Raw genomic sequence first — 167,149 nt, forward strand, 5'->3', positions numbered from 1 at the left:
CAGGTCGAGAGTCGCCGCGACTACGGGGTCGTCGTAGAGTCCACCGTGAGTGAGGCGACCCTCGCTGATGTACACCCGGTCGAGCAGGGTGACCGTGATCGTGTCGCCCGCGGCCAGGTCGGCGCCGTCGATCTCCCAGACGTAGGCAAGCTCGACGGGCACCCCCGGCTGCACGACCACGAGGTCACTGCCGTCGTCGATCACCAGGATGCGCAGCGGCACTGCCGCGTCCGGCAGCCCCGGCACTCCGTCGACGCCGACGCTGTCCGTTTCGACCGGGCTCAACCGGCGCGGCTCGGTCGTGGTGTTCTCCACTACGGCTCGAACCACGAGCAGCCTGTTGCCCGCTTCGGGCGTGATGTACTGCTCGGGGAACGCGTCGATCAGGAGAGCCTGGTCGACGGTCACGGTCAGCTCCGACCCGACGTGCGTGGCTCCGGGTGTGATCACCGGCGCGGCCTGCACCGGGGCGTCGTCGAGACCACCGAAGAGCGCGGAGACCCCGAGGAGCAGTGTCGTGATGCCGGTGAGGAGCCACGGTGTCGGCAGTCGGTCGTACAGGTGCCGCGTACCCTGCCGCCAGGAGCGGCGCGCCCGTGGCGGGGTCGCCGTCACCTGGTGTGGCCGCTGCGCAGAAGGGTGGTCATGGGGCCATAGTACCGAGCGGGATCCTCTTGCCTGCCGCGCCAGGCCAAACGGCTACCACCAGATCCCCGCTCCTCCACCCGAGAGCGACGCCACTCCTCCACAAGCGGCCGGTCAGATGCCTTTTCCACACCTGCTCTATGAGGGCTGCGAGTGTCGGTGGCGGGTGCGACCATGAGGGCATGAGCAGCCCAGCCGAGCAGTTTCCCGATGACCCGGATGACCGGCCCGGCGACCCGAACGCGTCCGCCCGGGAGCAGGCGCACCGGCGGCGGCGGTCGCTGCAGGAGCAGGCGCGCGCCACTCTGGCGAAGAAGATGGCCAGGGTGGCGAAGTCGCATCGGAAGATCGCGAGAGCGACCGCGCAACGTGCCCGGGACCTCGACGATCTGCGGCAGTGGAGCTCGGATCCGGTGACGGCCAAGCTGCTGAATCCCGACTACGCCCGCGACGGTGCGGCCGGGCCGGTGCTGACGGATGCCGACGCGAGCCCTCGGAAGGTGCCGGCGTGGGAGGACCAGGAGATCGCCCGCCGCACCGTCATCAGCGAGGTCGCCTGCTCCCTGCACCTGGCCGACCGCACCGCGGAGAACCTGATCGGGGAGGCGGCCATCTTCGCCGGACCCATGACGGCCACGTTGAAGCTGATGAGTACCGGTGACCTCAGCTACCGGCACGGACAAGTACTGATGGAGCAGCTCAGTTTCCTGCCGCTGGAGGAGGTGGCGGTGTTGGAAGCCCAGTTGCTGCCGGTGGCGACGGAACTCACCGTGGGCAAGCTCGCAGGCAGGGCCCGGCGAATGCGGGAACGCGCGCACCCGGAGACCATCACCAAACGCGCCACCGAGGCGGTGAAGGAGCGCGGCGTGTGGTGGGAGGGCCGGCCCGATGGGATGGGCACCCTGACCTGGTACGGCACCGCGCAACAGACGCAGGCCGCACACGACCGGTTGACCAGCATCGCCGAAGCCACCCGCAGCCGCGAGTACCAGGACGAGTCGATCCCGGAGGATCAGCGGCGCACGATCGGTCAGATCTGCGCCGATGCGATCGGGGACCTGCTGCTGGACGGAGTCACCCCGACCGGCACCGGCGGTGGGATTCGGGGTTCGGTGATGGTCACCGTCCCGGTGCTCACCGCGATGGGAAAGATCGACGCCCCCGGATTCCTGGAAGGGTACGGGCCGATCCCGGCCGACGCGGCCCGGGAGATCGCCGGCGGGGCGCCGAGTTGGACCCGGTTACTGACCCAACCGGAGACCGGGGTGGTGCTCTCAGTCGGCAAGGAACAGTACAAGGTCCCCGCCGACCTGCGCCGGTGGCTCAGGTTGCGGGACGGCACCTGCCGGTTCCCCGGCTGCACCAGGCCGGCCGCCCGCAGCCACATCGACCACACCCGGCCCTGGGAAGACGGCGGACCGACCGACTACGACAACCTCGCCCACCTCTGCGCCGCCCACCACCGGTTGAAACACCAATCTCTGTGGAATGTGAAACAGGAACCCGGTGGCGTTCTGGTCTGGACGTCCCCGGCCGGGGAGATCCACCGCACCTACCCGGAAACCGCTCTCGGCCCACCTGTCACCCAGGCACCAGTGCCGGAAGCGCCGGCTTCCTCAGCCGCCCCGCGACCCAGCAACCTGCCCGAACAGCCGCCGTTCTAACTCGGGCCGTCGTCTGAGAAGACTCCCAAACAAGGCCCGGATCAGCCCGTTCGGGGGCTTCGAGTGCTGCCGAGGGCGTCGGATCGACTAGATTGGTTCAGCATCACTGAAGGCACCTCACCATCGACACGGTGCCGCTGAACCGAATCGGAGTGTCATGACCAACGCTGACCGCGTTCCCGAAAAGCCCGCCCTCGAAGGGCTGGAAACCAAGTGGGAGACCAGCTGGGAGGCACAGGGCACCTACCGGTTCGACCGTGCCGGCGCCACGAAGGCGTCGATCTTCTCGATCGACACTCCCCCGCCCACAGCCTCGGGCTCGCTCCACATCGGCCACGTCTTCAGCTACACCCACACCGACGTCGTCGCCCGGTTCCAGCGCATGCGCGGCAAGAGCGTCTTCTACCCGATGGGGTGGGACGACAACGGCCTGCCCACCGAACGCCGGGTGCAGAACTTCTACGGCGTCCGCTGCGACCCGTCCCTGCCGTACACCCCCGACTTCGTGCCCCCCTTCGAGGGCGGCGACGGCAAGAGCACCAAGGCCGCAGACCAGCTGCCGGTGAGCCGGCGCAACTTCATCGAACTGTGCGAACGCCTCACCGTCGAGGACGAGAAGCAGTTCGAAGAACTCTGGCGCACCCTGGGTCTCTCCGTCGACTGGACCCAGAGCTACCGCACCATCGCCCCGGAGTCGATCACGGCATCCCAGCGCGCATTCATCGGCAACGTCAACCGGGGCGAGGCCTACCAGGCCATGGCCCCGACCCTGTGGGATGTCACGTTCCGCACCGCCGTCGCGCAGGCCGAACTCGAAGACAAGGAAATGCCGGCCGCCTACCACCGGGTCTCCTTCCACAAGCCAGACGGTTCCACCATCGAGATCGAGACGACCAGGCCCGAACTGCTCGCCGCCTGCGTCGCCCTGGTCGCGCATCCGGATGACGACCGGTACAAGCCCTTCTTCGGCACGACGGTGCGCACCCCGGTGTTCGACGTCGAGATCCCGATCCTGGCCCACCACCTCGCCCAGAAGGACAAGGGCTCGGGCATCGCCATGATCTGCACCTTCGGCGACGTCACCGACGTGGTCTGGTGGCGCGAACTCGACCTGCCCAACCGCGCCATCATGGGCTTCGACGGTCGCATCATTGCCGACGCCCCCGACGTCATCGTCACGCAGGAGGCGCGGGCCGCCTACGCCCAACTGGCCGGCAAGACCGTCTTCTCCGCCAAGCAGGCCATGGTCGACCTGCTCCGCGCCTCCGGTGACCTCATCGGCGAACCGAAGCCGATCGTGCACCCGGTCAAGTTCTTCGAAAAAGGCGACAAGCCGCTCGAGATCGTCTCCACCCGCCAGTGGTACATCCGTAACGGCGCCAGGGACGAGAAGCTGCGCGCCCGCCTGATCGAACACGGCAGCGCCCTGCAGTGGCATCCTGAGTTCATGCGGGTGCGCTACGAGAACTGGGTCAACGGCCTGACCGGCGACTGGCTGGTCTCCCGCCAGCGTTTCTTCGGCGTTCCCCTGCCCGTCTGGTACCCGTTGGATGCCGACGCCAACCCGGTCTTCGACCAGCCGATCATCGCCACCGCGGACCTGCTGCCCGTTGACCCGTCTTCGGATGTCGCACCCGGCTACACCGCAGACCAGCGCGGAGCGGCCAACGGCTTCGTCGGCGAGGTCGACGTGATGGATACCTGGGCCACCTCGTCCCTCACCCCCCAACTGGCCGGCGGATGGGAACGCGACCCCGAGCTGTTCGACCTGGTCTACCCGTACTCCCTGCGCCCGCAGGGGCAGGACATCATCCGCACCTGGCTGTTCTCCACCCTGCTGCGTGCCGAGCTCGAACACGGCGAATCGCCCTGGCAGCATGCCGCCCTGTCCGGATTCATCGTCGACCCCGACCGCAAGAAGATGTCCAAGTCCAAGGGCAATGTGGTCACCCCGGCCGACGTGCTCAGCCAGCACGGCTCAGACGCCGTGCGGTACTGGGCGGCCTCGTCGAGGCTCGGCACGGATGCGGCGTTCGACCCCAAGAACCCCACCCAGATCAAGATCGGTCGTCGCCTGGCGATCAAGATCCTCAACGCGAGCAAGTTCATCCTCGGCTTCGCCGGCGACGATGCCGCTCCGGTGACCGAACCGGTCGACGCGAGCATGCTCGCCCGGCTCAACGTGGTGGTCGGCCAGGCCACGGCGGCATTCGAGAACTTCGACCACGCCCGCGCCCTCGAGCTCACCGAGAGCTTCTTCTGGACCTTCTGCGACGACTACCTCGAACTGGTCAAGGAACGCGCCTACGGCGACGTCGGCCCCGAACAGGCATCCGCCGTCGCGGCGCTGCGCCAGGCACTGTCGACGTTGCTGCGGCTGTTCGCCCCGTTCGTGCCCTTCGCCACGGAGGAAGCCTGGTCGTGGTCGAATGACGATTCGGTGCACCGCGCACCGTGGCCCGTCGCCGGCGCCGCGGCGGCGGATGCCGACACTCTGGCCCTGCTCGATCTGGCCAGCCGTGCCCTCACCGGGATCCGACGCGCCAAGACCGACGCGAAGGCCTCACAGAAGTCGGCCGTCATCTCTGCCACAATCGGTGGATCGACGGCGGAGGTGGCTCTGCTCCGGCAGGTGGCCGCCGATTTGCAAGCAGTAGGCCGAATCGAGGACCTGACGTTTGTCGATTCCGACGAGCTGGTCGTTACGAACATCGTGCTCGCCACGGTGTCGGAAATATAAGGAGAACCGCATGTCTGTACAGGTCCGCCCGCTGGGTGACAAGGACTTCTTCCCCTGGCTGGGGCTCTTCGAGGGCTACAGCGAGTTCAACAAGAGCGACCTGACCGACGAGAAGGCCCTCCGGGTGTGGAGCTGGATCATCGACAAGAACCACGACCTCGACGGCGCTGTCGCGGTCGACGACAACGGTGACTTCGTCGGGTTCACGCTCTACCGCGCCTTCCCGCGCACTCTCAGTGGCGACGTCGGCCTGTTCATCGACGACCTGTTCGTCACCAGCGCCGTCCGCGACAGCGGGGTGAGCCAGTCCCTGCTGGAGTTCGCCCGTGAGTACGCCAAGGCGCACAACTACCGCACGCTGCAGTGGGTCAACACCAGCGACGAGAAGTCTGTCCGGAAGCTCTACGACGAGGTCGGCACCCGCACCAGCTGGGTCACCTACCAGGCTGAGGTCTAACCGTGCAGCTCGGAACCCGCTGGTCGTTCGGGGCCACTCCGCCGGAGGGTCTGCCAGAGGTCGTCGTCATCGCCCTGCAGGCCGTGGAGGGTGACCTCGCCGCGCTGCCCGATGACACCAGCGGCTGGCGGTGGACCCTCACCTGGCTGGAGGGAAACCCGGTGATCGAGCTCGACGATGGCACCGTCATCCGGTTCGATCCTCGAGAAGACAGCGCCACCATCACCCAGCCCGCCGTTCTCGTGGAGGACGACGAGGACTGGATCTAGTCCCCGTTTCGGCCCGTGTTCACGGTGGCCGCACCGCGATGATCTCGCCGTGCGGAACCGCGAACCAGCCGTCTGGGTCTGCGGCCCATCGGTGCCAGGCATCGCTGATCTCGTGCAGGTCGCACAGTCTCGCTGCCCCTGACTCAATGGCGACGGTGGTGAATTCCGCGTCGATCGTGCGCGCTGCCCAGGATTCTCCCCACCATTCCCGTTCGACCGCGCTCGAGAAGCACCAGACGGATGCGCTCGCGGTCACGATGTCAAAACCGGCCTGCCTGGCCCACGCCTTCACCGCCCTCCCCGCGTCTGGGTCACCGCCCGTGAATTCGTGTACCGCCCGGTACACCTGCAGCCATCGGGCGAGTCCGGGCAGTTTCGGATACCACGCGACCGCCCCGTAGTCCGCGTCGCGGGCGGCGAGAATGCCACCCGGCTTCAGGATCCGCCCGATCTCCTGCAGGGCCGCCACCGGCGCGTCCAGGTGCTGCAGTACCTGATGGGCGTGCACGATATCCACGGATGCGTCCGCGACCGGCAGGGCGTGAACGTCCCCGACCGTGAAGCGTGCGTTGTGCACTCCCCCGGCGGCGGCCAGGCCCGTCGCCTGTTCCACGGCGACGGCCGACGGGTCGACCCCGAGCACCGCACCCGGCGCCACCCGCCGGGCCAGATCCAGCGCGACCGTGCCTGGTCCGCTGCGAACATCCACCAGGGTCAGGCCCGGCGCAAGATGCGGCAGGAGGTAGGCGGCCGAGTTCACGGCGGTGCGCCAGGTCAACACCCGCTGGAGGTGTTCCCCACCGAACGCGTGACCCGTGCGTGGCGCGGTCTCCTGGCGCTCAGGCGTGTCGTTCCCGCCGCCGGCCTCTCCGCCGTCACCGACCATCTTCATGCCCACAGTGATCATGCCGACACTGTAGTCATGCCGGCCCAGCAGCATACCGGCCCCGCAGCATGCCGGCCCCGTAGTCATCCCGGCACAGTACGACTCCCGGCCCGCCCCGCGCGTCCTAGGCTGGGAGCCATGGCCGACTCCCCGAATCCCTTCCTCGCCCCGAGCACACTGCCGTACCAGCTCCCACCCTTCGCCGACATCGAGAACGAGCACTATCGGCCGGCCTTCGAGCTGGGCATGGCCGAACAGCTGGCAGAGGTGGCCGCCATCACGGCGAACCCGGCCGAGCCGACCGTGGAGAACACCCTCGTCGCCCTCGAACTCAGTGGCCGGGTGTTGGATCGGGTGGCCACGGTCTTCTTCTCGTTGAGTTCGTCCGATGCGACCGACTTCGGCACCGCACTCGAGGAGGAGCTCGCGCCGCTGCTGGCCGCTCACGCCGACACCATCCGGCTCGACCCCGTCCTCTACGCCCGGATCGCCGCCCTCTGGGCGCAGCGCGAGAGCCTGGGGCTGGACCCGGAGAGTGCGTACCTGCTGGAGCGCTACTACACCGAGTACACCCTCGCCGGGGCCGCACTCACCGACGCAGACAAGGGGACCCTGCGCGAGTTGAACATGCGTCTGTCCAGCCTCACCACCCGGTTCGAGAAGAACCTGCTCGCCGACACCAACGACCTGGCCGTCGTGATCGACGACGTTGCCGAGCTGGACGGGCTCGGTGACGGCGAGATCTCCGCGGCCGCAGAGGCCGCCAGCCAGCGCGGCCTGGCCGGGAAGTACGTTCTCACCCTCGTGCTGCCCACCAATCATCCCTACCTCGGCTCCCTCACCAACCGCGGGGTGCGCGAACGTCTGCTGCACGCCTCACGGGCCCGCGGCATCCGCGGCGGCGCCCACGACAACCGCGAGCTGGTGCTCGAGATCAGCCGGCTGCGCGCCGAGCGGGCCGGACTGCTCGGGTTCGCGAACCACGCGGCCTACGTCACGGCGGATGAGACGGCCAAGTCCCCCGAGGCCGTGGCACGGATGCTGGGCCGACTGGCCCCGGCCGCCGCCCGGAACGCCAGGGCCGAACAGGTCGCGCTGCAGGACGCGGTGCGTGCCGGTGGGGATGACTTCGAGCTCGCGGCCTGGGACTGGGCGTTCTACACCGAGAAGGTGCGTCAGGCACGCTACCAGGTGGACACCAGCGCCATGCGACCGTACTTCGAACTGGAGCGAGTGCTGCACGACGGCGTCTTCTACGCCGCGACGCGGCTGTACGGTGTCACCTTCACCGAACGCGGCGACCTGACCGGCTGGAACCCCGAGGCGCGCGTGTTCGAGGTCAGCGACGAAGACGGATCCCCGGTCGGGCTGTATATCGCCGACTTCTACACCAGGGATTCCAAGCGCGGCGGCGCGTGGATGAACGCGCTGGTCTCGCAGTCGACCCTGCTCGGCACCCCGACCATCGTCACCAACAACCTCAATCTGGCCAAACCCGCCGTCGGCTCCCCCACCCTGCTCAGTTTCGACGAGGTGACCACGCTCTTCCACGAGTTCGGGCACGCCCTGCACGGTCTCTTCGCCCGGGTGACCTACCCGCGGTTCGCCGGCACCAATGTCTACCGTGACTTCGTCGAGTTCCCGAGCCAGGTGAACGAGATGTGGATGCTCTGGCCGGAGATTTTGGAGAACTACGCCAGGCACTACCGCACCGACGAGCCGATGCCGCAGGAAGTCGTCGACCGCATCCGGGTGTCGGCGGCATTCAACGAAGGCCACGACACCAGCGAGTACCTGGCCGCCGCCCTGCTCGACCAGGCCTGGCACCGTATCGGCGCCGACGACACCGTCACGGATGTGGCGGCGTTCGAGACCGCGGCCCTGGCCGAGGCGGGCCTGGACAACCCCGCGGTGCCCACCCGGTACGCCAGCACCTACTTCGCACACACCTTCTCCGGCGGGTACGACGCCGGCTACTACTCCTACATCTGGAGCGAGGTCCTCGACGCAGACACCGTGGCCTGGTTCACCGAGAACGGCGGCCTCACCCGCGCCAACGGCGACAGGTTCCGTGACCGCCTGCTCGGCGTCGGCGGCAGCGGCGACCCGCTCGAGGCCTACCGGTCCTTCCGCGGCCGGGACGCCGACATCCAGCCGCTTCTCGACCGGCGCAGCCTCGCCTAGCGCAACTGTTACCCGTGCGGACAAGTGCGCCCGGTGCGCCGGGCGCAATTGTCCGCAGCGGGAACAGTTGGCGGCCCAGAGGGGCTACGCGGGCCGGCAGCGGATCAGTGGTGCAGCGGCGGTGTGGTGCAGCGGCTCAGTGGTAGAGCGCGCTGTAGGCGTTGATGGCGGGCTGGCCGCCGAGGTGGGCGTAGAGCACGTTGCTGCCAGCGGGGATGTCGCCGGTGCGCACCAGGTCGATCAGCCCGGCCATCGACTTGCCCTCGTAGACGGGGTCGATGATCACGCCCTCGAGGCTGGCAGTGAGACGGATGGCGTCGTTCGTCGACTCCACCGGGATGCCGTAGTAGTCGCCGGCCCAGCCCTCGAGCACAGTGATTTCCTCGTCGGCGATCGGCCGGCCCACTCCGATCAGCTCAGCGGTGTTCCGGGCGATGCGGGCCACCTGGTCGCGGGTGGCCTGGACCTTGGCAGAGGCATCGATGCCGATCACCCGGCGCTGGGCGCCACCGAAGTTGGCCTCCAGGTCGGCGAACCCGGCGATCATGCCGGCGTGAGTGGAGCCGGTGACGCTGCAGACCACGATGGTGTCGAAGAACACCCCGAGTTCGGCCTCCTGCGCGGCCACCTCGTGGGCCCAATTGGCGAAGCCCAGGCCACCCAGGCGGTGGTCGGACGCGCCGGCCGGGATCGGGTACGGCGTGCCACCGGATGCCTCGACATCGGCGATCGCCTGGGTCCAGGAGTCCTTGAAGCCGATCCCGAAGCCGTCGGAGGAGAGGCGCACGTCGGCCCCGGTGAGACGGGAGAGCAGGATGTTGCCGACCTGGTCGTTGACGCTGTCCGGCCAGTCCACCCACTGCTCCTGTACCAGCACGGCCTTGAGGCCCAGGTGGGCGGCCACCGCGGCGACCTGCCGAGTGTGGTTGGACTGGATCCCACCGATGGACACGAGGGTGTCCGCTCCCTGTGCCAGCGCATCCGGAACGAGGTATTCGAGCTTGCGGGTCTTGTTACCGCCGAAGGCCAGTCCGCTGTTCACGTCCTCCCGCTTGGCCCAGATACGGGCACCGCCGAGGTGGGCGCTCAGCCGGTCCAGCGGGTGGATCGGGCTCGGGCCGAAGGTGAGCGGGTGACGGGGAAAATCGCGGAGTGCCATGGGGTCCTTAGCTGGTCGGGGTGGTTGGGTCAGTGGGCGTCGTGGTCGGCGGCCGTGGCGAGCATCCGCCCCAGGGTGAGCCAGTTCTCGCGCACGGCCGCGCCGGCCTCGGCGGCCAGACCGCTGGCACACAGGCGGATGATGCGGTCGTGGTCGGCCACGGACGCCCGGCCCGCGAGCGAGGAGAAGCGCGCTCGCTCGAGGCGCCGCAGGGTGGGGGTAACCTGCTCCAGCAGTGCCGGCAGTAGCTCGTTGGCGCTGGCGCGCACGGCCACAGCGTGAAAATCGTCGTCGGCCGCGATCGCCGCGGCCACATCCTGAGCGGCCAGGGCCTGCCGGAATCGGTCGTTGGCGGCCGTCATCATGGCCAGATCGGCCGTGGTGAGCTGCGCGACCGCCTCCCGGGTGGCGAGTTCATGCAGCGAGGCCGCGATGGCCTGGGCGTGCAGGGCTGTGCGCTCGTCCAGCGGCGCCACAACGGTCTGCCGAGCGCGCTCTGTGCGCACGAGCCCCGCGGCCTCGAGCCGGGCGATGGCCTCGCGAATGGGGGTGCGACTCACGCCCAGCCAGGACTCGAGCTCGGCATCCCGTAGCTTCTCCCCCGGTGCCAGGGTGCCGTCCACGATGGCGGTGCGAAGGGCGTCGTAGGCGTAGTCCCGCAGAGAGGCGGGGCGATGGCTGGGATCAGGACGGGGAACCGGCATGCAATATATTACATATCCCCGGCCTCGTCCTGTCAACTCGCCCCGATCAATTCGGCCCTGTCACGTCCGCCAGAGGGCAACTGTTCCCGCTCCGGACAAGTGTTACCGGCACACCGGGCGGAATTGTCCGGAACGGGCACAGTTGGGAGCCAGAGCGGCCTCGGTCACGGCCTCGGGCCGGAAACAGCGAACCGCCCCAGACCAGAGGCCGGGGGCGGTTCAGCGGAAACGGGTGAGCGGGCTACGCCGACTTGTCCTCGCGGCGGGCGGAGTGCAACAGGATGGTCGGTGCCGCGTTCTCGAGCACCGACTCCCTGGTGACGATGACGCGCGCCACATCCGTGGTGGACGGTACCTCGAACATGATCGGTCCGAGCACCTCCTCCATGATGGCGCGCAGGCCTCTCGCTCCGGTCTTGCGCAGCACGGCGAGGTCGGCAATAGCCTCGAGAGCGGGCTGTTCGAAGTCCAGTTCCACACCGTCGAGCTCGAACATGCGCTGGTACTGGCGCACCAGGGCGTTCTTGGGCACGGTGAGGATCTGCATCAGCGCGACCTGGTCGAGCTGCGTGACCGTCGTGACGACGGGCAAGCGACCGATGAACTCGGGAATCAACCCGAATTTGTGCAGATCTTCCGGCAGCACCTCGCTGAAGAGGTTGATGTCGTCGCCCTTGCTGTGCAGCGGGGCACCGAAGCCGATGCCCTTCTTGCCTGCACGCTGGGAGATGATGTCGTCGAGTCCGGCGAAGGCGCCGGCCACGATGAAGAGCACATTGGTCGTGTCGACCTGAATGAATTCCTGGTGCGGATGCTTGCGGCCGCCCTGCGGCGGCACCGAGGCCACCGTTCCTTCCAGGATCTTCAGCAGGGCCTGCTGCACACCCTCGCCCGACACGTCTCGGGTGATCGACGGGTTCTCGGCCTTGCGGGCGATCTTGTCGATCTCGTCGATGTAGATGATGCCGGTCTCGGCACGCTTCACGTCGTAGTCGGCGGCCTGGATGAGTTTGAGGAGGATGTTCTCCACGTCTTCGCCCACGTAGCCGGCCTCGGTGAGGGCCGTGGCATCCGCTACCGCGAACGGTACGTTCAGACGCTTCGCGAGGGTCTGCGCCAGGTACGTCTTGCCGCAACCGGTGGGACCGATCAGCAGGATGTTGGATTTGGCGATCTCGACGTCGTCGTGGATGGCGTCGGCGGCGGTGAGGGTGGCCCGGCTGCGCACGCGCTTGTAGTGGTTGTAGACGGCAACGGCGAGGGCGCGCTTGGCGGCTTCCTGCCCGATGACGTACTCCTCCAGGAACCCGAAGATCTCCCGAGGCTTGGGCAGCTCGAACTCACTGCCGGTTTCCTCGGCTCCGGCTTCGGCCAGGCGTTCCTCGATGATCTCGTTGCAGAGCTCGACGCATTCATCGCAGATATACACGCCGGGTCCGGCAATGAGCTGCTGCACCTGCTTCTGGCTCTTTCCGCAGAAAGAACACTTCAACAGGTCGGCGCTCTCGCCTATTCGTGCCATCCGTGAGCCTCCTCCATCAGTGACGCTCATTCGAGCCTAGCCGGTGCGTGTGACACATAGGTGCACCCGCGGAACAAAGCGAAACGGCGCGCCGCCCGTGGGCGACGCGCCGTTCGACGAACAGGCTGGCCAGAGGGCCAGCCGACCGCCGGGCTACTACTTGACGAGCGTGGGCACGTTCTTGCGGCTGGTCAGGATCTGGTCGATCAGACCGTACTCCAGGGCCTCGGGGGCGCCGAGGATCTTGTCGCGGTCGATGTCCTTGTGCACCTGCTCCTTGGTGCGGTTGGAGTGGCCGGCGAGGGTCATCTCCAGCCATTCACGCATGCGCTGGATCTCCGCGGCCTGGATCTCGATGTCGGAGGCCTGGCCGCCGCCCTGGCCACCGGCGGAGGGCTGGTGGATGAGGATGCGGGCGTTCGGCAGCGCGAGGCGCTTGCCGGGCGTTCCACCGGCGAGCAGCACGGCCGCGGCGGAGGCCGCCTGGCCGAGGCAAACCGTCTGGATGTGCGGGCGGATGTACTGCATGGTGTCGTAGATCGCCGTCATCGCGGTGAAGGAGCCACCGGGCGAGTTGATGTACATGACGATGTCGCGGTCGGGGTCCTGGCTCTCGAGCACGAGAAGCTGGGCCATGACGTCATCGGCGGATGCGTCGTCGACCTGCACGCCGAGGAAGATGATGCGGTCCTCGAACAACTTGGCGTAGGGGTCCTGGCGCTTGTAGCCGTACGCCGTGCGCTCCTCGAACGTGGGGAGGATGTACCGCGACTCGGGTGCCTGCGGTGCCATTCCGCCGGCCTGGTGGCCAAAGTTCGTGAATTCCATTGTTCTACCCGTCCTACTTCTTGTTCACTGAGTCGTCGGTACCGCCGCCGCCGACAACTTCCGACGCGAATTCGCGCAGGTGGTCGACAAAACCGTAGGCCAGGGCCTCCTGGGCGGTGAACCAGTTGTCGCGGTCGTTGTCGATGAGGATCTGCTCGACCGACTTGCCGGTCTGCTCAGCGGTGAGCTCAGCCATCCGCTTCTTCATGTCCAGGATGACCTTGGCCTGGGTCTGGATGTCGGCAGCGGTGCCACCGAAGCCACCGGACGGCTGGTGCAGCAGCACGCGTGCGTTCGGGGTGATGTAGCGCTTGCCCTTGGTGCCGGAGGAGAGCAGGAACTGGCCCATCGAGGCCGCCAGTCCGATTCCCACGGTGACGATGTCGTTCGGCACGAACTTCATGGTGTCGTAGATCGCCATGCCGGCCGTGATCGAGCCACCGGGTGAGTTGATGTAGAGGAAGATGTCCCGCTGCGAGTCCTCTGCGGCCAGCAGCAGGATCTTTGCACAGATCTCGTTGGCGTTGTCGTCACGCACCTCTGAGCCGAGCCAGATGATGCGGTCGGCCAGCAGCCTGTCAAAAACGCCGGGTGTAGGTACCATTTCGGCCATGTCGCGCTCCGTTTCGCTTGTCGCTTCAGAATGAATCTATAGGGTCAAACGCACGCAAACGGCTCTGTTCGCCCTCGGCAGATTCACCGGTGCGGCGAGGCAGAATGCCGCGTACGCGAAACGGGCCGGTTGTCCGAGGACAACCGACCCGTTCACCGGCACGACGAGGGGCGCCGGCCGTGCATGCTGCGTGTTACTTCTTGGCCGCGGCCTTCTTCTTGGGCTTGGCCTCGGCGGCCGGGGCCTCCTCGGCTGCTGCGTCATCGGCGGCAGCACCGTCGGATGCTGCGGCGTCGTCGGACGGTGCCTCATCCGCTGCGGCCTCGTCGTCGACGACGGCCGTGAACTCGGACAGGTCGACCGTGGCACCGTTGGAGTCGGTCACCTCGGCCTTGCCCAGGGCGATGGCGAGGGCCTTGTTACGGGCAACCTCTGCGACCATGGACGGGATCTGGCCGTTGCCGGACAGGGCCTGAACGAACTCGCTCGGGTCCATGCCGTACTGCGAGGCACCCTGGATCAGGTACTGGGTGAGCTCGTCCTGGCTGACCTTGACCTTCTCGGCCTCTGCGATGGTGTCGAGCAGGATCTGCTGACGGAAGGTCTTCTCGCTGGCCTCGGTGACCTCGGCGCGGTGGGTCTCGTCTTCGAGGCGGTTCTCGCCCTCGAGGTGACGGTGCACCTCGTCGGCGATGATCGCCTCGGGGATCGGGACCTCGACGGAGGAGAGCAGCTGCTCGATGAGCAGCTCGCGGGCCTGGTTGCCCTGGCCGAAGACCTTGGAGCGGCCGACCTGCACCTTGAGGCTCTCGGTGAGCTCGTCGATGGTGTCGAACTCGCTGGCGATCTGCGCGAAGTCGTCGTCGGCGTTGGGAAGCTCGCGCTCCTTGACGGCGATGACGGTGACGGTGATCTCCGCGGTCTCGCCCTCGTGGTCGCCGCCGAGCAGCTTGGAGGCGAAGGTGGTGGTCTCACCGGCGGTGAGGGAGTCGAGTGCTTCGTCGATGCCCTCGATCAGGTCGCCGGAGCCGACCTCGTAGGAGATGCCGCTGGCGTTGTCGACCTCGACACCGTTCACAGAAGCAACCAGATCGATCTGGGCGAAGTCGCCGGTGGTGGCGGGACGGTCAACCGTGATCAGCGTGCCGAAACGGCTGCGCAGCGTGTTGAGCTCCTCGGTGACCTCGTCGTCGGAGATCTCCACAGCGTCGACCGTGAGCTTGATGCCCTCGTAGGCGGGCAGGTCGATCTCTGGACGCACGTCGACCTCGATGGCCAGCTGCAGGTCTCCGGAGAAGTCCTTGTCGCTGGGCCATTCGACGATGTCGGCCTCTGGACGACCCAGCGGGCGCAGCTTGTGCTCGTCGACAGCCGCACGGTAGAAACCGTCCAGGCCCTCGTTGACGGCGTGCTCCAGCACGGCGGACTTGCCGACGCGCTGGTCGATGATGGCGGGCGGAACCTTGCCCTTGCGGAAGCCGGGGATGTTGATGTCCTCGGCAATGTGCCCGTAGGCGTGGGTGATGCTGGGCTTCAGCTCTTCCGGGGTCACCGAGATGGTGACCTTGGCGCGCGTGGGGCTCAGCTTTTCGACCGTGGACTTCACGTTAAAATCTCCTGTGTTCGACAGATGTGCAGGGGGGGTGATGGTCGGGGCGACAGGATTCGAACCTGCGACCTCTCGGTCCCAAACCGAGCGCTCTACCAAGCTGAGCTACGCCCCGGATGTCATCTCAACCCGTTGGGGCCACCAACTTGGCGCGCAGACTCACGCGACAGCCGGATTGACCTCCGTCAGTCTAGTGCACGAGACGAAGCCCGGGGCGTCCCCGCGTGCATTCCGGGCGCGTTCCGGGCCACCTCGGTGAAAGCCCAGCGAAACCTGTACTACGATATTCGAGTGCCACCGAGTGTGGCGCTGGGGATGTAGCTCAATGGTAGAGCCTCAGTTTTCCAAACTGATGGCGCGGGTTCGATTCCCGTCATCCCCTCCACATACACAGCCTTCGCCACAGTGCAGGTGCTCGGCTGACTCCCCCGGTCTCCCTGGGTTCGAGGGTCCTGCGCGGCCCGACTCAGGCGAAGTCGTAGGTCACGCCGGTCAGGCGCTCGCTCTCGCCCCACAGGCGCAGCGCGTCTGCGGTGTTCCTGGCCCGGCCGGAGCGCGACACCGGCACCGGATGCCCGTTCTGCTGACCGACACCGTCCGGCCCCACGAACGTGTCGCCGGCCAGTCCTGGCAGGGTCGCCGCGTACAGCGTGGGCAGGGCGCCCCACTCCGCCGGCTGGGCGAGCATCGCGGTGAGCGAGCCGATCAGGCGGCTGCGCAGCGTCTTCTGCGCCCCGCGCATGGCCGGGCCGGCCGTCTGCAGGTTGGTGAGCGCGAATCCCGGATGCGCCGCCAGCGCCGTGAGCGCCACCCCGGCCGACTCCGCCCGGCGCTGCAGCTCGGACGTGAAGAGCAGGTTCGCGAGCTTGCTCTGCCCGTAGGCGGGCCACGGCGAGTACCGCTCGGTGCCCGCCAGGTCGTCGAAGTTCATCTTCCCGATCCGGTGCACGGTCGAAGACAGCGTGACGACCCGGGCATCCGGGCTCGCCAGAAGCCGCGGCAGCAGCCGACCGGTGAGCGCGAAGTGGCCCAGGTGGTTGGTGCCGAACTGCATCTCGAAGCCGTCACTGGTGCGACGCTCTGGAAGGTTCATCACCCCGGCGTTGTTCACCAGCAGGTCGAGCCGGTCGGTCTCGGCGCCGAACTCGTCCGCGAACGAGGCGATGGAGTCCAGGCTGGCGAGGTCGAGGGCCCGCACCGTGAGGTGGGCATTCGGCAGTCGCTCCCGCATCCGCTGCACGGCGGCCGCTCCCCTGGTGGGGTCCCGCACGGCCAGGGTCACGGCCGCGCCGGCGGCGGCGAGCTCCGCCGCGGTCACGAAGCCGAGGCCGGAGTTGGCCCCGGTCACGACGGCTGCGGTCCCGGTGAGGTCGGGAATGTCGGCCGCTGTCCAGCCTTGGCGACGTTTCGGTTCCACGGCTCAGGCCAGCCCGAGGGTGTCGAGCGAAGCGCGCAGCGTGGCGGCGGAGTGTTCGAACAGGGCCTGCTCCTTGGCCGAGAACGGCACGTCGATGACCCGGGCGATGCCGCTGGCGTCGATGACGCTGGGCACCGACAGGGCCACCCCGCTGACACCGCGGTAGTCGGTGAGCACCGAACTGACCGGCAGGATGGCGCCCTCGTCGCGCAGCACCGCCTCGACGATGCGGGCGCCGGAGAGGCCGATCGCGTAGTTGGTGGCCCCCTTGCCCTCGATCACCTTGTATGCGGCGTTCTTGACCTCTTCGGCGATCGACTCGAACTCGGCCTCGGAGAAGGGCACCGCCCCTGGCGCGCCGGCCGACCCGGTGATGCCGCGGGCCAGCATCCAGTCGGCCAGCGAGATCGGGCCGATGCGCGCCTGCGACCAGAGCGGGAACTCGGAGTCGCCGTGCTCGCCGACGATGAGCGCGTGCACATTGCTGATCGCCACCCCGACCCGTTCGGAGAGCATCCAACGCAGTCGGGAGGAATCGAGCACGGTGCCTGAACCGAACACCCGCGCGGGCGGCAACCCGCTGAACTGCTGTGCGGCTACGGCGAGCACGTCGACGGGGTTGGTGACGAGCACGAAGATGGCGTCTGGTGCCCGCTGGACGAGCTTGGGCATCAGGTCGCGCAGGATCTCGACATTGACACCGGCCATCTCGAGCCGGGATTGGCCGGGGTGCTGGCGGGCGCCGGCGGTGATCACGACGACGTTGGCGCCGCTGACCACATCGAGGTCGTCGCCGCCGGTGACCCGGGAGGCGCCGGTGAACTGGGTGCCGTGCGCGAGGTCGAGCACCTCGGCGGCCACCTTGGCGGAGTTGATGTCGTACAGGGCGACCTCACGGGCCGACTCCCTGATCAGGGCCGCGTAGGCCAGGGAGGTGCCCACGGCGCCGGCGCCGACGATGGCCAGTTTGGAGTTCTCAATCACGCTCATGGTCCCAGTGTCCTCCATCCCGCCCGCACCCCCGGCACTGTGCGGCGTGGCGGATGCGGTCCACTATGGCTGCATGCCGGATGAGGAGCCGAGAGGCGAGGTTCCGCCCGCGGTGCGCGCCCAATTGCTCGCCACCGAGCACTGGAGCCTGCTGGCCTCCCGCAGCACCACCCAGGGTGAGGTGCTCACCCGAATCAGCATGTTCCTCTACCTGGTCTCGGCCGGCCTGGTGAGCCTGGCGCTGGCCGGACAGGCCACCGACTTCGACGAGGGATTCCCGGGGTTCGCGCTCACCGTTCTGGGCATCATCCTGCTCGTGGGCATCCTCACTCAGGTGCGGGTGACCAATGTGAGCATGGAGGACCTGGCCTATGTGCTCGCGATGAACCGCTTGCGGGCGGCGTATGTGGAGCTGGATCCCGGGGTGGCGCAGTTCCTCATGACGGCCCCATACGACGATCTGCGGGGCTCGCAGCGAACCTACTATTTCCTCGGCGACCGGCCGCGGAACTTCAGCCAGGTGCTCGGCAGCAGCGCGATGTTCATCGCCGCGGTCAACTCCACCCTGCTCGGCCTGCTGCTGACCGGGGTCACCCTGGGGCTGGGGTGGCCCCTGGTGCTCAGCGTGCTGGTCTCCGTCGTCGGCGGCCTGTGTTTCCTCGCCGGCTCGATGGTCGTGGGCGGCAGCAGGTATTTCGGCTTGTGGCGGCGCTACACCCCGTTGTTCCCCTCTCCCCCTGACGACGGCCAGGCGGCGGCCTCGGACTGATCCGAGGGTCGGCGACTCCGGTGCCCTGGTGCGGGCATCGAAGCGGCGTTCTGCGGCAACTCACCGGAGCGATGCTCAGGCCTGCAGGAACGCCAGCACCGCGAGCACCCGGCGGTGGTCGGAGCCGGTGTCGTCCAGGCCGAGCTTGGAGAAGATCGCGGTGACGTTCTTCTCCACCGCACCCACCCCGATCACCAGTCTCTCGGCGATACCCACGTTGGTGCGACCCTCGGCCATCAGGCCGAGCACGTCGCGCTCCCGCGGCGTGAGCGCCAACAGCGGGTTGGTGCGCCGGGCGAGCAGTTCGCGCACCACCTGCGGGTCGAGCACGGTGCCGCCGGCGCTCACCCGGGCGACGGCATCCTGCAGCTCGTCGAGCGAAGCCACCCGATCCTTGAGCAGGTAGCCCAGTCCGCCCTGCCCCGACGCCAGCAGTTCCTGCACGTAGCTGCCCTCGACGTACTGGCTGAGCAGCAGGATGCCGATACCCGGCAGCCGCCGGCGCAGCTCGATGGCCGCCCGCACGCCCTCGTCGCGGAAGGTGGGCGGCATCCGCACGTCGAGCACGGCCAGGTTGGGCCGCAGCGCGTCCACCTCGGCGAGCAGGGACTCGGCGTCACCGTAGGCGGCCACGGTGTCGAAACCCGCCTCGGCGAACAACCGCACCAGACCCTCCCGCAGCAGCACGGAGTCCTCGGCCAGCACCAGGCGAAGCGGCGCGGTGGGGGCGGGTTGCGGGCTGGGCGGCGGGAGGGTACTCACCCGTTCAGGATAGGGCGCGGTGATCACCGGACGACGGATGTGTCCAGCTCGGTGGTGAGCGGGAGGTGCGCGCCGACCGCGGTGGGGCCGCCGGCGGGGCTCCGCACCGAGAGGATGCCGCGCAGTCCCTTGAGGCGGTCGTCGAGCCCGGCCAGGCCGTGCCCGTCTCGCAGGACGGCGCCGCCGTGACCGTTGTCGATCACCCAGAGGTCCAGCCAGGTGGAGTCGTCCTCAGGGATCCGGCGCAGTTCCAGGTGCAGGCGGAGCTGGCTGGCGCCGGCGTGCTTGGCCACATTGGTGAGCAGTTCGGCGGCGATGAAGTAGACGCTGCGCTCGATCTCCGAGGGCAACCGCAGGTCACGGTCGACCTGGAGCTCGAGCTGCACGGGCACCGTGCTGCGGGCGGCCAGGGATTCCAGCGCCACGATCAGGCCGCGGTCCTGCAGGATGGGCGGCACCAGGCCGCGGGACAGCGCGCGTAGTTCTTCCAGGGTGTCGCGGGCCTGCTCCCTCGCTTCGACGAGGAGCCGGCGAGCGGCATCCGGGTCGTCGTCGAGGCGGCGTTCGGCGCTGGCGAGGTCCATCTGCAGCCGCACCAGGCGCTGCTGCGGGCCGTCGTGGATGTCGCGCTCGAGCCGGCGCAGGGACTGGTCTTCGGCCGACACTGCGGCACCGCGGGAGGCGCTGAGGTCGGCGACCTCGCGTTGCAGGGCCTCGGACGCCCAGGCGCCGAGCATGACCCTGGCGATGCCCTGGTGCATCACCACCAGGCCACGGGTCACGAGAGGGAGGGTGGCGAGGAAGGCCACGCCCAGGGCGGCGTTGAGCAGGTTCTCCGCGACCAGGTTCTGGCTGCTGCCCGGCTGGTAGGTACCGAGAATGAGGTCGACCAGACCGAACGACTCGTCATCGGCCGGCAGCGACCAGCTCCAGATCCAATATGTGAGCCCGGCGAGGGCGCCGGTCGCCCAGACGATGGTGATCGACCAGGAGATCACACCGACGACGAAATTCACGATCATGCCGTGCAGCAGGTACAGCCAGTAGTGGCCGGAGACCAGGGGGCCGAGGATGGCGCGCAGGGGTGTCGCCGGTTCGCCGCGCGGCGTCCACTCCGGTTCGGTGATCGCCGGCTGGCCGGCCCAACGCAACCGGGTGAGTTCGACGACGCCGAAGCCTCTGGCGGCGTAGAGGGCGGCGACCACGATGAACAGGCCCACGAACAGGACGATGAGGCTGACCCCGGTGGAGAACAGCGTGACCAGCACGGTCAGCGACACGATGACCACGGGCAGGGTCGGCAGCAGGAAGCCGAGTTCCCGGGGGGTGCGCGCCCAGAGGCCGAGGTAGCCGCCTCGCCCGACATCGCCGGTTTCGGCGGGGTCCTGGCCGGCGGGGGTCTGGCCGGCAGGATTCTGGCCGGCAGGGTGGTCGGTGTGGGTGTCGGCGGGCTGCACGAAGCCCAGCGTGGCAGAGTTCTCGCGCGCGGTGGTGGAGCCGGTCGCAGAATCGATGTCGGCGCCGGCCGGATCACGGGTGTTATTGGTCATGGTTCCAGCGTGCTCCGCGGCGCGGCGTGCGCCCATCCCCTCACCCACCGGATCGACCAGGGGGCTATCCCCCGTTCGTGCGGTGCCGAGGGGTGGTCACAGCGTGTTGTGGGTGATCCGGCCGCCGAGCAGGGTCGCGGCCACCGGCATCCGCCGTAGGTCGGCGACCGAGGCCGTGTACGGGTCGATCTCGCAGACGGCGAGGTCGGCCACCTGGCCTACGCCGATGCCGTGCCGGCCCCGAGCGGATGCGGCCAGCGCCGCCTGGCGGGAAATGGCCTGGTCCGGGTGCCAGGCGGCACGGTCGCCCCTGCTGCGGCCCACGGCGGCCGATATCGCCACCCACGGGTCGAGCGGGGCGACGGGCGCGTCGGAGCCGAGCGCGAGCTGCACACCGGCGGCCAGCAGGTCGGCCAGCCGGAAGGCGCGGTCGGTGCGACCGGCCCAGTAGCGGTCGGCCACGTCGCGGTCGTCCATGGCGTGCTCCGGCTGCATGCTGGCCGTGATGCCCAACCGGGCGAAGCGGGTCACGTCGGCCGCGGTGAGCAGCTGCGCGTGTTCGATGCTGCCCGTGCAGCCCACGGCCTCGAAGGCGTCCAGGGCGAGGGTGTTGGCGTTGTCGCCGATGGCGTGCACGGCCGGGCGGATGCCGGCGGCGGCGGCCCGGCTCATCAGGGTGACGAGCTCCTCTGTGGGCACGGTGAGCATGCCACGGTCGCGGTCGCCGGTGAGGCCGGGGTAGGCGTCGAAGCAGAAGGCGGTGCGGGTGTTCAACGACCCGTCGGTGATCACCTTGAACGGGCCAACGGTGAGAAGTCCGCCGGTGTCGTCGATGACCTGCCCGGAGGCCAGGCCCAGCGCGATCGCCTCATCGAGGTGGTGCGGGTACACCCCGAAGTCCACTCGGAGGGAGTCGGTTCCGGCCGCGATGCGTCGCCGCCAGACGTCGAGGTTCCAGGTCATCTCGAGGTCGACGATGCCCACCACGCCACGCGCAGCCGCGGCCCTGGCGGCCTCATCGGCCCAGGCATCGAGGTCGACGTCCGGCACGTTGTCGATGGCGTGTTCCACGGCGAAGGCGTCATCCTCGCGCAGCACCCCGGTCTGGTGGCCGGCGAAGCCGTAGACCGCCAGAGCGGCGGAGTTCAACCAGCAGCAGTGCAGGTCACCGCTGACCAGCACCACGGGCACGCTGCCTGACGCGGCGTCGAGGATGGCGCGGCTCGGTTCGTCCGGCCACAGGCCGTCCCGAAAACCGAAGCCGACGAGTCGGTCCTGGTCACCGGCGGTCGGCAGGGCCGCCAGCGCGGCCAACCGCTCGGCCACCAGGTCGGCGGCCGCGCGAGCGCTGGTGGCCTCGGACACGTCGAGCCGCCTGGTCGTCTGGGACCACTGGCTGAAGTGCACGTGGTTGTCCCAGAGCCCCGGCGTGATCCACCGCTCGCCGAGATCGACGGTGCGAGCCGGCGCGCGATCGTTGCCGGGCGGGAGGTAGCCGATCGAACCGATCCGGCCGTTGTCGATGCGAACGTCGACGAGTTCGTCGTTGCCGGGTAGCCGGGCGTTGCGCAGGAGCAGGCTCATTCGGCGGGGCCGGCGTTGTCTGTGGCCGTGCGCTCGCGGGCACGGCGCATCCGCTCGGCCAGGGCCGGGTTGGCGTACGGGCCGTCACCATCGAGTTCGCCGAGGATTCTCGTGACGGTGTCGGCGGGCTTGTTCTGGCTCATCTTGTCTTTGGCGGTGAAGTGGGTGACCCGCAGCCGGAATCCGACGGTGCCGGCGACGATGCGGGCGGCATATTCGGCGTTCTCCACCGTGGCGTTCATTCGTCTCGGTTCGGCCAGGCGGTCTTCGAAGGAGTCGACCAGGGCCGCGAGCACCCGCAGGTTCTCCTCGTCGGAGAGGATTTCCGGGGTGCCGTACAGGTGGGCGGTGACGAAGTTCCAGGTGGGCACGGCGGGTGTGGCGTCGTACCAGCCGGGTGAGATGTAGCCGTGCGGACCCTGAACGATCACGAGCAGCTCGTGCCAGCCCAGCTCGTGCAGCTGTTCATCGGGCCGGCCCACGTGGCTGAGCAGCACGATCTCGCCGTCAGCGGCGGACGGATCGAGGATCACCGGGTAATGCGAAGCGACCAGGTCACCGGCGTCGGTGGAGCTCACCAGGGTCACCCACGGGTGCTCCCGAATGAGCCGGCGCACCTCGTCGACCTGCTCGAGGGCGAAGCTGGGGTTCTTTCTCACGGTCAGGCTCCCTGGGTCCGGTGCGGTGGGTAACGTGCGAGGCGGTGTGGTGCTGGCGGTACAGCCGGGCGGATGGGCCGGGTCAGGCCTGACAGGACGGGCAGTAGTAGAGCTTTCTGGCGCCCATCTCCTCGAGGGTGATGTGGGTGCCGCAGACCCGGCAGGGCAGGCCCTCCCGTTTGTAGACCCAGTGCCGGTCGGCCCGGTTCTTCATGGCCAGCCGGTAGTCGGTCTCGTCCAGGTCGTCCATGGTCATCATCTGACCGGTGTTCACGCCGATGGCCAGAAGGTGCGCCCAGTCCCGCCAGAGGGCGCGCAGAGTGTCGTCGCTCAGAGATTTTCCCGGCGCGTGCGGGTTGATCCTCGCCCGGAAGAGCAACTCGGCCCGATAGACGTTTCCGATGCCGCTCACCACGGACTGATCCATCAGGAGCATGCCGATGCGGGTGGGCTTTTTTCGCACCGTGTCGACGAAGCGCTGCTCGGCCTCCGGCGTGTCGTCGAGCTGCGGGTCGGGGCCGAGCCGGTGCATCACCGCGTCGACCTGCGCCGGGTCGAGCACCTCGCAGGCGGTGGGCCCGCGGAGATCCGCCGAAACGGTCTCGGTGAGCAGCCGTACCCGCACCTGGCCGACCGGCTCAGGCGGGAAGGTGTCCTCTGTCGGTCCCTGAGCCTGTCGAAGGGTCTCCTGCTCGGCCATGCGCACCCGGGTGCGCCGGGGGGCACCGATGCTGTGCAGGGAGTTCTCGCCGGCCGAATCGAGCACAGCGTCGCCGGACAGGTCGGTGCCGGCCAGGTCGGTGCCGGCCAGGTCGGTGCCGCGCTGGTTGGTCTGGCCCATCCGGCCGTTACTGGCCGCGATGGTGGCGTCCATGACGATGTCGCCGGCGAAGTCCCAGGCGCCGTACATGCCCAGGTGCACGCGCAACCAGAGCCCGTTGTCGAACTCCAGGAACATCTGCTTGCCCACGGCACGGGCATCCGTCATCACGTGGCCGGTCAGCTGCTCTGCCCCGGCCGCGAACCGGCCCTGCGGGCTCGAAAGCAGCACAGTGCGGCCCACGAAGTTGCGCGCGAACTGCCTGGTGATGCGGTGGACCGAATGACCCTCTGGCACAGCGGCGCCTCGTTTCAGTTAGTCGGGACTCGGGTGCCCAGGACTCAGTTGCTCAGGACGGTACCGGCGATGGTGCCGGTGGTTTCGTATTCGAAGAGCTGCTTGATGCGCCGCTGGTGGCGCTCCTCGCCGGGGAACGGGGTGGCGACGAAGGTGTCGATGAACCCGATCACGTCGTCGATGGGGTGCTGCCTGGCACCGATCGCGATGACGTTGGCGTTGTTGTGCTCCCTGGCCAGGCTCGCCGTGGCCTGGTTCCAGACCAGGGCCGCACGCGCACCGCGCACCTTGTTGGCCGCGATCTGCTCGCCGTTGCCCGACCCGCCGAAGACCACGCCGAGCGCCTCGACGCCGGCCGCCTGGTCGGCGACGACGGCGGCCGCTGCGCTGATACAGAACGCCGGGTAGTCGTCCAAGGGTTCGTAGCTCGTCGGCCCGTGGTCGATGACCTCGTGCCCGTTCGCGCCGAGGTGGCTGATCAGGTGCTGACTGAAGTCGAGGCCGGCGTGGTCGGTGGCGATGTGGATGCGCATAGTGAGCAGTCTATTTAGTGAGGGCGGGCGCGAAGATCGGTTCGCGGGTGCGGCTGCGCTTGATCTCGAAGAAGCCGTCGTATGCGGCCACGGCGACCACGCCGTCCCAGAGGCGGAGGGCTTCGTCGCCGGTCGGCGCAGGTGAGATGACCGGGCCGAAGAAGGCCACGTCGTTCACGGCGATCACCGGGGTACCCACGTCCTGGCCCACCCGGTTGATGCCGTCGAAGTGACTGGCGCGCATCTGCACGTCGAACTCGTCGCTCTCGGCGTAGCGGGCGAAGTCGGCCGGAAGACCCACCTCGGCGAGCGCCGCGGGGATCACGGAATCGGCATCCGTATCGCCCTCGTGGTGGATGCGGGTGCCCAGGGCGTCGTACAGGGCCTTCACCGTCTCCTGGCCGTGCAGCTCCTGCGCGGCCTGCACGAGGCGGGTGTACTTGAGCGCTCGGGGGAAGAAGGCGCGGTACTCGTCGCTCACGTCGTTGTTCTCGTTGAGCACGGCCAGGCTCATCACCTGCCAGCTCACGTCGAAGCCGCGCAGATCACTCACCTCGTCCACCCATCGAGAAGTCATCCAGGCCCAGGGGCAGGAGGGGTCGAACCAGAAGGTCACGGAGTCTGTCATCGCTCCAGCCTAAGTGAGCCGAAGGTCCCGAAATGTCGCACAACCGACGCATCCCAGACCCGGCTAAAGCCCTGTCCAAACCGGCTATCGAGAGAGAAATGCCTGATTCTGGCGTATATTGCGCTAAAATTGATGCTTATGCCCGCTGACGGGCTTCCCCGCATCCGGGGCACATGACCTCCATCTGAGGCATCTCCCGACCTCTACACCGAGGTTGGCCATGTCTGCGCACGAGTCATGTCACGACCTCCACAAGAGGCATCTCAACTGTCAGAAAGTGACACATGTCAAACGCTATCAACGGTGCTGAACGCACCGTCAAGAAGTTCAAGAAGCCCCTGCTCCGGCGCCGCCTCAAGGTGTCCGATGTCAATGTCGTTGACCGCCCCATGCTCAAGAAGGCACTCGGCGGCACCATCGTGGGAAACACGATGGAGTGGTACGACGTCGGAGTCTTCGGGTATCTGATCACCACCATGGGCCCGGTCTTCCTCCCAGAGGCCGACCCCACCGTGCAGACCCTGTTCCTGCTCGGCACCTTCGCCGCGACCTTCATCGCCCGCCCCATGGGTGGCGTGTTCTTCGGCTGGCTCGGCGACAAGCTCGGCCGCCAGAAGGTTCTCGCCATGACGCTGATGCTCATGGCCGCCTCCACCTTCGTGATCGGCATCCTGCCCGGGTACGCCCAGATCGGCATCTGGGCCGCGGCCCTGCTGGTGCTGACCAAGCTCGTGCAGGGCTTCTCCACCGGTGGCGAGTACGCCGGAGCCACCACCTTCGTCAGCGAGCACGCCCCGGACAAGAACCGTGGCTTCCTCGCCAGCTTCCTCGATATGGGCAGCTACCTGGGCTTCGCCCTCGGTGCCGCGCTCGTGTCGATCCTGCAGCTCACCCTCGGCCAGGCCGCGATGGAAGAGTGGGGCTGGCGTCTGCCGTTCCTGCTCGCCGGACCCCTGGGCCTCATCGCCATCTACTTCCGGATGAAAATCGAGGAGTCCCCCGCGTTCCAGGCCAGCCTGGACGCCCAGGAAGCCGCACTGAAGAACCCGGACTTCATCGCAGACGACAGCATCCCCAAGGGACCGCTGGCCATCTTCAAGAATTACTGGCGCGGCATCCTGCTGGCGATGATCCTCGTGGCCGCGGCGAACACCGTCGGCTACGCGCTCACCTCGTACATGCCCACCTACCTCACCAGCACCATGGGGTACGACGAGCTGCACGGAACACTGCTGACCATTCCCATCCTCGTGATCATGGCCTGCTGCATCCCGCTCACCGGGCGCCTCAGCGACAAGATCGGCCGTCGTCCGGTGCTCTGGATGGGTTCCATCAGCGCCGTCGTCTTCGCCATCCCCGCGTTCCTGCTCATCGGCGCCGGTTCGATCTGGACCACCCTGCTCGGCCTGGCCCTGATCGCCCTGCCGGTGACGTTCTACGTCGCCAACCTCGCCTCCGCACTACCGGCCCTGTTCCCCACCGCCAGCCGCTACGGCGCCATGGGCATCGCGTACAACTTCGCCGTGGCGATCTTCGGCGGCACCACGCCGTTCATCATCGCGGCGCTGATCGCGGGCACCGGTAACGACATGATGCCGGCCTACTACCTCATGCTCACGTCGTTCATCGGTGGCATCAGCATCTTCTGGCTGAAGGAATCCGCCAACCGCCCGCTGCCCGGCTCCATGCCGAGCGTGGAATCGGACGAAGAGGCCGAGGAACTCGTGGCCGGCCAGTTCGAGAACCCGCTGCTGGATCACGACGAGATGCCGTTCGACGCCACGTTCGAGCCGCCGACCTCGTCGATGGACCTCAGCGCGTTGAAGACCGAGCCCGACGAGGAGCCGGCCAAGGTCTAGCTCTCCCGGCAACCACGCACAACCGCTGGTCGAGCCTGTCGAGACCCCGCACGCCGCAAGGCACGTCGCGAGGTCTCGACAGGCTCGACCTACGAGTGGCTCGTTTCTGAGAACGCGGGCGGATGCGCCGTCGTAGAATTCTCTGATGACCACCGAGCAACACCCGCAGAGCACGCCCGTCGATGCCGCCGCATCCGCTGAACCCGCCGCGTCCGTCGTGCCCGTCACCGCCGCTGCGGCAGCGGGCCCGGCCATCGACCCGCACGACCTCGAGGTGGCCCTGCGTGTGCTCGCCTCGCTGGCCACGATCGACCCGGACGACCCCGACTTCGTCACCGTGCGCCAGGCCACCGCCAAGATGTTCAAGTCGGTCAAGACCGTGCGCAGGCACGAGAAGCGCCAGCTGATCGCGGATGCCGACCGTGAGGTCATCGCGGCCACCGCCACCGGGGCGCCCACCCGGATCGACGACGAGACCATCGGCGCCCAGCTGCGGCTCGGCACCGACCGGCCCAGCGCCGGTGAGCTGCTCGTTCCGCGTGCCTGCTACATCTGCAAGCAGAAGTACACCCTGGTAGACGCCTTCTACCACCAGCTCTGCCCGAGCTGCGCGGCCATGAGCCACACCAAGCGGGATGCCCGCACGGACCTCACCGGCAAGCGCGCCCTGCTCACCGGCGGTCGCGCCAAGATCGGCATGTACATCGCCCTGCGGCTGCTGCGTGACGGTGCGCACACCACCATCACCACCCGGTTCCCCCGTGACGCCGTGCGCCGGTTTGCCGCCATGCCCGACTCCGCGGACTGGCTGCACCGCCTGCGCGTGGTCGGCATCGACCTGCGCGACCCGGCCCAGGTGATCGGCCTGGCCGACTCCGTCGCCGCGCAGGGGCCGCTCGACATCCTGATCAACAACGCCGCGCAGACCGTGCGCCGCTCCCCCGGCTCGTACTCCCCGCTGGTGGAGGCCGAGTCGTCACCGCTGCCGGACGGCGAGCTGCCCGAGATCGTCTCGTTCGGGCACACCAACGACGCGCACCCCACCGCGCTGGCCGCCTCCGTGGCCAGCCACCCGATCCTCGCCGCCGCGGCGACCGGCGCGGCCCTCACCGCGGACGACCTCACCGCGCTTGCCCTGGCGCCTGGCTCCTCATCGCTCGCTCGCCTGGCCGCGGGGACCGCGATCGACGCGGGCGGCCTGGTGCCCGACCTACACGAGGAGAACAGCTGGACGGCCAATGTCGAGGACGTCGACCCGCTCGAGATGCTCGAGGTGCAGCTGTGCAACACCACGGCCCCGTTCCTGCTGGTGAGTCGTCTGCGCGCCTCGATGGCCGCAGCCGAGGCTCGGCGCACCTACATCGTCAACGTCTCGGCGATGGAAGGTGTCTTCGGCCGCGGTTACAAGGGCCCCGGGCACCCGCACACCAACATGGCCAAGGCCGCGCTGAACATGCTCACCCGCACCAGCGCCAAGGAGATGCTCTCCGACGGCATCCTGATGACCAGCGTCGACACCGGCTGGATCACAGACGAGCGCCCGCACCCCACCAAGATCCGCCTGGCCGAGGAGGGCTTCCACGCCCCGCTCGACCTGGTCGACGGCGCCGCCAGGGTCTACGACCCGATCGTGCGCGGCGAGGCAGGCGAAGACATCCACGGTGTCTTCCTCAAGGACTACCGGCCAGGCACCTGGTAACGCCCGCTCGCGGGATGTGGGTGGGAACGGCGGCACTCCCTGCCGCTTCACGGTGAGTGTCGGCGGGCGCCGATAGGGTCGGAACGTGCAGACAACTACCGTGAAGACCGCCATCGCCGACATCCCCTCGCTGTGCGTGTTCGACCTGGAAACCACCGGGGTCAACACCGACTCTGACCGCATTGTCACGTGCTTCATCGGCCGCGTGATGCGCGACGGCACGGTGAACGGCTCGTACAGTTGGCTGCTCAATCCCGGCATCCCCATCCCCGAGGGGGCCTCGGCCATCCACGGCATCACCGACGAGGTCGCCCAGCGTGACGGCGTCGACCCCGCCACCGCCATTGCCGAGATGCTCACGGTCCTGCGCCGCAGCATCGCCGGCGGCCGCCCGATCGTGGCCTACAACGCCAGCTTCGACCTGTCGATGCTCAACGCCGAGGCCCGCCGGTACGGTCTGGAGCCGATCGAAGACTTCGGTCCGGTGCTCGACCCCTACGTCATCGACAAGGCCATCGACCGCTACCGCAAGGGCAAGCGCACCCTGGTGGCCACCGCAGAGTACTACGGCGTGCTGCTCGAGGGTGCCCACGATGCCGAAGCGGATGCCGTGGCCACCGGCCGGGTCTGCTGGGCGCTGTTGGCCAAGACCGACGTGACCGACCTGCACACCCTGCACGACCACCAGGTCGACTGGGCGCGCGAGCAGGCCGAGAGTTTCCAGGCGTACCTGCGCAAGTCCAAGGGCGACGACCTCATCGTCATCGACGGTGCCTGGCCGATCCGTGTCGGTGCCGACCGCGCCGCCGTTGCGCCGGCACTGTCCACACCGGCACCGGCCACACCGCCGGTCTAACCCGACCTCTCCCCCAGCCAATGCAATGCACGCCCGTGCGGCTGTGCGAGTGCGAGCGCCCGGCCGTCCAGCGACACCACGAAGTCTGCTGAGCCGGATGCCACGGGTAGCGTCACCGGCAGCGTCTCGGCGACGCCTGGCACCACGGTTCGTCCCTCGTTGGCCAGCCAGTGCACGGCCCGCTCCCTGTGCAACCGGCCCATCGTCGCCGCGAACCGGTCGCGGCCCGCGTCGTCCAGGTAGGCAAGCACCGCGGTGTGGAACACCACGACCGTCGCGTGGGCCGGGGCCTCGGCCACGAGAGCCTCGACCCGTTCGTTGAGGTCGCCGCGCACCAGCCGGGGCGGGTCCCGCCGCGCGATCTGCACTGCCGCCCGCAGCCGGGCCCGCCGGTCGTCGTGCTCTGGCCAGATCAGTGCGTCCAACCAGGCCACGTCGGCGGGCTCGGCCACATCGAGCGGGTTCAGGTCGATTCCCGCCCGCCACACCACCAGGGGCAGCCGGCTCGGCACCGGCACCGCACCGGTCACGGCGCAGTCCAGCAGCACCGGGCTTGGCCCGTCCAGCGGGTCGAGTCGACCAGCCGCACCCGCCCCGCCCGCTGCGCTGGCGCCGGCCGGGCCGTACCGGTAGCTGTACCGGTCCGGCAGCAGGCACAGCCCGGCCGACGCCCCCACCTCGATCAGTGCGAGCGGCCCCCGCACACCGCCAAGCGCCGGCAGCAGCGCCGCGCAGCGGCCCGGCTCGTTGGTCTGGGTCGCGTGGCTGCGGCAGGTCTGCTCCACCGCCGCCCAGTTCGCGGTCAGCCAGGCCCTGAATGCGCCGTACCCGCCGGTCGGGGCTCCGTGGAATCTGGCCGCGCTGAACACCAGGTTGGGCTGCCGTGTGGCCGGAGGCAGTCGGTCGATCCGGGCGATGACCTCCGGATCGTCGGCCACCCCCGCCGCCCACGCCTCGTAGCAGGCGCTCAGCCCGCGAGCCTCCACCTCCGCGAAGGCCCGGTAACGCACGGCGGTGTCGGCGCCGGCATCCGTGCTCGTTCTCATGCCGGCAGCCTAATCAGGCGCGGCGCCCCCGCCACCGTGGCTAGGCTTGTTCTCTATGCGGATGCGCCAGAAGCGCCCCCGAAACGAAAATGGAGAAACCGTTGCCCGGAGAAAACCTCACCAGGATCGAAGCCCAGGAGCGCAAGGCGCTCGTCAGCGTGACCAGTTATGACGTCACCCTTGACCTGACGACGGGTCCGACGACCTTCGCCAGCACCACCACCGTCGTCTTCGACGCCGTGGCCGGCAGCTCGACCTTCATCGACGCGATCACCGAGAGCGTGCACAGCGTCACCCTCAACGGTGTCGAGCTCGACCCGGCCCTCGTCAGCGACGGCATCCGCATTCAGCTGGAGAACCTCGCCGACTCGAACGTGCTCACCGTCGTCGCCGACGCCGCGTACACGAACACCGGCGAGGGCCTGCACCGCTTCGTCGACCCCGTCGACAACGAGGTCTACCTGTACAGCCAGTTCGAGGTGCCAGACTCCCGCCGCGTCTTCGCCGTGTTCGAGCAGCCCGACCTCAAGGCCGTGTTCACCTTCACCGTCACCGCGCCAGGCGCCTGGGAGGTCATCTCCAACTCGGCCACGCCAGAGCCCACGGATGCCGGCAACGGCAACAAGACCTGGGCCTTCGAGCCCACCCACACCATCTCCAGCTACATCACCGCCCTCGTGGCCGGCCCGTACGCCGTGGTGCGCAGCGAGCTCACCTCCAGCGACGGCCGCATCATCCCGCTGGGCCTGTTCAGCCGCAAGAGCCTGTTCGAGTACCTGGACGCCGACTACATCTTCGAGAAGACCCGTCAGGGCTTCGCGTACTTCGAGGAGAAGTTCGACTTCCCGTACCCGTTCGACAAGTACGACCAGATGTTCGTGCCGGAGTTCAACGCCGGCGCGATGGAGAACGCAGGCGCGGTCACCTTCACCGAGACCTACGTCTTCCGCTCCAAGGTCACCGACGCCATCAAGGAACGCCGCGTCGTGACGATCCTGCACGAGCTGGCGCACATGTGGTTCGGCGACCTCGTCACCATGAAGTGGTGGAACGACCTGTGGCTGAACGAGTCGTTCGCCGAGTGGGCGTCGACCATCGCCACCGCAGAGGCCACCGAGTGGACCGAGGCGTGGACCACCTTCGCGGCGATGGAGAAGAGCTGGGCGTACCGCCAGGACCAGCTGCCATCCACCCACCCCGTCGTGGCCACCATCACCGACCTCGAAGACGTGCAGGTGAACTTCGACGGCATCACATACGCCAAGGGCGGCTCGGTGCTCAAGCAGCTCGTCGCCTGGGTCGGCATCGACGCCTTCTTCACCGGCGTCGCCTCCTACTTCAAGAAGCACGCCTGGGGCAACACCGAGCTTTCCGACCTGCTCGTCGAGCTCGAGGCCGCCAGCGGCCGTGACCTGTCCGGCTGGGCCGCCCTGTGGCTCGAGACCGCCGGCGTCAACACGCTGCGCCCCCAGATCGAGGTCGACGAGGCCGGTGTCATCACCGCGTTCGCCGTGCTGCAGACCGCCACGGATGACTACCCCACCATCCGCCCGCACCGTCTCGCGATCGGGTTCTACGACCTGGTCGACGGCGCCCTGGTGCGCACCCACCGCGTCGAGCTCGACGTCGACGGCGCCCAGACGGATGTTCCGGAGCTCGTCGGCCGTCCCCGCGCCGACCTGATCCTGCTCAACGACGACGACCTGGCCTACGCCAAGGTGCGCCTCGACCCCGCGTCGCACGCCGTGGCGCTCGAGCTCCTCGCCGCGATCGAGAGCCCGCTGGCCCGCTCGATGGTCTGGGGTTCGGTCTGGGACGCCACCCGCGACGCCGAGACCTCCCCGCGCGACTTCGTGAAGCTCGTGCTCGGTAACATCGCCACCGAGACCGAGTCCACGACGCTCCGCACGGTGCTCGGCCAGGTGTCCCTCGCCGCCCAGTACTACGTGGCACCGGAGAACCGCGACGCCACCGTCACCGCGGTCGGCGACACCCTCTGGGCCCTGGCCCAGGGTGCGGAAGCCGGCAGCGACGCGCAGTTCCAGTTCGTGAAATTCTTCGCGTCGGTCGCCGAGACGCCGGCCCAGCTGGCCGCTGTCGCCGGCCTCCGCTCCGGTTCGTTCGCGCTGCCGGGCCTGGAGATCGACACCGACCTCAGCTGGGAGCTGCTGGCGGCCCTCGTCGCCGGCGGCGAAGCCGGGGAGTCGGAGATCGCCGCCGCGCTGGCCGCCGACAACACCGCCACCGGTGCCCAGTCGGCCGCGAACGCCCGCGCCGCGATCCCCACGCTCGACGCCAAGCAGGCCGCCTGGTCGTCACTGATCGACGTGGACACCGCACCGAACACCATCGTGCGGGTCACCGCGGCCGGGTTCCTGCGCGCGCACGACACCAGCCTGCTCGAGCCGTTTGTGCACCAGTACTTCGACGTGCTACAGACGGTGTGGGCAGAACGGAGCTACTCCATCGCGGAGAAGCTGATCACCGGTCTCTACCCGTCGCCTCTGTCCAACCAGGCCCTGGTCGACGCCACCCGCGCGTGGCTGGACGCCAACCCCGAGCCGGCGGCACTGCGTCGCCTGGTCGTGGAAAACCTGGCCGGTGTGGAGCGTTCGCTGCGCGTGCAGGCCCGCGACCTGGCGTAGTACCGCAGCGATCTCTCGCTGGTCGAATTGTCGTTGATCGAGCTTGTCGAGATCCCGCACGGGGTCTCGACAAGCTCGACCAACGGGCTGTGGCGCTCAGGTTGCCCAAGGTGACCGCTCGGTAGACTAGGTCGCCTATGAACTGGGACACTTTCTGGGCTACGGCCGACACCATCTGGAACCTGACCATCGTGCAGGTCGCCGTCATCATCCTCTTCGCCTTTCTCGCCCGCTGGGTGCTGCTCTTCGTGATCCGTCGGGTCGTCACGCAGATCGTTTCCGGGGTGAAGAAGGGCCAGAACGTCGACGACACCCAGTCGTTGGACGTGTCACCGGTGACGGCGGTCCGTGTGGTGCAGCGCACCCGGACGCTCGGCTCGGTGTTGACCAACATCGTCAACGTGCTCATCGTCATCGTCGCGATCCTGTTGATCGTCACGGAGATCAACCCGGGCATCCTCGGCTCGTTCGCCCTGCTCACCGCCGCTCTCGGCGCCGGGCTCGGTTTCGGTGCGCAGAACATCGTCAAGGATGTGCTCAACGGCCTCTTCATGGTGATGGAGGACCAGCTCGGCGTGGGTGACGTGGTCGACCTGGGCCTGGCCGAGGGTGTGGTCGAGTCCGTCGGCATCCGCATCACCCAGGTGCGTGACATCGAGGGCACCCTGTGGTTCGTCCGCAACGGTGAGATCCTGCGCACCGGCAACATGTCGCAGGGCTGGGCCCGTGTCATCGTCGACCTCGCCATCCCCTATTCATCGGACGTCGAGGCCGTGCAGGCCGAGCTGCTCAAGGTGGCCAGGGCCCTCGCGTCCAGCCGCAAGTGGCGCTCGGCCATGCTGGGCAAGCCCGAGATCTGGGGCTTGGAATCCATCTCGGCCGAAGCCCTCGTGGTGCGCCTCGTGGTGCGCACCAGGGTCGGTGCCCGCTGGGACTTCGCCCGCGACCTGCGCCTGCACCTCAAGAAGGCGCTCGACGGGATGGGCTCGGGGCTCACCCCGCTCAACAGCGTGGTCATGGCCGGGGCCGACGGCTCCGTGTCGGCCGGCAGCGGCCACGTCGACGACAGCACGGCGGGTGCCCCCTCTGATGCCGCGGCCCAGGCCGCAGCAGCCCTGCCGACCACAGACACCGCCCCGTTCGAACCGGCCCTTCCCGCGCGCCGGGTGAAGGCGCCCAGACGACCCAAGCGGGCCCCGACCGACCCGCAGTCCGGTGCCGGCCCGGCCACCCCGCCGCCGGCGACACCGGGATCAGCCCAGGAGGATTCCGATGGCAAGTGACAACATCCCGCTCGGCGTTCACCTGCGCGCGAGTGAGAACGCCGCGGCCGTGAGCCCGTCGTTCTACCAGGAGGTCGGCGGCCGGCCGTTCTTCGAGAAGCTGGTGGCCGAGTTCTACCGTGGTGTTGCCGGCGACCCGGTGCTGAAGCCGATGTACCCGGAAGAGGACCTCGGCCCCGCCGCTGAGCGGCTGACCGGTTTTCTCGAGCAGTACTGGGGCGGCCCCGGCACCTACAGCGAGCAACGTGGCCACCCACGGCTACGCCAGCGCCACCAGCCGTTCAAGGTGAACCCGGATGCCCGCGACCGGTGGCTGCTGCACATGCGCAACGCGGTCGACGCCAGCGGACTGCCCCCGCTGCAGCGGGCCACTCTCTGGGATTACCTCGAGCGGGCCGCGCACGCGATGGTCAACACCTTCGACGACTAACCGAGACGAGTAGCGGAACTGAGTCGGCGCCCAGGGGCGGTGCGGCTCAGGCGCGCAGCGACCAGGGCTTACGGCGCACCAGGATGTGGCCGCGCGCGGTGCTCAGGCGCGTCCAGGGGCCGGTCTCGAACAGCTGAACCGGCTCCTCCGGCGACAGGAAGCCCAGGCTCATCGCCGCGAACCCGGCACCGGCCGGCACGAAGTCGAGCGCGTCGATCGGACGCCCCCACACCTCCGAACGCACCCGCTGCACGATCTGCTCACCGGTTCCGGTTGGGATGACGGAGGCCACCTCGGCGATGCCGTCCCTGGCGGCGGCCTCCAGCACGGCCGCGGTGGTGCTGCCCTGCGGGGTCCACCCGCCCCGTGGCGGCGTGATACCCGCCCAGGTGACCGAGGACACCTGCAGCGGAACGGTCACGCTCACCGGCGCGTCAGCATCCGTCACGGCGGCCGTGAGTCGCACGAGTCGGTCCAGCAGCGACCGCACCGGCACGACGACATCCAACTCGACGGGCTCGGTGAGGGCGAAGGTGCGCAGACCGAGCACGGTCGGGCTGGAGTCCAGCAGCCCCCGCGGGTACAGGATCGCCGAGTACACGGCCAGGACGCCCGCGGCGGAGACGAGGCGCACCGACCCGTCCTCCACCCGACCGGCGCGCTGGAGGTAGACCTGGAGGTCGCCGAGGGACAGGGAATCTGAGAGGGAGAATGACTGGCTCATCTGCTGTCTAAACTACCAAGGTACGTCGGCGTCCACGGACCCGAGTTCCACACGAGGAGGCAGTATGCACGCACCGCTGGAGGGTCTTCTGGCCGCTCTCGACCTGACCGACACGGGAGCACGCACCAGTGAAGACATCTTCACCGGTCCGTCACAGTGGATGCCGCAGGGGCGCGTTTTCGGCGGGCAGGTGCTCGCACAGTCCCTCGTCGCCGCCATGCGCACGGTGCCGGACGAACGACACGTGCACTCCATGCACGGCTACTTCCTGCGGCCGGGTGACGTCAACCACCCGATCACCTTCTCGGTCGACCGGATCCACGACGGTCGGTCCTTCTCGACCCGGCGCACCCAGGCGTACCAGAACGGCGTGCCGATCCTGTCGATGATCGCGTCGTTCCAAGACACCGATGAGGGCCTCGAGCACCACATCGAGATGCCCGCCGACATTCCCGACCCGGAGTCGCTGCCGACCACGGCAGACACCCTGGGGCACATCGACCACGACTTCGCCCGCGCCTGGGCCAACGACCGTCCCTTCGACATGCGCCACATCCCGTCGTCGATCTACCTCTCCGTGGACGGCGAGCACACCAGCAAGCAGATGCTCTGGATGAAGACCTTCGAGACCATCCCGGACGACCCAGACCTGCACCGTGCCGCCCTGGCCTATGTCAGCGACTACTCGATCATGGAACCGGTTATGCGTCGGCACGGCCTGCCCTGGGCCACGCCCGGTCTCAAGGTCGCCAGCCTCGACCACGCCATGTGGTGGCACCGGTTTGGCCGCGTCGACGAGTGGATGTTGTACGTGCAGGACTCCCCCTCCGCCCAGGGCGGCCGTGGCCTGTCCACCGGCAGCATCTACAGCCGCGAGGGCCTGCTGTTGGCCACGGTCGCGCAAGAGGGGATGGTTCGGGTTCCGCAGCCGCGGGATTAGGCTCACCCTGCACGCCTGCCCGTACCGCCACACTCGATCAGGACCGGGAGAATCATGACCGACTCAGCCGCCCTCAGCCGTCGAACCCTGCTCGTCGCCGGTGGCGCGGGCACCGCCCTCGCACTCGCTGCCTGCGCCCCAGGCGAGAGCGGCACCGGCAGCACCGTCGAAGGCACGAGCACCCCCACCGAGGTCGCGCAGCTCAGCGACATCCCGGTCGGGGGCGCCATCGCGGTCATGCTGAACGGGGCGCAGATCGTCGTGTCGCAGCCCACCGCCGGCGAGGTGGTGGCCTTCAGCGCCATCTGCACCCACCAGGGCTGCATCGTGGCGCCGGAGAAGAAGGGCCTCGCCTGCCCCTGCCACGGCTCGCTCTTCAACCCGGCCACCGGGGCCGTTCTGCAGGGTCCGGCCACCGACCCCCTCCCCGAGGTCACTGTCACTCTCGACGGCGACACGGTCCTCGCCGGCTAGGTCCCCTCAGCCGCACCCGATCGCGAGCGTCACCTGCGGGTGAAGGCGGCCGTCGGCTCCAGGTAGGGGGCCCAGGCGGCCCGCTCGATCTCGTTGATCTTGCGGGGGCGCTGCGTTGCCGCATCCACCAGCACGATGGTCGTGGTCGCGCGCGCGTAGAGCTGCGCGGGCTCCTGCCCGGCCGGGCCATACACCTCGTAGCAGACGTCGAGGCTCGCCCCGCCGAGCTTGCCGATCCACAACTGCACGTCGATGGGAGCGCGCAGGTACGGGATCGGCGCGAGGTATTCGATTTCCAGTCGTGCGATCAAGGTGAGCGTCGCCGCCCCCGGCCGGCCGTCGAGCACGGCGGTGCTCATCTCCGCACCGGCCACGACGGCGGCCGATCCGTTCGGCTCATCGTCCGCCCAGAACGCCTGGATGCGCGCCTCCTCGAGGAGGCGCAGCATCTCGGCGTTGTTGACATGGGCGTACGCGTCGAGGTCCGACCAGCGCAGCCGGATGGGGACGTGCAGCCGCATCGGGCCCCTAGTCCCTGGTGAGCTTGCGGTACGCGGACCGGTGCGGCTTTGCCGCGTCCGGGCCGAGACGCTCGATCTTGTTCTGCTCGTAGGACTCGAAGTTGCCCTCGAACCAGTACCAGTTGCCCGGGTCTTCCGCGGTGCCCTCGTAGGAGAGGATGTGGGTGGCGATGCGGTCGAGGAACCACCGGTCGTGAGTGATGACCACGGCGCAGCCGGGGAATTCGAGCAACGCGTTCTCGAGCGAGCCGAGCGTTTCGACGTCCAGGTCGTTGGTCGGTTCGTCGAGCAGCAACAGGTTGCCGCCCTGCTTGAGCGTGAGCGCGAGGTTCAGGCGGTTGCGCTCACCACCGGAGAGCACACCGGCCTTCTTCTGCTGGTCGGGGCCCTTGAATCCGAAGGTGGAGACGTAGGCGCGGGACGGCACCTCGGTCTTGCCGACCTGGATGTAGTCCTGGCCGTCTGAGACGACCTCCCAGAGCGATTTGTTCGGGTCGATGCCGCCACGGCTCTGGTCGACGTAGGAGATGTCGACCGTGTCGCCGATCTTCAGCTCACCGGCGTCCAGCGGCTCGAGACCGACGATGGTCTTGAACAGGGTGGTCTTACCCACACCGTTCGGGCCGATCACGCCGACGATGCCGTTGCGGGGCAGTGTGAAGGAGAGGTCCTCGACGAGAACGCGGTCGCCGAAGCCCTTCTTGAGCTTCTTGGCGTCGATGACCTGGGCGCCCAGACGGGGGCCGACGGGGATCTGGATGTCTTCGAAGTCGAGCTTGCGTCCGCGCTCGGCCTCGTTGACCATCTCCTCGTAGCGGGCCAGACGGGCCTTCGACTTGGCCTGGCGGCCCTTGGCGTTGGAGCGCACCCACTCGAGTTCCTCGGCGAGGCGCTTGGAGAGCTTGGCGTCCTTCTTGCCCTGAACCTGCAGACGTTCCTGCTTCTTCTCGAGGTAGGTCGAGTAGTTGCCCTCGTAGGGGTACAGGTGGCCGCGGTCGATCTCGGCGATCCACTCGGCGACGTGGTCGAGGAAGTACCGGTCGTGGGTGACGGCGAGCACGGCGCCGGGGTACTTGGCGAGGTGCTGCTCGAGCCAGAGCACACTCTCGGCGTCGAGGTGGTTAGTCGGTTCGTCGAGGAGGAGCAGGTCGGGCTTCTGCAGCAGGAGCTTGCAGAGGGCGACACGACGCTTCTCACCACCGGACAGGTCAACGACGGGGTAGTCGCCCGGCGGGGTGCGGAGCGCATCCATCGCCTGTTCGAGCTGGGAGTCGAGGTCCCAGGCATCGGCCGCGTCGATCTCTTCCTGCAGGGTGCCCATCTCGGCCAGCAGGGTGTCGAAGTCGGCATCGGGTTCGGCCAGGGCGGCGCTGATCTCGTTGAACCGGTCGACCTTCGCCTTGATCGGTCCGACGCCCTCCTGCACGTTCTCGAGGACCGTCTTGGTCTCGTCGAGTTCCGGCTCCTGCATGAGGATGCCGACGCTGTAGCCGGGCGAGAGCCTGGCCTCACCGTTGCTGGGGGTGTCGAGCCCGGCCATGATCTTCAGGATCGTGGACTTACCGGCACCGTTAGGTCCCACCACGCCGATCTTGGCTCCGGGGAAGAACGACATTGTGACGTCGTCGAGAATGAGCTTGTCGCCAATGGCCTTGCGCGCACGCACCATCGAGTAAATGAATTCAGCCATAGTGTTTACCAGTCTATTTGGCGCGTGGCTCCGACGAGACACGTTCCGGTTGCGAGCAGGGGGGCGATGACGCCGTGGTAGCCGCCGGAGGACGGTCCGTTCTGGCCGACGAGGCACTCTCCGTTGAAGCGAGTGGAGAACTGGATCGAGTCTGCCGGTTCGCCCTTGGTGGTCGTATCCGCGGTGACTTCGAGGCCGTCCTTGGCGAAACCGGCTGCCACGAGGGCGTCGATGATGGTGCGGCCTGGCGGGTTGGCCTCGGTCGCGATGGTCGACGCCACGACGGCGTCGAAGTAGGCGAGGTTCTCGGCGGCGGTGCCATCTGGGGTGAGAACGGGGGCGGCGGCCTCTGTCGGTGCCGGTGCCGTCGGTGACTCGCTGTTCACGGGCGTTGCGGGATCAGCGGTTGGAGCTCCGGCGCAGCCCGCCAGGCTGAGGCCGACGACCAGGCACGCGGCCCAGGTCACGGCGCCACGGCTGCTCCGAGTTCGTCCGGTGAATGTGCGGGCCACGCGCTGTCCTCCCCCGCGGCCGCGCGCTGCGGCCGAGAAGACGAGTCTAGGCGGACTGTGTTTCGGGATCGTGTTGCACGGGCTGGGGACCCTGCACGGGATCGGTGATTCCGCCGGCCTGGCCGCCTGCAGCGGGTTCGGAGTCGTTCTGTTCGGGCGCCGACGGCGCCGACCGGGTGAGCACGGTCGTTCCCCAGGCCAGGTTGTGGCCGACCGCATCGGCCTCCACCTCCACCGACGTCCCCGCCCGGTCCTGGTTCTCCCAGTCCCGGATGCGCAGCCGCCCGGTCACCAGAACGTGCTCACCCTTCTGCACCGAACGCTCCACGTTGCTGGCCAGCTGCCGAAAGCTCGACACCGTGTACCAGTTCGTGTCGGCGTCCACCCACGCGTTTCGAGCCCGGTCGTAGCGGCGCTGCCGGCAGGCCAACCGGAACGAGGTGATGGCCAAACCGGAACTGGTGACGAGATGGCGGGGCGTGGTAGCCACGATGCCGGTCAAAACAATGGTGTCGGTCACGGTGCTCTCCTGGCGGGTCAGGTGGACGGGAAGGGTCAACACAGGTGGAACGGTTCGCCGCGCGCCCCCGGCCAGTCCTCGTGCCGGGTTCGTGGTCGGGGACGCGCTGCAGATACTCTGATCCCGCGCCGGTCGCATCCGAACCCACCGGCGCAGACTGTGCGGAACCCGGCGCTGCACGGCGTGGGGAGGAGCGGCATCTGGTGGGCTTCCGCCGGAGTCCCGGACCTAGAGTTGCTGCATGACCTTCGACGCTGCAGAGAACCGTTATTCCGAGATGCCGTACCGCCGAACCGGGCAGAGCGGCCTGAAACTCCCCGCGCTCTCCCTGGGCCTGTGGCACAACTTCGGCCACGAACGCCCGATCGACACGCAACGCGGCATCCTGCGCCGTGCCTTCGACCTGGGCGTGACCCATTTCGACCTGGCCAACAACTACGGCCCGCCTCCCGGCTCCGCCGAGACCAACTTCGGCCGTATCTTCGCCGAGGACTTCCGCCCGTACCGCGACGAGATGATCATCTCCAGCAAGGCCGGCTACGACATGTGGCCGGGTCCGTACGGCGACTTCGGCTCCCGCAAGTACCTGCTGTCGTCGCTGGATGCCAGCCTCGGCCGTCTCGGCATGGACTACGTCGACATCTTCTACTCCCACCGCCCAGACCCCGAGACGCCGATCGAAGAGACCATGGGCGCCCTGGCGACCGCCGTGCAGTCGGGCAAGGCCCTCTACGCCGGAATCTCCAACTACACCCCAGAGCAGACCGTGGCCGCCTACGCCGCCCTGGCCGAGCACAAGATTCCCCTCCTGATCCACCAGCCGCGCTACTCCATGTTCGACCGTCACATCGAAGACGGTCTGTTCCCGGTGCTCGAGAAGCTCGGCATGGGCAGCATCGTCTTCTCCCCGCTGGCCCAGGGACTGCTCACCGACCGGTACCTCGGCGGCACCGTGCCCTCCGATTCGCGGGTCGCCACGAGTCGGTTCCTGAACGAGAACTCGCTCAGCGAGACCTATCTCGAACGAGCCAGGGCGTTGAACACCATCGCGGCCGACCGCGGCCAGACCCTCGCGCAACTCGCCGTGACCTGGATCCTGCGCCAGCCGCAGGTCACCAGTGTGCTCGTCGGCGCCAGCAGCGTCGGCCAGCTCGAACAGACCGTCGCCGCGCTCGAGGCGCCCGCGCTCGACGCCGACGAGATCGCGAGCATCAAGCCATACGCGGTGCACGGCACCGGCATGAACTGACCGCCAGCCAACCCCGGTGCCAGCGCGACTGGCCCCGCTCTGGACAAATGGTCCCCGCACACCGGGACCATTTGTCCGCACGGTGCACAATCGCGGGTGGGGCGGGCGGGCGACAGCGGATGTCGGTGGTCGGACCTAGTCTGACGACAGCCGCACCAGCCGACGTTTGGAGCACACCGTGATCACCCTGAGCACACAGCCCCGCCCCACCACCATCCCCGTCGCCTCCGCGGCCGGAGCCGCAAGCGTCGCCTCGGTCGGGGCCGTCGCGCACGCCTCCGGCCGGAACGCCGGGCCCACGCTGGTCAGCGTGCGGGACGGCCTGTGGCGGGTCGTCGACCGCACCGGCGCCGTTCTCGGCCACATCGAACGCCAGGCGCAGGCCGACGGCGACAGATACCTCGCCCGGCGCATCGTGCTGCCGAGCCGACGGATGGATCTGGGTGCGTTCTGGCGCATCGATGAGGCCGCGGACTGCTTCCGCTGACCAGGGCCGACGACGGCAGGGCCCGACCGGCCGTCCCACTATCCTGAGACGATGTCGCCCCAGCCGGATCCTGCCCAGCCCTCCGCCGCCCCCGGCCCTGTGCACCGTGGCCTGATCCACGATGTGCTGTCGGGCGTTCGATTCCTGGGCCGGGGTTTCGGCATGTGGGTCACCTCACCGCGGTTGATGTTCCTCGGAGCGATCCCGGCTCTGCTGGTGGGCATCGTCTACCTGGCCGGAATCGTGCTCCTGATTGTGAACCTCAACACCGTCGTGGTCTGGGCAACCCCGTTCGCCAACGCGTGGGCTGAACCACTGATCGTGAGCACCAGACTGGCCGCCGCCCTGGTCTTCGTGATCGTGGCCGCCCTGTTTGCGGTGTACACCTTCACCGCCGTCACACTCGTGGTCGGTGATCCGTTCTACGAACGCATCTGGCGCGACGTGGAGCAGCGGCTCGGCCATGCCCCCGCCGATCAGGAACAGAGCCTGCTGCGGGCGATCGGCCGCGGTATCGGCGACGGCATCCGACTGCTCATTCCCGCAATCGGCGTGGGCATCCTCCTGCTGGCCTGCGGATTCATCCCCCTGGTCGGTCCGATCGTCGTCGCTACCGTCGGCGCCCTGGTCGGTGGCTGGTTGCTCGTGGTCGAACTCACGGGCTTCGCGTTCGACGCCCGTGGCTTCACCCTGCGGCAGCGCCGGGCGGCCCTGCGCTCCCGACGCGCCGTCGCGGTCGGCTTCGGCGCGGCGTCCTACCTGATTTTCCTCGTACCGTTCGCGGCCATCGTGGCGATGCCCGCCGCCGTGGCAGGGGCCGCGATGCTCAGCCGGGACATCGTCGACAGGCTCCCTGCCGACGGCCGGCCCGCTACAAAGAATTGACTTGCGCGCTGCCGGCACCCGGATCGATTGCGGCGCGTATCCGGCCACGCCGTCACGGCTCCCGCTGATCGACCCATTGGCGAGGTAATCTTCCGCACATGCAGTGGTGGAATGATTTCGTAGACTGGTTCTCAGCGACCAGTACCCAGCCCGTGATTTTCAGCACCGTCGTGTTGATCGTCGCCGTTATCGTGGCCAGCGTGCTGGCCGCCTGGATAGCCCGCAGCGCCATCAAGCGTCTGCTCGCCCAGCACGATCGGGAACTCAAGTCCGCGGCCATCGGAACGATTGTGGACGCCGCGACCGAGGCCTCGGTCTGGAACTCCCTCACTCCGCAGGAGCAGGTGATGAACGACCGTGCCGTGGGCATGGCCGACATCCAGGTGCGCCTGTTGCCGGTGAAGGGCTCCGCCCTGGCCGCCGACTGGGCCGCACATCAGCTCGCCGAGCTCAAGCGCACGTCGGCGACGTTCGGGTACCAGCTCGAGCCGGCACTGATCGAATTCCGGGACCGTCTGCTCGAATGGCAGAAGAAGCCGCACCGCGCGCGCAAGATCTTCCAGGACGACATCGAACGGTGGAAGGCCCAGAACGCGTCATCGGAGAAGAACCTCCTCGCCGAACAGGATGCCTGGGTGGCCCAGCAGCACCACGACCAGTTCGCCGCGCCCGCCGCGAACACGGCGACCAAGGTGCAGCCGCTCGGCTACGTTCCCGCCGCGCCCGCCCCTGCGCCGTCCACGGAGACCCAGCGCCTCCTCGACGACGTGCAGGCCCTCGAGGTGCGCCCCGCACCGCTGCCGAACCCGTAACAACCCCACGTACCACCACAAGCCGGTCCGCTTTCGAGCGGGCCGGCTTTGTGCGGTCTCAGCGTCCGGTGAGTGCGGCGGCCTACTTCCACCAGTCGTCGAAGAGGGATGCCGGCACACGGCGCTTGTGCTCCGTGCTCAGGTAGCGGCGTTCGATGGCCGACGCCACCTCATCGTCGACGTGCTTGCCCTCGAGGAAGTCGTCGATGTGCTCGTACTGCATGCCGAGGTTGGCTTCGTCGGTCTGGCCGGGGTTGTCGTCGAGCAGGTCGGCCGTCGGCGCCTTGAGGTAGAGGTGCTCAGGGGCGCCCAGCTCCACGAGCAGGGCGCGGCCCTGCCGCTTGGTGAGGCCGGTGAGCGGCAACAGGTCGGCGCCGCCGTCACCGTACTTGGTGAAGAATCCGGTCACGGCCTCTGCGGCGTGATCCGTGCCCACCACCAGCAGCCCGGCCGATCCGGCGAGAGCGTACTGGGCGATCATCCGGGCGCGTGCCTTGACGTTGCCCTTGTCGAAGTCGGGTAGCGCGGTTCCGGTGCTGTCGGCGAACTCGTCCTCGAAACCGTCAACGGCGCGCTGGATGTTGAAGGTGAGGTGAGCCTGCGGGGCAATGAACTCCAGCGCCAGCTGTGCGTCATCTTCGTCGCGCTGCACCGCATAGGGCAGCCGCACGGGCACGAACGAGACCGCGTGCCCCTCGATCGTGAGTTCTTCGATCGCGAGCTGGCACAGCCGCCCGGCCAGGGACGAGTCCTGGCCGCCGCTGATACCGAGGATCAGACCCTTCGCTCCGCTGGCGAGCAGGTAGTCCTTGAGGAAATCAACCCGGCGGCGGATCTCGGCGGCGGGGTCGATGGACGGTGTCACGTTCAATTCCGCGATGATTCGCGCCTGGAGTACTCGCATAGGACGAATCTATCAAGTCCGCCCGGGCTGAGGGGTTCGCGGAACCGGCACCTCCTCTGGCAGTAAAAAACCCCGCCGGCGTTGGCCGACGGGGTTTCGCTGTGCCCCCGGCAGGATTCGAACCTGCGACAAAGAGATTAGAAGGCTCCTGCTCTATCCCCTGAGCTACGGGGGCGCATAGCGCTTCAACGTTACCGCAATCAGGCCGCCCGCCTAGGCGACATCCGCGCCGCGGGTGTCAGCGCGTCAACGGCGGGGTGAACGTCTCGGTGTCAGAGGGCCTTCGCTGTGGCCACGAGAACCTGCGCCAGGGTGGGAACGCCCGCTGCCCGGAACACTTCCTCGCCGGCGGTGTTGCGCACGATGATCGTCGGAGTGTTGCGGATCCCGGCGGCCTCGGCGGCCGCATTATCGTGCGCCACGTCGTATTCGCGCACCGTGGCGGCGGGCACCAGCCGCTCGACCTCGGCGAGGATCGCCCTGGTCTGCAGGCACGGCTCGCAGAACGCCGACGAGAAGAAGATCAGTTCCATGACGCCCCGTTCACGAGGGCGATGACGGCGACGACGGCGGACACGGCGGCCAGCAGGAGGGACACGCCCACCAGGATCGCGTGTACACGGAGGAATGTCGTCGGTTTGCCCGACGCGTCCCTGGCCCGGGCATCCTGGCTGACCCGCTTGTAGAACCGGGGCCAGACCACGACGTTCCACACGGCGTTGAGCAGGAGGAGGATAGCGAGTGTCGTAAGCATCACGGTAAGTCTACGAGCCGGCCGCCGGGGTGAGCTGTCGGGGCCCACCGCTAGACTCGGCCCATGACAAACAGCAGTGACCGGTTGGTATGGATCGACTGTGAAATGACCGGGCTCGACCTGAACAATGACGAATTGGTCGAGATTGCCGTGGTCGTCACAGACTTCGACCTCAACATTCTCGATCCGGGTCTCGACATCGTGATCAAGCCCGACGCGTCGGCCCTGGAGAACATGGGCGAGTTCGTGCGGAACATGCACACCTCCTCCGGCCTGATCGAGGAGATCCCGCACGGCGTGAGCGTGGCGGAGGCCGAGTACCAGGTGATCGAGTATCTGCTCCGGTTCGTGCCGGAGGATCAGCGCGCTCCCCTGGCCGGAAACTCGATCGGCACCGACCGGGCCTTCCTGGCCCGGTACATGCCGCGGCTCGACAAGCAGCTGCACTACCGCAACGTGGACGTCTCCTCGATCAAGGAGCTGGCCCACCGCTGGTTCCCCCGTGCGTACTTCAACGCGCCGGCGAAGGACGGCGGTCACCGCGCCCTGGCCGACATTCTCGAGTCGATTCGCGAGCTCGCCTACTACCGCAAGAGCGTGTTCGTAGCCGACCCGGGGCCCACCAGTGCCGAAGCAAAATCGCACGCAACGGCCGTAGTGAACAACTTCACCTCAAACGTGTAATACAATTCTTGAGTTGCCTTCTTCACCGTAAGGATGCAACACATGGTGGGTATAGCTCAGCTGGTAGAGCGCCTGGTTGTGGTCCAGGAGGTCGCGGGTTCAAGCCCCGTTACTCACCCCAATGAATGAAAGTCCCGGTCGCGGAAGCGGCCGGGACTTTCTTCGTCAACCCGTGCCATGCTGAACGGATGCTCCCGCTCAACCACGACGATTTCGAACGCCTCGTCATCGACCAGCTCGACCTGCTCCCCGACGACATGGTCGACGGGCTCGACAACGTGATCTTCGTCGTCGAGGACCGGCCGGAGGACGGCACCCTGGACACTCTCGGCCTGTACGACGGCGTCGCCCTGACGGAGCGCGGGCAGTACGGCTTCGGCGAGATGCCCGACCGGATCGTGCTCTACCGCGAGCCGCTCCTGGCGATCGTGGCCGACCTGGACGAGCTCCGCGACGAGGTGCACGTCACCCTGGTGCACGAGATCGCCCATTTCTATGGCATCGACGACGACAGGCTGCACGAACTGGGCTGGGCCTGACGCGGGTCGGCTACCCTGAACCATGAACAGATTCCGACCTGGCCGGGTGATCGGCATCCTGGTGGGAACCCTCGTCATCTTGGGTGTCGGTGTGTATGGCCCGGCGACGCTGCTCGGACCGCTGCCGTCCGCCACCGTGACCCTCTCCACCCCGGATGCACCGGCGGCCGCCTCGGCACCGGCGCTGCCGGCTGCCGGTACCAGCGGCATCCTCGCCCTCACCCCGCTGCCCGCTGACACCGGCACTGACTCCTCGCCCGCAGACGGTGCCAGCGCCGGCCTGGAGGCCGACCCGATCGCGGTCGCCGGCGGTACCGACCCTCTGCCGATGGCGTCGGCGGCGAAGATCATCACCGCGCTCGTGGTGCTCGACGCCAAACCCCTCGCCGTCGGCGAGTCCGGCCCGGCCCACTCCCTCGTCACCGCCGACTACCAGGACTACCTGGACTACACGTCCGCCGGAGCCCGCACGGTGATCGTGTTCCCCGGTGAGAGCTGGACCCAGCGGGAGCTGCTGCAGGCCATGATCCTCGGCTCCAGCAACAACCACGCCGACACCCTCGCCAGGTGGGCGTTCGGGTCGGTAGAGGCCTACGTCACCGCAGCCAACGCCTGGCTGGTGGAGAACGGCATGGTCGACAGCACGGTCGCCGACGCCAACGGCCTGTCGGATGACAGTGCGGGAACCGGCGCCGACCTGGCCCGCATCGCCGGCCTCGCCGCGATCAATCCGGTCGTGGCCGACATCATCGCCAACCCGGCGTCGTCCCTGGTGAACCAGCGCGGGGTCAGCAACACCACCGCCTACCTGCCCGAACTCGGTATCACCGGCATCTCACGCAGCTACACCGATGCGGGCGGCGTCTGCTTCCTCTTCACGGCCGCCGTCACGGTCAACGAGGCGACCTTCACCTTCGCCGGTGGGTTCCTCGGCGAACCGGACTACGACACCCTGACGGCCGACCTCGAGGCGCTGATGGCCTCGGCCACGGCCGGGGTGACCGAGCTGCCGGTGCTGGCAGAGGGCGACACGTACGCGACGTTCACGACGGCCTGGGGTGACACCGCCGGCGCCGTGGTGGGCACACCGCGCACCCGATTCGGCTGGCAGGCCGCCGTTCCCACGGGGGCGGAGGTCGCTCTGGACGACGTCACCACCGGCCGGGCCGGCGCCAAGGTCGGCCGGGTCACCGTGGAGGCGTTCGGCCAGAGCGTCACCTCACCCCTCGAACTCGATGACAGCCTCGTCGACCCCGGCCCTGGCTGGCGCCTGCTGCACCCGATCCCCGTGATCGGTGCCCTCATCGCCGCCAGGTAGGCGTTCCCGACACGGTCATCCGTCACGAAAAAACGGACCATCCGGCAGATGCCGGATGGTCCGTCGTGTCGGTCAGCTGATTCAGCTGGGCTCGTCGTTCGATTCGATCGGGTCGCTGTCACCGGAGTCGAAGGCGTAGCGCACGTGCAGCTTGCCCTGCACCTCACGGGAGTCGACTTCGTCGTACCAGAACAGCGATTCCATGCTGTCCACGGCGGCGACCATGCTGATGCGCGCGTCGTGGGTGCCGTGCAGCAGCACACGGGCGTCGGTCTGGCCTTCCAGCGGGCCATCGATGAATTCCACGATGTATTCGGTGTTCTCGTTCTGCGGTGTGCTCATACCCCCAACTTACTGCCGTCAACCGCTTTTGGCGCGGTGCGCGCCGGGAGCCTCCGCTGCGGACCCGCCTGGTGTCGCGGACAGGCGCAGGGTCGCCCATAATTCGGGGTGCTCCCGCAGGCGGTAACGCTCCCAGTGCCGCTGCCACTGGTCCCAGTGCGCCTCGAACCCGCCGTTGTCGCGGTCCAGCGCGCGCTGTTTGCGGATACCGTCGTCGGCATCCAGCCACACCCTGACGTCGCTGACCCCGGCGTGGGCGGCGGCGAGGGCACCACAGCCCTCGATCACGAGCGGTCGATCCTGGTCCACACTGTGCCACTCGGCCGGCCGGTCGGTCTCCCAATCATGGCGCTGCCACGCCGCGGCGGCACCGGCCCGTCTGGGCCGCAGCACCCGGCTGCCGATGTGCTCGATGGCGGCGTCCAGTCCGCCCCAACCCGGGTAGATGTCGTCCAGCCGCACCAGGGTCGGCGGCTGCGGCCCCGGCCACGCGGCCAGCACGGCATCCGCCAGCGTGCTCTTGCCCGCCCCGCTGGGCCCGTCGATGAGAACGACGGCGCGCTCCCCCACCGGCTGGCGACCGAGAGCGCGCACCGCCGCGAGAACCGGCGCCAGGAGCATGCCGATGGCCCCGGTCTCAGGCGAGGACAAAGTGCCACGTTCCCGCGAGGACGGCCACCGTGATGGCGGCGGCGGCAATACCCACGCCGATAACGACCACCAGGGCGTCGCGCAGGCCGAAAACCGAGGGCCTGGCCCAGGTACGGGGTTCGTCGCTGCCGAATCCGCGCGCCTCCATGGCCGTGGCCAGTTTGCTGCCCCGACGCACCGACAGCACCAGCAGGGCGAAGGCCAGACCCAGGAACCGCCGCGCCCGCCCACGCAGGCCGCCCCCGTCGCCCACGCCTCTGGCCCGACGGGCGAGGGCGAGGGAGTGCCAGTCGTCGATGAACATTCCTACCAGGCGAAGCCCGGCCAGGGCGCCGAGCACGAACCGGGCCGGCAGACGCAGCACCTGGGCCAGGCCGTCCGCGAGGTCGGTCGGGTCGGTGGTGGCCAGCAGCACAATGCCGGGGATGCCGATGGCGAGCACCCGCAACCCGATGGCCAGACCGAGGGCGATGGAGCCGTCGGTGACCGAGATGATGCCGGCGCTGAACCAGACCGCCCCGGAGTCCTGGCCGTAGAGCACGGTGCTGAGCATGCCGAAGGGGGCAGCGATCCAGACCGGTGCGGTGCGCAACCAGAACTGGCGGGCGCTCAGACCGCACCAGGCCAGCAGCAGCCCCTCCAGGGCCAGGGCGACCGCCGCTGACACCCAGTCGATGGAGAGCATCAGGGCGAGCCCGATCAGGAGGGCCACGGCCAGTTTGGCGACCGGGTTCACCCGGGCGATCAGGCTGGGGCGGATGTCTGGGGTCATGATGCTCATGCCCGACCGCCGTTCGCGGGTGAGACCGGGCTGCTCGGGCTGTGCAGCGGCGCGGGCAGCGCCGGCTGCGTGTCCGGCCCCGCGGCCAGGACCAGCCTGGCGTCCGCCAGGGCGCTGATGAACTCGGCGTCGTGGGTGACGGCCACCACGGCGGTGCCGGTATCGAGCAACTCAGCCAGGAGGCGCACGAGTTCGGCCCAGGTGCGGGAGTCCTGCCCGAAGGTGGGCTCGTCGAGCACGAGCAGCCGCGGCCGGGTCGCGAGCACCGTGGCGACGGAGAGCCGGCGTTTCTCCCCACCCGAGAGGGTGAACGGATTGGCGTCGGCGAGGTGGTCGAGTCTGAGCCGGTGCAGCAGGCCGTCCACGCGTTCGGTGGCCGCGGCGGGCGACAGGCCGAGGGCGCGTGGGCCGATCATGAGTTCGTCGTGCACGGAGCCGGCCAGGAACTGGTGTTCGGGGTCCTGGAAGACCGTGCCGATGCGCTCGAGCAGGTCTCGGGAACGCCACCGGTGCGGGGCACCATCGAGACCGCCGGCCAGGGCTGGGGCCGCGGTCACGGTTCCGCCTGCGGGCGCGAGCAGCCCGGCGAGGGTGAGGGCGAGGGTGGATTTGCCGGTGCCGTTGGGGCCGCTGATGGTGGTGGCCTGGCCCGCCCGAACGGCGAGGTGGATGTTGTCTGCCACCACACTGGCCCGTTTGCGGGCGAACGGCACCCGGCCGACGGCGAGGTCGTCGGCAGCCAGGAGTACCTCGCCGGCCGGCGCGCCGGCTCGCCGGTCGGGGCGGGGCGGCGGGTAGCGCGGAATCCACACGCCCGCGGCGGCCAACCGTTCACCCTCGGCGCTGAGCACCGAGTCGGTGGGTCCGTCGGCCAGAAGCCCGCCGGCCGGGTCGAGCACGATGACCCGGTCGACCACGTGTTGCCAGACAGCCACCCGGTGTTCGATCACGACGAGGGTCGCGCCGGAGGCACCGACCGACCGGAGGACGGCGTCACGAACCTCCACCACCCCGTCAGGGTCGAGGTTGGCGGTGGGTTCGTCCAGCAGCACCAGGCCCGGCCGCAGGGCCAGAACCCCGGCCAGGGCCAGCCGTTGCTTCTGACCGCCGCTGAGTGCGCTGGTCGGATGCCGCAGCGGCAGGTCCAGGCCAACCTCGGCGAGGGCCCCGGTCACCCGGGGCCAGATCTCGGCGCGCGGCACGCCCAGGTTCTCGCAGCCGAACGCCACGTCGTCGCCCACGCGGGCGAGCACGACCTGCGCGTCCGGGTCCTGGAGGACCAGGCCCACCCGACCGCGGGCGCGGCTGGGTCGTTGGCCGTCGACGAGCAGCTCGCCGGTCTCGTCGCCGTCTTCGTCATCGCCGAGCACGCCGGCGAGGGCGTGCATGAGCGTGCTCTTTCCGGCCCCGCTCGGCCCGAGGATCAACACGCGTTCGCCTGGCTGGATGTCCAGGTCCAGCCCGGACACGGCCGGGGTGGACCGGCCGGCGTGCCGCCAGCCCCAGCCAGTGGCCGTGACCCTGGCGCCGGTCATCGACGGGTCCGCGCGGATGGTCGCCGGCATCCGTCGTCGGTCACCGGGCGGACGGGGTCAGGGTGCGGTCGACCTGGCCGGTTTCACGGCCGGCGGCGAATCGGGACAGGGCGCCGGTGCGGGCCAGGCCGCGCACCGCCAGCCACGACATCAGGCCGGCCAGGATGGTGCCGGACACGACGGCGGAAACGAAGTAGACCACCTTGTAGCCGACGTCCATGGCCGCGTAGCTGGTGAACGTCGTGTCGAGCAGCCCGACCGCGACGCCGGCACCGGCACCGGCGAGGAGGGCGACGCCCAGGCGCCAGTTGGCGTAGAAGAACAGGGCGAGCACGATCTCGGCGCCGAGTCCCTCGACGATGCCCCAGATCAGGGTGGAGAAGCCCCACTGGGTGCCGATCAGCATCGACACCACGGCGGCGACGACCTCGGTATACACGGCGGCACCCGGCTTGCGGATGATGAGCCCGCCGAGCACACCCGCGAACAGCCAGCCGCCGGCCAGAAGCCCCTCGAGCCCGGGGGTGAAGGCCAGCAGGGCGCTCAGCGGCGACCAGGCCAGGCCCCAGGCCCAGAAGATGACGCCGCTGGCGACGCCGATCACACTGGCGACGACGATGTCGACGACCCGCCAGCGCAGCACACGCGGCTTCCGGGTCGTGGACGGGGACAGGGTTTCGGTTGATGCGTGCACTGTACGTGCCCTTTCCGTAGAGGAATACTGGGCACGGGATAGAGAAGCCTCCCTGCGCTGGCATGATCCAGATCAGGTTCGACGGTCGAAGCTGAAGCAGCTTCCTCTCAGCCCGGTTCACCGGACTCCCGTGTTCGCTACCGAGTATAGGCCCGCGAGCCGTGAGCAGAGCACTCTTTTCGGGCGTGCGGACGAGCTGCCCCACGGCTCGGGGACGAGGCTGCTACTTCTTGACGGCGCGGATGATGCGGGCGACGGCCTTCCCGGCCACCCAGACGAAGGGGATGCCGACGGCCAGCAGCGAGATCACGTTCGGATCGAACCGGGCGGCTCCGCCGGATTTGACGTAGGCGCCGATCGGGATGGCCACGCCGCCGCCGCCACCTCCGGCCGCTCCGGTCTCATCGCCCTCACCGCCGCCTTCGCCGCCGCCGCCGCCGAAGCCGTACCACACGAGCGCGACCGGCACGATGGTGACACCCTCGATCTGCACCGGGTCGCCGTAGGCCGACCGGACTCCGATGGATCCTGCGTTTTCTGCGAGTTTCAAGGCGAGATTAGTCATGCTGAGAGGCTACTCCCCCCGTTCCCGGCTGTCCTGCCCGGGTCGAACCGGGGGCGGCTCAGCTGCCGGCGTCCGGGGTGCCGAACGGATGCACGTCGCGCTTGGGCGCACTGCCCCCACCGAGTTGGGAGGCGGGCCGCACGATCCCGCGGCCGAACCTGGCGGTCACGGTGTCCACCGCCAGCTCCGCCTCCCGCCAGTCGTCGTCATCGTCCCAGAGGCCCATGCCGGCGCCGTCCCCCGTGCCGAGTTGCTCGGCACGCACGCCGATCAGTCGCACCCGGATGCCCCTGGCGGCGAGCACGTCGAAGCTCGCCGCCACCTCCTCGTAGATGCGCCGACCCACATTGGTGGGCTCGGCCAGGGTGCGGGAGCGGGTGACGGTGCTGAAGTCGGCGTAGCGCAGCTTGAGCACCACGGTGCGGGCGACGAGACCGTTGCCGCGCAGCTTGGCCGCCACGGCGTCGGCCTGGCGGAGTAGTTCGCTGCGCAACCGTGCCGCATCCGTCACGTCGTGCTCGAAGGTGACCTCGTGCCCCACGCTCTTCTCCTCACGTTCGAGGTTGATCGTGCGCGGGTCGATGCCCCAGGACAGGTTGTGCAGCTTGTGCGCGCCGGCCACGCCGACAGCGCGCTCGAGGGTCTCCCGCGATGCGTGCGCGATGTCGCGCACCTGGCGCAGGCCCAGCCCGAGCAGGGCCTGTTCGGTCGTGGCCCCGACACCCCAGAGCGCGCCGACGGGCAGCGGATGCAGGAAGTCGATCGTGTTCTCGGCCGGGATCACCAACAGCCCGTCGGGTTTGGCCCGGCCGGAGGCCAGTTTGGCCACGAACTTGGTCGAGGCGGCGCCGACCGAGCAGGTGAGGCCGGTCTCGGCGAACACGCGGGCGCGAATCGTCTGCGCGATCACCGCGGGCGAACCGTGCAGGCGCCGGGCACCGGCGACGTCGAGGAAGGCCTCATCGATGCTGAGCGGCTCGACCAACGGGGTCATGTCGCTGAAGATCCCCATCACCTGGCGGGAGACCTCCGCGTAGCGGCTCATGTGCGGTTCGAGCACGATCGCCGCCGGGCATCGACGCAGGGCGATCGACATCGGCATGGCCGAGTTCACGCCGTACTTGCGGGCCACGTAGTTGGCCGCCGTCACCACTGAGCGACCCGACCGGTGCCCGACGATGACGGGCAGGTGCACGAACTCTGGGTGGTCGAGCAGCTCGACGGAGGCGAAGAACGCATCCATGTCGATGTGCAGCATGGTGGCGGTGGTGTCGTCGACGTCGCTTCCGGTGGTCTGCCGCCCGCTGCCGTCCTGCTTACTCATGCAGCTCGTGTCCCTCCGCCGCCGTGGCCCTCAATTCGAATCTACCTTCGAGGGTACTGCACGCGTCAGAAGCCGAAATCGCCGCCACCGAAGTCGCCGCCACCGAAGTCACCGAAACCGCCGGAGTCGCCGCCGGAGTCGCCGCCGGAGTCGCCACGGAAGTCGGAGTCGCCGCCGTTCCCCGCATCCGTTCCCGTCTCCCCAGCCGTCTCAGCATCGGTCTCGCCACCGGCGTCTGCGGCGGCATCCGCACCGCCGCCCGCGTCGGGCAGGAACGCGCTGACGAGTGCGGAACCGACCACGTAGCCGGCCACGGTGCCGAGCAGCGAGGCGCCGAGCATGCTGCCGAAGCCGGGGCCCTGCCGGCCCTGGTCGCCGCCGAACGCCCGGTCCAGGGTGCCAGGTTGGCGCAGTTCGGTGCGGGTGGCGGCCTTGGCCAGGGTCGCCGGTTCGGCGTTCGCTGGGCGCTCACCCTCCATGGCGTTCTCGGTCAGCTGGGTGAACAACAGGTCGCGTTGCTGGTCGGTGAGCTTGCTGAATGCTTCGGTGTGCACCGCTTCGATGGTCTCCGGCGGGGCGGTCCGCAGCAGGTAGCGGTAGCGTTCGACGGCGATCTCGTCCTCGGTGCGCTGCGGTGTGGCGGCACGCGGCGGCTGCTCCGGCTCGGGGCGGCCCAGAAGTCGGTCGAGGAATCCCATGTCAGTTCTCCTTCGGTGTGGCTTCCAGCCTAGGCGGACCCCGGCGCGACCGACAGGACCGCTGCCAGCGACTCCAGGGCTTTCCCAGGGTCGTCACCGGCGGGCAGCAACACCACGCTGGTCGCGCCGGCCGCGTGCAGGGCGTCGATACGCCGACGGGCGGATGCGGCGGTGCCGACGACGGCCAGCTGGTCGACCCAGTCGTCTGGCAGGTTCCTGGCGAACTCGGCCCGGTCGGCGCTGCCAGCCCGGAGGGCCGCGAATTCCTCGGCGAACGGGAGCACCCGGATGTGCGGCGCCCAGTCGGGGTCGCCGATCCACTCCAGAGCCGGCCGGACGGCGGCCCTGGCCGTGGCCGGGTCCTCGTGCACCGCCGCCACGTTGTAGGCCACGATGTGCCGGGCTCCGAGCGGTTGACGTAACTGGGGAAAACCGTGCTCGCTGCCGGCGGCGGCCCCCGCGTCGAGGGCGTTGATCGCCGCGGCGAGGTATTCGGGGGTGACCGGCTCCGCCAGCACCACACCGTCGGCGGCGGCTCCGGCCAGGGCCAGGGACTTCGGCCCGCGCACCCCGGCAAGGACCGGGGGAACCGTGCTCGGCGGGGAGGCCAGGCCGACCGCATCCGTGCTGGTGTACCGGCCGGTGACGGTGACGGTGTCGCCCTGCAGCAGGGTGCGGATCAGGTCGAGGTTCTCACCCAGCATGCCCAGCGGGCTGGCCGGCCAGATTCCGCTCTGTCGCATCCAGCCGGGCATACCGTGGCCGATGCCCACCAGCAGCCGTCCAGGGAACAGTTCGGCGAGCGTGGACAGCTCCAGCGTGGCGAAGGCCGTGTTGCGGGCGGCCGCCGGCAGGATGCCGATACCCACCCGGATGTGCGTCGTCGCGCCGAGCACCGCGGCGGCCTGGGCGATACCGCCGCGGAAGAAGCAGTCCTCCACCACCCAGATCTCGTCGAAGCCGAGCTCCTCCGCACGGCGTGCGTAGGCCAGAAACTGCCCCGCAGGCAGGTCCCTGGGCAGCATCACAGCGATGGCAGCGCTCACGTGATTCCTCCTGATCTCGGGTCGCCGGCGCCGGGCCCGCGACCTTCTCCCTCGACCCTAGCGCCGGGGCAGCCGAGACCCCCGCCACGATTGTGCGAAGTTTCTGGCCCGAAATGAGACCATTCGGCTCCTGTTGGACATATACAGGTAGGGGACAACTGATTCGGGGGAATTATGAACCAGCACAACAGCACGCACACACCGTCGGCAGGGGGCCTGGCCGGAGGCCGTACGGTGGCCGTCTGCGGACGGGGCACGCCGATGACCGACGTGGCCGAACGGCTGGCCCGCAAAAGCGACAACGGCCATCCCGCCAGGAACATGCGTCTCGGCGTCGCCCACCTGGGGGTGTGGTCCACCGCGAAACTGGCGTTCCTGCTCTCGGTCTGCCTCAACACAGTCACGGTCGTCCTGATCGTGCTCGCCGCGCGCATCCTCACCGACACCGAGGTGTTCTCGAGCATCACGACGGTGTACCAAGACCTGACCAACCGACCGGTCGACCTGAGCCAACTGCTCGACGCGAACACCGTTTTCGCGTTCGCCGCCACGGTGGTGGCCCTCAATACGGTGCTGATCACCGCGCTCGGCACCGGCTTCGCGATGCTGTACAACATCAGTGTGCGGGCCACCGGCGGAGTGATCGTCGGATTCCGCAGTCCCTGACCGGAATTCCCCGGGGCTCCTTACCGTTGCATCCGTTATCGGCTGGGCGCCTCAGGGCAGACTGCCGCACGCCTTCAACGAAACGAGCCCCTGTGACTTCCCACACCGCGACGTCAGACACTACGCCGTCAGAGACTTCGCCCGCACACACCGCGGCCTCACAGACTGCGACCACGGCCACAACGCCGGCAGACTCGGACTGGTTCACGCTGCAGAAGCAGGCGCACCGCGAGTTCGGCACCCGCGTGGCGGGGATCCAGGACTGGGACGCCGCGACTCCCGACAAGGAGTGGAGCGTGCGCGATCTGGTGCGCCACGTGGTGCAGGAGCAGCAGTGGATCCCGGCGCTCCTGGCCGGACTCACCCTCGACCAGGCCAGGCGCACGATCCAGCCGCTTGGCGATGACCTCGCGGCAGAGTGGGCGACCCACTCCGCGCTGGCCACCTCGGCCTGGCAGGCGGCTCCGGCGGATGCCGCGGTGCAGCTCTCCTACGACACCGTCCCGGTTCTGGACTACCTGCGCGAGCAGGTGTCAGACGTGACCATCCACTCCTGGGACCTGGCGCGGGCCACCGCGGCCGATGAAAGCCTCGACGCCGCGCTGGTCGACGCCGTCTGGACGGTGTTCGAGCCGCAGCGCGACACCCTCGAGGCCAGTGGACTGTTCGACTCCCCGGTGCCGATGCCCGACGACGCTCCTCTGCAGTCCCGGCTGCTCGCTCTCACCGGCCGCGACGACCGCCGCTGACCCGGCCGCCGCACCCACAACTGTTGCCCGTGCGGACAATTGCGCCCGGTGCGCCGGTCGCAATTGTCCGCATCGGGCACAGTTACGCGACGGCGACGGCGCCGGCGACGGGGCGGGCGGTCAGGCGAGGGTGGTGCCGAAGAGCAGACCCAGCAGGTAGGTCACCCCGGCGGCACCGAAGCCGATGGCCAGCTGGCGCAGCGCCCGCTTGAGCGGCGGTCCGCCGGAGAGCAGCCCCACCACGGCGCCCGTGGCCAACAGGGCCAGGCCCACCAGCACGGCGGCCACGATGATCGCGGCCAGGCCCTGCATGCCGAAGAGGTAGGGAAGCACCGGCAGCAGGGCACCGGAGGCGAAGAAGCAGAAACTCGAAATCGCCGCGCCCATCCCCGTTCCGATGGCTTCGTGCTCGTCGACCTCAGGCTCCGCCGGCACGCTCAGCCGGCTGAGGTCGAGGGCGTCGGTGGCGATCGCGACGGTGCGCAACACCTCGCGGGCGTGCACCTCGGCGTCGGCTTCGGACATGCCCTGCGCCCGGTACACCAGGGTGAGTTCGTTCGCGGCCTCGTCCAGGTGCGAGAGCACGCTGCGGGTGGCCGGGTTCGGGGTGGAGGCGTCGAGCAGTTCCCGTTGGGAGCGCACAGAGACGTACTCCCCCGCACCCATCGACAGGGCGCCGGCGAGCAGGCCGGCGATGCCGGTGAAGAGGATGGTGGCCGGTGCCACCCCGGTCGCGCCGATGCCGAGCACGAGGGCCAGGTTGCTCACCAGACCGTCGTTGACACCGAACACGGCGGCGCGGAACGTGCCGGAGAGGCGTTGCCGGCCCCGGGCGGCCAGGCCGCGCACGACCTCCTCGTGGATGCGCTCGTCGGCGGCCATGGCGTTGGTCGCGTCGGCGTCGCCGTCGTACGGTGAGCGCGCCTCGGCGCGCTGGGCGAGGGCGAGAACGAACACCGAGCCGAACCGGCGGGCCAGGAGCCCGAGCAGCCGGGTGCGCATGGCGCCCTTTTTCGGGGCTCCCACCCGGTCACCGAGGAGCGCCCGCCAGTGCTCCTCGTGTCGCCCCTCTGCCTCGGCCAGGGCGAGCAGGATCTCGCGTTCCTCGCCGGTGCGTCGCCCGGCCAGGTCACGGTACACGGCCGCTTCGGCCTGTTCATCGGCCAGGTACTGGCGCCACCGACGGATGTCCGCCTCGCGTGGCACTTGACTGTCGGCCACGGCGATCATGACTCCGGCGCGGCCTCGAGGGAGCGTTGCGGCACCCGGGCGGACTCGTGCGGGCCGCTGCCGTCCAGGCCGAAGAACGGTTCCTCGAAGTGCACGACCCAGATCGCTTCCTTGCCCACGACGGGCGCGTACAGGGCGGAGCCGACGAGTTCACCGGGCGCGGTGATGACCCCGATCGGGTCCTCCACCATCGAATCGGGGTAGCGGGTGCGGTCCAACCGCACCACCACCTGCATGCCGACCCCGAACGCGACCGCCGCCCCCGCCGGAGCGGGGGCGGACGCCTCACGGCGCTTGAAGAGGGCCATTACTCAGCCGATCCGGCCCGTTTGAGCACGAGCTCGCGCACCCTGGCGGCATCCGCCTGGCCGCGCATGGCCTTCATGACCGCGCCGATGACGGCGCCGGCCGCCTGCACCTTGCCGTCGCGGATCTTGGCGAGCACGTCTGGCTGGGAGGCGAGTGCCTCGTCGATGGCCGCGATCAGCGGGCCGTCGTCGCTCACGACGGCCAGGCCACGGCTGGCGACGACCTCGCTGGGGGTGCCCTCGCCGGCGATGACACCCTCGAGCACCTGGCGGGCCAGGCGGTCGGTGAGGGTGCCGTCGGTGATGAGTTCGATCAGCGCGGCTACCTGCGCCGGCGTCACCAGGCTGTCGGCGCTGACGCCGGCGGCGTTGGCCAGGCGGGCGATCTCGCCGGTCCACCACTTGCGGGCGGCCTGGGCGGGCGCGCCGGCGGCGATGGTCGCCTCCATCACGTCGAGCAGGTCGGAGTTGACGACATCCTGGAACTCGAGGTTCACGAAGCCCCAGTCGGCCTGCAGCCGCTTGCGACGGGCCGCTGGCGGCTCTGGCAGCGTGGCACGCAGCTCTTCGACCCAGGCGCGCGACGGGGCGACGGGCACCAGGTCGGGCTCGGGGAAGTACCGGTAGTCATCCGCGTCGCTCTTGGGCCGGCCGGCGGAGGTGACGCCGGTGTCCTCGTGCCAGTGCCGGGTCTCCTGGGTGATGGTGCCACCGGCGTGCAGGAGCGCCGCCTGGCGCTGGATCTCGTAGCGGACGGCGCGTTCGACGCTGCGCAGCGAGTTGACGTTCTTGGTCTCGGTGCGGGTGCCCAGGATGTTCGAACCGCGCGGGCGGAGCGACACGTTCGCGTCGCAGCGCACGTTGCCCTCCTCCATCCGGGCGTTGGAGACGCCGAGCGCCTTGACGATCTCGCGGATCGCGGCGACGTAGGTCTTACCGATCTCGGGGGCGTCAGCCTCGCCACCCTCGATCATCTGGGTGACGATCTCCACCAGCGGCACACCGCCGCGGTTGTAGTCCACCAGCGAGTAGTCGGCGCCCTGGATGCGTCCGGCCGCGCCGCCCATGTGGGTGAGCTTGCCTGCGTCGTCTTCCATGTGAGCGCGTTCGATGTCGACCGTGACCTGGCGGCCGCTCTCCAACTCGATGGTGAGCTGGCCGTTGAACGCGATCGGCTCGTCGTACTGCGAGGTCTGGAAGTTCTTCGCGGTATCGGGGTAGAAGTAGTTCTTGCGGGCGAACCGGCTGTACTCGGCGATCTCGCAGCCGAGGGCCAGGCCCAGGCGAATCGAGGACTCGATGGCCTGGCGGTTCACCTGCGGCAGCCCACCGGGCAGGCCCAGGCAGGTGGGGCAGGTGTTGGTGTTGGCCCCTGAGCCGAACTCGTTGGCACAGCCGCAGAACATCTTGGTCTTGGTGTTGAGTTCGACGTGCACCTCGAAGCCGAGCACCGGCTCGAACAGTTCGAGGGCCTTGTCGTAATCCATCAATTCGGCTTTCGCCATTAGACGGCTCCCCCTTCGGTTGCGAACATTTCGATGTTGGCCAGCGCGGGTGCCTGGCTGAGCAGGGTGTGACCCCAGTGCGCCTCGAGCAGCTGCTCGACGGCGGCGCCGAAGGTGTACAGACGGGCATCCGCGCGGGCGGGCGCCATCACCTGCAGCCCAACGGGCAGGCCGTCCTCTGGTGCCAGACCCATCGGCAGGCTCATGCCGGGGATGCCGGCGAGGTTGGCCGGGATGGTGGTGATGTCGTTCAGGTACATCGCCATCGGGTCTTCGGTCTTCTCGCCGAACTTGAACGCCGTCGTGGGCGCCGTGGGCGAGACGAGCAGGTCGACCTTGTCGAACGCGGCGGCGAAGTCGCGCTGGATGAGCGTGCGCACCTTCTGGGCGCTGCCATAGTAGGCGTCGTAGTAGCCGGCGCTGAGGGCATAGGTGCCCAGGATGATGCGGCGCTTGACCTCGTCGCCGAAGCCGGCGTCGCGGGTGGCGGCCATGACGCGCTCGCTGGTGAGCGGGCCGTCTTCCGGGTTGACCCGGATGCCGAAGCGCACCGAGTCGAAGCGGGCCAGGTTGCTGGACGCCTCAGCGGGCAGGATCAGGTAGTAGGCGGACACCGCGTACTCGAAGTTCGGGGCGCTCACCTCACTGACAATGGCGCCGGCCGCGGTGAGCAGGGCCAGGGTCTCTTCGAAACGCTGCTTGACACCGGCCTGGAAGCCCGCGCCGTTCAGTTCCTTGATCACGCCGACACGGACGCCCTTGAGGGCGCCGTCCTTGAGGCCGGCCTGGGCCGCGGCAGTCATCGACGGCCAGGCATCCGTGAGCGAGGTGGAGTCGAGCGGGTCGTGCCCGCCGATGACGTCGTGCAGCAGCGCTGCGTCGAGCACCGTGCGGGTCACAGGGCCGACCTGGTCGAGCGAAGAGGCCAGGGCGATCGCACCGTAGCGGGAGACGCCGCCGTAGGTGGGCTTGACGCCGACCGATCCGGTGACGGCGGCGGGCTGGCGGATGGAGCCGCCGGTGTCGCTGCCGAGCGCGAGGGGTGCTTCGAACGCGGCGACGGCCGCCGCGGAGCCTCCACCGGAGCCGCCGGGAATCCGGTCGAGGTCCCAGGGGTTGTGGGTGGGGCCGTAGGCGGAGTGTTCGGTGGAGGAGCCCATCGCGAACTCGTCCATGTTGGTCTTGCCGAGCGGGATGAGGTCGGCATCACGGATGCGCTTGACGACGGTGGCATCGTAGGGCGGGATCCAGCCCTCGAGGATCTTCGAACCCGAGGTGGTGGGCATGTCGTGGGTGGCGAGCACGTCCTTGATGGCGATCGGCACACCGGCGAGCGGGCCGAGCTTCTCGCCGGCGGCGCGGCGGGCATCCACCCGGGCGGCGGTGGCGAGGGCTGCGTCACGGGCGACGTGCAGGAACGCGTGCACATCGGGGTCGACGGCGTCGATGTGGTCGAGGTGCGCGCGGGTGACATCGACGGAGCTGACCGATCCGTCGGCGAGCAGGCCGGCCAGGGCGGCGGCGGTCTGGTTGATGAGGTTGGTCACTGGTGTTACTCCTCGTCCAGGATGGCGGGCACGCGGAACTTGTCGCCGGCACGGTCGGGGGCGCCTGACAGGGCCTGGTCGACAGTGAGCGAGGGCACCACGACGTCATCGCGGAACACGTTGGTCAGGGGCATCGGGTGGCTGGTCGCCGGCACGTCTGGCGTGGCGACCTCGGCCACCTTGGCGACGGAGTCGACGATCTGGCCGAGTTCGATCGTGAGACGATCGATTTCGGCCGAGCTGAGGTCGATCCGGGCGAGGTTGGCCAGGTGGGCCACCTGCTCGGCCGTGATTTCAGACATGAGACTCCCAAATGATTTGAAGCAGAAGTCACAATTCTATTGGCTAGCGCGTCATCCCCGCTCAGCCACCGGCAGTCGCTACCGCGTCCTGCGACTGCCTTCGGTCAGCCACCGCTAGTCGCTGTCGCCGGTGACCAGGTCCGCGTTGTCCGTACCGATGACGGCCATATTGTGCAGTGACTCGCTGCCCGGCGTGAAATAGTCGTTGTGACCGACCGACCCGGCCAGGGTCGCGCCGGTGACCTGGTCGATGCCGCCGTGCACCCCGAGCACCCTGGCGCCGTACGACGCCGCTCCGGGATCACTGCCGAAGAATGCCGAGTTCACCGCAGGGTCCCAGTCCGCCTTGCCGACGAAGACGTTCTCGTCGGTGACCTTGAGCTTGGCGGCGGACTGGATGGCGCTGCCCGGTGAGCCCACCACGACCAACGCGTCCACGTCCACCGAACCCTGCGCCAGCGCCAGCAGCGCCACGGTGGAGCCGTAGGAGTGCGCGAACACCGCCACATACGGCTGATCGGCGCCGCGCGTGGCGCGCACGCCGGCCCAGGAGGTCTCGAGGAACTCTGCGCCGGCCTCGGCCCGGTCGAGCCCGCCGACGGAGAACAGGTCGGGCGCTTCGTAGCCGATCCAGGCGATCGTGGCCACGGACGCCGCAGCGGCGTGTTCGGTGAGTACCGACACCTGTTCGCGATAGAGGTCGTCGGCGACGGTCGTCCAGTTCACCATCTGGGGCTCGACCTGGTAGTTCATGCCGGGCACGAGGTAGCCGATGTAGTCGGCGGTATCGGGGTTGCCCAGTGCGATGGCGGCGCGGCCGGAGCCTGCCGTGTCCAGCAGGATCAGGCTGCGCTTGGGTCCGCCTGGGCTGGCGTGCATGGCCTCGTCGACCTGGCTCAGCATCGCCGTCTGCGCGGTGAGCCTGGCGCGCTCCCCCGCCGAGAGCGAGCCGTCAAGGGCCCGGGTGGCCTCGGCCAGCGACTCGCGCAGGTAGGCCTCGTTGGCGCGACTGCGCTGAGCGAGCGGCACGCCGTCCAAATTGCCGACGAGTTGTGGCGTTGCGGCCGTGAGGGATGCCCGCTGGCCGGTGTCGAGCATCGTCCACCAGGCCGACACCACGGTGGCCTCCGGCGGGGCGGCCAGCACGGCGTCGATGTGGCCGGGGTAGCTCGCCGCGAAGGCCGTAACATCGGCCAGGGGCAGCTGACCCAGGCCGACGAGCAGGTTGGCGCCGGTCATCCTGGGGATGGAGGCGAGGTCGATGTCGACTGACCCGACCGTCTGGGCATCGAGCATGGGGAGTTGTTCCCAGCGGGCGGCCGTGCCGCCGTCGCTCTGCCGGTCCGCAAGGCGCGCGGAAACGCTCTGCTGCACGTTCACGTCGGCAGCGGGCACGGTGGGGGTCGCTCCCACCCCGATCAGGGACAGTGAGAGCGTCGCGACCACAGCGGTCTCGAACAGCACGGTAGGCCCCGCTCCCTCCCGAACGACGAACAGACGGCCGACCTGACGCCCCTGGCAAGTCCTCCACCGCTCAGCCTAGCGATTCCGGAAGAGCGCTCGTGCCCCTCAAACAGGGCTTTCCGAGAGTTCTTGGGCGTGTTGCACCGCCAGTGTTTCGGGCAGGTTTCGCACTCGCGCCCGGCAACTGTTTCCGGTGCGGACAACTGCACCCGGTGTGCCGGGACCATTTGCCCGCATCGGGAACAATTGCGGCCGAGGAACCCGGGTTCAGTCGGTGTCGAGGGCCGGGGAATCCGCCGACGCATCCGTGGCCACGACGTCGGGCAGGCCGGCAGGGCCGTGCTCGAGCAGCAGCCGGAACTGATCGGCGTCGATGATGCGCACGCCCAGGGCCTCGGCCTTGGCCAGCTTGGAGCCGGCTCCGGGGCCGGCGGCCACGAAGTCGGTCTTCTTCGACACGCTGGAGGCGTTCTTGCCGCCTGCGGCGATGATCGCCTCTGAGGCGCCCTCGCGGGTGAAGCCCTCGAGGGAACCGGTGGCCACGACGGTGAGCCCGGTCAGCACTCCCCCTGCCGCCGCTGCGGCGCCGGGTCCCGGGTGCCCCGGCGTGCTGAACTGCACCCCGGCCGCGGCCCACCGGTCGATGATCTCGCGATGCCAGTCCACCTCGAACCAGTCGATGACGGCATCGGCGATGATGCCGCCAACGCCGTCGACCTCGGCCAGCTCGTCGCGGGACGCCGAGCGGATCGCCTCCAGCGAGCCGAAGTGGTTGGCCAGGGCCCGAGCGGCCACCGGGCCGACGTGACGGATGTTGAGCGAGACCAGAATGCGCGCCAGCGGTTTGGTCTTGGCCAGTTCGATCTCGTTGATGAGCTTCACGGCGTTGGAGGACGGCTGCGGCCCCTCCAGGCCGGCCTTCTTCTCGGCCGCAGAGGGGTTGCGCCGGAACGGGGTGCGCTGGCGCACGGTGCCGTCCTCGTCCTCACGCGGCAGGCCGGTCTCGGCGTCGCGCACGACCACGGTGATCGGCAGCAGGTCGTCGATGGTGAGCTCGAACAGGCCGGCCTCGGTGTCCAGCGGCGGGGTCTCCGGCACGGTGGGCTGGGTCAGCGCTGCGGCGGTGACCTCGCCGAGCACCTCAATGTCCAGCGCGCCGCGCGAGCCGATGTGCTCGACCCGGCCGCGCACCTGGGCGGGGCAGCTGCGGGCGTTGGGGCAGCGCAGGTCGATGTCACCCTCTTTGGCGGCCTTGAGCGGGGTGCCGCAGACCGGGCAGTCCTGGGGCATCACGAACTCGCGTTCGGTGCCGTCGCGCAGCTCCACGACCGGGCCGAGCACCTCGGGGATGACGTCGCCGGCCTTCCGCAGCACGACGGTGTCGCCGATCAAGACACCCTTGGCCTTGACGACGTCCTGATTGTGCAGGGTGGCCTGGCGCACGACGGAACCGGCGACCCGCACCGGTTCCATCACGGCGAACGGGGTGGCCCTGCCGGTGCGCCCGACGCTCACGACGATGTCGAGCAGCTTCGTGTTCACCTGCTCCGGCGGGTACTTGTAGGCGATCGCCCAGCGCGGGGCCCGGTTGGTGGCGCCGAGTTCGTCGTGCAGGGCGAGCTCGTCGACCTTGATCACGATGCCGTCGATCTCGTGTTCGACGCTGCCGCGGTGCTCACCGAAGTACTCGATGAACGCGGATGCCTCGCCGGCGTCGGCGACGACCTTGTAGTGCGTGCTGGTGGGCAGACCCCACCCGGCGAGCAGGGCATAGACGGCGGACTGGGAGTCCGCGCCGGGCTGCTGCCAGGCGCCGATACCGTGCACGAGCATCCGTAGCCGGCCGAGCCTGGCCGTCATCAGGGCGAGCTGGTCGGCGTTCTTGCCCTCTGCCTTCTGCCGCAGCGACCCGCTGGCCGCGTTGCGGGGGTTGGCGAAGACCCGCTCACCCGCGGCGCTCTGCGCGGCGTTGAGCTCGCGGAAGGACTCGACGGGGAAGAAGACCTCACCGCGCACCTCCATCAACGGCGGATGCCCGGTGCCACTGAGGCGGGTGGGGATGCCGGGCACGAGGGCGATGTTCTCTGTGACGTCCTCGCCCACGACGCCGTCGCCCCGGGTCGCGGCGCTGACCAGCACCCCGATCTCGTAGCGCAGGTTGATGGCGAGGCCGTCGATCTTGAGTTCGCAGAGGAAGTGCACCGCGCGATTGGCGTCACGCTGCACCTTGGCGGCCCAGGCCTCGAACTCCTCGATGGAGAACACGTTGTCGAGGCTGAGCATCCTCTCGGCGTGCTGCACGGGGTCGAACAGGGTGGTCTCGGCGCGGCCGCCCACCGTCTGGGTGGGACTGTCCTGGCTGGCCAGCTCGGGGAAGAGCCGTTCGAGTTCCTCCAGGCGATGGATCAGCCCGTCGTACTCGGCGTCGGAGACGACGACCTCGTTGCGTTCGTAGTATGCGTCGCGTGCCTCGAGGATGCGGGAGGTCAGGCTCGCAGCCTCATCGCCTGCCGCGGCCAGCGCGGCCGCGGGTGACGCTCCGGTGGCGTCAGGCATCGACCGTCGTGGAGTCGGTCGCGGCCACGGAGGCCACGGGAACAGCACTGACGGTGCGGTCGATGGTGCACTGGCCCAGCACCCGGGTGCCCACGTAGACGACGGCGGTCTGGCCGGGCGCCACGCCGGTGAGCGGTTCGGTGGGCAGGATGCGCAGCTCGGTGTGCGCCTCGACCGGCGGGGTCGCGGTGGGGTCGGCTGGCACGCTGATCACCTGGGCCACGGCGGGCTCAGGGTCGGCGTGCGCGCGGATCTGCACGTCGCAGGCGAATTCGATCTCGGGGTGTTCGGGCGCGAGTCCGGCCCAGGTGTACGTGGTGCCGGCGATCTCCTTGATCGCCAGGGCCTCCTTGGGCCCCACGACCACGGTGTTGTTGATCGGACGCACCTCGAGCACGAACCGGGGCTTGCCGTCGGCGGCTGGCGTGCCGATCGAGAGGCCCTTGCGCTGGCCCACGGTGAACGCCACGGCGCCCTCGTGCTCGCCGAGCTTGTTGCCCTCACGGTCCAGGATGTCGCCGGTCGCCGGCGGCACCCGCTCGCCCAGCCAGCCGCGGGTGTCACCGTCGGGAATGAAGCAGATGTCGTAGGAGTCGGGCTTGTTCGCCACCGAGAAGCCGCGTTCGGCGGCCTCGGCGCGCACCTCGGCCTTGGAGGGCGTGGCGCCGAGGGGGAACATCGAGTGCGCCAGCTGCTCCTTGGTGAGCACACCGAGCACGTAGGACTGGTCCTTGGCCCAGGCGCTGGCGCGGTGCAGTTCACGGTTGCCGTCGGCATCCGTCACGATCGAGGCGTAGTGGCCGGTGCAGACGGCGTCGAAGCCGAGCGCGATGGCCTTTTCGAGCAGGGCGGCGAACTTGATCTTCTCGTTGCAGCGCATGCACGGGTTGGGGGTGCGCCCGGCCGCGTACTCGGCGATGAAGTCGTCGACGACGTCGAGCTTGAACCGCTCGGAGAAGTCCCAGACGTAGTAGGGGATGCCGATGATGTTCGCGGCACGTTGCGCGTCCATCGAGTCCTCCACGGTGCAGCAGCCGCGGCTGCCGGTACGGAGCGTGCCGGGCATGCGGCTGAGGGCCAGGTGCACCCCGACCACCTCGTGCCCTGCCTCGACCGCGCGGGCTGCGGCCACGGCGGAATCCACCCCACCGCTCATTGCTGCCAGAATCTTCACTGGTTAAGTGTACGCACGCGGCGCCGAGTCGGCCATTCCTGCGCCGATCGCCTGCGCCCAGGCCGTCGGCAATGCCCTGAGCAGAGCATCGACGTCGGCGTGCGTTGAGGTGCGACCCAGTGTGATCCGCAGTGCGCTGCGGGCCTCGGCCTCTGTGCGGCCCATGGCGCGCAGCACGTGCGACGGCTCGGGAATGCCGGCCTGGCAGGCCGACCCGGTCGACACCGACACACCGGCCACATCGAGCAGGAACAATAGCGAGTCGCCCTCGCAGCCGGGGAAGGTGAAGTGGGCGTTGCCGGGCAGCCGGCCGGCGGGGTCGGGATCCCCGTTGTACACGGCAGAGGGCACGGCGTCCCGCACCCCGGCGATCACGGTGTCGCGGAGCACCCGTAGGCGCCGGTTCTCGCCGGGCAGCTCGGCGGTCATGGCCGTGGCCGCCACGGCGAACGACACCGCGGCCGCCACATCCTGGGTGCCGCTGCGCACCTGTCGCTGCTGGCCGCCGCCGTGGATCAGCGGCACCACCGCGGCCGTGCGGGACAGCACCAGGGCGCCGATGCCGACGGGCCCGCCGATCTTGTGCGCCGAGATGCTGAGCGCCGAGACTCCCTGGGCGTGCAGGGCGGCGAAGTCGATGGGCAGGTGACCGTAGGCGGAGATGGCGTCGACATGTACGGGGATGCCGTGGGCCGCGGCGAGCGCCGCGACCTGTTCGACGGGCTGCACGGTACCGACCTCGTTATTGGCGGCGAGCAGGGTGACCAGGGCCACATCCGCGGGATTCGATTCGATGGCAGCGGCGAGCGCGGCGAGGTCGATGCGACCCAGGGCGTCCAGCGGGATCCACTGCACGATCGCCCCTTCCCGCTGGGCGAGCCATTCCACGGTGTCGACGGTGGCGTGATGCTCTCCGCCTGGCACGAGGATTCGGGTGCGCGGTGCGCGAGCCCAGTACAGCCCCTTGATGCCCAGATTGACCGCCTCTGTGCCGCCGCCGGTGAAGACGACCTCGATGGGGTCGCATCCCACGCTCGCGGCGACCCGCTCGCGGGCCTCCTCGAGCATCCGTTTGGCGTTCTGGCCCTGACTGTGAATGGATGCGGGGTTGCCGACGACGGTCATCGCCTCGGCGTATGCGGTGATGGCGGCCGGCAGCATGGGCGCCGTCGCCGCGTGGTCGAGGTACGCGTGGTCGAACTGCACGGACATGTGCCCGCCTCCTGAGCTGGTCGCGGCCGCCGTCTGCTGGCCGACGCGGACTGGTCGTTATACACCTTCCGCACTCATTACTCTAGATCTCATGACTCCTGCCGACACCCTCCGCAACCTGGGCGTCCGCGCTACGAGCAACGGCGGCGAACTCCGCGTCTGGTCCGAGCACGCCGAGGCCATCGAACTGTGCATCTTCGATCACACCGACCCGAATTGGATCGTGCGCACCGTGCCGATGGTGCGTGACAGCCACAACGTCTGGGTCGGCCGTTCCCGCACTCTCACCGCCGGGCGCCGGTACGGCATCCGGGTGTCAGGTCCCGCCGGTCCCACGCATTCCTTCCACCCGGAGAAGACCCTGGTCGACCCGTACGCGCGCGGTCTGGCCAGGGTTGGCCCAGACCAGTGGCAGTCCACCATGGTCGACGGCGACTTCGACTGGGCGGGCGCGGTCAAGCCGAACACCCCGATGGACCACACCGTGGTCTACGAGGCGCACGTGCGCGGGCTCACCAAGCTCAGCCCGGCGATGCCCGTCGAACTCCGCGGCACCTACGCCGGGCTCGCGCACGAGAGCACCATCGCCTACCTCAAGAACCTCGGCGTGACGGCGATCGAACTGTTGCCCGTGCAGTCGTTCGTCTCCGAACAGCGCCTGATCAAGCAGGGCCTGTCCAACTACTGGGGCTACAACACCTTCAACTTCTTCACCCCGCACGCCGACTACGCCACCCAGGCCGCCCAGTCGGAGGGGCCGGAGGCGGTGCTGCGCGAATTCAAGGGCATGGTCAAGCTGCTGCACGAGGCCGGGCTCGAGGTCATCCTCGACGTCGTCTACAACCACACCGCCGAGGAGGGCCCGGCCGGCCCGGTGACGAGCCTGCGCGGCATCGACAACGCCACCTACTACCGGCAGAACGCCGCTGGCCACTACATCGACGTCACCGGCTGCGGCAACACGGTCAACTTCGGTCACGAGGTGCCGATCCGGCTGGTGCTCGACTCCCTGCGCTACTGGGCCAACGACCTGCAGATCGACGGCTTCCGGTTCGACCTGGCCGCGACCCTCGGCCGGAACGGTGACGTGCACTACACGCCGGACCACCCGCTGCTCACCGCCATCAGGGACGACCCTGACCTGGCCGGGGTGAAGCTCATCGCCGAACCGTGGGATGTGGGCATGGGCGGCTGGCAGACCGGCAACTTCCCCACCGGCTGGACGGAGTGGAACGACCGTTACCGCGACCGGATGCGGTCCTTCTGGCTCACCGACGTCGCCGCCGTGCGCAACCATTCCACCTCCGACAGCGGCATCGGCCGGTTCGCCTGCAGGCTGGCCGGCTCGGCCAACACCTTCTCGCTCGAGCGTGGCCCGCTGGCCTCCCTGAACTTCATCACCGCACACGACGGCTTCACCATGGCCGACCTCACCGCGTACAACGTCAAGCACAACGTGGGCAACGGCGAGGCCAACCGGGACGGCACCGACGGGAACAACTCGTTCAACCACGGCGTCGAGGGCCCCACCCGCGACACCACGGTTCTGCGCACCCGCCGCCGGGCGATGCGCAACCTGCTGGGCACGCTGCTGCTCTCCGCCGGCGTGCCGATGCTCACCGCCGGTGACGAATTCGGTCGCAGTCAGCGTGGCAACAACAACGCCTACTGCCACGACAGCGAGCTCACCTGGCTGTATTGGGACTTCGACGACTGGCAGCAGGACCTGCACCGGGTCACCCGGCAGCTGTTGGCCCTGCGCCGGGAGAACCCGGCCCTGCGCCCGGTGCGGTTCGGCCGCCCGGGTCAGACCACCCCCAGCGCCAGCCAGATGGACTGGTATAACGCCGCCGGGGCGTCGATGTCTGAGACCGACTGGAACTCCCCCAGGGAACGCACCCTGCAGTACCTGGCGGCGAGCACCCCGGAGCACGAGGCGTTCAACCGCATCCTGCTGATCGTGCACGGCCTGGAGACCCCCGTCGACGTGACCCTGCCGTTGCACGCGGGTGTCTCCGGCTACACGGTGCTCTGGGACTCCAGCCACGACGACATCCGTGAGGTGCAGAACAAGTACGCCCCCGGCGATCGCCTGCGCATGCACGAAACGTCGATGCTGCTGCTGCGGGCCGACGAAGCCCGCCCATGACCAAACCGGATGCCGGCGGCACGCCCGCCACGCTGGCGCTGCAACACGCGGGCATCCGTTTCACCGCGCACCACTACGCGCACGACGCCGGCCCGGGGAGCGGGCCGGCGGGCTACGGCCTCGAGGCCGCCGACAAGCTCGGTCTCGACCCCGAGCGAGTGTTCAAGACGCTGCTCGCCGACGCCGACGGCAGCTTGGTCGTGGCCGTGGTGCCGGTCTCCGGCAAGCTTGACCTCAAGGCCCTGGCCGCGGCCGTCGGAGCCAAGAAGGCCGTCATGGCCGACCCCGTTCTCGCCCAACGGAAGACCGGCTACGTTCTCGGCGGCATCAGCCCGATCGGCCAGAAGACCAGTCATCCGACCGTGCTCGATGAGACCGTCGAGCTGTTCGACACGGTCTTCGTCTCCGGCGGTCGCCGCGGTTTCGACATCGAGCTCTCCCCCGCCGACCTGATCATCGTCACCGGCGCCACGATCGCCGCCATCGCTCGGGACCGTTAGTCCGGCCGGACAACTAGTCCGACCGGACCTCTGGGCCGGTCAGCTCGCGACGGCGACGAGTCCCATCTCGGCGGGGCTGGCCAGCAGGGCGTGCCGCGGCACCACCCGCACCGTGTAACCGAACCCGCCGGACCGGTCGAGTTTCACGGCGCCGGTGAACAGCGTCGGCGCACCGTGCACCACGGTTTCCGGCGCATCCTGGCTGATGGTGTCGTCGATGGGATCGAGGGCCTGGGTGCTGACCTCGGTCAGGTCGTCTCCGCCGCGGCTGCGGCCGTACACGACCTGCACCGTCACGTCCTCTGGGGCCAGGCCGTTCAGCTGCACGTGCGCGCGCAGGCGCAGCTCGTCGCCCACCTGCGGAACCGGCGCGACCCCGCCGGATTCGACATGCTCGACGGCGACGCCTGGCCAGGCGCTCGTGATCCGAGACTTCCAGGCCGCGAGCTCACGAGCCCCGCGGTAATTGTTGGCCGACAGCCGCGCCTCTGACGCCCCGGCGGGCCGGTACAGCGTCTCTACGTACTCGCGTACCATCCGGCCGGCGTTCAGCTCGGGCGACAGCCCGGCCAGGGTGTGGCGGATGTTGGCGACCCAGCGTTCGGGTACGCCGTCGTGGTTGCGCTCGTAGAACGGCGGCGCCACCTGGTGTTCGATGAGTTCGTAGAGAGCGTCGGCCTCGAGCCGGTCACGCTCGGCGCCGTTGGTGCTCGCGTCGGCCGACGGGATCGCCCAGCCGTTCTGGCCGTCGAAGTACTCCGGCCACCAGCCGTCCAGGATCGACAGGTTGAGGGCACCGTTGAGGGCCGCCTTCATGCCGGACGTGCCGCAGGCCTCGAGCGGGCGCAGCGGGTTGTTCAGCCACACATCGGTGCCGGGGTACATCAACTGGGCCATGCCGATGTTGTAGTCGGGCAGGAACGCGATCCGGGTGCGCAGCTCGGGGTCGGCGGCGAACTGCACGATCCGTTGGATCAGCCGTTTGCCCTCCTCGTCGGCGGGGTGGGACTTGCCGGCGATGACGATCTGCACCGGGTGCTCAGGGTGCAGCAGCAGGGCACGCAACCGTTCGGGGTCGTGCAGCATCAGGGTCAGGCGTTTGTAGGTGGGCACCCGGCGGGCGAAACCGATGGTGAGCACGTTGGGGTCGAAGACCTGGTTGATCCAGGCCGGCACCAGGCCGCCCGGGTTCTGCACCAGCCAGGCCGCGGCAAGCCGGCGACGGGCGTCCTCGACGAACTGACGGCGCATGTCACCGCGCACCTGCCAGAGATCCTGGTCACTGACGGATGGCGACGCCCAGTCCGCGGTGGAGGTGTCGCTGGTGCCCAGCCGGTTCTCGGCGAGCGCCTTGAGCGCCGGGTCGGTCCAGGTGGGCGCGTGCACCCCGTTGGTGATCGAGGTGATCGGCACCTCACTGGCGTCGAAGCCCGGCCACAGGCCGCTGAACATCCGCCGGCTCACCTCACCGTGCAGCTTGGAGACGCCGTTGGCGTGCTGGCCCAGCCGCAGCCCCATGACGGCCATGTTGAAGACGTCAGGCGACCCGCCCGGATAGGTCTCCGCGCCGAGGCCGAGCAGGTCGTCAACGGCCACACCGGGCAGCAGGTCGGTTTCGAAGTAGCGACGCACGAGGGCGGTCTCGAACCTGTCGATGCCAGCGGCGACCGGGGTGTGGGTGGTGAAGACGGTTCCGGCGCGGGCCACCTGCAGCGCCTCGGCGAAACTCAGGCCCTCCCCGATCAGGCTGGAGATGCGCTCCAGTCCGAGGAAGCCGGCGTGTCCCTCGTTGGTGTGGAACACCTCGGGCTCCGCACGTCCATTGAGGTTGCTCCACAGGCGCACGGCGCGGGCGCCGCCGATGCCCAGAAGCAGCTCCTGCAGTAGGCGGTGTTCCCCGCCGCCGCCGTACAGCCGGTCGGTGACCTGGCGCAGTTCGTCGGTGTTCTCAGGGATGTCGGTGTCGAGCAGCAGCAGGCGGATGCGGCCGACCTTGGCCTCCCACACGCGGGCGTGCAGGGTCCGGTCGTCCGGCAGAGCGAGGGACACCTGCACCGGCGATCCATCCGCTCGGCGCAGCACCGACAGCGGCAGGCCGTCCGGGTCGAGCAGCGGGTAGCTCTCCAGCTGCCAGCCGTCGGTGGAGATGGCCTGGCTGAAGTAGCCGGCCTTGTAGAACAGGCCAACACCCACCAGGGGCACGCCCAGGTCGGAGGCGCTCTTGAGGTGGTCGCCGGCCAGGATCCCCAGACCCCCCGAATATTGCGGCAGGGCGGCGGCGATACCGAATTCCGGTGAGAAGTAGGCGATCGACTCTGGCTTGTCGCCCTCGAGTCCCTGGTACCAGCGCGGCTCGCCCAGGTAGGCCCGCAGGTCGTCGCGCACCACATTCACACCGGCGACGTAGTCGTGGTCGTCGGCGAGTTCGGCCAGCCGGGCCGGGTCCACGGCGCCGAGCAGCGCGACCGGGTCGGTGCCGATGCGTCGCCACAGCTCAGGGGCGATGTGCTCGAAGAGCTGCCGGGTCGGCTCGTGCCACGACCAGCGCAGATTGCCGGCCAACTCATCGAGCGCGGCGAGCGACTCGGGCAGGACGGCGCGGACGGTAAATTTACGGATGGCCTTCACGATCCTCACCTTACGGGCGGGACGTGCCCATCGGGTAACGAACCCGGCGTGTAGCCACACCGATTCGGCCCCCGTTCGCGCTACGGTCGTTGTGTGGCTAAGACAGCGAAACGAACCGGTACCGCCCCCTCAACGCCGAGCCCGGCAGATGTCCCGACCAAAGTCGGTCGCATCCCGGTGCTCGACCTCTCCCCTCAGCTCAACGACAACCTCTGGCCCGCGAAGGCGTTCGCCGGCGAAGTTGTTCCGTTCGGCGCCACCGCGTTCCGGGAGGGGCATGACGCCATCGGCGTCACGCTGTACCTCACCGCGCCGGACGGCACGACGACGCAGCATCCGATGCGGCTCACCGTGCCGGGCACGGACCGGTACGAGACGCTGGTGCGCCTGGACGCCCAGGGTTCCTACACCTACCGGGTGCGCGGCTACGGGGATGACTTCGCCACCTGGGTGCACACCGCCCTGATCAAAATCCCCGCCGGCATCGACGTCGACCTCACCTTCCTGATCGGCTCGACCCTGTTCGCGGCCGCCGGCAAGGACCTCACCCGGCCGATCGTGCAGCGCCGGTTGTTCGCCGCGGCCGCTAAGACCCTGGCCAACAAGAGGCTCCCCCTGGAGACCAGGCTGGCCGTGGTCACCGACCCCGCCATCACCGCCGCCGCTGCCTCGCACCCGCTGGCCAGCGTCGACTCCTTCTCAGCCGAGCGCACCGTCAGGGTCGAACGCACCCGCGCCGGCGTCGGCTCCTGGTATGAATTCTTCCCCCGCTCGGAGGGCGCAGTGCCGCTGGGTGACGGCCGCTGGCAGAGCGGAACGTTCCGCACCGCGGCCGCGCGCCTGCCCGCCGTGGCCGCCATGGGCTTCGATGTGCTCTACCTGCCGCCGATCCACCCCATCGGCCGGGCGTTCCGCAAGGGCCCGAACAACACCCTCGACGCCGGCGAGAACGACCCGGGCTCGCCCTGGGCGATCGGTTCCGCGGCCGGCGGTCACGACGCCATCCACCCCGACCTCGGCACCATCGACGATTTCCGGTTCTTCCTCGATGCCGCGAACACCGCCGGGCTCGAGGTCGCCATCGACCTGGCCCTGCAGGCGTCCCCCGACCACCCCTGGGTGAAAGAGCACCCCGAGTGGTTCACGACGCTGCCCGACGGCACCATCGCGTACGCGGAGAACCCGCCGAAGAAGTACCAGGACATCTACCCGATCAACTTCGACAACGACCCGGCAGGCATCCGTGCCGAGGTGCTACGCCTGGTGCGCTACTGGATCGGCGTCGGTGTGAAGATCTTCCGGGTCGACAACCCGCACACCAAACCGCTGGACTTCTGGGAGTGGCTGATCGGCACGATCAACCGCGAATCGCCGGACGTCGTGTTCCTCGCCGAGGCGTTCACCCGCCCCGCCCTGCTGCAGGGTCTGGCCAAGGTCGGTTTCCAGCAGTCGTACACGTACTTCACCTGGCGCAACACCAAGGAGGAGCTGGAGGAGTTCTTCGACGGCCTCGCCCACGACACGGCCGACTTCCTGCGTCCCAACCTGTTCGTCAACACCCCGGACATCCTCTCGGAGTACCTGCAGTTCGGCGGTCCGGCCGCGTTCAAGATCCGTGCGGCCCTCGCCGCCACTGCGGCACCCACCTGGGGCGTCTACGCCGGCTTCGAACTCTACGAGAGCGTCGCCCGCCCCGGCGCCGAAGAGAACATCGACAACGAGAAGTACGAGTACCGCCCCCGTGACTACGCCAAGGCGGAGGCGCTGGGCAGGTCGCTCTCGCCGTTCCTGGCGCAATTGGGCCGCATCCGTGCAGCGCACCCCGCGCTGCGACAACTGCGCAACCTCGATATCCACTCCAGCGACGACGATTCGATCCTCGTCTACAGCAAGTACCTCGCCGGTGAATTCACCGACGATGGTCGAACGGATGCCCTGATCGTCGTCGCCAACGTCGACCCGCACTCCGTGCGCGAGACCGTCGTGCACCTCGATGTCACCCGGTTCGGCCTGACCCCCGGGTCCACCTTCGAGGTCGAAGACCTCATCACCGGCGCCGTCTGGACCTGGTCTGCGGATAACTTCGTGCGCCTCGACGCCTTCACCGAACCCGTCCACATCCTGCATGTCAGGAACGCGCACGGCCAGCAGCACGCTTCGAACCAGTTGGGATCGGCACTATGAAACACGCCTCCGGCCGCCCCGCCGACGAACTGCCGGTGATCTCCGCGCACATCCTGGAGACCGTCTCGGTCGGGTCGTACTACAACCCGCACGAGGTTCTCGGCCAGCACCTGCTCAACCTGGGCAACGTCGGCGACCCGCTCACGGTCATCCGGACGCTGCGCCCGCTGTCCAGCGAGGTTGTCGCGCAGCTCTCCTCCGGTGCCCGCATCGAGCTGTCCCACCTCGGCTACGGCATCTGGCAGGGCGTCAGCACGGTCGGGCCGCAGGACTACGAGATCGAAGCCCACTACGAGGGCGGCCCCGCCTGGATCAGTGACGACCCGTACCGGTACACGCCCACCCTCGGTGAGCTCGACCTGCACCTGATCGGCGAGGGCCGACACGAACGCCTGTGGGATGTGCTCGGCGCCCACGTGCGCACCGTCACCGGGGTCACCAAGACCGTCAGTGGAACATCCTTCTCGGTCTGGGCGCCGCACGCCCGTGCCGTGCGGATCATCGGCGACTTCAACGGCTGGTACGGCGTACTGCACTCGATGCGCAACATGGGCAGCACCGGCGTGTGGGAGCTGTTCGTGCCCGGCCTGGCCGCGGGCTCCAACTACAAGTTCGAGATCCTCACCCAGGCCGGTGAGTGGATCCAGAAGGCCGACCCCATGGCCAGGTACACCGAGATCCCGCCGCTGACCGCCTCGGTCGTGGGCGAAACCTCGTACACCTGGGATGACGGCGACTGGCTGGCCACGCGCAGCGCCACCGACCCGCACGATCAGGCGATGAGCATCTACGAGATGCACGTCGGATCCTGGCGCCCAGGGCTCGGCTACCGGGCCCTGGCCGATGAGCTGATCGGCTACCTCGAGGAACTCGCATACACCCACGTCGAGTTCATGCCGCTGTCCGAGCATCCGTTCGGCGGATCCTGGGGATACCAGGTCACCGGTTACTACGCCCCGACGAGCCGGTTCGGCCACCCAGACGATCTGCGCTACCTGATCGACCGGCTGCACCAGGCCGGCATCGGCGTGATCATGGACTGGGTGCCAGGCCACTTCCCCAAGGACGAGTTCGCCCTGGCCCGGTTCGACGGTCAGGCACTGTACGAACACCCGGATCCGCGCCGCGGCGAGCAGATGGACTGGGGCACATACGTCTTCGACTTCGGTCACATGCAGGTGCGCAACTTCCTCGTCGCCAACGCGCTGTACTGGCTCGAAGAATTCCACATCGACGCCCTCCGGGTGGACGCGGTCGCGTCCATGCTGTACCTGGACTACTCGCGTAAGGACGGTGAGTGGGAGCCGAACAAGTTCGGCGGCCGGGAGAACCTCGAGGCGATCAGCCTGCTGCAGGAGATCACCGCCACGGCCTACAAGCGCAACCCCGGCACGATCATGATCGCCGAGGAGTCCACCAACTGGCCAGGCGTGACCGCGGCCACCTCCGGCGGCGGCCTGGGCTTCGGGCTGAAGTGGAACATGGGCTGGATGCATGACTCGCTCGAGTACATGAGCGAAGACCCCATGAACCGGTCCTACCACCACAACGACATCACCTTCTCGTTCGTCTACGCGTTCAGCGAGAACTTCCTGCTGCCGATCAGTCACGACGAGGTCGTGCACGGCAAGGGCTCGCTGGTCAACAAGATGCCCGGCGATTCCTGGCAGCAGCTGGCCAACGTGCGGGTGTACCTGGCCTTCATGTGGGCCCACCCTGGCAAGCAGCTCCTCTTCATGGGTTCGGAGTTCGGGCAGCGCTCCGAATGGAGCGAAGAGCGCGGACTGGACTGGTGGATCCTCGACCAGCCCGGCCACCGCGGCCTGTTCAACCTGGTGGGGCAGCTCAACCGGGTGTACCGCGACACGCCCAGCCTGTGGGCGCGCGACAACGACCCGGGCGGGTTCGAGCTGCTCGACGGCGGCGCAGCGGCCGAGAACGTGGTCAGCTTCGTGCGCTGGGACAACGATGGCACCCCGGTGGCCTGCCTGTTCAACTTCTCCGGCAGGCCGCACACGGGCTACCGGGTGGGCCTGCCCCAGGCCGGAGTCTGGGAGGAACTGCTCAACACCGACGCCGAGAACTTCGGCGGCTCAGGGGTGGGCAACCTCGGTGAGGTGCACGCCTTCGCCGAACCGTGGGCGGGCCGGCCCGCATCCGCTACCCTGACCCTGCCGCCGCTCGGGGCGCTCTGGTTGCGCCTGCGCCGCTAGCCGCACACAGAAGCGCCCGTGTGGTCACCTCAGTTCACTGAGGTCACCACACGGGCGCTTTCGCGTGACCCGGGCGGGATCAGTACAGCAGGGCCGTCAGGCGCTTCCGGGCCGGCGGCACCCGGGGGTCGTCGGTTCCGACGACCTCGAACAGTTCGAGCATCCGCTGGCGGATGACGTTCTTCCCGGCGGCGTCCTGCGCGCCGAACAGGCCGAGGAGCCGGTCGAAGGCGTCCTCGATGTGACCGCCGGACAGGTCGAGGTCGGCCACCAGCAGCTGGGCGTCCAGGTCGGACGGGTCATCTGCGGCGGCCGAGCGTACCTCGGCGATGGTCTTGCCCTGCAGGCGAGCGAGCAGGCTGACCTGGGCCAGGCCCGCCGTCGCCATGGTGTCGCGGGGGTCGCGGGCCAGGGCGAGCTTGTAGATGTCGATCGCGGTGGCGTAGTCGCCACGGTCAATGGCGTCGTACGCCTCACGGTGGTGCGGCGGCAACTCGGGTTCCACCGGCTCGGCCGGTTCGCCCTCTGCGGCCTCCGCGGCCGCGTCGGCCACGCCGGTGACCCCGTGCTGCGCGGCGAGCTCGAGCACCCGTTCGAGGACCTCCCGGATCTGCACCAGCGGCAGAACCCCGTCGAAGAGCTGCACCGGCTGGCCGTTGATCACGGCGGCCAGGGTGGGCACTGAGGTGGCCTGGAAGGCCTGGGCGAGCTGCGGGTTGGTGTCGATGTCGACCGTGGCGAGCACGAACCGGCCGCCGTACTCCCGGATCAGGTTCTCCATCACGGGCGTGAGCTGGGTGGCCTGCTCGCTCCATGCGGCCCACAGGTCCACGATCACCGGCACGAACTTGGACAGCTCGAGCAGTTCGGCGAAGTTCGTGTCTGTTCCCTCCAGTACCAGGCTCGGCACGGGCACGGTGCCGGCGGTGGTGCCGGCGGGGGCCGCGCCGGGCGCCGGGTTGGCGGCGCCTGTCGCCGGCGGCCGGTTGACGAGGGAGGACAGGTCGACGGCGCCGCGCAGGTTGGCGCCGGAGGGAGGGACTACGGTCATGGGAGCTCCACAGAAGAGATCAGGCCCTGGCTGAAGCCAAGGAGGACGATTTTGTCGGACGAGTTTGCGGGCGGCACATGGAACAGGACCTGCTCGCTGTAGGTGCTTTCCACGCCCTTGGCGGTGCTGTCGATACCGGAGAGCGCCTTGCTCGGACCCTCCAGGGTGATGGTCGCCTTGCCGTTCACGGCCTTCACCGTGGTGATCTCGTTGATGCTCACGGCCACGATACTGCCGGAGTCGTTGGTGGCCAACGAGACGACCTCGCCGCTGCCGGGAGCGTTGCTGAACTCGATCGAGCCGGTGTCCTCGAGGTCGGTTTGCTGTTTCGTCTTGTTCTCCACGCCCAGCAGGGTACGCATGGTGTCGCCCTCGGCCTCGAACAGTCCGAATGCCGGGCTGGCTTCGCCGTTGAGCAGGATGTCCGCGTATGCCGGTCCGACCTCACCGGGTGACATGACCATGAACTTGTTGTCCGGGGCGATCAGCGGTGCGCCGATGCTGGCCGGTGCGACATCGGGGACCTGCGCGGAGGCCTCCAACTGGATGGAGTACTCCACCATGTACTTCTCCCGCGGCGACGCCTGCTTGAGCACCAGCGCGATGGTCGGCACGGATGCTTCGTCGGCGGACTGCAGCACCGTCATGACCACCCGCGGCCAGGTCGAGGTCTGCTGCGGCAGGGTCAGGGTGAGCGGGGCTGCCGGCAGGGCGACGGTGGGGGTGAACGCCGAGTCGGCCGATCGGATCTTGTAGTTGGCGAGCCGTTGTTCAAGGGCCGGCCCGGCGAACCGGGTGGCCAGGGTGTCGGCGTCCAGAGCCGCGTCTGCCGCGCCGGTCAGGGTCACGATCTCGCTGACGATGCGTTCCAGCTGCGGCTGGGTCACGGCGGGCGGCGGCAGTTCGTCCACGACCGGAGTGTCCGTGCCGGTGCTGGACGGTGACGGCGTCGGCGTTGCCGTCTCGCTCGCGGTCGGCTCGTCGGCCGGCCAGAATTCGGGCGAGCATCCGGTGAGCACGAAACCGGTGACCAGCACGAGCGGCACCGCGATCATCGAACGGCCGATCGACCGGCGGGGTCCGGTGATCTCGCTGGCCTTGATGGTCTTGGGCCGGGGTGCGCGGGGAAGCTTGGGCATCCGGGGGCCGCGGGGAACGTTGCGGCGCGGGCGGCGGGAGCGGCGGAAGTGCAGCAGGCCGAGCAGATAGATGACGAAGCCGATGAGCGCCATCAGGGCGCCGCCCACGATCAGCGGGCCGGCCCATGGCGTGGAGTTGTCGGTCGGCCAGGCCACGCTGATGTCCGTCGGTGCCGGTGCGGTGCCGTCTGAGGCGAGCACGACCGAGATGCCTTCAGGAAGGTTCAGGGTGGTGGTCAACGACCCCTGGGCGGTGAATTCCTCCAGCCAGAGGTCGGAACCGGCCGGGTTGGTCGGAAGCTCCGGCGCCACGGCTGCCGGATCGGTCTCGACGGGGGTGCCGGTCGCGCTGGTGACCGTGAAGGCGCTGCCATCGGGGTCCAGCCCGATCGCCGCGTACTGGTCGGCGCCAATCCAGGCGAGGATGTCGTCGGTGCGGCCGTATGCCATGAAGACGGTGTCGGCGCCGCTGACGGTGAGGGTCTGGCTGCCGGGCCCTGCGGCGAGAGCGCTGCCGTCGATGACGGCGTATGGCGAGCCGTCTTCGATCGTGGCGGTGATGCTCGCCGACGCGGGCTCGAGGAAAATCGTCCGCTGCGCGATGCCGAATGCGATCATCAGCGCGGCGAGGACGAAAGCCAGAATGGCAAAGACGAAACGCACGTAGAACCCTCCTGGGTTGCCTGCAGATGGCTGGGTGAGACAACGTAGCCACCGCTTGTCTGTGCCGCAAAGCAACAGACACGGACGTTCAACGATAGTGGACGCTCCTGAGAGGAGCCTAATAGCGCCGGGGGCCACTAAAATTGGCCCGCCTGCCCACGCTCAACCGGCTGGGAACGGGCCCCAATTTGAGGAGAGAACGTGGCAACCGACGAGGCTGATTTCACGCTGGTGTTCCGCGGATACGACAAGGACGAGGTCGACAAGGCCCTGCAGGGACTCCGTCGTGACCTGATCCACGCGAACGCACAGGCCACGGAGTCGGCCAAGGAGATCAAGCGGCTGGGCGCCAGGGTCGAGGACCTCAACGCGGAGATCGAGGAGGTCGGCAGCCCCACTTTCTCCGGGCTGGGCACGAAGCTCGAGAACACCCTGCGGGTCGCAGAGGAACAGTCCACCCGGGTGATCGCCCAGGCCGACATCGACGCGGAGAAGCTGCGGGCATCCGCCGCCGCGGAAGTCGACACCATGACGCGTCAGTCCGCCGAGCGGGCGGAACGGGCTCTGTCCGACGCCACGGTCAGGGCCGCCCGGCTTCTGGCGGATGCCCGGTCGGAATCGGACGACCTCGTCGAGCACGCCACGGAGACCCACGACCAGCTCATTCAGGATGCCCTGCACGAGGCGGCGGGTATCCGTGGCGCGGTGGCCACCGAGGCGGCGGAGTCGCGGGCCACGGTCAAGCGGGAGGTCGCGGCCCTTCGAGCGGCGGCCGAGCGGGACGGGGCCGAGGTGCGGGTGGTCGCCCAGCGCGAGGCCACCGAGGCCAGGGAGATCGCCGCCGGCCTCACCAGGGAGACCGAGTTGACCAGGGCGGAGGTTGCGCACGAGCTCGATCAGCAGCGCGCCGACCTGGCCAGGGAAACCGAGCAGGCCCGCATCGACCTGGCCGCCGAGACCGAGCAGGACCGGATCGACCTGGCCAGGGAAACCGAACAGGCCCGCATCGATCTGGCCCACGAGACCGAACAGGCCCGCACGGATCTCGCGATCGAGATCGAGCAGGGCCGCACCGACCTGGCCAGGGAGATCGACCAGGTCAGGGCCGACCTCGCGATCGAGGGCGAACAGGCCCACACCGACCTGGATCGACAGCTCGACGCCGATCGGGCCGACGCCGGTCGCGACCTCGACAAGGCCCGCGCCGACCTGGCCGCGGAGGTCGAGCAGGCGAGGGCCGACCTGGCCCGCGAGCTGGAACAGACCAAGGCAGATTTCGATGCGGACAGTGAGCAGGCCAGGATCGACCTCGACAACCACCTCACCGCCATCCGCAAGCGGGGCGAGCATGAGGCGGCCAAGCTCCGCCGGGAGATCGACCAGGTGCGTGCCGACCTGGAGATCGAGCTGAAGGCCAGGCGGGATGAGGCGGAGCAGGACCTGCTCTCCCGTCACCAGCAGGCGGTGGCGCAGACGCAGAAGTACCTGGACGATGGGGCCAAGCAACTCTCCGAGACCTCCGCCCGCACGGCGGAGCTCCGTGCGCTCAACGAGACCCTCGACACTGGAGCGCGTGACGACGCCAAGGCTCAACGCGCCGCAGCCAATGACGAGGCCGAACGGATCGTCCGCGACGCCGAGGACCGCGCCGCAGCCACGCTGGCCGACACGGAGACACGCACCCGCGAACTCGTCGCTGACGCGGAAGACCGCCTGGCCCAGATTAGGATTGAGCGCGACTCGGTCGCGGGCTATTTTGAAAGCCTGCGCAGCGTCCTGACCCAGGCGGAGAAGGTGAAATCCGACCAGGACCAGTCATAACACCGAGCCAGCAGGCCAATCGCCCAACGGTCAGTCGAGTAGTGGAGCAGAAGTGAAAATCCAAAATGCGTTCCGTCTGGGCCTGGTGGGAACGCTGGGAGTCGGCCTGGGGGTCTTGATCCTCGCCTCGATCGTCTCCCTGTCGACGATCATCACCTACGTCGGCGCCGCGCTGTTCCTCGCCCTCGGGTTGGACCCTGCCGTGTCCTGGCTGGAGAAGCGCAAGTTCCCGCGCTGGGCGGCCATCCTCACCGTTCTCATCGCCGTGCTTGGCGTGCTCACCGGGGTCATCTTCGCGATCGTGCCGATCATCGTCGACCAGGTCGCGAACCTGTCCGACCGCATTCCCGCTCTCATCCGGGAAGTGAACTCACCCGAGTTCCTCGTCGGCGTGCAGAACCAGTTCCCCGGTCTGGACGTTCCGACGATCGTGAAGTCGGTCACCGACTACCTCGGCGGCAACCTGACGACCATCACGAGCACCATCGTCGCGTCCGGCGTGGCCATCGTCTCTGGCCTGTTCGGCGGCCTGATCATCCTCATCCTGACGCTGTACTTCACGGCGTCGTTGAACACCATCAAGCGCGCCACCTACCAGCTCGTTCCCGCCTCCAAGCGGGAGCGCTTCGCCGACCTGAGCGAGCAGATCACCACGGCCGTCGGGCGCTTCATCGTGGGGCAAGGCGCACTGGCGGCCTGCAACGGCGTGCTGAGCTTCATCTTCCTGTCCATCATCGGGGCGCCATTCCCCGCCCTGCTGGCGGTTATCGCGTTCCTGTTCTCGTTGATCCCTCTCGTCGGCACGATCACGGGATCGGTGCTCATCGTGGCCACCTGCCTCATCCCGGGCATCGGCAGCTCCACCCTGACGGTGCTCGTCGCCGGCATCTACTACCTGGTCTACATGCAGATCGAGGCATACGTGCTGAGCCCGAACATCATGAACCGCGCCGTCGCCGTGCCAGGCGCCGTCGTGGTCGTCGCCGCCCTCGCGGGCGGGTCGCTGCTCGGCATCCTCGGCGCGCTCATCGCGATCCCGGTTGCCGCGTCCGTGATCATGATCATCAAGCAGGTCGTCATCCCCCGCCAGAACGAGCTGTAACGGGCCTAGAGTTCCCCTGGCCACTCGTCGGGCAGGGGTCCGGCGGACGGGTTGACCACGGCCACGATCTCGTTGAGCACCCGGCGAGTCTGGTTCTCCCCCACCCACAGGTGCTTCGCGCCGTCCACGGCGATCAGTTTCGCCTCCGGCACGCTGGCGAAGCGTTCCCTGGCGGACTCCGGCTGGAGGTAGTCGTCGTGTTCGGGCACGAGCACCACGAGCTGACGCTCGTTGCCCGCCCACGCCGCGAGTTCGGCATCCGTGGCCCGGTGCAGCGGAGGCGACAGCAGGATGGCTCCGCGAATAGGGTGCTCGAGTCCGTATTTGATCGCCAGTTCGGTGCCGAAGGACCACCCGACCAGCCACGGCACGGGCAGGCCGCGTTCCGCCACCAGGACCATGGCCGCGGCCACGTCGGCGCGTTCGGTGTCTCCGTGACCGAAGCTGCCCTCGCTGGTTCCCCGCGGGGACGTTGTGCCGCGCGTGTTGAACCGCAACACGGCGAGATCGGCCAGGGCCGGCAGTCGTCCGGCGGCCTTCCGCAAGATGTGGGAGTCCATGAATCCCCCGCTGGTGGGCAGCGGGTGCAGCGTCACCAGCGTTGCCACCGGCGCGCGGTCGACCGGAACGGCCAGTTCACCGACGAGGGTGAGCCCGTCCTCGGTGTGCAGCTCGATGTGTTCACGAACGGCCGGCAGCTCGATGCCGCCGCGGATTTCGACCGGTGCGGTCATGGATGCTCCTCGGTGTTCTATTTGATCTTCCAGCAGTGCAGGTGCCAGTGCCGTCTGGCGGCGAGGTCGGCGGCGTCACCGGTCACGCCGTCACCACGCCAGGTGACGATGTGGGCGACGCCAGGCGAGATCTCGAGGCGGCAGGCGGGGCAGAGATAGGTCTTCACGGCCTGCGCGGCACTGATCGGCTGCACGTGCCAGAGGCCGTCCCGTTTGACCTCGGTGCGGCGCCAGCCGGCCAGCATGCGCGACAGGTCATCGGACTCGTCTTCCCCGGTGCCGCTTCTGCGGCCCTTGGGGCGATTGCTGCGCGGCATGGCTCCCAGTGTACCCGGCGGTCACCGGCCGCCGGCCAGAGGCCTGACGTGGCGGCGTTTGCCCCTAGTACCAGCCGATGTCGACGGAGTGACCCCAGGCGCCGCACGGGGTGCCGTACCGCCCACTGATGTAGCCGAGGCCCCACTCGATCTGGGTGGCGGGGTTGGTCTGCCAGTCGGCTCCGGCCGAGGCCATCTTGGAACCCGGCAACGACTGCGGGATGCCGTACGCGCCGCTGCTGGCGTTGTTGGCGTTGACCCGCCAACCGGATTCCTTGTTCCAGAGAGACACCAGGCAGTTGTACTGGTCGGCACCCCAGCCGCGTGCGGCCACGGCTCCGTAGGCGTAGGCCTGCGCGGAACCGGGATTCGGCACGGCAGCGGAGGCACCGTTCGCGGGCAGGACCACGGGCTCAGGCTCCGGCTCCGGTTCGACGACGGTGTAGCCATCGACCGTGACCGCGTTGGCCACGGTGCTGGACACGAGCATGGACTGCGCGTCCTGGCCGTCGTAGCGTTGGGCTGTGGCGCCGGGCACCGTCGCGCCTGGCACCTGGAAGTACGGTGACGCGGTCGCGCCGGAGTACGGGTCAACGACGGTGACGAGCACGAAGGCCGCGGCGGCGGTGAAGGCGAAGAAAGACAGGACCACATGCCCGTGCGATGTCGGTGCGCGTCGGCTGGGCCGTGGTGCGGTACTGGAGCTCGGCGCGAGGACCGGACGGCCCAGGGCCGCGGGATGACGCCTGACGGCGGGCCCGGTGAACGGGCGCTCGGCCACGTCGGTGGCCGAGGACGCGCCCTGTTCGGGCGCCGAAGTGTTCAGATGTCTACCCACGATACTTCGACCCTAGCAAAGTGCGGAGGTCACGACAGGATAACGACACACACGGTGATGATCACCGTTCGGCCGCACGGACGGGCACGCTACCGGACGGCGAGCATCACATCGACGACGCCGTCGAGCACCAGATCGACCTGGGCCTCGCGATATCCGCCGCGCTGCGGGCGGAAGACCACGGTGCGCACCGAGTCGATGGTGACCGGGTAGCCGTCTTGGAAGTACTTCACGAGCTTGGCGGAGAACCTGTCCACGTCGGCACGGTTGTACCCGTTGGTGAGGAAACTGGTGCGATCGAACCGGGCTCCCGCGGGCCGGCCGAGGCGGTTGATCAGCACCTGAGCCGTGCTGCGCGCCTGGTCGAGCCAGGCCTGCTCGCCCACCGCCCTGGCCATCCGGTCGCGCTCCCTGGCCGCGAAGGCGTCCTCGAGGCGCTCCAGGGCGGCATCGACGTGCTCGGGAGAATACCCGCCCTTGGCCATCGCGAATGCGGTGTGCCGGATGTCGGCGGCGCTCAGCCGGGTGGTGTCGTCGGCGTCGTAGGCCTGCCGGGTGGACTCCAGGAACTCCTCGACCTGCTTGAGGTTGTAGCCGAGCGTCTTCTTGCTGGTTCGCGGAAACGTTGTGCTCACCGCCTCATTCTGCCTCACCGGGGCGGCCCTGTCGAAAGCGCGGCTCAGGCGAAGATCAGGTAGAGGGCGTACGCGGCGGCAGCCGACGGCAGGATCGAGTCGAGACGGTCGAGGAACCCGCCGTGGCCCGGAAGCCAGGAACTCATGTCCTTGATGCCCAGGTCCCGCTTGATCAGCGATTCGGCCAGATCTCCGAAGGTGGCGGCGACGAGGATGACCACGCCGAAGAGCGCACCGACCCACCAGGGCTGGCCGAGCATGAACAGGGCCAGCACGATGCCCACGACGATGCAGGCCAGAGCGGCACCGGCGAAGCCCTCCCAGGTCTTCTTGGGACTGATCGAGGGCACCATCCGGTGCTTGCCGAAGGAGAGCCCGGCCGCGTATGCGGCCGTGTCGGCGGAAATCACCAGCAGGAGGAACGCCAGAGTCCACCACTCGCCGTCGTCCTGGGCGACCAGGAGCACGGCGAAGCTGGCCAGGAAGACCACGTACACCTGAATGAGGAAGCCGCCGCCGATGTCGCCGAGGACGACCCGGGCGGGTACCCGGTGGGACGGGACGGCGAGCATGACCAGACGCCAGACGGAAATGAAGGCGATACCGAGCATGAGGGCGAGCCATTGGCCGCCCGCGTCCCAGTAGAACGCGGCCGGAACGACCGACACCGCCGAGACGATCACCGGGATCCGGGGAACGTTGCGCCCGGCGCGACGCAGGGCCTCCGCAAGCTCCAGTGCCGTGAACGCGACCACGACGACCGCGAGGATCATGAACAGGGACTTGATGAAGATCAGGCTGACCAGCATCAACCCGCCCAGGCCCAGGCCGATCAGCGTCGCCAGCACCAGGTTGCGCCCCGTGCGGGCCTCGATGCGTTCGTTCGTCGCATCCAGCTGGGCTCTGGTGGCCTGCACCTGACGCTCGATGTCAGCCTTGGTCGACTGCACCTGCGCCCGGAACTCCGCCCGGGTCGCTCCACGTTCCCGATGGGGCGGTTTCACGGGCCCTGGATCGTCAGTCATCAGTTGGCCTCCCCTAGATGGCGAGGAGCTCGGCTTCCTTGCGCTTGAGCGCCTCATCGATCGCGTCGATGTGGGTCTTGGTGATCTGTTCGAGTTCCTTCTCGGCACGGGCCACGTCATCGTCGCCGACCTCGCTCTTGAGCGCGTCGAGTTCGTCCTTGGCCTTGCGGCGCAGGTTGCGCACCGAGACCTTGGAGTCCTCACCCTTGGTCTTGACGATCTTGACGTATTCCTTGCGCCGGTCGTTGGTCAGCTCGGGCAGGGATGCCCGGATGACGACGCCGTCGTTGCCGAGGTTGGCGCCGAGGTTCGGGGTGTCCCGGATGGCGTTCTCGATGTCGCGCAGCGCGCTCTTGTCGTACGGGGTGATCAGGAGCGTGCGGGCTTCCTGGTTCTGCAGCGACGCGAGCTGGCCCAGCGGCGTCGGGGTGCCGTAGTAGTCGACCAGGATCTTCTGGAACATCTGCGGGTTCGCTCGACCCGTTCGCACGGTGGCGAAGTCTTCCTTCGCGGCCTCGACGGCCTTGTCCATGCGCTGGGTGGTGTCGGTCAGGACATCCGTAATCACGGTGACTCCTTCTTCGGTTGCTTCAATAATCCTAGTTGGAGACGAGGGTGCCCAGTTCGGCACCGAGGATGGCGGCGGTCACGTTGCCGTGCGGAGCCATCCCGAACACCCGCATGGGCATGCTGTTGTCCATGCACAGGCTGAACGCCGTCGAGTCGACGACCTTGAGTCCGCGCTGGAGCGCATCCTGGTAGGTGATGCTGTGGATCTTGTGTGCGTCGGGGTTGGTGCGCGGGTCGTCGGAGTAGACACCGTCGACGCCGTTCTTGGCCACGAGCACAACCTCCGCGCCGATCTCCAGGGCGCGCTGCGCGGCCACGGTGTCGGTGGAGAAGTAGGGCAGTCCGGCGCCGGCGCCGAAGATGACGACGCGGCCCTTTTCGAGGTGACGCTCGGCGCGGCGCGGGATGTACGGTTCGGCGACCTGGGTCATGGCGATGGCGGACTGCACGCGCGTTTCGGCGCCGGCCTGCTCGAGGAAGTCCTGCAGGGCGAGCGCGTTCATGACGGTGCCCAGCATGCCCATGTAGTCGGCGCGGCCGCGGTCCATACCGCGCTGGGACAGCTCGGCGCCGCGGAAGAAGTTGCCGCCGCCGACGACGATCGCGATCTCGACGGTCTTGGCTGCCTCGGCGATTTCGCGGGCGAGGCTGCTGATGACGTCGGGGTTGACACCGAGGCTTCCCGCGCCGAACGCTTCACCCGAGAGTTTGAGGAGGACCCTGCGCTTCGTACCAGTTTCTGACATGCCCGTGAGCGTCCTTCCGTTGTGACTTATCTATAAAGCTACCGGTTGAGCACCGGTGGGCTGTAACACGATGGTGCTACGCAGAGAAGAAGGAGACCGGATTGCCTGGGGCGATCCGATCTCCTTCATCTGTTCTGCGGTACTGGTTACGCGCCGACCTTGAACCGGGCGAAGCCGGAAACGGTCAGGCCCGCGTCAGCGACGACCTTGGCCACGGACAGCTTGTTGTCCTTGGCGTAGTCCTGCTCGAGAAGAGCGACCTGCTTGAAGTACGCGTTGACGCGGCCCTCAACGATCTTGGGCAGCGCGGCGGCCGGCTTGCCCTCGTTCTCGGAGATCTCGGTGACGATGCGACGCTCGGCCTCGACGGCCTCCGCGGGAACATCGTCGCGAGCCAGGTATTCCGGGTTCGCGAACGAGATGTGCTGGGCGATGCTGCGAGCGGTCGCGGCATCCTCACCGGCGTAGCCCAGGACAACGCCGACCTGCGGGGGCAGGTCCTTGCTGGTCTTGTGCAGGTAGATCTCGAAGTTCTCACCGGTGACGGCGGCGACACGGCGAAGTTCGAACTTCTCGCCGATGATCGCGGCTTCGCCGTCGATGAGTTCTCCAACGGTCTGACCGTTGGCCGGTGCGGCAAGCGCCTCGGCAACGTTCGTCGCGCCGGCTGCGGAAACCGCATCCAGGACCTTCTCGGAGAGAGCGCCGAACTTCTCGCCCTTGGCGACGAAGTCGGTCTCGCAGGCGAGCTCGAGCAGGTACGCGGTGTTGCCGTTGACCTTGGCGGCCACGAGGCCCTCAGAGGTGGACCGGTCAGCGCGCTTGGCGTTGCCCTTTGCACCCTTGAGACGCAGGATCTCGACCGCGCGCTCGATGTCGCCATCGGCTTCGACGAGTGCGTTCTTGGTGTCGACCATGCCGGTGCCGAGGCGCTCGCGCAGGATCTTGACGGATTCGAGGTTGAAGTTTGCCATACCTGTTGTCCTTACTTGGTGTCGGCTACGGGAGCGTCTGCTGCAACCTCGTCGGTTGCGGCTTCGGCAGCGGCGGGCTCGGCGACGGGCGCCTCTTCAGCTGCTGCCTCTTCGGCAACCGGCCCGGCGTCGACGGGTGCGTCAGCGGCCTTCTCGGTCTCGGCCGGAGCTGCGAGCAGTTCGGCTTCCCAGGCGGCGAGGGGCTCGACTTCGGCGCCCTCTTCCGGCTTCTGGTGACGCTGGATGAGGCCCTCGGCCGCGGCGTCCGCGATGATGCGGGTGAGCAGGCCAACGGAGCGGATGGCGTCGTCGTTACCCGGGATCGGGTACTGCACGTCGTCGGGGTCGCAGTTGGTGTCGAGGATCGCGATGACGGGGATGCCGAGCTTGCGCGCCTCGTCGATGGCGAGGTGCTCCTTGTTGGTGTCGACAACCCAGAGCGCGGACGGCGTCTTGGTCAGGTTGCGGATTCCGCCGAGGCTCTTGTGCAGCTTGACGAGCTCGCGCTTCTTGATGAGCATTTCCTTCTTCGTGAAACCGCTCTTGGCGGTGTCTTCGAAGTCGAGCTCTTCGAGCTCTTTCATGCGGGCCAGACGCTTGGAGACGGTCTGGAAGTTGGTGAGGAGGCCACCGAGCCAGCGCTGGTTGACGTAGGGCTGGCCGACACGCGTCGCCTGCTCCGAAATCGATTCCTGCGCCTGCTTCTTGGTGCCGACGAAGAGGATGGTGCCGCCGTGGGCGACGGTCTCCTTGACGAAGTCATAGGCCTTGTCAACGAACCCGAGCGACTGCTGCAGGTCGATGATGTAGATGCCGGAACGCTCGGTGAAGATGAAGCGCTTCATCTTCGGGTTCCAACGGCGGGTCTGGTGCCCGAAGTGCACGCCGCTGTCGAGCAGCTGGCGAATGGTTACGACGGCCATGAGCCGTACTCCTTATCCGACGTTTCTGCACAGCAGAAAACGCCTATCGGTTTGTGTCGTGATCGGATGATCACTACTCCTGGTGCCCGGCGCACAACCGCCCGACTTCGTGAAAAGTCAGGACCGAGTGGGTGTGTTGGCCGAATGGGCACGCGTAGTCAGCGCGCAAAGCGCTGCTCAGAGAACTCTAGCACCCACCCGTCCCGTGCCGCAGACACCGGGCGGAGGGTGTGTCGCCCCTCCTCCACAGTCCCATCGCGTTCGCAGCCGTGCACAGTCTGGCTCCGCTGCCACCTCCGGCCGTACCGGCCGGGTCAGGCTCGACTCATGACGATCCCAGCTGATAGTCCGATCAGAGCCGGAACAGCCACGTACCCGCCGAGGAGACGCGTGGGTATCACCGTGCTGCTCTGTGCTGTGCTCCTGGGGGTCACATCCGCGGCCGGCGGTGCCGCGACGCCAGAGGCAGCAGTAGCAGCAGCACCGGCGGCAGTGGAGGCGCGGCCGGCCGCGCTCTGGCAGTGGCCGGTGGGTGGGCCGCAGAACCTGCAGCGATCCTTCGAGGCTCCGCTCAGCCGCTACGGCACCGGGCACCGCGGCATCGACCTCGTGGCCGGGCCGGGTGCGCCGGTGCGGGCCCCGGCCGACGGGGTGGTGTCGTTCAGCGGTGTCGTCGTCGATCGCCCCGTGCTCTCCCTCCAGCACGGCGAAGACCTGGTGTCGAGCTTCGAGCCCGTCGCGGCGACGGTGAGTGTGGGCGATCGGGTGGCCGCCGGGCAGGTGATCGGAGTGGTGGCGTCTGGCGCCCACTGCGCAGAACGGTGTGTGCATTTCGGAGTGCGCCGGCACGGTCAGTACATTTCGCCGATCCTCTTCCTGGGTGGCCTGGCCCGCGCCGTCCTGCTCCCCGTTCCCCCGGCCGGCCCCGTCCGCTGACGTCCGGGTCCGCTGACGTCCGCGAGCCGCGTCAAGCACGGGGGTGCGTTAGGCGCGGGGGTGGGCCAGCCGGTAGCTCTGTTGCAGCCGCTCTGCGGACACATGGGTGTAGATCTGGGTCGTGCCCAGGCTCGCGTGCCCGAGCATCTCCTGCACGGCGCGCAGGTCCGCTCCCCCGTCGAGCAGGTGGGTGGCGGCGGTGTGACGCAGGGCGTGCGGACCGGCGGGCCCGGTGCCAGGCATCGACTCGAGCAGCGCAGCGACCAGCCGGTACACGGCGCGCACGCCAAGGCGCTGACCACGGCCGCCCACGAACAGGGCCGTCGCGGCGGCCACTCGGGGGCCGGGCGGGGAGGCCGCAGTCGTCGCAGCCTGGACCAGCACCGGACGTGCCGCCTGCAGGTAGCGCACGATGGCACCCTGCGCCGGCACGCCGAACGGCACGACCCGTTCCTTGTCGCCCTTACCGGTGACCCGAACGGTCAACCGGGAGAGGTCGACGTCGCCGACATCGAGGCCGACGAGTTCGGACACCCGCAGTGCCGACGCATAAAGGAGTTCGATGATGGCCAGGTCGCGCACCGCTGCGGGTTCGTCACCGCTCGCGGCGAGCTCCAGACGGTCCAGCAGATCCTGCATCTGACTCCGATTGATCACCCGCGGCAGAGTGCGGCCAGGCTTTGGCGACCGCAGTCGAACGGCCGGATCGCTGGGCAGCACCCCGTCCCTGGTCAGCCAGGCGGTGAATCCCCGCGCCGAGGCGGAACGTCGGGCGATCGTGGCGCGCGCGAGGCCGGACTGCGTGCCCTCCCAGAGCCAGTCCCGCAACAGCTCCAGGGTCAGCCCGTCAACGGTGTCAACTGCCCGCTCCTCGGCGAAGGTGGCCAGTCCGGAGAGGTCGGCCCCGTAGGCGCGCACGGTGTTCGCCGAGAAGCCGCGTTCGGCAGAGAGATATCGGGCGAAGCTCGCTATCGCCGGGTCGAGGTGCATGACTCCAGCATCTCGCGGGTCGGCACGGATGCCGGCAGCGACTCAGCCATCCCCGGCCATCTGGGGCTGTCGGTCATCGTCATACCGGTCATTGTGCCGGCCTGGTGGCGTGCCGGGAGAAAGCTTCCACCCGGGCCGCCGGGCTGAGGGCCTCCATCGCGGCGAGATAACCCGGATCGAACCGGGTCACCACCTCGAACGCCCCCAGCGGCACGTTGGAGTGCACAACCTGGTCGGAGTAGACGTGGACGAGGTTGATCGACTGGCCTCCTCCGACACCGGTGAGCTGGCGCGGCGGCGCGGCGGCATCGATGGTGTAGCAGGTGGCCGCAGCGACCGAGACCGGGATTCCGGCGAACATCCCTGTCGTGGCGTAGTGCAGGTGACCACCGAGGATGGCGCGCACATCGGTGCCGGCCAGCACGTCGGCGAGGGCGGCCTGGTCGCGTAGCTCGAGGATCGTCATGAGCGGCAGCGCCGTCGGCAGCGGCGGGTGGTGAAGCGCCAGCAGGGAACCGTGCTCGGCGGGAACGCTGAGCACCTCGCGCAGCCAGCCCAGCTGGTCGGCCGCGACCTCGCCGTGGTGGTAACCGGGAACGCTGGTGTCCAGTGAGATCACCCGCAGCCCGTTCACGTCGATGACCCTGTCGACGGGCGCGTCGTGACCCGCGTCGCGGAGCAGTTCGGTGCGGAACGCCGCGCGCGCGTCGTGGTTGCCCATCACCCAGATCAGCGTGGCGCCCATCCGCTCGGCGGACGCCTCGACGATGTCGCGCACCCGACGGTAGGCATCCGGCTCGCCGCGGTCGGCGATGTCGCCGGTGAAGACGAGCGCGTCGATGGCCAGACCGGAGTCCTCCAGTTGCGCCATCGCCCGGTGCACAGTGCTGTCCGTGTCGACGACGTCGTACAGCAGCCGACCGGCGCCGTCTGCGTCGGTGGCGAGGAAGTGGGTGTCGCTGAGGTGCGCGATCAGATGGGTGGACTGCGCATACTGGCCCCACTGCACAGGTTCTGGTGTGGTCATGACCGACCCCTCACTTATCGACGGTCTGATACCGGCACACGCAATGTAGCCCTCCGTCAGGACCACCCTAAGGTCTACCGCCGATACTTCTTCGGCTGGGATGCCACCGACCGGACCGGACGTCGACGCGCCGGGTCCAGACTCTGCCCGCCACCCCCGGGCACGGTTAGATGGTGCCATCTGTTCACGGAGTTATCGGGGGTCCTTGTGGTGTCGAAGCGTTACGGTTTTGTCTTGAGTGCGCTCATACTGGTGGCACTGGCGGGATGCACTCCAGCCGACGGACCTGTCGCGGCGGCGGACACCGGTGCGCCAGAACCTGAGCCTGAGCCTTCGAGCAGCCAGGACGTCGACCTCGCCGGCCTCACCCTCACGGTCGCCGACTTGCCGACCGGAGGCTGGACTTTGGACCCGGCGACCTCGGACGCGGAGAGTGCAGAAACGTCGACCGACAAGACCGCGGGCGAAACGTGTGGACTCGATTTCACGAGTCTCTTCCCGCCCGATACAGCCGAGAATGACCACGGAAGCACCTTCAGTCGCACCGACCTCAATCAGCGCTTCATCACCGCAGTGGTCTTCGTGAATGATGCTGAACAGCTCACTTCAGAACTGAGCACCGAACTCGACTCCTGCACCGGACCTCACACATCGACGTCCAACGGCAAAGACACCCGAGTGGAAATTGACGAGCTGGTCGGCGGAGACCAGGCGATCGAGGGTGACACCAAGTCCTGTCGCCAGTACGAGATGGCCATCGGATATACCTCGATGTCCGGCTCCTTCTGTTTCATCGCCGACGGGGATCTGATAACGACGACGATGACCACGGGACCGTCGATGTCGACGGTGCAGCCCGACGAGTTCGTTCAGCTCACCAACGCCGCTACCCAGAAGGCTTTCGCGGCCCGCTAGCTGTTGTTCCCACTGACGTTGTGAACACGGTCGATGGGTGATTTGCCGCCGATGCCGGTATGGGGTCTGTGGTGATTGTAGCTATGGATCCAGTCTTGGTAGGTGGCTGCTCGGGCGGCGTCTGAGTTGTAGTGGTGGGCGTAAGCCCATTCCGCGGCGAGGGTGCGGTGGAAGCGTTCGATCTTGCCGTTGGTCTGGGGCCGGTAGGGCCGGGTGAACTTGTGCGCGATGTCGCCCAGGGCGTCGTTGAAAAGGTGCGAGCGGTAGCAGGAGCCGTTGTCGGTCATCACGCGCAGCACGGTGATGTTCTGGGTCGCGTAGAACGCGTTCGCTCGGCGCCAGAACCCGGCAGCGGTTTCTTTCTTCTCGTCAGTGAGGATCTCTGAATAGACCAGCCGGGAGTGGTCATCGATCGCGGAATGCAGAAACGAGTGGCCAACGCCGGCGCTTTTCTTGCGGTTTCCGGCCTGGCGTCCCAGGGTGCGGTGACCACCGCCGTCGGGGATGCGACCGAGCTTCTTCACGTCAACATGCACCAGCTCACCGGGAGTGTTCTTCTCGTACCGGATCGGTTTGGGTTTGCGCACCGGCAGGCCCGTGTTCTGGTCCAGATGCCCGAGCAGGGGCATCCGGTACCGGTTGAGTACCTTCGAGACCGTCGATTGCGGCAGTCGCAGGTGGTAGCCGATGCGGTGCGGTCCCCAGCGGCGGGTGAAGCGCAAAGCGATGATGCGCCGCTCGGTGCGCCGGGCGCACTGGTTCGGCGATGAGTGCGGGCGAGATGACCGGTCCACGAGACCGGCGGTGCCGTGGGCCCGATACCGGGCCACCCACTTAGACACGGTCGCGCGGGAGACCTGGAGCCGTTCGGCAACCCGGGCTTGCGCCCAACCGCCATCTACGACGAGCTGGACGAGCTTCAACCGACCCTCGGGGGTCAGGGGCGCGTTGGCATGGGTAACGTAAGAGATGAGGGCCTCCGTTGGTCGGATTGAGTGTGGTAACCCAATCGATACCGGAGGTCCTCACCTTTTTAGCTCACGCCACGCTCACAACCTGCGTGGGAACAACAGCTAGCTGAGGCGGACCCCACGGGCCGGGCTGGCCGAGCGAATTCAGGTGACCCGCACCCACCCGGTGGCGCGCTCCCGCACCGAACCCTCCAGATCCAGGGTGCCCAGGGCTCCGAGCACGGCGGATGTCGACAGTCCCGCTCTTCGGGCGACGTCGGCCGGGGACCGGGGCGCCCGCACGCTCAGGGCGTCGAACACCCGGATCTGCTCGCTGGTGCGTTCCCTCGGTGGGGTGCCCTCGGCAGACCGGCCATCAACGCCGGTCAGGTCGAGTTCGAGGTCGACGCCCACGCCGATCAGTTCGGCCATCTCGGCGGCAGTGGTCACGCAGATGGCGTCGTAGTCCCGCAGCAGCCGGTGGCAGCCCGCCGAGGTCGGCGAGGTGACCGGCCCCGGCACGGCGCCCAACGGACGCCCGAGCGCGGCCGCGTGTCCGGCGGTGTTGAGCGACCCGGAGCGCCATCCGGCCTCGAGCACCACCGTCGCGGCGCTGGCGGCGGCAATCAACCGGTTGCGCTGCAGGAAACGCCACTTGGTGGGTGCCGCCCCACAGGGCAGCTCGCTCAGCACCGCGCCCGCCTCCACGATGCGGCTCAGGAGGGCGTCGTGGCCGCTGGGGTAGAAGCGGTCCACTCCCCCGGCCAGGAACGCCACGGTCGTGCCGTTGCTGGCCAGAGCCGACCGGTGCGCCATGCCGTCGATACCGTAGGCGGCCCCGGACACGATGGCCAGTCCCCGGTCGACCAGACCGGCGGCGGCTTCCATGGCCACGTGCTCGCCGTATCCGGTCGCCGCCCTGGCGCCCACGAGAGCGATCGAGTGACGCAGGGCGTCGAGCGCCTCTGCGCGCCCTCGCCACCACAGGGCCAGCGGGGCGTGCTGGCCGAGATCGACGGTGCCGCTCGGCCACAGCGGGTCGCCCGGTAGCAGCAAGGCGGTGCCGGTGCGGTGGGCCTGGTGCAGGGACCGGATCGCGTCCCCGGACGACAGTCGTGGCCGCCACCTGGCCAGGGCCTGCTCCAGACCGAGCCGCAACCCCTGGGCGTCGCCGGCCCCGTTCTCGTCGACGCTCGCCGCGAGGCGGTGCTCCAGACGGTCGGCGGGCCAGGCTTCGACCACGGCGGTCAGCGCGGTCGCCGCGCCGAGGATACCGACGACGGCGCCGGCAACGCCGTCACCGGGTTCGGCGATGCCGGTCCAGGCCGCTCGGGCGAAAACCTCCCGGGGGTCGACCTGGTCCTCACCGACCGCCGGCTTCGGACGCACGGCACCCGCTGCCGCCCGCACGACGTCCTCGTCGAGGCCGAATATCGTCATGACGTCATTCCCTTCCGCAGGTACAGTGCCTGCCCGACTTCGTCTGCCCCTGGCCTGGCCACGCCAGTGAGATCGGCGACGGACCACGCCACCCGTAGGATCCGGTCGTAGCCGCGCATGGTGATTCCTCCGCGTTCCAGCGCACGGTCGAGCATCGCCGTCACCGCGGCGTCCAGCCGTCTCTCCCGGCTGCGCAGCCACGGGCCCGGAACCTCCGAGTTCAGCGTCCACGGCGTACCGGCGAGGCGCTGCAGCGCGCGCTCTCGTGCGGCCAGCACCCGGCCCCTGGCCACAGCGCTGGACAGTCTGCCCTCGGCGGCGGCGATGCGCAGCTGTGCGGCGGTGACCCGGGTCACGGCGAGCTGAATATCGATCCGGTCCAGCAGGGGGCCCGAGATCCGGGCGAGGTAGCGGCGCCGGGCATTCGGCGCACAGGTGCACTCCTGGTCGCCGGTGCCGTACTGACCGCACGGGCACGGATTCGCCGCCAGGACCAGCTGGAATCGAGCGGGGAAGTGCGCGACCGCGTTCGCCCGGTGGATGCTGATCCGGCCGGATTCCAGCGGTTGCCGGAGGGCGTCAAGCACCGACGAGGCGAATTCGGGAGCCTCGTCCAGGAACAACACCCCGTGTGAGGCCCGCGCCGCGGCCCCCGGCCGGATCTGACCGCTGCCACCACCCACCATCGCGGCGGCCGTGATGGTGTGGTGCGGCGCCTCCAGCGGCGGTCGGGTGACCAGGGATCGACCCACCGGCCGCCCGCTGAGTGAGCGCAACGAACTCACCTCGAGGGAGGCGGCCGGGCCCAGATCGGGCAACAGCCCGGGCAGGCGCGCGGCGAGCATGGTCTTGCCGGCTCCCGGCGGCCCGAGCATGAAGAGGTGGTGACCGCCTGCGGCGGCCACCTGTAGCGCCAGGATCGCCTCGTCATTGCCGACCACGTCGAGAAGATCGAGGGCCTCATCGGGCAGGTCGTCTTCGGCGGGTGCGCAGAGCACCTGCACCTCCTGGGGCTCCAGCCTCGCGCCGTGCCAGATCAGCGCGTCCCGCAGCGACGCCACCGCCACCACGCGGATGCCGGGGACCAGGCCGGCCTCATCGGCGTTGCCGGCCGGCACCATCACGGTGTGATGCCCGAGCCGGGCCGCGGCGATCACCGCCGGCAGCATGCCGGGGGTCGGGCGCAGCCGGCCGTCCAGGGCGAGCTCACCGATATGCACGACGGCGGCCACCGAGGCAGCGGGCACGATACCGTCGGCAGCCAGACACGCCAGCGCGATGGCGAGATCGAAGCCGGAGCCGTGTTTGCGAAGGGCGGCGGGCGACAGGTTCACGGTGAGCCTGTGCCCGTTCAGGGCACAGCCGGAATTCTTGGCCGCGGCCCGCACCCGTTCGGCGGCCTCGGCCAGGGCCGCATCCGGCAACCCGATCAGCCGCATCCCCGGCAGCTGGCTGGAGATATCGGCCTCAACCTCGACCAACGAGCCGGCCAGGCCGATCAGGGCAACGGAGTGCGTTCGGGCCAGGCCCATCAGAACACGCCCTCGAGGTGTTCGACCACCGGTGCGTGGCCCGGCCGGGCGATCACGGCCACGGCATCGATCCGGATGGCACGGGCTCGCGGCTCGAATTCGGCGCACCACACCCCCGCCAAGCGGCGCAACCGGGCGAGTTTGGCGACGGTGATGGCCTCGAACGGATGCCCGTAGCCGGTGCCGGAGCGGGTCTTCACCTCGACGAAGACGATGTCGCCGTCCTTGGTGACGATCAGGTCGATCTCACCCTGCCCACACCGCCAGTTGCGCGCCAGCACCGTGTAGCCCGCCCCCACCAGGAACTCCGCCGCGCAGTCTTCGCCGCGTCGGCCCAAATCGTCTTTGCGTGCCACGAGCACCTCCGCGACCAGCGTGACGGTGTCGGTACCGTCGCGGTGGGCCCGGGGCGTGACCTGTGCGGCCGGGGCCGGGGCCCGCCCCTGTGGAGGAGGGCCGCCATGGCGGGGGTTAGCCGGTGTCGGCTAGACGGTGTCGGTCCGCTCCGCCGTCTGCATCTCCTTGGACGCCTGGGCGAGCTCTTTGTCGAAGGCCTTGGTATCGACCTGGAGCTCCTTCTGGAGGTGCTTCTGGGCGACGAGCCCGGCCTTCTGGAACTCCTCCTCGAGGCGATCCTTGCCCACGACGATCAGCGCCGCTTCGCCAGAGTCGAGCATTTCGCCGAGGTCCTTGAGGTCACCGCGATCCAGGCTGCGCCAGAAGTGCCCGACGACGCTGCCGGCTGCACCACCGACGATGGCGCTGCCGATGATCGCCGGGGGAAAGAGCAGACCGACGACGGCACCGGCGGCCACCCCGGTCCAGCCGGCGTGCCGGCTCGTCTTGCGGTGGATCTGCACGGAGCCGTCTGGCTCCTTGGTCGCGACGGCGGCGTCGTAGGCGCCGATGACCTTGCCGGCGTGCAGCTCACGCACCACCTCGAGGTCGGAGTCGGCCGTGGCCTTGTCCTGGTACACACCGAGATACAGGAAGACGGATTCATCGGACATGAGAACTCCTTATCGAGGGGGGGGTGGTTGTCGCACGCGACGGTACCCAGCCCCCGTTCGGGTGTCAACCGTCGGGTCCCGCGCACCCCGCCGTTGGCTGATGCCATGATCTCCGACCGCCTGACCGACCTGTCGATGCAGGCGATGAATGCCGCACACAGGTCCCTCCTGGTGCTGTCCCGTGGCCGACTGGGCTGGAAGATCGGGCCGATGCCCGTGGTGGAACTGCACACCGTGGGCCGCAAGACCGGGCGGCGGCGCTCCACCCTGCTGACGGCCCCGATCCACGAGCCAGGCCGGGTGGTCCTGATCGCGTCCAAGGGCGGAGACCACCGCCACCCGTTCTGGTACCTCAACCTGCTCGCCCAGCCCGACGTCGAACTCACCGAGAACGGCATCACCCGCCCGATGCGCGCGCGCACGGCCGGCGAGGCGGAGAAGGCCGACCTCTGGCCGGCGATCGTGCGCGCCTATTCCGGTTACGCCGGCTACCAGAAGAAGACCACCAGGGACATCCCCGTGGTCATCTGCGAGCCGCGCACCCCCTGACCGGGTGCCGGGTCAGCGAGTAAGCCGGGTCAACGTCGAGTCGGCACCGGCGAAGGCCGCATCCGTCGCCCGCAATACCCGCAGCACATTGGCGCCGGCCAGTGCGGCCAGCTCGGCGGCGCGCCACCCGCGGCCGGCCAACTCAAGCAGCAGGGCCGGGTAGCCGTCGACCCCCTCGAGCTGGTCGGGGAACTCGTCGGTGCCGTCGAAGTCGCCGCCCAGACCGATGTGACGGATGCCGGCGATGTCGCGGGCGTGCTCCACGTGATCGGCCACCTGCGCCACCGTCACCAGGGGCGCGGGGCCGCTTCGGTCGCCGGCGAACCACTGGGCGTACTCCGCCGAGACGAACTGCGGCACGAACGTGACCATCAGCACACCGTCATTGTCGGCCAGGCGGGCGAGAACGTCGTCGGGCACGTTGCGCGGATGAGCCGTGACGGCGTGGCACGAGCTGTGGCTGAAGATCACCGGGGCGCGGGTGACGTCCAGCGCCGCGTGCGCCGTCGCCGGTGACACGTGCGAGAGATCCACGAGCATCCCCAGCCGGTTGAGCTCCCTGATGTACTCGACCCCGCGCTCGGTCAGCCCGTCGTGCTCGGGTTCGTCGGTGCCGGAATCGGCCCAGCTCGTATTGTGCACGTGGGTGAGGGTGAGGTAGCGCACACCGAGCCTGGCCAGCATCCGCAGCACCGCGGGCGAGTCGTTGAGACAGTGCGCCCCCTCCGCGCCGAGCAGAGAGGCGATCCGTCCCGTCGCGCGGGCGGACTCCACGTCGGCGGCGCTCGTGGCGATCAGGAACGTCTCCGAGTACCGGGCAGCGAGCCGGTACACCCAGTCGATCTGCTCGAGGGTGCCCTGCACGGCGGCCGCATCCGGGAGTACGTCTTCCACGTACACCGACCAGAATTGACCGCCCACCCGACCGGATCGCAGCCGGGCGATGTCGGTGTCCGTGTTCAGGTGGCCGTCGAGACCCTCCACCGAGTACGCGCGGTTCTCGCGGCACTCCCACGCCCAATCGTTGTGTCCGTCGATCAGCGGGGCCAGGTCGAGGGCCTCATCCACCGTGCGTTGGGCGTCGGTAGGGTGCGGGGTCGGGCGCGCGGTCATGCCGACACGCTAGCAGCCGCGCCCACCGCAATCGGCGCTACGTCGGCACCAGGGTGCGGCGGCCAGCTACTCGTCGAGCGCGAGTTCCTTGGGCAGTTCGAATTCCTTCGAGGCCAGCTCCTCGACGTTGACGTCCTTGAAGGTCAGCACCCGCACGGACTTGACGAACCGGTCGGAACGGTAGACGTCCCAGACCCAGACATCCTTCATGGTGAGTTCGAAGTAGAAATCGTGCTCGGTGTCCCGCCGCACGAGGTCGACCTCGTTCGCGAGGTAGAACCGGCGCTCGGTCTCGACCACGTACTGGAACTGCCCCACTACGTCTCGGTACTCGCGGTACAGGGCCAACTCGACCTCGCGGTCGTAGTCCTCGAACTCGTCTTCTTCCATGGTGAGTCAATCCTACGCGCAGAACCTACTGCGCGATTTTGAGCCAGCTGCGCCGGTGCTGCTCTGTGGCGCCGAGCGAACCGATGGCGGCCATGTGCTCGGCACTGCCGTATCCCTTGTTGCCCTTCCAGCCGTAGCCGGGCGTGTGCAGGTCCGCGGCGATCATCAGCCGGTCCCTGTGCACCTTGGCGATCACGGATGCGGCGGACACGGACGCGCAGTCCTGGTCGGCCTTGATCCTGGTCACCACGTCCAGCGGGGTGAGCAGTGCCTTGTTCAGCCAATCATCGTTGCCGTCCAGCAGCACGACGCCACCGCGGATGTCGACGCCGTCGGCGTGCAGCAGGGCGAGGGCTCGTTTTCCGGCCAGGCCCAGGGCGGCGATGATGCCCACGGTATCCACCTCCTGGGGGGAGGCCAGGCCCACGGCGCTGTGTCGCACCCACGCCGCGGCGAGGGGCGCGAGGAGCTCCCGGCGCGGTTCGCTGAGCAGCTTCGAGTCGCGCAACCCCGTGGGGAACGCCCCCACGTCGGCGGTGACCACGGCCACGCCCACCGCGACGGGGCCGGCGAGGGCACCGCGACCCACCTCGTCGCAACCGATCACGCAGCTGGCGCCGGCGGAGAGCATGGCCAGTTCCACCTCGAGGGTCGGTTCCACCACGGCCATCATCACTGCTCGGCCTCTTCGACCCCTCTGAAGACGTCGGGGTAGTCGTCGAGCCAGCTCCAGCGTTCGAGCGGCCAGCTGATCACCAGGGCGCGGCCCACCACGTTATCCATGGGCACAAAACCCTTGCCTGGGGTGTTCGGGTGGTAGCGGGAGTCCAGCGAGTCATAGCGGTTGTCCCCCATCACCCAGAGGGAGTCATCCGGCACGACCACGTCGAACGCGTCCTGGGACGCGCTGGTCTGCCCCTCGGGGAGCAGCACGTACGGTTCGTTCAACGGCACGTCATTCACGGTCATCTGGCCGAGGGCGTTGCAGCAGACCACGTGGTCGCCCGGCAGTCCGATGATCCGCTTGATCAGGTGGTCGTTGCTGTCCGGCGCCGACAGGCCGACAACGGACATGGTCCAGTCCAGCGCGGCGATGACCGGGTTCTGTTCGAGGGGCGCCTGCGGGGGCAGCCATCCGCCCGGGTCGCGGAAGACCACGACATCACCGCGGGACACCGGCACCAGGCCGGGTTCGAGTTGGTTCACGATGATGCGGTCGTTGACCAGCAGGGTGTTCTCCATCGACCCAGACGGGATGTAGAACGACCGCACCAAGAACGTCTTGATCAGGAACGAGATGAGCAGTGCCACCACGAAGATGATGAGAAGGTCGCGAAGGAATATCGCGACACCGCGCTTCTTGCGCGGAGAATCTGATTCCAGGCGATGCGATCGCGAGGGCAGAATGTTGTCTGTCATTTAACCGCCTGAGCTCCTCGCCCAGTTTAGCGGGGAGGAGCTCAGGGGGAAATCCAACAGGCTGCGAATTCGCTCAGGCAGCTGCCTGGTCGGTTCGTCCCCGCCGGAGGAGATGCGCTGTTTAGTCGCGCTTTTCCTTGATCTTGGCCTTCTTGCCGCGGAGACCGCGCAGGTAGTACAGCTTCGCGCGACGCACGTCACCGCGGACGACGACCTCGATGTGGTCGATCACCGGGGAGTGCACCGGGAAGGTACGCTCGACGCCGACCTGGAAGCTGACCTTACGGACGCAGAAGGTCTCGCGAACGCCTTCGCCGGAGCGGCCGATGACGACGCCCTGGAAGACCTGGACACGCGAGCGTGCGCCTTCAACGATGTTGACGTGGACCTTGACGGTGTCGCCCGCGCGGAACTCCGGGATGTCTGAACGCAGCGATGCCGCGTCCACCTGGTCGAGAATATGCATGTTATTCGCTCTCTGTACCCGCCACAGGTCGAGGACGTTTTAGTGGCGCCCCGCCCGCTCACGGATGGTGAGATGGTGGCGACCAATTGAGTGTGTGCGTGCCGATATCGATGCAGCTCCCCTGTGGCAGAGACTTGCCGCGGCACAAACGCTTATTCTGCCACGTATTCACCCGGCGCGCCAACACGGGCGGGTGTCAGATCAGCGTTCGCCGGGCTTTTCCTGAATGATGATCACGCTCGGGTCCGTCGGTGGCGTGCGCGCCGAGTCCGGTCGGGAGGCGGCGGGATTCGTCACGGTCGGGAAGCCGGCGGGTCCGCCGGGGACGGTGCCGAACGTGGCGGTCTCCTCGATGTAGGCCAGTGCCTCGCGCACCCGCTTTCGGGCGGCGTCGTACAGCTCCCACACGGCGAACCAGAACGCGCCGATTCCGACGAGGACGACGAGCACCGACAGCCAGGGCGCGGTCACCGAGAAGGCACCCATCAGCACGATCAGTGCGTGCCATACCGTCAGCACCGCCACATCCGCCCAGGAGACGGCCTTCTGCAGACGCACCTCTCTGCGGGCCAGGAACAGCAGGCTCACGACGAGGAGGCCGAACCCGATGGCGACGGCCCCGAACGTGGCGCCCAGCACCTGCCAGGCGGTCGAGCCGAACACCGACGCAGCCACCATCAGCCACAGCGGCAAGGCGCCGACGGCTACGAACTGCCAGTAATAGAAGACCCTACGGAGAATCACAGTCCCCAGATTACCCGCGGCTACCTCGCTGAGCCTTGGATTTCGCTGGGGGCAGAAGGGCGGCCTCTGCGGCTTCATGGCTGAGCAGGTCCGGGCGCACCGTGCGGGTGCGCTCGATTTGCTGCTCCCGCCGCCAGGTGGCGATCGCGCCGTGGTTGCCGCTGAGCAGCACGGGGGGCACCTCCAGCCCGCGCCAGGTGGCCGGCTTGGTGTAGCTCGGATACTCCAGCAGGCCGGATTCGTGCGATTCCTCGACGAGACTCTCCGGGTTGCCCACCACGCCGGGGATGAGGCGCCCGATGGCCTCGATCATGGCCATCACGGCCACCTCCCCTCCGTTGAGCACGTAGTCGCCCAGGCTCACCAAACGCACCCGACCCCTGGCCGCGAAATGCTCGACCACTCGCTGATCGATGCCCTCGTACCGGCCGCAACCGAACACCAAATGCGGTTCGTGGGCGAGCTCACGGGCCATGGCCTGGGTGAACTGCTCCCCCGCCGGCGACGGGAAGACCAGCACCGGTCCCTCGTCGGCGTTCGCGTCACCATTCGCGAGGGGGCTCGACGCGAAGACGCTGTCCAGCGCCTCCCCCCACGGTTCGGGCTTCATCACCATGCCGGCGCCGCCACCGTACGGGGTGTCGTCGACGGTGTTGTGCCGGTCGTGGGTGAAATCGCGCAGGTTGTGCACGGCGAGGTCGATCAGACCGGACTGCCGGGCACGACCGAGAAGGGAGATGTCCAGCACACCGAAGAACTCCGGAAAGATACTGATGATGTCGATGCGCATAGGGGCAAGTCTACGAGTGGCTGGCGGCGAGCTCCGGCGTGTTCTCGGTGTCGTCGTCGTGCATGGCCGCCGCGCGGTTGACCGTATTGCGGTGCGAGTAGTACATCGGCAGGGCGGTGAAGAGCACGGCGCCGAGGAAGTTGCCGATCAGGACGGGGCCGGTGTTCCAGCCCCACCAGTCGCCGACGCTGATGTCGGCGCCGAGCAGCATGCCGGCCGGGATGACGAACATGTTCACGACGGCGTGCTCGAGACCCAGGCCGAAGAAGGTGAGCACGGGCAGCCACATGGCCAGGATCTTGCCGGCCGTGGAGGTGGACGTGTAGAACATGATGGTGCCCAGGGCCACCATCCAGTTGCAGAGCATGGCCTTGATGACGACCACCAGGATGCCCCCGGCACCGACAGCCTCGTACGGCAGCACCTTGTGCTCGGCCATGTTGATGATCGCCTGGATCATCGGGTCGGTGGTATCGGTGCCGAGATAGGTGATGACGCCGGTGTAGAGCAGGGCGTAGAGACCGGCGCCGACAATGTGGGCGGGGATGACGACAGCGAAGTTCTTCAGACCCTTGGCGATGGTGGTGCGGCCCTCGAGAATGGCCAGCGGGATGAGCGCGAAGGTGCCGGTGACCAGTTCGAGGCCGAGCAGCAGGATCACGCAGAAACCCACGGGGAAGACCAGGGCGCCCACGATCGGAAGCCCCGTCTGCGCCGCTGCGGTCAGGGCGAGCGTCGTGGCGGCACCGAGGATGGCGCCGGACAGGGTGCCGCGCACGGCCATCTGCCGCACGGTGAGATTGCTCTTGACGACTCCGCTGTGCACCAGTTGATCGATCAGCTGGTCCGGTTTCACGTAGGACATGCGACGGTACTCCTCTTCAACGGCCGCGAACTATACGAACGTGAAGTAGGTGTGGCGCGGCGCGCCTCTCCCCGTGAACTGGAGCGGGGCGGTTAGACGTCCTGCTCGGTCGGAGTCGGCGTCGCTGCCGGTTCTGGTGGAGTCTCGGGGGCCGGGGCCGCGTCAGCGGTGTCCGGCTCGTCCGGCAGCTCTTCGAGCAGTCCGGGAGGAGGGGTGATGGTGATGACGCCGGCCGCGATGTCGACCGAGGGCACGATCGCCTTGACGAAGGGAATCATCACCTCGCCGGTGGCGGTCTTCACGATCAGAAGGTCTTGGGCGGGCAGGTGCTCGAGGCGCGTCAGCGTGCCGATCTGCACTCCGTCGCGCACGACGGCGAGACCCACCAGCTGGTGGTCGTACCAGGCGTCTTCTTCATCCGTCTGCTCGGCGGAGTCCTGGTCGATCCACAGAATGGCCTTGGCCAGGGCTTCAGCGGCCTCGCGGTCGGGAACGTCCTTGAAGAACCCGACGGGGTGCTGGTTGTACCAACGCAGCTCGACGAGTTCGATGGTCTTGCCGTGCCAGGGTGAGCTGGTCGGTACCTGAAGGGTGAACACGGCGCCCGGGACGAATCGACGTCCCGGGTCGTCCGTGAACAGCTCCAGCTTGATGGCGCCTTTGAGGCCATGGGCCTTCGTGAGGCGCCCCACCCGCAGTTGGGTGGCCGGGGTCGTGCTGTCGGAACTCATAAGGGGCTAGTCACTACCCGCTCAGTTGTCCGTGTCGACAACGTCGACCCGCACGCGCTTGCCGTCGGCCAGTGCGGCCACGAGAGTGCGCAGCGCCTTGGCGGTGCGACCGGCGCGGCCGATCACCCGGCCGAGGTCCTCGGGGTTCACACGAACCTCGAGCACCTCACCACGGGGTGAGTTCTGGGCTACAACGTGCACATCGTCCGGGTGATCAACGATTCCCTTGACGAGGTGCTCAAGCGCGGGAGCGAGCAAAATTACGCCTTGTCCTCTTCGGTTGCCTCGGCGGCAACGTCGTCGGCGGGGGCCTTCTCCGCGGGCTTGTCAGCCTTGGGCTTCAGGACCGGCTTCTTCTTCTCGTCGGCGACGAAGGCAGCCTTGGGCTCCTTGATCTTGACGGTGGAGACGGCGTTCTTGTCGCCCTTGAAGATGCCCCAGTCGCCGGTCAGCTTGAGGAGTGCCGCAACCTGCTCGGTCGGCTGTGCGCCGACGGAGAGCCAGTACTGGGCACGCTCGGACTTGACCTCGATGACGGAGGGCTCCTGCGTGGGGTGGTAGATGCCGATCTCTTCGATGACACGACCATCGCGCTTGGTGCGCGAGTCGGCGACAACGATGCGGTAGTACGGCGCACGAATCTTGCCCATGCGCTTCAGACGGATTTTGACAGCCACAATTCTCCTGTGATTTAGATGTTTGGCGAACTGACAGCCGTGAGCGTGGGGGCACACTCGGCACAAGCTCAATAAGGTTCGTGTTACGCCGGATTAGAGGGTCGGGCGCAACGGAACTCGACTAATCATTGTGTCAGACATCGACCACTTTGTGATAATCGAAGCCCGAGATGGGCAGAAAACATCCCCGGCCGGTCATCCGGGGTCATCGGCCGTCGCGCGGCAGTCGAGATTCGGGTGGTTTAGCTGTCAGGATTGGGCCAGTTGACCCCGATCGGGGGCAGAGAAGGGTGAAGGGCACACCAGTGGCAACCGAAACCGTGGCAATCGAGTTCGCTCGCTCCGAGCGTTCGACGATCGGCGTGGAGTGGGAACTCGCCCTGGTCGACCGCGAAACCGGCGACCTCGTGTCGATCGCCGACGAGGTTCTTGACGCCCTGCGCGGCCCGGACGGTTCGCCGCACCCGCACATCACCGGGGAACTCCTGCTCAACACGGTCGAACTCGTCTCCGGTGTGCACCACACCGTCGCCGGCGCCGTGGCCGACGTCGCCGGTCAGGTCGCCGAGGTACGTGCCATCACCGAGCCGCGCGGCGTCGAGCCGATCTGCAGCGGCTCGCATCCGTTCGGTCAGTGGTTCGACCAGACGGTGACCGACAAGGAGCGCTACCACAAGCTCATCGACCGCACCCAGTGGTGGGGCCGCAACATGATGATCTGGGGCATCCACGTGCACGTGGGCATCGAGGACCGCGACAAGGTCATCCCGATCCTCAACGGCCTGCTCAGTTTCGTGCCGCACCTGCAGGCCCTGAGCGCGTCGAGCCCCTTCTGGGCCGGCGTCAACACCGGGTACGCCTCCAACCGGGCGCAGATGTTCCAGCAGCTGCCGACCGCGGGCCTGCCGTGGCGCCTGGACGACTGGGCGGGCTGGGAGGCCTACGTTAACGACCTCACCGTGACCGGAATCATCGAGGACGCCACCGAGGTGCGCTGGGACATCCGCCCGTCGCCGCGCTGGGGCACCATCGAGGTGCGCGCCTGCGACGGCGTGTCGACCGTGGAAGAACTCGGGGCGATCGCCGCGCTCATCCAGTGCCTGGTCGAGTGGATGTCGACCGAGATCGATGAGGGCCGCCAGGTGCCCACGATGCAGCCGTGGTTCGTGCGCGAGAACAAGTGGCGCGCGGCCCGCTACGGGTTGTCGGCCGAGATCATCGTGAACTCCACCGGCACCGAGCGGATGGTGACCGACGAGGTGCGACGCCTGGTGGAGCTGCTCTCCCCCACGGCCGAGCGCCTGGGCTGCCTGGCCGAGCTGCACCAGCTCAACCTGATCCTCGATCAGGGTGCCAGTTACCAGCGTCAGCTGGCCGTGGCCGCCCTGCACGACGGTGCGCTCCCGCCGGTCGTCGCTTCCCTGGCTCGCGAGCTTCGTGAGGGCCTCATCCCGCCTGCCTAGCTGCACCTTCGCGAACTGCGATTCTGCCGCCGAATTCCCGCGTGTTCGCCCGGTGCACGGATGTGCGCGGCCCGGTGCGTTGCGAGCGGGCGTCAATGTCGGTGGTAGCTGAGATGATCTCAGCATGAGTAGCCCAGACCAGGCACCACCGCCAGTTCCGGATGATGACGACTACTCTCCGGAACCCGCCCCACCCGGATCCACCCCCGCCCCTGACCATCCGGCCGAGCCCGATCGGGCCGGTCCCGACTGGGTGCGCACGGAGTTGGTGCGGCGCACCGAGTTGATCGCGGCCGAGCATCGTGCCATCGCCCAAGCGCAGGCCCGGCAGGCCGAGCGGCTGGTCGAGCTGCAGCTCTGGAGTGAGGAGCCGCAGGTGGCGTCCCGTCTGCAGGGCAGCCTGGAAGCCAGTCACCTGGCCGACCGGAACGCAGCGACGCTCAGCGCGTGTCAGGCGCGCGCGGTCGAGTTCGGCCGGTGGGAGGACCGGGAGGTCGCCCGGCGCACGATCGTGAGCGAGACGGCGTGCCTGCTGCGGTTATCCGAACGCACCGTGGAACGTCTGCTGGACGAGTCGCTCTGGCTCTACTCGACGACGGCCACGTTCGAAGCGCTCTCGGCCGGGGAGATCAGTTACCCGCACGCCAAGGCCCTGATCGATCAGATGCGCACCCTGCCCGAGGAGCACCAGGCCGCGTTCGAGGAAGCTCTGCTGCCGCACGCGAAAACCCTGCCGGTGGGCCGGTTCACCAACCGGGCCCACCGGCTGCGGGAGAGACAGCACCCGGAGTCGATCGTGACCCGCACGACGAATGCTCTCGCCGACCGGCACACCCGGTGGGAACCGGCCGCCGATGGGATGGGCTGGTTGCACTGGTACGGCACCGTGCACGACACCAAATCCGCGTTCGATCGCATCGACAGCACTGCTAAGACCCTGCAGCAGCGCGGCGACACCGGCGCGGGAATGGGCGAGGGGACGGGGTCGGCGGCTGAGCGGGCCGAAGCCGAGCAGCAGCGCAAGCGCGGCCTCGCTCAGCTCCGGGCGGACATCACCCGGGCCCTGCTGCTGGACGGTGTCACCCCCGACGGCCTCGGTGCCGGCATCCGCGGCACGGTGATGATCACCGTGCCGGTACTCACGCTGCTCGGCCAGAGCGATGAACCGGCCACCCTTGAGGGGTACGGGCCGATCTCGCCCGAGACCGCCCGGGAGATCGCCGCGCAAGCGCCGAGCTTCACCCGGCTGCTCACCCACCCGGAGACCGGCGTCGTGCTCTCGCTGGGTAAGACCCAGTACAAGAACACCAAGGCCATGAAGAAATGGTTGCGGATGCGCGATGAAACCTGCCGGTTCCCCGGTTGCAACCGGCCCGCGGTGAAATCCGATGTCGATCACACCGACGACTGGGCCAACGGCGGAACAACCGACTGCGACAACCTCGCACACCTCTGCGAAGCCCACCACCGGCTCAAACACCTCTCCCAGTGGCAGGTCGTTCAGGAACCCGGTGGGGTGCTGCTGTGGACCTCGCCGGGCAAGCGCAGCTACCGCACCGACCCGGCCAACCCGGTCGCACCACCCCGACCCAGACCACCGGTGGTGACGCCCAAGAAACGCAGGCGACCCGCCGCGGTGAGCTACCTGATGCCCGAACACCAGCCGACACGCCGCCCGTCACCGCCGGTACCCGAGAACCCGCCGTTCTAACTGTAGGCCGCAGTCAGGACGCGAGTGCGCGCGGGGTGTTCTTGCTGTCGCGCCAGGCGATCCAGTCCTCGACGGGCGCCAGGTCGTATGCGGGACCGGAGATACCCAGGGTGAACAGGGTGGTGCCCAGCTCGTAGAGTTCGTCGGCCTCGTCAGTGGTCTTGCCGCGCAACTCGGTGGAGATCTCGATCTCCGCGATGTCCCGGCCCACGGTCTCGCACCAGCTGCCCAGCACCCCGAGCTTGTGCGTGAGCACGTCCGGGGTGGAGAAGGAGTGCCAGATGTCGGCGTGCTGCGCCACGATCCGCAGGGTCTTCTTCTCGCCTGCGCCGCCGATGAGCACGGGGATGTCCCGGACGGGTGCGGGGTTCAGTTTCGCCCAGCGAGCCTCGATGCGGGGCAGGTCGGCCGCGAGGGCATCCAGCCGGGTGCCGGCGGTACCGAAGTCGTAGCCGTATTCGTCATAGTCGCGCTCGAACCAGCCCGAGCCGGTGCCGAAGATGAACCGCCCACCACTGATGTGGTCGATCGTGCGGGCCATATCCGCCTGCAGATCGGCGTTGCGGTAGCTGTTGCAGTTCACCAGGGCGCCCATCTCGATCATGCTGGTCTGCTCCGCCCACGCGGCGAGGAGCGTCCAGGACTCGAAGTGCAGTCCTTCCGGGTCGCCGGAGAGCGGGAAGAAGTGGTCCCAGTTGAAGGCGATGTCCACACCCAGGGCCTCAACGGCCGCGACGGTGTTGCGGATGGAGGTGTACTCGGCGTGCTGAGGGGCGATCTGCACACCGAGGCGCACGGAGCGGGGCTGGGGAGAAGTCATTGCAGAATCCTAAACCCGGCCGCCCCGCTCACGTGCACAGGAGCCGAGAGACTACCGGCCCAGCATCTTCTGCAGGGCAGCCATCTCCTCCTCGGAGGGTCCTGCCGCTGCGCCCTTGCCGCCGCCGAGGCCGAAGCCCGAACCGCCGCCGGCTGCGGCACCGCCGGCCTTCTCGCCGGAGGCGAGCGCCGCGTTCTCCGCTGCCCGCTTGGCCGGATTGCCCGACTTCGAGCCCTTCTTCTTCTGCTGCACCTGGGGGCGCTTGCCGCCCATGCCGCCGGGCATCGGGCCCATGCCGGGGATGTTGGGCATGCCGCCCTTGGCCACGGTCTTCATCATCTTCGCGGCCTGTTCGAAGCGCTGCACGAGCTGGTTCACCTCGGTCACGGTCGAACCGGAGCCGCGGGCGATGCGCAGGCGACGTGACCCGTTGAGCAACTTGGGGGTGACCCGCTCCGCCTTGGTCATCGACTGGATGATTGCTTCGGTGCGCACGATCTCGCGCTCGTCGAAGTTCTCCAGCTGCTGCTTCATGGCGCCGGCGCCGGGCAGCATGCCCATCATCTTCTTAATCGAGCCCATGTTGCGCAGCTGCTGCATCTGGCCGAGGAAGTCGTCGAGCGTGAAGGTGTCGGTGGAGAACTTCTCCGCGATCTTTCGGGCTTCGTCTTCGTCGAACGCACCCTGCGCCTGCTCGATCAGCGTGAGGATGTCACCGAGGTCGAGGATGCGGCTGGCCATACGGTCGGGGTGGAACGGCTCGAAGTCGTCCAGGCCCTCTCCCGTGGAGGCGAACATGATCGGCCGGCCGGTGATGGACGCCACCGACAGGGCCGCACCACCGCGGGCGTCACCGTCGAGCTTGGACAGCACGACACCGGTGAAGTCGACGCCGTCCTGGAACGCGCGGGCCGTCGCCACGGCGTCCTGTCCGATCATGGCGTCGATGACGAAGAGCACCTCATCGGGATCGATGGCCTTACGGATGTCCGCGGCCTGCTTCATCATGTCTGCATCGACACCGAGGCGGCCGGCCGTGTCGACGATGACCACGTCGTGCAGCTTCTGCTGGGCGTACTTGACCCCGTCACGGGCCACCTTGACGGGGTTGCCGATACCGTTGCCGGGCTCTGGCGCGTATACCGGCACGCCCGCCTGGGAGCCGACGACCTCGAGCTGGGTGACGGCGTTGGGCCGCTGCAGGTCGGCGGCGACGAGGATGGGCGTGTGGCCATCCTTCGCGAGCCACTTGGCCAGCTTGCCGGCCAGGGTGGTCTTACCGGCGCCCTGCAGGCCGGCCAGCATGATGATGGTCGGCGGCTTCTTGGCGAATTCGAGGCGGCGCTGCTGGCCACCGAGGATCTGGATGAGCTCCTCGTTGACAATCTGCACGACCTGCTGGGCCGGGTTCAGCGCCTTGCTGACCTCATCGCCCAGGGCGCGTTCGCGCACCTTGCCGGTGAAGTCCTTGACCACTTCGAGCGCAACGTCGGCGTCGAGGAGGGCGCGGCGGATCTCGCGGACGGTACCGTCGACATCCGCGGCGCTGAGCTTGCCCTTGGTGCGGAGATTTTTAAACGTCTCGGCGAGGCGATCTGAGAGGTTTCCAAAAGTGGCCATAGTGCTCTTAGTTTAACCGGCTCGCGCACGCGTCGGGCTCACCGAATGGTTTTGGTCCCAACCGGCGTACGGTTGGTGCTCCATTCGAACACGGGAGAATCCATGTCAGTTGTCGTCGTCGCCGTCCTCACCCCGCTGGACGGGCACATCCAGAATGTCGTGGATGCCTTCGCCACGGTCTCACCGAAGGTGCACGACGAGGCTGGCTGCGAGCTCTACGCCCTGCACCACGACGCCGACCAGGTGATCATGATCGAACGCTGGACCAGCGAGGCGGACCTCGCCGCGCACGCCGCGGGTGCGGCCATCACCGACCTCAACGCTCTACTCGCCGACCACGTGGCCGGTGCCAGCGACGTGAGCGTGCTCGAGAATGTTCCACTCGGCGACACGAACAAGGGAACTATTCAGTAGGCCCGACCGGGCTCCCCGAGCTGCCGGCCGGCGTGATCAGGCGCCGCACCGCCTGCACGACACTGGCTCGCCGAGCGGCGATCACCGTGTTGTCGGACGCAGGCTGCGTGAAGAACGCCGATGCCGGCTCGTGGATCCAGCACGACACCACCCCGAAGACCAGCGCGCTGAGGTGCTCGGGATCCCACGTGCCGTCGACACTGCCGGCCTCCTGCAGGGCGACCACCCTCCTGACCTGCTCGGCGTGGAACTCCTCGACCAGGGGGTTGGGCGGATCGGTCGCCTCCTGCCCCTCCAACCTGGCCCAGTCGATGATGCGCAGGTGCTCCGGGTGCGCGACCGAGTGGTCGTAGAGGGCACCGGCGTACTCGGCGAGGTCGGCACGGCCGGTCGAAACGGCGTGGGCGAACTCTGCCAGGTTGAGCTCGAGCACCGCGCTGAAGAGTTCTTCCTTCTTGCGGTAGTAGGCGTAGAGCCGTTCCTTGCTGGCGGATGCCGAGCGCGCGATCCGGTCGATGCGCGCCCCGGCCAGGCCGTGGGCGGCGAACTCGGTCCTGGCGGCCTCGAGGATGCGCTGACGCGTGGGCTCGATCGCGTGCTGCAGCGCTCCCGTGGGTGAATCCTCGTCTGTCATGCCCCCATGGTAGCAAAACGAACTAGTTCGTTTGGTATAGTTCTCGGCATGTCACAATCGAGCCCGACCGGTGCCACGCCGGTTTCCACCCCGTCACCTTCGAAAATCCCGTCCGCAGAAACCCTTGTGCACAACCCGCGTCGCTGGTGGCTGCTGGCCATCGTCGCCCTGGCCCAGCTCACCGTCGTGCTCGACGGCACCATCGTCAACATCGCCCTTCCGCATGCCCAGACCGATCTCGGCATGAGCGACGGTGACCGCACCTGGGTGGTCACCCTGTACGCGCTGGTCTTCGGCGCCCTGCTCCTGCTCGGCGGCCGCATCGCCGACTACTGGGGTCGTAAGCGCTCCTTCATCGTGGGAATGGCCGGCTTCGCCGTCGCATCCACCCTCGGCGGCATGGCGCAGAGCACCTGGGAGCTCCTGGCCGCGCGTGGCCTGCAGGGCCTGTTCGCCGCACTGTTGGCCCCCGCCTCGCTGGCGCTGCTCACCGTGAACTTCCCCGGCGGCAAGGACCGCATCAAGGCCTTCTCGGTCTACGGTGCGATCGCCGGCGGTGGCGCCGCCGTGGGCCTCGTGCTCGGTGGCGTGCTCACCGAGTACGCCAGCTGGCGCTGGTGCCTGCTCGTGAACGTACCGATCGCGATCGTGGCGATCGCCGCCGCCATCCCGATCATCAGGGAGAGCAAGGCACACGGCAACACCCGGTACGACGTGCCTGGGGCGATTCTCGTCGCCCTCGGTCTCGGATCGCTGGTCTTCGGCTTCGCGCAGGCGGAGAACGGCTGGGACGCCTGGCAGGTGCTCGTCTTCATCCCACTGGGCGTCGTGCTCCTCGCCCTGTTCGTGCTCGTTGAGAGCCGCTCCAACCACCCGCTGCTGCCGATGCGCATTCTGGCGAACAAGGTCCGCGGCGGCGCGTTCATCACCGGCCTGCTCACCGGTGCCGCGCTGCTGGGAGGGCTGCTCTTCCTCACCTTCCACCTGCAGATCGTGCTCGGCTTCTCCCCGCTCGAATCCGGTCTGGCCTCCCTGCCGATGACCGCGACGATCATGGTCGGCGCCGCTGTGCTGTCCAAGTTCCTGCCCCGCACCGGCGTGCGCCTGCCGATGACCGTCGGGCCCGTCGTCGTGGCGGCCGGGCTGTTCTTCCTTTCCCGCATCACCGTGGACGGCAGCTATGTCGCCGAGGTTCTGCCCGGCCTCATTCTGATGGGTGCCGGACTGGCGATGATCTTCGTACCGCTGCAGAACGTGGCCCTGTCCGGCATCGACGCGCATGACGCCGGTGCGGCCAGTGCCGCCGTCACCGCCGTGCAGCAGATCGGCGGCTCGATCGGCTCCGCGGTGTTCACCGTGCTCTACACCTCCGCTGTTGCGGCCTCCCTCACCGGCGGCGACGGCACGCCCGTCGCGCAGCTGCAGGCTTTTGTGGACGGCTACCAGGCCGCCTTCTTCTGGGCCGCCGTCGGCGTGTTCGTGGCCGCCCCTGTGGCGTTCTTCATGGTGCGCCCGCGGCCGGAAGACCTGCTCGGCACCGATTCGGCCGTGCACCTGGGCTGAGTCGTCCCCGCCCAACCAGAAGGCCCCCGGTTTGCACCGGGGGCCTTCTTCGTCGTGGATACCAGCGGATGCTAGCTGTCGGCGGCGATCACAATGGTGTCGCCGTGCACATCGAGGGTCACCACGAGCAGGGCATCCGTCTCGTGCGGGCTGATCGAGTAGTCGAGCACCGCGAAGTGCTGGTCATTGCCGATGTGGTGCGGGTGGAAGCCGATGCGCTGCAGCTGGATGGAGCGCAGGTAGTCGATCTGCTTGTCTCCCGAGTCCCAGATCAGGGCGTCCTCGAGCACCTCGGGGTCGAGCTCGTCGAACTGCGCGACGATGAACTGGCTGGTGACGGAGACCTCGGCGCTCAGGTCGGCCACGAGCGACTCCCTGGCCTGCGAGTCCAGGTCTTCCAGGCCGTTGATCATGGCAGCGACGATATCGAGGGCCTCGACCGAGACCGAGTCCTCGTCGGGCGAGCTCACGTCGATCTCGACGTTCTGGTCCCCCAGTTCCACGGTGTCGGACCAGTAGACCTCACCGCTGTCGTCGTCGCTGCCGAGAATTCCGAAGAAATCGTGTTCGATGGTCATGGGACGTCCTATCCGACGAGTTTTTGTGCGAAGACGTGCGGGGTGAAACCGGTGAGGTCGTTGATGCCCTCACCCTGCCCGACGAGTTTGATGGGGATGCCGGTCTTCTCCTGAACGGCCAGGACGAAACCGCCCTTGGCGGACCCGTCCAGCTTGGTCAGCACCAGACCGGTGACACCGGCGTGCTCGATGAACGCCTCCGCCTGGGCGAGCCCGTTCTGGCCGGTGGTGGCGTCGAGCACGAGGAGCACCTCGGCGATCGGGGTCTGCTTCTCGACCACCCGACGGATCTTGGTGAGCTCATCCATCAGCCCGCCCTTGGTCTGCAGCCGGCCGGCGGTGTCGATGATCACGATCTCGGTGCCGGTGTTGATGGCACGCTCGACGGTTTGAAAGGCGACGGATGCCGGATCCTGGCCCTGCGCCTGCGGCCTGACGATTTCGGCGCCGGCGCGCTCGGCCCAGGTGGCGAGCTGTTCCACGGCGGCGGCCCGGAAGGTGTCGGCCGCGCCGATGAGCACACTGCGGTCGTAGACGCGCAGGAACTTGGCGAACTTGCCGATGGTGGTGGTCTTGCCGACGCCGTTGACGCCGACGACAAGCACCACGGCCGGCCGCGCGCTGAGGTTCAGGGTGGAGTCCAGCTTCGACAGTCGTTCCTCGATGCCCTCACGGAGCATCCGGTGCAGGTCCTTGGGGTCGGTGGTGCTGTACCTGGCCACCTTGGCCCGCAACTCGGTGACGATGGCGTCGGTGATGTCGGGGCCGAAGTCGGCCGTGATGAGCGAGTCCTCGAGGTCATCCCAGGTATCTGCGTCGATCGTCTTCTTCGCGAACACTCCGCGCAATGCGCCGGAGAGGGACCACGGGGTGCGTTCTGCCATGCCCCTAGCCTATGGCTCGCCCGGTCCCACCGCCTTCGGCAGGCCGCCGGGCCGCACGGATGGGGCCGCCGGCGCGCAAGCATAGCCGCCGCCGTCGCCGAAGAGGCCTTCGTGACGCCGCGCTACGGAGGGTGACCGGGTGTGACACCGTGGCCCGGTGCGGGCTGGAACGCCTGGATAAATTCTCTCCATGCCGCCCGGACTGCCCCCTGCGGCCCGCGCACACCGAGGAGGACCGCACCGTGCCATCGAGTCAGACCGAAACGGACCGAGCCGTTCGCCCCGCCCGCGCCGCCGCCAGGCCCAACGGCCAGTGGAAAGTCGACGGGACCGCACCCCTGAACGGGAACGAAGCCTGGAAGCAGGAGGACAACGGCCTCAACGTGCGCGAGCGCATCGAGAAGATCTACTCCCGTGACGGGTTCGACTCGATCGAGGCCACCGACCTGCACGGCCGGTTCCGCTGGTGGGGCCTGTACACCCAGCGAAAGCCCGGGATCGACGGCGGTAAGACCGCCACCCTCGAGCCGCACGAGCTCGAAGACAAGTACTTCATGCTGCGGGTGCGCATCGACGGCGGCCAGCTCAGCACGCACCAGCTGCGGGTCATCGGGGAGATCTCCGAGGAATTCGGCCGGGACACCGCCGACCTCACCGACCGGCAGAACATTCAGCTGCACTGGATCCGGGTCGAGGACGTGCCCGAGATCTGGCGCCGCCTCGAGGCCGTCGGACTGCAGACCACCGAAGCCTGCGGTGACGTGCCCCGCGTCGTGCTCGGCTCCCCCGTCGCCGGAATCGCCGTCGACGAACTGCTCGACCCGACGGACACGATCGCGGAGATCACCTCGCGCTACATCGGGGTTCCCGAACTCGCGAATCTGCCCCGCAAATTCAAGACCGCCCTCACCGGGCACCCGAGCCAGGATGTCGTGCACGAGATCAATGACGTCGGCTTCGTCGCCCTGCGCCATCCGGAGCTCGGCCTCGGCTACGACCTCTGGGTCGGCGGCGGCCTCTCCGCCAACCCGCGACTCGGCGAGCGCCTGGGCGCCTTCGTCGCCCCCGAGAAAGTCGCCGATGTCTGGCTCGGCGTCGCCTCCATCTTCCGCGACTACGGCTACCGTCGGCTGCGCAACAAGGCCAGGTTGAAGTTCCTGCTCGCGGACTGGGGACCGGAGAAGTTCCGCCGCGTGCTCGAGGACGAATACCTGCACGAGGCGCTGCCGGACGGCCCGCCCGCCCCGACGCCGACCCAGCAGGGTGACCACATCGGCGTGCACAAGCAGGTCGACGGCCGGTTCTACATCGGTGTCACCCCCTTCGTCGGTCGGGTCTCCGGCCGCACCCTCACGGGCCTCGCCGACCTGCTCGAGAAGCACGGCTCCGGCCGGCTCCGCACCACGCCGCACCAGAAGCTGGTGCTGCTGGACATCAGCGAAGACAACGTCGAACCGCTCATCGAGGCTCTCGACGCGCTCGGCCTGGCCGCCCGCCCCAGCCTGTTCCGTCGCTCCACCATCGCCTGCACCGGCATCGAGTTCTGCAAGCTCGCCATCGTCGAGACCAAGCAGACGGCGACGGATGCCGTGCTCGAGCTGGAGAGGCGCCTGGCCGGCATCGACGTGCCGCAACCGATCAGCCTGCACGTGAACGGCTGCCCGAACTCCTGCGCCCGCATCCAGACCGCCGACATCGGGCTCAAGGGCCAGCTCCTGGCCGACGGCAACGGCGGCCAGGTCCCCGGCTTCCAGGTACACCTCGGCGGCGGCCTGGCCTCCGTCGGCCGGGACGAGGCGGGCCTGGGCCGCACCGTGCGCGGCCTCAAGGTGTCCGCGGACGATCTCGCCGACTACGTGGAGCGCATCGTGCTGCGCTTCCTGGCCGACAGGCTCGAGACGGAGACCTTCGCCGTCTGGGCCCACCGCGCCGACGAGGAGGCACTGCAATGAGTGACACCGACACCAACACCAACACCAACATCGGCACCCGCCGCTCCCCCGACGCGTTGCGCGCGCTGGCCGAGGCCGGCGCGGCCGAGCTGGGCGAGGCATCCGCAGACGAGGTCATCGCCTGGGTGGCCCGTACCTTCAGCACGGCTGCCGCAGCGGTCGCCTGCTCCATGGCCGACGCCGTTCTCCCCCACGCCGTGTCGAGGCAGCTGCCCGGCGTCGACGTGCTCTTCCTCGACACCGGCTACCACTTCAGTGAGACCCACGACACCCGCAACGACGTGGCCAGGTTGCTGCCCGTGCGCATCGTGGATGTGCTGCCGGAGCGCACGGTGGCCGAGCAGGACACCGCGCACGGCGCCGAGCTGTTCGCCAGGGACCCGAACCTGTGCTGCGCTCTACGCAAGGTGGACCCCTTGCACCGAGTTCTCGGCGGCTACGAGGTCTGGTTCACCGGTGTACGCCGCGACGAGGCACCCACCAGGGCGAACACGCCCCTGATCGTCTGGGACGAACGCAACGGTCTCGTCAAGGTCAATCCGCTCGCCGCCTGGAGCTTCGAGGACATCCTCGACTACGCCGGCCGGCACAACGTGCCGGTCAACCCGCTGATGGGCCAGGGCTACCCCTCCATCGGCTGCGCGCCGTGCACAAAACCCGTCGCCGCCGGCGACGACCCCCGATCCGGACGCTGGGCCAGCCTGGCGAAAACAGAATGCGGACTCCACCTGTGAACACCTCCCCGGCCCCGACCCTGACCCGCCCCACGCCCACCCGCGGCGCCCAGCTGACCCAGCTCGATGCACTGGAGAGCGAGGCCATCCACATCATCCGTGAGGTGGTCGCCGAGTTCGAACGACCCGTGCTGCTGTTCTCCGGCGGCAAAGACTCCGTGGTGGTGCTGCACCTGGCCGCGAAGGCGTTCTGGCCGGGCAAGGTGCCGTTCCCGCTGCTGCACGTGGACACCGGACACAACTTCCCCGAGGTCCTCGCGTTCCGCGACGAGACCGTGGCCCGGCTGGGCCTTCGTCTGAAGGTGGCCCGCGTGCAGGACTACATCGACGACGGCCGCCTCGCCGAACGTGCCGACGGCACCCGCAACCCCCTGCAGACACTGCCGTTGCTCGACGCGATCGCCGCCGGTCGCCACGACGCGGTCTTCGGCGGCGCTCGCCGCGACGAGGACAAGGCCCGCGCCAAGGAGCGCATCCTCTCCCTCCGCGACGAGTTCGGCCAGTGGGACCCCCGCAACCAGCGCCCGGAGCTGTGGAATCTGTACAACGGTCGGCACACCGTGGGCCAGCACGTGCGGGCGTTCCCGATCAGCAACTGGACCGAGCTCAACGTCTGGCGCTACATCGAACGCGAGGGCATCGCCCTTCCCCCGCTGTACTACGCGCACGAGCGGGAGGTCTACCGCCGTGACGGCATGTGGCGCGCCGTGGGCGCGGTCAGCGCGCCGCTGGCCGGAGAGACCGTGACCACGCGCACCGTGCGGTACCGCACGGTGGGCGACATGAGCTGCACCGGCGCGGTCGACTCCGACGCCGCATCCGTGGCTGCCGTCGTGCGCGAGATCGCCGTGAGCACCATCACCGAACGAGGCGCGACCCGCGCCGACGACCGCATCTCCGAAGCGGCCATGGAAGATCGCAAGAAGGACGGGTATTTCTAATGCGTCAGACGCTCTCCGACAGCACCCTGTTCCGGTTCGCGACGGCCGGTTCCGTCGACGACGGCAAATCCACCCTGGTCGGCCGGCTGCTGCACGACTCGAAGGCGATCCTCGCCGACCAGCTCGACACCGTCACCCGCACCTCCACCGAGCGCGGCTTCGGCGGCGCGGCCGGTGGCATCGACTTCGCGCTGCTCACCGACGGGCTGCGAGCCGAACGTGAGCAGGGCATCACGATCGACGTCGCCTACCGCTACTTCGCCACCGACACGCGCTCGTTCATCCTGGCCGACTGCCCCGGCCACGTTCAGTACACCCGCAACATGGTCACCGGCGCCACCACCGCGGATGCCGTCATCATGCTCATCGACGCGCGCAAGGGCGTGCTCGAACAGACCAGGAGGCACCTCTCCGTCGTCAAGCTGCTGCGGGTGCCCCACATCGTCATCGCGGTGAACAAGATCGACCTGCAGGACTACGACGAGGCCGCGTTCGCGGCGGTCGCCGCCGCCGTGCGCCGGGTCACCGGTGAGCTGGGGCTGGACGCCGTGCACATCATTCCCGTCTCGGCCCTGGTCGGCGACAACGTCGTCGACAGGTCACCGAACACCCCCTGGTACGACGGCCCCAGCCTGCTCGAGCTGCTGGAGACCCTGCCGGCCGTCGACGCGGTCGCCACGGCCGTGGAGTCCTTCAGACTGCCGGTGCAGCTGGTGCTGCGGCCCCAGGGCGCCGTCGCCGTCGCACCGACGGACGCCGACGCGTACCGGGACTACCGGGCGTACGCCGGCCAGGTCGCCTCTGGCACCGTGCGGGTGGGCGACACCGTCACGGTTGCCCCCGGCGGCGGCAGCACCGTCGTGACCGGCATCGACTTCGCCGGAGCCTCGCTCGACCAGGCCGTGGCACCGCAATCGGTCGCCCTGCGGCTGCGCGATGACCTCGACATCGCCCGCGGCGCCGTCATCGGCACGGCCGGCACCATGCCCCAGCTGGTGAAGGAACTGGATGCCGACCTGTTCTGGCTCGACCCGCGCCCGCTGCGGCCCGGCGCCCGGGTGCTGGTCAAGTTCGGCACGCACACCGTGCAGGCCATCGTTGGCAGCATCTCCGGTCGGCTCAACCTGGACACCCTGGATCTCGAAGAAGCCCAGTCGCTGGAGATCAACGACATCGGCCAGGTCACCATCCGGCTGGCCGCCGCCCTCCCCGCGGAGACCTACGCGGCGAACCGCCGTGCCGGTGCGTTCCTGGTGATCCAGCCGCAGGACGGCGCGACGCTGGCAGCAGGCATCGTCACGGCGGCCGGGCCCGAATCGTGACCGGGCGGGCCGGCCGGCGCCTGGCGGCGCTCCTCCTCGCCCCGGCGCTGTTGTCTGGCTGCGCCGCCACCGGCAGTGCAGCCCAGCAGGCGGGGCCGGCCGCCGAGCTCCGTCTGGGCTACTTCGACACCGTCACCCACGCGCCCGCCCTCGTCGGGCTGGACCAGGGGTTGCTCCAGGATGCCCTCGGCGACACCACCCTGTCCGCGCAGGTTCTCGGCGCAGGACCCGCCGCCATCGAGGCGCTGAGCGCCGGGGCCATCGACGCGGCCTACCTGGGTCCCAATCCCGTCGTGAACAGCTTCGTGCAGAGCGCAGGCCGGTCGGTGCGGATCGTTGCCGGCGCCGCCACCGGTGGAGCCGCCCTCGTCGTCCGCCCCGGGATCACCGACGCGAGCGACCTCGCCGGCACGACCATCGCCACCCCTCAGCTCGGCAACACCCAGGACGTGGCGCTGCGCTCCTGGCTCGACGACCAGGGCTACGCCACCAGCACGACGGGCGACGGCGACGTGGACATCGTCCCGACCGATAACGCGCAGGCGTACGCGTTGTTCGCGAGCGGTGCCATCGACGGCGCCTGGTTGCCGGAGCCCTGGGTCTCCCGGTTCGTGCTCGAGGCCGGCGCGCAGGTGCTCGTCGACGAGGCGTCACTCTGGCCGGACGGCGCCTTCCCCACGACGGTTCTCGCGGTCAGCAGTGACTTCCTGGCTGCGCACCCCGACACCGTGGCCGCGCTGGTCGCCGGTCACACGGCATCCGTCGACTGGCTGGACGACAACCCCGACCAGGCGGCCGCCGCGATCAATCGCATCCTCGTCGCCGATACCGGCACGCCGCTGCCCGATGCGGTTCTCGAGCGCGCCCTCGCCGGCGTGACCTTCACCACCGACCCGCTCGCCGCCACCTTCCCGGTTCTGCTTCAGGACGGTGTCGACGCCGGCACCACCAAGGCGGGGAGCCTGACCGGCCTGTTCGACCTGGGACCGCTCAACCGGGTGCGCTCGTCGGCTGGTGTTGGCGCCGCCCAGGACGCCGGACTCGGAAGGGAGTGATCATGCACCCCCTCCCCGCAATCCAGGTCCAGGGTCTGGGCAAACGTTTCGGCCCGGCCGGCCCTGTGGTGCTCGACGACATCAACCTCACCGTCGCCGCCGGCGAGTTCGTGTGCCTGCTCGGCGCCTCCGGCTGCGGCAAGTCCACCCTGCTCAACATCATCGCCGGTCTCGAGCACCCCAGCACGGGCACCGTCACCGTGGCCAGTGGAAACGCCGCGGTCATGTTCCAGGAGTCGGCGCTGTTCCCGTGGCTGACCGCAGGTCGGAACGTCGAACTCGCCCTCAAGCTGCGGGGAGTGCCGCGTTCCGCCCGTCGCGCCCAGGCGCTGGAGCTGCTCGACCTGGTCAACCTGGCCGATGCCGCCCACAAGCGGCCGCACGAACTCTCCGGCGGGATGCGCCAACGGGTGGCGCTGGCCAGGGCCCTCGCCCAGGACCGCAAGGTGCTGTTGATGGACGAACCGTTCGCGGCGCTCGATGCCATCACCCGCGACCTGCTGCACGACGAGCTCGAGCGGGTCTGGCGCCAGACCGGCCGCACCATCATCTTCGTCACCCACAACGTGCGTGAGGCCGCCAGGCTCGGCCAGCGTGTGGTGCTGATGTCGTCCAGGCCCGGACGCATCGCCAACGAATGGCGCATCGACGACACCGGGCCCCGGCGGATCGAATCGCCTGAGGTGTCCCGCCTGGCCATCGAAATCACCGACCAGCTGCGAGAGGAGATCCGCCGCAATGCCGCATGACACCCGCCTCCTCAACTCCCCCACCGCCAACTCCCCCGCCGCCGGCGCCGGCCACGACGGACCGGGGCACGACGAACTCCGCCGCCTGGAATCGGGCCTGGACGCGCTCCAGACCGTTCCGCTGACCGAGAAGGGACCCTGGCGGCGCGCCCTGGGCGGGGTGCTGCCGCCGGTCCTGCTCCTCGCGGCCCTGGTGGTTGCCTGGCAGTTCTACACCGTCATCGCCCAGCCCCGCCCCGATCTGGCGCCTGGGCCGGTCGATGTGGCGGCGTCGCTCATCGAGCTGTGGAACGACGGCCGGCTGCAGCAGGCCGTTCTCACCAGTCTCGGCCGCGGCGGAGCCGGTTTTCTCATCGCCGTGGCCATCGGCACCCCGCTGGGGCTGCTGTTGGCCGAGTGGCGGCTGCTGCGCCGCGCCCTCGGACCGTTGCTCTCCGGCCTGCAGGTGCTGCCATCGGTCGCCTGGGTGCCCGCGGCGATCATCTGGTTCGGTTTCACCGACGCCACCGTCTTCTTCGTCGTGCTGATGGGCGCCGTCCCGTCGATCGCGAACGGGCTGGTCTCCGGCATCGACCAGGTACCCCCGCAGCTGCGCAAGGTCGGCACCGTCCTCGGTGCCTCTCGCAGCCAGCTGGCCACCCTGGTGGTGCTACCGGCGGCCCTGCCCGGCTATCTCTCCGGCCTCAAACAGGGCTGGGCGTTCGCCTGGCGGTCCCTGATGGCCGCGGAGATCATCGCCATGGGCGGCTCGATCGGCTTCGGTCTGGGCTCGATGCTGCAGCAGAGCCGAGACCTGGCCGACCTCTCCGCGGTGCTCGCCACGATCCTGGTGATCCTCGCTGTGGGCATCCTGGTGGAGCTCAGCGCGTTCGCACCGCTCGAGCGCCGGCTCCTGCGCCGCCGCGGCCTCTCCCCCGGAGCGCACCGGTGAGCGCTCACCTCCGGTCACGCCGTCACGCTCCCCGCACCGTTCAGACCTCGTCCACTCCCCGAAAGGCCCACTCATGACCCGGACGCCCTCCGCGCCCCAGCCACTGCGCGTCGCCATCATCGGCGCCGGCCCCGCCGGCATCTACGCCGGCAACATCCTCAGCACCGCCGTCCGCGCGGCCGGCGGTGAGGTCGGCATCGATCTCTTCGACTCTCTGCCGGCCCCGTACGGCCTGATCCGCTACGGTGTGGCTCCCGACCACCCCCGGATCAAGGGCATCGTCAATTCCCTGCACGAGATGCTCGATGCCGGCACCATCCGGTTCCTCGGCAACGTGGGCTACGGCACCGACCTCGACCTCGCCGACCTGCGCCGGCACTATCACGCGGTCATCTTCGCCACCGGGGCGATCCGCGACGCCGACCTGCAGATCCCCGGCATCGGCCTGCACGGCTCCTATGGTGCGGCCGACTTCGTCTCCTGGTTCGACGGGCACCCGGATGTGCCCCGCGACTGGCCACTGGACGCCACTGACATCGCGGTGATCGGCAATGGCAATGTCGCCCTGGACGTCGCGCGGATGCTGGCCAAGCACCCAGCCGATCTGCTCAGCACCGACATCCCGGCCAACGTGCACGCCGGCCTGGCCGGCTCGCCGGTCACCGACGTGCACGTGTTCGGCCGGCGCGGCCCCGGCGAGGTGAAGTTCACCCCCATCGAGCTGCGCGAACTCGGCGACATCCCCGACGTCGACGTGGTCGTCTACGAGGAGGACTTCCCCAGGGACGCTGACTCCGAGGCCCGCCTGGCCGCGTCCACCAACCAGGTCAAGGTGATGAGCCGCACCCTCAACGGCTGGCTCACCCGTGAGCCCACCGGAGCGTCCAGGCGGCTGCACCTGCACTTCCTGCACAGCCCCGTCGAGGTCTACGGCACCGACCGGGTCGAGGGGATGCGCTTCGAACGCACCGCGCCCACCGGCGACGGCGGCGTACGCGGCACCGGCGAGATCATCGACTACCCGCTGCAGGCCGTCTACCGCGCCGTCGGCTACCGCGGCAGCGCCCTGCCAGACGTACCCTTCGACGAGGCGCGCGGCGTCATCACCAGCGTCGAGGGCCGCGTCGTGGACGCGACCGGCACGCCCCTGCCCGGGCTCTACGCCACGGGCTGGATCAAGCGCGGACCGGTGGGGCTGATCGGCCACACCAAGGGCGACGCCCTGGAGACGATCACCCACCTGGTCGACGACCTCGCCCTGCTGCCAGACCCGGTCGATCCGGCCGAGGACGCCATCCTGCGCCTGCTCGGCGAGCGCGGCATCCGTTACACCACCTGGTCTGGCTGGCTGGCGCTGGACGCCCACGAACGTGCGCTCGGCGAGAACGACCCGTCCGCCACGTCCAGGGAACGGGTGAAGGTGGTGCCCCGCGACGAGCAGGTGACGATCGCCGCCGAGCAGACGCTGGTGCCCTCGTGACCTATGTGATCGCGCTGCCCTGCGTGGACGTGAAGGATCGTGCCTGCGTCGACGAGTGCCCGGTCGACTGCATCTACGAGGGCGACAGATCGCTCTACATCCACCCCGACGAGTGCGTCGACTGCGGAGCCTGCGAACCGGTCTGCCCGGTGGAGGCCATCTACTACGAGGACGACCTGCCGGAAGCCTGGGCCGACTACTACCGGGCCAACGTGGACTTCTTCGTCGACCTCGGGTCGCCGGGCGGCGCCGCGAAGACCGGGGTGCTGTCCTTCGACCATCCGCTCATCGAGACGCTGCCGCCCCAGGGAACTCCCGGTGGTTGACTGTGTCGTGATCGGCGGAGGGCCGGCCGGGCTGTCCGCCGCGCTCAACCTGGCCAGGGCCCGCCTGAGCGTGCTCGTCATCGACAGCGACCGTCCCCGGCACGCGGCCACCCTGATCTCGCACGGATTCATCACCAGGGACGGAGTGCCGCCGAACGAGTTGCGCCGGCTCGCCCGCGAGGAGGTGGCCGGCTACCCCGGGGTGGACTTCTGGCGGAGGAGCGCGGTGCGATCGGTCTCCCGACCGGCGATTCCGACGACGTCGGACGGCACACATCCGTTCACTGTCACTGTCGCCGGGACCACCCCGGCCGCCGACCGAGTGGTGCACAGCCGAACCGTGCTGGTCGCCACCGGTCTGCGCGAGACGCTGCCGGCCGTGCCCGGCATCCGTGGCTTCTACGGAATGAGCCTGTTCAGCTGTGTGGCCTGTGACGGCTACGAGCTGAATGATCAGCCGCTGGCCCTGATCGGCGAGACGGATGACCTCTATGCCCGCGCCCTGCTCGTGGCGCAGTGGACCAGTACCCTGACGGTCTTCACCAACGGCTCTGCCGCCGTGACCGCGCCGGAAGCGTTGGCGCTGCGAGAGCGTGGCATCACCGTTGAACGGCGGACCATCACCGAGCTGGAGGGCGACAGGGGACGACTCGTCGCGGTCCACGTCGACGGCGGCGATCGTGTCCCCGTCACCGGCGGGTTCGTCCGGCCGTTCTGGCACCCCACTATCGAGTTCCTGTCGCCGCTCTCCGTCGCCGACGACGCCTTCGGGCATCTGCTCACCGACCGCGACGGTCGCACGAGCGTGCCGGGGCTGTATGCAGCGGGTGACGTCGCGGCGCCGGGTCCGCAACAGCTGATCGTGGCGGCCGGGGCCGGGGCTCGCACTGCGGCGGTCATCACCCATGATCTCCTCGGGGTGACCACCGCGCACTGACCGACCGACCCGACGCCTGCGGGGGTGGCGGGATCCGGGTGGGGCTGGGTATCGTCACGGTAGTCGCCGCGCGGGCGGGGCCGCGCCCCTTCGAAAGGATGGTCATGAGCCCAACATCAGCATCGACCCCCGGCGTGCACGAGACGCTGGCTGCCCTGGCCGGCACCCTGGAAGGCAGCCTGCTGCTGCCGGGTGATCTCGGCTGGGACGAGGCCAGAGCGGCCTGGAATCAGGCCGTGGACCAGCACCCCAGCGCCATCGCGCAGCCGCGCTCTGTGCGGGACATCAGACGGGTCATCATCGCGGCGCGGGAGGCCGGGCTGGGTGTGACGGTGCAGCCCAGGGGCCACGGGGCCGCCGACGACCTGGCCGGCACGATCCTCGTGCGCACGAGCGCGTTCGACGAGGTCACGGTGAATGTCGTCGCCCGGTTCGCGCGCGTCGGGGCGGGTGTGCCGTGGGGAACGCTCCTCACCCGGCTCGACGGGACCGGACTTATCGCCCTGTCCGGGTCCAATCCAGACGTCAGCGTCGCCGGATACCTGCTCTCCGGCGGGCACTCCTGGTTCAGCCGGTGGAAGGGCCTAGCCGCCCACTCGGTTCGTGCCGTGGAACTCGTCGACGCCACCGGGGTACTCCGCCGGGTCACCAGGGACAGCGACCCCGACCTGCTTTGGGCTCTGCGCGGTGCCGGCGGCCTGTTCGGCGTGGTGACAGCGCTGGAGATCGACCTGTATTCCGCGCCAGACCTCTACGGCGGCAAGATCCTGTTCCCGGCGGAGTCGGCCGAGGTCGTCTTCGGTGCCGCGGCCGAGATCCTGCTGGATGCGCCGCCGGAGCTGAGCCTGTTCCTGGGCCTGATCAACATGCCCGACATCGAGGCGGTGCCCGAACTCCTCCGCGGACGAAGCTTCACCCAGGTGGACGCCGTCTTCGTGGGCTCGGCCGCGGCGGGTGAGGCTCTCCTGGCACCCGTGCTCTCGATCGCCCCCGTCATCGCCAACCTCTGTTCCGAGTTTTCGATCGGAGGCCTGGGCGATGTCTCCGGCGAGCCGCAGGACCCCTCGGCCACGCTGGACTGGTCGCGCACGGTGAGCGAACTCGACCCGGCGACGATGGCGGCCCTCATCGAGGCCTTCCACACCGCCAGCTATGCCGGTCTCACGCTGCTGCAGCTCCGCCCGCTGGGTGGCCTCATCGGCGACCCGGACACCGGAGCCGACGGTGTGGTCGGTCATCTCGATGCGGGCTTCCTGCTCTTCGCCTCTGCGATCCTCCCGCCCGGCGCCCCTGCCCCCGCCGCCTCGGAGCGCCACCTGTTGTTCCAGCCCCTGGACGACACCGTGCAATCCGTTGGCGTCGCCCGGACCGTGCCGTCCTTCCTCGCCAGCGGCCAGGACCTCTCCCTGGCGTTCGCCCCGGCCGAACTGCAACGTCTGACGGAGATCAAACGACGACTCGATCCGGAGAACCTGTTCCGCAGCAACCGGCCCCTGCCTCTCGGCCCTGAGACCAGGACCAGGCGGGCGGAACCTGGCGCATCCGACGCCCTGGACTGAGCTACCGGTTCAGACCGTACCGGTTCAGACCGCCTCGGCCTCGCGCACGATGCGCTGGCCGACGACGGCGGAGACCCCGTCCTGCCGCATCGACACACCGTAGAGCGCATCCGCGATCTCCATGGTGCGTTTCTGGTGGGTGATGACGATGAGCTGGCTCGTCGTGCGCAGATCCTCGAAGATCGTCAGGAGCCGACCCAGGTTGGCGTCGTCGAGTGCGGCCTCCACCTCGTCCATGATGTAGAACGGGCTCGGCCTGGCCTTGAAGATCGCGATCAGCAGGGCGACCGCCGCGAGCGATCGTTCGCCGCCGCTCAGCAGCGAGAGCCGTTCGATTTTCTTCCCGGCCGGTTTCACCGTCACGTCGATCCCGGTGCTGAGCATGTTCTCCGGGTCGGTGAGGAAGATGCTTCCGCTGCCGCCGGGGAACAGCACGGGGAAGACCTCGGCGAACGCCGCCTGGGTGTCATCGAAGGCGCTGGAGAAGATGGCACCCATCTTCAGGTCGATGTCCTCGATGATGCCCAGCAGGTCCGCCCTGGTGGTGGTGAGGTCGGTGAGCTGTTCGGTCAGGAACAGGTGCCGTTGCTCCAACGCCGCGAACTCCTCCAACGCGAGCGGGTTGATCCGCCCCAGCCTGGCGTACTTGCGTTCGGCGGCGGCCAGTCGGGCCTGCTGGTCGGCACGGTCGTACGGCGTCGTCGGCGTGCCGGCAGCCGCCCCCGTGGCCGGCGCCTGGTCGCTGTCATCGGCACCGGCACCGGCACCGGCACCGGGGCCACCGAGTACCGGCACCGGCTGGCCCGGCCCGTACTCCCCGACCAGCACGTCCTCCACGAGCCCCAGCTCGCTGGCGGCCCGTTCGAGAAGCGCCGACACCTGCAGCTTCTTCTCGTAGATGGCCAGTTCCAGCCCGTGCACGTTCTCGGTGATGGACTGCAACCGGGTGCGCAGCTCGCTCTCGGTACGGCGCAGCTCACGCAACTCGGTGTTCTGAGCGGCGCGTTCGGCCTCTGCGGTGGCCAGGTGCTGCCTGGCATCGGTCACGGCGGAGTCGATCGAGGCGAGCACGCCGGGCAGGGCGTCGGCGACGGCGGATGCGGCAGCAACCTGACGCAGCCGGAGCACGGTTCGCCGGGCGGCGGCATCCGCCTCTGCCCGGTCGGCGTCGAGCTGCCGGGTCAGCGACACCACCCTGGCCTGGCCCGTCCGCAGGCGCTCCTTGGCGGTGTCCACCCGCAACCGTGCCTCGATCTCGGCCTCCCGAGCGGCCTCGAGTTCGGTGAACAGGGAGTCGCGCGCGGTCACGTCGAGGATGGGCCTGGGCTGGGAGCGCATGGTGTGCAACGCGGCTGCGGCGGTCGCGGCCGCGGCTTCGGCCTCGGCGATGCCGGCGGCGGCAAGTTCGGCGGCGGCAGACAGCCGGTCGAACTCCGCCGTCGCCGCGTCGACCTGAACCGTCAGGCGGCTCAGCCGCTCCGCGCGGGCGCTCTGCCTGCTGCTCTGCTCCCTGAGCGCGGCCTGGGCGGCCCTGACCTGCTCCCGAGCCGTGGTCAACAGCTCGCGCTGCACGCCGAGGTCGCCGGCGACCCGTTCGATCAGCGACGTCACCTCGGCCAGGCGGTTCTCGGCCGTGTCCCGTTCGGTGACGAGCTCGAGCTTGCTGGGAGCGGCGCCGGAACCGCCACGCAGGGAGTGCGCGGTGAGCACGTCGCCCGCACGCGTGATGATGGTCGACGGTGTCGCGGCGCCACCGGCATCCGCAAGGGCGACGGCCGCGGCGAGGTCGTCGACGATGACGGTGCCGGCGAGCAGGCCGAGCACCCCTGCCGGCGCGTCGACGACGGTGCGGGCGAGGGTGGCTCCGGGCAGGTCAGACAGGTCTGCCACACCGGCAGGTTCAGGCGCCGGCGCCGAGTTCGCGGTGACCGCGTCGGTGATCACCAACTCGATCCGGCCCAGGTGCAGGTGTTCGGCGTGCGAGACGGCCGCGACGGCGGCGTCCCGTCCGTCGGCGGCGACGGCATCGGCCAGGGTGCCGAGCGCCGCGGCGATGGCGCGCTCGAATCCGGGCTGCACGCTCATCACCTCCGCGACCAGGCCGAGGATGCCGGGCAGGTTCGCGTCGAGGAGGGCAGCTGAGCCGTCTTTCTGGCCGAGCGCCAGGGACAGCGCTCCGGTGCGCGCCGCGAGGGCCTCCCGTTCACGCTCGTGGCCGTGCAGCTGTTCGCGGAGCGTCTCGACCTCGGCCTCGGCCTGCGCGACCTGCGCCTGCGCGAGCTCGACCACCTCCTCCAGGTCGACCTCGCTCTCGGAATCATCCGTGTCGTCGTCCTGTTCGGCGAGGTGCCGGCGGGACGCGGCCAGTCGTTCGCGGGCGGAGTCGAGGGCACCCTGCTGCCGCAGCACCTCTCCCCGCACAGCGGCCAACCTGGACGCGGCCGTGTCGGACTCCCCGGCGAGTTGGGCCACCTGCAGATCGTGACGGGACACGAGCGCGGATTGCGACGCAATCTCCTCGTCGACGGCGTCGAGGTCCCGGCGCACCGAGGCGGTGACGGTGCGGGCCCGAGCCCAGGCGTCTTCGGCGGTCTGGATGCCCGCCCGCAACCGGTCGACCTCCGCGCTGGCCTCGGCCACGCGTTCCGGGGTCACGCCGGCTGGTCGTTCACCGGGTTCGGCCTGGGTGCCGAGCAGGGCGAGACGCTGGTTGGCGAGGGTGTACAGGCCCCGCAGGCGCTCCTGAGCGGATTCGAGCCCGAACGCGTTTCGCCTGGCCACGTCGACGGCGTCGCCGATCTGTGCCTGTTCCAGCCGGCGCACACGCGCCTGGTTGTGGTCGAGCTGTTCCTGGATGACGATCCGTTCGGAGTGACGCTCGCTCTCGGTGCGCCCGTGGGCATCCAGTGCCCGACGCAGCACCACAACATCGTCGGCGAGCAGGCGCGCCCGGGCGTCACGCACCGTCGCGGCGATCTGTTGGGCCTGCCTGGCCACCTGGGCCTGCTGACCCAGCGGCTTGAGCTGGCGGCGGACCTCCCCGGCGAGGTCGCTCAGCCGGGTGAGGTTGGCCTGCATCGCCTCGAGTTTGCGCAGGGTCTTCTCTTTACGGCGGCGGTGCTTGAGGATCCCCGCGGCCTCTTCGATGAAGCCGCGCCGATCCTCGGGGCTGGCCCGCAGCACGGCATCCAGTTGGCCCTGGCCGACGATCACGTGCATCTCCCGGCCCAGACCGGAGTCGCTGAGCAGCTCCTGCACATCGAGCAGGCGGCAGGTGCGGCCGTTGATCGCGTATTCGCTGGCACCGTTGCGGAACAGCGTGCGCGAGATGGTCACCTCGGTGTAGTCGATCGGCAGCGCCCCGTCGCTGTTGTCGATCGAGAGGGTCACCTCGGCCCGACCGAGCGGTCCCCTGGTCGACGTCCCGGCGAAGATGACGTCTTCCATCTTGCCGCCGCGGAGGGTTTTGACCCCCTGCTCGCCCATCACCCAGGCCAGGGCGTCGACGACATTGGATTTTCCGGAGCCGTTCGGTCCCACGACGCAGGTCACCCCGGGTTCGAAGGCGAAGGTCGTGGGCTGTGCGAAGGACTTGAAACCCTTGAGGGTGAGGCTTTTCAGGTACAACGCGCCCGTCCTTCCTGCACTGTTTGGCACGGCACTCGTCCGGCTGGAACGGCTTTCGTCAGGTCAACGGTACCGGAACGACAATGATTTACCGGGAACGGCCCGCTGGACAATGCGTGATGCGTCCGATCGGCCGGCGCTGGCTGGGACTGTCCAACCGTGCCAACCAGGCCTAGGCTCTGCGCACATGGAGCCCCGTTCGTTCGACGTCGGTGAGTTGGCCATTCCGTCCGAGCCGGCCGGCCCCGGTTGGGCGGATTTCGCGGCCGCCGCCGCCGTGCGGAACGCCGTGGAGGAGGACGCGTACGGCACCGGGGTGCTCGCGCATTCCGCCGAGGAGCAGTTGCCCGCCTGGCTGACCCAGCAACACGAACCCCGCCGGCTGTTCGTGGCGCGCGTCGATGGTGTCGTCGTGGCACGCGCGGTCTACGAAACCCTGGCCGATCCGACGTCTGACTTCGCTTGGTTCACCGTCGAGGTGCTCCCCGCTTTCCGCCGCCTGGGACTCGGGTCCGCCCTGGCCGACCTGCTGGACGCCATCGCCGCTACCGAACGGCGCACGGTCAACGTGGTCTACGCGATGTCGCCGGATGCCCCCGGTGAACGCCTGTGGGCGCCGACGGGATTCGGTTCGGTGCCAGTGGGCAACCCGGAGGTGCGGTTCCTGCTGCGACGGGGTTTCCACCTCGAACAGGTGGAACGCGGCAGCATCCTGCTGTTGCCGGTCGCGCCGGCCGCTCTCGACGGCTACCGCTCTGCCGCCCAGGCGGTGGCGGGTGACGACTATGCGGTGCTCAGCTGGACCGGTCCAACGCCACAGCGGTGGTTGGATGACCTCGCGCTGCTGTACACCCGCATGTCAACCGATGCGCCAACGGCGGGCCTGCACGAACCGGAGGACGTCTGGGACTCCGACCGGCTGGTGGCCGAGCAGGCGGCGAGTTGCACCGGCGGACGGGTGGCACTGGTGTCCGCGGCGCTGCACCGGCCAAGCGGCCGGCTGGCCGGGTTCACCGAGTTGTCGGTGCCGACGGATCCGCGGCGCTCAGTGGAGCAGGACGACACGCTCGTACTCAGGGAGCACCGCGGCCACAGGTTGGGCATGCTGATGAAGGTGGCCAACCTGCAGCACCTCGCCCAGCAGTTCCCCGAGCAGACCGCCATCACCACCTTCAATGCCGAGGAGAACCGGTACATGCTCGCCGTGAATGAGGCGCTCGGCTTCGTGCCGATGGGCTACGAGGGTGCGTGGCGCAGGGTCAGCGCAGCCGCTGGCAGCGCGGGCAGTAGTGCGACGACCGATTCATGAACTTGGCGCGCACCAGCTCGGTGCCGCAGCGCGGGCACGGTCTCCCGTGCTGGCCGTAGGCGTTCAGGCTGTGGGAGAAGTAGCCGGACTGGCCGTTGACGTTCACGTACTGGGCGTCGAAACTGGTGCCGCCCTCCACGAGAGCGCGCAACAGGATCGCGCGGACCGCCGCCAGCAGCCGTCGGGCCGTGGCGGGCGAGAGCGAACCGGCGGGCTGATCGAAGTGCACCCTGGCGTCGAAGAGGGCTTCGTCGGCATAGATGTTCCCGATTCCGCTGACCACCTTCTGGTCGAGCAGCACCCGTTTGATGCCGGAGCGGCTGCGGGCCAGCACGCGATAGAAGTCGGTGGCACGGAAGGCGGGGTCGAGCGGGTCGCGGCCGATGTGCGCCACCTGGCTGGGGATCAAGGCGGTCCAGGCCCCGGCGGGCGCCGGCTCAGGAGAACCCGGCGCGAGGCCGGGTCCGGAGTACCCGGCCGCTCGGCCGTCGGCGGTGGGCTGCATGGTGTCGACGGCCATGCTGCCGAAGATGCGCTGATCCACGAAGTGCAGCGCGAGTTCGCCGTGCACGGGATGGTCCAGGCTCAGGCGGATGCGCAGCAGCGGCTCCGCCGGCTCGCCGGGGGTACGGAGCAGGACCTGGCCGCTCATGCCGAGGTGGGCCACCAGGGCCCGGTCAGGGGCCGCCGTGGCCGAGGGCGCACGCAGCGGCAGCCAGAGGAATTTGCCGCGGCGCACGGCCGAGTCGATGCGGGCGCCGGTGAGCAGCGCCTCGAAATCGCCCAGCGCCACGTCGTGACGGCGCAGGGAGCGCGCGTCGAAGACCTCCACCCCGGTGATGAGCGCACCGGTCACGGCGGGTTCCAGGCCCGCACGAACGACTTCGACCTCGGGAAGCTCTGGCATCGATCAGGTGCGGGTGCGCAGCCGGGTCCACGCGTCGAGGGCCGCGGCCATCTCGGCGTGTTTCTTGCTGGTGCCTTCACCCGTGGCGGTCACGCTGGACCCGACGGTGACCGTGGCGATGAAGACTTTCGAGTGGTCAGGCCCGCTCTCGGCGACCGAGTAGACGGGCACTCCGGCGCCCAGCCGGGCTGCGGTCTCTTGCAGGCTGGTCTTGGGATCCATCGAGATCCCGAAGTGCCCTGGGTCGGACAGCATCGGCTGGATGAGGCGCAGCACCAGCGCGGTCGCCGATTCCACCCCGGTGTCGAGGTAGGCGGCGCCGATCAGGGCTTCGACGGTGTCGGCGAGGATCGACGATTTGTCGCGGCCGCCGGTGAGAGTCTCACCCTTGCCGAGGCGCACAAAATCGCCCAGACCGATGCCGCGGGCGATCTCCGCCAGAGCGGTCGTCGATACCAGGCTGGCTCGCCTCTTGGCGAGGTCACCCTCAGGCAACAGCGGGAAGTCGCGATAGAGCATCACGGTGACGGCCTGACCCAGGATCGAGTCGCCCAGGAATTCCAGGCGTTCGTTCGTCGGCAGTCCGCCGTTCTCGTACGCGAACGAGCGGTGCGTCAACGCGAGTTGCAGCAGGTCCTCATCGATCCGGAGACCGAGCACCTGCTGCAACGCAGCGAGGGAACCCTTCTGCGCGCCGCGGGCAGCAGAAACTCCTGCAGCGTTCATGCCTGCAGGAGTTCCTGTTGCGGGATCGGCGTCAGAACCTGACACGGTTGTGCACCAACCCTCTGACTAGATGTCAGCGACCTTGCGGCCCTTGTACTCCATGAAGAGTGCGGTGCCGGCGGCGTCGGTGACGACCTTCGCACGGTGCGGGAGGCTGTAGACAACCTTGCCGTTTTCCATGGTCTTGACCAGGGTGGGCGCTTCGGCCTTCCAGCAGGAACGGCGGCTGCGGGTGTTGGAGCGTGATTGCTTGCGCTTCGGGACTGCCATGACTACTTCTCTTCTCTATCCGGTACAGCATGAATGTCGTCATCCGTGCTGATGCTTTCGGAAGCTTGGAATTCCAATAGTGCGGACCAGCGGGGATCCTGCACGTCACTCGGTTCAAGTTCAGGGGAAGTGGCACGCCGTTCCCCGGTCTCTGGGTCGAGACCCGGGCAATCCCGCCGGCAAACCGGCTGGAACGGCAGTGACAACACCACTGCATCCCTGATTAGTGGTTCAAGATCCACGTGGTCATCTTGAACCGCACACTCATAAGCTTCGTCTAGATCGTACGCGAAAAGCTCGGTAAAATGAACTCGGACAGGCAATTCGATGTCAATCAGGCATCTTCCGCACTCTCCGGCGGCTTTTCCGGTCACATCGGCGGTCACCAGGATGCCCTCGTGGATGCACTCCAGACGCAGATCGGCCTCGAGGGTGGAGCCGGCCTTCACGGCGACAAGCGCTTCACCGAGGTCGTGGGGAACGACGATGTCGATTTGTCGCTCATACATCGTTCCCGGGCGGTTGATCATGTCGCGGACGTCAACCTTGTACGGGGTCTTCTTGAACTTGTTCACAAGGGAAAATTCTACGCGCCCGTTGGGGTGCGCTCGTCCGCCGCCCCCTCCCGCACGTCGGCGGTGTCCCCGGCCAGGCCCATCCGACGCAGGACCGGCGAACTCAGCGATGCCGGCACCAGCACGGCCCGTAGCCGGTCCAGCCGGCTGGAACCGCCCCGCACGGCCCGCGTGACGGTGTCGAGGTCGGGGAGCAGTCGAGGGTCACCGGCAGCGGCCGGGGCCGGACGCCGGGCGTAGCGGGTGCGTTCCGTGGCAACGAGCAGACGATCGAGTGCCGCCGTCACCTCCGGCGTGTCGCCCACTCCCCGTCTGGCCAGGAGACCCTCGGACAGTTCCCTGGCGGTGAGGGTGTCAGACACCCCCACCCCGTGGTCCACGGCGGTGTCGGTCAGCTCCTGCCAGGCGACGGCGGCATCCGCCCGGCCATCCGCCAGCCGCAGCCGACGGCGGCGTGCGCGCCATCGGCGCCACACGCCAGGGACCAGCAGGAGGATCAGCAGGCCGACCGCCACCAGCCCGATGCGCAGGAGGATCTCGCCGACCCCGTCATCCGTGGTCGTGTCCGTCGACAGGCTGTCGGTTTGGAGGCCGTCGGCGTCATTCTGCTGCGGCGCCACCTGGGGTGCTGCGGCGCCCGTGGGCTGGCCAGACACCGCCGAGTTCTCCGGCTGCGCGTAGTCGGGAATCGACCCGCGCCCCGGGGTCGGTTCGAACGGCACCCAACCCACACCGGTGAAATACAGTTCCGGCCAGGCGTGCAGGTCGTGCGAATCGACGTTGTACCGGTTGAGCCCGTCGATGACCGTGGACGTGCGGGTGCCGGGCAGGTAGCCCAGCGTGATCCGTGACGGGATGCCCAGGCTGCGGGACATCATCGCCATGGCGGAAGCGAAGTGCACGCAGTATCCGCGCTTGGCCTCCAGGAAGGTGCCGATGACATCCGCACCACCACCGTCGTAGCCCTCGTCGACGGGCGCCTCGGTGTCGTAGGTGAAGTCGCTCCCGCGCAGGTAGTCCTGCAGCGCGACGGCAGCGTCGTAGTTCGAGGTCGCTCCAGCGGTCACGGTTCTGGCCGTCTCGCCGATGACGGCGGGGGTGTCGGCCGGCAGTACGAGGGACGGCTCAATACCGATCGGGTAGCGACCATCCGCCTGCCGCAGCTGCTCCCTGGTGGGCTGCAGCTCCAGTGACGTCACCGAGTACCTCTGCCCCACGGTGGTGCTGTCGGCACTCGAGATCGATCGGGTGTTGTTGTTCCAGAACCAGTCCCCCGTCAGGCCCGCCACGCTCGTCGCCGGCACGGGAACGGGAAGCAGGTCTGTGGCCACACCGTCGATGCCGACGACGGTCGTCACGGTGGTCCTGGCGACCTCCTGGGTGAGCCCGGGCGGGATCTCGATGTCGGTGACGGTGTTCTCCGGGTCGGGCTCGACTGCGCGTGGCAGCCAGGTCGCTCCCCTGATGTCGTCGAGGGTGAGCAGGGCGAAATACGGTTGTTCCTCCGCGGAGGTGCGGTAGTGCAGTGCTGGCCCGGCCTGGGGGCGGCGGAGGTCGTCGCCGAGGTCGATCATGGGTGTGATCCCCGAGCCGAACAGGGCGCTGCTCGACCGTCCGCCCGAGGCGGCTCCGCCGTACTGCGGTACGCTCGAACTCACGACGAGAGCGGCGACGATCCCGAGCGCCGCGATGGCGACGGTGCCCCGCAACGCCACACCGTCGCTGCCCACCGGGGCCACGGGTCCCGCGGTGTCGACAGCGGGCGGGCGGAGGTGCACCTCCACTCTCAGGAGCACGAGGTAGGCCACCGCCGTCGCGACCAGCGCGGTCCAGCCCGCGCCGTCTGGCTCGACCACCCCGGGCACCGCGATCGGCACCAGCACCGGTATCCCCGCCAGCGCCGGCCAGCGCAGGCCGATCGCCAGGGTGTCCATCAGGATCGCCAGGACCCCCACCCCGACCGCCAGGAGGAACAAGATGCCGTCGAACACCTCCGCGGGCGTGTCCTGGGTCTGAATCGACACGATCCCGGCCTCGGCCTGATCCGCGAACACGGTGAGGGTGTCCCCGGTCGGAAGCAGCCAGAGCAGCCCGGTTCCGCTGCCGAAGAGCAGGGTGAGCAGCAGCACCAGCACACCCATCGTCAGCACCGGCACGAGGGCCGCCGGCGCCCTGGCCCTGCGGATGCCGGCCGCGGAAGCGAGGACCACGGTCGCGACGATCAGGAGCACCCACCACCAGGCCGATCCGGCCAGCACCGACCCGAGGGCGCTGCATCCGGCCAGGAGGAGCACCAGCAACATCAGCGACAACGGCCAGCGCACGGGAACGGGTGGCCTCGTGCGGCGGGCGGGGCGGGCGGCCCGGCTAGTACCGGTCACTGTGATCACCCCCGTGCTCCCCCGCTCGCAGCCACGTCGCGTCCACCGGGGAAACGGCGGTGAGCGGCACACACTGCCAGCCGGCCTCGACGAGGCGGTCGACGGCGGGTGCGGGCATGGTGTCGAAGACGAAGGCGACGGCCGGCTGGCAGAGCGGTCGCAGAGCGGCCACGTCGGTGGTGTCGGCCGTGTTCGTGTCGACGAGCACGGCGAAGGTGGGGATCTGTCCGCCGCCCGGCCGTGTGCTCGGCCGAGCCGGGCCGCTCGAGCCGCCCCCGGCCGTTGCCGGCGTGCCTGCGGGACCGGCGTGGTCTGTGCGCACGACCCGCGCCAACGCATCCAGCAGCGCCCGCGAGCCGGCGGGGCCCGTGAACGCGACCGGTTCATCGCCGCGGAGACCACCGTGACTGCCCGCGTCGGGGTCGACGATGAGGCGTCGTTCGCCGCGGCCGGAGCGCTGCGGGCTCAGGGACGATGACCCCAGCGGGGACGGGATCAGCTGGGACGGCCCGATCTCGATCATTTCCACCCGGAATCCCCCGTCGAGGAGGTGCTCGGCGATCGAGGCGACGAGTTCGACGGCACGCTCGAACTCCGGGGAGTACCCCGACGTGGCCGGGCTGCCGCCGCGGGTCGTGTCCAGCACGATCCGGGCTTCGGGGTGGCTGCGCTGCTCCTCCTGCCGCACCATGATCTCGCCGTGCCGGGCCGTCGCGGGCCAGTTCACCCGGCGCATCGGATCACCCGGGCGGTATTCCCTGGCGATCAGCTCGTCGGAATCGTTGTTGAGGTGTCGCAGTCGCTCGTGCCTGGCCCCCTCTCCCCTGGTGATCGACACCCCGTTTCCGGGTAGCGGGGTGACCCGTGGCGTGACCGTGAGATCGTGTGGACCGCCCACCGGCCATTCGGCGTACGCCAACCCGAACGGATCGACGCGGCCCAGCATCAGCGGCCCGATGGCGTAGCTGCCGCGGCGCGCCGGCCTGACCTGGTAGGTCACCACCGCGGTGTCCTTGGCGCTGGGCCCTCCGGTGCGGGCGGCGCCGAGGGGGCGGAGGGGTTGGGTGTCCGGCACCACGATCCCGCCTCCCGCCGTGTCGCGCCAGCGCAGCCCGGAGACGGGCATGTCGGCGAGATTGCGGATCTGCAGCGTCACGGTGGACGCCAGCCCGGCGGGGACGCTGCCGGGCCGGAAGGTGCGGCTGACGGTGACCCGCACCGGGTGCACCAGCACGTATCCCAGCGCCACCACCGGCACCAGCACCAGCACGCCGGCCATGAAGAGCAGGTCACGGAGGTCGAAGCCCCACGCGCCGATGAACAGGGCGGAACCCACCCCCAGGAATAGGCCGCCGCGCAGGGTGGGGCGCACGAGCCGGCGGGAACGTGCCACCGGCGGCGGGCTGGACCAGGACCCCGTGGCGGTTCTCTCCCGCTGGGGTTCGCCGGCCGGGCTCACGGTCGTCTGCGCCATGTCTGCTGCCCGGCCCCGCTCACGGCCCTACAGCCGGCCCTGCACGCCCGTCGGCACCGGCGTGGCCGCCAGGATGCGCCGCACCGTCTCTTCGATGAGCAGCGCGCTGTCCTGGGATCGGTGCCCTAGTGCCCGGGTGGTCGGCACGAGCCGGTGCCCGAGGACGGCGACCGCGAGGGCGTCGATGTCGTCGGGGAGGACGTACTCCCGGCCGTGCAGGGCAGCCTGCGCCTTGGCCGCCCTGATCAGCTGCAGGGTGGCGCGTGGGCTTGCTCCCAGCCGCAGGTCGCGGTCTTCCCTGGTGGCCCGCACCACGGCGACGGCGTACTCCTTGACGGCGCCGGACGCGTACACCCCGCGGGCGGCGGTCATCATGCCGCGTAATTGGGCGGCGGTGACGACGGGGTCGATCTGTACCAGCGGGCTGGTCAGGTCGCGGGAGTCGAGCATCGCCAGCTCGGACTGGGAATCCGGATAACCCATCGAGATCCGCGCCATGAACCGGTCCCGCTGCGCCTCCGGCAGGGCGTAGGTGCCCTCCATCTCGATCGGGTTCTGGGTGGCCACGACCGTGAACGGCCGATCGAGCCGGTAGCTGTGGCCGTCCACGGTGACCTGGCGCTCTTCCATGCACTCCAGCAGCGCGGACTGGGTCTTGGGGCTGGCGCGGTTGATCTCATCGCCGATCACGATGTTGGCGAAAATGGGTCCTGGCTTGAATTCGAATCGGCGCTCGGCCTGGTTGTAGACCGATACTCCGGTCACGTCCGACGGCAAGAGGTCGGGGGTGAACTGGATGCGACTGACGCTGGAATCCACCGACTTGGCCAGGGCCTTGGCGAGCATGGTCTTGCCCACCCCCGGAACATCTTCGATGAGCAGGTGCCCCTCGGCCAGCAATACCGTCAACGCGATCTGCACGGCGGAGTGCTTGCCGTCGATGACGGATTCGACGTTCCGCATGATCGCCAGTGCGGCGCGCTGCACATCGTCGAGGGAGACGATGGTGTCCCCCTCGGCGTGCTCCGGGTGCCGGTCGGACACGCTCTCCCGCACCGAGGTGGTTCCCGTCGACGCCGCACCGCTCGTCAGGTCGGTGCCGGTGCCGAGCTTCCCCTGGAAGGTGTTCATGCGAGCGGTCGATTCAGGAATGCGGCCACCGCGGGCGGCACGTACGGGGCGATGTCCCCGCCCAGGGCGGCGACCTGCCGCACCAGCGAGCTCGACACGTGCGCGTGGGCGGGATCGGGGAGCATGAAGATCGTCTCCACCTCGGCGAGGTTGCGGTTGACGATGGCCATCGGGGTTTCGTAGGCGACGTCGATCTGCGAACGGATGCCCTTGACGAGCACGCTCGCCCCCACATCGATGCAGTAGTCGACGAGCAGCCCCACGCTCCAGGAACTGACAACGATGTTGCTCGGCAGTCCGCCTTCGGCGATAGCGCGCTCGATGAGGGACACTCGCTGGGTGATGGGCAGCAGCGCCGACTTGTTCGGGTTGTGCACCACCAGCACGTGCAGCTCGTCGAACAGTCCGGCCGCTCGTTGGATCACGTCGAGATGCCCCAGTGTGACGGGGTCGAAGGAACCAGGTACGACGGCGATCCTGCGCATACGGTTCACCCTAGCGCCAGGCCGTGGCCAGCGCTGCCCGAGCGTTGCGGATCGGTCGGACGTCGAGGCCTTTGCCAGGGAGAGCGCTCAGTGCCCCCCAGACGGGTCACCCCTTGGACAACGCCGCCCTGGCGGTGTCGTCGAGGCGTCGCCGTACCGCTTCCCGGAGCGCGGGCATGGTGCGGATCTCCGGGTCGCCGCCGATCAGCTCGCGCGCGGCCGTGCGGGCATCCGAGATGATGTCGCCATCGGTCGCCACCCGCAGCAGCCGCAACGACGATTGACCGCCGGACTGGAACCGTCCGAGCACATCGCCCTCCTGCCGTTGTTCGAGGTCCACCTGCGCCAGTTCGAACCCGTCCAGCGTCTTGGCCACGGCCTCGATCCGCTCTCGCGCCGGCGTGCCGATCGGAGCTGTCGTCAGGAGCAGGCACAGGCCGGGCACCCCGCCACGGCCGACCCGGCCGCGCAGCTGGTGCAGTTGGGACACCCCGAAACGGTCGGCGTCCATCACCACCATGGCGGACGCGTTGGGCACATCCACCCCCACCTCGATGACCGTGGTGGCCACGAGCACCTGGATGTCACCGGCGGCGAACGCCTGCATGGTGGCATCCTTCTCGTCGGCGCTCATGGCGCCGTGCAGGGGTTCGATGCGAACCGACGTGAGCAGCGGATGCCTCCGAAGGTTGGCGAGGAGCTCCTCCACATTGGTCATCGGTGTGGCATCGAAGTCGATCTCCTCGCCCTGCTCGATTTTCTTCGGCGCGATCGCCGGGCACACGATGAAGCACTGCCGGCCCAGCGCGAGCTCCTCCGACACGCGTTGCCACACCCGCATCACCCAGGCCGGTTTCTCGTCGAGCGGCACGACGAAGCTCTCGATGCCCGGCCGGCCGGCCGGGAGGATGGCGATGGTGCTGACGTCGAGGTCGCCGAAGACGGTCATGGCGATGGTGCGGGGAATGGGTGTGGCGGTGAGCACGAGCACGTGCGGCGGCAGCTCGGCCTTGAGCCGGAGCGCCTCGCGCTGGTCGACGCCGAAGCGGTGCTGTTCGTCGATGACGACGAGGCCGAGGTCGAAGAACTGCACGGTGTCGCTGAGCAGCGCGTGGGTGCCGATGACGATGCGGGCCTGACCGGACACCGTGCGCAGCAGGGCTTTCCGCTTCGCGGCGGCGGGCAACTGGCCGGTGAGCAGGGTCGGCATCAGTTCGGCCGCGAGGTCGGGCCCGAGAATGCGGGTAATCGAGCGCAGGTGCTGACCGGCGAGCACCTCGGTGGGGGCGAGCAAGGCCGCCTGGCCGCCGGAATCCGCCACCGCGAGCATGGCGCGCAACGCCACCACGGTCTTGCCCGACCCGACCTCGCCCTGCACGAGCCGGTTCATCGGCGCGGTCAGGCCCATGTCCCGGCCGATCTCCGCGCCGGTGAGCTCCTGGTCCACGGTGAGGGCGAAGGGCAGAGCGGCGTCGAAGCGCTCCAGGTATCCACCGGGTACCGGCAGTCGCACCTTGGTGCGCAGGGCCCGGTGCTCGGTGTGCTGTTGCACGAGCACGCACTGCAGCACAAAGGCCTCGGTAAACCGCAGCGTCGTCCTGGCCGCGTTCCATTCCTCGTCGGTGACGGGGCGGTGGATGAGGGTGAGTGCGTCGCGGTGCCCGAGCAGGGACCGTTCCAGGCGCATCTGCTCAGGGATCGGGTCGTCGACGGGGCCGAGCTGCCCGAGCACGTCCACGATGATCTTGGCGATCTGCCAGCTGGTCATGGCCGCAGTGGCCGGGTAGATCGGGATGGGTCGCTGGCCCCACAGCCGGGCCTGGGCCGCATCCGCCGGCGAGATCGTGGCATCCATCGGGTCGTCGCTGCCTGGCACGATCTGATAGTCGGGCTGGGCGAGCTGGCGGGCCTTGTTGAAGACCGTGACCTTGCCGGAGAACATGCCGCGCATGCCAGGGCGCAGCGTCTTGACCAGCCAGGGCTTGTTGAAGAAGGTGAGCGGAAGCATGCCGTGACCGTCGGAGATCACCACCTTGGTGCGGTGCAGCGCCTTCTTGCCCGGCTGCGCCCGACCGTAGTCCTGCACGGTCACCGAGATCACTTCGGCCAGCACGGTGACGGATTCGTCGAGGGGCAGCTCGGCCAGGGTGGTGAGTTCGCCGCGCCGGGCGTACCGGCGCGGGTAGTGGCTGAGCAGGTCGCCCACCGTGGCCATGCCGAAGGCCTTGGCCAGCACGGTGGCGGGCCCGGCGGGGAGCACGACACGCAACGGGGAGTCCAGGGTCAGCGGAGCGGGGTCGTCGAAGGGATCGCGCGGGGTGGCGGCGGCATCCGAACCGGTCATACTCCGATGCTAAACGTCCCCACCGACAGAGGCAGCCGCACGGAGGCTAGGCTCGTAGGCAAATGACGCGAATTGTCGCCGGGTTCGCCGGCTCCCTCACTCTCACCGTGCCGGCCAAGGGCACCAGGCCCACCAGCGACCAGGTCCGCGAGGCGATGTTCTCCGCGCTCGACGCGCGCGATGCCGTACGCGGCTACCGGGTGCTCGACCTCTACGCCGGTTCCGGCGCACTCGGCCTGGAGGCCGCCAGCAGGGGCGCCAGGGTGGTCACCCTGGTGGAGAACGGCTTCGCGGCCAGCCAGGCCTGCCGCAAGAACGCGGCGGCCGTGCAGAAGGCCGCCCCGAAGGGCGCCCAGCTCGCCATCTCGGTGTCGAGCCAGGCCGTGTCGTCGTTTCTCGCTGCTACCCCGGACGGCTTCGACCTGGTGTTCCTCGACCCGCCGTACGACCTCGCCGACACGGAACTGGCCGCGAACCTCGCCGCACTCGTGCCGCTGCTCGACCGGGATGCCCTGGTCGTGGTGGAGCGGTCGTCGCGCTCCCCCGAACCCGTCTGGGGTCCGGGCCTCGAGCTGGAACGCCGGAAGAACTATGGCGACACCACCCTCTGGTACGCCGCGGTCGCCAGCCCCTCCTAGACGCCGCCAGAGGGGGCGCCGTCAGAGGACGGCGCCGTCCCAGCCGCGGTAGGGGTCCCAGCCGCCCTGGGTGTGCGGCCGGCCGTCCACCAGGACCGTACCGGCCTGGTCGGTGACCAGACCCAGCCGCCGGAAACCCTCCGGCAGCGGCGCGTCGGGCGGGAAGGTCGCGAGCAGCCCGTGGTCCTCGCCACCGTTGAGGGCGAGCTCAGGCTGTGCGCCCAGCGTCGCGGACTCGAAGTCGATGCCCACACCGCTGGCTCTGGCGAGCCGGCCGGCGTCGATCGCCAGGCCGTCGGAGACGTCGAGCATGGCGCTGGCGCCGGCCAGGGCGGCGACGGCGCCCAGGTGGATGGGCGGTACAGGGGCCAGCTGCGCCGCCACGACCTCCGGCCGGCTGGCCTTGAGGGTGTCGGCGAGTTCCCGGCTGGGCACGCCGTGCTCGTCCACGCCCAGCCGAAACAGCAGGCCGAGGCCGATGCCGGCGTCGCCGAGTCGCCCGGCGTGCGCGACGATGTCACCCGCTGCCGCGCCGGAGCGCAGCACCGGAGAGCGCCCCTCCAGGTCACCGAAGGCGGTGATCGACAGGGTGAGCGCGTCGGAGGCCGACAGGTCGCCACCAACCACGCCGCATCCGGGAGCCAGCGCCGCACAGCCGTCGCGGAGGCCGTCGGCGATGCCGAGGATCACCGAGATCGGCGTCGACGGCGGTGCAGCGATGGCCACGACGAGGGCGGTCGGCCTGGCGCCCATGGCGGCAACGTCGGAGAGGTTGGTGGCGGCGGCCTTCCAGCCCAGGTCGTGCGGTGTGGACCAGGCCAGGCGGAAATCCGGGCCCTGGATCATCATGTCGCAGGTGACCACGAACCGGCCGTCGGTGACGGAGAGCACGGCGGCGTCGTCGCCGGGGCCGACCAGTTCGGTATCCGCCTGCGGCAGCCGGGGGAAGATCTGGGCGAGAACCTCACCCTCGGTCAGGTCGGCCAGGGTCTTCTCGGTCGGCACGGGGGTCGCGGCCGCAGCATTCGTCATACGTCAAACGGTAACCTGAATGTGATGACTCCCCCGTTCACACCCCCGCACACCGACGGCGCACACCGCACCGCACGCCGCCCAGCACGCCGCACCGGCCGGGCCGCCACCGCGGTGCTACTCAGCGTCGTGGCCGTCGCGCTCGCCGGATGCGCCGCAGCGGTACCCATGCAGCCGGCCGCGGACGCCGTGAACCCCGACTGCGCCAACATCATCGTGCACCTGCCCACCACGGTCGCCGATCAGCCGGAACGTGAGACCAACGCTCAGGCCACCGGCGCCTGGGGCGACCCGGCCGCCGTGCTACTCACCTGCGGCGTCACCGTACCGGGGCCCACCACCCTGCCCTGTGTCAACATCAACGGCGTCGACTGGATCGAAGACGACTCCGAGGCGCCGAGGTACCGGTACACGACCTACGGCCGGGACCCCGCCACCGAGGTCTACATCGACTCGGAGCTGGTCAGCGGATCGACCACCCTGGTGGATCTGGCCGACGCGGTGGCCTACGTGCCCGCCACCTCGCAGTGCGTCGGAGCGAACGACGTGGAGCTCCCCTCGGAGACCCCGGCGCCCTGACCCCGGCCGCGCTAGTCGGCGACGACCGCGGAGGTGCGGCGACGACGGTGCGCCGCGCGGGCCAGCGCCACCTCGATGAGTTCGTCGATCAACTGCGGGTAGGTGTACCCGCTGGCCAGCCAGCAGCTCGGGAACATCGAGATGGGGGTGAAGCCTGGCATGGTGTTGATCTCGTTGATCACCCAGCCGGTCTCGGTGAGAAAGAAATCCACCCTGGCCAGGCCGCCGGCATCGATCGACTCGAAAGCGCGCACCGCGATGCGCTGCATCTCGGCCAGGTCGGCTGCGTCGAGGTTCGCCGGGCAGACCAGGTCGATCCCGGCGGCGTCGAGGTACTTGGCGGCGAAGTCGTAGAAGTCACGGCCGGTCACGACCACCTCACCGGCGACGGATGCGTGCGCGGGCTCCCCCGGGCGGCCCTGCAGCACGGCCACCTCGAGTTCGCGGCCCACCAGGCCGGCCTCGATGAGCACCTTGTCGTCCTCGGCCAGGGCCACGGTCATGGCCTCGGCGAGCTGGTCGGAGCTGCTGACCCTGCTCACGCCCACGCTCGAGCCGGCGCGGGCGGGCTTGACGAAGGCGGGCAGGCCCAGCTCCTCCAGAGCGGCGTAGGCCATGCCGGGGGCATCCGCCCAGTCATCCGCCGTGATGGTGCGCCAGGGCGCTACCGCCAGGGACGCCTGCTGCAGCACGGTCTTGGTGAAGTGCTTGTCCATGCCGATGGCGGAGGCGAGCACGCCGGAGCCGACGAAGGGCAGGTCGATGAGCTCGAGCATGCCCTGCACGGTGCCGTCTTCGCCGTACGGGCCGTGCAGGATCGGGAAGACCAGGTCGACGGTGCCGAGGCTGCGGCGCCCTGAGGCGTCGACGACGGTGAGTTCACGGCTCGCGGCGCTATCGGGCCAGAGCACCCGGGAACCGTTGTCGATGACCTCGGGGAGGGCAGCGCTGGACAGCGCGAACTTGGCCGGGTCGTCGTCTTCGAGAACGAAGGCGCCGTCCCTGGTGATCCCGACCGGGATGACCGTGTACCGCTCGCGGTCAATTGCGGCTAGAACTCCGCCCGCCGTGGCGCAGCTGATCGAATGTTCGCTTGAACGCCCCCCAAACAGCAGCGCTACCGTGAGTTTGTCCGTCATCAATGGTCCTTTCACCCTGCGGTGCGCCGGAGTCAGTCGTGAGGTGGGGCGCAATATCCCGCGGCTTCAGCGTACCGGCCAGCACCTGGCGCACCTGTTCGACGATGGGCATGTCGACGCCCTTGGCGCCGGCCAGCTCCAGGACAGGGCCCACAGAGGCGAGGCCTTCTGTGGTCTGCTGCATCTGGGCGATGACGTCGTTGTAGCTGTAGCCCTGGCCGAGCAGGCGGCCGGCGGTGTTGTTGCGGGAGAGCGGCGACTGGCAGGTGGCGATGAGGTCACCGAGGCCCGCGAGACCCGCGAGGGTCTCCGGCTGGGCGCCATATGCCACGGCGAAGTCGGTCATCTCCACCAGCCCGCGGGTGATGATGGATGCCTTGGTGTTCTCGCCGTAACCGACACCGTCGACGATGCCGATGGCCACGGCGATGAGGTTCTTGAGCACGCCGCCGAACTCGGTGCCGATGACGTCGGTGTTCACGTACGAGCGGAAGTACTTCGTGGTCGCCAGCAGGGCCACGGCGTGCGCGGTCTCCAGGCTGGACGAGGACACCACCGCAGCGGTCGGCTGCTCCTTGGCGATCTCGAGGGCGAGGTTGGGCCCGGAGATGGCGGCGATGCGGGCGGGGTCGATCGGCAGAACCTGCTCGATGACCTCGCTCATGCGAAGCCCTGATGCGCGTTCGACGCCCTTCATGAGCGACACGATGATCGCCTCGGGTGCCAGGAACGGCTCGGCCTGGATCAGGTTCTCGCGCAGGGACTGGCTCGGCACCGAGACGAAGACCTGTTCGGCGCCCGCCAACGCCAGGTCGAGGCGGGAGGTGGCGCGGAGACCGACGGGCAGGTTGATGCCGGGCAGGTAGTCGCTGTTGCGCCGGCCCTCGGTGATCTCCCGCGCCAGTTCTGGGCGCCTGGCCCAGAGCACGACGTCGGCTCCCCCGTCGGTGAGGATCTTGGCGAAGGTGGTGCCCCAGCTTCCCGCGCCGAGAACAGCCACCCGGGTTCCTGGCAGGACTTTAGGCTTCAAAACGGCCGGTCTCTTTCTGATCGTGCTCGGAAGGATTCCAGCGCGTGACCGGTGCGGTCTCGTTGCGGAGGTCCTCGAGCAGTGCGGTGATGGCATCCATCACCACGGCGGTCGCTTCGTTCAGCGTGGCGGTGTTCAGCGTACGATCGCGGAACTCGGCCAGGTCGATCGGGTCACCGATCTTCACCAGGATGGTCTTGCGGGGAAAGAGGTGCAGCTTCTTCGAGTACCGCGGCATGATCTGCTGGGTACCCCAGTGGGCGGCGGGCACGATCGGGATGCCCTGCTCCAGCGCGATGCGCACGGCACCGGTCTTGCCGCGCATCGGCCACAGCTCGGGGTCGCGGGTGAGGGACCCTTCCGGGTACACCACCACGATCTGGCCGCGCTCCACCAGCTTGCGGGCGGCTTTGACCGGCTCACTGCCACGCACCGAACCGCCGCGCTGCACCGGGATCTGGCCGGACTTCACCAGCAGCCAGCCGGCGACGGGCAGCTTGAACAGCGACGCCTTGGCCAGGAACCGGGGCAGGCGGCCGAGCTTCCAGCTCACCATGCCCATCACGATCGGGTCGATCTCGCTGTAGTGATTGGGCGCGAACACGAACGCCCCCTGCCGGGGCATCTTGTGACCGTCGGTGATGCGATACCGCGCCACCAGGTTCATGAACGGCACCACGATCACCGCCAACAGCCAGAAGATCGACGGCCGGCTCTTCTCAGAGCGAACCTTTCGGTTGCCCGTCACCGGTGACGGGGAGGAGGAATCAGGCACGGTGGAGTCTGGCACGTTGGAATCTGGCACGGTGCCATTATCCTTCGAGATCGAAGTCAGCCCCCAACAAACGCAGCTTGGTGATGAAGTTCTCGTATCCGCGGCTGATGATTCCCACGTTGCTGACGGTGGAGGTGCCCTCGGCGGTGAGCGCCGCGATGAGGTGGCTGAAGCCACCGCGCAGGTCGGGAACCTCGATGTCGGCGCCCACGAGCTTGGTGGGGCCGGCGATGACGGCGGAGTGGTTGAAGTTGCGCTGGCCGAACCGGCACGGGTGCCCGCCGAGGCACTCGCGGTGGATCTGGATGGTGGCACCCATCTCGACCAGGGCGTCGACGAAGCCGAAGCGCTGCTCGTAGACGGTCTCGTGCACGATCGACACGCCGTGGGCGTGGGTGAGCGCGATCACGAGCGGCTGCTGCCAGTCGGTCATGAAGCCGGGGTGAACATCCGTCTCAATGATGACGGGCTTGAGGTCGCCGCCCGGGTGGTAGAAACGGATGCCGTCGTCGGCGATGTCGAACGCGCCGCCGACCTTGCGGAAGACGTTGAGGAAGGTGAGCATCTCGGCCTGCTTGGCTCCGCCGACGAAGATGTCGCCGTCGGTGGCCAGAGCGGCCGCGGCCCAGCTGGCGGCCTCGTTGCGGTCGAACAGTGCGCGGTGCTGGTAGCCCTGCAAGCTGTCGACACCCTCGATGCGGATCACCCGGTCGGTATCGACCGTGATGATGGCGCCCATCTTCTGCAGGATGTTGATGAGATCCATGATCTCCGGCTCGATGGCCGCGTTCTTCAGCTCGGTGATGCCCTCTGCACGCACGGCGGTGAGCAGAACCTGCTCTGTGGCGCCGACGCTCGGGTACGGCAGCTCCACCTTGGTGCCCTTGAGACCGTTCGGCGCCGACATGCGGATGCCGTTGGGCTGCTTTTCGACGACGGCACCGAACAGGCGCAGCACTTCGAGGTGGTAGTCGATCGGGCGGTCGCCGATGCGGCAGCCACCGAGGTCGGGAATGAAGGCCTCGCCCAGACGGTGCAGCAGCGGGCCGCAGAACAGGATCGGGATGCGGGAGGAGCCGGCGTGCGCGTCGATGTCGGCGTAGTGCGCGCTCTCCACGTCCACCGGGTCCAGGCGCAGGCTGCCGGGCTCGTCGCCCTCGCTGACCTTGACGCCGTGAGCCTCGAGCAGGCCGCGCACGATGCGCACGTCGCTGATGTTGGGCACGTCGCGCAGGATGCTCGGGGTCTCACCGAGCAGCGCGGCAACCATGGCCTTGGTGACCAGGTTCTTGGCACCCTTGACCTCGATGCGTCCGATCAGCGGGCGTCCGCCGCGGATGGTGATCTTGTCTCCGACCAGGCCCACATTGGCTCCGTGGCTCTGCGCGTTTCCGCGCTCCGAGGTGGCTTGAACGTTCTCACGGACCTGATTTTTGTCGCCGACGATGATCACAAATTTACCTGCCTTGCGGGGAGAGTGCGGGGGCGCCAGGGCTCCCTGTGGGATTCGAATTCTGCGATTCGCGCTTCATCGCGCAGGGTGAGGCCGATATCGTCAAGCCCTTCCAGCAGTCGCCATCTAGTGTATTCGTCGACCTCGAATGAGACTGTGAGGTCACCGACACTGGCAGTAGAGGCAACCAGATCCACGGTCAGTTCTATTCCGGGCTCCGCCTCGAGAATTCCCCAGAGGGTCTCGGCGTCCTCCTCGCTGATCTGGCCGGCCAGCAGTCCCTGCTTGCCGGAGTTGCCGCGGAAAATGTCGCCGAACCGGGGGCTCAGCACCACGTCGAAGCCGAAATCGCGCAGGGCCCAGACGGCGTGTTCGCGGGAGGAACCGGTACCGAAGTCGGCGCCGACTACCAGCACTTTGGGGTTCTGATAGGCCGGTTGGTTGAGAATGAACTCAGGATCCTGCCGCCAGCCGTAGAAGAGGGCATCCTCGAATCCGGTCTTGGTGACCCGCTTGAGGAACACGGCGGGGATGATCTGGTCGGTGTCCACATTGGAGCGACGCATCGGCACGGCAACGCCGGTGACGGTGGTGAATTTTTGCATGTCTGGCGCTCCTACAGGGTCTCGGTGATCAGATCGGCCGGCACGATGCCGTCCTGCACGAGGTCCCAGGGACTCGACAGGGTGCCGCGGATGGCGGTGGCCGCGGCCACCAGCGGGGAGACCAGGTGGGTGCGTCCGCCCTTGCCCTGCCTGCCCTCGAAGTTGCGGTTGCTGGTGGAGGCGCAACGCTCCCCTGGGGCGAGCTGATCCGGGTTCATGCCCAGGCACATCGAGCAGCCGGCGAAACGCCATTCAGCGCCGAAGGCGAGGAAGACCTTATCCAGCCCCTCCGCTTCGGCTTCGATGCGCACGCGGGCGGATCCGGGTACGACGAGCATCCGCACGCCGTCGGCGATGGTCTTGCCCTTGATGATCTCGGCGGCCGCGCGCAGGTCTTCGACCCGGCTGTTGGTGCAGGAGCCGAGGAACACGGTGTCGACGTGGATGTCCTTCATGGCGGTGCCGGCGGCCAGGTCCATGTATTCCAGGGCGCGTTCGGCGGCGCTGCGCTCGTTGGCGTCGTCGATCTCGGCCGGGTTGGGCACGGTGTCGCTGAGCGAGACGCCCTGACCGGGGTTGGTTCCCCAGGTCACGAAGGGTTCGAGCGTGTCGGCGTCGAGGATCACCTCGGCGTCGAAGGTGGCGCCCTCGTCGGTGGCCAGGGTGTCCCAATATTCGACGGCGGCGTCCCAGTCCTCGCCGGCGGGCGCGTGGGCGCGGCCCTTGAGGTAGGCGTAGGTGGTGGCGTCCGGCGCGACCATTCCGGCGCGGGCGCCGGCCTCGATCGACATGTTGCAGATGGTCATCCGGCCCTCCATGGAGAGGGCGCGGATGGCGCTGCCGCGGTATTCGAGCACGTAGCCCTGACCGCCGCCGGTGCCGATCTTGGCGATCACGGCGAGGATGATGTCCTTGGCCGTGACGCCGGGGCGCAGGGTGCCCTCGACGGTGATGGCCATGGTCTTGAACGGCTTCAGCGGCAGTGTCTGGGTGGCCATGACGTGCTCCACCTCGCTGGTGCCGATGCCCAGCGCCATGGCGCCGAAGGCCCCGTGGGTGGAGGTGTGCGAGTCGCCGCAGACGACGGTGATGCCCGGCTGGGTCAGACCCAGCTGGGGGCCGACGACGTGCACGATGCCCTGTTCGATGTCGCCGAGCGAGTGCAGGCGGATGCCGAACTCGGCGCAGTTGCGGCGCAGCGTCTCGATCTGGGTGCGGCTGGTGAGGTCGGCGATGGGCCGGTCGATCGCCAGGGTGGGCGTGTTGTGATCCTCGGTCGCGATCGTGAGGTCGGGGCGGCGAACCGGGCGCCCGGCCAGGCGCAGACCGTCGAAGGCCTGCGGGCTGGTGACCTCGTGCACGAGGTGCAGGTCGATGTAGATGAGGTCAGGCGTGCCGTCCTCACCCTTGGCTACCAGGTGCTTGTCCCAGACCTTCTCGGCCAGGGTGCGCGGGCGGATGTCCGCGTTGATTGCGTTAGTCATGTGTGTGCGTCTTCCTCGGGAACGGTGGTCAGCCAACGACGAACTCCGCGACGAGTGGGCCTGTTAGAAACGAGACTCGTCGCGGCAAAGAAGAAGAAGTCGACTAAACAGCACACCACAGGCTAACACTTCGCGAGCGTCGCGCTGGGCCCTGAAAATTCGGGGCCGCCGGGGCGAGGATCACGGTTCGCGGGTGGCTTGGCCGCGGGAGACGGATGGTCCTATGGTGTGCGCATGACGACGACGGCTCCCACAACCACGGGCAGGGTCTTGGTGGTGATCCTGCTCGCGCAGTTCATCATCGTGGTGGATTCCACGTTTATGAACGTATCGATCTCCACCCTCGTGGCGGACTTCGACACCACGGTCACCGGCATCCAGAACGCCATCACGCTCTACACCCTGGTGATGGCCGCGTTCATGATCGCCGGCGCGAAGGTGGGCGACATCATCGGCCGCAAGCGCGCATTCGTGATCGGCCTGACCATCTATTCGGTCGGCACCACCCTCACGGCCGTCTCCCCGTCGCTGGCCTTCTTCATGTTGGGCTGGTCCATTCTCGAGGGCCTGGGCGCCGCCGTGATGCTGCCAGCCATGATGTCGCTGATCGTGTCGAACTTCGCGGCCGGCCCCGCCAGAGCCCAGGCCTATGCCGGTTTCGCGGCCATCGCCGGCATCGCCGCCGGGATCGGCCCGATCATCGGCGGGCTGTTCACCACCTACCTGTCGTGGCGGCTGGCGTTCGCCAGCGAACTGCTGGTGGCGCTGTTCATCTTCAGTCAGCTCAAGATCATCGCCGATGCCCCCGTCGTGGGCCGGAAGCCCCGCTTCGACTGGGCCGGGTTCCTGCTCAGCGCGGCCGGGCTCATCCTGGTCGTGCTCGGCATCGTGCTGGCGTCGGCATACGGCCTGTTCACCGCCCGCACCGACGTCACCGTGAACGGTCAGGTGCTGCTGGCGGCCGGGCAGGTGTCCCCCACCGTGATCCTCGTGTGCATCGGCCTGCTGGTGCTGATCGGCTTCATCCTGGTGGAACGTCACCGTTACCGGCGCCACCGTGACACCCTCCTCGACCTGAGGCTGTTCAGCATCCGGGCGGTGTCCGCGGGCAGTTCGGTGCAGCTCCTGCAGTACCTGCTGCTCACCGGGGCTATTTTCGCGCTCTCGCTGTACGTGCAGATGGAGTTGGGCTATTCCGCGATCCAGAGCGGCGTCACGGTGCTCCCGCTGTCGTTGGCGGTGCTGCTGTCTGCCGCGATCAGCGGGCGGCTGTTCAGTCGACGCTTCGCCCCCCGGTCGGTCATCCTCGCCGGATTCGGCATCACCATCCTCGGCGCCCTGGCGATGGGGCTGCTCGCGAGGGACGCCACCAGCGGCGCGGAGTTCATTGTGGGCCTCGCCCTGATCGGGTTCGGCGTGGGCACCATCGCCTCCCAGAACCAGAACCTGATCATGTCGTCGGTCGAGCCGAAACGGTCCAACGAGACCTCCGGTGTGATCAACACCTCGCAGAACATCGGCGCGTCCCTGGGCACCTCCCTGGCCGGCGCGCTCATTCTCTCCGTGTTCGTGATCACGGCCACCAGCCTCATCGACGAGAGCCCGGCGTTCACGCAGTCAGAGCAGTCGCAGTTGGACACCGCGGTGACCGAGAAGGCGCAGATCGTGAGCGACGCCCAACTCAGTGACGCCACCGAGCAACTGACCGACGACCAGCAGGCCGCGGTTCTCGATATCAACGCCCAGGCCAGGCAGACCTCGCTCACCGTGGTCTATGCCGGGCTCGCCTTCGCCGGGCTGCTCGGCCTCGCTGCGGCGCTGCGCCTGCCGCGCACGCCGCCGCTGTCACAGCGTCCGGCCGAGGATGCGGATGCCTAGGCGAGCGTCGATTCGACGATGACGACCGTGACGTTGTCCCGGCCGCCGTGGGCCAGGGCGGCCTCGACCAGGGTGTCCGCCACCGCGCCCAGGTCACCGTCGGCGCCGCGTCCGGCGAGCAGACCGGCCAGGTCGGCGTCGGAGAGTTCCTTGGTGAGGCCGTCGGAGCAGATCAGGAAGGTCTGCGGGCCGGCGGCCGGCAGCATCCAGACGTCGGCGTCGACGAACTCGTCGGCTCCGATGGCCCGGGTGATGACGTTGCGCCCAGGGTGCTTGTCGATATCCGCGGCGGAGATCAGGCCGGCCTCCACCATTTCCTGCACGGCGGAGTGGTCGACGCTGAGCTGGTGCAGCAGGGCGCCGTCCCAGGTGTAGATGCGCGAGTCCCCGACGTTGTAGGCCATCCAGTGGAAGCCGATGTCGTCGCCGGCGTCGACAACGGCGACACCGGCCAGGGTGGTCCCGGAGATGGCGGTGCCGAAGTCCTCCGTGGAGCTGAGCTCGCGGACGGCGTCATTGGAGGAGTGGATCGCGTCGAGGATCCGCTCGGGAGTCGAGGGCAGGTTCTCCTCGATGTGGGCGGTGAAGACCCGGCTGACGGTCTGACTGGCCGCGTCACCGTGGGCGTGACCGCCCATACCGTCTGCGACGAAAAAGGCCGGCGTGCGGGCCAGGAAACTATCCTCGTTGACCTTGCGCACCCGACCGACATCGCTGCTCGCGCCGAAGCGCACGCGCAACTCGGCGTTTCCCAGGGCGATCACACTCTCGCCGTTCACCGCCATCTGCACTCCAGGAGTCCCGTCCATGCTCACATCCGCAAGCGCTTCCGGCCCGCACCGGGGGAAGTGGAGGTTCCACCGTACCAATCACCCGGGTCGTTTCGTACAGCGGCCCCGCCGTGTTTATTCGCCGGTCGGCCCGCTGATTTGACCGGATTCGACGCGCGGATGCCGGTGCTGCCGTGCACCGGTCAGGGGATGGTTAAGACCGCGCTGCGGCGATACCCTCGCTGTATGAACAACGACGAGCTCCGCACCCTTGCCCGGAAGAGGCTCAAGGCCCGCCGGGACTTCTGGAACTACTGCGGTGTCTGGCTGGGCGTCTCGCTGATCGTCACCGCGGTGTGGCTGCTGACCGACCCCGGCGGGTACTTCTGGCCGATCTGGCCGATCGGCGGCATGGGCATCGCCGCCTTCTTCATCGGTCTGGATGCCTTCGGCCCGAACCGCGGGATCATCACCGAGGAGGCCATCGACGAAGAAGTGGCCAAGATCACCCGGTCCGCCCCGCGCAGCGACACGAAATAGCGGCGACGCGGAATAGCCCACAGGCCAGACGGCACAAAAAAACCCGGCTCCCCCTCTGTGAGGGAGAACCGGGCGAATGTGACCCCAACCGGATTCGAACCGGTGTTACCGCCGTGAGAGGGCGGTGTCCTAGGCCGCTAAACGATGGGGCCGTTTTTGCAACTTCACGAGTATGCCACAGGCTTGATACTCAGTTCAAATCGAGAGTTCGTTTGCGCGCGTCGCCCCGGTCGATTCCACATCCGCCCGGCCGGTTCGACGCCCGGTGAGCAGAGGATGCGCGTGTCGCGCGTTGCCCGGGGTGGGGTTTGGGTATTAGCTCAGAGCATGAAGTTGACCAAACTGGAGCACGCCGCACTCGTCCTTGAAGCCTCGGGGCAGAAACTGTTCATCGACCCCGGGTCGTTCACGACAGCGCTGACCGAGACCGCCAATGCCGCCGCGATCGTGATCACCCACGAGCACCCCGACCACTGGACCCCCGAGCAGTTGGGCCGAGTCATCTCGATGAACCCGGGCGTGCCGATCTACGGGCCGGCCGGGGTGGCCGCCGCCGCCGGTGACATCGACGTCACGGTCGTCGCGGAGGGCGACACCGTGACGGCAGGGCCGTTCACACTGCGGTTCTTCGGTGAGAAGCATGCCGTGATCCACTCGTCGATCCCGGTGATCGACAACGTGGGAGTGCTCGTCAACGAGGAGCTGTTCTACCCCGGAGACGCGTTCACGGTGCCGGAGGGTCTTGCGGTGAAGACCCTGGCCGTTCCGGCCGGTGCACCGTGGCTCAAGATCGGTGAGGTCATCGACTACGTGCTCGAGGTCAAGCCGCAGCGCAGCTTCCCCACCCACGAAATGGGGCTCTCCCGCGGCGGCAAGGACCTGGCGAACTCGCGCATCAAGGCCGCCACGGAGCAGGGCGGCGGCACGTTCTTCCCGCTCGAACCGCACGAGTCGCTCGACCTGTAACGCCTATCGAAGGAGTCCTCATGCGTTTCTCGCTGCTGATCATCAAGGCGGAGACCAGGGAGGGGGACATCTCTGAGGAAGAACTCCCGCCGTTCCGGGAACTGTTCGACGCGTACGCGGCTTCGCTGCAGGAGTCCGGTGCACTGGTGGCGGCCGACCTCTACCGGCCCGCGGCTGAGTCCACCACGGTGACGCTCCGCGGCGGCAGCCGGGAGGTGCGTCAGGGTCCGTTCATCGATGCCGTCGAGGGACTCTCCGGTTGTTTCGTGATCGACGTGCCCACTCGGGCCGCGGCCCTGGACTGGGCCGAGAAGTGCCCGGCTGCGCTGTACGGGGTCGTCGAGGTTCGCCCGTCCGCGTCGGCGTTCCACGACGGCCGGTGGCGCGGCGCGAACTGAGATCAGTCCGTGTCCGCGGCCGGCGCCGGTCCTCTGGCGAGCAGCCTGGCGACCTCGGCGTCATCCGCGGCGTCGAATTGGCGGTAGTACTGCCCCACCGCCGCGAAGCCGAACGGCGCGGCAACGGCGATGACCTCGTCGGCCGTTTCACCGGCCGGCTGCGTCAGTTCGGTCTCGGCGCGGGCCGCGATCACCGGAACGGCCAGGACCACCCGTTTCGCACCCAGAAGTCTGGCCACCCGGCAGGCGGCGCGGGCGGTGGACCCGGTGGCGACCCCGTCGTCCACGATCAGTGCGGTGCGACCGGTCAGGTCCAGGCGTGCGCGGTGGCCGCGCCACTCGGCGACGCGGGCATCCAGCACCGCCCGTTCCCGGCGCTCCACCGCCGAGATCTGCGCCTCGGTGACCTCGGCGAGCGCCAGCACGCGCGGGTTGAGCACGCGCACCCCCTCCTCACCGATCGCCCCCATCGCCACTTCGGGGTCGAACGGCAGACCGAGCTTCCGCACGATGATCAGGTCCAGCGGGGCCTGCAGGGCCTGAGCGACCTCGGCGGCCACCGGCACTCCCCCGCGTGGCAGGCCGAGCACGACGACATCCTGCTCCCTGAATTGGCCCAGGATGCCCGCCAACCGTCGGCCGGCATCCACTCGGTCGGTGAAGAGCTCCATCACGACACCGGAGGGGTGTCGCGGGGCAGCAGGTAATACGCCAACCAGTCCGCGGCAAGGTCGGCGGCCGCGCCCAGCGTGCCGGGTTCCTCGAACAGATGGGTGGCGCCGGGTACGACGGCCAGCCGGTTCTCGCAGCGAAGCACTCTCTGCGCGTCGCGGTTGAGCTCCAGCACGGCCAAGTCGGCACCGCCGACGATGAGGAGGGTGGGGGCCGCCACTCGGGGCAGCCTCTCCCCGGCCAGGTCCGGCCGGCCCCCGCGGGAGACGATCGCGGCGATGTGCGCGGCTGGGTCACCCGCCGCCCACAGCGCCGCGGCCGCTCCGGTGCTGGCACCGAAGTACCCGATGCGGCATCCGGCGGCGTCGGGCCGGGCCGCCAGCCAGCGTGTGACGGCCGTCAGCCGGGCGCCTAGCAGCTCGATGTCGAACACGTTCGCGCGGTCCGCCTCTTCCCGAGGGGTGAGCAGGTCGAAGAGCAGCGTGCCCAGCCCGGCCCGGTACAGCACATCGGCCACGTATCGGTTGCGCGGGCTGTGCCGGCTGCTGCCGCTGCCGTGCGCGAAGAGCACCACCCCGGTCGGGGCCGGCGGCAGGTGCAGATGGCCGTGCAGGGTCACGTCGTCGACGCTGATCTCCACCTCGACATCAGCGTCGGCAGCCGACCCAGGCCCGGCGGGCGGTGCGGTGGCCGCTTCGTCGCCTGTCAGCCGCCGGTCCGCGGTGTCGAGCAGCCGGGCGACCTCGTCATCGGTGGTGGCGGAGAAGTCGGTGTAGAACTGGCCGACCGCCCAGAACGTCTCGGGAGCGGCCAGGTAGACGATGTCGTCGGCCCCGGTCATCTCGGCCAGGGTGGAGGCGGCGATCACCGGCACCGCGAGGATCACCGTTTCAGCGCCGAACCGGCGCGCCACATCACAGGCCACCCGTGCGGTCGCCCCGGTGGCCACGCCGTCATCAACGATGACGACGGTGCGCCCGTCCAGCGAGAGCCGGTCACGTCCAGGCCGCAATCGTTCGACCCGCGCGTTCAGGTGGGCGCGCTCCCGGGCCTCGACCGTGCTCACTTCGGCGTCGGTCACCCCGGTCAGCGCCACGACGGACTCGTCAAGGAGTTCCTCGCCGCCCTCACCGATGGCACCCATCGCGAACTCGGGCTGGAACGGCACACCGAGCTTGCGCACCACGATCACGTCCAGCGGGGCGCCGAGGGCCGCGGCGACTTCGAACGCCACGGGCACTCCCCCGCGCGGGATACCGAGCACCACAACATCCTGCTCGCGCAGGTACAGCAGCTGCGCAGCCAATTGCCGGCCGGCGTCGACGCGATCCGTGAAGAGCACCACCCGGCCATGATCGTCCCGCAGCGCGCATGCCGCTAGGCGCGCGACCAGAGGCCGCCGTCAGTGTGTGAAGACCGAGACCATCCCTTCGGTCGGCATCGGCGCAGAGTGTTCGTCCAGGTACGCGACGGCCTCACGGATGTGGCCAAGAGCACCTGGGCCCGATCACTCCGCGCTGAATTACTTTCCCAGATCCCCCGCGCGAGATCGTAAATGGACCCGTGGATGACTCTCGAAGTTGCCGCCGCGTCACACCTTCGCATCGACGCGGTCGCTGACGGGGGTGCCCTTCCGTGGAATCGAGCACCTGGGTCAATGCCGGACTCGTATTGCTGTTCGTGCTTATCGGGGGTGTTTTTGCGGCGACCGAGATAGCGCTGGTGTCCCTGCGCGAAAGCCAGTTGCACCGACTGCACACCCGAGGCAGCCGCGGAGCGAAAGTGGCGTCGCTCGCTCGTGATCCGAATACGTTCCTCGCGGCGGTACAAATCGGTGTCACTGTCACAGGCTTTCTCTCTGCCGCCTACGGGGCGTCCACGCTCGCTCCGACGCTCGTGCCGCTGCTTGAAGGGATCGGCCTGGCCGCCGAGGTCGCCGGCGCTGTCGCCGTGATCGGGATGACGCTGATGATCGCCTACCTGTCCCTGGTGCTGGGCGAGCTGGTGCCGAAGCGGCTCGCGTTGCAACGAGCGGCCGGGGTGTCGCTGGTTCTGGCTCCCCCGCTGCTGGTGTTCGCGGCGGTGATGCGGCCAGCGATCTGGCTGTTGTCGGTATCCACGAACGCTGTTGTGCGGATACTGGGAGGCGACCCGCATCTGAAAAGCGAAGCGATGTCAGACGAGGAACTCCGCGACCTGCTGCGCGCTCACCCGGGTTTGGAAGCTGAGGAGCGCCGCATCCTGAGCGAGGTCCTCACGGTGACCGAACGCACCGTGGGTGAGGTGATGCGTCATCGCGCGGACGTCACGTTCCTCACCGGCAGCCAGCTTGTTTGCGAGGCAGCCGTGGAGGTGCGGGCGATGCCGTACACCCGGTATCCGGTCATCGGGCGTTCGATGGACGATATCCTCGGCTTCGTGCACGTGCGGGATCTGCTTGGTCCAACCGATGTCTCTACCCCCGTCGCAGAACTCTGCCGACCGATCCTCTACTTTCCGGGCACGAATCGGATCTTGCCTGCCATGACCCAGTTGCGCCGGGCAGGCGTGCATATTGCTGTTGTCATCGACGAACACGGCGGAACTGACGGCATCGTCACCCTGGAGGACCTTGTGGAGGAACTTGTCGGCGAGATCCGGGACGAATACGACCCACCGGAAGCCGAACCTCGAATCGTCGGCTCCGACGGCAGCCAAATCGTCGATACCGGCTTGAATATCGAGGATTTCACGGAACTCACCGGCGTTGAACTCGACGACGGCCCATACGACACCGCAGCCGGCTACGTGACCGCCCGGTTGGGGCGCCTGCCACGCCCGGACGACATCGTGCCGGTGGGCCGGCACCGGCTCAGAGTGGCAACCATTGAGGGGCTGCGTGTCACCGAGATCGAGGTCATCTCCGAATGAGACTCGAGCACGGCGACGACACCGGCGATACGACGCCGATCAGCTGACCGCAGCGGTGACGGTAACGTCGGAGCGCGGCAGCAGGCGCGGGAGCACGTCGGACAGCGTGACGACTCCGCGGAACCTGCCGTCGTCGACCACCAGGACGAGTTGCTGGCTGGTCGCGCGCATCCGGGCGAGCACCTCGTAGACCGGGGTCTCCCCCGCCATCGTCAGGGCCGCCCGCACGAACGGAGCCGCCGGAGAATCGAGGGCGTCCAGCAGGGTGTCCCGCACATGCACCACACCGGGGATGCCGGAGGCTGGGTCACCGACCAGGATGCGCATGTGGCCGGACTGGGCGGCGGCCCGCTGCACATCCGCCACGGTCACATCACGGGGAACGACGGTGGGGGTGGCCCTGGTGTTGACGAGCTCATCGAGGCGTAGCGTCTCCAGTTCGATCGCGCCTTGGAGCTGCTCCTGGAAGGAGCTGTCGAGCTTTCCGGTGCGGGCCGACAGTTCGACCAGGTGCCGGATGGTTTCGGCGTTCTGCCCGCCGACGGCGGCGCTTTCCACCGGAACAACGCCGGACGCGGCCACCAGCTTGTTGGCGATGCTGTTGATCCAGTTCAGGAGCGGACGGAACGGCCAGATGAAGATGCGGGACGGGATACCGATCACCTTCGCCGCGGTCTCGGGGTGGGCGATCGCCCAGGACTTCGGTGCCATCTCACCGACCACGAGGTGCAGGAAGGTGACGATGAGTAGCGACAGCGAGAAGGCGAGCACGCCGGCGGCCCACTCCGGCATTCCCCAGGCCGAGAAGATCGGTCCGAGCCAGTAGTCGAGTGCGGGCTTGGTGACCGCGCCGAGCGCGAAGGTGCACGCCGTGATGCCCAGCTGAGCACCGGCGAGCATCAGGGTCAACTCGTTGACGCCCTTGAGGGCGGCCCGGGCGGAGCGGTCCGTCGCGGCGGTCGCCTCGAGGCGGTGACGTCGGGCACCCAACAGGGCGAACTCGATGATCACGAAGAACGCGCTGAGCGCGATCAGGATGACGGTGGCGATGGCCACGACCAGACCCTCACTCATCGGTCCACCTCTTTTGTCTCGTCTGCGCCCGGTTCGGAGTCGGCATCGGACTCCTCGTCGTCGCCGAAGGTCTCGATGAGCGTCACGCGCACGTCGTGCGGGACGTGGCGTTCGATGGTGAGGATCTCGATCTCGAGCGAGCGGTGCACCTCGTCGTCCCGCACCAGATCGGCCGGGTCGTCTGGCAGCGCAACGTGCACGGTCTCCCCGGCGACGGGAAGCCCCCCGCGCTCGGCGATGATGAGGCCGGCGACGGTCTCGAAGTCACCCTCGGGCAACTCATAGCCGATCGCCCGGTGCATTTCATCGACGTGGACGTCCCCGCTCATGAGCCAGACGGAGTCGCCGTCGGCGTCGACGGACGGAGCAGAGGTCTGGTCGTGTTCATCGGTGATCTCGCCGACGATCTCTTCCGCGAGGTCCTCGAGGGTGAGCACTCCGGCGAATCCGCCGTACTCGTCGATCACGCAGGCCAGTTCGTTGCGGGCGCGGGTGATCTCGGCGAGGGCATCCGGCAGTTTGGTCAGCGTGGACAGCACGACCGCCGGTTGCATGAGTTCTGTCACCGGGGCATCCGCTGGCATGGTGGAACCGAGCACGTCGGCGAGTTGCACGACGCCCAACGGCTGGCTCTCGTCGTCGACGACGGGGTAGCGGGTGTGCGCACGGGCCATCAGCTCACGCACCTCACCGATCGTGGTGTCCGGACGCACCGTGGCGACGAGGGACCGCGGAATCATGGCGTGCTCGACATCTTGCTCGGGGAACTCGAGAATGCGATCGAGCATGAGGGACAGCTCCGCGGGCAGGTCGCCGCTGTCGCGGGAGTCCGAGACGATGCGCTCGAGGTCCTGTGCCGTGGCGCTGGAGTCGACGTCGTGCACCGGCTCGATTCGCAGTAGGCGCAGCAACGCATTGGCCGCGAAATCGAAGACGGCGATCAGCCAGCCGAACAGCGCCAGGTAGATCGTGGTCGACCGGGCCAGGCCGCGAGCGAGGGGTTCGGGGTTCGCGATGGCCAGGTTCTTGGGATACAGCTCACCGAAGATCATCTGCACGACCGTCGCGAGAACCAGGGCGATGACGGTGCCCAGCGTCACGCTCACGGCCGTCGACACGCCGACTCCACCGAACAGGGAGCCGAGGGATTCACCGATCAGCGGCTGCGCGACGAACCCGACGAGCAGGCCGGTGACGGTGATGCCCAGTTGCGCGCCGGAGAGCATGAACGAGGTGCGCTTGGTCACCGCCAGGGCGCGCACCGCGGCGGCATCCCCGGCTGCGGCCCACGCACCGAGGCGGTTGCGGTCCACGGACATGTAGGCGAATTCCTGGGCGACGAAGTAGCCGTTGGCCGCGATGATCACCAGGGTGATCACGATGCCCAGGAGTAAGAGGAGCAGGGTTTCGATCACTGGAACGTCACCTCGTCACGGTGCGATCGAAACTCTCGCGTTCGTGCTGAAGTCGTGCATGGCCGGTCAATGGTCCCAAGGACCATGGCTGGTAAGCCCACAGTTGCGGTCAACGCCTTTCGAGGTGTGTCCAAGTTGATAGTCCTCAAATTTTACTGGGCAGTACCTGGGTAGCAGCCGGATGTTTGCGTCACCGCCACACAACGCCATTGCGGTACCGCTAGGACGTCCCCAGCGTGAATTCGGGGCTACTCTTTTGGTGTGCTCACCAACGATCCCCTGCCAGACTCCCCCACTCCGGACAACCCGTCGGGGAGGCTGATTCTCCTGCGTCACGGCGAGACGGAGTGGTCCAGAGACGGCAAACACACCGGGCTCACGGACATCCCGCTCACCGCCAGAGGTGAGGACCTTGCCCGCGGTGCCGGGAAGTTGGTCGCCGGCTACGACTTCTCGCTCGTTCTGACCTCGCCGCTGCAGCGCGCGCGGCGGACCGCTGAGCTGGCGGGCCTTGACGCCCAGGTCGATCCGCTGCTCGTCGAATGGGACTACGGCGGATACGAGGGACGCACGACGCGCGACATTCGGGCCGAGCTCGGGCACAACTGGAGCACGTTCACGCACGGCGTGATTCGGGGGCAGACCCCGGGTGAGACGGTGGAGGAAGTCGCTGCGCGCGCGTCGCGTGTGCTCACCCGCGTGCTGCCCGCCATGGCGGAGGGGGATGTCGCCCTGGTCGCGCACGGCCACTTCTTGCGCATCCTGACGGCCGTGTACCTGCGAATGGCCCCGCGATTCGCGGCTCAAATAACCCTGGATGCCGGATCGGTGTCGGTATTGAGCTTCTACCGAGAGCAGCCCGCGATCATGTCGTGGAACTACGGACTCGAACTGCCCCTGGTGCCCTCAGAGTCCTGACTCAGTCGAGAACCAGCCACCGGACTTGGGTTCTCCCTGAACACGGGCGCGCTCGACATCACCGAGGGCTCAGGCGGGGGCCGGGCCGGTGCTGTCTCGCATGATGAGCTGCGGCTTGATGAACATGGAGACCAGCCGAATCTGCGGCCAGTTCAACACGCCAATGATCCACTTGGATGCCGCCAAGGGCTCACTTCTCGCACGTACAGGAGGTGGGGCCGCCGCATCGGTGCGCACGTCGTGGCCTCCCTGCGCAACTCGAGCGCGGCAATTGACAGTGTCACCTCTAGAGCCGCAGTCCGGTCGTGAACGTGCAGGCGACTGGGCGAGTCCTTGTGCCCGTGAACGGTGATCCGAGCAGCGTCCACTTCGTCCTTCGCGGCCGACACTAAGGTCGCCGCATCCGTTGTCAGCTGGTCGGGAGCGCTATCGATTCGATCGGAATGCTGCGATTGAGGATTCCTTCGGCTGTCGCTCGGAGACTGACATCCATAATGCGGGCGTAGTCGCGGAGGGCGGCAAATGCTTGAGTCATAGTGCCATCCAGGTGCTGTGCCAACACTCCCTTTGCCTGCTCGATCAACACTCGAGTGTCTAGCGCGAGATAGAGCTGCGCAGCAATCTGGCCGGGCTGGCGGAAAGTGCGCTCGTGAACGATCCCGATCGTGGCGACGTCCGCAAGCGCCTGGGCCAGTTGAGCGTCGCGGTCGCTGAGGGGGCCGGTCTCCGTGCTCATGAGGTTCATGGCGCCGACCACGTGACCGTGGAGCCGCAGAGGCGTCGCGTGGGCTGCGCGGAACCCTAATTCCAGAGCCGTCTGTCGGAACCGCGGCCAGCGCTGCGCGGTGTCGTCGATGCTGGGAACGCTCACGACAGTGCCGGTTGTGTAACTCTCGATGCACGGTCCGGACCCGGCGGCCAGGATCATGATTTCGACCGTTTCCGCCTCTTCGCTGGTCGAAGCGACCAGCTCGAGGTTGCCGATGCTGTCCGCAAGAAGAATGCCACCAGCCTGGACGTCGAGAAGACGGGTGCACGTTTCAACGAGTGTGGACAGCAGGTCCACGACGTCGTAGCTATCGATGAGTGTGCCGGCTACCAGGACAAAGGCATCGTTGATCTGCGCTTCACGGGTAATATCCGCCACGTGTTTCCTATCGTTCATGTCCGCCTACTCAGGCAGTTCTGCGAAATTCAGGCGTCTACTGACGACGTCGTGAGCGATCTCCTGAACCGTGCTTCCGCTGGAAAATGCGTAAGCCCGGATTCGGGAGAAAGCATCGGTTGCGGTCAAATTTAGTTGCCAGAGCACCATTCCTGTGGCCTGGTACACCTCACGGCGCAACTCGAGTGAGGTGTGGTCGTCGAGTGGTTCGTCTTGGGCGAGAACGATGGCTTGCAGTGATGCGGGGCTGGCGATGGCGTGGCTGAGAGCCGCACCGACCTCGATGGCATCGTCATCGAGTGGACCGGGGGTAGTGCGGTAGCACGTCACGCCGCCGGTGCAGGCGGCTCCAAGCATGAGCGGGAACACGAAGATGGCTCCGACGCCAAGCTCTGCGGCGCTTCGATTGAACGCGGGCCAGCGTTGGGAGTCGGACAGGTCGGGCACGGACACCGCCGATGAACTGGCGAAGGCGTCGAACAACGGTCCTTCCCCGAGGTCCGCCGGCTCTGGTCAAATACCGAGATCGCGGCGCCCGAGATGGGAAGGAGATCCATGTACAGCGCACCGAGTTTGACGAAAACTTCGGCATGCTGGGTGTATCCGTGGGAACTGATTGCTGGCACCTTTCGGGAAGTCCCCCAATGTGGACATGCTGCGCCTCCGTCAGACGGCGCTGGGGCCCTCCATCTCGAAGGGCCACGGCACGTCGTCGGGCGGGGACAACTCGACCGTTCCAATATTCGCCGGCCGGACGCGCCCGATATCCGCTGAGCGCGGACAAGGGTTCGATATGCGCACGGGATCCGTCCGTGCGCTCGGTTCCGCGGTTTAGACTCGCTAGATGCGATCCGAGACGGGCGAAATGTTCGGGAGCCGTCGTATCGCATCAAGTCAAGATGTCGACCACGCACGGCAGGCGCTCAGCGCGGTCTTCTTGCCTGTCGACTTCCCTTCGGCACGAACGTCGAACTTCGACATGCAACTCAACGCCCTGACCGTGGGGCAGATAACCTGCGGGTACATGCGGTTTCGTGATCCCGTGCGCATCGCGACGGCTGAGGCCGAGAATTTTCACATTGACATTCCCACGGACGGCCGCGCGACGATGCGCACGGACTTGGGCTCACCGGTATACGGAACGCCGGACACGGCCGGGATCTTCATGCCGGGGCGACCGGTAGACATCGATTCCGGGGAACGATTCTCGCAAGTATCGCTGATGATCCCTCGCGAGGTGTTGCAACTCGAAGTAGAGAACCTGCTGGGCGAGAATGTTGTCCGCCCGCTCGATTTCAGCGCAGAACTCGATCTCACGACACCCGCGGCACGAATGCTCATGCACGCCATACGGATGATCGACGAGGCGTCGGACCAGGACGGCGGACCGCTCGCTCACCCGCTGACAGTACTACGACTGGAGCAGGTTCTGATGCACAGCCTGTTGTTCGCTCAACCGCACAACTACTTGGCTGCGCTCACGAGCCCTGGCCCTGACCCCGTGGAGTGGACACCTCACAAGAGAGAATGTTCACTATGGCAAGATCACGTCGGGACTTCACCCCTGAGTACAAAGACGAG

The 167,149-nt window shown here is 68.5% G+C and carries 160 protein-coding genes, 5 tRNA genes and 1 riboswitch (1 of these 166 cut by a window edge); of the genes, 59 read left to right on the top strand and 106 right to left on the bottom strand.

Annotated features, from left to right (window positions below; translation table 11 throughout):
* Positions 1-615: the 5' portion of a hypothetical protein gene (locus K2F54_RS01075; protein WP_220603982.1), read on the bottom strand. The gene continues 36 nt to the left of window position 1, outside the view; the window shows 615 of its 651 coding nt (coding positions 1-615); the start codon lies at positions 613-615; the stop codon falls past the left edge of the window.
* Positions 616-827: 212 nt separating this feature from the next.
* Here K2F54_RS01075 and K2F54_RS01080 point away from each other — a divergent pair, with 212 nt between their 5' ends.
* The 4 genes from K2F54_RS01080 to K2F54_RS01095 all read left to right on the top strand — a co-directional run bounded on the left by K2F54_RS01080 (position 828) and on the right by K2F54_RS01095 (position 5,775).
* On the top strand, positions 828-2,309 hold the full coding sequence (locus K2F54_RS01080; RefSeq protein ID WP_220603983.1) for an HNH endonuclease signature motif containing protein: 1,482 nt from the start codon (positions 828-830) through the stop codon (positions 2,307-2,309).
* Positions 2,310-2,466: 157 nt separating this feature from the next.
* The gene (gene valS / locus K2F54_RS01085; RefSeq protein ID WP_220603984.1) at positions 2,467-5,049 is read left to right on the top strand and encodes a valine--tRNA ligase; all 2,583 of its coding nucleotides are present in this window, start codon (positions 2,467-2,469) and stop codon (positions 5,047-5,049) included.
* Between the two features lie 10 nt (positions 5,050-5,059).
* Positions 5,060-5,506 carry a GNAT family N-acetyltransferase gene (locus tag K2F54_RS01090; RefSeq protein ID WP_220603985.1) on the top strand — a complete coding sequence of 149 codons (447 nt, stop codon included), beginning with the start codon at positions 5,060-5,062 and terminating at the stop codon, positions 5,504-5,506.
* 2 nt (positions 5,507-5,508) lie between these two features.
* Complete coding sequence (locus K2F54_RS01095; RefSeq protein WP_220603986.1) at positions 5,509-5,775, top strand: hypothetical protein; 267 nt, start codon at positions 5,509-5,511, stop codon at positions 5,773-5,775.
* A gap of 19 nt (positions 5,776-5,794) precedes the next feature.
* Here the strand turns inward: K2F54_RS01095 and K2F54_RS01100 are convergent, their stop codons facing one another.
* Positions 5,795-6,682, bottom strand: coding sequence for a class I SAM-dependent methyltransferase (locus K2F54_RS01100; protein WP_255576544.1), 888 nt, complete (start codon positions 6,680-6,682; stop codon positions 5,795-5,797).
* A gap of 117 nt (positions 6,683-6,799) precedes the next feature.
* Here K2F54_RS01100 and K2F54_RS01105 point away from each other — a divergent pair, with 117 nt between their 5' ends.
* Complete coding sequence (locus K2F54_RS01105; RefSeq protein ID WP_220603987.1) at positions 6,800-8,845, top strand: M3 family metallopeptidase; 2,046 nt, start codon at positions 6,800-6,802, stop codon at positions 8,843-8,845.
* A gap of 136 nt (positions 8,846-8,981) precedes the next feature.
* On the opposite strand, the gene K2F54_RS01110 is transcribed toward K2F54_RS01105, so the two are convergent.
* From K2F54_RS01110 to K2F54_RS01140, 7 genes are all read right to left on the bottom strand, one after another.
* On the bottom strand, positions 8,982-10,004 hold the full coding sequence (locus tag K2F54_RS01110; RefSeq protein ID WP_220603988.1) for a 1-aminocyclopropane-1-carboxylate deaminase: 1,023 nt from the start codon (positions 10,002-10,004) through the stop codon (positions 8,982-8,984).
* Between the two features lie 29 nt (positions 10,005-10,033).
* Entirely contained in the window at positions 10,034-10,708 is a 675-nt protein-coding gene (locus tag K2F54_RS01115) for a GntR family transcriptional regulator (RefSeq protein ID WP_220603989.1), read from the bottom strand.
* A 241-nt stretch (positions 10,709-10,949) separates the two neighbouring features.
* The gene (gene clpX, locus K2F54_RS01120; protein ID WP_220603990.1) at positions 10,950-12,230 is read right to left on the bottom strand and encodes an ATP-dependent Clp protease ATP-binding subunit ClpX; all 1,281 of its coding nucleotides are present in this window, start codon (positions 12,228-12,230) and stop codon (positions 10,950-10,952) included.
* A 156-nt stretch (positions 12,231-12,386) separates the two neighbouring features.
* Positions 12,387-13,058 carry an ATP-dependent Clp protease proteolytic subunit gene (locus K2F54_RS01125; RefSeq protein WP_255576545.1) on the bottom strand — a complete coding sequence of 224 codons (672 nt, stop codon included), beginning with the start codon at positions 13,056-13,058 and terminating at the stop codon, positions 12,387-12,389.
* 13 nt (positions 13,059-13,071) lie between these two features.
* Positions 13,072-13,671, bottom strand: a complete 600-nt coding sequence (locus tag K2F54_RS01130; RefSeq protein ID WP_220603991.1) for an ATP-dependent Clp protease proteolytic subunit — start codon at positions 13,669-13,671, stop codon at positions 13,072-13,074.
* Positions 13,672-13,864: 193 nt separating this feature from the next.
* Positions 13,865-15,277 carry a trigger factor gene (gene tig / locus K2F54_RS01135; protein ID WP_220603992.1) on the bottom strand — a complete coding sequence of 471 codons (1,413 nt, stop codon included), beginning with the start codon at positions 15,275-15,277 and terminating at the stop codon, positions 13,865-13,867.
* 41 nt (positions 15,278-15,318) lie between these two features.
* Positions 15,319-15,395: transfer RNA gene (locus K2F54_RS01140), tRNA-Pro, on the bottom strand.
* Between the two features lie 196 nt (positions 15,396-15,591).
* On the opposite strand from K2F54_RS01140, the gene K2F54_RS01145 reads away from it, so the two are divergent.
* A tRNA-Gly gene (locus K2F54_RS01145) sits at positions 15,592-15,665 on the top strand.
* An 81-nt stretch (positions 15,666-15,746) separates the two neighbouring features.
* Here K2F54_RS01145 and K2F54_RS01150 read toward each other — a convergent pair.
* The gene (locus tag K2F54_RS01150) at positions 15,747-16,697 is read right to left on the bottom strand and encodes an oxidoreductase (RefSeq protein WP_220603993.1); all 951 of its coding nucleotides are present in this window, start codon (positions 16,695-16,697) and stop codon (positions 15,747-15,749) included.
* Positions 16,698-16,700: 3 nt separating this feature from the next.
* Entirely contained in the window at positions 16,701-17,687 is a 987-nt protein-coding gene (locus K2F54_RS01155; protein ID WP_220603994.1) for an L-lactate dehydrogenase, read from the bottom strand.
* 73 nt (positions 17,688-17,760) lie between these two features.
* On the opposite strand from K2F54_RS01155, the gene K2F54_RS01160 reads away from it, so the two are divergent.
* Positions 17,761-18,456 carry a hypothetical protein gene (locus K2F54_RS01160; protein ID WP_220603995.1) on the top strand — a complete coding sequence of 232 codons (696 nt, stop codon included), beginning with the start codon at positions 17,761-17,763 and terminating at the stop codon, positions 18,454-18,456.
* Positions 18,457-18,531: 75 nt separating this feature from the next.
* Here the strand turns inward: K2F54_RS01160 and K2F54_RS01165 are convergent, their stop codons facing one another.
* The 7 genes from K2F54_RS01165 to K2F54_RS01195 all read right to left on the bottom strand — a co-directional run bounded on the left by K2F54_RS01165 (position 18,532) and on the right by K2F54_RS01195 (position 25,289).
* Positions 18,532-19,218: a response regulator transcription factor gene (locus K2F54_RS01165; RefSeq protein WP_220603996.1), complete on the bottom strand. Its 687-nt coding sequence runs from the start codon at positions 19,216-19,218 to the stop codon at positions 18,532-18,534.
* 23 nt (positions 19,219-19,241) lie between these two features.
* On the bottom strand, positions 19,242-20,768 hold the full coding sequence (locus tag K2F54_RS01170) for a sensor histidine kinase (protein WP_220603997.1): 1,527 nt from the start codon (positions 20,766-20,768) through the stop codon (positions 19,242-19,244).
* Positions 20,769-20,864: 96 nt separating this feature from the next.
* A complete protein-coding gene (locus K2F54_RS01175) occupies positions 20,865-22,352 on the bottom strand; it encodes an amidohydrolase (RefSeq protein ID WP_220603998.1) in 1,488 nt (495 codons plus the stop codon).
* Positions 22,349-23,011, bottom strand: coding sequence for an FMN-binding negative transcriptional regulator (locus K2F54_RS01180; RefSeq protein WP_220603999.1), 663 nt, complete (start codon positions 23,009-23,011; stop codon positions 22,349-22,351). The genes K2F54_RS01175 and K2F54_RS01180 overlap by 4 nt, the downstream gene beginning before the upstream one ends.
* 82 nt (positions 23,012-23,093) lie before the next feature.
* Complete coding sequence (locus tag K2F54_RS01185; protein WP_220604000.1) at positions 23,094-24,128, bottom strand: Fpg/Nei family DNA glycosylase; 1,035 nt, start codon at positions 24,126-24,128, stop codon at positions 23,094-23,096.
* Between the two features lie 44 nt (positions 24,129-24,172).
* Entirely contained in the window at positions 24,173-24,661 is a 489-nt protein-coding gene (locus K2F54_RS01190) for a ribose-5-phosphate isomerase (RefSeq protein WP_220604001.1), read from the bottom strand.
* A gap of 10 nt (positions 24,662-24,671) precedes the next feature.
* Positions 24,672-25,289 (bottom strand): mycothiol-dependent nitroreductase Rv2466c family protein, encoded by a 618-nt coding sequence (locus tag K2F54_RS01195; RefSeq protein WP_220604002.1) that lies wholly within the window; start codon positions 25,287-25,289, stop codon positions 24,672-24,674.
* Between the two features lie 284 nt (positions 25,290-25,573).
* Between K2F54_RS01195 and K2F54_RS01200 the strand changes: the two genes are divergently transcribed.
* The 3 genes from K2F54_RS01200 (at position 25,574) to K2F54_RS01210 (ending at position 29,703) form a co-directional block, all read left to right on the top strand.
* Positions 25,574-27,148, top strand: coding sequence for an MFS transporter (locus K2F54_RS01200; protein WP_220604003.1), 1,575 nt, complete (start codon positions 25,574-25,576; stop codon positions 27,146-27,148).
* 145 nt (positions 27,149-27,293) lie between these two features.
* Positions 27,294-28,847 (top strand): SDR family oxidoreductase, encoded by a 1,554-nt coding sequence (locus K2F54_RS01205; protein ID WP_220604004.1) that lies wholly within the window; start codon positions 27,294-27,296, stop codon positions 28,845-28,847.
* 85 nt (positions 28,848-28,932) lie between these two features.
* Complete coding sequence (locus K2F54_RS01210) at positions 28,933-29,703, top strand: exonuclease domain-containing protein (RefSeq protein ID WP_308287443.1); 771 nt, start codon at positions 28,933-28,935, stop codon at positions 29,701-29,703.
* On the opposite strand, the gene K2F54_RS01215 is transcribed toward K2F54_RS01210, so the two are convergent.
* Positions 29,700-30,749: a DUF2332 domain-containing protein gene (locus K2F54_RS01215; RefSeq protein WP_220604005.1), complete on the bottom strand. Its 1,050-nt coding sequence runs from the start codon at positions 30,747-30,749 to the stop codon at positions 29,700-29,702. The genes K2F54_RS01210 and K2F54_RS01215 overlap by 4 nt on opposite strands.
* 101 nt (positions 30,750-30,850) lie before the next feature.
* Here K2F54_RS01215 and pepN point away from each other — a divergent pair, with 101 nt between their 5' ends.
* From pepN to K2F54_RS01230, 3 genes are all read left to right on the top strand, one after another.
* On the top strand, positions 30,851-33,394 hold the full coding sequence (gene pepN / locus K2F54_RS01220) for an aminopeptidase N (RefSeq protein ID WP_220604006.1): 2,544 nt from the start codon (positions 30,851-30,853) through the stop codon (positions 33,392-33,394).
* A gap of 137 nt (positions 33,395-33,531) precedes the next feature.
* Positions 33,532-34,677: a mechanosensitive ion channel family protein gene (locus K2F54_RS01225; protein ID WP_220604007.1), complete on the top strand. Its 1,146-nt coding sequence runs from the start codon at positions 33,532-33,534 to the stop codon at positions 34,675-34,677.
* Complete coding sequence (locus tag K2F54_RS01230) at positions 34,667-35,107, top strand: globin (RefSeq protein WP_255576546.1); 441 nt, start codon at positions 34,667-34,669, stop codon at positions 35,105-35,107. Before K2F54_RS01225 ends, K2F54_RS01230 begins: the two co-directional genes overlap by 11 nt.
* Before the next feature lie 46 nt (positions 35,108-35,153).
* Here the strand turns inward: K2F54_RS01230 and K2F54_RS01235 are convergent, their stop codons facing one another.
* Positions 35,154-35,831, bottom strand: a complete 678-nt coding sequence (locus K2F54_RS01235; protein WP_220604008.1) for a DUF8185 domain-containing protein — start codon at positions 35,829-35,831, stop codon at positions 35,154-35,156.
* A gap of 64 nt (positions 35,832-35,895) precedes the next feature.
* Between K2F54_RS01235 and K2F54_RS01240 the strand changes: the two genes are divergently transcribed.
* Complete coding sequence (locus tag K2F54_RS01240) at positions 35,896-36,771, top strand: acyl-CoA thioesterase (RefSeq protein ID WP_220604009.1); 876 nt, start codon at positions 35,896-35,898, stop codon at positions 36,769-36,771.
* A gap of 54 nt (positions 36,772-36,825) precedes the next feature.
* Complete coding sequence (locus tag K2F54_RS01245; protein ID WP_220604010.1) at positions 36,826-37,245, top strand: QcrA and Rieske domain-containing protein; 420 nt, start codon at positions 36,826-36,828, stop codon at positions 37,243-37,245.
* 29 nt (positions 37,246-37,274) lie between these two features.
* Here the strand turns inward: K2F54_RS01245 and K2F54_RS01250 are convergent, their stop codons facing one another.
* Genes K2F54_RS01250 through K2F54_RS01265 form a run of 4 tightly spaced genes read right to left on the bottom strand, consistent with a single transcriptional unit; the run spans position 37,275 to position 40,488 of the window.
* Positions 37,275-37,766, bottom strand: coding sequence for an acyl-CoA thioesterase (locus tag K2F54_RS01250; protein WP_220604011.1), 492 nt, complete (start codon positions 37,764-37,766; stop codon positions 37,275-37,277).
* Between the two features lie 7 nt (positions 37,767-37,773).
* Complete coding sequence (ettA, locus tag K2F54_RS01255) at positions 37,774-39,456, bottom strand: energy-dependent translational throttle protein EttA (RefSeq protein ID WP_220604012.1); 1,683 nt, start codon at positions 39,454-39,456, stop codon at positions 37,774-37,776.
* A gap of 5 nt (positions 39,457-39,461) precedes the next feature.
* Positions 39,462-39,968 (bottom strand): DUF6993 domain-containing protein, encoded by a 507-nt coding sequence (locus tag K2F54_RS01260; protein ID WP_308287444.1) that lies wholly within the window; start codon positions 39,966-39,968, stop codon positions 39,462-39,464.
* A gap of 46 nt (positions 39,969-40,014) precedes the next feature.
* Complete coding sequence (locus K2F54_RS01265) at positions 40,015-40,488, bottom strand: single-stranded DNA-binding protein (RefSeq protein WP_220604013.1); 474 nt, start codon at positions 40,486-40,488, stop codon at positions 40,015-40,017.
* 241 nt (positions 40,489-40,729) lie between these two features.
* Between K2F54_RS01265 and K2F54_RS01270 the strand changes: the two genes are divergently transcribed.
* The 4 genes from K2F54_RS01270 to K2F54_RS01285 all read left to right on the top strand — a co-directional run bounded on the left by K2F54_RS01270 (position 40,730) and on the right by K2F54_RS01285 (position 43,921).
* Complete coding sequence (locus K2F54_RS01270) at positions 40,730-41,737, top strand: aldo/keto reductase (RefSeq protein ID WP_220604014.1); 1,008 nt, start codon at positions 40,730-40,732, stop codon at positions 41,735-41,737.
* Between the two features lie 178 nt (positions 41,738-41,915).
* A complete protein-coding gene (locus K2F54_RS01275; protein WP_220604015.1) occupies positions 41,916-42,224 on the top strand; it encodes a DNA mismatch repair protein in 309 nt (102 codons plus the stop codon).
* A 51-nt stretch (positions 42,225-42,275) separates the two neighbouring features.
* Positions 42,276-43,109, top strand: a complete 834-nt coding sequence (locus K2F54_RS01280; protein WP_220604016.1) for an EI24 domain-containing protein — start codon at positions 42,276-42,278, stop codon at positions 43,107-43,109.
* A 152-nt stretch (positions 43,110-43,261) separates the two neighbouring features.
* The gene (locus K2F54_RS01285) at positions 43,262-43,921 is read left to right on the top strand and encodes a hypothetical protein (protein ID WP_220604017.1); all 660 of its coding nucleotides are present in this window, start codon (positions 43,262-43,264) and stop codon (positions 43,919-43,921) included.
* A gap of 82 nt (positions 43,922-44,003) precedes the next feature.
* On the opposite strand, the gene nadE is transcribed toward K2F54_RS01285, so the two are convergent.
* From nadE to K2F54_RS01305, 4 genes are all read right to left on the bottom strand, one after another.
* Complete coding sequence (gene nadE / locus K2F54_RS01290; RefSeq protein WP_220604018.1) at positions 44,004-44,825, bottom strand: NAD(+) synthase; 822 nt, start codon at positions 44,823-44,825, stop codon at positions 44,004-44,006.
* Positions 44,826-44,927: 102 nt separating this feature from the next.
* A tRNA-Arg gene (locus K2F54_RS01295) sits at positions 44,928-45,000 on the bottom strand.
* A gap of 97 nt (positions 45,001-45,097) precedes the next feature.
* A complete protein-coding gene (locus tag K2F54_RS01300) occupies positions 45,098-45,358 on the bottom strand; it encodes a YbbN family protein (RefSeq protein WP_220604019.1) in 261 nt (86 codons plus the stop codon).
* A complete protein-coding gene (locus K2F54_RS01305; protein WP_220604020.1) occupies positions 45,349-45,579 on the bottom strand; it encodes an SCO4848 family membrane protein in 231 nt (76 codons plus the stop codon). The genes K2F54_RS01300 and K2F54_RS01305 overlap by 10 nt, the downstream gene beginning before the upstream one ends.
* Positions 45,580-45,642: 63 nt before the next feature.
* Here K2F54_RS01305 and orn point away from each other — a divergent pair, with 63 nt between their 5' ends.
* From orn to K2F54_RS01325, 4 genes are all read left to right on the top strand, one after another.
* Positions 45,643-46,263, top strand: a complete 621-nt coding sequence (gene orn, locus K2F54_RS01310; protein ID WP_220604021.1) for an oligoribonuclease — start codon at positions 45,643-45,645, stop codon at positions 46,261-46,263.
* Between the two features lie 45 nt (positions 46,264-46,308).
* Positions 46,309-46,384, top strand: a tRNA-His gene (locus K2F54_RS01315).
* Positions 46,385-46,451: 67 nt separating this feature from the next.
* Positions 46,452-46,802, top strand: a complete 351-nt coding sequence (locus K2F54_RS01320; protein WP_220604022.1) for a metallopeptidase family protein — start codon at positions 46,452-46,454, stop codon at positions 46,800-46,802.
* Between the two features lie 22 nt (positions 46,803-46,824).
* Positions 46,825-48,120 (top strand): D-alanyl-D-alanine carboxypeptidase family protein, encoded by a 1,296-nt coding sequence (locus K2F54_RS01325; protein WP_220604023.1) that lies wholly within the window; start codon positions 46,825-46,827, stop codon positions 48,118-48,120.
* Between the two features lie 81 nt (positions 48,121-48,201).
* Here K2F54_RS01325 and K2F54_RS01330 read toward each other — a convergent pair whose 3' ends face one another.
* The 9 genes from K2F54_RS01330 to K2F54_RS01370 form a co-directional block, all read right to left on the bottom strand.
* Positions 48,202-48,462 carry a hypothetical protein gene (locus tag K2F54_RS01330; RefSeq protein ID WP_220604024.1) on the bottom strand — a complete coding sequence of 87 codons (261 nt, stop codon included), beginning with the start codon at positions 48,460-48,462 and terminating at the stop codon, positions 48,202-48,204.
* An 18-nt stretch (positions 48,463-48,480) separates the two neighbouring features.
* Positions 48,481-49,113, bottom strand: a complete 633-nt coding sequence (locus K2F54_RS01335; protein WP_255576548.1) for a nucleoside/nucleotide kinase family protein — start codon at positions 49,111-49,113, stop codon at positions 48,481-48,483.
* On the bottom strand, positions 49,100-49,894 hold the full coding sequence (locus tag K2F54_RS01340; RefSeq protein ID WP_220604025.1) for an energy-coupling factor transporter transmembrane component T family protein: 795 nt from the start codon (positions 49,892-49,894) through the stop codon (positions 49,100-49,102). The genes K2F54_RS01335 and K2F54_RS01340 overlap by 14 nt, the downstream gene beginning before the upstream one ends.
* Entirely contained in the window at positions 49,891-51,459 is a 1,569-nt protein-coding gene (locus tag K2F54_RS01345; RefSeq protein ID WP_220604026.1) for an ABC transporter ATP-binding protein, read from the bottom strand. Before K2F54_RS01345 ends, K2F54_RS01340 begins: the two co-directional genes overlap by 4 nt.
* Positions 51,460-51,469: 10 nt before the next feature.
* Positions 51,470-52,123, bottom strand: a complete 654-nt coding sequence (locus K2F54_RS01350) for an ECF transporter S component (RefSeq protein WP_220604027.1) — start codon at positions 52,121-52,123, stop codon at positions 51,470-51,472.
* Between the two features lie 31 nt (positions 52,124-52,154).
* Positions 52,155-52,265, bottom strand: a riboswitch (TPP riboswitch).
* A gap of 81 nt (positions 52,266-52,346) precedes the next feature.
* On the bottom strand, positions 52,347-52,688 hold the full coding sequence (locus K2F54_RS01355) for a spore germination protein GerW family protein (protein WP_220604028.1): 342 nt from the start codon (positions 52,686-52,688) through the stop codon (positions 52,347-52,349).
* Positions 52,689-52,746: 58 nt separating this feature from the next.
* Positions 52,747-54,012 carry a DNA polymerase IV gene (gene dinB, locus K2F54_RS01360; protein ID WP_220604029.1) on the bottom strand — a complete coding sequence of 422 codons (1,266 nt, stop codon included), beginning with the start codon at positions 54,010-54,012 and terminating at the stop codon, positions 52,747-52,749.
* Positions 54,013-54,077: 65 nt separating this feature from the next.
* Entirely contained in the window at positions 54,078-54,710 is a 633-nt protein-coding gene (locus K2F54_RS01365; protein WP_220604030.1) for a hypothetical protein, read from the bottom strand.
* Positions 54,711-54,739: 29 nt separating this feature from the next.
* Positions 54,740-55,756, bottom strand: coding sequence for an LLM class flavin-dependent oxidoreductase (locus tag K2F54_RS01370; protein ID WP_308287445.1), 1,017 nt, complete (start codon positions 55,754-55,756; stop codon positions 54,740-54,742).
* 261 nt (positions 55,757-56,017) lie between these two features.
* On the opposite strand from K2F54_RS01370, the gene K2F54_RS01375 reads away from it, so the two are divergent.
* Complete coding sequence (locus tag K2F54_RS01375; protein WP_220604031.1) at positions 56,018-56,422, top strand: DUF3566 domain-containing protein; 405 nt, start codon at positions 56,018-56,020, stop codon at positions 56,420-56,422.
* 92 nt (positions 56,423-56,514) lie between these two features.
* Positions 56,515-57,171: a TIGR03086 family metal-binding protein gene (locus K2F54_RS01380; protein WP_220604032.1), complete on the top strand. Its 657-nt coding sequence runs from the start codon at positions 56,515-56,517 to the stop codon at positions 57,169-57,171.
* Positions 57,172-57,291: 120 nt separating this feature from the next.
* Here the strand turns inward: K2F54_RS01380 and K2F54_RS01385 are convergent, their stop codons facing one another.
* The 9 genes from K2F54_RS01385 to K2F54_RS01425 all read right to left on the bottom strand — a co-directional run bounded on the left by K2F54_RS01385 (position 57,292) and on the right by K2F54_RS01425 (position 68,469).
* Positions 57,292-58,401 (bottom strand): VIT1/CCC1 transporter family protein, encoded by a 1,110-nt coding sequence (locus tag K2F54_RS01385; protein WP_220604033.1) that lies wholly within the window; start codon positions 58,399-58,401, stop codon positions 57,292-57,294.
* A complete protein-coding gene (locus K2F54_RS01390) occupies positions 58,398-58,709 on the bottom strand; it encodes a hypothetical protein (protein WP_220604034.1) in 312 nt (103 codons plus the stop codon). The genes K2F54_RS01385 and K2F54_RS01390 overlap by 4 nt, the downstream gene beginning before the upstream one ends.
* Entirely contained in the window at positions 58,709-60,214 is a 1,506-nt protein-coding gene (gene gatB / locus K2F54_RS01395) for an Asp-tRNA(Asn)/Glu-tRNA(Gln) amidotransferase subunit GatB (protein WP_220604035.1), read from the bottom strand. The genes K2F54_RS01390 and gatB overlap by 1 nt, the downstream gene beginning before the upstream one ends.
* Complete coding sequence (gene gatA / locus K2F54_RS01400; protein ID WP_220604036.1) at positions 60,214-61,761, bottom strand: Asp-tRNA(Asn)/Glu-tRNA(Gln) amidotransferase subunit GatA; 1,548 nt, start codon at positions 61,759-61,761, stop codon at positions 60,214-60,216. The genes gatB and gatA overlap by 1 nt, the downstream gene beginning before the upstream one ends.
* A gap of 5 nt (positions 61,762-61,766) precedes the next feature.
* A complete protein-coding gene (gatC, locus tag K2F54_RS01405; RefSeq protein ID WP_220604037.1) occupies positions 61,767-62,063 on the bottom strand; it encodes an Asp-tRNA(Asn)/Glu-tRNA(Gln) amidotransferase subunit GatC in 297 nt (98 codons plus the stop codon).
* A gap of 114 nt (positions 62,064-62,177) precedes the next feature.
* Complete coding sequence (locus K2F54_RS01410) at positions 62,178-63,527, bottom strand: alpha/beta hydrolase (protein ID WP_220604038.1); 1,350 nt, start codon at positions 63,525-63,527, stop codon at positions 62,178-62,180.
* Positions 63,528-63,794: 267 nt separating this feature from the next.
* Positions 63,795-66,083, bottom strand: coding sequence for an NAD-dependent DNA ligase LigA (ligA, locus tag K2F54_RS01415; protein WP_220604039.1), 2,289 nt, complete (start codon positions 66,081-66,083; stop codon positions 63,795-63,797).
* Positions 66,076-67,257, bottom strand: a complete 1,182-nt coding sequence (mnmA, locus tag K2F54_RS01420; RefSeq protein WP_220604040.1) for a tRNA 2-thiouridine(34) synthase MnmA — start codon at positions 67,255-67,257, stop codon at positions 66,076-66,078. The genes ligA and mnmA overlap by 8 nt, the downstream gene beginning before the upstream one ends.
* A 3-nt stretch (positions 67,258-67,260) precedes the next feature.
* The gene (locus K2F54_RS01425; protein ID WP_220604041.1) at positions 67,261-68,469 is read right to left on the bottom strand and encodes a cysteine desulfurase family protein; all 1,209 of its coding nucleotides are present in this window, start codon (positions 68,467-68,469) and stop codon (positions 67,261-67,263) included.
* 91 nt (positions 68,470-68,560) lie between these two features.
* On the opposite strand from K2F54_RS01425, the gene glgX reads away from it, so the two are divergent.
* The gene (gene glgX, locus K2F54_RS01430) at positions 68,561-70,618 is read left to right on the top strand and encodes a glycogen debranching protein GlgX (protein WP_220604042.1); all 2,058 of its coding nucleotides are present in this window, start codon (positions 68,561-68,563) and stop codon (positions 70,616-70,618) included.
* A complete protein-coding gene (gene ybaK / locus K2F54_RS01435; RefSeq protein WP_220604043.1) occupies positions 70,615-71,118 on the top strand; it encodes a Cys-tRNA(Pro) deacylase in 504 nt (167 codons plus the stop codon). Before glgX ends, ybaK begins: the two co-directional genes overlap by 4 nt.
* A 39-nt stretch (positions 71,119-71,157) precedes the next feature.
* Here the strand turns inward: ybaK and glgP are convergent, their stop codons facing one another.
* The gene (gene glgP, locus K2F54_RS01440) at positions 71,158-73,746 is read right to left on the bottom strand and encodes an alpha-glucan family phosphorylase (RefSeq protein WP_220604044.1); all 2,589 of its coding nucleotides are present in this window, start codon (positions 73,744-73,746) and stop codon (positions 71,158-71,160) included.
* A 93-nt stretch (positions 73,747-73,839) separates the two neighbouring features.
* Here glgP and K2F54_RS01445 point away from each other — a divergent pair, with 93 nt between their 5' ends.
* Together K2F54_RS01445 and glgB are read left to right on the top strand one after the other, a co-directional pair.
* Positions 73,840-75,930 carry a maltotransferase domain-containing protein gene (locus K2F54_RS01445; protein ID WP_220604045.1) on the top strand — a complete coding sequence of 697 codons (2,091 nt, stop codon included), beginning with the start codon at positions 73,840-73,842 and terminating at the stop codon, positions 75,928-75,930.
* Positions 75,927-78,143 (top strand): 1,4-alpha-glucan branching protein GlgB, encoded by a 2,217-nt coding sequence (gene glgB, locus K2F54_RS01450; RefSeq protein WP_220604046.1) that lies wholly within the window; start codon positions 75,927-75,929, stop codon positions 78,141-78,143. Before K2F54_RS01445 ends, glgB begins: the two co-directional genes overlap by 4 nt.
* 79 nt (positions 78,144-78,222) lie before the next feature.
* Here glgB and K2F54_RS01455 read toward each other — a convergent pair whose 3' ends face one another.
* Positions 78,223-79,194 (bottom strand): tetratricopeptide repeat protein, encoded by a 972-nt coding sequence (locus K2F54_RS01455; protein ID WP_220604047.1) that lies wholly within the window; start codon positions 79,192-79,194, stop codon positions 78,223-78,225.
* Positions 79,191-80,996, bottom strand: a complete 1,806-nt coding sequence (locus tag K2F54_RS01460) for a DUF8094 domain-containing protein (RefSeq protein WP_220604048.1) — start codon at positions 80,994-80,996, stop codon at positions 79,191-79,193. The genes K2F54_RS01455 and K2F54_RS01460 overlap by 4 nt, the downstream gene beginning before the upstream one ends.
* A 201-nt stretch (positions 80,997-81,197) precedes the next feature.
* On the opposite strand from K2F54_RS01460, the gene K2F54_RS01465 reads away from it, so the two are divergent.
* Both K2F54_RS01465 and K2F54_RS01470 read left to right on the top strand, forming a co-directional pair.
* A complete protein-coding gene (locus tag K2F54_RS01465; protein ID WP_220604049.1) occupies positions 81,198-82,817 on the top strand; it encodes a coiled-coil domain-containing protein in 1,620 nt (539 codons plus the stop codon).
* A 52-nt stretch (positions 82,818-82,869) separates the two neighbouring features.
* Entirely contained in the window at positions 82,870-83,919 is a 1,050-nt protein-coding gene (locus K2F54_RS01470; RefSeq protein WP_220604050.1) for an AI-2E family transporter, read from the top strand.
* A 5-nt stretch (positions 83,920-83,924) separates the two neighbouring features.
* Here the strand turns inward: K2F54_RS01470 and K2F54_RS01475 are convergent, their stop codons facing one another.
* From K2F54_RS01475 to rpsB, 9 genes are all read right to left on the bottom strand, one after another.
* On the bottom strand, positions 83,925-84,653 hold the full coding sequence (locus K2F54_RS01475; protein ID WP_220604051.1) for an alpha/beta hydrolase: 729 nt from the start codon (positions 84,651-84,653) through the stop codon (positions 83,925-83,927).
* Between the two features lie 17 nt (positions 84,654-84,670).
* The gene (locus K2F54_RS01480) at positions 84,671-84,970 is read right to left on the bottom strand and encodes a hypothetical protein (RefSeq protein ID WP_220604052.1); all 300 of its coding nucleotides are present in this window, start codon (positions 84,968-84,970) and stop codon (positions 84,671-84,673) included.
* A 64-nt stretch (positions 84,971-85,034) separates the two neighbouring features.
* Positions 85,035-85,700 (bottom strand): aggregation-promoting factor C-terminal-like domain-containing protein, encoded by a 666-nt coding sequence (locus K2F54_RS18980; RefSeq protein WP_431193892.1) that lies wholly within the window; start codon positions 85,698-85,700, stop codon positions 85,035-85,037.
* A gap of 197 nt (positions 85,701-85,897) precedes the next feature.
* Complete coding sequence (locus tag K2F54_RS01490; RefSeq protein ID WP_220604053.1) at positions 85,898-86,443, bottom strand: DivIVA domain-containing protein; 546 nt, start codon at positions 86,441-86,443, stop codon at positions 85,898-85,900.
* Between the two features lie 44 nt (positions 86,444-86,487).
* Positions 86,488-87,468 carry a phosphatidate cytidylyltransferase gene (locus K2F54_RS01495; RefSeq protein WP_220604054.1) on the bottom strand — a complete coding sequence of 327 codons (981 nt, stop codon included), beginning with the start codon at positions 87,466-87,468 and terminating at the stop codon, positions 86,488-86,490.
* Between the two features lie 13 nt (positions 87,469-87,481).
* Positions 87,482-88,036, bottom strand: coding sequence for a ribosome recycling factor (gene frr / locus K2F54_RS01500; RefSeq protein ID WP_220604055.1), 555 nt, complete (start codon positions 88,034-88,036; stop codon positions 87,482-87,484).
* Between the two features lie 31 nt (positions 88,037-88,067).
* Complete coding sequence (pyrH, locus tag K2F54_RS01505) at positions 88,068-88,784, bottom strand: UMP kinase (RefSeq protein ID WP_220604056.1); 717 nt, start codon at positions 88,782-88,784, stop codon at positions 88,068-88,070.
* A 146-nt stretch (positions 88,785-88,930) separates the two neighbouring features.
* On the bottom strand, positions 88,931-89,758 hold the full coding sequence (gene tsf, locus K2F54_RS01510) for a translation elongation factor Ts (RefSeq protein ID WP_220604057.1): 828 nt from the start codon (positions 89,756-89,758) through the stop codon (positions 88,931-88,933).
* A gap of 11 nt (positions 89,759-89,769) precedes the next feature.
* A complete protein-coding gene (gene rpsB / locus K2F54_RS01515) occupies positions 89,770-90,681 on the bottom strand; it encodes a 30S ribosomal protein S2 (protein WP_220604058.1) in 912 nt (303 codons plus the stop codon).
* Between the two features lie 390 nt (positions 90,682-91,071).
* On the opposite strand from rpsB, the gene K2F54_RS01520 reads away from it, so the two are divergent.
* Complete coding sequence (locus K2F54_RS01520; RefSeq protein WP_220604059.1) at positions 91,072-91,617, top strand: murein hydrolase activator EnvC family protein; 546 nt, start codon at positions 91,072-91,074, stop codon at positions 91,615-91,617.
* Between the two features lie 48 nt (positions 91,618-91,665).
* On the opposite strand, the gene K2F54_RS01525 is transcribed toward K2F54_RS01520, so the two are convergent.
* Both K2F54_RS01525 and K2F54_RS01530 read right to left on the bottom strand, forming a co-directional pair.
* Positions 91,666-92,607 (bottom strand): tyrosine recombinase XerC, encoded by a 942-nt coding sequence (locus K2F54_RS01525; RefSeq protein WP_220604060.1) that lies wholly within the window; start codon positions 92,605-92,607, stop codon positions 91,666-91,668.
* Between the two features lie 88 nt (positions 92,608-92,695).
* Complete coding sequence (locus tag K2F54_RS01530; RefSeq protein ID WP_220604061.1) at positions 92,696-93,634, bottom strand: phosphodiesterase; 939 nt, start codon at positions 93,632-93,634, stop codon at positions 92,696-92,698.
* A 210-nt stretch (positions 93,635-93,844) separates the two neighbouring features.
* On the opposite strand from K2F54_RS01530, the gene K2F54_RS01535 reads away from it, so the two are divergent.
* Positions 93,845-94,549 carry a hypothetical protein gene (locus tag K2F54_RS01535; protein ID WP_220604062.1) on the top strand — a complete coding sequence of 235 codons (705 nt, stop codon included), beginning with the start codon at positions 93,845-93,847 and terminating at the stop codon, positions 94,547-94,549.
* Here K2F54_RS01535 and K2F54_RS01540 read toward each other — a convergent pair.
* The 5 genes from K2F54_RS01540 to K2F54_RS01560 all read right to left on the bottom strand — a co-directional run bounded on the left by K2F54_RS01540 (position 94,546) and on the right by K2F54_RS01560 (position 99,481).
* A complete protein-coding gene (locus tag K2F54_RS01540; protein ID WP_220604154.1) occupies positions 94,546-95,520 on the bottom strand; it encodes an IS481 family transposase in 975 nt (324 codons plus the stop codon). The genes K2F54_RS01535 and K2F54_RS01540 overlap by 4 nt on opposite strands.
* 144 nt (positions 95,521-95,664) lie before the next feature.
* The gene (gene dprA, locus K2F54_RS01545; protein WP_220604063.1) at positions 95,665-96,939 is read right to left on the bottom strand and encodes a DNA-processing protein DprA; all 1,275 of its coding nucleotides are present in this window, start codon (positions 96,937-96,939) and stop codon (positions 95,665-95,667) included.
* Positions 96,936-98,471 carry a YifB family Mg chelatase-like AAA ATPase gene (locus tag K2F54_RS01550; protein WP_220604064.1) on the bottom strand — a complete coding sequence of 512 codons (1,536 nt, stop codon included), beginning with the start codon at positions 98,469-98,471 and terminating at the stop codon, positions 96,936-96,938. The genes dprA and K2F54_RS01550 overlap by 4 nt, the downstream gene beginning before the upstream one ends.
* Positions 98,471-98,827 carry a YraN family protein gene (locus K2F54_RS01555; RefSeq protein ID WP_220604065.1) on the bottom strand — a complete coding sequence of 119 codons (357 nt, stop codon included), beginning with the start codon at positions 98,825-98,827 and terminating at the stop codon, positions 98,471-98,473. Before K2F54_RS01555 ends, K2F54_RS01550 begins: the two co-directional genes overlap by 1 nt.
* A 129-nt stretch (positions 98,828-98,956) precedes the next feature.
* Complete coding sequence (locus K2F54_RS01560; RefSeq protein ID WP_220604066.1) at positions 98,957-99,481, bottom strand: DUF1269 domain-containing protein; 525 nt, start codon at positions 99,479-99,481, stop codon at positions 98,957-98,959.
* A 105-nt stretch (positions 99,482-99,586) separates the two neighbouring features.
* On the opposite strand from K2F54_RS01560, the gene K2F54_RS01565 reads away from it, so the two are divergent.
* On the top strand, positions 99,587-100,030 hold the full coding sequence (locus tag K2F54_RS01565; RefSeq protein WP_220604067.1) for a nitroreductase/quinone reductase family protein: 444 nt from the start codon (positions 99,587-99,589) through the stop codon (positions 100,028-100,030).
* A gap of 12 nt (positions 100,031-100,042) precedes the next feature.
* Here the strand turns inward: K2F54_RS01565 and K2F54_RS01570 are convergent, their stop codons facing one another.
* From K2F54_RS01570 to rpsP, 11 genes are all read right to left on the bottom strand, one after another.
* A complete protein-coding gene (locus K2F54_RS01570) occupies positions 100,043-101,143 on the bottom strand; it encodes a dipeptidase (RefSeq protein WP_220604068.1) in 1,101 nt (366 codons plus the stop codon).
* Positions 101,144-101,209: 66 nt separating this feature from the next.
* Positions 101,210-101,533, bottom strand: a complete 324-nt coding sequence (locus tag K2F54_RS01575; RefSeq protein ID WP_134432023.1) for a DUF2469 family protein — start codon at positions 101,531-101,533, stop codon at positions 101,210-101,212.
* A 25-nt stretch (positions 101,534-101,558) separates the two neighbouring features.
* Positions 101,559-102,203, bottom strand: coding sequence for a ribonuclease HII (rnhB, locus tag K2F54_RS01580; RefSeq protein ID WP_220604069.1), 645 nt, complete (start codon positions 102,201-102,203; stop codon positions 101,559-101,561).
* A 2-nt stretch (positions 102,204-102,205) separates the two neighbouring features.
* On the bottom strand, positions 102,206-102,952 hold the full coding sequence (gene lepB, locus K2F54_RS01585; protein WP_220604070.1) for a signal peptidase I: 747 nt from the start codon (positions 102,950-102,952) through the stop codon (positions 102,206-102,208).
* Positions 102,953-103,073: 121 nt separating this feature from the next.
* A complete protein-coding gene (gene rplS, locus K2F54_RS01590; RefSeq protein WP_220604071.1) occupies positions 103,074-103,418 on the bottom strand; it encodes a 50S ribosomal protein L19 in 345 nt (114 codons plus the stop codon).
* 201 nt (positions 103,419-103,619) lie between these two features.
* The gene (locus K2F54_RS01595; RefSeq protein WP_220604072.1) at positions 103,620-104,162 is read right to left on the bottom strand and encodes an MFS transporter; all 543 of its coding nucleotides are present in this window, start codon (positions 104,160-104,162) and stop codon (positions 103,620-103,622) included.
* A gap of 10 nt (positions 104,163-104,172) precedes the next feature.
* A complete protein-coding gene (gene trmD, locus K2F54_RS01600; RefSeq protein WP_220604073.1) occupies positions 104,173-104,952 on the bottom strand; it encodes a tRNA (guanosine(37)-N1)-methyltransferase TrmD in 780 nt (259 codons plus the stop codon).
* Positions 104,953-104,962: 10 nt separating this feature from the next.
* Positions 104,963-105,817 carry a formate/nitrite transporter family protein gene (locus tag K2F54_RS01605; RefSeq protein WP_220604074.1) on the bottom strand — a complete coding sequence of 285 codons (855 nt, stop codon included), beginning with the start codon at positions 105,815-105,817 and terminating at the stop codon, positions 104,963-104,965.
* Between the two features lie 92 nt (positions 105,818-105,909).
* Positions 105,910-106,548: a ribosome maturation factor RimM gene (rimM, locus tag K2F54_RS01610; RefSeq protein ID WP_220604075.1), complete on the bottom strand. Its 639-nt coding sequence runs from the start codon at positions 106,546-106,548 to the stop codon at positions 105,910-105,912.
* 21 nt (positions 106,549-106,569) lie between these two features.
* A complete protein-coding gene (locus tag K2F54_RS01615) occupies positions 106,570-106,806 on the bottom strand; it encodes an RNA-binding protein (RefSeq protein WP_088456475.1) in 237 nt (78 codons plus the stop codon).
* Between the two features lie 2 nt (positions 106,807-106,808).
* Positions 106,809-107,225, bottom strand: coding sequence for a 30S ribosomal protein S16 (gene rpsP / locus K2F54_RS01620; protein WP_220604076.1), 417 nt, complete (start codon positions 107,223-107,225; stop codon positions 106,809-106,811).
* A gap of 320 nt (positions 107,226-107,545) precedes the next feature.
* On the opposite strand from rpsP, the gene K2F54_RS01625 reads away from it, so the two are divergent.
* Positions 107,546-108,688: a glutamate--cysteine ligase gene (locus tag K2F54_RS01625; protein ID WP_220604155.1), complete on the top strand. Its 1,143-nt coding sequence runs from the start codon at positions 107,546-107,548 to the stop codon at positions 108,686-108,688.
* Positions 108,689-108,812: 124 nt separating this feature from the next.
* Positions 108,813-110,399 (top strand): HNH endonuclease signature motif containing protein, encoded by a 1,587-nt coding sequence (locus K2F54_RS01630; RefSeq protein WP_220604077.1) that lies wholly within the window; start codon positions 108,813-108,815, stop codon positions 110,397-110,399.
* A gap of 13 nt (positions 110,400-110,412) precedes the next feature.
* Here the strand turns inward: K2F54_RS01630 and K2F54_RS01635 are convergent, their stop codons facing one another.
* Positions 110,413-111,219, bottom strand: a complete 807-nt coding sequence (locus tag K2F54_RS01635; protein WP_220604078.1) for an LLM class F420-dependent oxidoreductase — start codon at positions 111,217-111,219, stop codon at positions 110,413-110,415.
* 51 nt (positions 111,220-111,270) lie between these two features.
* Positions 111,271-112,839 carry a signal recognition particle protein gene (ffh, locus tag K2F54_RS01640; protein WP_220604079.1) on the bottom strand — a complete coding sequence of 523 codons (1,569 nt, stop codon included), beginning with the start codon at positions 112,837-112,839 and terminating at the stop codon, positions 111,271-111,273.
* A 102-nt stretch (positions 112,840-112,941) separates the two neighbouring features.
* On the opposite strand from ffh, the gene K2F54_RS01645 reads away from it, so the two are divergent.
* Positions 112,942-113,253 carry a putative quinol monooxygenase gene (locus K2F54_RS01645; RefSeq protein WP_220604080.1) on the top strand — a complete coding sequence of 104 codons (312 nt, stop codon included), beginning with the start codon at positions 112,942-112,944 and terminating at the stop codon, positions 113,251-113,253.
* On the opposite strand, the gene K2F54_RS01650 is transcribed toward K2F54_RS01645, so the two are convergent.
* Entirely contained in the window at positions 113,243-113,887 is a 645-nt protein-coding gene (locus tag K2F54_RS01650) for a TetR family transcriptional regulator (protein WP_220604081.1), read from the bottom strand. The two genes, K2F54_RS01645 and K2F54_RS01650, sit on opposite strands and share 11 nt — an antisense overlap.
* Before the next feature lie 48 nt (positions 113,888-113,935).
* On the opposite strand from K2F54_RS01650, the gene K2F54_RS01655 reads away from it, so the two are divergent.
* A complete protein-coding gene (locus K2F54_RS01655; RefSeq protein ID WP_255576550.1) occupies positions 113,936-115,450 on the top strand; it encodes an MFS transporter in 1,515 nt (504 codons plus the stop codon).
* 71 nt (positions 115,451-115,521) lie between these two features.
* On the opposite strand, the gene K2F54_RS01660 is transcribed toward K2F54_RS01655, so the two are convergent.
* Positions 115,522-116,028 carry a DUF2004 domain-containing protein gene (locus K2F54_RS01660; protein WP_220604083.1) on the bottom strand — a complete coding sequence of 169 codons (507 nt, stop codon included), beginning with the start codon at positions 116,026-116,028 and terminating at the stop codon, positions 115,522-115,524.
* Between the two features lie 8 nt (positions 116,029-116,036).
* Positions 116,037-116,912 (bottom strand): signal recognition particle-docking protein FtsY, encoded by an 876-nt coding sequence (gene ftsY / locus K2F54_RS01665; protein ID WP_220604084.1) that lies wholly within the window; start codon positions 116,910-116,912, stop codon positions 116,037-116,039.
* 242 nt (positions 116,913-117,154) lie between these two features.
* On the opposite strand from ftsY, the gene K2F54_RS01670 reads away from it, so the two are divergent.
* The 11 genes from K2F54_RS01670 (at position 117,155) to K2F54_RS01720 (ending at position 128,898) form a co-directional block, all read left to right on the top strand.
* Positions 117,155-118,864: a nitrite/sulfite reductase gene (locus K2F54_RS01670; protein WP_308287447.1), complete on the top strand. Its 1,710-nt coding sequence runs from the start codon at positions 117,155-117,157 to the stop codon at positions 118,862-118,864.
* The gene (locus tag K2F54_RS01675) at positions 118,861-119,598 is read left to right on the top strand and encodes a phosphoadenylyl-sulfate reductase (protein WP_220604086.1); all 738 of its coding nucleotides are present in this window, start codon (positions 118,861-118,863) and stop codon (positions 119,596-119,598) included. Before K2F54_RS01670 ends, K2F54_RS01675 begins: the two co-directional genes overlap by 4 nt.
* Entirely contained in the window at positions 119,580-120,539 is a 960-nt protein-coding gene (gene cysD, locus K2F54_RS01680; RefSeq protein ID WP_220604087.1) for a sulfate adenylyltransferase subunit CysD, read from the top strand. Before K2F54_RS01675 ends, cysD begins: the two co-directional genes overlap by 19 nt.
* Complete coding sequence (locus K2F54_RS01685; RefSeq protein WP_220604088.1) at positions 120,539-121,861, top strand: sulfate adenylyltransferase subunit 1; 1,323 nt, start codon at positions 120,539-120,541, stop codon at positions 121,859-121,861. The genes cysD and K2F54_RS01685 overlap by 1 nt, the downstream gene beginning before the upstream one ends.
* Positions 121,858-122,916, top strand: a complete 1,059-nt coding sequence (locus K2F54_RS01690; RefSeq protein ID WP_374107243.1) for an ABC transporter substrate-binding protein — start codon at positions 121,858-121,860, stop codon at positions 122,914-122,916. The genes K2F54_RS01685 and K2F54_RS01690 overlap by 4 nt, the downstream gene beginning before the upstream one ends.
* Before the next feature lie 2 nt (positions 122,917-122,918).
* Positions 122,919-123,665 carry an ABC transporter ATP-binding protein gene (locus tag K2F54_RS01695; protein ID WP_220604089.1) on the top strand — a complete coding sequence of 249 codons (747 nt, stop codon included), beginning with the start codon at positions 122,919-122,921 and terminating at the stop codon, positions 123,663-123,665.
* Positions 123,655-124,596 carry an ABC transporter permease gene (locus K2F54_RS01700; RefSeq protein WP_220604090.1) on the top strand — a complete coding sequence of 314 codons (942 nt, stop codon included), beginning with the start codon at positions 123,655-123,657 and terminating at the stop codon, positions 124,594-124,596. The genes K2F54_RS01695 and K2F54_RS01700 overlap by 11 nt, the downstream gene beginning before the upstream one ends.
* A 73-nt stretch (positions 124,597-124,669) precedes the next feature.
* Positions 124,670-126,076, top strand: a complete 1,407-nt coding sequence (locus tag K2F54_RS01705) for an FAD-dependent oxidoreductase (RefSeq protein WP_220604091.1) — start codon at positions 124,670-124,672, stop codon at positions 126,074-126,076.
* On the top strand, positions 126,073-126,402 hold the full coding sequence (fdxA, locus tag K2F54_RS01710; protein WP_220604092.1) for a ferredoxin: 330 nt from the start codon (positions 126,073-126,075) through the stop codon (positions 126,400-126,402). The genes K2F54_RS01705 and fdxA overlap by 4 nt, the downstream gene beginning before the upstream one ends.
* Positions 126,395-127,339, top strand: a complete 945-nt coding sequence (locus K2F54_RS01715; protein ID WP_220604093.1) for an NAD(P)/FAD-dependent oxidoreductase — start codon at positions 126,395-126,397, stop codon at positions 127,337-127,339. The genes fdxA and K2F54_RS01715 overlap by 8 nt, the downstream gene beginning before the upstream one ends.
* A gap of 104 nt (positions 127,340-127,443) precedes the next feature.
* Positions 127,444-128,898 carry an FAD-binding oxidoreductase gene (locus K2F54_RS01720; protein WP_220604094.1) on the top strand — a complete coding sequence of 485 codons (1,455 nt, stop codon included), beginning with the start codon at positions 127,444-127,446 and terminating at the stop codon, positions 128,896-128,898.
* A gap of 24 nt (positions 128,899-128,922) precedes the next feature.
* Here the strand turns inward: K2F54_RS01720 and smc are convergent, their stop codons facing one another.
* A complete protein-coding gene (gene smc, locus K2F54_RS01725; protein ID WP_220604095.1) occupies positions 128,923-132,525 on the bottom strand; it encodes a chromosome segregation protein SMC in 3,603 nt (1,200 codons plus the stop codon).
* A 187-nt stretch (positions 132,526-132,712) separates the two neighbouring features.
* Here smc and K2F54_RS01730 point away from each other — a divergent pair, with 187 nt between their 5' ends.
* A complete protein-coding gene (locus K2F54_RS01730) occupies positions 132,713-133,834 on the top strand; it encodes a GNAT family N-acetyltransferase (RefSeq protein ID WP_220604096.1) in 1,122 nt (373 codons plus the stop codon).
* Here K2F54_RS01730 and mutM read toward each other — a convergent pair.
* The 9 genes from mutM to K2F54_RS01775 form a co-directional block, all read right to left on the bottom strand.
* Positions 133,785-134,741 (bottom strand): bifunctional DNA-formamidopyrimidine glycosylase/DNA-(apurinic or apyrimidinic site) lyase, encoded by a 957-nt coding sequence (gene mutM / locus K2F54_RS01735; RefSeq protein WP_220604097.1) that lies wholly within the window; start codon positions 134,739-134,741, stop codon positions 133,785-133,787. The two genes, K2F54_RS01730 and mutM, sit on opposite strands and share 50 nt — an antisense overlap.
* Positions 134,742-134,744: 3 nt before the next feature.
* Entirely contained in the window at positions 134,745-135,467 is a 723-nt protein-coding gene (rnc, locus tag K2F54_RS01740; protein ID WP_220604098.1) for a ribonuclease III, read from the bottom strand.
* Positions 135,468-135,533: 66 nt separating this feature from the next.
* Positions 135,534-135,737 (bottom strand): 50S ribosomal protein L32, encoded by a 204-nt coding sequence (rpmF, locus tag K2F54_RS01745; RefSeq protein WP_220604099.1) that lies wholly within the window; start codon positions 135,735-135,737, stop codon positions 135,534-135,536.
* A 2-nt stretch (positions 135,738-135,739) separates the two neighbouring features.
* Positions 135,740-136,312, bottom strand: coding sequence for a YceD family protein (locus K2F54_RS01750; RefSeq protein WP_308287449.1), 573 nt, complete (start codon positions 136,310-136,312; stop codon positions 135,740-135,742).
* Positions 136,313-136,323: 11 nt separating this feature from the next.
* Positions 136,324-138,693, bottom strand: coding sequence for a transglutaminase TgpA family protein (locus K2F54_RS01755; protein WP_220604100.1), 2,370 nt, complete (start codon positions 138,691-138,693; stop codon positions 136,324-136,326).
* A complete protein-coding gene (locus tag K2F54_RS01760) occupies positions 138,680-140,167 on the bottom strand; it encodes a DUF58 domain-containing protein (RefSeq protein WP_220604101.1) in 1,488 nt (495 codons plus the stop codon). The genes K2F54_RS01755 and K2F54_RS01760 overlap by 14 nt, the downstream gene beginning before the upstream one ends.
* A gap of 27 nt (positions 140,168-140,194) precedes the next feature.
* Positions 140,195-141,298, bottom strand: a complete 1,104-nt coding sequence (locus K2F54_RS01765; RefSeq protein WP_220604102.1) for an AAA family ATPase — start codon at positions 141,296-141,298, stop codon at positions 140,195-140,197.
* Positions 141,295-141,783, bottom strand: coding sequence for a pantetheine-phosphate adenylyltransferase (gene coaD / locus K2F54_RS01770; RefSeq protein ID WP_220604103.1), 489 nt, complete (start codon positions 141,781-141,783; stop codon positions 141,295-141,297). The genes K2F54_RS01765 and coaD overlap by 4 nt, the downstream gene beginning before the upstream one ends.
* A gap of 106 nt (positions 141,784-141,889) precedes the next feature.
* The gene (locus tag K2F54_RS01775) at positions 141,890-144,127 is read right to left on the bottom strand and encodes an ATP-dependent DNA helicase RecG (protein ID WP_220604104.1); all 2,238 of its coding nucleotides are present in this window, start codon (positions 144,125-144,127) and stop codon (positions 141,890-141,892) included.
* Positions 144,128-144,189: 62 nt separating this feature from the next.
* Here K2F54_RS01775 and rsmD point away from each other — a divergent pair, with 62 nt between their 5' ends.
* Positions 144,190-144,765 carry a 16S rRNA (guanine(966)-N(2))-methyltransferase RsmD gene (rsmD, locus tag K2F54_RS01780; RefSeq protein WP_220604105.1) on the top strand — a complete coding sequence of 192 codons (576 nt, stop codon included), beginning with the start codon at positions 144,190-144,192 and terminating at the stop codon, positions 144,763-144,765.
* A 21-nt stretch (positions 144,766-144,786) separates the two neighbouring features.
* Here the strand turns inward: rsmD and thiL are convergent, their stop codons facing one another.
* On the bottom strand, positions 144,787-145,797 hold the full coding sequence (thiL, locus tag K2F54_RS01785; RefSeq protein ID WP_220604106.1) for a thiamine-phosphate kinase: 1,011 nt from the start codon (positions 145,795-145,797) through the stop codon (positions 144,787-144,789).
* A 24-nt stretch (positions 145,798-145,821) separates the two neighbouring features.
* Between thiL and K2F54_RS01790 the strand changes: the two genes are divergently transcribed.
* On the top strand, positions 145,822-146,376 hold the full coding sequence (locus K2F54_RS01790; RefSeq protein WP_220604107.1) for a DUF3515 family protein: 555 nt from the start codon (positions 145,822-145,824) through the stop codon (positions 146,374-146,376).
* An 11-nt stretch (positions 146,377-146,387) separates the two neighbouring features.
* Here the strand turns inward: K2F54_RS01790 and K2F54_RS01795 are convergent, their stop codons facing one another.
* From K2F54_RS01795 to leuC, 6 genes are all read right to left on the bottom strand, one after another.
* Positions 146,388-147,515: a D-alanine--D-alanine ligase family protein gene (locus tag K2F54_RS01795; protein WP_220604108.1), complete on the bottom strand. Its 1,128-nt coding sequence runs from the start codon at positions 147,513-147,515 to the stop codon at positions 146,388-146,390.
* Positions 147,418-148,515 carry an NAD(P)H-dependent glycerol-3-phosphate dehydrogenase gene (locus K2F54_RS01800; RefSeq protein WP_308287450.1) on the bottom strand — a complete coding sequence of 366 codons (1,098 nt, stop codon included), beginning with the start codon at positions 148,513-148,515 and terminating at the stop codon, positions 147,418-147,420. The genes K2F54_RS01795 and K2F54_RS01800 overlap by 98 nt, the downstream gene beginning before the upstream one ends.
* A 19-nt stretch (positions 148,516-148,534) precedes the next feature.
* Positions 148,535-149,350 (bottom strand): lysophospholipid acyltransferase family protein, encoded by an 816-nt coding sequence (locus tag K2F54_RS01805; RefSeq protein WP_308287451.1) that lies wholly within the window; start codon positions 149,348-149,350, stop codon positions 148,535-148,537.
* 7 nt (positions 149,351-149,357) lie between these two features.
* Entirely contained in the window at positions 149,358-150,686 is a 1,329-nt protein-coding gene (gene murA / locus K2F54_RS01810; RefSeq protein WP_220604159.1) for a UDP-N-acetylglucosamine 1-carboxyvinyltransferase, read from the bottom strand.
* An 83-nt stretch (positions 150,687-150,769) separates the two neighbouring features.
* Positions 150,770-151,378 carry a 3-isopropylmalate dehydratase small subunit gene (leuD, locus tag K2F54_RS01815; protein ID WP_220604110.1) on the bottom strand — a complete coding sequence of 203 codons (609 nt, stop codon included), beginning with the start codon at positions 151,376-151,378 and terminating at the stop codon, positions 150,770-150,772.
* An 11-nt stretch (positions 151,379-151,389) separates the two neighbouring features.
* Positions 151,390-152,862, bottom strand: a complete 1,473-nt coding sequence (gene leuC / locus K2F54_RS01820; protein WP_220604111.1) for a 3-isopropylmalate dehydratase large subunit — start codon at positions 152,860-152,862, stop codon at positions 151,390-151,392.
* 234 nt (positions 152,863-153,096) lie between these two features.
* Here leuC and K2F54_RS01825 point away from each other — a divergent pair, with 234 nt between their 5' ends.
* A complete protein-coding gene (locus tag K2F54_RS01825; RefSeq protein WP_220604112.1) occupies positions 153,097-154,740 on the top strand; it encodes an MFS transporter in 1,644 nt (547 codons plus the stop codon).
* Here K2F54_RS01825 and K2F54_RS01830 read toward each other — a convergent pair.
* Positions 154,737-155,549, bottom strand: coding sequence for a PP2C family protein-serine/threonine phosphatase (locus tag K2F54_RS01830; RefSeq protein WP_255576552.1), 813 nt, complete (start codon positions 155,547-155,549; stop codon positions 154,737-154,739). The genes K2F54_RS01825 and K2F54_RS01830 overlap by 4 nt on opposite strands.
* 207 nt (positions 155,550-155,756) lie before the next feature.
* On the opposite strand from K2F54_RS01830, the gene K2F54_RS01835 reads away from it, so the two are divergent.
* Positions 155,757-156,050: a 2TM domain-containing protein gene (locus K2F54_RS01835; RefSeq protein WP_220604113.1), complete on the top strand. Its 294-nt coding sequence runs from the start codon at positions 155,757-155,759 to the stop codon at positions 156,048-156,050.
* 79 nt (positions 156,051-156,129) lie between these two features.
* Here K2F54_RS01835 and K2F54_RS01840 read toward each other — a convergent pair.
* Positions 156,130-156,202, bottom strand: a tRNA-Glu gene (locus K2F54_RS01840).
* Positions 156,203-156,377: 175 nt separating this feature from the next.
* Here K2F54_RS01840 and K2F54_RS01845 point away from each other — a divergent pair.
* Together K2F54_RS01845 and K2F54_RS01850 are read left to right on the top strand one after the other, a co-directional pair.
* Complete coding sequence (locus K2F54_RS01845; protein ID WP_220604114.1) at positions 156,378-157,016, top strand: MBL fold metallo-hydrolase; 639 nt, start codon at positions 156,378-156,380, stop codon at positions 157,014-157,016.
* A 20-nt stretch (positions 157,017-157,036) separates the two neighbouring features.
* A complete protein-coding gene (locus K2F54_RS01850) occupies positions 157,037-157,414 on the top strand; it encodes a YciI family protein (protein ID WP_220604115.1) in 378 nt (125 codons plus the stop codon).
* 2 nt (positions 157,415-157,416) lie between these two features.
* Here the strand turns inward: K2F54_RS01850 and K2F54_RS01855 are convergent, their stop codons facing one another.
* The gene (locus K2F54_RS01855) at positions 157,417-158,085 is read right to left on the bottom strand and encodes a phosphoribosyltransferase (protein ID WP_220604116.1); all 669 of its coding nucleotides are present in this window, start codon (positions 158,083-158,085) and stop codon (positions 157,417-157,419) included.
* Positions 158,085-159,431 carry a phosphoribosyltransferase gene (locus tag K2F54_RS01860; RefSeq protein ID WP_220604117.1) on the bottom strand — a complete coding sequence of 449 codons (1,347 nt, stop codon included), beginning with the start codon at positions 159,429-159,431 and terminating at the stop codon, positions 158,085-158,087. The genes K2F54_RS01855 and K2F54_RS01860 overlap by 1 nt, the downstream gene beginning before the upstream one ends.
* 290 nt (positions 159,432-159,721) lie before the next feature.
* Here K2F54_RS01860 and K2F54_RS01865 point away from each other — a divergent pair, with 290 nt between their 5' ends.
* Positions 159,722-160,996, top strand: a complete 1,275-nt coding sequence (locus K2F54_RS01865; protein ID WP_220604118.1) for a hemolysin family protein — start codon at positions 159,722-159,724, stop codon at positions 160,994-160,996.
* 39 nt (positions 160,997-161,035) lie between these two features.
* Here K2F54_RS01865 and K2F54_RS01870 read toward each other — a convergent pair whose 3' ends face one another.
* Complete coding sequence (locus K2F54_RS01870; RefSeq protein ID WP_220604119.1) at positions 161,036-162,070, bottom strand: CNNM domain-containing protein; 1,035 nt, start codon at positions 162,068-162,070, stop codon at positions 161,036-161,038.
* Positions 162,067-163,485 carry a hemolysin family protein gene (locus tag K2F54_RS01875; RefSeq protein ID WP_220604120.1) on the bottom strand — a complete coding sequence of 473 codons (1,419 nt, stop codon included), beginning with the start codon at positions 163,483-163,485 and terminating at the stop codon, positions 162,067-162,069. The genes K2F54_RS01870 and K2F54_RS01875 overlap by 4 nt, the downstream gene beginning before the upstream one ends.
* Before the next feature lie 261 nt (positions 163,486-163,746).
* Between K2F54_RS01875 and K2F54_RS01880 the strand changes: the two genes are divergently transcribed.
* Complete coding sequence (locus K2F54_RS01880) at positions 163,747-164,403, top strand: histidine phosphatase family protein (protein ID WP_308287453.1); 657 nt, start codon at positions 163,747-163,749, stop codon at positions 164,401-164,403.
* A 409-nt stretch (positions 164,404-164,812) separates the two neighbouring features.
* Here the strand turns inward: K2F54_RS01880 and K2F54_RS01885 are convergent, their stop codons facing one another.
* Positions 164,813-165,550, bottom strand: a complete 738-nt coding sequence (locus tag K2F54_RS01885) for a GAF and ANTAR domain-containing protein (RefSeq protein WP_308287454.1) — start codon at positions 165,548-165,550, stop codon at positions 164,813-164,815.
* Positions 165,551-165,574: 24 nt separating this feature from the next.
* Complete coding sequence (locus K2F54_RS01890; protein ID WP_220604122.1) at positions 165,575-166,051, bottom strand: GAF and ANTAR domain-containing protein; 477 nt, start codon at positions 166,049-166,051, stop codon at positions 165,575-165,577.
* 361 nt (positions 166,052-166,412) lie between these two features.
* Between K2F54_RS01890 and K2F54_RS01895 the strand changes: the two genes are divergently transcribed.
* Positions 166,413-167,149 (top strand): cupin domain-containing protein (locus tag K2F54_RS01895; RefSeq protein WP_431193891.1); only part of this gene is annotated, 737 nt, incomplete at its 3' end.

It is taken from the genome of Cryobacterium inferilacus (assembly GCF_019599185.1).
Lineage (GTDB): Bacteria > Actinomycetota > Actinomycetes > Actinomycetales > Microbacteriaceae > Cryobacterium > Cryobacterium inferilacus.

What these genes read in the sequence shown, in the direction of transcription:
- K2F54_RS01080 (WP_220603983.1), top strand. Translation starts at nt 828, where the DNA reads ATGAGCAGCCCAGCCGAGCAGTTTCCCGATGACCCGGATGACCGGCCC.
- valS (WP_220603984.1), top strand. Translation starts at nt 2,467, where the DNA reads ATGACCAACGCTGACCGCGTTCCCGAAAAGCCCGCCCTCGAAGGGCTG.
- K2F54_RS01090 (WP_220603985.1), top strand. Translation starts at nt 5,060, where the DNA reads ATGTCTGTACAGGTCCGCCCGCTGGGTGACAAGGACTTCTTCCCCTGG.
- K2F54_RS01100 (WP_255576544.1), bottom strand. Translation starts at nt 6,682, where the DNA reads ATGATCACTGTGGGCATGAAGATGGTCGGTGACGGCGGAGAGGCCGGC.
- K2F54_RS01105 (WP_220603987.1), top strand. Translation starts at nt 6,800, where the DNA reads ATGGCCGACTCCCCGAATCCCTTCCTCGCCCCGAGCACACTGCCGTAC.
- K2F54_RS01110 (WP_220603988.1), bottom strand. Translation starts at nt 10,004, where the DNA reads ATGGCACTCCGCGATTTTCCCCGTCACCCGCTCACCTTCGGCCCGAGC.
- K2F54_RS01115 (WP_220603989.1), bottom strand. Translation starts at nt 10,708, where the DNA reads ATGCCGGTTCCCCGTCCTGATCCCAGCCATCGCCCCGCCTCTCTGCGG.
- clpX (WP_220603990.1), bottom strand. Translation starts at nt 12,230, where the DNA reads ATGGCACGAATAGGCGAGAGCGCCGACCTGTTGAAGTGTTCTTTCTGC.
- K2F54_RS01125 (WP_255576545.1), bottom strand. Translation starts at nt 13,058, where the DNA reads ATGGAATTCACGAACTTTGGCCACCAGGCCGGCGGAATGGCACCGCAG.
- K2F54_RS01130 (WP_220603991.1), bottom strand. Translation starts at nt 13,671, where the DNA reads ATGGCCGAAATGGTACCTACACCCGGCGTTTTTGACAGGCTGCTGGCC.
- K2F54_RS01155 (WP_220603994.1), bottom strand. Translation starts at nt 17,687, where the DNA reads ATGAGCGTGATTGAGAACTCCAAACTGGCCATCGTCGGCGCCGGCGCC.
- K2F54_RS01160 (WP_220603995.1), top strand. Translation starts at nt 17,761, where the DNA reads ATGCCGGATGAGGAGCCGAGAGGCGAGGTTCCGCCCGCGGTGCGCGCC.
- K2F54_RS01170 (WP_220603997.1), bottom strand. Translation starts at nt 20,768, where the DNA reads ATGACCAATAACACCCGTGATCCGGCCGGCGCCGACATCGATTCTGCG.
- K2F54_RS01175 (WP_220603998.1), bottom strand. Translation starts at nt 22,352, where the DNA reads ATGAGCCTGCTCCTGCGCAACGCCCGGCTACCCGGCAACGACGAACTC.
- K2F54_RS01190 (WP_220604001.1), bottom strand. Translation starts at nt 24,661, where the DNA reads ATGCGCATCCACATCGCCACCGACCACGCCGGCCTCGACTTCAGTCAG.
- K2F54_RS01195 (WP_220604002.1), bottom strand. Translation starts at nt 25,289, where the DNA reads ATGACAGACTCCGTGACCTTCTGGTTCGACCCCTCCTGCCCCTGGGCC.
- K2F54_RS01200 (WP_220604003.1), top strand. Translation starts at nt 25,574, where the DNA reads ATGTCAAACGCTATCAACGGTGCTGAACGCACCGTCAAGAAGTTCAAG.
- K2F54_RS01205 (WP_220604004.1), top strand. Translation starts at nt 27,294, where the DNA reads ATGACCACCGAGCAACACCCGCAGAGCACGCCCGTCGATGCCGCCGCA.
- K2F54_RS01215 (WP_220604005.1), bottom strand. Translation starts at nt 30,749, where the DNA reads ATGAGAACGAGCACGGATGCCGGCGCCGACACCGCCGTGCGTTACCGG.
- K2F54_RS01225 (WP_220604007.1), top strand. Translation starts at nt 33,532, where the DNA reads ATGAACTGGGACACTTTCTGGGCTACGGCCGACACCATCTGGAACCTG.
- K2F54_RS01230 (WP_255576546.1), top strand. Translation starts at nt 34,667, where the DNA reads ATGGCAAGTGACAACATCCCGCTCGGCGTTCACCTGCGCGCGAGTGAG.
- K2F54_RS01235 (WP_220604008.1), bottom strand. Translation starts at nt 35,831, where the DNA reads ATGAGCCAGTCATTCTCCCTCTCAGATTCCCTGTCCCTCGGCGACCTC.
- K2F54_RS01240 (WP_220604009.1), top strand. Translation starts at nt 35,896, where the DNA reads ATGCACGCACCGCTGGAGGGTCTTCTGGCCGCTCTCGACCTGACCGAC.
- K2F54_RS01245 (WP_220604010.1), top strand. Translation starts at nt 36,826, where the DNA reads ATGACCGACTCAGCCGCCCTCAGCCGTCGAACCCTGCTCGTCGCCGGT.
- K2F54_RS01250 (WP_220604011.1), bottom strand. Translation starts at nt 37,766, where the DNA reads ATGCGGCTGCACGTCCCCATCCGGCTGCGCTGGTCGGACCTCGACGCG.
- ettA (WP_220604012.1), bottom strand. Translation starts at nt 39,456, where the DNA reads ATGGCTGAATTCATTTACTCGATGGTGCGTGCGCGCAAGGCCATTGGC.
- K2F54_RS01270 (WP_220604014.1), top strand. Translation starts at nt 40,730, where the DNA reads ATGACCTTCGACGCTGCAGAGAACCGTTATTCCGAGATGCCGTACCGC.
- K2F54_RS01280 (WP_220604016.1), top strand. Translation starts at nt 42,276, where the DNA reads ATGTCGCCCCAGCCGGATCCTGCCCAGCCCTCCGCCGCCCCCGGCCCT.
- nadE (WP_220604018.1), bottom strand. Translation starts at nt 44,825, where the DNA reads ATGCGAGTACTCCAGGCGCGAATCATCGCGGAATTGAACGTGACACCG.
- K2F54_RS01300 (WP_220604019.1), bottom strand. Translation starts at nt 45,358, where the DNA reads ATGGAACTGATCTTCTTCTCGTCGGCGTTCTGCGAGCCGTGCCTGCAG.
- K2F54_RS01305 (WP_220604020.1), bottom strand. Translation starts at nt 45,579, where the DNA reads ATGCTTACGACACTCGCTATCCTCCTCCTGCTCAACGCCGTGTGGAAC.
- orn (WP_220604021.1), top strand. Translation starts at nt 45,643, where the DNA reads ATGACAAACAGCAGTGACCGGTTGGTATGGATCGACTGTGAAATGACC.
- K2F54_RS01320 (WP_220604022.1), top strand. Translation starts at nt 46,452, where the DNA reads ATGCTCCCGCTCAACCACGACGATTTCGAACGCCTCGTCATCGACCAG.
- K2F54_RS01325 (WP_220604023.1), top strand. Translation starts at nt 46,825, where the DNA reads ATGAACAGATTCCGACCTGGCCGGGTGATCGGCATCCTGGTGGGAACC.
- K2F54_RS01330 (WP_220604024.1), bottom strand. Translation starts at nt 48,462, where the DNA reads ATGAGCACACCGCAGAACGAGAACACCGAATACATCGTGGAATTCATC.
- K2F54_RS01340 (WP_220604025.1), bottom strand. Translation starts at nt 49,894, where the DNA reads ATGAGCATCATGACCCCAGACATCCGCCCCAGCCTGATCGCCCGGGTG.
- K2F54_RS01345 (WP_220604026.1), bottom strand. Translation starts at nt 51,459, where the DNA reads ATGCCGGCGACCATCCGCGCGGACCCGTCGATGACCGGCGCCAGGGTC.
- K2F54_RS01355 (WP_220604028.1), bottom strand. Translation starts at nt 52,688, where the DNA reads ATGACTAATCTCGCCTTGAAACTCGCAGAAAACGCAGGATCCATCGGA.
- dinB (WP_220604029.1), bottom strand. Translation starts at nt 54,012, where the DNA reads ATGAGTAAGCAGGACGGCAGCGGGCGGCAGACCACCGGAAGCGACGTC.
- K2F54_RS01365 (WP_220604030.1), bottom strand. Translation starts at nt 54,710, where the DNA reads ATGGGATTCCTCGACCGACTTCTGGGCCGCCCCGAGCCGGAGCAGCCG.
- K2F54_RS01375 (WP_220604031.1), top strand. Translation starts at nt 56,018, where the DNA reads ATGACCGACGTGGCCGAACGGCTGGCCCGCAAAAGCGACAACGGCCAT.
- K2F54_RS01385 (WP_220604033.1), bottom strand. Translation starts at nt 58,401, where the DNA reads ATGATCGCCGTGGCCGACAGTCAAGTGCCACGCGAGGCGGACATCCGT.
- K2F54_RS01390 (WP_220604034.1), bottom strand. Translation starts at nt 58,709, where the DNA reads ATGGCCCTCTTCAAGCGCCGTGAGGCGTCCGCCCCCGCTCCGGCGGGG.
- gatB (WP_220604035.1), bottom strand. Translation starts at nt 60,214, where the DNA reads ATGGCGAAAGCCGAATTGATGGATTACGACAAGGCCCTCGAACTGTTC.
- gatC (WP_220604037.1), bottom strand. Translation starts at nt 62,063, where the DNA reads ATGTCTGAAATCACGGCCGAGCAGGTGGCCCACCTGGCCAACCTCGCC.
- ligA (WP_220604039.1), bottom strand. Translation starts at nt 66,083, where the DNA reads ATGCCTGACGCCACCGGAGCGTCACCCGCGGCCGCGCTGGCCGCGGCA.
- K2F54_RS01425 (WP_220604041.1), bottom strand. Translation starts at nt 68,469, where the DNA reads ATGTCCGTGCAGTTCGACCACGCGTACCTCGACCACGCGGCGACGGCG.
- glgX (WP_220604042.1), top strand. Translation starts at nt 68,561, where the DNA reads ATGACTCCTGCCGACACCCTCCGCAACCTGGGCGTCCGCGCTACGAGC.
- ybaK (WP_220604043.1), top strand. Translation starts at nt 70,615, where the DNA reads ATGACCAAACCGGATGCCGGCGGCACGCCCGCCACGCTGGCGCTGCAA.
- glgB (WP_220604046.1), top strand. Translation starts at nt 75,927, where the DNA reads ATGAAACACGCCTCCGGCCGCCCCGCCGACGAACTGCCGGTGATCTCC.
- K2F54_RS01455 (WP_220604047.1), bottom strand. Translation starts at nt 79,194, where the DNA reads ATGACCGTAGTCCCTCCCTCCGGCGCCAACCTGCGCGGCGCCGTCGAC.
- K2F54_RS01475 (WP_220604051.1), bottom strand. Translation starts at nt 84,653, where the DNA reads ATGACCGCACCGGTCGAAATCCGCGGCGGCATCGAGCTGCCGGCCGTT.
- K2F54_RS01480 (WP_220604052.1), bottom strand. Translation starts at nt 84,970, where the DNA reads ATGCCGCGCAGCAATCGCCCCAAGGGCCGCAGAAGCGGCACCGGGGAA.
- K2F54_RS01495 (WP_220604054.1), bottom strand. Translation starts at nt 87,468, where the DNA reads ATGACTGACGATCCAGGGCCCGTGAAACCGCCCCATCGGGAACGTGGA.
- pyrH (WP_220604056.1), bottom strand. Translation starts at nt 88,784, where the DNA reads ATGTCAGAAACTGGTACGAAGCGCAGGGTCCTCCTCAAACTCTCGGGT.
- tsf (WP_220604057.1), bottom strand. Translation starts at nt 89,758, where the DNA reads ATGGCAAACTTCAACCTCGAATCCGTCAAGATCCTGCGCGAGCGCCTC.
- rpsB (WP_220604058.1), bottom strand. Translation starts at nt 90,681, where the DNA reads ATGGCCGTCGTAACCATTCGCCAGCTGCTCGACAGCGGCGTGCACTTC.
- K2F54_RS01525 (WP_220604060.1), bottom strand. Translation starts at nt 92,607, where the DNA reads ATGCACCTCGACCCGGCGATAGCGAGCTTCGCCCGATATCTCTCTGCC.
- K2F54_RS01530 (WP_220604061.1), bottom strand. Translation starts at nt 93,634, where the DNA reads ATGACCACACCAGAACCTGTGCAGTGGGGCCAGTATGCGCAGTCCACC.
- dprA (WP_220604063.1), bottom strand. Translation starts at nt 96,939, where the DNA reads ATGACGATATTCGGCCTCGACGAGGACGTCGTGCGGGCGGCAGCGGGT.
- K2F54_RS01550 (WP_220604064.1), bottom strand. Translation starts at nt 98,471, where the DNA reads ATGGGCCTGGCCCGAACGCACTCCGTTGCCCTGATCGGCCTGGCCGGC.
- K2F54_RS01560 (WP_220604066.1), bottom strand. Translation starts at nt 99,481, where the DNA reads ATGTCCGATGAATCCGTCTTCCTGTATCTCGGTGTGTACCAGGACAAG.
- K2F54_RS01565 (WP_220604067.1), top strand. Translation starts at nt 99,587, where the DNA reads ATGATCTCCGACCGCCTGACCGACCTGTCGATGCAGGCGATGAATGCC.
- K2F54_RS01570 (WP_220604068.1), bottom strand. Translation starts at nt 101,143, where the DNA reads ATGACCGCGCGCCCGACCCCGCACCCTACCGACGCCCAACGCACGGTG.
- K2F54_RS01575 (WP_134432023.1), bottom strand. Translation starts at nt 101,533, where the DNA reads ATGGAAGAAGACGAGTTCGAGGACTACGACCGCGAGGTCGAGTTGGCC.
- rnhB (WP_220604069.1), bottom strand. Translation starts at nt 102,203, where the DNA reads ATGGCCGTGGTGGAACCGACCCTCGAGGTGGAACTGGCCATGCTCTCC.
- lepB (WP_220604070.1), bottom strand. Translation starts at nt 102,952, where the DNA reads ATGACAGACAACATTCTGCCCTCGCGATCGCATCGCCTGGAATCAGAT.
- rplS (WP_220604071.1), bottom strand. Translation starts at nt 103,418, where the DNA reads ATGCATATTCTCGACCAGGTGGACGCGGCATCGCTGCGTTCAGACATC.
- trmD (WP_220604073.1), bottom strand. Translation starts at nt 104,952, where the DNA reads ATGCGCATCGACATCATCAGTATCTTTCCGGAGTTCTTCGGTGTGCTG.
- K2F54_RS01605 (WP_220604074.1), bottom strand. Translation starts at nt 105,817, where the DNA reads ATGTCCTACGTGAAACCGGACCAGCTGATCGATCAACTGGTGCACAGC.
- rimM (WP_220604075.1), bottom strand. Translation starts at nt 106,548, where the DNA reads ATGAGTTCCGACAGCACGACCCCGGCCACCCAACTGCGGGTGGGGCGC.
- K2F54_RS01630 (WP_220604077.1), top strand. Translation starts at nt 108,813, where the DNA reads ATGAGTAGCCCAGACCAGGCACCACCGCCAGTTCCGGATGATGACGAC.
- K2F54_RS01635 (WP_220604078.1), bottom strand. Translation starts at nt 111,219, where the DNA reads ATGACTTCTCCCCAGCCCCGCTCCGTGCGCCTCGGTGTGCAGATCGCC.
- ffh (WP_220604079.1), bottom strand. Translation starts at nt 112,839, where the DNA reads ATGGCCACTTTTGGAAACCTCTCAGATCGCCTCGCCGAGACGTTTAAA.
- K2F54_RS01645 (WP_220604080.1), top strand. Translation starts at nt 112,942, where the DNA reads ATGTCAGTTGTCGTCGTCGCCGTCCTCACCCCGCTGGACGGGCACATC.
- K2F54_RS01650 (WP_220604081.1), bottom strand. Translation starts at nt 113,887, where the DNA reads ATGACAGACGAGGATTCACCCACGGGAGCGCTGCAGCACGCGATCGAG.
- K2F54_RS01655 (WP_255576550.1), top strand. Translation starts at nt 113,936, where the DNA reads ATGTCACAATCGAGCCCGACCGGTGCCACGCCGGTTTCCACCCCGTCA.
- K2F54_RS01660 (WP_220604083.1), bottom strand. Translation starts at nt 116,028, where the DNA reads ATGACCATCGAACACGATTTCTTCGGAATTCTCGGCAGCGACGACGAC.
- ftsY (WP_220604084.1), bottom strand. Translation starts at nt 116,912, where the DNA reads ATGGCAGAACGCACCCCGTGGTCCCTCTCCGGCGCATTGCGCGGAGTG.
- K2F54_RS01675 (WP_220604086.1), top strand. Translation starts at nt 118,861, where the DNA reads ATGAGTGACACCGACACCAACACCAACACCAACATCGGCACCCGCCGC.
- cysD (WP_220604087.1), top strand. Translation starts at nt 119,580, where the DNA reads ATGCGGACTCCACCTGTGAACACCTCCCCGGCCCCGACCCTGACCCGC.
- K2F54_RS01685 (WP_220604088.1), top strand. Translation starts at nt 120,539, where the DNA reads ATGCGTCAGACGCTCTCCGACAGCACCCTGTTCCGGTTCGCGACGGCC.
- K2F54_RS01695 (WP_220604089.1), top strand. Translation starts at nt 122,919, where the DNA reads ATGCACCCCCTCCCCGCAATCCAGGTCCAGGGTCTGGGCAAACGTTTC.
- K2F54_RS01700 (WP_220604090.1), top strand. Translation starts at nt 123,655, where the DNA reads ATGCCGCATGACACCCGCCTCCTCAACTCCCCCACCGCCAACTCCCCC.
- K2F54_RS01705 (WP_220604091.1), top strand. Translation starts at nt 124,670, where the DNA reads ATGACCCGGACGCCCTCCGCGCCCCAGCCACTGCGCGTCGCCATCATC.
- K2F54_RS01720 (WP_220604094.1), top strand. Translation starts at nt 127,444, where the DNA reads ATGAGCCCAACATCAGCATCGACCCCCGGCGTGCACGAGACGCTGGCT.
- K2F54_RS01730 (WP_220604096.1), top strand. Translation starts at nt 132,713, where the DNA reads ATGGAGCCCCGTTCGTTCGACGTCGGTGAGTTGGCCATTCCGTCCGAG.
- mutM (WP_220604097.1), bottom strand. Translation starts at nt 134,741, where the DNA reads ATGCCAGAGCTTCCCGAGGTCGAAGTCGTTCGTGCGGGCCTGGAACCC.
- rnc (WP_220604098.1), bottom strand. Translation starts at nt 135,467, where the DNA reads ATGAACGCTGCAGGAGTTTCTGCTGCCCGCGGCGCGCAGAAGGGTTCC.
- rpmF (WP_220604099.1), bottom strand. Translation starts at nt 135,737, where the DNA reads ATGGCAGTCCCGAAGCGCAAGCAATCACGCTCCAACACCCGCAGCCGC.
- K2F54_RS01760 (WP_220604101.1), bottom strand. Translation starts at nt 140,167, where the DNA reads ATGGCGCAGACGACCGTGAGCCCGGCCGGCGAACCCCAGCGGGAGAGA.
- K2F54_RS01765 (WP_220604102.1), bottom strand. Translation starts at nt 141,298, where the DNA reads ATGAACACCTTCCAGGGGAAGCTCGGCACCGGCACCGACCTGACGAGC.
- coaD (WP_220604103.1), bottom strand. Translation starts at nt 141,783, where the DNA reads ATGCGCAGGATCGCCGTCGTACCTGGTTCCTTCGACCCCGTCACACTG.
- K2F54_RS01775 (WP_220604104.1), bottom strand. Translation starts at nt 144,127, where the DNA reads ATGACCGGTTCGGATGCCGCCGCCACCCCGCGCGATCCCTTCGACGAC.
- rsmD (WP_220604105.1), top strand. Translation starts at nt 144,190, where the DNA reads ATGACGCGAATTGTCGCCGGGTTCGCCGGCTCCCTCACTCTCACCGTG.
- thiL (WP_220604106.1), bottom strand. Translation starts at nt 145,797, where the DNA reads ATGACGAATGCTGCGGCCGCGACCCCCGTGCCGACCGAGAAGACCCTG.
- K2F54_RS01790 (WP_220604107.1), top strand. Translation starts at nt 145,822, where the DNA reads ATGACTCCCCCGTTCACACCCCCGCACACCGACGGCGCACACCGCACC.
- K2F54_RS01795 (WP_220604108.1), bottom strand. Translation starts at nt 147,515, where the DNA reads ATGACGGACAAACTCACGGTAGCGCTGCTGTTTGGGGGGCGTTCAAGC.
- leuD (WP_220604110.1), bottom strand. Translation starts at nt 151,378, where the DNA reads ATGCAAAAATTCACCACCGTCACCGGCGTTGCCGTGCCGATGCGTCGC.
- leuC (WP_220604111.1), bottom strand. Translation starts at nt 152,862, where the DNA reads ATGACTAACGCAATCAACGCGGACATCCGCCCGCGCACCCTGGCCGAG.
- K2F54_RS01825 (WP_220604112.1), top strand. Translation starts at nt 153,097, where the DNA reads ATGACGACGACGGCTCCCACAACCACGGGCAGGGTCTTGGTGGTGATC.
- K2F54_RS01830 (WP_255576552.1), bottom strand. Translation starts at nt 155,549, where the DNA reads ATGGACGGGACTCCTGGAGTGCAGATGGCGGTGAACGGCGAGAGTGTG.
- K2F54_RS01835 (WP_220604113.1), top strand. Translation starts at nt 155,757, where the DNA reads ATGAACAACGACGAGCTCCGCACCCTTGCCCGGAAGAGGCTCAAGGCC.
- K2F54_RS01845 (WP_220604114.1), top strand. Translation starts at nt 156,378, where the DNA reads ATGAAGTTGACCAAACTGGAGCACGCCGCACTCGTCCTTGAAGCCTCG.
- K2F54_RS01850 (WP_220604115.1), top strand. Translation starts at nt 157,037, where the DNA reads ATGCGTTTCTCGCTGCTGATCATCAAGGCGGAGACCAGGGAGGGGGAC.
- K2F54_RS01855 (WP_220604116.1), bottom strand. Translation starts at nt 158,085, where the DNA reads ATGGAGCTCTTCACCGACCGAGTGGATGCCGGCCGACGGTTGGCGGGC.
- K2F54_RS01870 (WP_220604119.1), bottom strand. Translation starts at nt 162,070, where the DNA reads ATGAGTGAGGGTCTGGTCGTGGCCATCGCCACCGTCATCCTGATCGCG.